This window comes from Thermococcus eurythermalis (assembly GCF_000769655.1).
In the GTDB taxonomy this organism is placed as follows: Archaea; Methanobacteriota_B; Thermococci; order Thermococcales; family Thermococcaceae; genus Thermococcus; species Thermococcus eurythermalis.
On record NZ_CP008887.1, the window covers coordinates 1,787,982 to 2,009,251 of the forward strand.

Genomic DNA, 221,270 nt, shown 5'->3' on the forward strand with positions numbered 1-221,270 from the left:
CACTACTGCGACAACCTGCTTGCAGTTGCGCAGGTGAGGGACACCCTGCTGGTAATACTAAGGGAGGGGGACAAGGTCGAACTGCTGGCCGATGCGGCTGAAAACGTCTTCGAACCCCTCGCCGAGAAGGGCTACGACGTAATGCTGTGGCTCTCGGACTCAATTGACACGCTCCACCCCGAAGTGTTCGGTGGTATGGACGACTTTCGTATTTTGTACGACCCAGAGGACTTCCTCTCACGCCATCTTCCGAAGTTGTTGGAGATGAAAGGAGCCCTTCCAACCGTCAAAAACCTTGACAAGATGCTGGTTAAGGAGGTGGTAAGATGAACGGAATGAGGTTTGCATTCCTGTGTAGAGAAAAGCCCAGCCCCACCGGGAAGAAGGTCGCCATCATAGGTGCGGGGCCTGCTGGCCTCAGCGCCGCGGGCTATCTCGTCTGCCACGGCCACGATGTCCACGTTTACGACAAGCTCCCAGAGCCTGGAGGACTGATGCTCTTCGGAATCCCCGAGTTCAGAATCCCCATCTACCGCGTCAGAGAGGGATACAAGGAGCTCGAAAACGTCTTTGAAGTCAAGTTTTACCCGAACACCAAAGTAAGCTTTGGGGACGAGGAAGAAGAGGGAGACGACTTCGTCAAGAACGTCGTGGACTTCAACGAGCTCGTCCAGAACTACGACGCCGTCCTAATCGCCACGGGGACGTGGAAGTCCTTTATCCCGGACATAGAAGGCGTCGAGCTTGAGGGCGTCTACCCGGCGCTGGGCTACCTGTTCAGGATAAAGAGCGCCAAACTCGGCCACCTGGACTGGAGCGAGGTCGTTCCCATCGAAGGAAAGAGGGTTATGGTGATTGGAGCCGGCCACACTGCAGTTGATGCCGCAATGGAGAGCCTGCTCCTCGGCGCTGAAAAGGTCTACATGAGCTACAGGAGGACAATAAGGGAGGCCCCTGCCGGAGCATACGAGATTAACCTCCTCCAGAAGAGGGGCGTCAAGTGGCTTGAGCTGACAGTCCCTGTCCGCATAATCGGTGAGAACGGCAAGGTGAAGGCCATTGAGCTCCAGAAGTGCAAACTGAGCGAACCCGACGAGACCGGCAGGAAGAGGCCCATACCCATAGAGGGCTCGAACTTCCAGATAGACGTTGACTACGTAATCTTCGCCGTGGGCCAGAGGCCGACCCCACCTAAGGGGGCTGAAATTGCCGTTGACAAGAAGGGCAGGATAATAGTGGACTCAAGGCACATGACGAGCATAGAGGGAGTTTTTGCCGCCGGCGACGTTGCCACCGGCCCCTCGAAGGTTGGAAGGGCCGTTTTGGACGGCCTTTTGGCGGCTGAAAGCATGCACCACTGGCTTATGGAGGTGAGAAAATGAGGAGGATACTCCACGTTGACTACAGCCTCTGTATAGGGTGTGAGACCTGCCAGGGGGTCTGTGAGTTCCTCCACCACGGAAAGCCAAACATAAGGATATACTACACAATGAGCGGTCTCCCAATCCCGATAAACTGCCGCCACTGTGAAAAGGCCCCGTGTATGGAGATATGCCCCGTCGGCGCCATTTCAAGGGACCACGACGGCGCTGTTATCGTGGACCCCCAGAGGTGCATTGGGTGTTTCATGTGCCTTGCAGTGTGCCCGTTTGGCGTCCCGAGCTTCAACGTGGAAGTGAGGGCAATCACAAAGTGCGACATGTGTGCAGACAGGCGCGAGCTTGGAATGGAGCCGGCGTGCAAGGAGATGTGCCCGGCTGAGGCAATATTCTTCGGAAAGCCGGAGGAAGTAGAGGACAGGGTCAGGAGGAGGACCGCGGAGAAGATAGCGAGGGAGAGGATTTCGTCGGAGTCCTTCGAGAGCTTTGGTCAGATGCTATGACCTTCTTTTTTTTCAGTTTCTGTTCATAAGTTCGCCGTATGCCGGCGGGAAAACCGCTCGTGTTCTAAGGGCGCCCCTTGGCGTCTTGTCCAGCTACAAGTAGATGAACAGGGCTATCATGAAGAGGGTAGCTCCACTGAAAAGGCACAGCGCCGATTATCTTTAGTGTATAACTAGTGTATAACCAACCGCCAGAACGAGCACAACTGGCAGCAGAACCCTGTAGAGTGTCTTCCATTCCATACGACCAAGGATAAAAAGAACGTCCAGAAAGTTTTTATTAGGCGAACCAAACTCCAATGGGGTGTAAGATGAAAAGACTGCTAATGCTCATGCTCCTAATTCTTGCAATCCCAGTGAGTGCCTCACCCGTCAAGCTCTGGAGTTATTCCGACACCTGCGCAGTGTTCTCGCTCTCGATGAACTCTAACGGCTCCATCGGTCTGGCGTTTGGTTACTACGCTGAGCTTTTGGGCCCCGATGGAAAACTCCTCTGGAAGGGCCCTACGAGGGGAATAGCCTATTCCTCTGCCCTTTCTGAGAACAATATCCTCCTGATAGGAACGGAGGGCAGATGGATTCAGGCCTTTGAAAATGGCAAAATAATATGGGAAAAAGAGCTCAATAACGCCGTTGTTAGCGTCTCAATAAGTCCCAACGGAGATTTTGCCGTCGCCGGCGACGCATCGGGCTGGGTCTACTTCTTTAAAGATGGAAACCTTGTGTGGGAGAAAAAGATCAGCGACTATGTCTGGGCCGTTGTGTTCCAGGACGGAAAAGTCTTTGTTGGTTCAAACAATGGCCTTTCAGTCTTCTCAACAGAAGGGGAGCTAATCTGGGACACCAATCCCGGGCCCGTGAGAAAGACTTCGATAGCCGACGATGTGGTGGTAGCCCTCGTTGTCCCCAGATCCGAGTCTTGGAGCGAGCTGGTTGCCTTTGATCTAAACGGGAAAATCCTCTGGCGGTACAGATTTCCTGGATACGCAAGGGCCGTCGACACTGATGGGGAAAACATCGCAGTCGCCGGAAACTTTGGGAACGTCACCCTCTTCAGTATTGATGGAAAACTCCTCTACTCGAAACCACTGATCGGCTACGCCTACGATGTCGCAACGATGAAAAAATATACAGTGGTGGGCTATGGAAAGACGGTGGAGCTAATAGCCCCCAACGGAACCGTCGTCTGGTTCGAGCGCTTCAACGGAACGGTTTATCACGTCGCGTTCTCTCCAAAGGGTTACTTTCTCACGGAACACGGCTCCCATGACGTCCAGAACTGTTACGGCACCATCGACGCATGGGCCCTCACCGGAACCCCCACAGTTACGGCGCAAGAATCTAATAGAAAGACCGGCGTTAACCCGTGCATCACAGGGGGTCTTATCGCCCTCGTGGTTCTTATGGGGGTACTGTTATGGCGGAAGCGGTCGTAGCGAAGAACCTCGTCAAGCGCTACGGCGACTTCGAGGCCGTGAAGGGGATAAGCTTTACGGTCAAAAAAGGGGAAGCCTTTGCCCTCCTCGGCCCGAACGGGGCTGGGAAGACAACCACTGTAAAGATGCTGACGACACTGACTTCAATTACCTCCGGCGAGGCATACGTGAACGGCTTCGATGTCAAAAGGGAGAAGCTCGCGGTGAGGCGCTCGATAGGTCTTGTCCCCGACGTCTCCAACCTCTACGACGAGCTGACGGTCCGAGAGAACCTGCTCTTCATGGCCAAGCTCTACGATGCCCCACCAAGCAGAGTGGACGAGCTGATAAAGGAGTTCGAGCTCCCAGCCGACAGGAAGTTCGGCAGGCTGAGCACGGGCTTCAAGCGAAGGGCCACGATCGCAGCTGCCCTCGTCCACGAGCCGGAGGTGCTGTTCCTCGACGAGCCCACCAACGGGCTCGATGTCCACTCCGCCAAGGCCGTCAGAGCCCTGATACGCTACCTCAATAAGAAGGGCATGACAGTTTTCATAACAACCCACAACATGGTTGAAGCCGAGACAATACCCCAGAGAATAGCGATAATGAGGGACGGCCGGATAGTTGCCGAGGGAAAGAGGAACGAACTGGCGAAGCTGGTTGGGAAGAAAAAGATTGTTAAACTCTCGGTTGAGCCCCTGACGTCGTCCCTTTTGAGGGCCCTTGAGCGTTACAACCCCTCCTTTGAAGAGGAGGGACTCGTTTTTGAGGTAGATGATGTTGATGCCTTCCTCGATGAGTTATACTCTCTCAAAACTGAGCTCGGTTTCAGAATTGAGGGGCTGTGCACCGAGATTCCCGGCATTGAAGAGGTCTTCGTCGAGCTGACAAAGGGCTGTTCCTGCGGGGGGTGCCCGCTTTGAAGGTTCTGGCGATAGCCGAGAAGGAGCTCAAAGAATACGTCCTTAAGCCGGGTTCAATAAGCTGGGGAGTGATATTTCCGCTCGTATTTACCCTCGCCTTCGCGGTGCGCTTTGGGGACGTTGACCACCTGGCACCGGGTCTGCTCACGATTTCGGTTCTCTTCGGGACGACATCTTTCGTGTCCTCCTCCGTAGTCTTCGAGAGACGGCTTAGGACGTTTGAAAGGCTCCTCGTCGCGCCCGTTAGCTACCTGGAGATTACCCTTGCCAAAGTTTTGGTTGCATCGGCCTTTGGAATCTTTGTGGGCCTCGTCAGCCTTACCTTTCTCCACTTTTTCATGGTCTATCCAATCTGGAACATTCCGCTGTTAGTGTTGTTTCTGACAATTTCAGCGGTTGTATTCTCTGCCTTTGGCCTCTACGTCTCCCTCGTGCCCGAGAACCCGATAAACGCAATGACGTGGCTCAACCTCATAAGACTGCCGATGATGTTCACGAGCGGGGCGATAGTGTCCCTCCTGCTCTTCCCGAGGTGGTTCATTGCGGTCGGCCTGCTCACGCCGATGACCTACGCGGTTGAAGGTGTCCGCTTCGCGATGCTCCACTACTACGACGTCGTCAATCCAGTGTACTCTTTCCTCGTCCTGCTCCTGCTGGCCATGGTCTTCATTTACCTGTCAACCTCCAGGCTCGAAGGCCTTTATTGAGACGAAGGACGAAGAACAGGATTACCATGAAGACCGTTATGTACTCGCTCCAGACAAAGGGAACTATTCCAGCAACTCCGAGCGTGAAGATTATAGCGAGCACAATAACAACCACAAGCATAATCCTGTAGAGCGTCTTCCGTTCCATGCAACCACCGGAAAAGAAAAAGGAGAAGGGCTTAAAAATCAGCCGGTTGAGTTTGCAGTCTCACCGACAGGGCAGGTGAGCGGTTCTGGTTGGTAGTCAAAGAGCTCCGGGTGGAGGAGCTCCGCCGTCTCCCTAATCGCCAGCACAATCCGCGGGCTGGGCCTCTGGAAGACGTTGGGGTTGCTCACGGTGTAGACCTTTCCTTCGGTGGCGGCTTTAATCGTCGAGAGCGGCTCCGAGCAGAACACACTCGGGTCAACGTAGGCCGAGGCAATGATGACGACGTCTGGATTCCTTGCAACGATTTCTTCAGCGCTGACGGCCTTCCAGCCATCAACGTCTCCGAAGGCGTTCTTACCGCCGGCAATCCTGATTATGCCCTCGGCGAAGGTGTTCTTCCCTCCTACCCAGTAGCCGTTGTAGGTGCTGACGAGGTACATAACGCTCGGCCGGCTAGCGTTGGCGACAAGGCCTTCAATGTAGCTTATCTGGGCCTTCATCTCTGCTATTACAAGGGAAGCCTGCTTCTCCCTGTTGAGAACCTTTCCGAGAAGTTCAACCTGCTGATAAATGCCTTCAATGCTCTCCGGATTGACGATTACAACCGGCGCAATCTTCTCAAGGTTTTCAAGGAAGCCCTGCTTGTAAAAGACCGCGTTGTCCGCTATAATCAGGTCGGGGTTGAGCTTTGCAATCTCCTCGAGGTTGGCATAGGCGCCGTAGCCTCCCACCCTTGTTATGTTTTTGACGGCCGGGGGCCAGTCCGCGTAATCGGTAACGCCGACGAGCTTGTCACCCGCCCCGATGTAGAATATCGTCTCGGTGATGCTGGGTGCAAGAGAGACGACCCTCACAGGCTCCTCCCGGATTGTGACGCTCCGGTTGGCCATGTCGGTGATGGTAAGCGGGTAGCTGGTCTCAAATGCGTCCGGGTGCAGGATTCTTGCCATCGTCTCGATTCCGCGGATAAGTCTCGGGCTGGGGTGAATAAGGTCGTTCTCGTTGTCTATCATATAAACGCGCCCATTTTTGACTGCGGTTGTGCCGGCGAAGAGCTTGTAAGCGTCTTCCACCGTCATGCCGCAGTGGGGCGTCAGGACTATGACCTCGGGGTCCCTCGCTATTACCTCCTCAAGGCTTACCTGCGGCCAGTTTGAGGCGTCGTTGAAAATGTTCACTCCTCCAGCGATGCTGATTACGTCGCTTATGAATGTGTTGCCGCCGGCAGTCGTCAGCGGGTCGTTCCAGACAACGTAGAAGGTTTTGACCTTTGGCTTGTCTTCCATAAGCTCCCTCATTGCGCTGATTTTGGCGTTGAACTCTTCAACAACTTCTCCGGCCTTATTCTTTTTGTTGAAGACCTCCCCGAGGAGCTCTATCGCGCGGGGTATTTCATTGAGACTCTTGGGGGCGACGACTACAACGGGGGCAATCTTCTCAAGGTTCTCAAGGAAGCCCTCCTTGTACAACACGGCGTTGTCAGCTATGATTAAGTCTGGCCCTAAGCTTGCTATCGTCTCAAGATTTGCATAGGCGCCGTAGCCCCCAACGGACGTTATGTTCACGGCTTCTGGCGGCCAGTCCTCGTAACCGGTAATACCCACAACCCTATCGAGCAGGCCGAGGTAGTAGAGGTCTTCGGTTAAGCTTGGGGCCAGTGAAATTACGCGCTTTGGCTCCGCCTTGATTGTGACCGTCCTGTTCGCGAAGTCTTTAATCGTTATCGGGTAGTAGCCCTTCTCGGTCTGGGGCGTGCTTGATGTCGTCGGTGATGTCGAGGTTTGGGGATTCGTCGTTGGGGTGGCGGGTGTGGTTGTAGATATTGCCGAGGGAGACGATGTGGAGCTCGTGCTCTCATTTGAGGCGATACAGCCCGTTGCTACAACGGCTCCCAGCAGGAGCAGGACGACAATGAGTGCACTCCTTTTCATTGCCATCACCTGGACGTTTTGTCCGGATTAAATGTCCAAGGGTGTTGAGAGGGAAGGGTTTTTAAAGTTGTGGTCTGGGAGAAAAGTCAGGTTTTGCCGACCCTGAAGAGGTCAACCCGCGTTATGATCCCCACTATCTTGCCCTCCCTGTTCTGGACGAGAACCGCTGGATGGTCCTCGAGGAGGTACTTAACGACTTCCAAGTCCTCGTCCTCGTTGACTATCGGGAAGGGCTCCTCCATCACTTCCATGACCTTATGGTCGTAGATGTCCTCGTATTCAAGGCTCTGCCTCACGAGGGTTCGCTCGGTCACCGAACCGACGACCTTGTTCCCAGAGACGACGGGAATCTGGGAGATGTTGTGCTCGTTCATCAGCTTGATAACGCGCTCCACCTTCTCGTAGGGTTTGACTGAAATAACGGGCGATGACATGACGTCTTTTGCTTTGGGCTGGGCCTTCTTACACTCGAGGAGGGCCTGGAGAATTCGATTCAGCGTTGACAGACGGGGGTCTACCTTACCCGCCTCAAGCTTCGCGATGTAGGCCTGCGTTACGCCGGCTTTTTTCGCAAGTTCTTCCTGCGTTATGCCGAGCTCCTTTCGAATTCGCTTGATTTCCCTGGGGTCAATCGGCCGGGGAATGACTACCATAAATAACCACCAGTTATTGAAGCAACGAGGGGGTTATAAGCCTTCCTCAGAAGGGCGTCGAATTGTGGGCCGGGCACAGAGGCCCGCGCTCATTCGCTCACGCGGGTGGATGCTCCCGGCCCTGTGGGCTCGGCGTGAGCACGCTCCGTTCATCGAACCCGAGTACCTCACGGAGGCGGGAAAACCGAGCCCGTGCGAGGAGACTTATTGTCCCCTCGCTGTCGGCAGTAGTAGATAGAAAAAGGGGCTTAAAAGCTTTAGCCGATGGGATATCAGGACAACTCCAAGGACGGCCAGGACCAGCCCCTCGAATATCTTCGCGTTCGGCTTTTCCCCAAGGAGCACCACCGCGAGAAGTGACGCTATTACCGGGTTTATCGCAGAGACCGGCGCCGCTATTGGGGAGCCAACGAGGGTTACCGAATACACGAAGAGGTACTGCCCCAGCACCAGCCCGAGAACGGCCGCACCCGCGAGGACTGCGACCTCTCTCCTGCTTACTCCTCTCACTTCCCTTCCGTACTTCGGCAGGAACGCCGAAATCCCAATGGAGGCAAAGACTATCCTGACTCCAGCCAGCTGGATGGTGGGGATACTGCTGGAGAGGTGCTCCATTATTGTTATGGCGATGCTCCATGATATCGGGGCCAGAAAAGCAAAGACAAAACCGAGCCGGTCTGTATGCTCCTCTTCTTCGGCCCTCTTCACCACTATTATGGCCAGGACAACGAGAACGGCACCGATAATTACGTGGGGCTCGACCTTCTTACCCAGAAAGAGTATAGCCCATAAGATTGTCCAGAGCGGGTATGTTGAAGTTATCGGGACAGTTCTAGAAACTCCCATTCTCTTGAGGGCGCCGAAGTAAAAGTAGTCCCCTATGACGAATCCGAACTGGGCGGAGATGAACGCGAGGGCAAGCAGTTTAACGGGCAGCCTGAAAACACCCAGATTTCCAGTTAAGGCAAAGATTGTCAGGAAAAGGGTCGAGGCGACGTACAGCCTCAATATGTTGGCGCCTACAGGTGAGAGCTTTTTCAAGCCCGCCCTCACCAGTATCGTCGCTGAGGCCCACGAAAAGGCCGACAGCAGTGCCGCGAAGATCCCAAGGACTAGCTCCTGCATGCTCCTGCTCGGAGGCAACTCTTAAAAAATTAATGCTTTAGCGTTTAGATGAATATATGAAAAAGGCCTTAATAGCCCCTACCGAACCCTCTGCGATGATGACCTCGGCAGAGCTGACGCCAGGATGATGAGGATCTTGAGTGCTGAAAATATAAGCGGAGAAAGGACTCAGCGGAGGATTACGTTTACGCTCCTTGGTTTTATTGCAACGCTGTACTCGCTTGACACCTCGCGGATTATTCTGTTTATGACGTCCACAACGTCTTTCTTTATTTTCTCGTCCGAGACTCCAGAGTAGGCACCAAAGAGCCCACCAACGTTCTCTTTAACAAAGGAAGCCTCAACGTCTATGTAAACTGTCGTACCATGTACTTCGTGGTTAATCTTAAGCCACTTGAAGATGACCCTCGGCATCAGCTTGAGCTCGGCGCGTATCCTGTTCTTTAGCGTTTCAATGGCCGGCTCCACCCTGCTCTTCAGCAGTGTTTCCTCTGCCTCCTTCTTCTTCTGTTCGGTAAGCGGGGCGAGCTCATCTATACCGGCCTCCTTAAGGAGCTTCTCAACCTCCTTCTCAAGGAGCGCCTTTTTGGCCAGGACTTCTGCGGCCTTTCCTGATGCAACCGGTTTCTTCGCAGGAGCGTGCCCCAGGGAAGGCTTCTCCACGAGCTCCACTTCAACACTGTGGACTGTGATGTAGCGGCCTATTGAACGCGAGAGCTCTTTAACATGCCTGGTAAGGACGGTCCTAATGGTCTTCTCTGTGGTTGCCCTGTCAAACGGGCTCTCAACGACAATGGAAAGGTTTACCTCGAACTCTCTCCACCCCTTAACGTCAAAGTACGCGCTGTCCACTTTAATCCCAGCCGTCTCGAGTTCCTGTACCACAGTTCTTGCAAAATTGCTGAAGTACGGCCAGACGTCTTTGAGGACGGAAAGCTTAACCCTTCCGTCCTTTGTTACTGCCCCTGTCTTTTTCTCATCTTTTAAGGTTATTTCCTGTGGCCTCGCTTCCTCACCGTTGAGGACAACGCTTATGTCTCTGAGTATGGGCTTGTGCTCCGCTTCCCTTAGGATCACGGGCGCGTGCTTGCTGACTATGTGGAGGATTCTCCTTTCGGCCACCTCGAGGTTCCGCCTATCCCCTGTCCCAGCGCTTCCGTAAACGTGGACATTGAGGTAAACGACGCCCTCTCCAACGTTGGCGTCGAACTCGATCTTGTCTATGGAAACTCCTTTCATCTTGCGGACTTCTCGAACTATGTGCTCGGCGTATTTTTTGAATGCCTCCTCCGGGAGCTTGCCACCGGTGAAGCTGACGACTATCTCCGGTTTTCCTCCCGACTTCTGAGCAGGCTTGGGGACAGCCTTTTCTCCTGGCTTTTTCTCGGCCACGGGTTTCTGCTCTGGGACCGGCTCGGGCTTAGGTGCAGGCTCTTTTGCTTCCGGTACCTCCTTAGGCCTAACCTGTACCGCCGAACCTGAGAACAGCTCATCAAGGGGAATCTTAGGAGTCTCTGAATAAACGTCGAGGTTTTCGGCTATTGAAAGCTTCATTTCAATCTCGTCGAGTGAATAAGCATCAACTACCATGGGCTTGCCAAGAAGGGCCTTAAAGAGGTTTAATGCGTCTTCTCCAACGAGTGTCTGCTTATTATCAACGACGAGACATTCAGCCGCCAGCACCTTTGAGCTGTCCAGGAGTATTGTTATGTAGTACTTGCCGCGCTGATCCTTGGCGAATACTTTGAGAAAGGCTCCCTTCCCTTCACTGAGGGCTTTTTTGGCCAGCTCAGTGAGGTCTTTTTTTGATGTCACCACCACGTTCTCAACTAATGGGGTCTTGTCAGGTAACTGCATCCCCACCACCATTAGCTATATATACTCCCCATTCCGAATCCACATAAAGAACTTAGGGCGATGTCACGGTTTAGTATACCAGAGCCCCTATTTAAACATTGTTGTGCAGGACACGGGTGATGCTTATGAGAGTCCTTATCCTGGGTGGTGGGGCCCTTGGACGCTCAATAGCCGAAGCCCTCAAGGGAGAGTTCGATGTGGTTATCGTGGAGAAGGATGAAATCCGCGCCAGAACCCTTGAGGAGAGCGGTTTTCACGTTGTCCAGGGAGATTTCTCTTACACGGCCACGCTCCTAAAGGCCGGAATCGAGAAGTCCGAACTTGTTGTGATGACCACTATGAACGTGGATACAATAAAAAAGACCATATACGTGATCAGAACAAACAACAAGGACGTCCCAATCATGACAGTACTCCCGGACGATATCGGGCTGGACGAGCTCACCGAGAGCATAAAAGAGAGCTTCGAGGCCGATGTTAAGGTTGACTACGCCATATCCCCAAGAACTGCACTCAAGAACGCGCTCATTGATATGGTAAAGCAGATAGGAGAGAAGAAGAACGTAAACCTTCTCGTGAAAAAGCTCCTCGAGCTGAAAAATGAGGGTGACTCCCTCCTCATCGCCATGCACGACAACCCAGACCCGGACTCACTCGCGAGCGCCGCCGCGCTGAGCGTCATAGCCCAGACGCTCGGATTCAAGACGAAAATCGTCCACGGGGGCGAAATAACCCACCACGAAAACAGGGCCTTCATCAACCTCCTTGGCATTGACGTAACGCGCATCTCAAGGGGCTCTTACGAGATAAGGCGCTACCCGTTCATAGCGCTCGTTGACTGCCAGCCGAACGGGAACATCACAATCCTTGAGAGCTTGGACTACGAGCGGATTAAAATCATCATAGACCACCACCAGATACTCCAGCATCTCCCTGACATTATTCCAGAGGACGCGTTCCTAGACATAAGGCCCGAGGTCAACTCGGCTTCCTCAATCCTCGTCGAGTATCTTAGAGGACTTAACATACCCATCTCGCCGTCCCTCGCAACGGCACTCTTCTACGGCATCTACGTGGACACGAAGAGGTTCTCAAAGCTGAGCCCGGTCGACCTCAAGGCGATTGAGTTCCTGGCGGGAAAGGTTGACTACGAGCTCCTCGACAAGATTGAGCACCCAGATATAAGCACAGAAACCGCGGAAATCCTCGCGAGGGCAATAATGCACAGGAAAATCTACAAGAACGTCATAATAAGCAACGTGGGCTTCATCACGAACCGCGACGCCCTGGCAGAAGCCGCGGACTTTCTCCTCCGCCTCGAAGGCATAACGACCGTCCTCGTCTTCGGCATAGTGGACGACAAGATTGAAATCTCAGCGAGGACAAGAGACGTCAGGGTCAACATTGGTGCCGTCCTAAAAGAGGCCTTTGGCGAGCTCGGAAGCGGAGGGGGGCACGCGAGAGCAGGCGGCGCCAGGATACACCTCGGAATCTTCAAGCTCGCCAAGGACAAGAACTCCCTGCTCAGGCTCGTGGAAGAAGCGGTAACTGAGAGATTCCTAGAAGCATTAAAGGTGAAAGAAAGTTAATCCTCCTTAGCCCTAACGAGGATTATGTCCCCGATGGCCGTGACGCGGTCGTAGGGGATACCAACTTTTTCACCCGGAAGGACGAGCGCCATAACCTGCCCCCTACCCCTGTCGAGGTCTATCAGCACTTCATCAACGTAGCCAACGTAGTTGCCCTTCGTATTGTAAATCTGTTTTCCGTAAAGCTTCGAGAGCCTCCTCACCATTTCAATCACCGCCTTAGGTTATTGATGAGCATATTTAAGCGTTGCTTTCACGGGCGCTTACTCCACGACTTCAATCCTGACCCTGTCACCGTCCTTGAGGCCGAGCTTCTCCCTCAGGTTCACAGGTGCTATTATCTCAGCAATCTTCGGCGGGTGCACCGTTCTTGAGGGCACGACGACTGCCCCCTCAACGCCGTCAATCCTGACCCTGTATGCCTTAACATCACCAAAAGTCCTGCCTCCCTTGGTAAATCCTGGGATTATGACGGGCCTCACGTTGCAGAGGGCGTCAAAGACGGTCTTGGGGAAGAGGACACGGACGTTCAGCGTTCCGAGATACGGCTCAAAGCCAAGGTACTCTTGAATCAGGGGGGAGTACTGTTTGACGTAATAGGCCCCCTCCCCAAGTCCAGAGACCACCTCACCGACAATCACACCGGTTGATAGTGCCTCCGAAATCTCGTCGCAGAGCGCCCGGAGGAAGTTCGCACCCTCCGGTGTCACCCCTACGAGGGTTCTCTTCCCCTCAACGCTCTTCTCGATTAGGTCTTCCTCCTCCATCTCATTTAGGAGCCTCAGAACCGTCTGTGGGGAGACACCAAGCTCTTCGGCGAGCTCCCTCACGGTGACCCGGACTTTCTTCCCTACAGCACCCTTTCTCGCCAGGGAAACAAGGAGTCTTACTTTCTTCATGTTCTCACCTTTGAGAGCTTGTCAGCGAGCTTAAGAGGTTTCGGATAGCTTCCGCCAAGTGCTCCAACCACCTCGGCGGCCGACTTCAAATCAACCAGATGCCCGACGCTTACATAAGCTTTTCCTACCTTTTTGTAGAGGCCCTCCGGCACGCCGCGCAGCGGCCTCTTCGCGACGCCGATGACGGGCTTTTTGAGCACCAGTCCTATGTGAGAGGCCAGCCCGTAGCCCCTTGGGTGGGCCCTACCGTGCCCTTCAACAAGGAGAACGTCAAAGTCCGCGTTTTTGGCAACAAGCAGGACCGGCCTTGTCTCCCTGAGAAAGAAATAGGTCGGGATATAGGGGAAGGTTGCCCTGGCTTTGGTCGTTCTCGCTTCCAGGACTTCGCAGTCCGGAAACGTACAGACAACCAGGGCAGAGACGGCCGTGTTTTCTCTGTACGAGACGTCAACAGCGCCGACGGTCTCAATGGAATCTACGTCAAGCGGTCTCTCGACTACCCTTTTTGAGAACTCCCTCTGGAGCTGGGCTATCTTTTTGAGTTTTTCGGTAATTATGTAATCCTTTAATTCAGTCATTCTTTAGGGCCTTCTCAAGCTTTTCCTCGAGGCTCTTGTTGAGCTTGGCCCTCGTTAGGTCTTCGAGGGTTCTCTCGAGAACGTAGCGCGCCTGGTCCTGCTTTTGCCTCACGTTGACAAGCCCCTTCGGATACTCAAGGGTTATGAGCGCGTTGTAAACTCTCTCCATCTCGCTGTAAACCTTCTCGGCAGTCGCGATGTCTCCTTCAAGCAGCCTGTGGAGGAAATACCTCCTCAGCTCCCCCACGAAATCGCCAACCCCAAGGGCGTAGTCGGCCTCTGGAACTCCAAGCTCAGAGGGCTCAGGATACGGCCTGCCTGTAACGTAGCTCATGAGGAGTGAGGCCTCCACGAACTCCTGATGGGCCGTCTGGACGTAGCCAGCGTAGTACAGGTCAGGGTGGTTGGCCAGCATTTCTCTGACCTTTAGTACTCTCTCCCTGGCCTCCTTCCACCTCTGCTCGGCGAGTCTGAGGTCGCCCCTGTGGAGGGCCTTGACCGTGTCGCCGCTGAGCCTTACTATCTCCCTGGTAACCTTAAGGGCCTCTTCCCTAAGCGAGTCCTTTTCGTCGAGGGTCTTTCTTATGAAATCTATAATCGCCTCAATGTCCCCGCTCACGGTATCACCAGGCGGTGTTAGAAAAGGGAGCTTAAAAATGTGGGCTTGGCTATCCCCCACCTTCATCGGAGGCTGAAGCCACTCTCAGGCGGTCCGGAGGCCAAGCCCTGTCCGCCCGGCATCGTCCACGGGACATCATCGGAGGCGGAGCCCACTCCGTCCGGCGGGCCAACCGGGCGGGACCGTCGTAGAAAATTTTTCGTGCAGAATTTTAAGGGTTTCGAAATTAATAACTCCCAGGAATGTTGGTCTTACAGGTTCATGCCGAAAATTATATAAAGACTTCATCGAAGCGGGCCTTGCTAAATAAAAAAGGTGGTGACGCTCATGGCTGAGAAGGTTAGGAACATCGTCGTTGAGGAGCTCGTTAGAACCCCGGTCGAGATGCAGCAGGTCGAGCTCGTTGAAAGGAAGGGAATTGGACACCCCGACAGCATAGCCGACGGCATTGCCGAGGCCGTCAGCAGGGCCCTCAGCAGGGAGTACATCAAGAGATACGGTATAATCCTCCACCACAACACCGACCAGGTCGAGGTCGTTGGCGGTAGGGCCTATCCACAGTTCGGCGGTGGTGAAGTCATCAAGCCGATTTACATCCTCCTCTCTGGAAGGGCCGTTGAGATGGTTGACAGGGAGCTCTTCCCGGTTCACGAGATAGCGATAAAGGCCGCCAAGGACTACCTCAAGAAGGCCGTCAGGCACCTCGACATCGAGAACCACGTCATCATTGACTCCCGCATAGGGCAGGGAAGTGTTGACCTCGTTGGAGTCTTCAACAAGGCCAAGGAGAACCCGATTCCGCTCGCCAACGACACCTCCTTCGGTGTCGGCTACGCCCCGCTCAGCGAGACGGAGAGGATAGTCCTCGAGACCGAGAAGGCCCTCAACAGCGACGACTTCAAGAAGGAGTGGCCGGCAGTCGGTGAGGACATCAAGGTCATGGGCCTCAGGAAGGGCGACGAGATTGACCTCACCATAGCTGCAGCCATAGTTGACAGCGAGGTCGCCAACCCGGACGAGTACATGGCCGTCAAGGAGGCCATCTACCAGAAGGCCAAGGAGATAGTCGAGGCCCACACCGAGAGGAAGGTCAACATCTACGTCAACACCGCCGACGACCCGAAGAACGGCATCTACTACATCACCGTCACCGGAACGAGCGCCGAAGCCGGTGACGACGGTAGCGTTGGCAGGGGCAACCGCGTCAACGGCCTCATCACCCCGAACAGGCACATGAGCCTGGAGGCCGCCGCTGGAAAGAACCCAGTCAGCCACGTTGGAAAGATTTACAACCTCCTCTCGATGCTCATAGCCAACGACATCGCCGAGCAGGTCGAGGGCGTCGAGGAGGTCTACGTCAGGATTCTGAGCCAGATAGGAAAGCCCATTGACGAGCCCCTCGTAGCGAGCGTCCAGATAATCCCGAAGAAGGGCTACTCAATTGATGTCCTCCAGAAGCCGGCCTACGAGATCGCCGACGCCTGGCTCGCCAACATAACCAAGATACAGAAGATGATTCTCGAAGACAAGCTCAACGTCTTCTGAATTCCCTCTATCTTTTCCACTGTTCTGAAATCCAAAAGTTTAGAAGTCAGTAGGAGTAACTGCTCTGCTTGAGGGCCCTCAGGAGCCTGGCTTCCTCCGCCATTATGGCCAGCTTCTCCCTCCTAACCTTGGAGAGTTTGGAGGAAACGTTCTTCTTCTGCCTGGCAAGCCTAACAAGCTTGGCCTCCTCAAGGACGAGGAGCTCCTTCCTCCTCTTAACGACCTCAAGCCTCCTCTGGAGGATTGACTTAACCCTCTCCATGGTATCACCTGCTATATTGGAGGTCGTTAAATCTTATAAGGCTTTCGGTGAATGTTAAAGCTAATCTCGACAATTGACTAAATAAAAACTTAAGCACCCCCTATTTTTTCTCTTTACGGAGGTGAGGGAGAATGAAGCTCGTGGCCCTGACGGACATCCACGGCAACAGGGGGATGGCGAAGAGGCTCGCAGAGCACCTGAAGAAGGAGAAGCCAGACGCCCTTATTATTGCAGGAGACGTAACGAACTTCTCCGGGGCAGAAGTCGCTAGGAAAGTCCTTGAACCCCTCCTTGAGACCTGCGTCCCAATCCTGGCCGTCCATGGCAACTGCGACGGCAGGGACATGCCAGAGCTCCTTGAGGAGCTTGGAATCGGCATCCACAACAAACGGCGGGAGCTCAACGGCATTGGATTCGTTGGAATCGGGGGCTCGAACATCACACCCTTCAACACAGTCTGGGAGCTGACCGAGGACGAAATCCGCGAAATCCTTGAGAGAAATTACCGCCCCGGCGACGCTATAGTCTCCCATGCCCCGCCGAAGGACACAAAGGCAGACCGCGTCCATTCAGGGCTCCACGTTGGAAGTTCAGCGCTGAGGAAGTTCATCGAGGACAACCAGCCCCCGCTCGTCATTACAGGCCACATACACGAGGCGAGGAGCGTTGACCATGTTGGGGAAACGGTAATCGTGAACCCAGGCCCACTCTTCAGGGGGTACTACGCGGTCATAGACTTTGCCGAGAAAAGAAAAAAGGTAGAGGACGTCAAGCTAAAGGAGCTCTAAACAAGTTCTTTTTCCCTCAAAACCTTCTCCATCCTGTCCATAGCTTCCTCAAGCTTCTCGTAGGCGGTCGCATAGCTTATCCTTATGTATCCCTCGCCAGCCTTTCCGAAGGCCGAGCCTGGAACGACCGCGACCTTGGCTTCTTTCAACATGAGCTCGCTGAACTCCTTGTCGGTTAAGCCGGTGTCCCTAATCCTCGGGAATATGTAGAACGCTCCCTTGGGCTTGACCGTCGGAAGGCCCATCTCGTTGAGGCGCTTCCAGACGAGGTTCCTTCTCCTGTCGTACTCCTGTCTCATCTCTTCGACTGCTTTCCAGCTCCTCTCGTCCTCGAGGGCCTTCGCGGCCGCGTACTGGGCAAAGGTAACCGGACAGGTGGCGTTGTACATCTGGAAGCGGGTCATCTTCTCGATTATCCATGCGGGGGCCGCGACGAAGCCGAGGCGCCAGCCGGTCATGGCGAAGGTCTTGGAGAAGCCGTTTATCGTTATCGTCCGCTCGAACATGCCGTCGAGGGAAGCGATGCTGTGGTTCTTGACCCCGTCGTAAACGAAGTGCTCGTAAACTTCATCGCTGAAGACGATGAGGTCGTGCTCGACCGCGAAGTCTGCAATCTCCTCAAGGTCCTTCTTAGTCAGAACCGCGCCGGTCGGGTTGTTCGGGGAGTTTATGATGAGCGCCCTGGTTTTGTCGCTCACGTGCTTTTCGAGGTCGTCAACGGAAAGGCGGAACTCGTTCTCCTCGTAGGTCGGAACCTCAACCGGTCTTCCTCCGGCGAGAATGACGGCCGGGGCATAGCTGACGAACATCGGACTCGGGATGAGGACTTCTTCCCCATCCTTGAGAAACGTTGCAAGGCCCATAATAAAAGCCTGGTTCGCCCCGACGAGCACCATTATTTCGCTCTTCGGGTCGGCCTCGATGCCGTTCTGCTCCCTGAGCTTTCTCGCTATCGCCTCGCGGAGCATCGGCAGGCCGGCGTTCGGGCCGTAGTGCGTCATGCCCTTATCAAGGGCCTCCTTAGCATATTCCTTTATATGCTCCGGCGTGTCGAAGTCAGGTTCGCCGATTCCAAGTGATATGAGACCCTCAACGCCCTGGGCAAGGTCGAAGAGCTTTCTAATCTCAGAGGGGTTAACCATCTCAAGCCTGTCGCTCAGCGCCATGATAATCACCGTTCTCCCTTCTCGGCGATGTTTATAACCTTACCTCGACAAAAAGATAGACAGCAGAGCACTTAAACGGACCTCAAGGCATAATTCTGGCGGAAAACTTATTTCTCCAGACCACATGAAAAGGCACCGGGTAGAAGTTCGGGAGAATAAACTTTCGGATTTTTGATGGATACGTTGGTAAACTTTTGAATCCCCGCCATTTTCTCCTACATATTTCCACAAATATGTTTTGTTTTTCAACGGAAAGCCTTTTTATGGGACGGTTCGACTTTCATCTGAATACTTGTGGAGGGTCTCAAAATGGGAGTTGAAAAGGTTCCAAAATACGACATCCCGACCATCAAGGTCGACTACGTTTTTATTGACCTCGACAAGATGAAGCCGCACGAGCAGCTTGTCCAGAAGGAGCTCGAGGCCTTTATTGAGAGCGTCACGGGAAGTGGTCTCTTCTGGAAGCCCATGCTCCTCGCAAAGATTCCGGGGACGGACGAGTACCTCATCGTTGACGGCCACCACCGCTGGGCCGGTCTTCAGAAGCTCGGCGCGAAAAGGGCCCCGTCCGTTATCCTCGACTACTTCAGCGCCGATGTTAAGGTCTACACCTGGTACCCGGCCTTCAAGGGCGACCTCAACGAAGTCCTTGAGAGGCTCAAAGCCGAGGGGCTTGAGGTTATAGAGGACCCCGAGGCCGAGGAGAAGGCCGAGAGGGGCGAGATAGCCTTCGCCATCGTCGGTGAGAAGGTCTTTGCTATTCCTGGCGGTCTTGAGGAGCAGAAGAAGGTCAGCAAGGTTCTCGACGAGATGAGCGTCGAGGGCAGGATCGAGCTCATCTACTACGGCCTCAAGGAGGACGCCAGAGAGGACATGGGCAAGGGCGAAATAGACTACGTGTTCATCAGGAAGGCTCCGAGCAAGGAGGAGGTCATGGAGCTCGTCAAGCGCGGCGAGGTCTACTCCCCGAAGACCACCAGGCACGTCCTCCCGTTCAACCCGGACAAGATTGACGTCAAGCTTGAAGAGCTGTTTTAATGCCCTATGACTTCTTTTTGATTTTGTTGTAGCATAATTCTTTAAATAGACGTGCTTTGAAATTTTTATTGAGGGAAAATATGAGTCTCTCATGGGTGGCTTCAACAACCAATATACTTCGGATTGTAAGTGATTTAGATCGCTATAGAGTTTGGTTGAAAAAGTTCCATGAAATTGACTTAACAAACGATCAAGAAGTTTCTAGTGAGATTTTTCTAGGTTACAAGTTTTTCTTTGATGTTGCTTTTAGAGCTCTTCTCGATGACTTAGTTTCCGTGCCGTGGTTTGACGGAGAGGATGAAATTTTTATTAGCGCTCTTGGAAGAGGGGTGCATCTTAATAACATCCCCAACAGTTCAGAGCATGTTATCTTCTTAAAGAACATATGGTACAAACACCTAGAAAAAGTCCTCTTAGCAAAAGACTGGAAAGATCTCAAAGTCAGATTAAAATATCTCAACCTGAATGTCTTAGAGAAGTTCTTTGAGGTATTTAAATGCTGTATCGTGCCCGAGAGCCCGTATTCCCTTGAAAAACTGTATTGGCTATGGTCAATAGACGACGCGCTAGTTAGATATACCGATACTCAGATGGGATATCCCAAGCCCTATGTTGACATACTAGTTCCACAAACCAGCAAATATTATGGAAATGCCGATGAATATTTAGACATAGTTTTTCGAGGTTATGTGTACACACTCCAATATTTGTGGTATTCACTGATAGGGGAGGAGAGAGATTTCTCAAAGATACCGCATTTAGATAAAATGCATATTGCAGACAAAATTTTTGGAAAAGAAATCCAAAGAGAACTTTACTCGTTAATTCCAAAAGAAGAAAAAGAAGAAGTTGAAACTAGATGGATCGAACTTGAACGTTACATCAAGTGGAAGAGCCTGGATCGCTTTTTCGGTATACTAAACGAGAATTTTGTGAAAAAACTTGAGAAAACATATGGAATTATGCATATCAGCCCAAATAACAGCGAACTCTTTAGGGTACGTTGTAAATGTGACCCAATACAAATCCTCAAGAAATTTTATCGTCCTTTTCCGGAACCCTCTTTTATGGAATCAGATAAGAGAAAAAGCTACGAAGACTGGAAGCGGTACTTAGATGTAGAATTTCTTTGGCTTCCATTAGACACTCTTAGTTCTGCAGGAGGAGGAACGTTTAATGGTGCAGCTGCATTTATATATCTCCTTTCAGGACTATGTGAGTTTAAGAAAAAGCAACGGGCAACAAATCCCACAAAGGTTCTGAGAATAAAGCATCCTGAGGACATTGGTCACAGGATATCCTACGCTCTTTTGGTAGAATCGTTTGGACAGCTTTACAACCCCCCTGGGTGGATTGTGTTTTATGAGGTAGGAACTGATTTTTCAGGTACTGGTGGATCCTGGTATTATGAGGTGGAAGATGTTATCAAAAAATACGGCAAAATGCTTGAGGTAAGAGATGTTGTTGTACCCGAGGAGATTTTTAGGAAGTACTTACTTAACGAGTCTGTACGTGAAGTTTCAAACGAATATTTTCAAATAGAAAGCCTAAAAAAGAGGGTTCTGGAGTATGAAAGTCATGTACAAAGACTCCACGAAGCCATGTCCTCTTATAGGGGGTTACTCCCGGAATTGCTAGTTTATTATCTTTTAAGCTCTGGAGAGCTTCCAATTAAAAAATTCAAGGATATCAAATGGCGTGTCACACTTGGCGGGGAAGAAATAGACATCCTAGCTTTAGATGAAGATGAGGTTCCTTGGATTTTTGAGTGTAAATTCAACACGCACAAAGAGGAGTTTGCCTCAATAGTTGATCAGCTAAAGCGGAAAAAGGAACAAGTAGAGAAAGCGTATAAAAGAACACCAGTTCTTTACTTAGTGTTCTTGGCCAATAAGAACCAATATGAACTGAGCTACTTCGAAAAGTACAACATTAACGTCTTGGTACTTGAAAGAGAACTCAGAAAGTATTTAGACATAAACACTATTGAGAAATTACTAGTGGATATCCCTAGCATCTCCTTGGATGAAATCCATAGCAATTTATATTAAACCTCCCTTTCTCACTTCCTATGCCGATGAGGAATCAACCCACTGAAAGATGATGACGCATGGGCTTATCTGAGGTGCGTCCGGGGGAGTAATGATGTTGCGGGCACTGATATTTGACGTTGATGAGACCCTCGTCTACTATGAGGGCTACGACCACCGCGAATGGTACGAGAACTGGGTCATGCCCGCCCTCAGGAAGCACGGCATCGAGCTTGACTACGAGACCTACAAAAAGACAGTAACGGGTAATCTCCCGAGGAGCTATATCGAGCGCTTTGGAATAGACCACGTTGAGTTCTGGCAGATTGTTGATAGTGTAAACCTTGAGTACCGCAAGAAGATGGCAGAGCTCGGGCGGATAAGGCCCTTTCCCGATGTTGGTGCCCTAAAAGAACTGAAAGAGATGGGGCTTAAGCTGGCCGCGGTCAGCAACGCCTCCCAGGAGTGCACCGAGTTCGTTTTGGATCTCTTTGGCCTGAGGAAGTACTTTGACGTCGTCTACGGCAAGGATTACTCAAACCTCGACGGCGTCAAGCCCGACCCCTACCTCGTCAAGAAGGCCCTCAAAGCGTTGGGTGTAGCCCCTCAAGAGACCCTGATGGTCGGGGACAGCCACCACGACGTCCTCGCCGGAAAGCGCGCCGGCATGAAGGTGGTTAATGTCACGCGCTTCGGAAAAGTTGAGGGCGCAGACTACTACGTGAAAGACCTGTGGGAGCTCGTGGAGCTCGTGAAAAAGATGATGGGGGGTCAATCCCCATAGAATTCTTTTTCAAAGACGTCGATTCCGACTTTAAGGTTTCCAAGCCAGTTGAGGAAGTTCTCAACGTGATCGTCCCTGAATATCGCCCCGTGCGGTGGCGCTATTATTTTGGGGTTCAGCTTTCTAACAAAGCGCACCCACACCCTCAAGGCCTTCGTTGAGCTCACGTAGCGCCTGTGGAAACAGTCTGCTCCAGCAGGAGGTCGTATCCCCACTATATTCCCGTCCCGCCGCCAAGGTCTTGAGCCAGCAACAAAACAGTTAAAATCATAAGCAGAGAAAACAGCAGGCCCGATGACGAAGGATTAACCGGCTGACACGTGATGACATCGGCCTTGACCGAGGGCTTACCTACATAACCACTTACAAAAAAGAGATATAAACACATGGGCCCTCTTATATGCGGGAGAGTGAAAGCATGCTGGAATTGTTTGCTCCCCTGCTCTCAGGGGCAATTACGGGCAAGCGCAAGCCCGCACATCACTTTAGGATAGTCCACTCGCTCAACGAAGTCCGTGAAGAAAGGGCGGTTGTAATTGGCAGGGTGGGAACAAAGGTTCCACCGGAATGGGAGCTCGTGACTGTGGGTGCCGCCGGCGGCTTTTTTGGCCCTAGAGAGCTTCACAGAGTTCTTGACGGTATCGTATCAAGCCTCAGTAAAGACCCGGACAGGGCAATCGTCATAGCCTGCCCCGAGTACCTTGCCCTCCACAACGGCTTCAACGCCCTTTTTAAGTTCCTCAACGACGTCCGGGATTACGCAATCCTCCACGGGGGCAGAGTTTACCTGATAACCGACGAATCCTCGTGGGATCCCAGAGAGTTTGCGCTTCTAAAGAGGCTTGAAGGCTAAAACCGCACCTGGTTGCGCTTTGCGGCCCCAAAATGGGGTTGAAAGCAAAAAGTAGAAAAGCTCACTCCCCGCAGCACTTCTCCTTCATGTGGTCGGGCAGAATCTCCTTGAAGCCCGTGTACTTCCAGAGCGCCTTCGGGAGCTTTACGACGCCTTCCTCGGTCTGGTGGTTCTCAAGGATTGCAACGATGGCCCTCGAAGTGGCTATCGCCGTCGAGTTGAGCGTGTGGACGAACTTCGGCTTCTCGTGGGTCTTGTCGCGGAAGCGAATGTTCAGCCTCCTCGCCTGCCAGTCGGTACAGTTGCTCGCGCTGACAACCTCCCTGAACTTGCCCTGCCCTGCCATCCAGGCCTCGATGTCGTACTTCTTGGCGGCGACGTAGCCGAGGTCGCCGGTGCAGATGTTGACGACCCTGTAAGGTATCTCAAGCTCCTGGAATATCTCCTCAGCGTTCGCTATGAGCCTCTCGTGCCACTCCCAGCTCTCCTCTGGCCTTGAATAAACAAACTGCTCGACCTTGTGGAACTGGTGGACGCGGAAGATTCCCTTCGTGTCCTTTCCCGCGGTTCCGGCCTCCTTTCTGAAGCAGGGGCTAACGCCGACGTAGAGGAGCGGTAGGTCTTTGCCGTCGAGGATTTCGTTGGCGTGCATTCCAGCGAGCGGGTGCTCTGCCGTCGGAATGAGGTATAAATCTTCGCCCTCAACCTTGTAGATGACGTCCTCGAAGTCCTCAAAGGTCGTCGCGCCCTCCTCGACGAAGCGCCTGACCATGTAGGGTGGTATGACGGGGGCGAAGCCCTTCTCTATGAGCTTGTCGAGGGCGAAGCGTATGAGGGCCAGATCGAGTATGACAAGCTCGTTGAGGAGGTAGTAGAAGCGCGCACCGCTCACCTTCGCGGCCCGCTCAAGGTCAGCCCCTCTCAAAAGCTCAAGCATGTCAACGTGGAGCCTCGGCCTCCAGCTCAACACCTCGTAGTCCATCTTCCCGAGGCTCTGCTCCTTAAAGCTTTCGAGGAAGCCCTCCCAGACCTTAGCCTTGCCCCAGAACCTTATCGGGACGTTGTCCTCGTCGCTCTCCCCGACCGGGACGCTCTCGTGGGTAATGTTGGGGAGGCGCCAGAGGTAGTAGTCGATTTTCTTCTTAAGCTCCTCGACTTCCTTCTCAAGCTCCTCAATCTGCCTCACTATCTCGTTGCTCTTCGCGAGAAGGTCGTCTACCGGTTCGCCGGCCTTCTTGCGCTTGCCTATCTGGACTGCCAGCTGGTTGCGCTCCTTTCTGAGCTGGTTGATTTTCTTCAGGTTTTCGCGCCACTTGGCATCGAGCTCAAGGATTTCGTCAATCCATTTGACCTTCTCGGTTTCGCCCCTCTTGATGAGGTCCTTCTTAACGACCTCCGGCTTTTCGCGGATGAGCTTTATGTCGAGCATAGCCAACACCTAACCAGAGAACGAACGGCGTTTAAAAAAGGTTTCCTAAGCTACACAACTACCTACACAAAAGCGCTATAAGAATGAGTGAGAAACTCCTTAGAGGGCCGGCGCAATGAAGATGGCTTACTCATCACTTTTCCAGAGGTACGAGCGCCTCTATGAAAAGGCCATTGAAGAGGGTAACCCTGAAAAGGCACGTTTTTTTGCCCTCCAGTGCGCCGGCCTCCTGAGGAAGCTCGCTTCCGAGGAGTTACAGTTCTCGCACTACTACCTCAAGCTGGCCGAGGAGTGGGAAAGAAAAGCTGAGAACGTTGATACGGAGATTAAAAAGCGCTCCAACGGAATTGAAAGGCTTATAACGACATCAAACGTAACGTGGGAGGACGTTGGAGGGTTAGAAGAGGCAAAAAAGCTCCTCGCTCAAGCCGTTGGGATAGCAATGGCGAAGGTTCCGGGAAAGTTCAAGCCCTGGAAGGGGGTTCTCCTCTTCGGCCCTCCGGGGACGGGAAAAACGCTACTGGCGAAGGCCCTGGCCGGGAGCATGAAGGCCACGTTCATAGGAGTTAAGGTGAGCGACGTCCTCAGCAAGTACTTTGGAGAGTCCAGCAAGATAGCCTCGTCTATCTACTCCCTCGCGAGGCAGAAAGCCCCAAGCGTCGTTTTCATAGACGAGTTCGACGCCCTTGGTATGAGGCGCTCCGCAATGGAAGACGCAGGGAGAAGGCTTCTGGGAACTATTCTCGCGGAGATAGACGGGTTCCATGACTCGGACAGGGTAATCACCCTCGCATCGACCAACGCCCCCTGGGACCTGGACGAGGCCATGCTCTCCCGCTTTCCGCTGAGGATTTACGTCCCCCTCCCCGACGAGAAGGGGGCAAAGGAGATATTCGCAATACATCTAAGGGGGTTTCCCCTGCGGGTCACGCTGGAGTCGCTGGCCAGGATAGCCGTTAGGAAGCTCTACTCGGGTAGAGAAATAGCCAACGCCTGCACTTTTGCGGTCCTCCACATGCTGGAGGAGATGAACCCCGAGCTGAGCGACCCTCTAAAGGTGGGCTCGATAGCAGGAAAAGAGCTCACAGTAAGGCCTCTCGAAGCGGAAGACTTCCGCTATGCATTCAGAAGGGTGAAGAGCCCCATAAAGAAGGAGCTTCTGAGAAAATACGAGAAATGGGCAAAGGAGTACGGTGTTTAGCCAAAGAATGTGACCTCAACCTCTTCTCCGGCTCCCAATATCTCCACGTTCTCCGGGACTTCAATGAAGCCGTCTGCATCAACGAAGCTAGTGACTGCACCACTCCCCTTGAGTATTGGAATGGCTTTATCGCCCTCTATCCTGACCGGGAGAAACTGGCGCCTCCCCTTGACCGAGAAGACCTTGTAGGCGAGCCTCTTCCTGACCTTTCTGACTTCGCTTTCCCTTCCGATGAGCTTCCTGAGGAGCGGTGCGACGAGGAGGGTGAAGTTCGTGAGACAGCTCGTTGGGTAACCCGGGAGTCCAAACACCGGCTTTCCGTCTATGAGGCCGATTATCGTCGGCTTGCCCGGCTGAATCGCTATGCCGTGTATTTTCACCTCGCCGAGCTCCCCTATTATCGAACTGGTGAGGTCCCTTATCCCTCCGCTCGCGCCGCCGCTCAGAATCACGATGTCACAGCACTCCACTCCCTTCTCTATGAGCGCCTTCAGACTCTCCCGGTCGTCCCTGGCTATGCCCAGGAAGACGGCCTCACCACCGAGCTCCCTCACGGCATCGGTGATTGCCCGCCCGTTAATATCGTAAATCTTGCCAGGCCTGAGATCCTCTCCAGGGAGAATCAGCTCGTTGCCCGTACTTATCACGGCGACCTTTGGCTTCCTGAAGACAGGGACTTCGGTCAACCCGACGGCCGATAGGAGCGCGGTCTCCTTGAAGCCGAGCCTCGTCCCTCTCCTGAGCAGGGGCTGGCCCTTCTGTATGTCCGCACCGGCCTTCATAACTCCAAGACCGGGGTAGGCGGGCTTGTAGATGACCACCTCGTCCCCTTCCCTGTCCACGTCCTCGAACTGTATGACTGCATCTGCACCCTTCGGCAGGGGGGCCCCTGTGGAGATGTAAACGCTCTCCCCCGGCTTCAGTTCCAACTGAGGGACGTCTCCGGCGTTGATTTCACCGACGACCTTCAGCCTCACCGGCTCGCTCTCGCTCGCCATAAAGGTGTCCTCTGCCCTCACCGCGTAGCCGTCAACGGTTGCCCTGTCAAAGGGCGGGACGTCTATGGGCGACGTTATGTCCTCCGCCAGAACCCTGCCGAGGGCCCCGCCGAGGGGGACTCTCTCAACTTTTGGCTCCAAGGGGAATGAGTCTATGACCTCAAGGGCCTTTTCGAGGGGAACGACCTTCAGGAACGCCATCGTATCACCGGAAGAAAAGAAAAGTGCTGAAGTATAAATGAGTTGCGTAAACGGGGGCGTTTACTTTTTTCTTTTGAAAGCCCCGCCCCTTTAGGGCGGGGAGGAGGTCAGCACTCGTCCTCCTCTTCCCAGTCTTCTTCCCACTCCTCTTCCCAGTCCTCGTCCTCCCACTCTTCGAGCTCAAACTCCTCGTCGAGGAGCTCCTCTTCGACTTCAACCTTTTTCTTCTTGGGCGGCTCCATGTCCTCCTCACCCTGGCTTCGTTTTGACCTACTGAACTTTAGCCCACAGGGCTTAAAAAGGTTTAAACGCCCCGAGCTCGATTTCGAAAAAGGTTTATATCAGCCGTGAGAAGTGAGTACCATGAGAGTCGCGATTGTCACGGGCGACGCGAGAGTGTATTACACGGCCACAAAAGTCCTGAAGGAGTATGGAATCCCCTTCCTGAGCCTGAGGGTAGGTGAGAGGATTCCCTACGACGTTGAGGTAGTCCTCACGGGCGAGAAGGATAAGGTGGACTTTCCGGTCAAGGTCATCGTCCGAGATGAGAACTTTATAGACGAACTTCTCGCGAGACTGGAAGGGAGGGAGAGGTTTAAGAACGTCTTCATCGCAATAGACCCCGGAGAGAGACCCGGCTTAAGCGTCGTTGCAGACGGGAGGGTCATAGAAGTCCACCGCCTCGGAAGCCCGCGAGATGTTGAAATCGTTGTTGACCTGCTCGAAAAGTACCCCGGTGCGAGGATAAAGATAGGCCACGGCGCGAAGAGGCACAGGACAATGACCCTCAAGGCCCTCGGCAGAGCCCTCGGCTACGATTACCCCATAATCGTCGTGAACGAGTTCAGGACGACCCCCAAAGTCGGGGGAATAGAAAGCTCCTCTGTCGTGGACATCGTAGCCTCAATCAACATCGGCCTGAGGGAGGGGCGTGAGACAACGATAGGGGAACTCCTTGAGGTCAAAGAGCCGACCAAAAAGGAGATAGAGCACATAAAGAGGAGGAGCCGGGAGCTGAGCGGCAACATAACAATTCCCTCAAGCCTCGCGAGGGAGGTTGCCCTCGGGAATCTAACCCTTGAGGAGGCGATTGAACTTCACAGGAGGCGTTCAAGATGATATTCGGAAAGGAAGAGAGGGTTGATGAGATCAAGCTTAGGGTCGCGGAGGCCCTCAAGAGGGACGTCGGCAGGGGCATAGTCCGCTTTGACAGGAAGTACCAGAAACAGCTCGGAGTGGAGCCGGGCGACATCGTTGAGCTGATCGGAGAGAGGAACACCGCCGCCATAGTGGCCAACGCCCACCCTGACGACCGCGGACTGGACATCATCAGGATGGACGGCTACATCAGGAGGAACGCGGGGGTCAGCATAGGCGACTACGTGACCGTCAGGAGGGCGGAGGTCAAGGAGGCAAAGAAAGTAGTCCTTGCTCCAGCCCAGAAGGGCGTCTTCATTCAGATTCCAGGCGACCTTGTGAAGCAGAACCTGCTCGGCAGGCCCGTAGTTAAGGGAGACCTCGTAGTCGCCAGCAACAGGAGCGAGACCTACTACGGCGGCTCTCCGTTTGACGACCTTCTGAGGGGTCTCTTCGAGGCGATGCCCATCGGCTTCGGCGAGCTCAAGTTCGTCGTCGTGAACACGGTTCCCAAGGGAATCGTCCAGATAACCTACAACACAGAGGTCGAGGTGCTCCCGCAGGCGGTCGAAGTCCGCGAGGAGAGCATCCCCGAGGTGACCTACGAGGACATTGGCGGTCTTGACGAGGCCATCCAGAAGATACGCGAGATGGTTGAGCTCCCGCTCAAGCACCCAGAGCTCTTCGAGCGCCTGGGCATTGAACCGCCGAAGGGAGTGCTCCTCTACGGTCCGCCCGGAACCGGTAAGACTCTCTTAGCGAAGGCCGTCGCTAACGAGGCCAACGCCCACTTCATAGCCATCAACGGCCCCGAGATAATGAGCAAGTTCTACGGCGAGAGTGAAGAGAGGCTCAGAGAGATTTTCAAGGAGGCCGAGGAAAACGCCCCGAGCATCATCTTCATTGATGAGATTGACGCCATAGCGCCGAAGAGAGAAGAGGTCGTCGGCGAGGTCGAGAAGAGGGTTGTTTCACAGCTCCTCACGCTCATGGACGGCCTCAAGAGCAGGGGCAAAATCATAGTCATAGCCGCAACGAACAGGCCTGACGCCATTGACCCTGCCCTCAGGAGGCCCGGAAGGTTTGACAGGGAGATTGAAGTCGGCGTTCCCGACAAGCAGGGTAGAAAGGAGATACTCCAGATACACACCAGAGGAATGCCGCTCGAGCCGGACTACGACAAGGCAACCGTCCTGAAGGTTCTGAAGGAGATGAAGTCCAGGAAGTCCTTTAACGAGGAAAGGCTAGAGGCCCTGATTCAGAAGGTTGAGGGGGCCAAAGACGAGGCAGAAATCAAGGAAATCCTCAAGAGCGAAGGCGAGATATACGCGGAGGTCAGAAACAGGCTCATAGACAAGATGCTTGAGGAGATTGCCGAGAAGACGCACGGCTTCGTCGGTGCTGACTTAGCCGCCCTCGCGAGAGAGGCCGCTATGGTCGTCCTGAGGAGGCTCATCAATGAAGGCAAGATAAACCCCGAGCAGGATAAGATACCGCCCGAAGTCCTCCAGGAGCTCCGTGTCAGGAAGGAAGACTTTTATGAGGCCCTCAAGATGGTCGAGCCGAGCGCTCTCAGGGAGGTTCTCATAGAGGTTCCGAACGTCCGCTGGGACGACATAGGTGGATTAGAAGACGTTAAACAGGAGCTCCGCGAGGCAGTGGAATGGCCCCTCAAGTACCCGAAGGCGTTCGAGAGGCTCGGCATAACGCCCCCGAGGGGAATACTCCTCTACGGTCCGCCTGGAACCGGTAAGACCCTCCTTGCAAAGGCCGTTGCCAACGAGAGCGAGGCCAACTTCATCGGCATCCGCGGGCCGGAAGTGCTGAGCAAGTGGGTCGGTGAGAGCGAGAAGAGGATTAGGGAGATATTCAGGAAGGCTCGCCAGGCCGCTCCGACGGTCATATTCATCGACGAGATTGACGCCATAGCCCCGGCGAGGGGTGCCGAGGGGGACAGAGTAACCGACAGGCTCATCAACCAGCTCCTCACCGAGATGGACGGCATAGAGAGGAACAGCGGTGTCGTTGTCATAGCCGCCACCAACAGGCCGGACATCCTCGACCCAGCTCTGCTGAGGCCTGGAAGGTTCGACAGGCTCGTGCTCGTGCCAGCGCCCGACGAGAAGACCAGGCTTGAGATACTCAAGGTGCACACGAGACGCGTCCCGCTCGCGGAAGACGTCAGCCTCGCGGAGCTGGCAAAGAAGACCAAAGGCTACTCGGGAGCTGACCTCGAAGCCCTCGTCAGAGAAGCCGCGCTCATCACTATGCGCAGGGTCATGCGCGAACTGCCCACGGAGCTCGTTGAGAGCGAGAGCGAGGAGTTCCTTGAGAGGCTCAAGGTATCAAAGAGGGACTTCGAGGAGGCCCTGAAGAAAATCAAGCCCAGCATAACGCCGTACATGATCGAGTACTACAAGAACTTCGAGGAGGGCAGAAAGAGGAGACATGAAAAGGAGCGCGGTGGCGTGGACTACTACACGTTCTGACCGCTTTGACGCCTTTACAATTTTCTTTAAATCTCTTTTCTAGGAATTACGTTTCCCTCTGCTCCCTGTACCACTCGACCGTCTTCTTGAGACCCTCTTCGAGTGAAAACTCCGGCTCAAAGCCCAGCTTCTTTATCTCAGTTATGTCCGCCTGGCTGTGCCTTATGTCTCCAGGCCTCGGCTTGTCGAAGACTATCGAGCTCGTTGTTCCGGTTATTTCAATGATTTTCATTGCGAGCTCAAGAATGGTTGTCTGCCTTCCGGTCGCGACGTTGAAGACCCGCCCGTTGGCTTTCCTGCTCTCGGCGACGAGGAGGTTCGCCCTGACGACGTCCTTCACGTAGATGAAATCGCGCGTCTGCTTGCCGTCGCCGTAAATAACAAGCGGTTCTCCAGCTAAGGCCCTGTTGATGAATATGCTTATCACGCCTGCGTACTGGTTGGCGCTCTGTCTCGGGCCGAAGACGTTAAAGTAGCGCAGGGAAACGACTGGCAGGCCGTAGAGCTCGTGGTAGACGCGGAGGTACTCTTCAGCGGTTGCCTTCGTGACTCCGTAAGGGGATAGGGGCTTTGGCCGTTCAGTTTCCTTCAGCGGAAGGTTGGGGTTGTCGCCGTAGACCGCGGCGGAAGACGCGAAAATTAGCTTTCCATTGCCTTCAAGGAGAGCCCTGATGATGTTTAGTGTCCCGAGGACGTTTACCTCCTCCGTAAAAACGGGGTCGCGTATGCTCTCGACGACGCTTACCTGCGCCGCCTCGTGGAAAACGTAGTCAGCGTGGCTTATCAGCTCGGCTATCGCGTCATAATCTCTTATGTCCGCCTTGACGAGCTTTGCCCCCGGAGGGACGTTCTCCTCCTTTCCCGTGTACAGGTTGTCAATGACGATGACGTCGTTGTCCTTGACAAGCTCCCAGGCTATGTGCGAGCCAATGAAGCCCGCTCCCCCGGTGACAACGATTAACTTGTTCCTCATGCTCAACCCCTGGGATGTAGGGGAGAGACCTTAAGTTTCTTTCTCTCGTTAAATCATCCTGAGCTTCACGGCCTTCATAATGTCCTCCTTTGAGGGTGGGTTTCCAGAGACGTTCGAGTAGATGCTCACAAGGTCGTTTATAATCATGGAGAGTTTTTCAATGATGTCCTTGCTCTTGTTCCAAGGGGTGGCATAGCGGAACTCTATGATGTCGGCTAGGTCGTCAATGGTGAACTCGTAGATGACTCTCTCACTGGGACACTCAACAAGCAACAGCTTCCCGTCCTTAAGGACTGCCCTAAAGCCGGTCTTCTGGCTCTCCACCATATGGCATCACGTTACTTACTTGGTCATCGAAGTACTTTAAGGTTGTGCTCCCGGACTATGAAAATTTTGGGTGCATCGTGTTTGGATTAACAAATTTTTGTCCATTCCGAAACCATTATAAGTCACTTATTGACTTAAACCTGGGTAAGGAGCCATGCCGAGCTACATAGTCGTTGGCGGTCAGTGGGGAGACGAGGGCAAGGGGTCAATAATAGCGTACCTTGCCCTGAAGGATAAGCCTGAAGTAATAGCGCGCGGTGGAGTGGGAACGAACGCTGGTCACAGCGTCTTTATCAACGGCAGGAAGTACGCCGTCAGACAGCTCCCGACGGGCTTCATGCAGACCAAGGCCAGGCTTCTCGTCGGAGCGGGAGTTCTCGTTGACCCGGAGGTCTTTTTCCACGAGCTTGAGCACCTGAAGGACTTCAACGTTGCAGAGAGGGTCGGGATTGACTACCGCTGCGCTATAATTGAGGAGAAGCACAAACAGCTAGACCGCTCCAACAGCCACCTGCACGAAAAGATAGGGACAACTGGAAGCGGCTGCGGGCCCGCTAATGCAGACAGGGTCATGAGGAAGGCCAAGCTCGCGAGGGACATCAAGGAGCTTGAGCCCTATCTGACGGACGTCGCCCAGGAGGTAAACGACGCCCTCGACGAAGGGAAGCTCGTCCTCGTTGAGGGGACCCAGGGCTTTGGACTGAGCCTCTACTACGGGACTTACCCGTACGTGACCTCAAAGGACACAACAGCTTCTGCCATTGCGAGCGACGTTGGAATAGGGCCTACGAGGGTTGACGACGTCATAGTCGTCTTCAAGAGCTTCCCGACGCGCGTCGGAGAGGGGCCGTTCCCGACCGAGATGAGTCAGAAAGAGGCTGAGAAAATGGGTCTCGTTGAGTACGGCACAGTTACAGGCAGGAGGAGAAGGGTCGGCTGGTTCGACTTCGAGTTCGCGCGCTATTCGGCGAGGATAAACGGCGCGACGATGCTAGCCGTGACGATGCTCGACAAATACGACAAAGAGGCCTTCGGTGTCACCGACTACGACAAACTGCCGAAGAGGGCCAAGGAGTTCATAGAGGAGATAGAAGAAAGGGTCGGCGTCCCGGTCGGGCTGATAAAGACCGGGCCCGAGCTGGAGCACATCATTGACAGGCGGGACGTCATTTGACGGCGTACTTGCTCTCGACCTGAGCCAGCCTGAACTTGGACGAGATGCCGCTTCCCCTGACGAGGTCGTGGTCCACCAGCTCCCCTGTGAGGGTGTTGTACTTTCCGAAGTATATCCCCTTTTTTCCAACACCTTTTACCCCTGCATAGCCCTCCTCGATGTTGTGGACTATCCATTCAACCTCTATGGTGTCCCCGTACTTTTCCCTCACGAACTGGGTGAACGCTTTGGTGATGGCGCTCTCAATGTACTGGTGCTCAAATTCGAGAATTTCACCCGTTGTCCTGTGGACTTTGAGCCTTCCGAAGGCCTTTGAGCCCGTAAACTCGACTTCCCAGTGGTCAGAAAGTCTGAGGCACTCAATGGAGGGGTTCGGCTCGACCTCCAGGATTTTTGCGAGCACGATTTCCTCGACGCGCTTCTTCTTGAGGAACCTGTCTGTCTCTCTAACCTCGCCCGAGAGGGATACGAAGACCTTAACGATGTCCCGCTCACCCTCCAGGGTTATTATAAACCCGTTTTCAGATTCTTCGGTGAATATCGCCCTGTAGTCCCCATACTTCCTGACCGCAAGCTCGGCGGCCAGATTAGCTCCAACCTCCAGCGAGGACTCAAGGACTTTTCCGGTCTCGCCGTCGTACTCAAGGCGGGCCCTGATGCCGCTCCCCTCGAACTCAGCTCTGACAAGGGCGTGGCCGGCAACCTTGCACGACTTCAGCTCAATGTCCCTGACGACCTCAAGGGCCCAGCCCGCGATGCTCTTCAGGACTTCCTTCGGGGAGCCGAGGTCGCGGGTGCTGATAATTTCCCCCGTCCGCTGGTCAAGGTGGACTGCAAGAACCTTCCCACCGCTCAAAATGTCAACAACGACCGCACCGGAGTGCCTCTCAACTCCTATTACCTGACCGTCGCCGTACCTGGACAGGACTGCGTTCAGTATGGCATCCTCGGTCAGAGCCGACTGGAACCTCCTAACGTCCCCGCTGTAGGAATTGACCTCGATTTCAAAGAGGTATCTGCTCGTTCTGCCCCTTATCAGGCTGAAGCGCCTTTTGGTGACGATTTCAACGGTTACCGGCTCTTCGCCAAGTTCTGCCCTCACATGGTTCTTTGCCAGTTCAACGAGCTCCTCCCCGCTTAGGGGCTCGGCTTTGGCGCTCACGCGGCCTATGGCAAAATCGAAGAGAACTTCCACGGGCTTTGAACCTGCTGAGAACGTCACCTGGGCTTTTTTGGGCACGTATGCTTTTCTTGGGCTGGTGGCCCGCAGGTCAAGCCACCCACGCCTCGCGGCCTCCTCAACCACGGGTTTTACGGGGTCAACGTCGTTCTCCACTTCTATTTCAGTTGCCAGAACCGTCGCAACGTCCTCCAGGAGGGCCTTCATTGCCTTGCCCTTCAGCTCTCCTTCAACGTTTAGAACGAGGTTCTCACCATCGTAGAAAGCCTTACCACTGCCGTTTTCTCGCACCCAGGGAACGACGTAGACGGGTTTAAGCGTCAGCGTTAGGCCCTCAAGTTTGAGAGCCTCGGGCCGGATACCAAACCGGTAGGAGACTACCTTCTTTGCCTCCTCGATGAGCTTCTGTGGCGATACCGATTCAAGGAGCGGCCCATCAAGAACGAACTCTTTCAGCTCCTCCGGCTTCTCTCCCTCTGGAAGGAGCTTCTCAAGAAGCGTCTTTGGAGGTGCTATGGAGTAGCGGTTAAAGGTCTCGGAGAGCCACTCGGGGCCAAAAACGGCAATCCCTTCAAGCTCGTAGTCAAGGTCATCTAGTGCTATGAGAACTGCCCTGCCGTACTTCGACAGCACGCTTTCAAGCCAGTCCTTTTTGGGTTTTCCCCTTAAAAGGGCAACCGCAAGGGTCTCTCGCCCGTAGAACGGGTCGTTGCGCTCCCCTATCACCACGGCGAGCCTGGCCTTCCCCCTCTTTTTATACTCCCTCCCTGTCTCCGAGAAACCTGCCCTCCCAATGAGCTCGGCAAGTCCCTCCACAACGAGGTCCTCGGGGGCCAGAAGTACCATAGACGGTTCCCACGCCATAGTAAATCCCCATATAATTAAATGGGGTAAAAGGATAAATATTTTTTGGGTTTCTCGGCGTTTACAATTAATCACAATCGACCCACTAGCTCCGGGAGGCCCCCTCAACCAGCCACTGGATTATCGTCCTGTGGAACTCGTCAGCCCACTCTGGGTCTTCGAATATCTCGTGGTAGGCCCCCTCAAACTCTTTAAGCGTCTTGTCCTCTATTTTGAGCTCTTCAAAGAGTTTTCTTGCCCCCTCCGGGGGCGTTATGACGTCGCCAGTGCCAACGAGGAGCAGGACAGGGGCTTTTATTCTATCTGCTTCCATGTGTGCCAGCTCCATGTTCACGAAGATGCTCCTTCCGAGCTTGGCCGAAATCCTGTCGTGGACAAGGGGGTCTTCAATGTAACGTTTAACCGCCTCGGGATTCCTGGAAAGCAGGTTTGGATTAATGCCGTTGGAGAGCACTATTCCTGGGGCTATTTTTCCAAGGAACTTTGCGAGGGCCACCATGAAGCCAGACGTTTCCGGGCTCTTGGCGAGGGCGGGCGAGGAGGCCACGAGGCCGCGTATCTTGTCGGGCCTCGTCTCGGCGTAGCGTATTACGGTTAGGCCGCCGAGGCTGTGCCCGAAGATGAAGGGCTTCTCACCTATTTCTGCAATTATAGAATCAATTATTTCCATAGCCTCTTCAACGCTGGTGTGCCCCCTCTTGCCGGGGCTCTTCCCGTGACCGGGCCAGTCAAAGGCATAGACAGCGAAGCCGGCATCGTTGAGCTCTTTAATCAGCCTTCCGTACCTCCCGCTGTGCTCTCCGAGGCCGTGGACAAGAACCACCCAGCCCCGCTCGGGGGTTCCGAACTTGGCTTTATATATTTCAGCCATAGTCATCGCCAGTCGGGAAATTTAGAAAAGGAAGATTTAAGGTTTTCAGTGCGAACCCCGAAGTGCGGATTAATATGAAAATCGGTTCTCCTTTATCCTCTCGTTGGCAAAGCGGACGATTTTCTGGACGTCCTCACCAATTGTGTCCGGCTCTGGCTTCATCAGGACGTAGAATACGTTGGTCTTCGGCGTGAGCGAAACGTGCTTGACGTTGTGGGGGTTGGAGAGGCTTTCAACGAGCTCCTTAAGGTTTTCGATGTCCCGCTTTTTCTCGTATAAGGCCTCGTATTGTTTCCCGGCAATCTCAATCGTCTCCTTCTGGAGGAAGTCTTCGTTCTCGATGTCCGGCTTCAGCCTGTAGTAGCCCTTCTGGATGAGGTGCGCCTCGCGCTTTATCTGGGCAAAGGGCCTGACCACAATGTAGAGCTTGTCGTGTCTGCTGGTTAGCAGGGAAATCGGAAAGTAAAGGATGCTGTGCCTCGGCAAGAGTGTTAAAGTATACTCGAACTTCCTGGTGTTGTTGCGGTTGACTTTGTATTCAGCGCGGAAGCCGATGTATCCGCCGAGCCACGTATAGTCCTCGCTCTCGGGCTTTACGACCTCCTTTATCGCCCTTATGTAGTGCTCCATCAAAAGCAGGTTGAGCTTCCTTCCGCGGTAGTACTGGATAACTGAGATTCCAGCTAAGACAAATATTGCCGCAAACAGCGCCTGGTTGTCCATCTTAATCCTCCTCCAGCGGGTAATACCTTTCAAGGGTTCTTGAATCCAGTATCTCAAGACGGGCGATATCATCGAGGATAGCAACGATGTCCTTAACGATTCTCCGCTTCACAGGCCAGCTGAGGGCGTTCTGGAACGGGTGTCGTAGCCCCTCTGAAAGGCGCAGGTAAATCCTTACACCGTCCTCGTCAGCAATGACTTTCTCAACAAGTCCAAGGCTTACTATGTCCATCTCCGTTATCGGTTCTTTAACCTGTCTAAGCCTCTGGTATACCTCCTTCTCAACGTCCAACTATTATTCCCCCAAGCTCCTTAAGCCTCTCGACCCCTCTTGGTTCCTCCGGAAAGACGGGTATCTTCACAATCTCCAGCCCTTTGAACCGCCTCTCAACTTCCATGAGCACCTTCCGCTGGGCCTCAAGCCTTGCTTTCAATTCAGGAACATCATTCCTCAGTTCGAGGACTTTGTTCATAACTATCATGTTGAAGGGAATCTTGAACTTCCTAAGGCTTTCGTATGCCCTCTCGGTCTCATAGAGAGGTAGCATCTCCGGGTTCATCACCGCCACGACGCTCGTTTTCTCTGGGTCTGTGAGCACGCTCTCGACGAATGCAACTTCCTCTCTGTAGGTCTTTAGCTCCTTCATAACCGCGTCCTCTTCTTCCCTTGTCGGGAGCTTGAACTCCTTGCCCTCCACAACAAACTCCTGCTCGCCGTGGATGTTGGCTATCGCAGCGCGCTTGTCAAGAATGGCTCTCCTTATTTCAATGAGCTTGTCCGTCCAGATGAGGGAGATTTTGGGGAGGGCGAGGACACGGAGTGTCAGGCCCGTGGGTGGGGTATCAAAGACTATGACGTCCCACTCGTCGCCCCTGGTCAGGATTTCCCTTATCGCTTCGAGAGTGGCGTACTCCTCTATTCCGGGCGAGAAGCTCAGCACCTCAAAGTATTTCTCTAGGTTTATGACAGTGAGGTAGCGGTAGGTGTGCTTCATGCTCTCCTCAAGGTGCTTTAGATAGGCCTTTATCAGTTTCTCCATGTCGAGCTCTGCCGCGTAGAGGTTTTCGGTTATCTTCTTCGGTTTATCAGAGAGCTTCTCCATCAGTACGTCCCCAAGGTTGTGCGCCGGGTCAAGAGATACTATCAGCGTTTTGTATCCCCCCTCAGCGAGGGCGATTGCCGCCGCCGCTGAGCTGGTTGTCTTGCCGACTCCACCTTTTCCTATGAAAAAGACGACGCGGTAGCCTTTTTTGGGGACGAAGAACTCCCTCATGTGCTCACCTCACGTTATTTCAAACATGCCGGCCAGTTCGCCGAGGATGTCGTCCATATCAACGACCCTGCGCTGCATAACGTAAAGCTCACGCGTCATATGGGGAAGGAGCCGTATCACAAGGGTAGTGGGTGGGCTGGGGATCCCCACGAACTCGCCCATAAGGATGAGCGCGAAGACGTTCTCAAGCTCTCTCAGCTCGAACTCAAGATATTCGGTTGAGCTGTGTTTAAACGCGCCGAAAAACCCCCTTAAAAAAGCTTTGAGGTTTTCTACCGGGCTTTTTTCTCTATCCTTCATTCTCACCACCTAATGAAAATGGGAGAAATAAAGAAGGAATCAGGCCGCAGCTGCAGCATACTCTTCCTCTGGCTTCTTCCAGGCGAGGTAGAAGTCCCACGCCAGCAGGAAGTTCAGGATCAGGCCGACGAGGAGCGAGCCCTTGACCGCTATGAGGGTGCTTCCACTGAGCGGCACAGTAACTATGTACCATACCAGAGCTGCGGTCACTGTTATCCAGAGGAACAGCGCGGGTATTAGTACGGCCCAGCTCCACTTTCCGGCCTTCTGGACTTTGGCGGCCCAGAGTGCGGCGGTCATCATTGCTATGCTCGCAAGGAGCTGGTTCATTCCTGCGAACGCTGGCCAGATGACCTTGTAACCGGCACCCCATGCAAGGTAAGTTCCGAGAACGGCTATGATTATTGACGCCACCCACTTGTTGGTTATGGTCTTCCATATGCCCTGGCTGGTGTCTGCAACCATTCCAAAGAGCTCCTGCCAGGCGAACCTTCCAAGCCTGGTGGCGGTGTCAAGCGAGGTCAGTGTGAAGGCCGAGACCCACAGTGTAGCGAAGGTCTTTCCGAAGGTCTCGCTGACGCCGTAGAACTCGCTGACACCCTTAGCGTAGCCCCCGATGAAGGTTCCGAGACCGCCCTTGTTGATGTACTCTGTTGCCCACTGTCCGGGGTCAAGACCGGTGAGCTGGACACCGTAGACGGCTATGGCGGTTATGACTATTGTTGAAAGGAAGCCCTCTGTGAACATGCCGCCGTATCCTACGAGTAGACCGTGTATCTCCTTGTCAAGCTGCTTTGAAGACGTTCCTGAACCCACAAGGGAGTGGAAACCGCTGAGGGCACCACACGCTATTATCAGCGGCACAGTCGGCCAGAACGGCGATGGAACTGCTTCTGTGCCCTTGACCACATAGGCGCTCCAGGAAGTGAACGCTGGGGCAGTGAAGTCCTTGGCGAGAAGCACGAAGGCGATTCCTCCAAAGATGAGCCCGAACCAGAGTATGTACGCGTTGAGGTAGTCCCTTGGCTGGAGGAGCACCCAGACTGGCAAGGAAGCTGCTACAATGATGTACACGAGCAGGATTATGTTCCAGTAGTGGTATGCAGTTTTGTAGGGGGCAGTATCCACCGTGGTCTGGCCCTCCACGAAGACCAACGGGTGGTTGAGGCCAATCCAGACCGCTAGGGCGAGGAGGAATATGCCTATTATTGTTCCCAGCTTGAAGTCAATCTTGACCTTGTAGAGCAGCCAGCCGAGGAGCACTGCAACCACTAAGAACAGGAGCGTCGCGGTGGCGGCTTCTGGGGTCGTAGTGAGAAGCTTCGCCGTCACCGCAACGAACGCCGCAACGACGAGCAACAGAGTGAACCAGATGTAGACCTCAAAGGCGATTCCAGTTCTCCTGCTCATAAGCTTTCCTGCAATCCACTGGACTGACTTACCATCGTAGCGGACAGATGACATCAATGCCAGGTAGTCGTGAACCGCACCGATGAAGACGTTTCCGAACCAGACCCAGATGAGTCCCGGAAGCCATCCCCATGCCATTGCCACCGCTGGACCAACTATAGGCCCAGCACCGGCTATCGAAGCGAAGTGGTGTCCGTACAGAACAAGTGGGTGTGCTGGGACGTAGTCAACGCCATCGTAGAGCCTGTGTGCGGGGGTCGGCCTGTTAGGGTCGGCTTTAACAACTTTGTTCTGGAGGGCCTTACCGTAGGTAAAGTACATGGCCAGATATATGGCCGCAGCCAGTAGGATTATAACAGCGGAGTTCATTTCTGCGCCTCCATCAAAGTTTTGCACTATGATGTACAAATTATGTACTTAAATGCCTTTCGGCAAAAACCTGAGAATACTTCGGCTTTTCACTAAAAAACAGAGGAAAAAGAGATTTTAGATAAATAAAAAGTTAACACGGTTCTTCGTCAGCCCAGTTCTATCAGTGGGTCGCCGGTGTTTACGGCGTCGCCTTCTTTTACGTAGATTTTCTTTACGACGCCGTCTTTTGGTGCTGGAATCTCGTTCTCCATTTTCATGGCCTCAAGCACGAGGAGTCCCTGACCAGTCTTGACTTCCTGGCCCTCGCTTACAAGGATTCTAACAACCTTACCAGGCATTGGGGCCGTAACAGTATTCGGCGAAGCCTGCGCAGGGGCCGGCGAAGGGGCGCTTGGAACTGGTGTTGGAGCAGGCGCAGGAACAGGAGCCGGAGCACTTGGAGCGGACGGAACTGGAGCAGTAGCCCCAGCGCCCGCTATCTGGGGCAGATACCTGAGGGCGCTGAGGTCAACCCCCTCGACCCCAACCTCGAACTCCACGCCGTCAACGTACACCCTGAACTTCTGCGCGGTCTTCGGGATTTCAGGTTTTCTGATTCCCTCGGCCCTTACCCTGAAGAACTCAAGGGCAACCTGCGGGAAGAGGCAGTAGGTGAGAACGTCCTCCTCCTTCTGGAGGTAGCCGAGCTCCTCAAGCTCCTTCCTGCACTTCCCCAGCCGGGGTTCGAGCAGCTCTCCAGGCCTTACCGTTATCGGCTCCTCGTCACCGAGGACGAGCTTCTTGAGCTCCGGGTTTATCTCCGCCGGCGGCCTGCCGTAGAAGCCCTTGATGTAGTTCTTGACCTCGTTGGTTATCCTCTCGTACCTCCCGAAGAGGACGTTGAGGACGGCCTGCGTCCCTACTATCTGGCTCGTAGGCGTCACCAGAGGGGGCCAGCCGAGGTCTTCTCTGACGCGCGGAATTTCGTTCAGCACTTCATCGAGCTTGTCGAGAGCGTTCATCTCCTTGAGCTGGGCTATGAGGTTGGAGTACATCCCGCCGGGAACCTGGTACTTCAGGACGTAGGGGTTGACCATGAGTGCCTCCTTGTGGAGCAGACCCCAGTACTTCTCCTCAAGCAGTTTCTTCAGGTAGCGGGAGACCTCGTGGATTAACTCTCTGTCTAGGTGGCTTCCGACGGCCTTCGGAAGGGCGTGCCATATCGTCTGTATTCCCGGCTGGGCCGTTCCAAAGGCGAGGGGGCTTATTGCTGTATCTATGTAGTCTGCACCAGCCTCAACGGCCTTGAGATAGGTTGCCACAGCCATTCCCGTGGTTGAGTGGGTGTGAACGTTCACGGGCACTCCGTATGTTTCTTTTATCTCCCTGACCAGCTCGTAGGCCTTTTTAGGCGTCAGCAGGCCGGCCATGTCCTTGATGGTTATGACGTCAACGTCGAGCTGGAGGAGCTCTTCGACCTTCTTCATATAGTACTCCAGTGTAAAGATTTTGCCGGTGGTGTAAGCTATAACTCCCTGCACCTCTGCGCCGACGTCCTTGGCCTTCCTTATCGCCACCTCCATGTTCCTGACGTCGTTGAGCGCATCGAAGATGCGGAAGATGTCAATTCCGTTCTTGTGCGCCAGCTCGACGAACTTCTCGACGACATCGTCAGGATAATGGCGGTAGCCGACGACGTTCTGCCCCCTGAGGAGCATCTGGAGCTTGGTCTTCCTTATATGCTCTCTGAGGAGTCTGAGCCTCTCCCAGGGGTCTTCTTTCAGATAGCGGATGCAGACATCGAAAGTTGCCCCTCCCCAGACCTCCATCGAGTAAAATCCTATCTTATCCATCTTCTCGGCTATGGGAAGCATGTCCTCCGTCCTGAGGCGCGTCGCTATGAGGGACTGGTGGGCATCCCTAAACGTGGTGTCTATTATCTCCACCATTGCCATCACCCGCATTTCTGCCAGTCACTCCGTATATGCCACCTAACCAGAGAACCACTTTAAAAATGTTCCGACATGGGGTGAGACATGTTACGGCAAGTGTCGAAAGAAGGGAAGTAGTAAAAACGGACAAAACGGGCTCAGATGAGCCCCTCGGCCTTGGCGGCCTCCTCCGGGTCCTCGTTGCGGTGGACAACCCTGATAAGGGCCTTAATGAACGGCTCGGGGTTCTCACGCTGGAAGATGTTCCTCCCAACGACTGCCCCGGCACCACCGGCCTCTATGACCTCCCAGACGAGCTTGAGGAAGTCAACGGGGTTGTCGGTCTTAGCACCGCCGCTGAGCAGGACTGGGACTCCTGCGGCGGCATCGACCACCTTAGCAAAGGTCTCCCTTGAGCCCGTCCAGTAGGTCTTTATCATGTCGGCGCCGCTCTCGGCCGCGGCCCTCGCTCCATACATGACGACGCGGTAGTCCTCCTTTTTACCATAGCGCTCGTTGATGTACGGCCCGCGCGGGTAGGCGAACTGAACGACCGGGAAGCCAAGGTCGTGGGCGTAGCTCGCTATCTCGGCGAACTGGCGCATCATAACGTCCTCAGCCGGGCTGCCCCAGTAGACGGTTGCAGCTATTGCATCGGCGCCGAGCTTCACTGCATCTTCAACGAAGCCCAGCTGGCTCTGGAGGAGCTGGTCTCCCTTCGGGCGGAGGTTGGTCTTGCTGGTAAGCTTTACCATGAGGCCGACGTTGGGCTTTACTTCGTCACCGGCTATCCTAGCGAGGCCCGGGAGCATCATAACGCCGTCGATTCCGGCCCTAACGACCTTCCTTATGATGACCTTCGGGTTAACATGCTCCCAGTGCTCCTCGAAGTCGGTAGGCCCGTGCTCGAAGCCGTGGTCCATCGCGAATATGAGGGCCCTTCCGTCCCTCCTGAAGAAGCGCCTCATCCTCCTCTTTATGCCCACGTTCTGGTACGCGTCCATACTAATCACCGGGAGTGATATATCTTTTGAGAATTTAAGGTTTTCCTTGACGAAAAGGTGTTTAAGCCCAAGGTCGAGCTGTGAACGGTGGTTGGATGGAGAAAATGAAGCGGATTGTAGGGGTCAAGGTTATACAGCTCGACGAGGTAGGTTCAACAAACGAATACGCCAAGACTATTGCCCATGAGGCTCCAGAGGGAACTGTGGTCATTGCCAAGCGGCAGACTGCCGGAAGGGGCAGGAAGGGGCGTTCGTGGGCTTCTCCCGAGGGAGGCATCTGGATGAGCGTGATTTTAAAGCCCCCGCGGGTTGACCCGAGGCTGGCCTTCGTCGGGGCGCTGGCGGTGGTGGACACGCTCGCGGACTTCGGGATTTCTGCGGGAATAAAGTGGCCCAACGACGTGTGGGTCGGCGGAAGGAAGGTATCCGGCATACTGGCAGAGGGAAAAGCTGGAGAATACAGCATACTGGGGATAGGCCTCAACGTGAACAACCCCATTCCGGAGGAGCTGAAGGACAATGCAACTTCGATGATGGAGCTCATAGGCTCGAAGCTTCCCCTTGAAAAAGTCCTGAAGAGGCTTCTCCTGCACCTGGACGGCTGGTACCGGGTCTTCCTTGAGAGGCCCGACCTGCTGATGGCAAAAGTCCGCGAGAGGACGTTCATACTGGGGAAGCCCGTTACAGTGATAGAAGGGGAGGAAAGAATCTCAGGTATAGCACTGGACGTACTGGACGACGGCTCGTTGCTTATGGACATTGGTGGGCAGTTAAGGAGAATCACGTATGGAGATGTCTCGTTAAGGCTTTTCTAAGTTTTTGTCATTTTGTCAAGCTTCTTGGGATAAGATTAATATGCCACCCATCGAGTAAATAATCTTGCTGGCAATTAGTCAGCTAAATGGGGGTGAGACAGTGGGGAAGGGACTGCTGAAAAGGTATTTAGAGTATCCAATACTGTGGAAAATACTCTATGGTTTGATTTTGGGTGCCGTCTTTGGACTTATAGCGGGGCACTACGGCTATGCAGAGGCAGTGAAGACGTATATAAAGCCCTTCGGTGACCTCTTTGTGCGCCTGTTGAAGATGCTTGTCATGCCGATTATCCTGGCATCTCTTGTCGTCGGTGCGGCCAGCATAAGCCCCGCCCGTCTCGGCCGCGTTGGCCTCAAGATAGTCGTCTATTATCTTGTCACCTCTGCGATGGCGGTTTTCTTTGGTCTCATCGTTGGCAGAATCTTCAACGTCGGCGCGAACATTGACCTCGGCTCAGGCACCGGCAAGGCAATTGAGGCCCAGCCGCCTTCCCTGGTGGACACGCTCCTCAATATAGTGCCGACAAACCCCTTCGCGTCGCTGACCAACGGGGCAGTGCTCCAGGTGATATTCTTCGCCATAGTCCTTGGAATAGCGATAACCTACCTCATGAACAGGGAGGAGGAGCGCGTTAGGAAGTCAGCGGAGACCCTCCTGAGAGCCTTTGACGGTCTGGCCGAGGCAATGTACCTCATAGTTGGTGGTGTCATGCAGTACGCCCCGATAGGTGTCTTTGCCCTCATAGCCTACGTTATGGCCTCTCAGGGAGTCAAAGTCGTTGGCCCGCTCGTCAAGGTCGTCGCGGCAGTTTACCTTGGCTTAATCCTTCAGATAGGCATAACCTACTTTATCCTGCTCAAGGTCTTTGGAATTGACCCGGTCAGGTTCCTTAGGAAAGCCAAAGACGCCATGCTGACTGCCTTCGTCACGAGGAGCTCAAGCGGCACACTTCCAGTCACGATGCGCGTGGCAGATGAAGAGATGGGCATTGACAAAGGTATCTATTCCTTCACCCTTCCGCTCGGCGCGACGATAAACATGGACGGAACGGCGCTCTACCAGGGTGTAACAGTGCTCTTCGTCGCCAATGCCATCGGCCAGCCCCTCACACTTAGCCAGCAACTGATAGTCGTCCTTACTGCAGTCCTCGCTTCGATTGGGACCGCCGGCGTCCCGGGAGCTGGAGCGATAATGCTTGCGATGGTTCTCCAGAGCGTCGGCCTCGACCTCAGCGCGGGCAGTCCAGTGGCCCTTGCATACGCCATGATACTCGGAATTGACGCCCTCCTTGACATGGGCAGGACGATGGTCAACGTCACCGGAGACCTGGCCGGGACGACGATCGTGGCTAAGACCGAGGGAGAGCTCGACGAGAGCAAGTGGCGTGACTGACCGCTTTCTTTTCTCCGCTTTTCTTGGGCAAACTTAATATACCCTCTCCCGTTTCTATGAGGCAGGACAGCTGGAGGTAAAGATACATGAGGAAGTTTGGATTTTTGGTTGTTGCTATTCTCCTCGCTGGAATTGTTGCCGGAGGAGTTTCGGCGTCCAGCGAATACAAAGAGGTGCAGGAAAATGAGTACTGGGTCTCTTGGGACGGAAGCGCCAACGTGTCGCTGAAGACCACATTGTACGGCCCCGAAGAAGCACTGAACGGAACTAAGGAGAGCATACTTGAGGTGGGAGTTGAAAACGCGACGAGAATGTTCCTCTCCCAGAAACAGCAGGCCCTTTCACGGCTTGGGCTTACCCTTGAAAACGCTACAGTGGAAATTTCGGGACACGATACAACCGGCCCCATCACGGTCGCGATAAGCGGCGTAATCCCCGGCCTCGCGCGCTACTACTCCTACGACGACGCCTGGGAGGTTTCTCTGGACGTTCTCCGCGTGCTTGACCTTTCACAGTTTGACCCGACTACAATCAACGGCTCAATGCACCTTGAAAACTACTTTACAGTCCACCTTCCAGAAGGGGCCGAGGTCAAAAACGTCACCAAGGGCTTCAAGGTTGAGTCCGGCGGAAGCTACATACAGCTTGATGTTGAGGTAGATGGGACTACAATCACCGCGCACTCGGTCATATATTTCAAAGACGGTGTTACAACGGACGACCTGACCGTGCTGTACTCAAAGCTCGGCCCGGTTACCATTAAATACGGTGGAAAGGCGGGAGTTGAGGAATACTCCACCTGGGTGATGCGGATATACAACAACATAACCGTTGATGAGGACAGAACGATTCTCGAAAGCGTTGAAGAGTACGTCGAGCCCGAATCATACGTTAACTACCTTAAAGCCCAGTTTGCGTATCTCGGACTCCAGCAGGCGGAGCAGAGCCTCTACCAGAGCTACGCTCGGACGTTCCAGAGCAGGGGCGTAAACGTCCTGTCTGGCAACGTCTCGATACAGAACGTCGAGTCCACCGGTCCCCTCGTCGTGAGATACCGCTGGAACCTTCAGGGGTTCGTCAGCAAGGTCAATGACACATACATCTATGAGTACGACCCGAGGCTCGAATTCGGGAACATAAGCTTCTCTCACAGGCTCAACGCGGCCCTTAACGAGACCAAAGTCACAAGGATTAAGCTCCCTGAGGGCTACGAGTTCACAAAGCTCCCAGGCAACATAGAGGCCAAGACGGACGCAGGAAGCGTTGTAATGAAGGTCACCAAGCTCAGCGAGAACGAAGTCCTGATAGAGAGCAATGTATACCTCCGCTACGGCGTTCCGGCAGATGACTACCGGGCCCTCATGGCGCAGGTTCCCGAAAAAGTCGAGTTTGGCTATGTCGTCAAGGCTGAAGAGGCCAGCGGTGTCTGCGGGCCCGCCTTCGTGGTGGGCCTTGCAGTGCTCCCGCTTCTCCTGAGGCGGAGGCGCTGACCCTCTTTTCTTTCCCCTTACGAACCTCACGAAAAAGCTTAAAAACGGATTCTCAAAGCATCAACAGGCATTGCGAGGGGAGGTGTGACCATGTCAAGGAACAAGCCACTCGCCAAGAAGCTCAGGCTTGCAAAGGCTAACAAGCAGAACAGGCGCGTTCCTGTTTGGGTTATCGTCAAGACGAACAGGAAGGTTCTCACTCACCCGAAGAGGAGGCACTGGAGGAGAACCAAGCTCAAGGAGTGAGGTGGTCTAAATGATCAAGCCCGGTGAGGAAGTCGTGTTCGTAGTCCCGATCAAGAAGATAAAGAAGCGCGTTCCGCGCTGGAAGAGGGCCCCGAGGGCCGCCAGGTTCGTCCGCGAGTGGATAGCCAGGCACGCCAAGGCCGACGAGGTAGTCATCGGCACCGACGTCAACGAGAAGCTCTGGGAGCGTGGAATAGAAAAGCCACCCAGCAAGCTCCGCGTCAAGGTCGTCGTCGAAGAGGAAGAAGGCAAGAGGATTGCCAAGGTCTCCCTCGCCTGATTTTAACCACTTTTTAGAGGTGACGAGATGCACATCGAGAGGCTCGATTTTGAGAACTCCCCGTATCTTGGTGTTTACGGCTTCGCTACCGACAGGGTAGCCGTCATCAGGGAGGGCCTTGGCGAGAAGAAGCTTGAAGTCCTCAGAGAGGTTTTGAAGGTTCCGCTCATCGAGACGAGCATAATGAAGTCCCGCATAGTCGGTGTGTTTGTTGCAGGGAACTCAAACGCTCTCATAGTCCCGTGGTACATCTGGGACGCCGAGCTCGACTTCATGAACGCCCAGCTCAGAGAATACGGGATTGACATGGAGGTCGTCCCCTTCCAGAGCAGGCTTACCGCCCTTGGGAACCTGATCCTGGCAAACGACAGGGGCGCCCTCGTCAGCAAGGAGTTCACGAGGGAAGAAGCCAAGAAAATCGAGGACATACTCGGCGTTCCAGTCGAGAGGGGAGTTATAGCCGACTACATATCCGTTGGAAGCGTCGGCGTTGTCACGAACAAAGGTGGTCTCGTGCATCCCGAGGCGACCGACGAGGAGCTTGAGTGGCTGAGCGACCTCTTCAAGGTTGACGTCTACGTCGGAACCGCCAACATGGGCGTCCCCTTCGTCGGCTCGTGTATGATAGCCAACTCGCACGGCGTCGTCGTCGGACACCTCACGACCGGTCCTGAGATTGTGAAGATTGAGGAGGCGCTCGGCTTCCTCGGATAAAGCTTAAAAGTTCACCTTCAAAGGCCCGCTGAAGGAGGGATGAAAATGGAGGTCAAGGTCTACTGCGTTAAGGGAGTCTTTGAGAGGGGTAAGCTCAAACAGCCGTTCACCAAGGAGTACCGCGCTCTCAAGCCCGAGCACGTCGAAGAGCTCGTTTACTCCGACATAGGCAGCAAGCACCGCGTCCCGAGGAGCAAGATATGGATTGAGAGCATCGAGGAGATAAAGCCCGAAGAGGCCGAAGACCCTGTCGTCAGAAGGCTCAGCCTTGAGCTCTGATTTCTCTTTTCCATCCCAAAACCCTTGACTGGTAGTGTCTCTTTGGGAATATCTCCAGCGGGTCAATCCCCTTCTCGCGGAGCAGGTGCCTCAGTTCCACCTCGTAGTCCGCTTTTTGCAGCTCCTCGCTCTCTCGGATATCCACAACGAAAAGCCTTTCGGTAAGCTCGCGTATCGTCTTGTAACCAAGGCCGAGCAGAGGCCTGATGTAAGCTACATTGAACCTGTCCTCCAGCGAGCGGGCCTTCGGGAGGTCGAGGAGCGGAACCCTGTCGTCCCTCCGCGTCCCGTCGCTCACTCTCTCCACTTCCGGGAGGGAAGCTAGGGCTTCGAGGGCCCTCTCGTGGATGAACTGTATCGCGTTGTTGGGGTGGCCGTCGTTTACCGCCATCTCGGCAGCTTTCTCAAGGACTTCTAACGGGAGACTGAGAACCCTGTGCCTAAAACCGAGCCTCTCGGCGGTCTCCTGCGCGTACTTCCAGTTGTCGAGCAGGCCAAAGGTAACGGTCACCAGCTCGACTTCGTAGCCCATCTGGCTTAGTATCCAAGCGGCCAGGCTGGAGTCCTTTCCTCCTGAGTACAGGTGGTGCACCCTCATAGCCATCACCAGCTTTCGTCAGTTAAGCTCTTTATCCTGCTGGGGAAATATCTTTAAAAGGCCAACCTTTTTAAGGCCCTTTCGGGCGAGATGTTAAGAGAGGTGAGAGAGATGGAGAAACGCTTACCAGGTAAGGTGAGGAGGGCTCTGCGTGCGAGATACTACGATATCGAGCCGCGAGCGTGGATTGGGAAGAAGGGCCTGGCTGAGAGTGTAATCGAGGAAATAAACACCCAGCTTGAGAAGGACGGCGTGCTGAAGGTTGAGATAAGGAAGGGCGCGCTCATCTCGACTGGACTGGACAGGAAAACCCTAGCAGAGAAAGTCGCGGAGCTGACGGACAGCGAGCTGATAGACGTCAGGGGCAAAAGGTTTATATTGTTCAAACCGAGGGAAGGCTGGGAAAGGTATTTAAGGCGCCTTGAAAGAAAGGCGTCGGCTGAGAGGCGGGAGGAACCCGCCCGTAAAGTCAGGCTCGACATCGCTAACTTCAGGAAGAAGTTTAGAAAGGGGAGGGATTGAAAAATGGCGACTGTCTATGACGTTCCCGGTGACCTGCTCGTTGAGAGGGTCGCTCAGGCGCTGAAGGAGATAGAGGAGATAAAGCCCCCGGAGTGGGCCCCGTTCGTCAAGACCGGCAGGCACAAGGAGAGGCTCCCGGAGCAGGACGACTGGTGGTACTACAGGGTTGCCAGCATACTCAGGAAGGTCTACATTGACGGGCCCGTCGGAATTGAGAGGCTCAGGACCTGGTACGGCGGTAGAAAGAACCGCGGCCACGCCCCGGAGCACTTCTACAAGGCCGGCGGAAGCATCATAAGGAAGGCCCTCCAGCAGCTTGAGGCGGCTGGCTTCGTCCAGAAGGTTCCGGGCGAGGGGAGGGTCATAACCCCCAAGGGCCAGAGCTTCCTCGACAAGATTGCCACCGAGCTCAAGAAGGAGCTCGAGGAGCAGATTCCGGAGCTCAAGAAGTACTGAGCTCCGTCCCTTTTCTCACACCCTACCCAATACATTTTTAACTTCGACTTCTGAGCCTCAACCGGAGGTGAGAGAATGGCGGAGGACATAGAAGAGATTAGGAAGCGTAAGCTCATGGAGCTCCAGAAGAAGTACCTTGAACAGCAGAAGGCCCAGGAGGAAGCCCTCCAGAGGGAAATGGAGCTTGAGGCCCAGCTCGATGCAATAATGAGGAAAGTCTTGACCCCCGAGGCGAGGGAAAGGCTCGGGCGCGTCAAGCTCGTCAGGCCCGAACTCGCGAGGCAGGTGGAGCTCGTACTTGCCCAGCTCTACCAGGCGGGCCAGATAACGGAGCCCCTTGATGACGCCAAGCTGAAGAAAATCCTTGCCCAGATTGACGCGAGGACGAGAAGGGACTTCAGGATTAAGTGGTAGCGGACGGTGCATCAATGGATGCGCGGGAGATAGTGAAGATACTGGACGAAAAGGGGGAGGTCAGTCTCGACACCTGGAAGGTTGTGTCCGTCCGCGTGAACGAGGACGGAACGGCGGACGTCCTGTACAAAAACCGCCACGTGGGTAGCGAGGAGAACCCGGTCTTCCTGTGGATATACGCCAACATGGTGGAAGATGATTGGGACGTCAGGGTTTTGGAGAGGATAACGTTCCAGAAGGAAGACCTGCTCTGGCTGCTGAAGTTCATCTTCCCGAAAGTTAAGGTTTATAAGGGGCTTGGCAAATAGCCGGCCGGCCGGGGGTGTTTAAGTGAGCGGGAAAAGAGTCTGTCCCGTCTGTGGTTCTACCGAGTTCATTTATGACCCCAGCAGGGGTGAAATAGTCTGTAAGGTTTGCGGTTACGTCATCGAAGAGAACGTGGTAGATGAGGGGCCCGAGTGGAGGGCCTTTGACCCAAGCCAGAGAGAGAAGAGGGCGCGTGTTGGAGCTCCCGAAAGCATACTCCTCCACGACAAGGGTCTCTCCACCGACATAGGTGTGGACCGCTCCCTCACCGGGTTGATGAGGGAGAAGATGTACCGCCTCAGGAAGTGGCAGAGCCGCCTGAGGGTCAGTGACGCCGCCGAGCGTAACCTCGCGTTTGCACTGAGCGAGCTTGACAGGATAGCGAGCCAGCTCAAGCTTCCAAGGCACGTTGAGGAGGAGGCCGCGAGGCTCTATAGGGAGGCAGTCAGAAAGGGCCTGATTAGGGGCCGTTCCATTGAGGCAGTCATAGCGGCCTGTGTGTACGCCGCGTGCAGGCTGTTGAAAGTTCCGAGAACCCTTGACGAGATAGCTGACATCTCCCGCGTCGACAAAAAGGAAATCGGAAGGAGCTTCCGCTTCATAGCAAGGCACCTCAACCTCACTCCAAAGAAGCTCTTCGTCAAGCCCACCGACTACGTGAACAAGTTCGCCGACGAGCTCGGTCTGAGCGAGAAGGTAAGGAGGAGGGCCATCCAGATACTCGAAGAGGCATACGAAAGGGGCCTCACGAGCGGAAAGAGCCCAGCTGGTCTCGTCGCCGCGGCGCTCTACATCGCAGGGCTCCTCGAAGGGGAGAAAAGGACACAGAGGGAAGTTGCAGAGGTCGCCCGTGTCACCGAGGTCACCGTCAGGAACCGCTATAAAGAGCTCGTTGACAAGCTGAACCTCAAGATACCGCTTTAGCGGAACCAGCTCTCAAGCGTCCTCTGTTTTCCTGCTTTTACTGCCTTCTTCAGCCTCTCAAGGCCGTTTTTAACGCGCTCCTCGCTGAAGTCATGCTCGTCGCAGAGGAACTTCAGGATTCCCTCCTCGTCCGGCTCGCGCCACTTAAGTTCGTAATCATCAGTAACAGGCGGGTCAAGGAAGAACTCCTTTATCGCATACAGGTCAACGTCGCTCTCCTTCTGGTACTTCTTGAGCGGGTCTTTTGAGCGTTTCACTATCGTTAAGGCTTTCTTTGGCCCGATACCCTTGATTCCGCCAGGGTTGTAGTCCGTGCCGACGAGGATTGCCAGCTCAATGAGCTTTCCCCTGTCAATTCCAAGCTCCTTGAGTACCTCTTCAAGAACCACGAGCTCTGGCTTCACTTCAACGTAGACGTTCTTTCCGGGAAGCTTCCTCCTTCCCGTTATCGTGAGGTTCCTCACGAGCCTTGGCGCCCCGAAGAGGAGCGAGTCGTAGTCCTGGCTCGCGGAGGCGTATACCTTGCCCTCCTGTGCCATGTAAGCGGCCTGGGCCTCACCCTCGCTTGGGGCCTGGACGACGGGTATTCCCATAAGCTGGAGGAGCTTTTTGGCGTCTTCGATCAGGGTCTCGTTCAGTTTCGTCGCCCTCATCGCGTACTTCTTGGCCTCCTCTATGTCGCCCCTCTCAAGGGCCTCGTGCCACTTTTCCTCGGCCTTTTCTCTCGCCTCGCGCCTCTTCTCAAGCTCTTTTTTCTTAAATGCGGGGGGCTCACCGTCAAAGACGTAGGCTGGCTTTATTCCTACCTCCATCAGATTGATCGTCCGATAAAAGAACCCGCTGAGGTGAGAGGTAATCCTCCCCTTTGAGTCCATGAGCGGTGTTCCGTCGCGCTGTCTTATTGTTGAGAGGAACTGGTACATTGCGTTGAACGCGTCTATAGCAACTTTCTTCCCATAGAGGTTTTCGAGCTCAATCTCCTTCCTGGGAATCAGCTCGCCGATTTGGACTCCCATTGTGATTCACCCAAGAAAAGTGGGAAAGGAAGTATTTAGGGTTTGCCTCGGCCTACCGGGTTGCTCATCACGCATCAGAGAGGGGAAGGCTCCTCATCGGCGGTAGAAACCCTTCTCGATGAGGAACTCCTCGTGCTTCGTCCTCCTCTGCCTCTCCTGCACGTAGATCCAGCCCATAACAAATATCAGCGCCGCAATACCGAAGAGCGTCTGCCAGCCGAGCTTGTTGTAGTCGAGGGTGATTATAATCTTCCTCACCATTGCCAGGACACCGAGCTCGACGACGTTCCGCATGCTGACGTGGTGTTCAGTGACGTACATGGTGAGCAGTTCAAATATTTCAAGGAAGATTATGATAAGGACTATCTGGTGAAGAACTTCCTCGACGTCAAAGGCGTGCATGCTTTCTGTAATAAGGTTGGCCATGAGATAAACCACGTAGCCCATAGTTACCGTCGCCAAGCCTATCACAACTATGTCAAAAAGCACGCTGAGCCACTTGAGCAGGAGGCTCTCGATGACGCCGGGGTCACGGTGCCTCTTGACCATAGTCATACCCCAAGAGGAGTCACTTAAATCGCTAAAAACTTTTCGACAATCCTAAGGGTTCTTTGAAAGCCTAAGAAATCTTCACCGAGAATTTTGAAACATCGGTTGGGAACTTTCGGTCTTTAAACGTCCGTCGAGCCCAACATCGGCAAAAAGAGAAGAGAAAGGTTTTAACTGGCTTTTATGTCTTTTCTTTTGAAAACTTCGCCCACTGGAAAGGTGTCCACTCAGAACTAAGTGAGTAGTTAGGACTCCCGTGGCGATTCCCCTGTGATAACCCCAATCCGGCTTTGCCGGTAGGGGTAACGGGCCCAAGACCGGGCCTTCGGGCGAACCCGAAACCGGTGACGGGAGTAGGGAATGATTGCCCGTAAACCGAACCGCCCACGGGCGGGGAGGAGGTCAGAGACGTAAAAGCGTGAATGTCATCAGAGGTGATAAAGATGGCAGACCCGAAGATTGAAGCACTTTTCAGGCCCAAGAGCGTCGCCGTTATCGGCGCTTCCGGAAAGCCCGGCAAGATAGGATACGCTATTATGAAGAACCTCGTGGAGTACGGCTACGAGGGCAAGATTTACGCCGTCAACGTCAAGGGCGGCGAGATTGAGATAAGCGGAAGAAATTTCCCCGTCTACAAGAGCATTCTTGACGTTCCCGACGAGGTTGACATGGCAGTTATCGTTGTCCCGGCCAAGTTCGTCCCGCAGGTCGTCGAGGAGTGCGGGAAGAAGGGCGTTAAGGTTCTCCCGATCATCAGCTCCGGCTTTGGTGAGCTCGGCGAGGAGGGCAAGAAGATCGAGCAGCAGCTCGTTGAGACCGCCCACAAGTACGGCATGAGGATTCTCGGCCCGAACATCTTCGGTGTCGTCTACACCCCGGAGAAGCTCAACGCCACCTTCGGCCCGACCGACGTCATGCCCGGCCCGCTCGCCCTCATCAGCCAGAGCGGAGCCCTTGGAATTGCCCTCATGGGCTGGACCATCCTAGAGAAGGTCGGTCTTTCAGCGGTCGTCAGCGTTGGAAACAAGAGCGACATAGACGACGCCGACCTCCTCGAGTTCTTCAAGGAGGACGAGAACACCAAGGCCATCCTCATCTACATGGAGGGTGTCAAGGACGGAAGAAAGTTCATGGAGACCGCCAGGGAGGTCAGCAAGGTCAAGCCAATAGTCGTCATCAAGGCCGGAAGGAGCGAGCGCGGTGCTAAAGCCGCCGCTTCCCACACCGGTTCCCTCGCCGGAAGCGACAAGGTCTACGATGCCGCCTTCAAGCAGGCCGGCATAATAAGGGCCTACACCATCGGTGAGGCCTTCGACTACGCGAGAACCCTCAGCAACCTACCTGAGCCCGAGGGAGAGAACGTCGTCATCATCACCAACGGTGGTGGAATTGGTGTTATGGCCACCGACGCGGCCGAGGAAGAGGGACTCCACCTCTACGACAACCTCGAAGAGCTCAAGATATTCGCCAACCACATGCCACCCTTCGGAAGCTACAAGAACCCGGTTGACCTCACCGGCATGGCCGGCGCCGAGGGCTATGAGGGTGCCATCAGGGACGCCCTTGCCCACCCGGAGATGCACAGCATAGCCGTCCTCTACTGCCAGACCGCGGTTCTTGACCCGCGTGACCTTGCCGACATAGTCATCCGCGAGTACAACGCCAGCGGAAGGAAGAAGCCGCTCGTCGTTGCCATCGTTGGTGGAATCGAGGCCAAGGAAGCCATCGACAGGCTCAACGAGGAAGGAATCCCGGCCTACCCGGAGCCGGAGAGGGCTATAAAGGCTCTCGCCGCCCTCTACCGCTGGAGCAGGTGGAAGGCCAAGCAGAAGTGAATTTCGCTTCTTTCCCAAAATCTTTTTATACCTCCGTAGCGTAATTCAAAGAGGGTTGTAATGAAGCGCTGGCTGAAACTTTTTGGAATCGTTCTTTTCACAATAGGTTTCGTCCTTGCCGCGACTTACGACCGGCCGAACTGCTCTGGAATTGCCTGTCCTTTCACGTTTCCCGCCCTTGAGCTGAAGGCGAACTCAGGGGATGTTTTCGTGTGGCCTCCAGATGCCACACCTCCAAACGTCACCTACAATGCCAGCGGGGGCTATTTCGTCTTTCTGAGCGATTACTTCGTCCCCCTGCAGGAGTTCTACCTGAAAGTTTCCGGCAGGGCCGGGTTCAACGTCAGCGGGAAGCTCACGATTTTTCCGAGGAGGGAGTTCAGAGAGATTGAGGCGACCTACATTAACGGCACCCTCCAAGTGGGGGACGCCCTCTACAGGAGGAACATCCGGGGAATACTCGTAGAGAACGGGACGAGGATAAGGGAAATGGCCGTTTACGACGACCCTGCAACCTACAAGGAGTTCAAATACTGCACTGAACACTACGAAGAGATTGTAAAGGCCTGCCGGGCCAGCGGTTCCCCAGAGTACCAGCTTCCCCTTGGGCTTGGCCTGATGCTCGCGGGCATCGCCCTCTTTGCCTACGGGATGAAGTTTTAAGTCCCTTCTCCCATTTTCCTTCGGTGGTGGCATTGATCGTAGCGCTCATCTCCGACATTCACTCTAACCTTGAGGCGCTTGGAGCTGTCTGGGATGAGATAAAGCACGCTGATGCCGTTCTCTGTATGGGCGACCTCGTGGGCTACGGCGCTTCTCCGAATGAAGTCGTGGAATTCGTGAGGAAGCAGATGAAAAAGCGGACTTTTCTCTGCGTCCGCGGAAACCACGACAACGCGATAGCCTTCGGTGCTGAGTGGGGCTTCAACCCCTACGCGAGGCAGGCCGTTCGCTGGCACCAGAGGGTCATGACCGTAGAAAACCTTGAGTTCCTAAGGCAACTTCCTGTGAGGCAGCTCTTCACAGACGACACCGGACGGAGCTACCTGCTCATTCACGGCTCCCCAAGGGCTCCTCTGGAGGAATACCTCTTCCCGTGGCTCCCTGATGAGGAGTTCAAGGCCGTTCTGAGCTACGTCCGCCAGGACGACCTTCTGGTCGGCCACACCCACGTGCCAATGCTGAAGGTCGTCGAAGGAAGAAGGATAATAAACCCAGGCTCGATCGGCCAGCCGAGGGACGGGGACTGGAGGGCGAGCTATGCCATAATAGATACGGAAAGAGAGCCGCCCGGCAACGTTGAATTTCACAGGGTTGAATATGACGTGGAAGAAGCGGCCAGAAAGATAATAGACGCGGGACTGCCGAGGTTTCTGGCGGATAGGCTATATGAAGGCCTTTAGTCTTTCTTCTTCAGGCCGCCGCTAAGGACGCTCCTTGCCCTTGACTGGGCGGGCTTCGGGAGGCGCTTGAGCTTGGAGCGGGCGGCGAGCTTGCTGGCGTCAATTATTATGACCTCTCCAATGCTCTTCACGGCACTGACGGGAATCAGGAGAAGTCCCTCGTGGTCGGTCACGAACTCGCTAGTGTCAAGGTCTTCGTCCGGCTCGGCAACGATAACAAGGATTTCTCCGGTCTCCTCATCGAAGCTGAAGTCGTAGACCCAGCCGAGCCTTATTCCAGTGTCAGTTATAAGCTCAACATCCCTAAGCTTGGATGCCATTATCTTGACCATCTTCGCCACCTCTGGGGTTAATCGTGTAGGCATTTGGGACCAACGTATAAAACCTTTTCCAAAGGAATCTATAAAAAGAGGGAGTCAAACCTTCGTGCCCTGCTTGGCCTGGAGCTCCTGGGCCTTCCTCGCGAGTTCTCCGAGCTGTGCCTCAATTTTCTTCAGGGCATCCTGAGTCCTTGCTATTGCCTCTTCGTACTCCTTGATGCGCTCGTCCAGGTACTCGATGGCGCTGTCGAGGTTCTTCTCGACAGCGTAGCCCGCCCCAACGCTGACGATTGCGTTTTCCTTGTCTGTTATTTTGCCCCTTAGGAACGAACCTGCGCCAATTGGAACGAGAATCTCAGCTTCTCCCTCAGTCTTTTTAAGCCCTTCAAGGGTCTCCCTGACGGCCTTGAACTCGTTCATTCCCAGGGTAAGGAGCTCAAGGTTCTGGGCAAGGAGCTGTGCCTGTGCCTGCAGGAGCTGATACTCATAAGCAAGCTTTTCCATCTCCTTCTCGACCATCGCTATCACCGGAGAAACTATGGAAATGAGCTTTTAAGGTTTGGGCTAAAAAGGAGGAAGAATCAGCGGAGAATCTCCTCGGCAATTCTCTGGGCAATCTCCTTGAGTGCCTTACTCGCCGGGCTGTCGGGGAAGGCCTCCACCACGGGCCTGAGCATTGACATGCTCTTTGGAATCGCCCTGTCGTAGGGTATCTCTCCCAGTATTGGAATCCCCTCGCTTTCGGCCCACTCCCTGAGCGCGGTAAAGCCTGGGTTCAGGTCGGATTTGTTGATAATGAGGTAAGCCGGCTGTCTGAAGTGCTGGACGACCTTGTAGGCGCGCTGGACGTCGCTGAGGGAAGCGGGTGTCGGCTCGGCAATCAGTATCGTCAGGTCGGCCCCACCTATGCTCGCTATTACCTGACAGCCGATTCCAGCCGCTGAATCAACAATCATGTGCTCAAGGCCAAGCTCGTCCATCAGCTTCTTCGCCCACTCCTTCTCTTCGGTTACGAGCTTCCCGCTCTCCGGTCTGCCGACGTCGAGCTGGGCCGAAATAATCGGAAAGCCGTACTTCGTGGTTCCCTTCCTGATGACTCCCGAACGGGCCTCCTCCAGGGTTATGGTTCCTGGGACGGGACAGACAAGGCCGCAGACGTTGCAACCCTCGCAGGTGAGCTCGTTGACGACGTAGTTGCCGTCCTCGTCGATGTAAATGCACTCATAGGGACAGCGCTCGTAGCAGATGCCACAGCGGACGCAGCTCTCCGGGTTTATCCTCGCAATCTTCGCACCTATGTGCTCGCGCTCTTCCTCCCACTCCTCAACACCAAGGAGGAGACCGAGGTTCGGTGCCTCTGCATCGGCATCAACAGCTATGAGCTTATACCTGTCCTTCAGGAAGTAGAGGAGCGAGGCAGTAATCGTGCTCTTTCCAACGCCACCCTTACCGCTCGCAATCGCAACCTGCATCACTCACCACCCCCGAGGAAGTCGGCAACCTTCTCAGCCAGCTCGCGGAAGATTTTCGACTCCGGGACGTCTTCCAGCACCACTGGCCTTCCAGAGACGTAGCTTTTCACTATGTTCTCGCTGTACGGGATTTCGGCAACTATCTCTGCGCCGTACTTCTCGGCCCTCTCTCTGACTTTCTCGACGTCTCCGAGGTCTGCCCTGTTGACAACGACCCACGTCTTGAGGTTCATCAGTCTTCCGAGCTGGAGGATAAGCTCAGTGTCGTGAATTCCAAGCGGGGTCGGCTCGGTAACAGCGATAAGGAGTTTTGAGCCTTCTATTGCCTTTGAGACCGTATTACCGGTTCCGGCAGCTGTATCAACCATCAAGAGGTCGTAGTCCAGGTTCCTCGCGCGCCTCTTGGCCTCGACAACGAGGGGCATCGAGCGCTCCTCACCCTCCCTGAGCTTTCCGGTGACGAGGGTGAAACCGTAGGGCGTCTCGGTTACGTAGGTGTGGCCGACAACACGGAAGGCCTCCTGAATGGCCCCTGGAACGGGACAGACTATCTCACAGGCCCTGCAACCAGAGCAGAGGTTGGGCATTAGGAACGGTGTCCCGTCCCTCAGCGTGACTATCGCGTGCTCCTCGCAGACCTCGGCGCACTTCCTGCACTTGGTGCACTTGGAGTAGTCAAACTTTGGCATGAACTGGTTGACTGGTTCCTCGCTGGCCAGCTCAACACCCAAAAGCAGGTGGTCGTTTGGTGCTTCCACGTCCAGATCAGCTAAAACCAGCTTGAAGCGCCTCGCAAGCTCGACCGCGAGGTTAATTGCGACCGTTGACTTTCCAGTTCCTCCTTTCCCACCGCTCACGGCTATCTGCAAGCTCTCACCTCCGAGAATTAGGCTAACCTAAAAGCTTTTAAGCTTTGTGCATACGCTCACAACGGTGATGCTCATGAGGTGCCTTAAGGTCGCGTTCGGAATGGAAGACGATGAGAGGCTGATAGACGCGCACTACGGTGATTCAGAGTTCTTCGCAATCTACGAAGTCTGCGAGGACGGGAGTGTAAAGCTCCTCGAAAAGAGACCTAACAAAGCCAGGGACTTTGAGGAGCACGACGAAGGTCATGGTGACCCTAGGAAGTTCAAGGCCGTTGTGAGCCAGCTCCTCGACGTTGATGTTTTGGCGGCATTCAGAATGGGGCCGAACTTCCTGCGCATAAGGGACAAGACCAACAAGGTGGCCTTCTTCACGAGGACGAGGGACTTAAAGCTCGCCCTCCAGAGGGTCATTGAAAACTTCGACGACCTGTGGGAGCAGGTGCAGGCTAAGAAGGCCGAGAAGCCGCCGATAGAGGAGTGAGTTATGAGGTTCCTTGGGATAGTGCCCAAGGTCTTCCTTTTCGCCTTTCCTTATGCCCTCCTCGCGTTCTACCTGAACTCCCTCTATGGTGTTTGGAATCCAAGGTTGCATTTTTCTTTTGCAAGCCTCGCCCTTTAGGGCTGGGATGCAATAAACGACCCAACGAGCAATCAAACAAGAAAGCAAAAAGTATTTAAGCCATAATGCATACCATACATTAAGGGGTTCACAATGAAGCCAGAAATACCAATACTTTCAAGAACGAGACACGCAAAACACTACTTAGCCTATCACTTTGTATGGATTCCAAAATACAGGAGAGACATTCTCGTCGGAAAAGTTGCCGAGAGGCTCAAACAAATGCTCAAGGAGTATGCCGAGGAAATTAATTGTGAGGTTATCGCCATCGAAGTAATGTCCGACCACGTGCACGTTTTTCTCAGGGCAAAGCCAAACCTTTCACCAGCCAAAATAATTAACCACTTAAAAGGTAAAACCGCCAGAAAACTCCTCCAAGAATTCCCCGAATTGAGGGCAAAAACGACCAACGGTCGCTTATGGTCACGCTCCTACTTTGTAGCCTCCGTTGGTTATGTAACCAACGAGATTGTTAAGCACTATGTTGAAACCCAATGGGAGCGTGAGTTAAAACGAAAAGGACAGTAACAATAAAACTCCACCCCTCAAAAGAACAAGCGAAAATCCTCCACCAGTTAGCCGATTCAGGAGCCAAAGCCTGGAACCGAGTAAACTACTTGAGGCGACAACAATACTTCAAAGACCAAATCGTGGACTTTAACAGAACCGAGAAAACCGTTTATGGGGAGTTTAAACGGGAAATCGGTTCAGCAACCGTCCAGCAAATAGCGAGGAAAAACGCCGAAGCTTGGCGGAGTTTCTTCTCCCTCCTCCGAAAAAAGCGGAATGGTGAACTTCCCTCTTGGCTTAAGCCCAAACCACCAAACTATCTCAAAGAAGGCTGGCAGAGAAAACCCTTAATCGTCCTGAGAAACGACCAGTACAAGATTGAAGGGAACAAACTAATCCTCAAGGGTCTTGGCAAGTTTAAACGCCTCGAAGTCCAGTTTAAGGGAAGAATTCACCTGAAGGGCAAGCAGGGGCGGTTAGAAATCACTTACGACCCCGTTAGGAGAAAATGGTATGCTCACGTGAGCTTTACAGTCGAGGAAAAACTCGAAGACGAAAAATGGGTAAGAGTTCCAAGAACTCCAAAGGGAAGCCTCTCGGCGGGCATAGACTTGGGAGTGAACAATCTCATGGCCGTCTATGTCGAGAATGGAGAAAGCTTTCTGGTCAATGGAAGACCGCCTAAAAGCATTGACTTCTACTGGAGGAAGAAGATTGCTGACTACCAGTCAAAACTCAATAAATCGGGAGCCAAGACGAGTAGGAAACTCAGGAGAATGCACGAAAAGGCTAAGCTTCAGGCTAAACACTACATCAACACTGCCGTAAGAGGAACGGTTAGGAAGCTCTACGAGTTGGAGTTAATAGAATCGTCGTTGGTTATCCAAAGGGCATGGCTCGGAATTCTGACAAGGGTAAAAGGCAGAACTTCCTCCTCTCTCACGTTTGGAGGTTTAATTACGTTATTAAACGCTTGATTGAAGTTGCGGAAGAGTATGGTGTTCGGGTTTTGGTCGTGAATGAAGCTTTCACGTCTAAGGTTTGCCCTGTTTGCGGGAGGCCCCACGAGGGGGCTCGCTTTGTCAGGGGTTTGTTTAAGTGTCCCGCAACGGGGCTTGTTTTTAATGCAGACTTAGTTGGAGCGTTTAACATTTTGAGGAAGGTTGTGAGGACCATAACCCCGAACTTGGGCGGTTTGTACGCCCAAGGGAGGAGTAACTGGCCGAAGGCCCGGCCAGAGGGGCTGAAAAGCCCATTTAAAGTGGGCTTTGGGGAGGCCCCTCAAACCTCCCTGCCGTTGGCGAGGGGTTAATTCGTTGGAACCCTCGCCCTTCAGGGCGGGGAGGAGGTCAGTGGATTGCCGTAATGAAATTTATAGGTGAGGAAGAGAAAGCCCTTGAGGAGATGTTCGGCGATGAGTGGGGAGAATACGCAAAAAGGACGCCCAGGTTCCTACCGGGGCTTTGAACTCCTGCCCGTTCATCTCTACGTTCTGACCCACCTGAAGAAAGCCGGGGTGGACTACGCCAAGATGATGGCTAAGATGGGCGGTTTGCCCCTTGAGCTTATAGAAGACGCTATAAACGACCTTCTTGAGCTCAGACTGATTGAGCGCGATTCGGGGAGCGCGATAAAGAGGAGCAGGGCGCGCTTCAAAAAGGCCTTTGAGGTCCACAAGCACCACACCTACTACCGCCTCTCCCGCGAAGGTGAGCTCTTCGTCCGTTCGATTGATGAGAGGTGGCTTAAGCGATATTTCGACGGCCTCTTCCCAAACGGGTGGAAGGCCATCCAAGCGCTCGCCGAAAGCAAAGACCTAAACGAAGCGGGTAGAAGGGTGAGTATTGACGGTGAGACCCTCGAAGGGCTGAAGATCCTCCGCTTCGTAACTGAGAAAGGGAGAAAAACGGAGTTCTTCAGGCGATTGTGGGAGTTTCTTCGTGGTTAGAGTTTGATGATGCTCTCCGCCTTCAATTCCACGAATCTCTCAGGATATTTTCCCGAATGTAGGCATTTGTCCCATTGTCTGAGCAGGGAGAGGAGCTATGAATTCAGATATATGGGCAACCTATTAAGAGGTTCCTCTTATTTCTCCACAACAAAGCATCACTAGAAGGGTTTTAAACTTCTCCTGTCGAACACACACCGGGGAAGGAAAGTGATGGAAGTAACGTACCGCATTATCGGGGTCATCCACAGCCCCTTCAAGGAGCCAAAGGGCGTTCCAATACAGCCCTCTGCCGCCAGAGGAGTTAGAGGAACCGTGGAGCTCTTCCCGGAGTACTCGCCGGGATTGAAGGACATCGAAGGGTTCTCGCACATCATACTGATATACCACCTCCACCTCGCGAAGCCCGGAAAGCTCCTCGTCAGGCCGTACATGGACGATGAGGAGCATGGAGTCTTCGCCACCCGCGCACCGAGCAGGCCAAACCCAATAGGCCTCTCGATAGTGAGGCTCATCAGTGTTGAGGGAAACGTGCTCCACATCGAGGACGTTGACATCGTTGACGGGACGCCTCTGCTCGACATAAAGCCATACGTGCCGGAGTTTGACATCAGAACCGTCGAGAGAACGGGCTGGCTGGAGAGAAACGTTCACAAGCTCTCGGAGACCAGAGACGACGGCAGGTTCGTAAAGGAAGAGGGATAAAGGAGTTTCACTGAATTGCCAACAACACAAATCATGGCACCTCAACCACGTACTTCCTGTTCCCCCTCTCGAAGCCCCTGAATGAGCCGAGCTTCAGGCCGAGCAGGGCCTTTTGAAAGTTGACCACCTTCATGGCCGCGAGATGAGTAACGCGCGTGCCCTTGAGGAACTCTGGCAGAAGCTGTCCGGTCGGCCCGGTCAGGACGAAGAGCTTCGCCCTCTTTGCCCTGTCAATGAGCATATCAATAGTTCCGTTGACAAGGCAGGTTGCACTCGCTATGACCGCGTCCATCTCCGGGAGCAGGTAGTACTCAAGGGCGTCGCTGTAAGTATCTTTATCCCAGAGCTTAGGATTCCGCTCGAAGACGTATAACTCATAGCCCCTCTCGCGCAGGGCCTTGGCCAGCGGGGGCATGTTGCCGACCAGTGCGACATTTCCGGCATCTTCCGGGAGGAGCTCAAGCACATCGACCCACTCCGCGCCGCTGAGGTCTATGTGGTACTGCGAGACCGCGTTTATTGCCGCAAGGCCCAACGTGCGCTCGATGACGTTGAGGCTGTCGGCTTTTTTGATGAAGGCCTCAAGCGAGGGCTCACTTATTGAGTTCGTGTAGCGCTGAACCTCTTCTGGCAGGGTCATTGCCACGCCGAGTGCCTTTCCCTTCTCGCCTTCAACAAGAACCCACGTGTAAGGGAGGGCAAAGCCGAAGTCAACCAGCTCAAGCCCATCAGTAAGTTCCAAGGCTTTTTTCTTTATTTTCCCAAGTAGCATTCAATCACCCCCAACTCTAATCTCCACGAGGCCATCTATCCCGAGTTCAGGGATTTCAAAAGCTGTGCCGTTGAAACGGAGCGTAAAACTTCCAGAGAGGAGCTTATCCAGCGAATACTCGGCCGTCTCGTTCTCAAAGACAAGGTAGGCCTTCTTAGCCTCAGGCCAGGGATTCGCAAGCCTTATGGCCCACGAGAGCGGAACGCTTGAGATGTTCCCGTTGGCAACTGCCTCCGGCGAGTGATAGAGCCCAAGGGTTCTGCCCGTGAGCCAGAGCTCGTTCTCAACGTCGCCGTAGATGTGGAGTGAGGCGCCCTTCACAAACTCAAGCACAGTTACGTTCGGAAGCCAGTGACATTTGCACCCATAGTTCAGAGGCATGACGAGCCGCGGCGAACCGTTGAAGGGCTCCCCATCGCGGTAGAGGGCGAGTACGGCGCTCGCGTTGCCGGGTATACTGACTATTTCCCCATCCCTGTTGATGACGTTCACAACTCTTCCGGAGCCGAGCTCACCGAGGGGAACACCTTTCCAGCCCACGGAGCGCCCGAGGGCGAAGTCCGGTATCTTGAGTTCCTTCATGGGCATCTTCTCCAGATTAGCAACCGTGTAGGCCCTGACGCCATCACCGATTACGTAGATGGTCTGCACTCCCGCATTCTCCGCACCGTGCTGGAAAGAGAGGCAGGCGCAGGCGATGACCGCGAGGAGCAGGGGAACAAACCGTCTCATAACCGTGCCTCCGACCGGTCCTTAATAACACTTCTCGTTAATAATTCCGTTTTCCGTAAAACGCTCCTATTTACCTTGGGAAAGACTACAATCCTGTCCCCAACTCCGCCAACTGCAACAGGGAGCCCATACAGTTCTGAGAGGTTTTCGGATGTCATCACAATCTTGGGGTCACCTGAGGCCATTAGAGAACCGTCCTTCAGGAGAAAGACCACGTCGCAGAATGCAAAGGCTTGATTCGGGTCGTGGAGGGAAATCAGAACGAGCTTCTTCCTTCCAAGCTCCCTTATGGCCGAGAGAACAAGGTACTGGTTCCTGAAGTCCAGGAAGGAAGTCGGCTCGTCGAAGAGGAACAGCCTTCCATCCTGGGCAATTGACCTGGCTATCATCGCGAGCCTCTTCTGGCCGCCGCTTAGCTCGATGAAGGGTCTCTCGGCGAGATTCTCAATTCCGAGGGCCTTCAGTGCCTCAAGCGCCTTCTTCTCGTCCTCCGTTGTTGGACCGGTCACAGGGCTCACGTAGGGGTTTCTGCCCATCAGAACGACCTCAAAGACGGTATAGGGGAAGTTCACGGAGAACTCCTGGGGCGAGTATGAGACCAGTCTCGCGCGCTCCCGCTCGGGCAGCTCAAGCAGGTCAGTATCGTCGAGTATCACCCTCCCCCGTGGCCGCAGGATTCCGGCGATGCACTTCATCAGCGTGCTCTTTCCGGCACCGTTCGGCCCAAGAAGGCAACCCACCCCAGATTTGAGCTCAAGGGAAACCCCCTTCAAGACGTCCTTTCCACCATAGGAGACGCTCAGTCCCTCAACCCTTAACATGCCACCGCCTCCTCGCGAGTATGAGCACGAGCACCGGCGCGCCGATGAGCGACGTCACAACACCTAGAGGAAGCTCAAAGGTCGCAACACTCCTCGCAATGTCGTCGCAGAGGAGAAGAAGTGATGCCCCCACGAGGGCCGATGTGGGAACGAGAACCCTGTTATCATGCCCAACAAGGAGCCTCGCTATGTGGGGGCTCACCAGCCCGACCCAGCCTATCATTCCCGCCATGGCCGTTGAAGCCGAGATTCCGAGGGCTGAGAGCGCTATAAAAAGGGCCCGGTAAAACCGGACGTTTAAGCCCAGGGACTTTGCCTCCTCCTCGCTCAGGCTCATAACGTTGAGAGGCCAGCGGAGGAACAGTACGCCGGTTATGCTGACGACAATCGGGGCGAGCATCAACTTTATGCTCTCCCAGCGGAGGCCGGCAAAGCTCCCGAGGAGCCAGAAGACTATCGTCGGGAGCTTATCATACGGGTCCGCCAGGTACTTAGCGAAGCCGACGAGGGCGGAGAAGAAGGCGGAAACGGCTATCCCGGCGAGGATTAGGCTCAAAAGGCCATCTCCTATGAACCTCGACAGCTTCCACACGATGACGACGGCGATTAGGCCAAAGACAAACGCGGAGAGCTGGATTGCGTAGGGGCTTTGGGCCAGGAGTATCGCGATGACTGCCCCAAAAGCGGAACCGCTTGTGACCCCCAAGAGGTTCGGGCCCGCGAGGGGATTTCGGAAGACGTTCTGAAACGTCAATCCGGCGAGGGAGAGGCAGGCGCCGACGAGGGCCGAGGCCAGAATCCTTGGCAGGCGGATCTCAAGCAGTATCGTCCTATCAAGCGGGCTCAGGGTAAACGGCGAGAAGTATAACCTGCCGACGAAAGGTGAAACAAGGAAAACCAAAAGGAAAAGCCAAACCGCTTTTTTCACGGCATATCACCTACTATATTTACATCGCTAGGATTTATCCCGTACCATCTTTCATAGAACTCGTCAGCCTTTGCCTTGACGTCGAGGTCGCTGAAAAGCTCCGGGTGGAGAACCTTGGCGAGCCAGTAGAGGCCCAGAACCCATTTGGGGGCGGGGTAATCCCAGCTCTCGCCGTCGTTGGGCATGGCATAGACTTTGCCTTCTTTCACTGCCTTTATCTGGCTCCAGGCGGGGTCGCTCAGGAGTTCCCTCTTGATTTCTGGGGCCGGCTTCTTGGGGGAGTAGCTCACGACTATTATAACGTCCGGGTTCCACTTCGCGACCTGCTCAACGTTGATGGTGTTCCATCCTCCCGGCAGGTCTTTTGAGACGCTGTCCCCACCGGCCATCTCTATCATTCTGTTCTGGAAGTACTCCTTTCCGGGCGCTTTGAAAGCCTTGTCCTTCATGCTATATTGAATTAGGAGAACCCTTGGCCTCCCGCTTGCCTTTGAGGTTCTGTTGGTTACAAAGGCAACGGCCTCCCTGTAGTAGGAGACGGCTTCCTTGGCTTTTTCCTCCTTTCCGAGAACATCTCCTACGATTTCGAGGCTCTTAAGGTATGAGTCCATAGTCTCAAGGTTGAGTGCTATTACCGGAATGCCGAGCCCTTCAAGGGCCTTGTTTATATTCTCGTCGCCCCAGTATGCGGTCAGAACGACGTCCGGGTTGAGCCCCTTTACAGTCTCGATATTGGCGCTCTTTGGACTGCCAACGAATACCATCCTGCTCTTGACGTCCGGGTCTATCAGGGCTATAAACTGGTCGTTTATCGCCAGAGGGGTGCTCCCAACGATTTTCTTCCCGTCCTCGACGCCCAGGAAGTAGACCATCTGGGTGGCCAGACCGTAGAGCGAGACCATCCTGTTCACAGGTTGCTTGACCTTAACCGTTCGGTTCCGGAAGTCCTTGACGATGACGTAGCCTGCGTCCCCTTCCGTTTCCCCGGAGGAAGACTTCCTAACGACGTCAATCTCAACGACGGCCTTGACCCAGCGGTTTCCAGGGGTGATGAGCGTCTCGTTACCGACCAGAGCCAGCTTGAGTGTGTAAGTTTTCCCGTCCAGCGCGAACTCTATCGGTGTTCCATTAAACTCATAGGCCAGGATTGGGACCATGGAGCCGTTGGTCGGATTTCCCGCTTCATCATAAAGCGGTACGCCCTTACCCAGAAGGAAATCGTAGTCAACCGTCAGGGTATAACCGTCAGCCGCCTTTATGATGTAGTTATGGCCCTCTGAGAGCCAGCCGAACTTTTTGAGAAGGTCAACGAGAGCTACTCCTTTGTAGACACCGACGTTCTTTATTGAGCCCTTCTTCGTTCTCAGCCCACCCCTTCCGGCAACCTGTGGGAACTCCCTGAGGTTCTCGAACGTCAACGACTTTTTGGTTCCATCGGGACCAACGAGGGTCAAAACTACCTCCTTTGAGGAGGCTGAGAGCGATACGGAAGCCGTGGTATAGGAAGTATTCGAAGTTTTAGATGTTGAAGTCTCCGAGCTTATACACCCTCCCGAGAGTACACTCAATATTAGAACCGAGATTATGAACAGGGAAGCAACTTTCCTCATCTGAATCCCTCCGACGAGTCCACATACGCGGAATATTTAACATTTTAGGCAAACAAAAGAGTTTACGTTAAATGGTGTTATTTACTAAAGAGACCTCAATGTCCACGCCAAAGCACAAAAAAGATGGTGCGGGGGATTCTTACCTGCCTAATCTAAAGTTTAATCAGATGAATACTCCTTCACGGCCTTTATCACCACAAAGCTCCCCTCACCGTAGCCCGGCTTGACGGGCTCAACTTCTTTAATTTCGTCGAGCCTGTGGAAGAGAGTCTGGACTATCTCGAATTTCCTGAAGCCGACCTTCTTGAGCAGTTCCAGAAGTTCCTCCGTGGAGAAGAACCTCGCCTCGCGGTAGAAAACGCTTTTCTCTTTGTTTCGCTCGTATTCCTGCCCTATCGGACTGTTCCTGTCAACAAAGCCTATTATGAGCGCTCCACCAGGTTTCAGAACGCGGTAGGCCTCGCGTAAAGCCTTTTCAGGGTCGTCAACGAAGCATATTGTAGTAACCATTAGGAGGTAGTCGAGGCTTTCATCGGAGAAAGGAAGGCTTTCGGCAACCCCCTCGATGACTTCTATGCCCCTCCTTCTGGCTATCTCCGCCATGGCCTTCGAAGGCTCGACGCCGAGCTTTATCCCGAGCGGTTCCGCGAAGCGGCCGGTTCCAACGCCAATCTCCGCCCCATTTCCTTCTTTCGGCAGAAGCTTCCTAACAGCCTCAAGCTCGGAGAGGTAAGCGTATCCGTGCCTCTCAAACCAGGCCTCATACCTTCCCGTGAACTTCTCAAAGGGTTCCGTTTTTGGCATCCCGTACACCCCCCGATATATGGGAGAATGGGCTCAAAAACCTTATACGCTTTTAGACCAACCTAATCCCGGTGGTGATATGATAGCATTCGGCCCGGTTCCCTCAAGAAGACTCGGAAAGAGCCTTGGAGTGAATAACATTCCAGATAAGGTCTGCACCTACGCCTGCGTTTACTGCCAGATTGGGAGAACTTTGAGGATGGAAATCGAGAGGAGGGCCTTCTACGACCCGAAGCTGATATTCAGGGAAGTCTCCGAGAAAGTCAACGAAGCCCTGGAGAGGGGAGAGAAAATCGATTACATAACCTTCGTCCCCGACGGGGAGCCAACGCTCGATGCCAACCTTGGAAGGGAGATAGACCTTCTCAGAAGGCTCGGGATAAAGCTCGCCACCCTCACAAACGCTTCCTTAATCTGGCGTGAGGACGTTAGGGAAGACCTTCTCAAGCTGGACTTCGTCTCGCTGAAGGTGGACGCCGTCAGCGAGGCCCTCTGGAGAAAAATTGACAGGCCCCACAAGAGCCTGAGCCTGGAGAGAATCCTTGAGGGGATGCTTGAGTTCAGGAAGGAGTTCGGAGGAAAACTCGTGACCGAGACCATGCTGATAGACAACGTGGACTACGGCGATGAGTTTGAGCGGATAGCAGAATTTTTAAAGGAGCTAAAGCCGGACACGGCCTACATAGCCGTCCCCACCAGGCCCCCGGCCGAGCCATGGGTGAGGCCCGCGAGAGAGGAAGTCATCAACAGGGCGTTTCAGGCCTTCAGCAAAGCTCTCGGCGAAGACCGCGTGGAGTACCTCATAGGCTACGAGGGGAACGCGTTCGCATTCACCGGAAACGTGGAGGAGGATTTACTCAGCATCACCGCCGTCCATCCCATGAGGGAAGACGCCGTGAGAGAGTTCCTACGGAAGGCGAACGCCGACTGGAGCATCATCGAAAAGCTGATTCGGGAAAACAAGCTCATAGAGCTGGAATATGAAGGGAAGAAGTTTTACATGAGGCGGTTGAAGAGCAGAGAAACACGGTGAGGCACCAACCTCCCAATGTTAGGGCAACCGAAAACTTTAAATGCTGTGCATATGCACAAAATAATAGAGAAGAAGTGAGGTGGTGGATATGAGGATCGCGATACCAACCAACGGTGGAGGGAGGAACGACACCGTAGCCCCTGTCTTTGCCCGCGCTACGGCGTTCTACATAGCGGACGTTGACGAGAACGGAAACATCATCAGTGAAAAGGTCATCCAGAATGGTGCCGCCATGGCCGGCGGAGGGGCCGGCCCAATGGCCGTTCAGACCCTCATCAACGAGGGCGTCGAAGCAATAGTGGCACCACAGGTCGGCCCGAACGCCCTCGGCGCAATCCAAGCGGCCGGAATAAAGCTCTACCAGGTCGCCCCGGGAACCCCGGTAGAGGAGGCCATAAAGGCAGTGGTCAGCGGAAGCGCCGGCCAGTTCACGGCTCCAGCGGCACCTGCCCCGGCGACACCGACGGCACCGACCCCCGCTTATGGGCCTTATCCAGCAACACCCGCGTACCCAGCTTACCCAGCCTACGGCTTCGGCCCCGGTTGGGGTAGAGGCTGGGGCCGCGGCTGGGGAAGAGGCCGCGGATGGGGCCGTGGATGGGGCAGAGGTGGCAGAGGCTGGGGTGCAAGGCTCGGTTACTGCCCCTGGACAGGCCAGCCCAGCAGAAGGGCTCTCCGCTGGCTCTACGGCTGGTGGTGAAGCCTTTTCTTTTTCTCTTATGAGCGCAAGCTTTGAGACCGCACGGAGGAAAGGAAAATGCCAAGAGGTATGGGAAGAGGAATGGGAAGGGGCTACGGCAGGGGGAGATACGGATTCTACCCATTCAGCCCCTTTGGCAGTGCTTACGGTATAATTGACCTGTTACTCCTGCTTGGAATCCTGTACTTCCTGTTCAAGCTCTTCCTCGTGGCGCTTCCATACGCCCTGGGGCTGGCAATACTCCTGCTCCTCAGGTCTTTCCTGGGGCGCCGCTTCTGGGGATGGGGACGGCTGTTTTGAGCTTATGCAAACTTTTTTAAGTTCGGTTTTCCTAATTCATCTGGAGGTGACGTGGATGAGGATTATAGTCTCAACTGTAACTGGAGGACTCGACGACAGGGTGAACCCGGCGTTTGGTAGAACGCCCACTTTTACCATAGTTGACGTCGAGAACGGCGAGATAGTAAACGTTCAGGTCGTCCAGAACCCCGGCTACAGCCAGCCGAGGGGAGCTGGAGTCACAGCGGCCCAGTTCGTCATAGATCAGGGAGCCGATGCCGTAATAGCCGGCCAGTTCGGGCCGAACTCCTACGGCGTCCTCCAGGCGGCAGGGGTAAGGATGTACTCCGCCCCACCAACCATGACCGTTAGGGAAGCCGTTGAGGCCCTCCTCCGCGGTGAGCTCCAGCCCGGAATCCAGGGAGGAGCGGGAATGGGCCCCGGTGGCGGCATGGGAATGGGACGCGGTATGGGCAGGGGTATGGGAAGAGGCGGAGGAATGGGAAGAGGTCGCGGTATGGGTCGCGGAATGGGCGGCGGATACGGCAGGGGTTCCTGGTGAACCTCCCTTTTATTCTTCACCTGTTGAAACCCGCTGACCTCCTTCCTGCTCTGAAGGGCGAGGCTAAAGAAAGAAAAATGTTAAGAATCGCTTATCTTTTTACCGATACACCAACAATACTGTGATTCCTGTTGATTGCGGAAGACTAAACTCAGCATTCTGAGAAAGCCTTTTCAATTCTTCAACATTATTATTTTTGACGGTGGTAACCATGAGAAGGGGCCAAATTCTTGCCGGGGTTCTCGCCCCAATAGTCGCCCTTACCGGAATCGGGGTCGCCATTCTCATCCACCGCTCGTGGTGGAGGCTCACAGGGAACGCCATAAGTGACCTAGGAAAAGTCGGTCTGCACCACAACTGGGTTCTCAACGTTTCGCTCGTTGTCTCCGCGGCCCTGGCAATCTACTACGTGGCAGGTCTATTAAAAGAAGCCACGAGCACAGTGCAAAAAGCCGGAATCGGGATTTTCATTCTCGGTCTAGTGTTTCTGTCACTGATAGGCATATTCCCTGAGGGGACAAGCCCCCACTACTACGTCAGCTGGGGCTTCTTCATCTTTGCGAGCCTCGGTTTCCTGGTGGCAGGTATTGGGCTCGGCCTCGCGGGGGAGAAGGATCTCGGACTCTTCAGTGTGGTCCTGTTTGCAGTGGGCTGGGCCCTCGCACTCTGGGCAAAGAACCGCTATCCCGGTGTCGCGCCCGCAGAGTTCATCGGGGCGTTTGGAGTGATAATCTGGCACTATGTTGTGATGTGGAAAAAGTTCAGAGGGGCTCCTCGTCCCAGAGGCTGAGGTTGTTCCCCCTCTCTTTTCTTACAAGCGGTTCACCCAGAAGTTCCCGGATATAGAGCTCGGCCACGAAGACTTCTCCCTTTATCAGATGCCCTCCAAAAACGTCTCCGCTGGCATTGCCAAGTGTGACGTGAAGGTGTGCAAAGGGCTTCCCGTCCTTTACGCTGATGTTGCCGAGGAGCGTGAGCAGCTCGAATGTCCCAGCGAGCTCAATCTTCTTGTAGTTCCGGGTTTCCTCCGAGTAGTAGCCAACAACAGGGTTTCTGAGCGAGCCAATCCCGCTGACCATCGCGGTCGTTATACCGTTCTTTTCGGCGAACCCCTTCACAAAACCGAGCAGGTCTTCTCCCTCAGGAACCCTAAGAAGGAAGGCCCTTCCAGGTTTGAACTCCATAATTCCCACCTCAAAGCTAATAAAACTCCATGATTTAACGCTTTGGGTGGTCAGATGAGAACCAAAGAAGCAATAATGGCGATTTTACCCGAACTGGAAGAGCTTGAAGAGGTGGACTTCCGCCAGTATGCTCCTCCATACCCGAATCTTCTCAAAGCCTTCCTTGAGAGTGGAGAGAAAGGCCTTCCAGCGTTTCAGCGGCTAGCAGAGGAAACGGTTGGTAAAGAAGCCGTTGGACATGTGCTCCTCTCGCTCCTCCAGTACCTCCTCATACGCTACCGCCGCTTTGGTGAGTATGCCGTCGTAAAGCCGACCGTAAAGGTCTTCCTGACGCTCAAGGGCTGGCTCACCGAGAATGGTCTAACGGAAGACTGGCACAGAATCCTTGGCTCATTTGTCGGCTACCTCGTGACTATGTTGCCCATTATAGTAGAGCACGAGGACAAGGAAACAGCCCTCTCCTATACGAAGCTTGTAGAAAGCCTCGTTGAGGAAGCCTCTGAAAAGTTCAACAATGAATACTACGACGAGCTACTCACTCGGGTTCGGGAGTTCAGAAAGAAGATAGAAGAAGACTAACGCTCAAGAACCACCTGGGCATAGCTCCTTGGGTCTTCCCACACTTTGACGAGGATTTTTTTCACGTTGTCCCCTGCCTTTTCTGCTATCCTTTCAGCAAACCACTCGGCTATGTACTCAGCCGTGACGTTGGGCTTGTTTAGGACTACAACTTCCTCCCCAGGGAGCTCAAGCCGTTTGCCGTTCTTTTCGACGACCACTCTTCCCCCTCTTTTCTCTACAACCCAGTCCTCGCTTACGAGAATCCTGTGGTCAAGGAGTTTTATGAGCTTGCTGAGGTGGTTGAAGTCGAATATCATACCGTTCTCGTTGATGTCGCCCCATATCTCCACGTCAACGTTGTAGGTGTGGCCATGTATGCGGAGGCACTTGCTGTCGTAGGGAAGGGCGAGGAAGTGCGAACTGTCGAAGTCCTTGTGCCAGCCTATCTTTCTCTCCACGACCCTGAACATGCTTTCACCGACCTGAAAGTTCTCCGTTAAGGTTATAACTCTAACTGGACAAACCCGTTGAAGGTGCTAGAAATGCCAAGAGGAGGGCCAGGATGGGGACGAGGACGGGGCAGAAGGCGGAAGATGAGAATGATAGGCTTCATTCCGCAGGTTAGGCACTTCTATCCGGCCCTACCCCCTGTAGGACAACCAAAACCGCCGATTTTCATGACCTACGAGGAGTTTGAGGCCCTCAGGCTGGTTGATTATGAGGGACTCACTCAGGAGGAAGCGGGAAAGAGGATGGGAGTCTCAAGGGGAACCGTGTGGAGGGCATTGAGCTCGGCCAGAAAAAAGGTCGCCCAGATGCTCGTGGAGGGCAGGGAATTGATAATCCTGCCCCAAGGAAACGAGGCCCTAAAGGGCATCGACGAAGAAGGCCTGTAAGGCCAGTATTCGTAAAAACATCTTTTCTAATCGAGTTATTGGCCAGTAGGAGGTATTTAACGGTTTTCTTAGTTTTAGGCACACCTAATTTTGTGCAAGATTTATCTCTCAATTTTTTCGGAGATATTTTACTAGAAAAAGTATTGAGAACCAAAAAGAACAAAAAAGTTTTTATAAGAACTTGTTGAAGTTGTTACGTAACTAATATGTAATTATAGTTTTTAAAACACAATTATTAAAAATTAATCAAAAAACAATTAACAATAGTTAAAACTCCAAAAAATATACCATTGAAACACATAATAACACATAAACTTACAATAAAAAACACCAACTTTTCTGGAGAGTATGCATTTCTGATCGATGCTACATTGCGAAGTAACAGATTCACATTTCGGTGGATCAGAGTCAAAAAGTAGCAATGAGCACAGTGTTGGGACCCGGACTGTTGAGGTTGCCCCTGTTTAGATTGAATTATATCCGCGCAACCTGTTGAAAAGCTTCAGTATGAGCATATGGCACTACCCACAAGGCCTCTGAACCATAAGAAAGCACAGGAGTATGAGTAGAGTCAGTGAGATATCGTTTTGATGCTCCAAGAAGTCTAGTTACAATACTCATTACGAGACTAACAGCAGGGTACTGTCGACTGGTCACAGAACAAGAACTGGGAATTAAACAACAAGACCCCAAAGTGGATTCCAAACTAAGGGGTTGTCCAACGACTTCCTGCGGGTGTAAGCTAAAAGATGAGCAGTCACATTAAAACCAGGTCTCCACAACGGAGTTAACTTTTGCCTAGCTTTCACATATACTGAAGCGATTGTAATGCACAGGTCTGTGCCCAAATTTTAGATATAATGTACCTTATATCTAAAAACAGCGGACAAAGATAAGCATTATCTTGGAAGAAGATGGATTCACAGGTGCCGCCCATTGAGGACAAACATTTAAGAAAACTCCATAATCCAGTGATGAGATAAGTACACCCCATAAAGTATAACACAGAAGGCGCCCAGATACCTACGACTATTACAACTATTTCTGATGTCAATATCAAAGGTTGCAGAGGTAGGGATAATATGATAGATGACCCTGCGGCTCGATAGGCTTCTTCAAGTTGGCCAGTTTTTACTCGTGAAGTCCCGCTTCTTTACTCCAGAATCTAGTTACAATTAAAAGTAGTAGGTTGGGAAGGATTGTATCAATTAGGTCTCAAAACCAAGGCCATCTCGCAGGGAGTCAAACTCCGCGTGACCCAAGGCACTATGTGGTTGCAAAAATTACTTCTTACAATGGTTTAAAATCCAAAATTTCTACCATACTTAAACATAATATTACAACTATCAATAAATGTATTAATTTATAAAACTATACAAAATTCATTTTAACAACTACTCAAAATCATACTATTAAAGAAAATTCTTATTTTCCAAAAATTAATCTTATTAGTGTAAATAAAAGCTATACAAGCTAAACGTAAAAATTTGCCCAAAAATCCGAGAGATAACTTCGACAAAAACTACCAAGAAGAGAAGTATAAAGAGAAGAAAACAGCGAACCGGGACTTCACTGGCCTTCTTTCTCAATTTTGCTCCTTACCGAGGCTATTACGTTGTCAACTATCTGGGGGGCAACGCCAATGTAGTTCTCAGGCCTTAGAGAAGCTAAGTCCTCATCACTAAGGTACTTCATGATTTCCTCACTCTCCTTCACGACATCGAGAAAGTCCCTTCCCTCTTTGAACGCCCTCATCGCAAGTTGCCTAACGAGCTCGTGCGCCTCCTGCCTGCCCATTCCCTTCTCGGTAAGTTTCAGCATCAGGGGCTCCGCCATTATGAGGTTCTTGGTCAGGTATAGGTTGCGCTCGATGTTCTCTGGGAAGAACTCCAACCCCTTAAGGACGCTGATTGTGACGCGGAGCATCTCATCGAGAAGGACAAACGTCTCCGGCAGAATAACGCGCTCGACGGAGGAGTTCGTGAGGTCTCTTTCGTGCCACAGGGGGTTGTTCAGCAGGGCAGGGATGACATTCGAATAGATGACCCTTGCCAGCCCGCAGACCTTCTCAGTCCTTATAGGGTTCCGCTTGTGGGGCATCGTTGATGAGCCCACCTGCCTCTTGCCGAAGGGCTCGCTTACCTCAAGGATTTCCGTTCTCTGGAGGTTCCTTATCTCAAGGCCAATCTTGTCAAGGGTCGAGGCAACCAATGCCAGAAACATCATGAGCTCCGCGTAGAGGTCCCTCGGGACGAGCTGGTTGGTTATCAGCGCGGGCTTGAGGCCGAGGTCTTCCATAACGAGCCTTTCAATCTCGAGGGCCTTCTCCCCGAAGGACGCAGCAGTTCCAACGGCACCGCGCATCTTGCCAACTAAAATGCGCTTCTTAAGTTCTTCAAGCCTGTCAATGTGCCTCTGAACCTCGTCGAGCCAGATGGCGAACTTCATGCCGTAGGTTGTCGGAACCGCGTGCTGTCCGTGGGTTCTTCCTATGCAGACGGTGTACTTGTGCTCCTCGGCGAGCTTCAGCAGGACGTCGCGGAGCTCTTTGAGATAGCGCTCTATCAGCTCAAGGCTCTCCTTTATGAGGAGTGCGTTCGCGGTGTCGATTATGTCGTTGGAGGTCGCGCCGAGGTGAACGTACTTCCCGTGCTCGCCACAGACCTCGCTTAGGGCCTTAACGACGGCCATTATATCGTGGTGTATCTCGGCCTCTATCTCCTTGACGCGCTCCGGCTTCACCCATTCCGTGTTCGCCCTCTCAGAAATCACGCGGGCGCTCTCCTCTGGGATGTTGCCGAGCTTCGCGTGTGCCCTCGCCAGGGCCGCCTCAACGTCGAGAAGCTTCTGGAGCTTGTTCCTCTCGTCCCAGATGCTCCTCATTTCCTTACTTCCGTAGCGATAGTCAATGGGGTGAACCGCCATTGTATCACCACACAGGTGTAAGTATTTGAGTTTAAAAAGGGTTTGATTTAACATTCTTGTGCCAAGAATGAAATGGAAAGCATAACGCTCACTTTACCAGCTTTCGAATCAGCTCCTCAGTTAGGTTTTTTCCGCATGCGTATCCCAGTTTTCTTTTTCTTGAGTAGCTTATCAAGATGCCCTTTCCGTGGTAGAATACGATGTCATCGTCCCAAGCGTTTCTTTTTAACTCTTTAATTGCTTTTTCATTGAGTTCGCCTCTAAAGACTATGCAGATCCCGTCTTTACACTCCAAGGCTTCTGTTTTTTCTGGCCAAAGGAGGTTAAGCCTCAAGGCGTAGTTTAGAACTTCCTCCTGAAGCTCTACACTTGGGAGAACCCCCTTGGAGCGGTTGTGCTGTAGGATCATCATAAGCCCCCTTGTTAACGCCCACAGCGGCGGATCGTTGTGCTCGTAATCCGCACCGAGGTTAATGTACGGGTTCGCATAGAGGAATTCGGGAATCCTGCGCTTCCACATCATGAACTCGGCAATTCTCGTCAGTCTAATTATTCTGTTAGAGATAACCCTGTAATCCTCGGGCCATTTTATGTCGTTGCCCCACTTGAGGTTCACGCGTTTGAGCTTTCCAAGCCATACATCCTCGCTGAGCCTCGTCTTGAACAGGTCGTTCTCTTTCGCAAATTCGTGTGCCTTTAGAAAAATCTCGTAAGCTTCCTTTACGAGCTTAAACTTTCGCATGGCGAAGTTGTAAACTACCCCCTCGCTCAGGTTCCAGATTACCTCTTGAAGGGAGCCTATTAAATCTTCAGCCTCTCCCCTCTCGATTTTTTCCCATTCTTCCTTTGCCCTCTCGTGGAACTTTTTGCCTTTCTCCCCGAATTCCTTCAGCGTTTTCTGATACTCCTCCCAGTAATCGGTCTCTTTAGGTTTGGGAAGCTTGTTCAACGCCTCCATGAGTTCTTCCGGAACATCATAACCCTGAGATTCAAGATACTTCTTGAGAGTGAGGAGAACTTGGCGAAAAATACCTTGTGTAGCTCTCGGAATAACCAAACTGCACAGTAAAGAAATCTCATCCTTTTGGATTGCTTTGGAGTGGAGTTTGCACAGAAGGCTCGCGATTCTAAAGTTGGTTTGAATAGCTGGATCATTCTCTAAAATACGATTTAAGTCAATGTTCACCTTTTTTGAGTACTCCATTACTTCCTTGAGATACGAGCATGCTTCAGTGAGGATCGAATCTCTGTTGTGAGTTCCCAACAGTATAATAGCAGGCCCAAGTTCTTTTCTAAGAGTTATCTCATCATTTCCAAAAAACCCGATAACCCCCCATGAAAACCCAGAGAGTATCTGCGGTAGTCGCTCTTTTAGTTGTTTTGCACTTTCTTCCTGGGAGAGTGGTTTTCCACTTATTACACTCCTCCCATTCTTTATGCCATCCCACATATTTTTAGCCAAGACGTAGTTCCCTGCGATAGAGAGGATATTCATTATCTACACCTCCTTGGAAACTACCCGTAGATAAATGCCACGTAAAGATTTGAGCCTTTCATTCTGTAAACGGAGACTATGCCCGGCTGGCCTTCCAGATTGCGGTTGTATCCATCCCGAATTAATGTGGTGACCCTGAAGACGGTGGTTCCTTTTGCTTCCCATTTGGTCAAATCTGAAGGGATCTTTGGAGGGATTTCTGTGCTTTTTACATAAATAAAATCAGGCCCTTTTGCGTTTGATCTCGGTGTTATGTTGAGGATGGAAGGGCCATATGCTTCGGGTTTTATTATTGCGAGATATGCTACGGCTTCTCCTGTTGCCCCAATGATGAACCTTATTCCCTTTAAAGCCGCTAATTCCCAGTTGCCTTCCTTCAAATTTTTCACGGTTGCATTGAGGGCAAGCCTACCGGAAGGCACTTTAGTGATAACATCAACTAGCTCCCCAACAGTGACCTTAAAGTCCTTTTTATGAACGAATTCTTTCACATAAATTCTTTTTGGAAGACCGCCTTGAAACTCTCTTTCATATATGTGAATCGTTTTTTCATCCTTCTTTCTCTCTTCAATGTAATTGTAGAAGTACTGGTAGGCACTATCGAGCTTTTCACGAACTTCATCGCTGATTTCGTCACCGTATACTGCATACGCGACGGTAATTGCAGCTGCTATTATCGCCATTGCAAGCAACGCATAAGGGCCGCTGAGGATAAAAGGACCTATGGAGAAAACCTCGAGAACACTGGAAAGGAGCGTGCCAACACTGAGGGGTTCCTTTAGAGAACTTACAGTGAATTCCTTTGTCATTTCGCTTTGTGGGGAATTCCCGGAGGAGACTTCGGAAACATTCACAACAACACCGTTCAAAAAGTCCTCTCTGCTGACGTGGCTTTCAATGAAGGCTTTAACCTCTTCAGGAGTTTTCAGTAGGGAGTTCTCGGCTATGGTTACCCTTGTTGGAACTCCGTAAATTTCGATTTCATATGTTTTAACCCCAGCGTTTGTCCCTTGCGTTGCTTCCCCCAAGGCAAGTGCTGGATTTACTATCAATCCAAATATTAAAACCGATATTAACAGTCCAATGATTCTTTTCAAGTAAATCACCGAATCGGCATGATATCATAGCTTTACAAGTTTTACCACTTAATCTACTTAACAAAGCTAAATAGACGTGGTTTTAATCGGCATCATTCCACTAAACCCCACTCAAAAATGCAGAAAGCTCCATGTTTCAGAGCTACATAAACCGAAAAGTATTTAACCCTATGCCCGCGATAGGCTGATGACAAAACTTCCGGAGGTGCCAGAAATGGCTGAGGAGCACGTCGTCTACATCGGAAAGAAGCCGGTTATGAACTACGTCCTCGCCGTGATAACCCAGTTCAACGAGGGCGCTAAGGAGGTCAGCATCAAGGCTCGCGGTAGGGCTATCAGCAGGGCCGTTGACGTCGCCGAGATTGTCAGGAACAGGTTCCTCCCCGAGGTCAGGGTCAAGGAAATCAAGATAGGCACCGAGGAGCTCCCGACTGCCGACGGCAGGACCGCCAACACCTCGACCATCGAGATTATCCTCGAGAAGCCGTGAATTTGACCCCTTTCCTTTTCCTTAGGGTTTCTTCTAGGGAAGTAAAGCTTAATAGCACCGTCTCGTACCCCTTCTGGTGGGCCCGTTGGAGTATGAGACCATAGACGTTACCGATGAGCGGGTTCGAGAACTCGCACAGGTTCTCGCCAACGAAAGAGCGATGGCCATTCTGAGGCTTCTCCGCGAGCGCGAGTTCTCGATGAGCGAGATTGCGAAGGAGCTCGACATGCCAATATCCACAGTTTCATACCATCTTGATAAGCTACTCCGCGTGGGGCTGGTTGAGGTCTCCGGTAAGAAGTACGGGAAAAGACTGCAGGAGGTAAAGCTCTACAGGGCTTCAAGCAGGCCGATTCTTCTGCTGCCCAGGCCCGCGGGGGAGAGGCCCTCAACTCTGGACAGGCTGAAGGTGATAACCCTCTCAGTAGCGACGGGGCTTTCGGTCATCGTTTACTGGCTCTCGGAAAGATATCTTGGGTCCCAGAGGGGTTTTTCAGCGCAATCGGAGCCCATAAAAATACTCTCTTCAGAAACCACTAGACAGACAGCGTCGTCAGGCTATCTCCCTGTTCTCCTGGCTGTGATAGTCTTTGCAATCGTCGTGTCCGCGGGGTGGCTCCTTAGGAAACGTTTTTAAGAAACTCAAATCAACCCCCAACCAAGAGGTGAGTGCCAATGATGACCGTAGGGCAGGTTGTCAAGAGAAAAGCAGTGATTGTAAAACCCGACGACACCATCGAGAGGGTCGCCAGAATACTCTCAAGGCACAAGGTTGGAAGCGCAGTCGTCGTTGAAAACGACGAGATAGTCGGTGTCATCACTGACCGCGACATCCTTGACAAGGTCGTTGCTAAGGGCCGGGACCCTAAGACCGTCAAGGTCCGAGAGGTCATGACAAAGAATCCGATAACCATCGAAGACGACTACGACATAAGCGACGCAATCGACAAGATGATGGAGAAGGGCATCAGGAGGCTCCTCGTCACCAGGCTCGGGAAGCCCCTCGGTTTTGTAACTGCCGCAGACCTGCTCGCCGCCCTCAACAGCATGAACAACGAGGAGGAGCAGGAAGCCGTCGAGGAGACTGATGTCTACGGCATCTGTGAGATCTGCGGTCAGTACGGCCCCCTCTACAAGGTTTACATTGAAGGCCAGGAAAAGTGGGTCTGTGAGGCCTGCAAGGACGAGCTCAACCTTTAACCCCTCAGCCCCCTCATTATCTCGTCCAGGATTATTCCGAACTCTCTATTTCTATTCTCCACGCTAAGGACGTGGAACTTTCCGAGCGGCCTGAACCTGTCCGCCATTCTCCTGTGCACTGTGGCGAGGAGATGTCTGTCCGACTTCAGGGCCTCGCCCACCGCCCGGACAAACTCATCGCTCTTGTACTCCATGGGCCCGATTTCATCTATGACAATGAGGTCTGCCTCAACGAGGGCGCGCCTTATAGCAGAAACACCTACCCTCTCAAGCTCGTCAACATGGACGACGTACTTTCCGAAGGGAACACCCGGAAGGTGAGAAGTCCCGCGGAGGCTCGCGAGGGTGCCTTCTTCTCCAGTGTCGAGGGCGAGGATTTTAAAGCCCACACGCCTTCCGCCTCTCCTCACCTCTTTCGTCATCATGCCTCCAACGATGTAGCCCCATCTCTCGACTTCCCTTGCCACCCTCTCCACGAGGGTCGTCTTCCCGACTCCAGCTGGGCCCGTTACAAAAACCCTGACCATTTTCCATCACCGAAGGAGCTTTAAGTTCCTCCCTTAAACCCTTTGGGGTGATCGCCGTGGAGATACGGTACAGACCGGAGGAACTCACGAAGCTCCCGAGGAGCGTGACTTACGAGACTGGAAAGGTCATCATGATCGACCAGACCCTACTCCCGAGGGAATTCAGGACGATTGAGCTTAGAACCGTTGAGGAGGTAGCCGAAGCGATAGTCACAATGAAGGTGCGCGGTGCGCCGGCGATTGGGGCTTCAGCCGCTTTCGGGCTGGCCCTCTATGCGGACACGACGAAGGCCAAGACCAAGGACGAGTTCATGGACGGCTTTTACAGGGCATACGAGACCCTGAAGAACACGAGGCCAACCGCTGTGAACCTCTTCTGGGCCCTCAACAGGATTAAGAAGCTCGTCGAGGAGAACCTTGAGAGCCCGCTCGACGAGATAAAGCGCATGATTGTGGCCGATGCCCAGAAGATAGCGGACGAGGACGTTGAGGCGAACCTTAGGATGGGCCACTACGGTGCCGAGGCTCTGCCGGAAGGGAACGTCCTAACCCACTGCAACGCCGGAAGCCTGGCTACAGTCCAGCTCGGAACCGTTGGGGCTGTTCTCAGGGTGATGCACCGCGATGGGACACTCAAGCTCCTCTGGGTGGACGAGACGAGGCCCGTCCTCCAAGGAGCGAGGCTCTCCGCCTGGGAGTACCACTACGATGGAATCCCGCTCAAGCTGATAACCGACAACATGGCCGGCTTCGTGATGCAGCAGGGGAGGGTTGACGCGATAATAGTTGGCGCCGACAGGATAGTGGCCAACGGCGACTTCGCCAACAAGATAGGCACCTACACCCTCGCCGTCCTCGCGAAGGAGCACGGGGTACCGTTCTTCACCGTTGCCCCGCTCTCGACGATTGACATGAGCCTGAAGAGCGGGAAGGAGATACCGATTGAGGAAAGAAAGCCGGAGGAAGTTCTCACCTGCGGCGGCTGTAAGATAGCACCGGACGTGGACGTTTACAACCCGGCCTTCGACGTGACGCCGCACAAGTACCTGACCGGCATAATAACGGACAGGGGCATCGTCTACCCGCCCTTTGAGAGGAACCTGAAGAGGCTGTTCAAAGAGTTAGAATGACTGATGGGCGCCCCTATCAATTGGTTTTCGTTTCTCTTTTCCCAGAAGCTTCTTAATCTTGTCTAAAACGGATTTCCTGTCCTCAACGGCTTCTTCCACGATGACTGCATCTATCTCCCCGAGCCTCTCTTCTATGACAGGCAGAAGGAGGCCGAGGAGTTCAAGGGGCTCCAGACAGGGACAGTCGATAGAGTAGTCGATTGGCTCTCCGTCTGGAAACTCCACCCTGAGAGATATTCCCTCTTCACCCTTCCGGGCTTCAAAACGGGCCGTCCCTTCCTTCCCCACCACTTTTCCCCTGACGAGCATCGGAGATAGTAAAGAAGGACAGCTTAAAGGCCTTTTTTGAACGGGAGGTTGAAAACGAGAAGTTAACATCATCGAGACCGTTAAAAGTCAATGTACCCAATTTTTATCGGTGAGTACAATGTTCTGGCTCAAGACGAGAATCATCGAGGGCAGGGGCTCCCTTGAGAAGCTCAAAAAGGAAGCTGAGGGGCACGAGAGGGTTCTCATTCTGTCGAGCAACTCGATGAAGAGGCATGGTTTTCTCAGCGAGGCCGAGGACTACGTGACGGAAGCCGGTGCGGAGGTCTTCTCGATAACCGGCCTTCCGGCGGAGCCGAGCGTGGAAACAATAGAGGAGTTCCTGCCGAAGGTGAGGGAGTTCGAACCTGACCTTCTCGTTGCCCTCGGTGGAGGAAGCGTAATAGATGCGACCAAGGCTCTGAAGGTCTTCTACGACGCCCCCGAGCTGGAATTCGAGGAGATAGCCTTCATTGACCGCTTCTCAAAGCCAAAGCCTGTTCCAAAGCTGAAGACGAGACTCATAGCGATACCCTCAACGAGCGGGGCTGGAAGCGAGGTCTCCGCTGCCAGCGTTCTGAAGAAGGGCGGAATCAAGTACAACATCGTTACGCCCGAGATAGCGCCCGACGTGGCGATCCTCGACCCCCGCCTGCCGATGACGATGCCGAGGGAAGTCGCCAGAAACTCCGGTCTAGACGTCATTGTCCACGGGATAGAGGCATACACCACCAAGGTGGCAAACGACTTCAGCGACGCAATGGCGATTAGGGCGATAAAGACAGTTTACAAGTGGCTTCCGCTCTCGGTCAAGGGCGACGAAGAGGCCCGCGAGAAAGTCCACTACGCGGCGACTATGGCCGGCATCGCCTTCCTGAACGCGCGCCTCGGACTCTGCCACGCGATGAGCCACAAGGCCGCTTGGCTCGGTCCGCACGGCCTGCTCAACGCAATATTCCTGCCCTACGTGATGGAATTCAACGCCAAGAGGAGCGACTACGCAAGGAGGCGCTACGCGGAGATAGCGAGGGAGCTCGGCTTCCAGACTGCAAAAGACCTCATCGAGGTCGTTAAGGAGCTCAACGAGATGCTCGGAGTGCCCACACTGGGCGAGCTCGTTGATGAAGAAACTTTTATGGCGAGGCTCGACGAGATGGCGGAGAAGGCCTACCGCGACGGGCTTACAGCCTTCAACCCCGTCGAGCCGAAGCCAGAGGAGATAAAGGAGCTGTATCTGAGGGCATTTTACGGGAGAGGGTGAAAGGAGCCAAAAAGAAAAGGCGGAAAAGGGCGCTAAGCGACCTCAACGTCCCTTTCCCCTTCATTTTTGACCTCATGTATCCTTCCGCCCTTCATGACTTCTCTCGTTGCAAGGACAAGGAGCGCCAGGAACAGGTAAACCGCTGCCGCCCCGCCGAAGAGCACCGAGTAGGCCTCCTCCGTTGGGATTTTAATCTGCACGAACTCCGGAGCCCCCGGCGGGTGGAAGAGGACGTAGTAGGTGCTCATTATTGTTCCCGCTATTGCCGGCCCCCAGGTCGAACCGAAGTTCCTGAAGAGGCTGTTTGCACCTGTTGCGACGCCCATGATCCTCGGCGGGACGCTGAAGACTAAGATGTTTATCAGCGAGATGTTCATGAGGGTTATCCCCGCTCCGACTACTGCAATCATAGCGACGTACTGCCACAGTGAGAGGCCGGTAGCGTATTTTGACATGAACGCAAGGCCAGCACTGGCCACCAGAGCGCCCGTGAGGGCTATTGGCTTTGCGCCGACCTTTGGCATCAGTTTTCCGGCGAGCGGGGCCAGTATAAGCATCACGAGGGCCTGGGGGGTCATGAGGAGGCCGCTCTGGAGTATCGTCTTGCCGAAGCCGTAGGGTTCCGGCATCTGGAAGATGTAGGTGTTCGCCTGGCTCATCATGGAGATACCGAAGGCCGCGAACATTATTCCAACGTTCACTATGGCCGGGTTGCGCGAGGTTATGATGTCAAGCGGAAGGAGCGGGTTCTCCACCCTCTTCTCCCAGATACCGAGGAGTATGAAGCCGACTATGGAGACCGCGAAGAGGAGGAGCGTTTGAGTCGCCGTCCACCCAACGTTCGGGGCCCGGGTTACACCGACCAGCATCGGCACGACGGCCCAGACGAGGAGCAGAGCGCCCTGCCAGTCGAGCTTTCCGGGGTTGATGTAGCGGCTCTCGCGGAGAACCTTCCAGGCGAGGACGAACATCAGGACTGCGAACGGGGCCGCCGTGTGGTATGTCCACCTCCAGCCCCAGTTCTCGGTGACCCAGGCGCCGAGGGGCAGGGCTATGACCATACCGACTCCAAACATGGCACTTATCATTCCCTGAACCTGCGGCACCATGCTCGGCGGGAACTCCTCACGGACGAGGGCGAAGGCGAGCGGGAATATGGCCATTCCAAAGCCCTGGATTGCCCTCGTGACGAGGAGCGCCTCAAAGCTTGGCGCAAAGCCGTTCAGGATGACGCCGAGTGTGTAGAAGCCCAGTGCAACGAGGAACATCTTCTTCTTGCCGTACATGTCGCCGAGCTTTCCAAAGAGGGCCACGCTGACCGTTCCAACGAGCAGGTAGATGGTCAGAACCCAGCTGACGTCGTTGGGGTTTATCGCGAACTCCTTCTGTATTGTGGGCAAAGCGGGCGTCAGCATCGCCTCTGTGTACATGACGAGGAGTGGAAGGATGACGACTACCAGCATCGCCTTCTTCGCGTAGCTGAGGTCGTAGGTTTCACCGTTTTTCATCGCGTCCATGGTTCTTCACCGACATGTCGGACGATATGTTGTTTTATAAAGGTAACGGTTCATCGAGCGCTAACTTTTTAGGCGTCATCCACATTCAGGTGTGGGGGTTACAATGTTGCTGGATAAAATGACACCAGAGTTCACGGCAGAGATTGTCGAAAAGGCTCTTATCGAAAAGGGTCAGAGGTTACCCCATCACAGTCTTCACCGCTGGTGGTCGAGGCGCTTTGCCATTCTCTACAGGGCGATACTGGCCTCATACCTAACAGACTCAAAAGAGCTTGTTCGTGAAAGTCTTGATAACCCAAAGGCCATTGAAATCCTTGCTAGAGGAAAAGTCTTCTATGAGCCGTTCATGGGTGGGGGAACTGGTATAATTGAAGCGGCCATAATGGGCTATCATTCCATAGGGATAGACATCAATCCAGTTGCGGTTAGAATAGCCAAATCAACATCGAATCTGCTTAAAGGCAAAGTAGATGCCAAGGAAATTGAGTCAAAAGGAAAAACTATTCTCAGAAAAACCGAAGAAAAGCTAATTGAAACTGGCTGGTCATGGAATGTGAAAGGAAAGATTGTCTCCTATATCTTTATAACTAAGGGAAAGATTCCGTCGTGGATCGACAAGTACAGCAGAAACGGAAAGCCCATTAGGATTTTAAGATGCCCCTACTGTGGCACTATTTTTGAATCTCCTAGGAGCTCTGAAAAGGAAACGTGCCCACACTGTGGAAGATCCTTTGAGGTAACTCACAAACCGAAGTTTCGCTTGGGCGAAGGATATCCTACCCAGGACGGTTACACTATATGGGCCGCTGAGGTTCGCGAGAGAGATGGGAAAAAATGGAGAAAAAGGGTCCTCGACGCCAGGGAAATCCTAAATTGGCTTCGGGAAAGTCACTTTAAAGCTATGGGAAAAGCGAACAAAGCCCGCAAAATCCTCGATCCAATTCCGCTAGAGGACCTGATGGAAGGGAGAAGGCTAAAGCGTGAGGGCATTAAGCGCTTCTCACAGCTCTTTACCACGAGACAGCTCGCAACTTTCGTTGCCTTTGCCGAGGCCTGCAAGGAACTAGGATTGGATGAAGAGCTCATTGAAATCTTCTCTGTGTTCCTCAGTGAGAGCGCGAAATCGTCAAGCCTTGTCGCTAAGTGGCATTCTCCAATCGGAGAGCCTGTACCGGCGGTTGCCATGAAAACCTACTGGGTTCCTGAGTACACAGTCGAGACTAATCCCCTAGCGAGGGTTCCTGAAAAACTGGCTCCACTCGCTAGAAACGCCTTGGCGTCCTCGATAAGGAGGGCGGTTCGCATAGCCAGTAGCGAGCTTAGGATTAGCAGAGACGTCGCTGTAGAGGCGAAGATAGGCGATGCCAGAACGTTTGTGCCAGACAGGCCCATTGATATAGCGATAGTGGACCCGCCATACATGGACACCGTTAGGAGCTATGCCTCGCTCTCGATAGTTCACTATGGTGCAATGCGCGTGTTCGATGAAATCGTCGGAATATCAAACGATGTAATCCTGGATAATGTGGAAAGGAACGAGATACCCCGCGATAGGACAGGCTTTGGAGAAGCCATGAAGCTTGTATTCTCCAACATTGAGAGGGTTTTAACCCCCAGTGGAAGAGTCGTGCTGTTCTATAACAGAAAATCCGTGATTGACTGGGAGAATATACTTCAGGCTTCCGTTGAGAGCGGACTACATCCGAGCGTTTCCTACTGGGTAATTGGAGAGCCCCCCGGAAGGCTTGCTAGGTCCAGGTTGAGGGGTGTCTTTGTAGTCATACTCACAAGAGAAAAACCTACGAAAAGCAGAATAGTGTTTACCAAACCCTTACAAAGGACTTCTAATGCTATATTTTTGGATAAGAAAGTTGAAAAGTCAGCCATGAAGGCACTCTCAAATGCAATACGCAGGATTTATAATGATGAGGTGGAGGTAGTGGTTCTCTAAATCATAATTCCTAATCCAATTTTAAGTAGGTTCTTTATTAATAAATCCGCGTCTTTCGAGACCTTCGAAAGGGATACCGGATGAGGAATCTCAAAGAGCGGGTCCCGTGGGTGCCTAAGAATCTCATCCAGAGACTCCTCAAAGGGGTTAATTCCCAATGCCAGGGCTTTCAGAAGAAAATGACCCTCGTAAATTCCCAGCAGAGAGTTGGATTTTTCTACCCATTTTCTGTAGAGCTTAAAGAACATGTCCCCTGTCCACTCCTCCCTGAAGTTCATTTTCGTGTGAAGCACAGTCAGGGCCTTGTTGAAATCCTCGGCCCATAGCCTAAAGTCTCCTTCTCCCACGATTCTACGTTTTCCGCAGTCTCCAGTGCTCCCAAAGTTTAGGAGGTAGTATATCTCTGAACTGAATGGAAGGCGCCCAAAAACGAGGAAGTAGCCCGGTGAAGATCTGCCTCCATAGATACTACTCACATATCCGATAGAGTTGCCCCGGAAGGGAAACACAGCAAGCCCAAGGTAGTAGTCAAGAAGTGCCTCCCCAGGTTCAATCCCCACGTTTATCCCGTCCACGTCGGGAACGAACGTCCTAAAGGGTCCCGCAAAGCGGACGTGCCTTCCGTCCGTCACGAAGGTATAGGCCCTAGCACGCCTGACATGAAATGTCTCGGGGAAGTAGGGCACCCACTCCGAAGGGGATTTCTCAACTTCCAGAACCATAACTGCTGAGAAGGGAGAAACCACCAATGGCTGATTATCTCTATCAAGAATCGTGAAGATAGAAAGGGGACTGGGAATTATGTTGTTGTAATACCTTTTAGATTTGTCGTGGGGAATACCAAGGGGCTTGGCCCTTAGAACGGCAAAGTACCAAAGAAGTTGGATTAGTTCGAGAGGGATTTTGGAGTCATTAAGAAATTCGTGAACGTTCCCCCAGGTTACAAAACTTCCAGGAAAGTCAGTCCCATAAGATTTGCCCTTTCTTTTGAGAGTTTCTATATGAACGGCACTACTGGACAAATCTATGTCCGCTGTTGTTCGAATGCCCCTAATTATAGGGGTCCCCAACATAACAACGGGATACATTGAATATGACACAAAGAACTCCCTAATTATGTCAGAGCGTAGATCTACAAACCGTTTGTGATATGGGACATAGAGGTCGTAAAGAAAGGGAACGGCCAGGGCGTTGCCCAACCTCTCAAGTTCCGCATCTATTTTGGCAACCTCAGCGAAGAACTCCATTACCAACACCGTCCGAGCTTTATGACGAAACTGTTATAGTTCTCGGACTCAAGGTTCATGTTTACGGTGGGTTTTATGAGTAGCCACCCGTCGAGGCAGTACCACTTGTCGTGCTCGTTCCTGATCTCCATGACTTCAATCCCTGCCTTTCTGAGTTTCTCTCCGTATTCCCGAACGAACTCTGGCCTCGTTGAAAGTTTCACGTGAATTCCCTTCTCGGCTAGCTCAATGAGGGTTTCAATTCCTTCATCATCTAGGTAAGGAGACATTGCTTCCACACTCTCTCTCGCAATGCCGAGGAGCTTTTTAAGGTAGCTCCCCCCAGGTCCGCGAAGGGGATACTCCCCGAGGAGAACCCCAATGGTGAACTCCATAAGCTTTCTCGAAACCGTGTAGGTCTGGCCGAGTCCCTCGGTGCAGCCTCTATCCACTACAACACAGGTTGTACAGCCGTCAATGCAGTAGTTGGGAACTGCCGTGAGGAGAATATCATCGAAGTAGCGGTGGGCCTTCTTGGTGTCTACACCAAGCTCCTTTTCAGCTATCAACTTTTCAAGGTTTGTCTCCCCGGCTGAAGAGAGGAGAAGATGAGTTGATAGGCTATGGACATCGAGTACTAGACCGTTTTCGATGAACTCATTGTAGAGATTTATTATAGCATCTCTAAGGTCTTTAAGATCGTCCTCTCTGGAAACCGATGAGACAACGGACTTGACCCTGTCAGCGTACTGAACCGTATCCTCCTCGTGCTCCCGAAGGAACTCCAGCTCCTTTCTAAAGAATTTCTCGATGAAGTTTTTATAACAGTTTCTGTCTCCGTACCCGTTAGCCTTACACCACTCGTTGAGGGCGCCGATGATGTCTATGGCTCCAATAGGGCTGTTCTCGGCCACGAGAACCAACCCTTCCCTCTCATCGTAGAGGTAAACCAGATTGCTTGTTTCAATCTGGAGCTCCACGGAAACGTAGGAAAGAAACGCGTGGGCTAGGGAGTGGAGTACCGTCTTGGTGGCCCACTCGAGGAACTTCCTGAAATATCTCTTATTGTATGGCATGCTCTTGACGAGGAGGTTCTCCCTCATCCGGAGATATTCCTTGAGTAGACTGCTGCTCCTCTTCCTCAGGAGGTCGTAGGTCCTGAAGCCTTTCTCGGCCTTATCGTAAATGAAGAACTTGGTCAGTAGAACATCACCGAGCTTGACCTCAGGACCGCCTTTCCAAAGCTCATACGTGAGGACCTTGGCAAGCTCAGGAGAACGGAGGGCCCTCTCATCGAGGGCCGTTCTAACGACCAGCTCAAGGAACTCGGGGGCAATTTTGAAGCCTATGACGTTGGTCTTAGGAAGCGACCTTCTGAAGGGAACTTTAAACTTGAACACGACCGGGAGGCCAGATTCGGGCATCGAAAGGTGGGCGGAGGGATACTCCTCCTCAATCCGGACGTTCCTCATGACTATCGGAGACAATAGACCATTGGTGTTTTCAACACCGCTGTAACTCCTCTCAACGTCAAGGAAGACCTTTGGAAAGATGCGTCTCGTCCACTTCCACTTTCTGCCCCCACATTCGTTACCATACTTGCACCATTTACGGAAGGGACACTTCACGTCAAGGGGATCGGTTGAGAGGCCATATCCAGAAGTGCAGTACCACGTGTAGGTGAGGTCTGTGGGCTCGTAGACCTTACCCCTGTGACCTTTTTTCCTAAGCTCGTCAACGTAGATGTCCCTGATACTCTGTTTATTCAGTTTCTTCTCAAGCACTTCCTTAATGAACTCGGAGCCGTACTTTATGTAAACTCTCTCCCGTTTTTTCGGATTGATTGAGACCGCCAGGATTATGTAGCCATCTTTGGCTTCTAAAACACTCACGGGTTTAATCTTAAAGACATGCTCGGGATAGATTGCCCCCATCGTCTCGTGGGTGTCACTAATGGTGGCATCGTGGACAGGGTTTCTTGGATCAAAACCCAAGTCCTTTATTGATTGGGGATGAACGTACATATAGCCCTTGTGATTGTAGTAGTCAGTGTTCTTGATTTTGACGAACCAGACATGGGAACCACTGATGCCATCTCTGTCCTCTAGGGATATCGGCTCGAAGGGGGGATAGCGATAGAAGAGGGTCTGAAGAGGAAGACTTTGCTCATAATAACTCGTCTCTGAATTCTTGGAGGGAAGCTTAATATTAACCTCCCGGTCAACGGGATCGGCCGTGACCGACTTCAAACCAGTCAGAGCGCTCAGGACCTCACCAACATACACCCCGGATTCAGATAGTTCAAGAAGGAGTCTGAGTATGAAGACCGTCCTATCGTCTATGTTTTCAAAGAGATTGGTGGGGTTTGAGACATTATCAAGCACTTGAGCTATGGCGTTGAGTTCATTCGCACGCTCAGTGAGGGTGTCCTCAATGAAATCACGCAACCTACTTGCGTCTCCAAGAAACTTTTTACGATTCTCTTTCTGGGACCTAAGAAGGGACCCCCTCTCGCCCGTCTTGCGAAGTTTGCGTCTTATGCTATCTAAATCATCCTCAACTTCAAGAAGAGTCCTACGAACTTCCCGCAGAACCTTGTAGTGACAATCAACGCATTCCATATCAATTTCATTGCCAGAGTAGCACTTCTCAGAGCCATTCTGACACCTATTAAGTGCTTCAAGAGCTTCTTGCAGTTTAATGATGAGCTCCTCAAGGACCTCTCTAGCCTCCGGACTCTCGATCTCCTGCTCAAAGTTCTTAACGTCCTCCATGAGGTCCTCAATCGCACGCCTCGCCTTTATGACTGCAAAGGGGACCTCGTCCCTAACGCGGGCACTTTCTATTATTTCTTCTACCTCGTCGAGGTCACGGGAGAGTAAATCAACAACGGAACGAATGAGGTCCAGGTAATTGTACTCACCGGTCATAACCCACCCTCCACCTTATCTAGAACCTTCTTGAGGAACTCCACCATCCTGTCCTTACCTTTGAGCGCCTCATCTGAGGCATACGTTGGTTCTCCGGCGAGGGCAAGATTAACAACTGCCTCAGTGAGAAGGTTCCTCACCTTGACCTGCGGATTCTCGGTCGAGACTATGAGCTGTCCTTCGTCCTGTCTCTGCATCGGGTGAAGCTTATCCCAGATGTTTGGATCATAGAGAAGGAACGCCTCAGTGGGCACCTTCTTAGTGAGGATTATGCCCAAGACGGTCCTCATGGACTCCATTGAACGACCGCCCCTTCCAATCCTCTGTCTTAGAGATATTGGGTTCTCAAAGCCAACGTTGAGAATAAAAGAAACCCCATCGTAGTCAACTCCAAGCTCAAGGGACGAGGTCGTCAGAACGGTCGCGAGGTTTGATTTTGGCTCTTTCAGATCCTTTATGATCGCCTCACGCTCCCCCTTAGGAAGCTCGCTATACATCATCGCCACTTTATCAAGGAGTTCCTTGAGGTAAGGACTCTCATTAGTAAAAACGGAGTCAAGGTACCCCCATAGACTTGGAGGAACATAATGGGTATACGAGAATGGGTCGGTGGAAGGCCGTCTATCTCCAAACAGGTAAAGGTGGTCCTTCGGCTCACCGAGGGAGATGTTGTTGTCAAAACCTCTTTTAACCCTGCGTATCTCCTTGATATTCTGTATGAATATTAGAGACTTCGGCCAGTAGTTCTTTCCACCATTGGAGTAGCAGTAGTGGAGGAATGACATGTAGACGGCCCAAAGCTGGGCGTAGGTACTCCACGATACTGTGGGGAGGATGTCATATATTCCCATGAGGACTAGGCGTTTGCCCTTGAACTTAACTCCATAGTCCCCTTCAAGGACCTTGACGTGCTCCCTGAAATCCACGTGGACAACATTGCTCCGACCGGAAAGCCTTTCTGCGAAATCCTTTGGATTGGGAACGGTTGCAGAGGAAAGAACAATGTCCAGAGGCATCTTGCTAACCTTTGCCATCAGCTCGATGTTACCTGCAACGAGGGCCCCTCCAAGGCCTGTGTACTCGTGCGCTTCGTCGAAAACAACCAGGGAGACTTTTTCAAAGTACCTGGCTCCGATGTCTTTTTTTGTGTTATCCAAGAGGCGCGTTTCAAGGGCCCACGTGTTTGTGACGAGAACCGTTGGTGGATTATCGCCCATGTCCCTCCGAAGTGGAACTATGAAGTCGTAAACAACACCATTTTTGGAAACCACGGCTTTTCCATCTCTTATCTCGTAAACGAACTTATTCTTGTCCTTTCCAAGTATGCCCCTGAACGAGTTGGACTCCCTGAGGAACTCTTTAAGTTTACCCAAATCGCGGGGTGTTTCTCCATCTCTGATTCCAAAGGTTATCCTCCGCTCTATGCCGTGCCTCCTAAGAATGTCATTCAATAGCTTTAACATCTCGATAATCCTGCCTGCCTGGTCAACGGAGAGGGCTTTTCGCGGATAAACAAGAACCACGCGCTCCTCAGTACCGTCCATCACAGCTTTGATAAGCTTGGCTATCATGTAGAGGGTAAAGATTTCAGTCTTTCCGGAACCTGTGGGAGCGGTGATTATGAAGGTCTTACCAACAGGGGGATAGCCTTCCCTGAGGAGTCTAGAAAGGGCGAGGGCCTGAAACGCATCGAGACCGCCGTCGCCGAAATGTCTTCTGAGAAACTCCTTGTATATCTCAGCGTATTTCGTCCCATTTTCTCCGAAAAAGCCGACGATGCTCTTCACGAGGACATTTTCAACCTTCTTAAAGCCTTCATCCCTGTAGTGCCTGCCCGGGGAAATCCTGCGGTCCTCATTAGACGGTATGGGAATCTCGTAGAGCGCCAACCTGGGGCTGACCACATAGGGAGGCGAGTTGGGGGAAGTTCTGAGAAACGCACTCCTGATGGCAACGTCCATATGTAGGGAACGGTAGCCGTTTCCGACTTTCACTATGAACCCTCTTTTGACAAGCCCGTTAAAGCATTCATCGGGCCTGTCGGTGTATCTTGAGAAGAGCTGGACTATTCGATCTCTGGAGAAACTCTTAGTCTCAATGCCAAGCTTCAGAGTCCCCGCTTTGTACTCACTGCTCTTTACTTCCGTACTGTTAACATAAACATTAAACTCGGATTTTAAAAGAGCATGGTAACACTTAACATAAATAGCTTCCATGCAATCACCTAGCGTATAAACGCTATTGGGATTTAAAAAGATTCCCCCAACTATTGATCAAAAACACAACAAAGTTTTATAGACTCAACCCGAATGCCAACCATGCACACCCTCCTCAAGAAGGTCATCAAAGAGCGCTTTGGAAGGCTCAACAGGCTCCAGCAAGACGCTTTTAGAGAGGTTAGCTCCGGAAAGAGCGTTTTGATTATCGCCCCAACTGGTTCTGGAAAGACAGAAGCGGCAGTCCTGCCGGTTTTCAACGAGATACTCGAGGAGGGGCTCAAACCTATCTCGGCGCTCTACATAGCTCCCCTCAAGGCCCTCAACAGGGATCTGCTTGAGAGGCTCGAATGGTGGGGAAAGAAGCTAGGGATAACGGTCGAGGTCAGACACGGTGACACTTCGGCATACAAAAAGGCGAGGCAGACGAGGAACCCGCCCCAGATGCTAATAATCACCCCTGAAACTCTTGGCGTCATTCTGACCGTTAAATCACTCAGAAAGCACCTTGAAAACGTGAAGTTCGTCATCGTGGACGAGATAGCCGAGCTTGTGGACAACAAGCGCGGGGCGCAGCTCCTCCTCAACCTTGAGAGGCTGGCCGAGATAGCCGACTTCAGAAGGATAGGTATGACTGCAACGGTGGGCAACGAGGACGAGGTGAGAGAGTGGCTGAAGGCGGACGTCATAGTCAGGCCGAGCTGGAAGAAGAGCTACCGCTTCCACGTGCTATATCCAAAGCCTACTGAAAAGGCCATGGGGCTGGCCGAGAAACTGAGCCTCTCGCCAGAGATAGCGGCGAGGCTTAGACTTTTGTGGGAGATAGTCGAGGAGCACGGAAAGGCCCTCATATTCACCAACACGCGCCAGTTCGCGGAGATTTTGGCGCACCGCCTCAAGGCCTGGGGAAAGCCTGTTGAGGTTCACCACGGCTCGCTTTCGAGGGAGGCGCGCGTTAAGGCGGAGAGGGCGCTGAAGGAGGGTAAAATCAGGGCGCTGATATGCACCTCTTCAATGGAGCTGGGAATAGACATCGGCGACGTGGACGTCGTAATCCAGTACATGAGCCCGAGGCAGGTCAACAGGCTCGTCCAGCGCGTCGGGAGGGCGAAGCACAGGATTGGCGAGGTCAGCGAGGGCTACATCATAACCTCCAACGTCGAGGACTACCTTCAGAGCCTTGTCATAGCTAAGCACGCCCTCGAAGGCCGCTTTGAGGCGGTCGAGCCGATGGGAGGGCTGGACGTTCTGGCCCACTTTGTTGTCGGCCTGCTCATAGAGTACAAAAAGCTTCCACGCGAGAGGCCCTATGAGATAGCAAGGAGGGCGTACGTTTACAGGGACTTGAGCTGGAGCGACTACCTCGACGTTCTCCGCGTTTTGGAGGACGCTCACTTGGTCGGCTACGACGAGGAGAGCGGCCTGCTCTACCTGAGGCGCAGGGCATTCCAGTACTACTACGAAAACCTCTCGACGATTCCCGATGAGGTCTCATGGAGGGTCTTTGACGCGAAGAGCGGGCACATCATAGGCAGACTGGACGAGAGCTTTGTGATGGATCTGGAGGAGGGTATGGAGTTCGTAATGAACGGGCGGAGCTGGATTGTGCTCAAGATAGACGGTGAGGCGAGGCTTCTGAAGGTGCGCGAGAGCAGGAGCCTTGAGAGCGCGATACCGAGCTGGGAGGGTGAGATGATTCCCGTCCCGTTCAGAGTTGCCCTTGACGTCGGCAGACTGAAGAGGGAGCTTGCCTTCGACTTTGAGAAAGCGAAGGATCTCCTGAAAGGGGTCGAGTTCAAAGAGGAGGAACTTAGAAGGGCCTTCGAAGAAATCAAGGACGAACCCTTCTCCACCGACCGCGATATAGTCGTCGAGAGCACGCCGAAGGCTACGATAATCCACGCTGACTTCGGGAACAGGGCGAACGAGGCCCTTGGCCAGCTGGTTCACTCCCTTCTAATCATGAGATATGGGAGAGTCTTCTCAGTCCGCTCCCAGGCCCACGCGATAGTCTTCAAGACACCATTCCAGCTAAACCCTGAGGAGGTGAAGGGCTACCTCTACCAGGAGCCAGAGAGTCTGGAGTTCATAGTTTCCCGCGCCATAAGAGACTCCCACGCCTACCGCTGGAGGATGATGAACGTAGCAAAGCGCTTCGGCGCGCTGAGACGGGACGCGAAAATAAGGAGGATTGAAAGGCTCTTCGAGGGCACGGTGATTGAGAAAGAAACACTCAACGAGCTCTACCACGACAAGGTCAACGTGAGGAAGGGTGAGCTCCTGCTTGAAATGCTTAAGCGGGGCACCCTTAGGGTGAAGACCGAGCTGAGGGGAGAGCCATCAACGCTGGCTAAGCTTAACATGAGCGTCGGAGGGGAGTTCCTGCTCTCCGGCGTCCTTGAGAGGGACGAGATACTTGAGCTGTTTAAGAAGAGGCTCCTCGACCACGAGGTCGTTTTAGTCTGCACCAACTGTGGCTGGAACTCGAAGACGAAGGTCTCACGCCTGGAGGAGAGAATTAAGTACTGGGAGTGCCCGCGCTGCGGTTCGAGAATGCTGGCTGTTGCCCACCCGATCGACGCGGAGGAGTTTCTCCCGGTTCTGGAGAAAGTTCGCCATGGAAAACCGTTAGATAAGAAAGAGGAGAGGGTTTACAGGAAGCTCCTGAAGGCGGCAGATCTTATAGACTCATACGGCTTCGACGCCGTCCTCGCCCTGGCGAGCTATGGGACTGGCCCAGACACTGCGGCAAGGATTCTGGGACAGTATAAGGGTGATGCCCTCATCGTAGCCCTGATGGAGCGCGAGAGGCAGTTCATACGGACGAGGCGGTTCTGGGTGGACAGGAAGGAGGAGAAAGAAAAGGAAGACAAGTCTACCCACTGACCTCCTCCCCGCCTTAGCTGAGGGTTCCAACGGATTACCCCCCGCCAACGACGGGGAGGTTTGCGGGTTCATTACCTACTCGTGTTGCCACTTTCGGTTCAGCCCGCGGGCCGGGTCTCCGGCCCAGCGGTTCGGGGTTATCGCTCAAAGGTCACCCTCCAGAGTTTTCAACCGCTCGAAGGCGGTTCTTGAAAAGGACGCTTAACAGCGCCAACCCTCCAACGCTGGAAGGTAACGTGAAACCCCTTTGAGAGAGGTTGTTTTACAGTGGCCTCTTCGAGGCCCTTATTAAACGGGAAATTATTTACTGGTTTCGGTCTAAAAGAGCCAAACCCTCAATTACTGCATCCCCGCCCTAAAGGGCGAGGCTTTCAAAAGAAAAATGTAACTAGCGGGCCCAGACTAAAAGCGAAAAGGAAAGGCTCACGCCCCTTTTCCATAAATCTCGTTGAGGGCCTTCAGGAACTCGCTGGCAGTTACTACATCCCTCACGTCAATGCGCTCGAACTTTGTGTGCGAGATGTCGAGGTTGCCGGGGCCGAACACTATCGTCCTCGTCCCGTTGTACATGAAGTTTATAGCGTCTGTCCAGCTCCTCATTCCGCCGAACTCGTCAAGGCCCGTCCTTTCCATGGCCTGTTTGGCCATCTGGACGATTTCCTCATCGGGTTCAAGGCGGTAGCCGTCCCATATCTCGGTGTACTCGTAGCTCTTGGTGTACTCGTCGAGTATTGGGTCCATTATATCGAGGACGTCCTCGACCTCCTGCTCAGGCAGAAGCCTCGCCTCAAGTCTCCCCCTGCAGAGGGCGGGGATTAGGTAGACGGGGTTCTCACAGACGAGCTCCTGAATTCCTATGTGCGGGTCAAAGAACTCTCCCTTGGCCTTGAAAGGTTCGAGGTTCTTTAGCTTTTCAAGCATCTTGTAGGTCTCTTCAATCGCGTTAACTCCGCTCTCCGGACAGGCACCGTGGGCCTCCTTACCGTCCACCTCAAAGTATGCCTCGATGTTGCCGGCGTGGGCTATGTGCACTTCCAGGTCGGTCGGCTCAAGGACAACCGCCATCTTGGGCTTGTAGCGCTCCATGAAGAGGGCGCTTCCCCTGCCACCCTGCTCCTCGTCGCTGACGAAAACGATGCCGACGTTGAGGTCTTTGCCCTCCTTGCGGAGGTTCTCAAGCATGAGGAGTATCGCGGCGGCACCGCCCTTTATGTCGCTCGCACCGGTTCCGTAGACGATGTTGCCCCTAACGAAGGGCTCGGCCCTGATGGGTATCGTGTCCACGTGCACCTCGTAGAAGAGCTCGGCATTGGGGTTCACGACGAGGTCTATTATCTCGCCGTCGCTCTCTATCGTGACGTCGTAGTCGAGCCTGTGCAGGAACTCCATGATGTGGAGCATTATCCTGTCTTCCTTTCCTGAGGGGGAGGGTATCTTCAAAAGCTGAAGGAGTATCTCCTTCGCTCTCTCGGTCTTCATTTGGGTCACCTAATAGGCTTTTAGGGGAGGAGTTTATAAACCCACCCGAGTAATACGGCCGGGCGATGAAGAGATTCATCCCTCCTGACGGGGACTCGCTCCCCCCGAGATGAAGACGCGGTCCCCCCTCGAGCCCTTTTGGAGGTGAGAGCTTGGAGAACCTTGAAGTGGTATACCCCGACCTGTTCCCGGTTGAGATTCCGCCGAACACGGTGATGCTGAGGGGCCTTGACTGGGACTCCAACGTCTACCTCTTCCGCTCCGGGAAGGAAGCCCTTGTCGTTGATACCGGCACGGGGGACAACGTTGAGCGCTACTTCTCCCTCTGGCTCAGCGAGGGCTACCTGAACGGCCTCAAAAAGGTCATAATCTTCAACACCCACGAGCACTTCGACCATATTGGCGGAAACCTCAAGATGAAAGAGCTTTTTGAGAAGATGGGTGTTGAGGTTGTTTTCGCCGCCCACCAAAAGACGGCGGAGGTCATTGAGCGCTCCGAGAGCTCGATAATCCTCGACTACGCCTACGGAAAAAGGTTCCCGGGGCATGGGGTTGACCTCAAACTCCAGGACGGCGACTACCTGAGGATTGGTAAGCGAAAACTGCTCCTCCTTCACACGCCGGGCCACACAGCGGGAAGCTCCTGCCTCTACCTTGAAGGAGAGCCGAGCCTTGCATTCACAGGGGACACACTCTTCAAGGGAACAGTCGGGAGGACTGACTTACCCAGCGGAGACCACAGGGCGCTTAGGGGGAGCATCGAAAGGCTGGCGGAGCTTGGGGTTGACTTCGGCCTGCCTGGGCACGGGTGGGTAATAAAGGACTGGCGCGGGAACATCGAGGCCGTGAGGAGGTTCCTATGAGGAAGGGTTCCCTGAAGGAGGTGCTGGCGAAGATTAAGCACGACCCCAGGGAGAACGAGGGGGACTACTACATCGTAATCGAGCACAGGGGGGCATATGGAAACGAGAAAAAGATTCCCGTTGAGCTGATTAAGCTGGGGCACGGCTACTTCTTCATCGGCGAGACGCAGATTCCGTACCACAGGATAATCCGCGTTGTCAGAAAAGATGGAAAGGTAGTTTGGGAAAAGCGCTCAAGAGATTAGCTCAAGCTCCGATGTGATAATCGCCCACTCCTTCTTCTCAAAGGCTTCTGGAATGGCCGTCACTACAAGGTAGCCGTTGTTGAGGGTCGCGAGGTCCTTGACGTATAGCACGAAGTCAAGCGCTTCTTTGAAGCCGAGCTGGCTCGCTAAATAGCCTAGGTTCTGGATAAACACGACTCCCTGCTCTCCCTTTGAGGAGCACTTCTTGAAAAACTTGGAAACCTCTCTCTTCATGTCGAAGATGAGTTCGGGTGGAATACCATCTTCGACGTCAGTCTTTGTTACCCACAGCACTTTTCCAGGACTTTGGACGAACTCGGCGAATTTACGCGGGTTTTCTCGGACAAAGGCAAGGAGAACCCTCGGTCCATCAAGGAAGTCGAGGAGGAAGTACTTCACCTTCTCGTCGTCTGTGAGTAGGTATGCTCCCGAAGTAAGGTCTCGAGGAGACAAATGTCTGCGTTCGAAGGCCTCGATGAGGTCGTAAACGCGCTTGATTTCCTCGTAGTGGAGTTGCTCTATGGCCGCCAGGTCGAGGGCAAGTCTCCGCACTTCTTCGTCCTGTGCAACACTCGCCAGAAGCTCATAGGTATGCTTGGCAAAGAGTTCACTCTCCATACAGTAGCTCAGGGCCGAGAGGTAATCTCTGGCGCTCTCGAACTTCGGATAGAAAGGGTAGACCTCAACGGGAGGGGCATCAACTTTTACCGGCTCCTCTCCGGGGAAGAGCCTGTTAAAGAGCCTGCGGAGCAGCTGCTCGTGCCCCTTGCTCTCTTCGCTCATCTTCTTGAAGAGGGCCTTAACGCTCCTGCGCTCGGCCCGCTTGGCGAGTTCAGCATAATATTCGGCCTCTTCCTCCTCGTTAAAGATGGCATAGCTTAACAGCTCCTTTGCCGATAGGTTCTTCAGGCGGTTTACAATTTCCTTCATGAGCTCACTCGGGTCTTTTTCCATACAGCAATCCCCAGATTAACTGCACCTATCAAGGGAAAAAACTTTTCTGCTCCATCTTAAACGACCGACCATGATAGACGCACACGCCCATTTCGAGTTCTACAAAAAGGACGCACCAAGGGTAATAAAGGATTGCAGGAAGGAGCTTAGGGCGGTAGTGGACTCAATAACCGAGTACCGCAAGGCCCACGTCTGGAAGAGCTGGGAGCTACTGAAGCCATACTTAGGGTTCGTCGTTCCGACGCTCGGCTACCACCCCAACGAGGCGCGCAGGGGAAACTGGGAGAAGGTGAAAAAAGTCGAGGACTTCATCCGCGAGCACTCGGGAGAGATAGTGGCAATAGGAGAGATAGGCCTCGACTACCACTACGCCGAGAACGAGGCTCAGAGGGAAAACCAGAGGGCCATATTCAGGCACTTCCTTGAGATGGCCCTCGAACTCGATCTGCCAGTCGTGATACACGCAAGAGAAGCCGAAAAAGAGGCCTACGAGCTCGTTCAGAAAGCCGGGGTCAGGGCTTACTTCCACTCCTACGCTGGGAGCGTTGAGCTGGCGAAGGAGATAGTGGAGAACGGCCACGTGATAGGGATAAACACGGGGATAGTCTTCATCCCCGAAGTTAAGGCGGTCGCCGAGGCTATCGATGTTGATGCTCTCCTCGTCGAGACCGACAGCCCGTACATGAGCCCCTTCAAGGGGCAGAGAAATACCCCGTGCAACGTCAAAGTCGCCGTTGAGTGGATAGCAAGGCTCCAGGGGCTGGACTTTGAGGAAGTGGAAAGGGAAACAGAGAAAAACGCAATTGAGTTCTTCAATCTGGGGGTGAGGATATGAAAGTGGAAGAAGTTGCGAAAGTGAAGGAGCTCCTCGAAGAGCTCGGAGAGAAAGCCCTGATTGCAAGGGTTGACTCCTTCATGGCGCTGAACGAGGGGCTTGAGACGAAGAAGGGCGAGGACTACATAAGGCTCTCCGTCCTGAGTTTTCTGGAAGGGCTCCTGATGACTCTGAAGATGAAGTATCCTGAGAAAGGAGAGGTTGCGGACTTATATGAGGAAATCAAAGCCAAGAGGGCCGAGCTGGACGAGCTCTTCAGGAAACCAAAGATGCAGAACCTTCAGGGGCCAATGTAAAACTCGGGAAAAAGCTCACCCTCCTGGACGTAGCTCCTCCCCAGATTTAGTGCAGTTTTTGCCCTCTCAAGCTCCCTCCCCAGATAGAAGGCGTGCCTCGGGCTTATCTCGAAGCGCTCAAGGATTGTGTCTATTATCGCGTTCGGCTCCTCGCCGACCACTGTGAGGACGGTCTCGGTTCCGCGGTGAGCGTTTACCCAGATTCTCCCGCCCTCGACCCATATCCTGAAGTAGATTGGTTCGAGCTCGACTGGTCTCTCTCTGGCTTCAACGACCTCTTCGGCAGGCTCAAACCGCCACTCGCTCGCCCTCTTCTCCTTCAATATGAGCAGGTCGAAGCCGAGGTCTTTCGGTAGGTCAAAGAGGTTCATGTCAATAGCCCTTCTCAGTTCTCTAACCGAGCCTCTCGCTTTGGCGCTGACCTCCGTCGTGAGGAGGAGGTTTATTGAGAGCTCCTTCGCGATTCCAGCCAAGAGGGCGTTTATCCCGACACTGTCAGCGTCGTACAGCTCGACCACGTTGCCGACGCCTGCCAAGAGGACATCGTCCGGGTTTCTCTCCCGGTAGAGCTGGAAGGCAGTGACCGAGCGCGCCAGGTGCGGGACGTGCTCAAGGATTAGGTCGGGGATTACAATCCGGTAGCCCAAATCGAGGGCCATCTCCTTGAGCCTTTCAAGGAACTCGGCCCTCTCCCAGGGCTTAGCTGGGAAAAAGCCCTCTCTCTGGTTGGTGGGAATGAGGACGACGGGCTTTTCCGTCACGAGCTCCTCAAGGTTGCCCTCATCAACGCTCAGAAACAGGTCGGCGCAGTCAAGGGCCCTCTTAATTTCTTTCGTGTTGAGGGAGTCAAAGCTCACCGGCACGTCGAAGCCGTTGTCCTTGAGCCTCTCGCGGATTTCAGGGATTGAGTCAACGAAATCGAGGTTGGCCTCGCTGGCCACCATCCCAATGTCAATTATGTCCGCCCCCTCTCGCAGGTAGTATAGGGCCTTCTCGACGGTCTTTTCGACGCCGAGCTTTGGCGCGTCAACGACTTCTCCCAGAATCCTTGCCGGGAAGTCCTTTCCAGCAGGAAGGTTCCCTATGAGAACGTTCCCCGGCTTTTTGAGGGCCTTCTCAATGTACCGTTTGTTCCTGGTCTTGTTTCTGATGTCCTCAACTTTCTTGAGGGCGTCAAAGGAGAAGAGCTCGTCCGCAGGCTTTTCCCTGCTCAGTTTGAAGCCCTCTTTTAGGGCTTTGAGCGTCTGGGGAATGTCTATGGCGTTCTTCGGCCCCTTGAACGTTGGAACTCCTATTTCGTCCTCGATGGGCTGAGCGGAGCCCCTGACGAGGCCGGGAATAAGAATCAGGTCGTAGTCCTCGCTTTTCACGCCAGCTCTCTTCAGGTAGCGGACTATTAGTTCGGGGGTAAGGAATGCCGCCACACTGACCGGCGTGACAAAGACGTCGCAGCCCTTTCCGTACTCCCTCACGAGGGGTTCGGCGAGTTTGCCGGTAACGAGGAGGATTCTCATGGTAATCCCTTCGGGCAGGGGTTTAAAAGCCCTCGGCCGGTAGGTGGCTCGTCACCGCTCAGTCGGGAGTAGCTCGTCATCGGGCTGGCCTCACAGGTAGGGGGCAAAGAGCAGGTCTTCAAGCTTTCCACCGGCCCTTCTAAATGTGCTCACGCTCCAGCCGACGTTCCCTACCTTTTCGGGTCTGTGGGCATCGCTGGCAAAGGTCAGCTTGACGCCCCTCTTTATGCACTCCCTCACGAAATCCACATCCGGGACGCGGTAGCGCGAGCTTATCTCAAAGGCCTTTCCCTTCTCCGCTGCCAGCTCTATGAGCTCCAAAAGCTCGTCCCACGACGGATAGCCGATGTACGGGAAGCTCGCTCCAAAGTGGCCGATGACGTCAACGTCCTCGTCGAGGAGCGCAGTCTTGACGAGCTCGACGTACTGGTCGGGCCTGTCCACCCACTCATGGACGCTCGCTATCACGAAGTCCAGCTTCCCCGCGGCCCATGCAGGCACGTCCACACCGTTGGGCGTTATGTTGGCCTCAATTCCAGCCAGAACCGTTATTTCACTGTCTTCGGCCCAGCGCCTTATTTCACTCAGATAGGCGTTGAAGCTGCCCCCCAGGACGTAGTGGCTGTGGTCAGTTATCGCAACGAGTGAGAGGCCCTTCCTTTCGGCCTCGGCTATGTTCTCGAAGACCTCCCCAAGCCCGTCCGAGTGGAGCGTGTGGGTGTGCGAGTCGTGAATCATGTTTTAACCTCCCCCAGAGCTTTAAAAAAGGTTGTGGACAAAAAATCCAACGTAAAGACAAACCTTGAGTTTTGACAACCTTTAAATACGACAAGGGGAAACCCTATCCGGTGGTGTCAATGGTCGAGTGCTCAAAAGTTCGCGTCGTCATAGCGAAGCCCGGTCTCGATGGCCACGACAGGGGTGCAAAGGTCGTCGCAAGGGCCCTTAAGGAAGCCGGGTATGAGGTCATTTACACGGGAATAAGGCAGACCCCGGAGCAGATAGTTGAGACGGTTGTCCAGGAAGACGCCGCGGTTCTCGGCATAAGCATCCTCTCAGGTGCGCACATGGTGCTGATACCGAAGATAATCAGGCTCCTTGAGGAGAGGGGGATAAAACCAAACGAGGACATCGTGATTTTCGCAGGGGGCATAATCCCGCCCGACGACGCCGAGGAGCTCAAGAAGATGGGCGTCGCCGAGGTCTTCGGCCCGGGGACCTCGCTCAAGACCATCATCGAGTTCGTGGATAGGGCCGTTGAGAACCTCAAGCGCTTCAGGGCTTAACTTTATATCCCCTTTGGATAATTTCTCCAGGGATGCAAAATGGAGAGTCTCAACTCCCTCGTCCAGTCCGCGCTCTCAGGCGACAAGAAAGCCATAGCAAGGCTCATAACCATCGTGGAAAACGATGAGGAGAAAGCGCGGGAAGTCGTCAAAAAAATTTACCCTCTCACCGGAAAGGCGTACGTCGTGGGCATAACCGGGCCACCGGGTTCAGGAAAATCAACGCTCCTCGATAAGCTCATCAAGCTTGCGAGGGACGAAGGGCACAGGGTTGGCGTAATAGCCATTGACCCGACGTCCCCCTTTACAGGCGGGGCTCTTCTCGGCGACAGATTGAGAATGCAGAGGCACTCGACCGACCCTGACGTTTTCATCAGGAGCATGGCAACGCGCGGTTCCCTAGGTGGTCTGGCGAAGGCCACGAACGACGCAGTGAAGGTTCTTGACGCGGCCGGCTACGACTTGATATTCGTTGAAACCGTCGGAGTCGGTCAGATTGAGGTTGACATCGTTAAGACCGCCGACACCGTCGTTCTCGTAACCGTCCCAGGCCTCGGCGACGAGGTTCAGGCCATTAAGGCCGGCCTCATGGAGGGGGCAGACATATTCGCCATCAACAAGGCCGACAGGGAAGGCGTTGAGATGGTCTACCTGGAGCTCAAGATGGCCATTGAGTTCGAGAGGGAGAAGTGGAAGGGGCTTGGCTGGGAACCCCCGATAGTCGAGACAACAGCTTTTACCCTCAAGGGCGTCAGGCCCCTCTGGGAGGCGATAAAGAGGCACAGGAAGCACATGGAGGAGAGCGGAAGGCTGAGGGAGAGGAGGGCCTTCCGCGCGAGGGAGGAAGTGAAGACCATCATCGCCTCCACCATAGCGGGCAAGGTCGAGGAGAAGCTTGAGAGGGGAGAAGCGAGGGAGCTTATCGAGGAGGTAGTTGAGAGGAAGCTCGACCCGTATTCCGCGTCTCAAATCGTGATGGAGAAGCTTAAGGAGGAACTATGGGGGTGATTCCATGTTCAGGAAGATAGACCACGTTGGTATAGCCGTCAAGAACCTCGACGAGGCCATAAAGGTCTGGGAGGGGCTTGGCCTCAAGGTCGAGGAGATCGAGGAAGTGCCCGACCAGAAGGTTAGAACTGCCATAATCCACATCGGCGAGAGCAGGATTGAGCTCCTTGAGCCGACCGCCGAGGACTCGCCGATAGCGAAGTTCATAGCCAAGCGCGGTGAGGGGATACACCACATAGCCCTCGGCGTTACTAACATTGAAGAGCACCTCAAGGAGCTCAAGGATAAGGGCTACCGCCTCATAGACGAGGAGCCGAGGATTGGTGCCGGTGGGGCAAAGATAGCCTTCGTCCACCCCAAGTCGGTAACCGGCGTTCTCCTCGAACTCTGTGAGAGGAATGAATGAAGTCCCACAGGGGACAAAACTCCTTTTTTCTTTTGTATTTAGTACAAACCTACCATAATGATACCAGTAACATTTATAAGGCGAACATAATAAGTGCCAACGTAATCACCCCGATGTTCCGATGAGTTTTGTTGTACGGCAGGAAGTGATGTCTTATGCTCATGAGGGGCAAAATCGAGAGTAAAAGCCCCAAAGTCCTTAGCTACACTTATCTACCCAGACTTATTAGCCTCACCCCTGATAGAAAAATCCTCATAACAAGAAAAATTCCGGGTGAGTTCTCTAACTCCAATGTTGTCCATATCTGGGTCACAAAGCTGAGGCACCCCCAGGCAGTCGAACCTACAAACCTCCACATCATTGAACAGAGGGCGTGGGACCTTCTTTCCACTGGGGGCGCCAAAAGTGTAATCCTCGACGCCTTTGAATACCTTCTTCTCGAAAACGGGCTTGAAAAGACCCTGCGGTTCGTTGGAAAACTCAGAGACATTGCCCTTCTCTCGAATGCGGACTTCTACGTGACGGTTGGGGATGGCGTTGATGAAAGGGTTCTCGCCATGCTGAAGAGAATCGTTGAGTGAGGTTTATATATCACCGTTTCCCCTTCTCCACTTAGGTGTGAGCTATGCCTTACATTGAGAAAATAGAAATGAAGGGTTTCAAATCTTATGGTAACAAAAAGGTCGTTGTTCCACTCGCAAAGGGTTTTACTGCAATAGTGGGGGCCAACGGTTCTGGAAAGAGCAACATCGGTGACGCCGTTCTCTTCGTTCTCGGTGGGCTTTCAGCGAAGGCAATGCGCGCCAGCAGGATAAGCGACCTAATCTTTGCGGGCTCAAAGGGGGAACCGCCGGCCAAATACGCCGAAGTTGCCATGTACTTCAACAACGAGGACAGGGGCTTTCCGATTGACGAGGACGAGGTCGTCATCAAGAGGCGCGTTTACAAGGACGGAAGGAGCACGTACTGGCTCAACGGGAAGAGGGCAACGAGGAGCGAGATAATAGACCTCCTCAGCTCCGCGATGATTTCGCCCGAGGGCTACAACATCGTCCTCCAGGGTGATATCACAAAGTTCATCAAGATGTCTCCCACTGAGAGAAGGCTCATCATAGACGACATTTCCGGAATCGCGGAATACGATTCCAAGAAGGAGAGGGCATTAAAGGAGCTCAAGCAGGCAGAGGAGAACCTTGCGCGCGTTGACCTGCTCATAAGGGAGGTTAAAGCCCAGCTCGACAAGCTGGAAAAGGAGAGGAACGACGCCCTCCGCTACCTCGACCTTAAGGAGCGCGTTGAGAGGGCCAAAGTCACGCTCGTCCTCGGGGAGATAAAGAGGCTTGAAAAGATAATTGAGGACGAAAGCGCCAGGGACAAGGAGATAGAGGCGGAAGTTGAGGCCCTAAACGCCAAGCTCAAGGAGGTAGCAAAGGAGATAGTTGCCAAGGAAAAGGAGCTCGCGGAGGTCGAGAGGGAGCTCGAAGAGAAGAGCGAGGACGGGATACTTGAGGTAACGAGGCGGATAAGCGAGGTTCAGTCAAAGATTGAGATGGCCAAAAGGAACATCGAGAACGCGAGGAGGGAAATCGAGGAAAGCCAGAGGCGCCTCACCAAGGCCAAGGGCGAGGTAAAAAGAATCGGAGAAGAGATAGAGAAGAGCAGGAACGCCATAAAGCGCTGGTCGAAGAGGCGGGAGAAGCTCCTGGCAGAGGTAAAGACGCTTGAAGCGAGCAGGAACGAGCTCGTGATAAAGCTCGGCGAGATCGACAGGCGCTATTCTATCGCGAGGGAAGAGTTTGACAGGGTCGTTGAGGAGCTCGAAGACGCCAAGAAGGGCCTCTACCAGAAGGAGAGCGAGATTGGAAAGTTCACGGAGGAAATCGAGAGAGCAAAAGCAAGGATTACCCAGGCCAACCTGAAGAGGAACGCCCTCCGCGAGAGGATTGAGGAGACCAAGAGGGCCCTTGAGGAAAAGCGCTCCGAGCTGTCCGATGTCGAGGGGAAGCTCTCAAAGGCCGAGGCAAGGCTGAGAAAGCTTGAGAAGGAGCTGGAAGAGAAGACGGCAAAGCTCAGGAAGCTCGAGCCTGAGCTTGCCAAGGCCAGGGAAGAGCTCATAAAGGCCGAGGCCCAGAGGGAGGCCCGCGGCAACCGTGCCGTCGAGTTCCTCAAAAACAGCAACATCCCAGGCCTATACGGGACTCTGGGCGAGCTGATAACCGTTGGGGATGGGAAGTACGCTCTAGCGGTAGAGGTTGCGCTCGGCGGAAACTACGATAACGTTGTTGTTGAGGACGATAAGGTCGCGGAGAAGGCCATCAAGCTGCTCAAGGAGAAGAAGCTCGGAAGACTGACCTTCCTCCCACTCAACAAGATAAAGCCCCGCTCGATGAGGGAAAAGCCTTCCCTCGGAATCCCTGCCATAGACGTTGTGAGCTACGACCCGCGCTTCAAGAACGCCGTAGCATATGCCCTCGGCGACACCCTTATCGTGGAGGACATGGACGAGGCCAGGAGCGTCGGCATCGGCAGGGTCAGAATGGTAACGCTCGGAGGAGAGCTCCTCGAAAGGAGCGGTGCAATAACAGGAGGACACTACAGGCCGAGGGGCAGGCTCGGAATCAACGTGGACGAGATTAAAGCAAAGGTCGAAAGGCTTGAGCGCGAGAGAGAGACCGTTGAGGCCGAGGTCAACTCGCTGAAGGCCGAGAGGAGGGGGCTTGAGAACACCATCTTTGAGCTCCGCATGAGGAAGAGCGAGCTGTCCAAGGACCTGCAGGTTCTCCAGCGCGACCTTGAGAGGCTCCTCGCGGAGGACAGAGCCCTTAAAGAGGAAATCGAGGAGAGCGAGAAGCTCATAGAGACCCTCACTGCGAAAATCGAAGGGGCAAAGGGCGAGATGGCAAAGCTCCGCGGAAGGATTGAGAGGCTCGAAAAGAAGAGGGAGAAGCTCAGGAAGGCCCTCGACAACCCCGAGGCACGGGAGCTGAACGCAAAGATAAGGGAAGTCGAAGGGGAAATCTCCAAGCTCAAAGAGGAGCTCAGCAGGGTGGAGAGCAAGCTTGAGGGCCTTGAGAGCAGGATAAACGAGGAGCTGCTCCCGAGAAAGGCCGACCTTGAAGAGGAAATCGAGGGACTGGTCAATAAGATAAGCGCCCTGCAGGCCAACATAAGGGAGAACGAGGGGGCGATAAAGAAGTTCGAAGCCGAGCTCGAGGAGCTGAAGAAGGCCGAGGAGAACGTGAAGGACGAGCTCAAGGAGCTCCGCGAGAGGCGCGAGAGGCTGAGGAAGGAGATCGCCGAGCTGAGAAAGGAAAAGGACGAGCTGAGCGCGAGGCTCCAGGAGCTCAGGATAGAGGCCAACACCCTGAGGATAAAACTCGCCCAGGCGGAGACAACGTTGAAGGAAAAGAAGGCCGAGCTCAAGCACTTCGACGCGAAGCTCATCAAGTCAATAAAGGAAATCCCGCTGGAGCTTGAGGCGCTGAGGGAAGAGATTGAGCGCATGGAGGAGGAGATACGCGCCCTTGAGCCCGTCAACATGAAGGCCATCGAAGACTTTGAGGTCGTTGAGAGAAGATACCTTGAGCTCAAGAGCAAGCGCGAGCAGGTTCTGGCCGAGAAGGAGAGCATAGAAGAGTTCATAGAGGAGATAGAGGGGCAGAAGAAGCAGGTGTTCCTCCAGACGCTCGAGGCCATAGCCAAGAACTTCTCGGAGCTCTTCGCCAAGCTCTCACCGGGAGGAGAGGCCAGGCTGATCCTTGAGAACCCGGACGACCCGTTCGCGGGCGGTCTTGAGATTGAGGCGAAACCAGCTGGCAAGGACGTCAAGAGGATTGAAGCGATGAGCGGTGGCGAGAAGGCGATAATAGCGCTGGCCTTCGTCTTTGCCATACAGCGCTACAAGCCCGCACCGTTCTACCTACTCGACGAGATAGATGCGCACCTCGATGATGCAAACGTCAAGCGCGTCGCTGACCTTATCAAGGAGGCCTCCCGGGAGAGCCAGTTCGTCGTCATTACCCACCGCGACGTCATGATGGCCAACGCGGACAGGATTATCGGCGTGACGATGAGGAACGGCGTCTCAAAGGTCGTCTCCCTCAGCCTTGAGAAGGCGAGGAAGATCCTTGAGGAGATAAGGAGGAAGAGCGACGAGGAGCACAGAGAAATGTTTGGGCGCGTGGAGGGCTGAGGATGGAGTCAAAGCGGGAAGAGGAGATAACCCCAATTGACATACTGCTCCAGCTCGTCCAGATGGGGCGCGTTGACCCGTGGAACATAGACATCGTTGATTTGACCGAAAAGTATATTCAGAGGCTCAGGGAAATGAAGGAGCTCGACCTCCGCGTTTCAGCGAGGGCAATCCTGGCGGCATCAATCCTGGTGAGGATGAAGAGCGAGGCACTGCTCCAAGAGGAAGAGGAGGGCGAGGAAGAGGACTCCGAGGAGGAGAGAATCCGCGTTGAGGTGGAGCCGTTAGCACCGCCCCTCAGAAGGGTTGAGCGCTACTACACCTTCGACGACCTCATCGAGGCCCTGATGGACGCCCTTGAAGAGGCCGAGCGGAGGAAGCCCAGGAAGAAGAAACGCGAGGAGATTGAGGAGGAAGTCTTCGTCGTCGAGGACTTCCGCGTTGACATCGAGAAGCACGTCAACAGGCTCTATGAAATCGTGAAGAAGATGTACGCAGAGACCAGGAAGCCAATAAGGTTCTGGGATTTAGTGTTCGACAACACGCCTAAGGTCATAGCGAGGACTTTTCTCTACCTCCTTTTCCTTGCCAACATGGGGAAGGTAGATCTGGTTCAGGAGGAGCCCTTCGGGGAAATCCTGGTCGTGCCCGTGGGGGAGGAGCCAAACTAACTTTCAACCTTTTCTCTCTCAGACCTTTTAGCGGGCCTGAAAGTTATTGCGAGGAGGGGCTCCTCGCCCCCGATGTAAAGGCTCCTCTTCTCTCGGTTTATGTAGAAGCAGTACTCGCCGTCTGGAATCTCAGATAGGAACTTCGTGGGGGCTGTCTCTTTCGCAAGCCGTCCCTCTGGGAAAACGCACCTGTACGTTCCCTTAAGGTTTTCGACACGCTTCTTTATTTCGTCCAGCGGAAGCCTTTCACAGTCGAGCCTCGCGCAGACTAGGCTCTTCCTTCCGTCGGTGAATATCACAACACGCTCGTTTACATCAATCCTCCGCGAGCGATCGAGGAACTCCCAGAGCGCAGAATAAAGGCGCTCAAGCCTCCGCCTCTTGGTGAGCCTCTTTATGAGCCTGCTCTCCGCGTGTCTTGTCAGGAGCATTGTGGCACCTCCGGCAGGCATCTGAAAAAGCCTTTGGTGTAGCAACATATGCACCTACATATGCAGGTTCGAACCATTGAAAAAAGTATTTAAACCTCCGAACCGAGCACTCGGTGATGAGGAGCAGAAATTACGTCCTGGCCTTTGTAGTCCTCGCACTGGTTGATGCCCTCACAACGTGGTTCGGGGTCAGGGCGGGCTTCCAGGAGGCAAACCCCCTGGTTGCGGAAAGGCTGTCAAGCCCGCTCGCGTTCTTCGGGAGCTACGCGCTCTTCACGGCACTTGGGGTGGGCGTTGTAGAGGTCTCCATCAGGCTTGAAAAACTGAACCCAGTGTTTAAACTAATCGCGCTCGGCATGGTTGTCTTGAAAGGGATTCCTGCAGTCAACAACCTCCTCCTGCTCACCGGCCTCGGCCCCTCAGGCGTTGTTGCAACGACGCCGAAGTTCCTCCTGACTCTAGCGCTCTCAGGGTGGCCGTAAGGCAACCGCCCCCAGAAAAAGGAAAGCTTTTATTCCCTCCCCCTAAGACCCATATATGCCGTATCTCCGCAGGGATTTAATCGAGCCACGCGTTTATCAGGAAGTCATCTACGCCCGCTGTAAAGAAAGGAACTGCCTCGTTGTCCTCCCGACAGGGTTAGGAAAGACCCTAATCGCGATGCTCATAGCGGACTACCGGCTCTCAAAGTACGGGGGAAAAGTCCTCTTCTTAGCTCCGACCAAACCGCTGGCGATGCAGCACGCTGAGAGCTTTAGAAGGCTCTTCAACCTGCCGCCAGAGAAAATCAACGTCCTCACCGGTGAGCTCTCCCCTGAGAAGCGCGCCGAGCTGTGGAAAAAGAGCATGGTAATCACGGCGACACCCCAGACGGTTGAGAACGACATCTTGACTGGCAGGATTTCCATTGAGGACGTGGTTCTGCTCGTCGTTGACGAGGCCCACAGGGCGGTGGGGAACTACGCCTACGTCTTCATAGCCAAGGAGTACCTCAAGACGGCAAAGCATCCACTCGTCCTCGGTCTGACTGCATCACCCGGAAGCGACGAGGAGAAAATCCGAGAGATAGTGGAAAACCTTGGCGTGGAGCACATCGAGGTCAGGACTGAGAGCTCCCCGGACGTAAAGCCCTACGTCCAGAAGATATCCTTTGAGTGGGTGAAGGTAGAACTGCCGGAAATATACAAGGAAGTCCGAAAAATCCTGCGCGAGATGCTCAAAGACTCCCTAAAGCCCCTCGCCGATGCGGGCATCGTTAGCTCGGCCTCCTCGGACATCTCAAAGCGGGAAGTCCTGATGGCGGGCTCAAAGATAAACCAGGCGATGGCCAAGGGGGACTACTCAATCGGCTACCTCAAGAAGCACCAGGCCAAGGCCATGAAGCTCCACCACGCCATAGAGCTCCTCGAAACGCAGGGCCTAACGGCGCTTAGGAACTACCTCAAGAAGCTCCGGGGAGACCGCTCGAAGTCCGGTAAGGAGCTCATGGAAGACCCGCGCATGAGGAAGGTGATTTACCTCCTCGTCCAGGCAAAGGAGCTCGGCCTCGACCACCCGAAGATGGAGAAGCTCAAGGAGCTCGTAAGGAAACAGCTTGAGAAAAAGCCCAACTCAAAGATTATCGTTTTCACAAACTACCGCGACACCGGAAAGAAGATAGTCGAAGAACTTAGGGCCCTTGGGATCTCCGCGGAGAGGTTCATAGGGCAGGCGAGCAGGGGAGAAGACAGGGGAATGAGCCAGAGGGAGCAGAAGGAGATACTTGAGGGGTTCTCGCGCGGCGAGTTCAACGTTTTAGTTGCCACGAGCGTCGGGGAAGAGGGTCTGGACGTGCCTGAGGTTGACCTCGTCGTCTTTTATGAACCTGTGCCTTCCGCCATAAGGAGCATACAGAGGAGAGGCAGGACTGGCAGGCACAGGCCGGGTAAAGTCGTAATCCTGATGGCAAAGGGCACGAGGGACGAGGCATACTACTGGAGCTCCCGGCGGAAGGAAAGGGGCATGTTCGACGCTATAAAGCGCATAGCCGGGGAACTCGAAAAGGCCCACAAGAGTGATGATAAAATAAGGGAGACTGCCGGGGAGAGTGCTGAGATGCCCTCAAAAGGGAAGATAACCCCTCTTGATGCGTTCCTGAAGGTTGGCAAGGCGAAGAAAGATGAACACGAAACGGGGCCAGAAGAGACCACCAAAAAGACCTATGAGCAGACCTCTGCCGAAGATAAGAAAACCGAGAAGAAACCGGAAGAAAGGCCTGAAATCCCGGTTAAACCCATCTTCGTCAGGAAGCCGAAGGGCATAGTGGTCTACGTTGACAGCCGCGAGATGAGGAGCGGCGTCCCCAAGATTCTAAAGGAGCTTGGAGCCGAGATTGAGGTCAGGACTTTAGATGTCGCCGATTATGTGGTGAGCGAGGACGTTGGGATAGAGAGGAAGAGCGCCAACGACTTCATCCAGTCAATCATAGACGGCAGGCTCTTTGAACAGGTAGAGAGGCTCAAGAGGGCATACGAGAAGCCCGTAATAATCATCGAGGGCGAGCTCTACGGAATAAGGAACGTACACCCCAACGCCATTCGCGGTGCAATTGCCTCCGTGACCATCGATTGGGGCGTCCCGATACTCTTCTCTTCAGGGAAAGAGGAGACGGCCCAGTTCATCTACCTCCTGGCAAAGCGCGAGCAGGAGGAGAGGAAGAAGGAAGTCAAGCTGAGGAGCGAGAAGAAGGCCCTAACCCTGGCCGAGAGGCAGCGCCTCATAGTCGAGGGCCTGCCGAACGTTTCCGCGACCCTTGCCAGGCGCCTCTTGAAGCACTTCGGCAACGTTGAGCGCGTTTTCACAGCGACCGAGGAGGAGCTGAAAGAAGTCGAGGGGATAGGAGAGAAGAAGGCGAGGGAGATACGGAAGGTCATAACAGCCCCCTACGTTGAGGACGAGGACGAATAGAGGCTCAGAGAAATCCTCGCCCCCTTCATTTAGAGACCACTTAATTTTTCAAAACTAAGGCCTATTTCAGCACTCAGAAGAGACCCCACGAGAGCCCTTGAAAGCGCAAACATTCTCAAAACAGTACTTCAGAAAAGAATCACGAACCTTGATCAAACTTCGCACAGGCGAAGTTTGAATGGTGCGGGGGCGGGGATTTGAACCCCGGAACCCCTACGGGACGGGACCCTCAATCCCGCGCCTTTGACCAGGCTCGGCAACCCCCGCGTTGCCAGATATAGGGGCGTACAAGGCTTTATAAATTTTACGGTTCCTATGAGGGCAACATACTGAACTCCCTCAGGAGAAGGTTCAGCTGTTTATCGGTGAGGGTCTTAGGCTCAACCACAACAATTATCCCAGCGTTTTTCAAACTCACATAATCCTTGAGGCTCGTGAGGAATTTCATCACGGAGTCAAAACCATTGTTTAGAATCAGGTACTCCAGACCGTCGAGGATTACAAAGGTGTTCTCGTCCACACTTGAGACCAGCTTGTGGGTAAGGAGGGGAAGGTCAGTGGGCCTCACAGCGTTTTTGGAGGGAACGTTGCTGATCCAGATATAAGGAACTCCAAGCGCCGCGTATGGTTTTGGGTACCTGGTGACGGCAAGAATCTGCCTGCCCCCAAGAAGGGAAAGAAGCTTTGAAGGGGACGTCACGTAGGTAACGTAAGCCCCAGGCACTATAGAGGAATGCCCGTTCATAATCATTTTGGGCTTCACTGCTCTAATCTGTCTGCGTACTTGAAATGAAGCAACCATTATCGTGGCCATGCCAATGGCTACCAAGACGTCATCAAAGATTTTGGTAAACTCCGTGGAGTAGACATCATTAAGAACGTTCTCAAGGTAGCCAGCCCAGAAAATTAGCGCCCCCAGAGAAGCTCGTCTGAACGTCTTTTTATCCACATAAGCCAAGATGGTGTCCTTTAGCGAGTATATGACTAAGAAAGCAACAGTTAAAGTGACAAATGCAACCATCTCCGCCGTGAGTTTTATAGCATGATACCCATTCATAAGGGCTCCCGACTAATTATTATGTATAACTACCTACATAACTTTTGCGGGCAGTCAACCGAAAAGTTTATAAACCCACCTCACCTCTATGGTTTCGGGTCGTGGGCCGGTAGCTTAGCCTGGTTAGAGCGGCGGACTCTTAATCCGCAGGTCGGGGGTTCGAATCCCCCCCGGCCCGCCAAAACGCGTTTCTCCTCGGCGCGTTCTGAGAAGGAGCGCGTTTGAGATTTCAACATTGAGGAGACTTGAAAAATGAGTTTTAAGGAGCTTGGCCTATCGAAGGCATCCATTGAGGCCGTTGAGAGGAAGGGTTTCTCGGAACCCACAGACGTTCAGAGGGAGGTTATACCGCTCATCCTCGAAGGAAAAAGCGATGTTATTGGTCAATCAAAGACAGGGAGCGGGAAGACCGCTGCCTTTGGCCTGCCGATTCTCGACATGGTTGACGCGAGTGAGAAGGAAGTCCAGGCGCTTATCCTGACGCCGACCAGGGAGCTGGCGATACAGGTGAGTGAGGAGCTCCGCTCGCTACGCGGAAAGCGGAAGATAGACATCTACGCCATCTACGGAGGTCAGCCTATAGGGCCCCAGATAAGGGCGCTGGAAAGTGCCCAGATAGTTGTTGGGACGCCCGGCAGGGTGCTCGACCACATAAGGCGCGGAACCCTCAGGCTCGACTCACTCCGCTTCTTCGTCCTCGACGAGGCCGACAGAATGCTGGACATGGGTTTCCAGGAGGACATAGAGGCAATTTTCAGGGCAACACCGAGGGAAAAGCGCGTGATGATGTTCTCGGCGACGATGCCGATGGACGTGCTCCTTCTGGCAAAGAAGTACATGAAGAACCCTGAGGTCGTCATCGTGAGCAGGGACGAGCTTGTCCCTGGCGAGGTCGAGCAGGAGTTCGTAGAGACCGTCCCAGCAAGGCGCTATGGGATACTCAAGAAAATCCTGAGTGGGGAATTCTATGGCATAATCTTCTGCCAGACGAAGGCCGAAACACGGGAGCTGGCGGAGAGGCTCAGGAGGGACGGCTTCAGGGCCGAGGCCCTAAACGGGGACATGAGCCAGCCCTCAAGGGAGAGAACCTTTGGACGCTTCAAGCGGAGGAAGACCAAGATACTGGTCGCGACGGACGTTGCCGCGAGGGGCCTTGACGTCCCGGAGATAAGTCATGTTGTCAACTACTCCATCCCAATGAACGCCGAGCAGTACATCCACAGGATCGGCAGAACAGGAAGAATGGGCAAGAAGGGCAAGGCTATAACGTTCATAGCCCCCGGCGAGCTCAGGAGGCTTAAGTACCTGGCAAAGCAGGCGGGCGTTGACGTCAGAAAGTCCGAGCTGAGTGAGGAACTCCCAAGGGAATACCGCGAGATGCTCAGGCGGGACAACCTTGAGAACGAGTACAGGCACAGGTGGGGCAGGCAGGCTCCAAGACAGAGAAGAAGGCGCTTCTGAGCGCCTTTGCTATAACTCTACTCACCTACATTTATGTCCTCTATGTATTCTACCTAACAGCACCATGTTGCTCCAAGATTGTTAATGTTGTTCTCAACTTATCCTGTCAATAGCCACGATTTATACCACAAACGACAGGACAAGTTAATCTGCACAGAAACTTTGAACAGAAACTTTGAGAGAAGTACGATAGAAGGAGTTTGGCGCCGGGGCAGGGATTTGAACCCTGGCGGGCAAACGCCCACGGACTCTCCAGGCCCGCGCCTTCCCAGGCTAGGCTACCCCGGCGCATAAAGGAGAGGAATCAGGAGATCAGCTCAATCTCGATGGTGACGTCCTCGGGGACACGAATACGCATGATCTGGCGCATGGCCCTTTCGTCGGCCTCGATGTCAACAAGCCTCTTGTGAACGCGGAGCTCGAACCTGTCAAAGGTAGCAGTTCCTTCTCCATCGGGGCTCTTCCTGGTGGTGATCCTTATCCTCTTGGTCGGGAGCGGTATCGGGCCGCTCATCCTGACGCCGGTCCTCTCGGCAATCTGCCTGATCTGGTCGGTGACCTCGTTGAGGGCCTTGATGTTAGTACTCGCAAGCTTAATTCTTGCCTTCTGCATTCCCGTCCCTCCTAACGTTTAAAGTGGTAAAGGAAAGGTTAGAGAAGGCCTTCACTCGGCCTTCTGGATGGAGATGACCATACCGGCAGCGACGGTCTGGCCCATGTCACGGATAGCGAATCTACCGAGCTGCGGGATCTCCTTGACCGGCTCGATGACCATGGCCTTGGTCGGCCTGAGGAGGACGATAGCGGAGTCACCGGTCTTGATGAACTGCGGGTTCTCCTCGACGATGTTGCCGGTCCTCGGGTCGAGCTTGGCGAGGAGCTGCTCGAACCTGACAGCGACCTGAGTGGTGTGGGCGTGGAGGACCGGGGTGTATCCGACGGTGATAGCTGTTGGGTGGTTGAGGACGATAATCTGGGCCTTGAAGGTGTCCTTCGGCCTGACGACGGTCGGCGGGTTGTTGGTGTGTCCGGCAACGTCACCGCGCTTTATGTCGTTCTTACCAACGCCACGGACGTTGAATCCGATGTTGTCACCTGGGTAGGCTTCCTGGAGCGGCTCGTGGTGCATCTCGATGCTCTTGACCTCACCCTGGATCGGCTTGTGGAAGATGGTGCTGGCCGGCTCGAAGATGACGACATCACCGACCTTGAGGACACCGGTCTCAACACGGCCGACCGGGACGGTACCAACACCCTTAATGGAGTAGACGTCCTGGATCGGAATGCGGAGCGGCTTGTCGGTCGGCTTCGGCGGCTCCGGTATCTGGTCAAGGGCCTCGATGAGGGTCGGGCCGTTGTACCAGGGCATCTTGTCGCTCTTCTTGACGACGTTGTCGCCCTCCCAGGCGCTGATCGGGATGATCGGGAAGTCCTTGTAACCGAGCATCATGAGGAGCTTCTTGACCTGCTCAGCGACCTGCTTGAACTTCTTCTCGTCGTAGTTGACCATGTCCATCTTGTTGATGGCGACTATGATGTGGTTGATACCGAGGGTCCTGGCAAGGAAGGCGTGCTCCTTGGTCTGCGGCATGACACCGTCGGTGGCGGCGACGACGAGAACAGCGGCGTCGGCCTGGCTGGCACCGGTGATCATGTTCTTAACGAAGTCCCTGTGACCCGGAGCGTCGATGATGGTGATGTACCTGTGCGGGGTCTCGAACTTGGTGTGGGCAACGTCAATGGTGATACCCCTCTCGCGCTCCTCCTTGAGCCTGTCCATGACCCAAGCGAACTTGAAGGACTTACCCTTCTCACCCATCTCCTCGAACTTCTTGATGATGTTCTCCGGTATGTTGGCGGTGTCAAAGAGCAGCCTTCCGATGGTGGTGCTCTTTCCGTGGTCGACGTGTCCTATAAAGACTATATTAACGTGCGGCTTCTCCTTAGCCATTTTCAAACACCTCCAGATTTTGGTCTAGTCTCGTTGACTAGGATGGCTTTTTAAATCTTTCGAACCTCGGCCCCCTCGGGCGGGAAACCCGCCGTTTATCGGGGGGGCCTCATGAGTTCTGTGCTTAACTTACGAAGCGGGTTTAAAAACTTAACTAATGAAGTTTCAGACTGGAATTCATTTTTTGGGCGCATCAGAAACTATCCAAGTGCGCGACAACCGCTAGGGGAGCTCTATAAATTGGTAGAGGGAAACACAACTTTCGGTTCGCTATTTTTTGGCAAGGTTAAGTATCACTTCTATGGAGTCTCCTTCCTGCACAGTCTTGAGCCAGAATATATTAAACCTGCCTAGATCGTTTTTAATTCCCGCAGAACTTGTGAGGCTCTTATAGAAGTATTTCACGAATTCGTAGTAAAATGCCGGATGATAGTAGTTTGCAAAATGTGGAAACTCCATCCTCCAGGTTATGCCATCAGAATATCCCCGGGGCAGGTAAGCCCTTGTATTCAAGGATTTAATATTTTTATCCAGAACCAAATTTGGGTGGTTTTCCAAGAACGCTCTCCGTAAATCCTCGGAGATTCTTGCAAGATCCGTAGAACCAAAATCGTAGTCTTTGGATTTAAAGTCTTCAGCCGTCAGGAGCCCAATTTTTGTGACCCGGACATTTTCACCTTCTCTCCGTATCTCGTATATGGTAGCATTCGAAATTAACCGTGTCTCTCCAAGTATCTCTTTCCGGTATGTTGACCAATAGTCATAATATGTCCCCAGGTCCATCGCAGGAGGGTGCTGATCTAAGAGGAAATACTCGTCGTTGATTTTTACTGCCGCTGTCGCGTGTCCAATACCCGAGTTTTCAAAATCAATCTCGAATACATAAACAGGAGAATATCCCATCTCTAGTAGAATCGCGGTGGTCAGAATGGCGTAATCAGTACAAACGCCCGCGCCCCTAGGAACCGTCTCATAAGGAGTCTGGATCTCCACTCCAGGCTCGGCGGTAACTTTTGTGATTTTTCCATTTGACCTCTAGATGACGGGGGAAGGCAAAAGTGCTTTAGAGTGATTATACTCAATGTTACTATCAAGCCACTCCAGAACGTTCCAAGCACTCTCCTGAAGGGTTTTTCCTCTTAATTGGTTTGCAAGGTGGGATACCTTTGAAAGTTCTTCTTCAGTTAAAGCACATTTAAGAGCGTCCTGAAGGATATACCTCCAATAACCGTTAACCGTTTGAGCAGTCACTAAGTGCAACAGCACCAGTAGGCCTTTCTGTTGTTTCTGAAGATGTCTGGATATCGGGATAACCCAAGAAATATGTGTATGTGCTAGTTTCGGACGAATTTTCAGATTCCCCAGAGAACACAGGCTTAATATTATCAAAAGCGCCCTGTGAGTATAAATACCCCATTAGAATCAGTAGCAAGATTGCTATTCCCACTGCCATGTGCCTCCTAGTGGAGCTTCTTTTATGATGGCCAGAGCTGAAGTGTGTGCTTGAGGATGTGTAGGGAAGTGAGGTCACTTGCCTTTTTCCGCGATGTGGGGAAGTGGGCCGTGATTTGGACCTTCGTGAAATGCCTGTCTCACCCGCTTTCTCTTTCAGATAAAGATCTCTTTCTCGAATTCTCGCCGCCTTTGTTTTGATTTCTTCAGCCTTCTGGAAAACGTAGCCACCTAAGCCAAGATACTCTCCCATTGATTCAGCAAGTTCCCAGAGTCCCTTCAATGCCTCTTTCTTAGTGGGATTATCCAAGAGCTTTGCCTCAGCTACAACCAGAATTTCGAAAAACTCATCCAAGATTTCCCTACCATTCAAAGGAAAGTCCCGCCTGTAGTTGTACCACAGGTTGTCCCTCCACTCCTCGAGTCTGCTTGCAATTCTGTCAGAACCGAATGATCACTCCATCTGAGACTAGTGTACCCATCCCGCCCGTGAACCACATGCTGAGAAGAGCGCAGTGAAACGATGATCCAGTTCAGATCTGGATTAACAATGCGGGTAATAAAATAATGCAAATCATTCTTTTCAGAATGCATGTTCCAACCTCCCAGGAATTATGGTGACTTTTTCTATTGCTGGACATAAATATGTTTCGTCTGGACACAGATTTCAATGGGTTTTGTTTCCCGAAACGAGAAATGGGTTGGGACCACCCGGTAAAAGAACAGTCCATAGATACCCGCAGGGGCCAGAACAAGATGGAGAGAATAGAAAGTTCAGAGGGCGGAGAGCCCTCACTGCTGCGGGCAGACGTCCTTCTCGGTCGGCGGGTTCGGGTCGAGGCCCTTCCTCTGCCTAATCTGCCTGATAATCTGCTGGGCAAGCTCGTTCGGGACGCGCTTGAAGCCCGCGTGCTCGGTGGTCCAGAGGGCCTTTCCGCTGGTGGCGCCACGGATGGCTCCAGCGAATCCGAACATCTCTGCAACTGGAGCCTCTCCAATGATGATCATGACCTCGCCTTCCTGCCTCATGTCGATGAGCTGACCGCGCCTCTGGTTGAGCTCCCTGCTGACGGCACCCATGTACTCGTAGGGTATGTTGATGATGACCTTCTGGTAGGGCTCGTAGAGGACCGGATTGGCCTTCATCATGGCACAGTGGATTGCCGTCCTGATGGCCGGGTAGATCTGGGCAGGACCGCGGTGGACGTTGTCCTCGTGGATCTTGGCGTCGTGGAGCCTGACGATGACCTTCATGACCGGCTCCTTGGCGAGCGGTCCCTCGTCCATCGCCATGTGGAATCCGTCGACGAGCAGATCCATGACCTCGTTGAGGTACTGGATACCCTTGGTGTTGTCGAAGAACATGTTGCCGTTGTAGACGTCGACGATGCCCTTGGCCATCTCGTAGTCCATGCCGAGCTCGGCGAGCTTCTTGGCGACCGCCTTCGGGTCCTTGGGCCTGCCCTCTGGGATGATGCCCTCCTTAATGGCCTCGTAAATCTCGTCGGGCATCGGCTCGACGGTGATGTAGAACCTGTTGTGCTTGTTGGGTGACTTGCCCTCAACGATCGGGCTCTTCTTGGTCACGCTCTCACGGTAGACAACGATCGGCGGGCTGACGTCAACGTCGAGCTTCCACTCGGTCTTGAGGCGGTAGAGCTTGACCTCGAGGTGGAGCTCACCCATACCGCTGAGGAGGTGCTGACCGGTCTCCTCGTCGATCTTGACGTGGAGGGTCGGGTCCTCCTTGGCGAGCTGTCTAAGGGCCTCGATGAGCTTCGGAAGGTCCTTAACGTTCTTGGCCTCGATAGCGACGGTAACGACGGGCTCGCTGGCGTAGTGGAGGGCCTCAAACGGCTCGATCTGCTCAACGGAAACGGTCTCACCGGCCATAGCGTCCCTCAGACCGGTGACGGCGACGATGTTACCGGCCGGGACGGCCTCCATGTTGATCCTCTCGGGACCCATGTAGATACCGACCTGCTGGATCCTGGCCTTCCTCTTGCTGTTGATGAGGTAAACCTCCTGGCCTGTCTTGACGGTACCGCTCCAGACACGGCCGGTGGCGACCTCACCGGCGTGCTTGTCGAGGATTATCTTGGTGACGACCATGACCATCTTGCCCTTCGGGTCGCACTTGAGCATGGCCTGGCCGACGTCGCTGTTTATGTCGCCCTGCCAGAGGTGCGGAATCCTGTACTTCTGAGCCTCAAGGGGGTTCGGGAGGTGCCTGACGACCATATCGAGGACGACGACGTGGAGCGGGGCCTTCTGCCTGAGGGTCTTGAGGTCACCGGCGTTGGTGAGCTCGACGATGTCCTTGAAGGTAACTCCGGTCTTCTTCATGAACGGGACGCTGAGGGCCCAGTTGTAGTAAGCGCTTCCGAAGGCGACGCTACCGTCTTCTACCTTGACAAGCCACTCGTTCTTGAACTCCTCGGGGGCGTAGCGCTTGATGAGCCTGTTGACGTCGGTGATTATCTTGGCGAAGCGGTTGAGTATCTCGTTCGGGCCGAGCTTGAGCTCCTTGATGAGACGGTCAACCTTGTTGATGAAGAGGACGGGCTTGACGTACTCGCGAAGGGCCTGCCTGAGGACGGTCTCGGTCTGGGGCATGACGCCCTCGACGGCGTCAACGACGATGATGGCACCGTCTATGGCACGCATGGCCCTGGTAACGTCACCACCGAAGTCAACGTGACCCGGGGTGTCGATGAGGTTGATGAGGTAGTCCTGGCCCTCGTAGTTGTGGACCATCGAAACGTTGGCCGCGTTGATGGTGATTCCCCTCGCCTGCTCCTGCTCGTCGAAGTCAAGGACGAGCTGCTTTCCGGCAAGCTCCTCGCTGATCATTCCCGCTCCGGCGAGCAGGTTGTCGCTCAGAGTGGTCTTACCGTGGTCAATGTGAGCGGCAATACCCATATTCCTAATCCTCTCGGGCTGGGTCATGAGCTCCTTAATCTTCGCAATCATCTCTTCCCTTCTTCCCATAACGCACCACCTTTGGATGAGCTTGTCGGCTTAACTTAAAAGGCTCGGTTATAAAGCTTTTCCTGATGGGAAAATGGAACGGGACGGGGAATTCAAAACTACTTAAGCCTTTTGGAGACAAAGGTTCTGACCTCTTCAACTTTATCTTCCCTCGCGTAGATTCCCCAGCGCCAGTTGCTCTCTTTTGCCTCTACGAGTGCCCTGACAACCGGCGAGACCTCACTGAGCCGCTTAATTTCCCCGTTGAACTCCACGAAGGCGTTCCTCTCCTCGAACCTCGGCTTCTCAGGGTAGTCGAGCAACGCAAGATGGCCGAACTCACTCTCCAGCTCTTTTCTCAACTCCTTGATTGTCTCCTCATCGAGCTTCTTCCCGCTCCAGAGAACGCGCTTGTAAAGCCGCCTGTTCTCGATTGCACTGATGAGCTCTCTGACCTCTTTTTTCTCGCTGGCCCTCAGCCTCGCGACGAGGTCAACCTCGTCCATTTTCCGGAGCTCCTCAAGCTCAACCCCTTCGAGCTCAACGGCCTTGCAGAGCATTGAACTCGCTATCCTGACTGTGTGGTGCTGATAAACCGTCGGGTACATCATGCTCCTTGATATAAGGAGGTTCTGGCCCGCCATGATGCCCTTTTCCTTCAGGATTAACCTCTCACCGTCCCAGTGCAGGTTTCTGATAAGCCTCTCCAGGTCAACCAGGCCGTAGGCGACCCCCGTGTAGTACGCGTCGCGGACGAGGTAGTCCATTCTATCGGCGTCTATGTCACCGCTCACGAGGGGATGCTTGAGAAAGCCAAGGAACTCCCCGAGGGAATAGCGCTCCTCAATGACGTCCCTGATTTCCCCTTCTCTCAGAACCCGCCTCGTGTTTTCCTCGTGACGCGGGTAAAGCGCCTCAAGTGTGTGCGAGAACGGGTAGTGTCCTATGTCATGGAGAAGGGCCGCGTAGACAGCACCCTCCTCGATTTCGGGGTTGTACTCGGTTATCTTCCTTGCCAGGTAGAACGTCCCCAGCGAGTGCTCAAAGCGGGTGTGCCTTGCGGAGGGGTAAACGAGGAAAGCTAAGCCGAGCTGGGTAATCCTCCTGAGCCTCTGGAACTCCGGCGTGTCAACCAGCTTTACCGCGAAGTCGTCGAGCTCTATTCCGCCGTGTATCGGGTCGTGGACGAGCTTCATGTTAACCGCCATGAGGGAGTAAGAAAAAAGTTAATAAACCTAACCGCCCAAAACTCAACCGTTGGCAGGGTGCGGACCCTCCTGCCCGGAAGGTGAGGGGGCCTCTGTGCTCCCTCCCCTCTTCCTTCTGATGTGCGGCTTGAACAGCCTCTCGACCTCTTCTTGAACATTCTCGGCTTTTCCGCTCAGAACGAGCTTTCCGTTGCCTATCACCACGACCCAGTCAACGATGGGCATCAGAGGCTCCCAGATGTGGCTTATGATTACGAAGTTGGTTTTCCCCCTCATATCCTCGATGATTTCAATGACTTTCTCCATGCTGTCAAAGTCTATATTGGCGAGAGGCTCGTCCAAGAATATCAGCTCCGGCTTTCCTATGAAGGCCTGAGCGAGGCTCAGTCTCTTCAGCATTCCCGAGGAGTAACCGCTTATGCGCTTATCAATGAAGGTCTTCACCTCAAAGAGCTCCGCCACGCGCTTAATTTCGTCCTCTCCGAATCCCCTGCTCTCCGCAAAGAGGTTCAACCATTCCCGTCCCGTTGTGAACTGCGGAAAAGCCGGTGGGTCGTAGGCTACGCCGAAGCGGGTTTTAACCCTCCAGTTGTTCCAGGGACTTTCTCCAAACACCTTAATCTCTCCAGATGTCGGCCTGTAAACTCCAGTGGCGAGCTTAAGAAAGGTGCTCTTTCCACCGCCGTTGGGGCCGAGTATCAGCGTTACTCCCTCCGGAATGCTAACCGTAACCCCGTCAAGTGCGTGAATGCTCCCGAAGTATTTCTTCAAATCCCTCGCCTCGATAATCATTTCCTCCACCTCCAAATGACCAGGGCAAGGAGCAGTGCAAAAACGGTCCCTAAGCCGTAGATTGCGTTCTGAACGTCCTTCGTCGGGTAGTTCTTGATGAATCGGAAGGCGCAGGTCAACTTCCCGGTTCCGTTGTTGAGGACAAGGTAGTCCCCCTCACGTGGTAGGACGAACTGATAAGTTAGATGCCCATAGATGTTCTCCCGGTTCACGAGCTTGCCCGTTATGATGTCGTACACCTCCACGACCCCGTTGCCGTTGCAGGACGCTTCCACGAGGGAGCTCGTTGGGGCGTACATGGTAACCATCATCATGTCCGTCACGTTTCCCTGCCTCTCTATTGGCTGAAGGAAGACTGGGCCAACGGAGCCGACTTTGTTCTCGTATGAGTGGTAAATCCCAATGGAGCCGATTGTGAGTATAAGCAGGCCAAGGAGCAACACTGTGAGGAAGCGCCTCATACTACATCCCTCCTCCTAATTAGAACCAGCGCGGCCCCGAGGAGAAGTAGCGGAACTGCGATTCCCCAGCCAAGGTATTGGGCCGTGAGGGGAGTGAAGTCCGTGCTTCCGCATCTGTGAAGGGCGTACGTAAAGAGTGCCGGGGGAATGCTCTCAAGTCCCAGGATTTTTGGTGCGTAGACTATGGTGAAGCCCACCATAAAGGCCAGGAAGGCGTTTGGAGATGCTAGGGAAACGAGTGTTGCGACGGCGACGAGGTATAATATTAGGAAGAGCACAATAATGAGAGCATCACTCATGAATCCCGAGGTTACCTCCGGCAGGTAGCCGGCTATGCTGGTGTAGCTCGTTAACGTGACGTATGCAAAGGGGAGAAGAATCATGAGGACGCTGTAGACGAGTATTGAGAGCAACTTGACTCCAAAGATTTCGGTGTTGGAGTACGGAAGCGAGTAAATAGAACGCGCAACCCCACTGTCCCGGTCGTAGCGGAAAGACAAAGCGCCAAGGAGTAGGGTAAGGAATCCCATTAGAGTCCAGACGTCGCTCAGGTAAAGCATTCCATGTATCTCCCCTGCGACGCCATGTGCCAGGGAGGGCCCAAAAAGCTTTATTTCGGTGCCTGAGGCAAAGCCTGGTATGTAGTTCACGTCCATGATTGACTTTTTCATCGACATCCCCACGAGAACTAATCCAAACAGAAAGAGAACGTTCTTTATAACGTCGTTGAACTCCCATTTCAAGAGCGTTTTAAGCCTGCCCATTCGTTCACCTCCCTTTTGTAACTAACATCGAGGGAATGACTTCCTCATTTTATCCTCCCCCAACCTCTTACTGCCACGATAGAGCCGAGGAGAACCAGTGACACCCAGAAAGTGTACCTTAATGGTGTTTGGACCCTCGAAAAGGGAATCTTTTGAACTTTCTGGAACTCAGCGTTGGTATTGTAGAGCGGTAGCAAACCGGCCCATGAAAGGTCCTTCTCCACCATCTGGTCGTAGGCCACACGTTCGTCCATGAAAGATGCAAAGGGAATTCCTATGGCGGCAAGGTCAGGGGATATCAGTATTGAGATAGTAGTGAGAGATAACACCACCCCCGTGGTGGGATCATAGCACAAGTCCCCCGGGGTCTGGGTGGTGAACTCCACAAGACCCTCCATGACAAGTGGTGATCCCAGGAGAGACAGCATGGCAGTGGGCGGCCCAAATTCCCCATAGTATGTTTTCTTGGGTTTATCCCTCACGGACACCTTCTCGACTTTCATCGTCCAGTTCAGGGTGGGAAAAACCACGAAGGTCTCGTTCTCCTGCGGGACCAAACCTGGGTCGGTATCAATCCAGAGGAAAGTATGACCGTAGCGGGTTCCGTTCAGGCTGAAAACGGTACCATCGCTCTCCCGTATTCTGTAAACACCCTCAATCCCGAGAGACCGGAGGTACACCTTGTATTCACGGGTACCGAAATTGCCCGGGGTTGGTATAGTTTCAACTTTTATGACCTCGTTTTGTTCCCAAATCGGGCTTAGGTTCTCCCCAGCTGGGACGGTGACTTTAACCGTTACGTTGCTCATGTCAATACGGACGCCGACTGTTAGATAACCGTCAGTCTCCTCCAGAATAGTGAACTTGAGGTAAGTGTCGTTGTACGCGTAGATTTTGTAGGAAGCGTTGTGGGAAAGGTAAACAAGAAACGCAGTCCTTTGCTCGGTTGAGTACCCCTGGGAGAGCTGATACTGGATATATGGGTCGTACCTCATGGCCGCGTACTCAACGTAGACTCCAGGCTTGGCCCAGTACGGGGTGGCCACCGCCAGCTGGGTGGGGAGAGCGAGGAGGAACATCAGGACCGCCAGGCCGGGCTTGAAAGCCCCTGCCCGGTGCATTCCATTGGAAACTACCCGCCTCCACCCTCTCCCCGAAGGTCCGGCGGTTGGCATTGAATCACCTCTTGAGCCTGACAACCAGAACGACGGTGAAGGTGGCCAGAACCGCGTAGAAGATTACCCTACCGTAACCGTCCCTGTCCTGGCCGACGGTGAGGGGGCTTTGCTCTCCCTCGTCTTCCTGGGTCTGGGGGGCGGGTGTGAAGCGATACAAGGTCGGGCCAAGCGTCTGCAGTCCCTCGCTCCCCGCCCTCTGGTCCATGAGGCTCATCGTTACTATCCCCATCGCCCTGAGGTCCGCTATTCCCGCTAGGCCGAACCAGCTCAGAAGTACAAAGTCGGAGCCATCGTAGAGGTAGACGTTCATTCCCTCTGCGGAGACACTACCGAGGTTAATGTTAATTTTGTTCGTGTAGATCTTTACCAGCGGAGGCCCGAAGGTGCCGCTGTACGTTTTGAATGACTGATTGACATTTTCCAGCCGCTGGACTTTGAGCACGGTGCCGTCGGCGTCAAACAGGACCGTTCCGTTTTCTGGAGGTTCAGTAGGGTCAATCCACAGGAAAGTCCTCCCGTAAACTTTTCCACCGGCTACAACCTGGTCCCCTTGCTTGAGAATTCTATAAATCCCGGTTATCTTTAGTGTTTCGAGCCTGTAAAGGCACGTCCCCAGCCTGCAAGTGTGGTTTATAACCTCCTCGGCGCTCCAGAACCTGGGAGAGCTTGCGTTGGTTATTATTGTGACGTTGGATAGCACTAGTTCTGTCCTCACCCTAAAAGACTCTGCCGAATCTTCGATTATCTCGAACCTCAAGTATGATGTGTTGTACGCCTTTATTGTATACTCAGAACCGTTTCGAAGGTAATACATGCTCACGGTTGTCACGGTCTCTGGAGGGACTCCCCTCTGCAACAGTCCACTGACGTACGTGTTGTCTCTGTGGGCAACGTACTCAACGACCGCACCTTTTCCAGCCCAGTATGGAGCGGACAATGCCAAGTTAGATCCGAGAAGTATCACAACCAAATAAATGCCGGCGTAAAGCTTTTTAAACGTCATTTTACCACCCCCAAAAATAGTAAAGGAAGCAATCGAAGTCATATATATGGCCAAGTTGCGCTGGCAGATACCACATCCGGCTGAGAGCGTCCGGGAATCATGACATAAACGCTCACTTCAACGCCGTTGGGGAGGTTGTTCTTGAACACGTAGTATGGATAGCTGTAGGGGGCCTTTAACCTTCCCCAACCTGTTCTGTAGGTTATGTCATAGTTCGTATAGGGATGCTGAGCATCGTACCTGACTCCAATCTCAGCATAGGCCTCTGCATACTGGTCCTGGTTGTAGTCCCTAACGACTGTGGTCTGCCATATCGTCGCTGCCGCGAACCCTGCCGCCACTACCAGGAGTCCGAACAGTATGGCTATTAACTTCTTCATGGTGTGGACCCTCCTGCCCGGGTACTATCTTGCCCCCGGGCAGTGTTAACTATCGTCCAACAATATTTAAGTTTTACTTCGAAGTTGAGGTGCAGATTTCAAAAAATCGACCATGATGAACATAGAAGAGACATAGTGCAAATAAGGGAGCGAATTACTTCAAGTTAATAACCGAGTTATACCATGATTGGCGAAATTGTTTAACAAAATGTTTTATCATTTTGAAAGAAGCTCGGCTCCCGAAAAATGGGAAACCGATATTGAATTTCGAACCTTCAGCTCCACGTCTTCCCCTATAGGTTATCCCCGTAAACGTTCTCCCTCTTGCCGACTTTTAGGATTTTGACAACTCTATCTTCCTTCAGGTACTCGAAGATTACTCGATACTGTCCAACGCGCAGGCGGTAAACGTTCTCATGTCCCTTGAGCTTTTGGACGTCTAGGTGGGCCAGAGGGAAAAAAGACAGCTTGGATATCCTGTCCTTTATCAACTCCTTCTCGTGTTGTGGGATACCCTGGAGTTCTTTCAGGGCTTTCTTGCTTATCAGAACCCTGTTCTCAAAGCTCATCTTTCACCACGTCCCATTCGAGGAACTCGTCATTTCTGCGCTCCTCGATGGCTTCTCTCTCCCACTTTTCCGGTTCAGACTCCTCAATGAGCTGAAGGTTAACATCCACGAGCTCCTTCAGAAACCGTTCTATCTCCTCTATCCGGTGGATAATCTCGCTGAGAGTGGCCTCCATTCTCTCACCTCGGGTATTGTTAGGGATTCAAATAATTAAAATTTTCGAACCTTCAGCTCCACGTCTCCGCTATGACGTCGTGCTTGTGAATGCTCTCGTTGCTGATGACCCTCACGTGTATCCTCCCGTTGAAGCGCTCCTTCGCCTTGGCGAATATCTCCCTCGCAACGTCCTCGACGAACTTCGGGTTTCTGTACATGCCCTGGACGACGGCGTTCTCGTCCACGGTCTTGAGGAGCGTGTAGGTCGGGTGGCTGAAGGAGCTCTCCACGACGTCTATCATCTCTTCAAGCTCTATCTCCTCATCATAGCCGGCCCTCACTTCAAGCTCGCCGACGGCGCGCTGTATGTGCGTCTTCCCGTTGTTGTTGGCCATCGCGTGGGGGCAGACGGTGTTTCCGATGACCTTGACCCTGAGGACTTTTTCAAACGAGCCGTCCTCGTTCTTGATAACGCCGACCTCGACGTCGTAGGGCTCGTATGTGGTCTTCTTGCTCGCCGGCGTCTCCCTGAGGATTATGAGGTGGGTCTTAATCCACACCTCCGCGCGCCTGTGCGGGTGCTTCCCCTCAAGGCGCTCTATAACGGCCCTGCCGAGCTCCTCAAGCGAGCTGTGGGCCTCCATTACCTCTTCCTCGACCGCCTCGCTCATGGCCTCTGTTATGCTCTCAACGAGCCTGCTCATGTGGATGCCCTTCTTCTCGGCGGGAAGGTCTATGGTTACTTCAAACACCGGGATGAACGTGTAAACCTTCCCCTTCCAGTTTATCTTGGCGACTGTCCTGAGGTTTGTAATGCCAACGCGCCTGAGCGGCTCTCTAATCTGGGGAACCTCTTCCTGGGTCTCAACCAGCATGTCTCTCACCCAGCGGAGGGTTGGTCGTCCCCTTTTTAAAGGTCACCACAAAAGTTCAGCAGGAAATCTTTAAGCCCCTCCCTGATTTCGTCGCTAACAGCTACTGCCCCGTGTTCTATCCTCACGTCTTTTCCAACCCTTGAAAGCTCGTACCCAAGTACTGCAAGCTTTGTGCCGTCAAAAAAGCGCAGAACGTCCCTCTCGCCCGCTTCAAAGAGGTCAGGAATCCAGTGGTTGTACCTGCCCTCCAGGCGTGGGTATATCAGGATAACGCCACCACCCACCAGCTTGGCGTACGCATAAGCTTGATACAGCTCGGAGCTCTTTCTAACGAGCTTCCTAACGCTCCTGCCCTGGTTGTGGAGGTATACGCTGAGGCTGCGGTACTTGGACTCAACTATAAACCTCCCCTTCTTGCACTTCACGACCACGTCGGGCAGGGGGTTGCCCATCATGAACATCGCCCTTCTCTTCTCCTCGTACTCGCGGGCGTTTTTTATCAGGTGGGGCAGGCTCTCCTGGGCCCTGACCTCTGCCTCTCCCCCCAGAACCGCCCTTATCGTGTGGTAAACAAGCCCCTCAAAGAGCCTGTCCATGCTCACGAATATCCCGGGCAGAACGCGGTTGCGGGTGCCTATGCCTACAAAACCTGAAATTATCGCCTCCGCGAGGTTAAAGACGTTCCTGAACCTCTCGCTCAGGTGGTTAAACGCCACCCTGGAGCTGTCCCCATATCTCAGCGGGCCGACTTCCACGAAAGCCCCCATCAGCATCCCGCCTAACTTCCGGGTTGACTTCCACTTGGAGGTGGTCACAACAATCTCAAGCGCCCTCTTAAGGACTCTGTTGAGGGGGTTGTCCTCCATCATCACCGAATACCTGACCGGGACTTCCAGCTTCCAGGGCGGCTTCCTCGCCATCCTGTTCATCAAGAGCCTTCCCCTGAGCACCCCAGAGTTCTCCTCGACCTCCCCGTACTCTATGTAAGGCCCCTCGCTCAGGGCCTTCGCCAGGAGGAGGACGTACATGCTCTTGAAGAGCTCGTCTATGTCCCCCGTCCTGCTGTACTCTTCGGAAAGGGCCCTCAGCTCCCCAGCCCCCACCCTCATTCCTCTGACTAGGTTGAGGAGCTGGAGGAAGAACTGGACGGAGCGCCTGTCGTCGGGGTCTGTCCTGAAAGGCTTCGGGAGAACCTGAAACGTTATCTTCTTCCCGTTGGTCACGTAGTACGCGAACCCAACACTCCCGTGGGCCCTCAGGTAGTGCTCCCTGTCCCTGGGAGAGTATTCGAGGCTGAACACCGTGTGCTCGCCGCCGTGAACCGAGTTGATGACCTCAACGAAGTGGGAGAGCTCCGGGTACGAGAGATTCACCCCCATGCCCCGGAGCCGGCTCATTGGGATTTTTCCAAACTCGTAGAACCTCACGACGACGTCCTGGGTCATTTCTCGTTCACCATTCTGCGGAGGGTTTCAAGGAACTCCTCGTCGCTCATCTCTATTATCCTGCCCTTCTCATCTATGAAGCTGAACCCCGGAAGGGCCCTGCGGAGTGCCTCCCAGTTGCCGTAGAAGTACTCCTGCAGGAGGGGGAGTATCTTGTAGTAGAAGACCCTCTTCAGCGCGCTGACCTTGTCCTCCGACCTGACGACCTCCATGAAGTAGCCGTGGCCGATGGTGTAGTCCTTGCCGCGCTCCTCTTCAATCGTCTCGTTGATCTTAGAAAGAAGGTGCTGGAGGTTCACTCCCCCGACTTCCACGTGGCCGAGCTCTTCGGGTCTCGGAAGGAACTCAACGAAGGCAAACCTCCTCCTCAGGGCCATGTCGAGGAATGCTATGCTCCTGTCGGTCGAGTTCATCGTGCCGATGATGTAGAGGTTTGGCGGCAGGGAGAATGGCTCTCCCGAATACGGAAGCGTCACGATGGTCTCCATTTCCTCTCCAAGGCGTTTATCGTGGTCGAGGAGGGTTATAACGTCCCCAAGAATCCTGCTTATGTTTCCCCTGTTTATCTCATCGATGACGAGGTAGTATTTGCCCTTCGGGTGGAACTCAAGCTTTTCGCCGTTTTTCTTCCGCTCAAGGAAGTCCACAACAACCTTTTTCATCTCCTCGTAGTCAGCGCCCCGCGAACCGGTTATGCCGTGGTATATCGCCTCGACGGCCATTCTCTTGAGGATTCCGTCCTCGACACGGTACACCAGCCGCCCGTCCTGCTCCGCGGGCCTGAATCCCTCCACGAAGTCCTCGTAGCTGTATGACTGGTGGAAGGTCACCACCTCTAACCGGGTGGCCTTTTTTGCGAGTTGTATAGCCCTCTGTGTCTTTCCGGTTCCAGGGGGGCCGTAGAATATAACGCTCCTGAACGCCTCTATGATTCCTGGAATCGGGTCTTCATCAACTTCTCCTTCTCCGGTCGGGGACTTGTCCGTCTTGAGGGTGTAAAGGTACGGGTTGTCCTTGAGGAGGTAGTAGTAAAACCCGCCGCTCGGGCTCGTCTTCCCGGAAGTCCTGCCTATGTACAGCGTCTGCCCGTCCCGGGAGATGCCAGAAAACTTCGGGTCGAGGAATTCGGGATTATAGCGCCCGAAGATAGTTCTGTCTTCCAGGTCATCGAGGGATATTGACTTTTTCTCCTCCAGCTTTTCATAGGAGACTGTGCCGCCGTAGAGGTACCCTCTGAACTGGCCGATGACCACAAAGAGGCCCCTCTCGGTAAAGCGGGCGAAAACGAGCTCCCCTGGAAGGGGGAGGACGGTTGTCCTTTTGTCCATTATGTATATCTCCGTCCCCATCTTGGTGCCGAGAAGGGCAATGGGCCTTCCGTCCCTGACCCACACGTCACCGATTGCCCCCTTTACAGCGGGAGGGGCGGTGTAGGTCGCCACTATCTCCATCCCATCCCAAAACTCAAGGGCCGAGTAGTATGGATAAACTGGGAACGGGACTTTTCCAATCCTGAGGACGGACTTTTTCCCGTTTGGCTCCCTGAACGTATGCAGGATGTAAGCTTCCTCCTCAGTGTCGTACACCCCATGAAAAAACGCGTATCCCCCTGGCAGTTTTGGAATGAAAAGAACCTCCGTTTCCGCAGGGGCCGTGAAGTTTATGCTCATGTCCCCGAAGACAACGACCCTGTCGTTTGGCGTCAGGAGGATATAGATTGGCGGCTTTGAGAAGGCCACCCTGAGCGCGTTTTCTTTTGGGGGCTCCTCAAGGGGGTATAAAGCAACTTCCCCACCGCCGCACTTCGAAAAAACTCCGATGTAGTTCTTTCCAGGGAAAATTATGACGTCCGACTGGCAGGGAATCGGCACCCCTCCCTCCCAGCCTTTTACAGGGTCTCCGGACGTGTAGAACGCGTGCAGAAACCTCGAATCGTAGTCGTCCCTGACGAGAACGGCCAGGTACTTTCCATCGTCGGAGAGCTTCATCTCCTCAATAGAAAACCCTACCCTCTCTTCCTCATACTCTTCGGACAAATAGCTGTTTATCCTCTCCACTGCCGACTTAACGGGTTCAAAACGGCCCATAAACCCCCACCTCAATCGGAAAATTGAGAGTATTCAACTTAAATAGTTTATCTCTTAACCTGTTTACTTGCCATGTAGTAAACTGTTCGGAGGGGTATCCCAAGGCGTTCGCTGATTTCCCGCATCGGGACGCCCTTCTTGGCTAACTCGCGGACGAGCTTCACCGTTTTTTCGTCGTACTTCCGCGGCCTCCCGCGCGGCCTCTTCTCCGGGACGAGCTCAATCCCGAGCTGGCCGAGGGCGTAGATGACCCTCTTCGAGACCTTCGGGTAAAGGCTCGGAGGACAGCTTATCCGCTTCACGTTGGGGGCGTTCTCAAGTATCTTAACAACCACCTCCTTGGTGGGCCTCAGGCTGACGTAGACCTCGGTAACGTCCTCGCCCAGCGAGGACAGCTTCCACAGGAGCTCATCGTAGGTCCTCGCGCTGACCCTTACCTTCATCTACTCACCCCTGCAGGAGGTCGAGGAACTTCTTTGCCTTGTCGGTCTTCGGCATGAACTTCTCGAACTTCTTGAGCTCATTCTCGCTGAACAGGACTTTGTGGAGGCCCGAGATTACGAACTTCTTTATGGCCTCCTTGAGTTCGGCCTCGTCGATTCCAAGGAGCTCAGCCACTTTACCCTCATCGTAGTGGCTCATGCCGTAGAGCAGAACCCCACCGAGGAGATAGTTGGGAATCATCGTGATGTCCTTTCTCTTGCCGATGAGCTGTTCCTCCATTTCGCACTTCCTTATGACGTAAAGGCTTCCCTGGCCAGTCTTGAAGCCTTCTTCGCCCCTGAAGGGCAGGTCGAGGATTGAGTAATGGCAGTCAACGGAGACCTTTATTCCGGGGAATATGCCAAGCGTCTCCCTCTCGGTGGGGGAGGTTAGGAAGTAATAGCGGAATATGTCAAGGCCGAGCTTCTCGGCACCCCCCTCGGGGTCGAGGGACGCGTAGGCGAGGGCGAGGTTGTCAACCGTGTAGTGGTTGTTTATTAAAACACCCTTCGTTTTCACGAAGGTGAGCACGCGCCAGCGGAACCTTCTTCCAAAGCGCTTCCTGAGCTCCATTTCTATGTCTGCATCGGCCGGAAGGTCGAGACGGGCCTTCTTCAGCCTGTTGTTCTCGAAGTACTCAACCTCAATCCTCATGCCCCTTGTTCTGACGGTTCCCTTTTCCCGGAGCTTGCCCTTGATGGACTTGAAGGCCTCTCTTACCTCAAGGCTTTCCCTCGATAGCAACCTGAGGACGTCGCCGGAGTAAGCTAGATGGGGCAAGATTTCGAGCCTTCCGAGCTTTACGGGCTTTTCAACGGCCTTGATTTTCTCAATGTTCTCCTTCGTTATGGCATCTATCGGAATCTCCTTTCTGCCGAGCTTGAAGGTGTAGTTGGCCGAGAGCAGGGCCAGGGCCATCTTGTGGGCGGTTATTGCCGAGCGAAGTCTCTCAAGGGCCAGGGTTCTGTTGTGCTTCTTCCTGTAAATCCACTGGAGGTGCGGGTCCTTGCTCTTTTTGTCCATAAAGCGGGCGGAGGGTGCAGTCTCACCCACACGCCTCTCAAGCTCGTCCTGGAGGTCGTTTAAAAGTGAAATATTCCGAAGGAGGGTATGGGCTAACCTAACCGGGTCGAAGTCCTCGAAGAGCTCGCCCAGGTCTATCCCTATGTCGTCGAGTATCTTGTTGACCTGGGCGACGAGCTCTTCAGTTGTCGTCATGGCAACAAATCACCGTTGTTTATCTTTTCTGGTAAATACTCCTTGGCGACGAACTCAAGGCTCTTGTTGGCGAGGGCCTGTTGCTCAATCCTGACTCCCCATTTGAGGGCCATCTTGAGCTGTCTCTGCCACTCCTTGTTTTGGAACCAGGGGTACTCCATCTCCTCCAAAATGCGCTTGTAGTCGCCCGTTGGACCACCTTTCTTGTTGGGCGGGATTCCCTTGAGCTTCTCGGTGACGTTCTTGAGGCCGTAGCGCTCCACGTCGTCCATAGTCATTCCCACGAACCTCGCCTCGGGCGTTGCCAGCTTGTCGCTGAGGTAAGCGAGGTTGATGGAGCCCTGCTTTATTGTGGAGTAGATGTACCAACCGTAGGGGTCGCCATCGGTGAAGACGATGATTGGCAGACCTTCCTCGTAGTGGAGCCTGTGGATTAAACGCCTGACACCACGCGAGGCCTGTCCCTGGGTGGCTATGATTAGGGCATTCTCCCTCTTCGGGAACTTTTCCTCGATGAGACGGTCAGCCATAGCGGCGGTCTCGACAACGAGGGCGTAATCAACGTTTATCTCCGGGAACTGGATGTGCTCCACCGTTCCAGGAACCGCCCAGCCACCGCTTCCGAGCTTGCTCGCGTTGAACTCGTCCTCGCCGTCCCTAATCACTATGTCGCCGTAGATGTAGCCGCGCCTGTCGGCAGTTATGTGCATCTCCTCCCTCAAAACGCCGAGCATTCTCTCAAGGTCTTCTATGATGGGGTCGCTCTCGCGCTGGTCCTCGAAGGTGTTCTCCCTCGTTCCGGGAATCGTGTGCTTGTTGGCGTAGTAGGCTTCACGAAGGCTCGCGTGCTTGCCCTCACTCACGAGCCTTTTCACGTAGGCCATTATGAGTAAGGTTTGCATGAACTTTCTGGCATGAGCAACATTGAGGAAGTAACGCCTTGAGAGCTTGTCGCCCATCTTGATTAGCCTGCTCTTCTCGTCGAAGTAAACGTTGTTCAGACCGCGCATCGGAATGTCGAAATAGGGGTTCTTACCCGACTTGATGGCCTCAAGGACGCTCCTTCCGTACTCTTCGAGCTTGCTGAGCACCTTTTTTGGGTCGTAGGAGAACTTCTCCTTGGGCTTCTCGCGGTGTATGACCTTGCGTTTAGGCATTCTCGCTCACCTCCACGGCGACCTCTGAAACGGCCTCCTTCGAGGCGAAGTGACTCTCAATGAAGTTTAGGAAGTACTCCCTAATCTTCTCCTCGGGCTCGCCCGTCAGTATGCTCAGAGCCCTGGCTATCTCGGGCACGTACTTCTCGAAGGTCTTCTTTCTCTTTACCTGGTAGAGGCGCCTGTGCTTTCCGCTGAGGTAGGTCTGCAGTCTTCTCGCCGCGTCCATTATGGCCAGGCGAATCTCGTTGTATATCTCGTCAACGCTCGCTATGCTCTGCTTTCCAGTTCCAGTGTAGGGGACGTGGACTGAAACCACGTTAATCATGAGCACGAGCGGAGTTCTGTCGAGGTCGTCAACTTTATACCTCTTCCAGTCTATAGAGCGCGCCGCCTGGGTGGTTACGCACGAGCCCGCGTCAAACAACAGTGGGACGCGGTTCGCGTAGCGGAGGAGCTCAAAACCGCTCGGTATCTCTCCGCCGTAGGCAAGGCCGACTTCGACCTGGAATGGAATTCCTCCGGAGTAAACCTTCGGCGGTCTCGTTACGGCCGTCACGAATTCAGGCTTGAGGATTCCCTTCAAACCCTTCTCAATGTTCTCCTCGCCTATGGGCCTGAGGCCGTGCGTCGGCGGAGCGAGGAACTTCATGTACTTGAAGGCCTCGACTATCTCTTCAGCCTCGTGCCAGGTGAGCTTCTCGGGCGGCTTCTCCATCATCTTCGCGACCTGCTTGACGACCTTGGTGTAGCCCCTGAAGGAGCGGAGAACGGCTTTGACTTCACCCTTCATGAGCCTCTCGTAGAGCTGTTCCTGGACTTTCTTGTCCTCAACGGTCTTGATTAGTCTCAGTGCCGCTATGTACTCGATGAGCTCGTCAACCTTCTTGTCGCTTATCCTTGAGAACTCCCCGATGAGGAAGCGCCTCACACTCTGCCTTTTAGTCTTCTTGGCCATTCTGTAGACGTCGTCCGTCAGGACACCCTTAGGGTGGGGCTTCATCTCCACAGGTGGCTCGGGAACCTCTTCGCTCGAACGCGGGAAGACTATCAGCCTTCCGTCGGGCTCGATGAGCTCTATGTGGGCGTGGGGGTTCGCTATGGCGGTGAGCTTGAGGTACCAGTAGACGCCCTGTTTGGAGCGCATGTACTTGACGTTCTTTACCTCAAGCTCTATCCTCGTCCCGTGCCAGCCGTCTGGATTAGGGTGCTTCTCCTTCTTTACGATTTTACCCTCGTTCTTGTCAACGTCTATCTTCACCCAGGCCTCGATAATCTCGTCGCCCGTTGAAGTAATCACGCGGGTCGCCTTTCCGCTCGTTATCTGGGCGAACATGACAGCGCCGCTTATACCGATACCCTGCTGGCCGCGGCTCTGTATGTTTCTGTGCGCTTTGGTTCCAGCCAGCATCTTTCCGAAGACGTGGGTTATGTATTTCTCGGGTATTCCAGGACCGTTGTCCTCAACGACGACCTTGTAGTGCTCCCTTCCGAGCTCCTCAATCTCAACCCTTATGTAGGGCGGAATTCCAGCCTCTTCACAGGCGTCGAGCGAGTTCGTGACCGCCTCGTGGACGAGCGTTGTGAGCGAGCGGACTTTTCCAGTGTAGCCAAGCATTGCCGCGTTTCGCCTGAAGAACTCGCTGACGCTCTGGATTTTGAACTCCTTAAAGAGCTGACTCGCCTCAGCCATCGTCATTCCTCCTCCCAATCCTCAGACTCGGGCCCGCCCTCAAGGGCCTCGTAGTAGGCGGAGCTTTCGAGCTCCAAATCCTTCTTGCGCCTTTCGAGGTAGCGGTAAACGACACCGTGGGGCGAGCCCCTTGCGAGCTTCTCTACAGCCGTTCTGGCCACCTCGACCTGAATTGGGTTGCCGATAATCGCGACGGTCTTTCCGTAAACACTCACATCGGCGCCACTCATCTCCTCAATAATCTCCCTCGTCCTTCCCTTCCGCCCGATGATTCTACCCCTTACCCTGGGCAGGGCGTTCTTCTCGTTTCCGACGACGATATCCGTGAGGTTTACAACCTCGAGGATTTCACCCTCGTTGAAGAGCCTGAAGGCCCTCTCGGGGGAGAAACCTCTGCCTATGGCCAAAACCACGTCCCTCGCCTTCCAGACGGCAAGGGGGTCTTTGGTCTTCTTGGTGGACGTGATGAATACCTCTCCGGTCTCGCTATCAACCTCTATCTTCGTTCCGGTTCTCCTCTCTATCTCCCTCTTCGTCTTACCCTTCTTACCTATGAGGACGGCAATCCTCTCCTTAGGAATCCTAACAAACTCTTCCTGCTCACCCTCTGCCATGTAATCAATCTCGCCAAATTCAGGTTCTTTAATGGGTTCCCCGTCCTTATCAACGCGCTCATACTTTTTCAGCAACTTCTCAAACTCGTCCATGCTCTCACCCCTCAAGGAGCTCGCGGAGCTTTACCTCGTAGTCCTCAACATCAACGCCCTTTCTCGCGAAATAGCCCGTGATGTTCCTCAAATCGCGCTTTAAAAGCTCGACGCTCATCCTGTTTCTCCTTACAGTGGCCTGCGACCAGTCTATCACGACTGGTCTGTCCCAGAGAAGGACATTGTACTCGCTTAAATCGCCGTGAACCATATCGCCGCGCTTCCAGAGCCTCTCAATGACGCCGATTAAATAGCTGTAGAGCTCCTCGAAATCCTTCTTCTCAAGCTCCCTCTCAACGTCCTTCAGGCGGGGGGCCGGGGCGTCATCTCCAACGAACTCCATTACGAGGACGTTGTTGCGGAAGATTATTGGCTCGGGAACGCGGACTGCGTACTTTATCGCCCTCTGGAGGTTCTTAAACTCCCTCCTCGTCCAGACGAAGACGAGCTTCCGCATATCCTTCGGCAGGTAGCCGATGCGCGGGTCAGCGGCCAGGTACTCCCAGATGCGCCTGAACTCTGTGGTATACGTCCTGTAAATCTTGACGGCTATCCTGTTGCCTTCCGCATCGACGCCAGCGAAGACGTTGGCCTCTTTGCCGGTACTTATGACGCCGTAGAGCTCCTCTATCTTGCCACGCCTGTGGAGGTATGCTAAAGTCTCCTTGGTAGTCCTGTCGAAGACTTCGTTGGCTATCTTGTAGAGCTCGCTGTCCTTCTCTCGCCTGTCCCTGAGGCCGAGTATCTCCTCGACTTCCCTCTCAAGGAACTCCTCGCGCATTTCCCATCACTTTGAAATCAGAACAACAGCTCCCCACCGGTGAGGAAGTCCTGGCTTATCTTGCCCTTCCTGAGGAGCCAGTCCACCTGAGTCCTTGTGTAGCGGTAGACGATGTCGCCGCGCTCGTCGGTCTGCACCGGCCAGGGCTGGACTATAACGACATCTCCGACGCGCATCCACATCCTCCTCTTGAGCTTGCCCGGAATCCTGCATCTCCTTATCTTTCCGTCCTCGCAGCGGACGTCCATCCATCCAGCGCCAAGGGCCTGCTCTATGACACCAAACAGCTGTCCCTTGCTCCTGTCTGGGAGAGGAACACGAATAACTTCCTCACCCTCAACCTGCCTGTCCTTCTTTTTGTACGCCATGATCATCACCCCCAACCGCTTTGCCTGAGCCCTTATAAGCTTACCCCTGCAAAAATTCTCCAGGTGGCCTTTGGCCCCAAACTTTTAAAATTTTTGCAACGAGATTACCCAGACCTGTCCACCACAGGAACATTAAAGTTTAAAAACGAACTGAAATTAGTGGTGGGTGGGTAGAGAGATGAAAGCCGTGGAAGCCCAGAACCTCACGATATTCTATGAGGGAAGTCCCGCGTTGAAAGACGTTACGTTCAGCCTAGATGAGGGTAAAACCCTTCTCCTCCTCGGGCCAAACGGGGCAGGAAAGACGACCCTCCTCAAGACGATAGCGTGCTTTCACAGGGAATACGAGGGCAAACTCCTGGTCTTCGGGAAACCCCCGTGCGACGCGAGGCACCTCATCGGCTACGTCCCCCAGAGCAGTTCCCTGAACGAGAGAGTGCCCCTTACGGCACTTGAAGTGGTCGCTATGGGCGGGCTTTACAGGAGGGGCTTCGTCCACTTCAAGATTCCTGCGGAAATAATTCAGAAGGCAGAAGAAGTCCTGGTCTTCGTTGGTCTCGACCACGTTAAGGATAGACTTTTCAGGGAGCTCTCCGGCGGGCAGAAGCAGAGGGTTCTCCTTGCGAGGGCCCTTATGAGCGACCCTAAACTGCTCCTCCTCGACGAACCGCTGTCTGCCCTTGACCCGAGTGCAAGGGCCGAGGTCACCAACGTGCTCAGCAAGATAAAGTCCGAGAAGAACGTCACGATGATAATAACCACCCACGACATAAACCCTCTCCTTGAGATAGGTGACCTCGTAATGCTGATTAACAGGCGCCTCATCGCCTTCGGCAGTCCAGAGGAAGTCCTCAACGACGGCGTCATTAAGTCCGTCTACGGCCCGCTGGCGAAAGTGATACCGGTAAACGGAAAGCTCTACTGCATAACCGGCGACTTCCACATCCACATGGGGAGAAGGGGGGATAGGCAGTGATCCCGGAGTTTATAATCAGGGCCCTCCTGGCGAGCATAATGGTCAGCGTCCTGCTGGGCCTCCTGAGCCCGCTGATAAACGCCAAGGGGCTGGCCTTCCTCACCCACGCCCTCTTCCACGCGCTCCTCCTTGGTGCAGTCCTTGGAATGATCCTCGCGCTCATCTTCAACAGCTACGCCCTCGTTACCCTCGTTGCGCTCGCCGTAACGACCGCGATTGTCCTCACAATAGCCCAGCTCGAAAAGCTCGGCTTTACACCGGACTCTGCCGTCGGAATAGTGGCGAGCTTCGTCGCCGGACTTACCGTTCTCGGCTTTGGAATCCTCTACAAGGTCATGGCGAGCAGGCCATATTTCCCGCTGAGCGAGAACATAGTCTCGTACCTCACCGGAGACATTTTCCTGATAACGCTCCAGGACTTGACCGTGCTGGTTCTCGGGGGCGCGCTGATTTTCTTCGTCCTTCTCGTCCTCTACCGCGATTTCCTCTACCTCAGCTTTGACCCCGAGGGAATGGAAAGCCACGGTGGGAACGTGAGGGCGTACCTGATGATTCTCTACGTCATTGTGGGGGCGATGGGAGCCCTGATAGTCCAAACCGTCGGCCTGATAACCCTCCAGGTCATCGCCGTCCTGCCCGGCGCGATAGCACTGATGGTAAGCTCCGACCTCAGAAAGGTTCTCGCCGTAAGTCTTCTGCTTACCCTGGCGGTTCAGCTCTCGTCAGTAGTCTTGGCATACTTCACCGCAATCCCGCCGAGCGGCATAGCGACGATAATCCTCGGCGCAATCTACGGGGCAATCCTATTCAGGAGGTGAGCCAGTGGGGAGAAAGATAGCGGGCATAGACGAGGCCGGCAGGGGACCAGTGATAGGCCCCATGGTCATAACGGCCGTAGTCATTGACGAGGAGAAGGCTGAAGAGCTGGAAAAGCTCGGCGTCAAGGACTCCAAAAAGCTGACCCCCAAGAGGCGCGAGAAGCTCTTTAACGAAATACTCGGCATGGCCGACGACCACGTTATCCTAGTGCTCTCGCCCGAGGAGATAAGCTCCCGCGAGGGGACCCTCAACGAGTTCGAGGTCGAGAACTTTGCGAGGGCGCTGAACTCCCTCAAGGTCAGGCCCGATGTCGTCTACGCGGACGCGGCTGACGTTGATGAGGAGCGCTTTGGGAATGAGCTGGAGGCGAGGCTGAACTTTGGGGCTGAGATTGTGGCAAAACACCGCGCCGACGCCCTGTTCCCGGTCGTCTCAGCGGCTTCAATCGTGGCGAAGGTTACCAGGGACAGGGAAATCGAGAGGCTGAAAGAGGAGTACGGCGAGATAGGGAGCGGCTATCCGAGCGACCCCCGGACGAGGGCTTTCCTTGAAGGCTACTACCGCGAGCACGGAGAGTTTCCCCCGATTGTGAGAAGGGGCTGGAAGACCCTGAAGAAGATTGAGGAAAAGCTGAAGGCAGAGATGGAAGCCAAAAAGTCAAAGAGGGGCCAGCTCAGTCTTGAGGACTTTCTGAGGGGTTAGCTTTTCTCCGTACAGCCTTTTCAAGAGCCCACTCTTTTAGCCCCCTCATCTTCTCCCAGTAGAAAGTGAGGGAGCTTTTGAAGGCTTCCCGCCTGAGGAGCTCGTTTAAGGCTACACCCATGACCACTGACGCGGGCGGAACGAGAACCGTCGCGTAGAAGCTGAACTGAGTCTTGCCCCCTAAGACATACTGAAGGGCAAAAAACCCTATTGTGCTCCAGAATACCATGAAGGGCGCGAGGATTCCCGGCTTCCTCTTGTAAAGCCAGGGCACTGCGAGGATGAGGACTACCATGCTGATGAGCAGGACTGGGTTCGTCTCCGCGAAGACGTTTGGGTCGAAGTGGAACGGGAAGGGGCGGTAGTTGATAAACCACTCCCAAAACGGTGAGGTGTGCGGGTTCGAGCCCTTATAGCTGAGGTGCCACTGGAAGCTCCCCAGGAACTCCCTCACCCACGGGACGAAGCCTATCGCCATTATTATCGGGAGCTCGGGCAGGAGGAACGCTATTCCCGGCACTATGACAACGGTCGAAAAGAACCGGACGAAAGAGTTCTCCTCTTTGAGGGCCTTGATGAGAAGAACAGGCCAGCCAAAGGCACCACTCAGCTTTGTTGCCCCCACAAGACCCAGCGCCACAGAGGAGCCGAGGTTGCTTCCGTACGCGAGGGCGAAGACGAATAGCGCGACGAAGAAAGCGACGTGGATGTCGAGCATGGCAGTTACAGCGGTTGCCTGGAGAGTCGGGTCGGCAGCGACGAAGACAAGCGCTATGAGCGAAGCGAGGTAGCTCTTGCTTATCCTGTATGCGGCGAGAACTACGAGGAGCTCTATGAGGGCGAACTCGATTATGCCCGGAAGGCGCCAGCTGATTGGCCTGTCCCCGAGGAGAACCATGCCCAGCATTATGATGTCCTTTCCTAGGAAGGGGTGCTCCGTGTTGAGGTAGTTCTGGATGTCCTCCTTGTCGGGATACCTGAATCCGGGGACGACGTAATAGCTCCCCCCCGGCAACCGTCCGGAGAGCCTTTCAAGGAAGTCCTCGTATTTGTCCGCAGGAATCTCGTAGTAGACCCCAGGGAAGTTGTGGTACTGAAGCCTGAACTTAACACCGCTGAAAGTGGCCACTGCATCGGCCGTGCTGAGGTACTTTATTTTAGAGCTTTCGTTTGCAAATATCACGTTCACCCCGTAAGTGCCGTTGTGCTCGTAGGTGACCTGAACCCCGAGGCGGTGGAGGACGTTCCTGCTCGCGGGCACGTACCAGACCTCGTCGCCGATGTAGTCGTTTAGGCTCTCCTGAGAAGCGAAGTGATAAGTGAACCAGACTGTTCCGGCCATGGTGAGGACGACGATTAGAGCAAAGACGGCCCTCTTCCAGTCCATTATTAACACCGTCCAAACTAAGCGGGCAACGTTTTTAAGCGTCTCCCCCCTAAGCGAAAACATGCTCGAGGGAATCACTGAAGAGAAAGTCAGAGAGGCAGTGGAGCTCATAAAACGGGGCTTCGACGAGAAAAAACTTAGAGCGAGGCTCGGTAAGGACTGGGAGCTCATAGCGGAGATAGCGAGGGCCAGGATTAGGGCCAGGGACAAGTTCTCGCGCGACGACCTGTGGATGGACCTCGAAGGCCTCCGCTACGCCACCCACGAAATAGTTGCCAAATACCGCGCCGAGCGCCTGAAAGAGTTCGGCGTCAAAAGCCTCGCAGACGTCTCCTGTGGAGTCGGAATCCAGCTCATCTTCTATGCGATGAAAGTCGAGAATGCCTACGGAATAGATGTAGACCCGCTCAAGATAGAGTTCGCCAAAAGGAACGCCGAGCGCTACGGTGTCGAAAACATCGAGTTCATCAACGCCGACTCGCTCGCGCCCGAGACCGTTGAGAGAGTGGACGCCGAGGTAATCTTCTCGGACCCGGCTAGACCCCCCGAGATGCCAGAGAGGAGGCTCGAAGACCTGCTCCCGAGCCCGCTTGAGATATACCGGGCCTACAGCCCGAAGACCGACTCGTTCATCTTCGACTTACCCCCACAGATGAGGCGCGAGAGGGTTCCCTGGAAGGGCGAGTTTGAGTACATTGACCTTTACGGCCACCTCAACAGGCTGACGTTCTACACCGAACCGCTGGCAAGGGCGGGGAGGAGTGCGGTAATCCTGCCCGCAGGCGTCAGGCTTGAAAGCGACCCCGACCTTGAGAACATCGTCGAATGGACAACTGAGCCCGGACAGTACCTCTACGAAATCCCGCAGGCTGTGGACTACGCCGACCTGCTGAACGAGCTTCTCCACAAGCTCGGCGGGAACGCCAAGATGCTCCTCAGGGAGAAGAGGCGCGTTTTAGCCACCGGTGATGAGCCAATCAAGAGCCCCTACCTCAAGAGGACGTACGCAGTTGTCACAGTCCTGCCCTTCCACCCGGTTAGGATTAACGACCTCCTGAGGAGAGAGGGCTTTGGAAGGGCGACGCTCAAGATAAGCGTCCCGGACGAGGAGTACTGGAGGATCAGGAAGAGAATAGAGGCAAACCTGAAGGGCGAAAGAAGGGCATTCGTCTTCAAGGTGGGCGACAAAGCAATTATAGCGGAGGCGCTATAGCTCCTCTATCTTCGCGTTCCTAATCTTCTTGGAGCCGATTCTAAGCTGCTTGAAATAATTGACGTGCTCTTCAGGGAGAAACGCTTCAAGACTCGTTGATTTCAGGCGTTTTTTCTTTGTCTTAGGTTTTTCCTCCCGCTTCGTCTTCGGCTCCACGTTCCCCAGAAACTCGTCGAGCTTCCTGTTCATCCGCCCACCCATCAAAGGTTGAGGCCCTTGTATAAAGGCTTTTCCCTGCCCGCTTCAGGAAAACTTTTAACGTTCGGAGGATTATCGTGGGAGAGAGTAAGAGGTGAGTGTCATGTGCGGAATCATCGGCTACATCGGCGACAGGAAGGCCTGTGAAGTAATCGTCAGGGGCCTGAAAAGGCTCGAATACCGCGGTTACGATTCCGTCGGCGTTGTAACCGAAGAGGACGGAAAGCTGTATATCAAAAAAGGTGCCGGAAAGATTGATGAAGTCGTTGAGAGGCTCAACCTGCTCGACATGCCCGGAAAGCGCGGTGCCGGACACACCCGCTGGGCCACCCACGGCGTCCCGAACGATATTAACGCTCATCCCCAGAAGGACTGCACCGGGAAGATAGCCCTCGTCCACAACGGTATAATTGAGAACTTTGCGGAGCTAAAGAAGGAGCTGCTTGAAAAGGGCCACGCCTTTGAGAGCGACACGGACACCGAGGTCATAGCCCACCTGATAGAGGAGGAGCTTAAATCGAGCGGGAGCTTTGAGGAAGCCCTTAGGAAGGCCCTTCTCAGGCTCAAAGGCTCATTTGCCCTCGGCGTAATCTACACCGAGGAGCCGGATAGGATTTACTTCGTCAGAAACGAGAGCCCCCTCGTTCTCGGAATCGGGGAGGGCGAGAACTTCGGGGCGAGCGACGTCCCGGCTTTCCTTGAGTACACCAACAGGGTCGTTTTCCTCGATGACATGGAATATGCCATCGTTACGAAGGACTCCTGGGTGGTTAAGAAGCTTGAGACAGGCGAAGAGGTGGAGAAGGAAGTCCAGACCGTAGAGTGGACGCTTGAGATGGCGGAGAAGGGCGGCTTCCCGCACTTCATGCTCAAGGAGATATTTGAACAGCCGAGGGTTCTGAGGGACGCAATCCACGGGAACGCCGAGATAATCCGGGACGTGGCTAGGGAAATAGCGAACTACGACAAAATATTCATCGTCGCCATGGGGACTTCATACCATGCGGGCCTCGTCGGAAAGTACCTCCTCCAGAGGCTTGCCAAGAAAGTCCCGTTCGTCGAGGACGCCAGTGAGTTCCGCTACGAGTTCGAAGACCTCGTTGATGAGGACTCCCTCGTCATAGCGATAACCCAGAGCGGTGAAACTGCCGACACGCTCGCGGCGATGAAGCTCGCGAAGAAGAAGGGGGCCAAGGTCTTAGCCATCGTCAACGTAGTCGGGAGCATGGCGACTAGAATAGCCGATTTAACGCTCTACACCCACGCGGGGCCCGAAATCGGTGTGGCGGCGACCAAGACCTACACGACCCAGCTCGCGGTTCTGACGATGCTCGCCATCGAGCTGGCGAGGGTTCTCGGAACCGCCGACGAGGAGTACTTGAAGGGGCTCGAAGAGTCCCTAAGGGAGGTTCCAGACCTCGTTGAGGGCAGCATCTTAAACCTCAGCGAACCGCTCAGGGAGCTTGCAGAGAGCCTTAAGGACAGAGAGGACTTCTTCTACATAGGCAGGGGCATAGGCCTTCCGACGGCGTTAGAAGGTGCCCTGAAGCTCAAGGAGATAAGCTACATCCACGCGGAAGGGCTGAGCGCAGGGGAGCTCAAGCACGGGCCTTTAGCCTTGATTGAGGACGGCGTCCCGGTCGTAGCGATAGCACCGAACGGGAAGACCTTCGACAAGATGGTGAGCAACATCGAGGAGGCGAAGGCTAGGGGGGCCTACGTAATATCCATCGGCTCCTCTGAAAAGCTGCGTGAGGTATCGGACACGTTCATCAAGATGCCAAATGTTGACGAGGTTTTAAGTCCAATCCCCTACGTCGTCCCGCTCCAGCTCCTCGCGTACCACCTTGCCGTGCTGAGGGGCAACGACCCCGACAAGCCGAGGAACCTTGCGAAGTCCGTTACAGTTGAATGAGGTGATTGGAATGGTGAAGACTGAGGCTAAAAAGAGGCAGGAGAATGGAAGGGGGAACAGCTCTTCCCTCTCAGCGTACTACCAGAAGTTCAAGGCCTATGGACTCCCCCTGATAGCCCTCCTGCTCGCGTATCTGGGCTTTAAACTGAGGAACGTGACGTCCAACTACAAGACCTTCCTCGACCCCGACACTTTTTTCCACTATGAGATGTACAAGATAGCCATCAATGAGTGGATTCCCAAGTATTTCGCATACGCCAATCCGCCCACAGGAATTAAGGCCAGCGGCTACCTCGGCCTCTATACCGTACAGGCGTTCTTTTACAAAGTCGTCTCGGCGTTCGGATACGACCAGCTCGGGGCCTTCAAGCTCTGGCCGCCCTTCGTCGGTGCGATGACAGTCATAGCTGTCTACCTCCTCGGGAGGAAGCTCCACTCCAACTGGGCCGGCGTATGGGCAGCCGCCTTCATGATGTTCTCCTACGCCAGCTTCAGCAAGACCTACTCCGGCAACAACCGTGGAGAAGGGCCGTTCATGATGTTCTTCCTATACGCGGTGCTATTCCTTATGATATACCTCGACGAGAGGGGGTGGAACTGGAAGAAGGTGCTCTCAGGAGTGCTCTTCCTCGCGACCAGCGTCCTCTACATGGCAGTCTGGACCGGAAGCCAGTTCGGTGTCGGAATACTCCTGCTCTTCGCGGGCCTTACTGTGGTCGTCTTCTTCACGTTCGGCATGATTCCACAGCTGAAGAAATTCACCCAGGACTTCTTCCCGCTCTACGGACTTTCGCTTGTTCTCGGTATATGGCTCTCCGGCACCGGGTTTATCGGGATTAAGAGCTTCCTTATCTTCGCTTTCGAGGGCCTTATGGCGCTAAGTGCGCTCGTTGCAGTGATGCTCTACGGTGAGAGGCTTGGCCTCAACTACTCCGACAAAAAGCACCGCTTTGGGACGGTAGTGGCCATAGCGGTTCTCGGCTTCCTGGCGTTCTACGCGTACTTTGGCAGGGAGCTCTTCAACTTCCTCGGCGGCGCCACCCAGTCAAACCCGCTCTACCAGACCGTTGCCGAGCTCGCAAGGACTGATTGGGGGACAATAATCAGCTATTATAGCATTGGAATTCAAAAGGGAATTGTAGTAGGTGCTATAGCACTTTTTGGTTTGGTAATTTTATTAATACAGCTCATAGAACAATTAAAAGAAAACAACTCCCCCGTGACACAAGGAATATCAGCAGGGATAACACTTGGAGTCATATTAACTTACGTGTATTATTTCAAGGAGTACCCAAACGTAAAGCCTCAAGACGGGCTGTTATTCTTGATTTCAGTAAGTGGATTTGGCATTGTACTATTGAGACTTACAATACAACTAGCTAAGGGTAAACCAACAGAGAAAGAAATTTTCCTCGTCAGCTACTACGCCGGCTCTATATACCTGCTCTTCATGGCGGTCAGGTTCGTGTTCCAGGCCTCTGGAGCCATACTCCTCCTGGCTGGCGTCGCGGTTGGAGAGGCCTTCCTGTTCGTCGAGAACATGAAGGAGAGCCTCGGCACCAAGGCCCTCTACGCGGCGCTCCTCATCCTCCTATTCCTGCCTGTTCCGGTTATAGGTGCCCAGCACATGAATGATATAGCCAAAAGCTACGCAAGGAGCCAGGGCTCCGTTCCGGCTGACTGGGTGAACACGCTCAGCTGGCTCAGGGAGAACAGCCACCCGCTCGACAGCGCAACCAGCTGGTGGGACTACGGGTACTGGATTGAATCCAGCCTGCTCAGCCACAGGCGCTCCGCCACCGACGGCGGCCACGCATACGACAGGCGCTACATTGTTGCGGACTTCTTCTCGCACTACGGAAACGAGAGCGAGCAGGACTTTGAGGCGTGGGGCCTCAACTACATGATAACCTGGCAGCAGGACATAGGAAAGTTCAACGCCATAAGCTACCTCGGCGGCGCCATCAACCACTACGAGCAGACGCACATTCCGATGTTCCAGGCCATATCAACACAGCAGATTCAGTACGCCAACGAAAGCGGCAGGCTTGCCGTTTACATAGCATCAGGAAACAGCGCGTACCAGCCGCTGGCGACCATTGACCTCACCACGGGGCAGGTAATAGGCGGCAGGGGGGACATACCTTACGTCCTCTACATCTTCGGCAACTACGGACTGCTGGCGTACCAGAAGATAGCCTTCAGCAACTTCGTTCAGCTGGCTTTCCACGTTCCGTACTCCCCGGACCCCTGGGAGTCCCAGAAGCTGTTCGCCAACTTCAAGCCGGTGTATAGCAACGGCGGCGTTTCGACCTACGAGTTCAGGCCGTTCGCAGTTTACAGGATAGACAGGTACGAGAACGACACCTGGAAGACCGTTTACACCACCCTCGGCGGCGGAAAGCTCCAGCCAGGGGAGCAGAAGCTGAGGCTCTGGATTTCGGCCTTCGGAAGGGACATAAAGGACGCAAAGCTCGTCTTTGAGGCATACAACGGAACCGAGCTCATAAAGAGAGAGGTTCTCGCAGAGGGCCTCAGCATGGACTACCTGAACGAGACCCCCGTTGAGGTGACCCTCACGATACCCAACGCCACCGGCTACCGCCTCGTCCTCATCCAGGAGGGCCCAGTTGGAGTGCTCAACGGGGCACCGAAGGTCAACGGGAAGGTAGCCAACCCGAGCTACATACTCGGCGAGGGCCAGAGCGGCCAGCTTGAGCTCAAGGCCGCGTTCAGAAAGGACTACGACAGCGTGAAGCTTACCCTCAGGGCGAGCATAGTCTACTACGTTGCCCCCAACGGCAAGGACATAGAGAAGGACGACTTCTACCTCGAGCCCCACCAGGACATCATAACCTACGTTCCGGTCAAGGAGCTGAGTGTCAAGGAGGGCAACAACACGATAGTCGCTCAGGCCAGCATGCCCGAAAACGTCTTCGGCAAGTACATCCAGGAGCTCCACAAGAAGTACGGCAAAGACAAGGTCATCATCGTCGGAAAGAGGATAGAGCCGATTTTCATCACACAGAAGGAGTATGTAATTTGGGAGGGTTAATCCCTCACTATTTTCATATCCTCCAGCCTTTTTAGCCCTTCTTTTTCCGCTGTTTTGACGATGCCTGGAACGAACTCCGAGCGTGGTTTGAGGATAATCGCCTCAACCCGGTCGAAGCCGAGCTTCTTCAGGGCAAAGGCCCTGTGGTGGCCGTCTATGATGTAATACCTCCCACCGTGCGGTATCACGATTATCGGGGCGTCATACCCGTGCTTTATCTCCTGGAGAACCAAGAGGAGCTTTCCCTCGCTGAGCTCCACCTGGGTGGGGACGAGGTTCTCAAGGGAGACAAAGGCCCGCTCAAGGTCAAACCCAATGCCGTAGATTGCTTCGTATTCCCTCCTTATCCGTTCGGCACGTTTGAATGCCCCTTCCCGTGTGATGAGGCTTATCCTGCCCATCATTCGGCACCCCTAACGGCGATAAACGCGGCTATGTTTTTGCATCTTTTGTAGCACTTCCTGTCAGCCTTCTCCGCAGGGCCGTTGACAACCACTTCGGGGAAAGGCGGACTTGAAACCCCCTCTGCGGTGACATATAGGGAATTAAACAGAAACCCTTAAAGCAATTACCACGTAATTACCCAACGATGATGAAAAGTGCTGGAAGTTGAACCCCAGGAATACTACCCACTCATACACAAGCTCTTTGTATCGGAGATTGTTGAGGCAGTTGATACTTTAGGCGCAAGTGTTAGGAGGATTAGAGCTAAGGTCAGGGAAGGAAAAAGAGTTCTCTTCCTAACCTTTGATGTCGATGTTGTCAGGTACAGCCTCAGCGGCGTGGTTGACACTGAGACTATTGTCCAGGGAATACTTGAGAAACGTATCCAAGAGGCCAATTCATCGTTTGGAAAGCTCTATGGGTTCAGGTTTGTTCTTGAATCTGTAACGATAACCGAAGACGTGCCAAGAAGAGAGAAACGAGAAGATGCCCGGCTGGTAGTGAGCGGGCCCCAGGAGATGGAAGACGCCCTGCGGCGCCTCGGCAGGGGGCTTATGATAACCCTGAAGGAATGGAACGTGCCCCTGACGTCAATCACTGTGACGACTGATGACCTAATTTCCCCGGAGACCGTCTCCATAGTCCTCAAACTTGCGGAGCAGATAGAAAAAGCTGAGAAGGACAGCCTCAAAAGCTCCGTCGAGACCAAGGCCAGGAGCTACGCAAAGGCACTGCTCCCAGAGAGGCTCAATATACAGGTCAAGGTTCTTGACCCAAGCGACAAGAACATTGCCCAGGTTATGAAACGTGCAAAGAGCATAGAGAAGGAGATAGAGGAGCTTACTAAGAACGAAGACCTGAAGAAGCTCATGGAGGCCTTAGGTAAGTCTCTCTAGCCCTTATGTAGTCCAGCAGCGGCTGAATCCTCTTCCAAACTTCCTCGACGCCCCCGTCACCATCAACCCTGACGTAAATCCCCTTGTTTCTGTAGAACTTTATTATCGGCTCCATGTTTTTTGTGTAAATCCGGTACCTCTTCTCAACGACTTCGCGCCTGTCGTCCCGCCTCTGAATCAGCTCCGAGCCGCAGACGTCACAGACCCCAGGCTTCTTGGGTGGGTTGTATTTGACGTGGTAAACTGCGCCACAGTTCGGACAGATTCTCCTTCCGCTTATCCTCTCGACGCTGGTTTCAAGGTCTATGAAAATCTCAAGGGCCAGGTCAAGCCTTATCCCGTGGTCGTATAGGTAGCTCTCAAGGGCCAAGACCTGCTCCGGAGTCCTTGGATAGCCGTCGAGGATGAAGTTCTCCCTCTGACGCCTCAGCCGGGAGATTATAAGGGTGTTGATGATCGTGTCTGGAATGAGCTCACCCCGGCTCAGGTAAGCCTCCATTTCCTTCCCAATCGGAGTTCCCCGCTCTATCTCCTTTCTAATAAGGTCGCCAGAGGATATGTAGGTCAGGCCGTAGCGCTCCACTATCCTGCGGGAGTGCGTGCTCTTTCCGCTTCCGGGAGGGCCGAAAATCAGAATGTTCACCGCGCACCACCATTAAACATTTATGCACACGAGTTGAATAAACTTTTGGTGATGGCCGTGAAGCTGAGCACCGGTTACGTCCGGGCAAGCGGGTACGCGCACAAGGTAAGGCGCGTTCTATTCGCCCTGGCTAGGAAGAAAGTCGAGCCAAAGGAGATTATCCGCGCCTCGGCCGAGCTCAACCAGAGGATTTTCGAGGAGTTTCAGAGGCTCAACGTCTCGAAGGAGGACGTTGTGAGGATTACCGTCGATTTCCGAATCAAGGACGGCTCCATCGTCTGGGACTATGACTCTCTCAGGATTGAGGTCTACAGGAAGGGTGAAGAAGAGAGGCTCGCGAAGGCGATGGAGGAAGTGGAGGAGCGCGAGAGGGAACTGGAGGAGAAGATCAAGGCCATCGAAGAGGTTGCCCTCAACCTCAAGAAGCTCACGGACGAGCTAATCGAGAGGATTGAGGAGCTGAAGCAGGAGCACACTTCCCTGAAGCTCAGGGCGGAGGAGTGAGCGAGTCAAGGAAGATGTTGACGTAGGCGACGACGTGCGAGGCGAGATAGCTCTTTTTCCCGACGCTCACCTTTTCCGCTATTCCCGCTAAGAATGTCTCGTCCTCCCGGCTCAGTCCCTCGTGGTCGCCGAGGACGAAGGCGACGTTGCTCCCGAAGGAGGCCTTCTCTATCGGCTTTCCCTCCTCGTGGAGGTAGTAGAGGGTCGAGTTCTTGAGCGTCAGCCTGATGACGTCTTCAAAAGTTCGGTTGCTCACGTAGAGGCCGGGGTAAACCTCAACCTCCTTCCCAGGCTCTTTCAGTCCCTCACCGGCCTTGAGGGCCTTCATTATAAGCTTCGCCGTGCTCCTCTCGTCCGGGTTGAGGCGAACTTTAAGCTGGGGCCCCTCGAAGCGTATCGCCTTCGGCGGGTTCGGCGGGCCGTACAGGAGGAGCCAGACGCGGACATTTTTCCGGAGGCCGTGGGAGAGCAAAAAGGCCGAGTTGAGAAACCTGCAGAGGACGTCTATCCTTCCGCTCGTGCCAGGTAAATCGCTCAGCTTGAAGTCGGGGCTCGTTTTAGCCTTGTTGGCCTTGATTATGAAGGTTCTCAACTCACCCCCTCCCGTGCCTCTCGTACCAGCCCCACTCCTTCTTCGGCCCGAAGGCCCTCACTCCCTTCTTGGCGAGCGTTATCCTCAGTTCTTTCGCAATCTCAGGCGTTATCTCGCCCCTGCTCTCCATCCAGTTGATTATCTCTAGAGCCTCTTCGTCGGTCTCGCACCGCCTGAGGAAGTCTATCACCGTAGGCTCATAGCCCGAGAAGTCCATCGGCTCGGTGAGCTCCTCTCCCTCTTCCTCGTCGGTCCTGAACGCGTCTATCGGGATTCCCCCCTCTTCAAGCTCCCTTGCAAGGGCCGGGAACTTCTTCTCAAACTCCTCCCTGTCGTACTCCTGCCAGGCGAAATCATCAACGGCCCTTCTCTTTTCCTTTCTCTCCTTCTCTTTAACCATACCCCGCACCTAACCCCAGGTCGGACCGTGGGTTTATAAACTCTCAGTGGGAGGGGCGGATATGAAGGGTTCCTACTTCCTCATAATCAGGCTCGATAGGGAGAAGGTGATACGGACAAAGGGAAGAGCCTTCGAGCTCAGGCCCGGTTACTACGTTTACGTTGGTTCGGCCATGAACTCCCTCGAAAAGCGCGTCGCGAGGCATTTCCGGAAGGAGAAAAAGCTTCACTGGCACATAGACTACCTCCTAAAGGAGGCGGGGCTTCTGAGGGCGTACCTGATTCCCAGCGAGGTCAAGCTTGAGGAGAAGCTCTCGCTGGAAGTTTCCCGCTTCGGCGAGCCCGTTCCAGGCTTTGGGGCCGGGGACGTTAAGGTTGGCACGAACCTCTACCGCTTTGATGACGAGCCGGACGGGACTCTAGAGGGAATCCTTAAGGGAATGGGCCTGGACTGGAAAACCGTTAAAAGCGATGAAGAAATAACGGAAATACGGTGGTAGTATGGGAACTGTCATCGAGGCCGTCTACGACGGCAAGACGTTCAGACCCCTAAAGAAGGTTAACCTCCCCAAGGGGGCAAAAGTTAGGGTCATCGTGGGCGAGACGATATGGGACCTGCTTGAAGAGATTGAGGGAATCCCCGTCGAGGCAAACGTCGAGGAAGTGCTTGATGATGTCAGGGGGAGGAAAAGGGTTCGTTATTGACACCAACGTCATAGTGGGGGCCTTCTTTTATGGAAAGGACTATCCTCAAGTTAAAAGCAGAGAAGCCCTTCTCAAGAAATGCAGACTAGTGCTCGGCCTGTTAAAGGAAAAAAACGTTGCAGTCCCCAGAGTAGCCGTCGTTGAAGTTATAAGTGTTGTGAAAAGGATAACAGGAGACATAACCCTGGCTGTTAGGCTTGGAAACGCCGTTGAAACGTCGTTTGAAGTGGTCTCAGAGGATAAAATCTATGAAACTGCCAAGGAAACAGCCTCCATCGTCGCACCTTCTGGATTCGATACATATTTTCTGGCCCTTGCCCTTGCGAGAGGCTACCGCCTGATAACCCGCGACAAAGCACTCTGCACACATTCAAAGAATTTGGGTGTCCCCTGCCTCTTAATTGAAGAATCAACTGACGACGACACGATTAAAGAATTTTTGGAGGGATAAAGATGCTCGAAATAGGTAAGGTTGAGCGCTACATTCACGAGAAGCTGAAAAATGAGAAGCTCCACTTCGTCCTCCTCGACCCCGACGACGTCCCGCCGGGGACAGCCGGTAAAATAGCCGAGATGAGCGAAGAAATTGGCGTTGATGCAATAATGGTCGGCGGCTCGACTGGGGCAGAAGGTGAAGTGCTCGACGGAGTTGTTAAAGCAATAAAGGAGTCCTCAGGCCTGCCGGTTATCCTCTTCCCAGGCTCGCACGGCGGGATAAGCAAGTACGCGGACGCGATATTCTTCATGAGCCTCCTCAACTCAAGAAACCCATTCTTCATAACTGGCTCTCAGGCATTGGGGGCCTTTACGGTCAAGCGCTACGGCATAGAGCCTATTCCGATGGCGTACCTCATCATCGAGCCCGGAGAGACCGTCGGCTGGGTCGGCGATGCGAAGCCGATACCGAGGCACAAGCCGAAGATCGCCGCCGCGTACGCCTTAGCCGGCCAGTACCTTGGCATGCGCCTCGTTTACCTTGAAGCGGGTAGTGGGGCACCGCAGCCCGTTCCGCCCGAGATGATTGCCCTCGTTAAGCGCGTTATAGACGTCCCACTCATCGTTGGCGGTGGAATAAGGACGAAGGAGCAGGCAAGGCAGGCCGTCGAGGCCGGAGCGGACATCATCGTCACCGGAACAGCAATAGAGAAAGCCGGTTCAATTGAGAAAGCGAAGGAGAAGCTGGAGGAGCTGAACTCAGGGGTTAAGGGATAATCGTTTTCTTCCACTTTCATCTCACAGGACACAATAAGAAAAGCCGACTTACTTCCATAAAGGACGAGGCTTGAAAAGAGAAACGTCAGGCCTCGGAGAGCACCTTGAAGGATATCTTTCCTTCTTTTACAAGCTTCTTAAGCTCCTGAGCGAGGTCTATGCCCCCCACAAGCTCCATCTTGATCTCGGACATACCCCTCGCGTCGGGCGGGTGGAAGTGTATGTCCCTAATCCTGCCCGACACCTTGGATAGAAGACGGCCTAAAATGTTCCCCCTTTCACGGTAGGGGATTTTGAGGTCCACTTCAAGGATTTGCATATTCATCACCGTTTTATTATTAGAAAAAAGTCCTATAAAACCTTTTTCATGAGCGAGAATTATCGTTCTTCGCCAAAAATATTCCCGACAGTTATCGAAAACGGCAAGCCTTCGGTAAAGTTTTTATCATAACGTTTCCATTATTCTCTGGTGGTACCTATGAGAGCGTTTATCTCCCTCGACCTTGAGGGGCTCCCACACGTCGTCAGCAGGGAGCACCTCTTCGTGAAGGGCGCCCTCTATGCGGAGGCCAGGAAGATAGCGACGGAAGTTGTGATGGCCGTCGCGAGCACACTCCACGACGAGCTTGGTGTTGATGAGATCGTCGTAGCAGACAGCCACGGGCCGATGGTGAACATCATCGTGGAGGAAATGCCCGGATACGTCCGGCTGGTAAGGGGCTTCCCGAGGCCCCTAAGCATGGTCGCCGGAGGAAAGGGCGCGGACTTCGCGATGTTCCTCGGGTACCACACCAAAGCCGGAACCGCAGGCGCGACCTTCGACCACACCTACAGCGGGGCCACCGTTGACAGGCTTGAGGTGAACGGGGTCGAGGTCAGCGAGACAATCCTCAACGCATACCTGCTCGGAGAGTGGGGCGTCCCCGTTGCCATGGTCGCCGGGGACAAAGCGTTGATAGAGACCGACGTTAAGAACCACCTCCCGTGGGCCGTTGGCGTCCCGATAAAGGAGAGCTTCGGCAGGTATTCGGCAGTGAGCCCTGGAATGGAGGGAATAAAGAAGCTTCTCCGCGAGGGAACCATTGAGGCATTCAGGCGCCTCGAGCGCGGAGAGGTTAAGCCGCTGAAGACCAAAACGCCGGTCGAGGTCAAGCTCCGCTTCCTCAACAGCGCCCACGCGGAAGTCGCCGGGCTGTTGCCCTTCGTCGAGAGGCTCGACGGAAAGACCGTCCGCTTTGAAGCAAAGAGCGTCGAAGAGGCCTACAAGACCTTTGAGGTCCTCGTGTTCGCGGCCGCGGGCGTCACCTCGATAGTGAACCGCTAACGATTTAAGCCCGCCCTCGAAATTAAGAGTGCCCCCGGGAAACCGCGGGGGATGAGCGCCTCGGCGAGCCGTGATTCCCCTTCGCTCCCCGGGGGCACATCCTTCACCCTCTTCTGGAGAGCGCGATGTCATACTTCAGACAGCCGGCCCAAATTAGACCTCCGCTGACAGAGCTTAATCCCAATGTATGTGAAAGTTCATTCAAGTTAACAAATGGGCTTAACTATCCTTATCTCGTCAACTATATCCTTTTTCGAAGACCTTATATCCTCCGAGCCGAAAATTCTTCGAGGTGATATTGATGGAAGCCAAGGGTGGCTATTGGGGAAAGATTCTGAGGGTCAACCTGACGACAGGAGAGATTAAGGTCGAGCCTCTCCCGGAGGAGTTCCCGAGGAAGTACCTCGGCGGCGTTGGATTTGGAACGAGACTTCTCTACGACGAGGTTCCCGCAAAGGTAGACCCCCTCGGACCTGAGAACAAGATGATTATAACCCCTGGTCTCTTCGTTGCCACGGGAATCGGAACCGGCTCAAAGACAGCGTTCAACTTCAAGAGCCCGCTCACCGGCGGTTACGGCAGAGCGATGGCAGGAGCGAAGATGGGTGAGGAGCTTAAGAAGGCCGGCTACGACGTCCTCATTATCGAGGGCAAGAGCGAGGAGCCCGTTCTTCTCGTGATTGAAGACGATGACGTTAAGCTCGTCCCGGCCAAGGAGTACTGGGGCCTCACCACCGGCGAGGCAAGGAAGAAGGCTAAGGAGGAGTATCCGGGCTTCGCCACCGCTTTCATTGGCCCCGCTGGAGAGAACCTCAGCCTCATCTCAATCATAGACACCGACGAGAGGCAGGCCGCTCGCGGTGGCCCTGGTGCAGTTCTCGGAAGCAAGAAGCTCAAGGGAATCCTCGTCAAGGGAACCAAGAAGGTACCGATTGCCGAGCCTGAGAAGCTCCGCGAGCTCATCAAGAAGTGGGCGCTCGTCTTCAAGGACCACCCCGCGACCAAGGCGGACATGGAGTACGGAAGCGGTGAGTTCCTCGACTGGATGAACAGGGAGAGGGGAACCTTCCCGACCAGGAACTGGCAGATGGGCTTCTTCAAGAAGGCCTACGAGAAGGCCAAGGAGGAGGGCAGGGAGCACATAGGCCTTGACCCGTACTTCTGGGCACCGAAGTACCGCGCCGGCAGGAGGCCGTGCCCGCTCTGTAACAAGCCGTGCAGCCAGTACGTCAAAGTCGAGAGCGAGAAGTGGGGCACCTTCATGGTGGACGGTCCCGAGTACGAGACCCTCTACTCCTTCGGCGGAGTCCTTGAGCTCGACGACTTCGAGACCGTCGCGTATCTCAACTACCTCGCTGACGAGCTCGGTCTCGACACGATTTCAGCGGGTGTCACCATCGCCTGGGCCATGGAGGCCTACGAGCGTGGACTTCTCACCAAGGAAGAGGCGGACGGCCTCGAGCTGACCTTTGGAAACGGCGAGGCCGCTGTGGAGGCGCTCAAGAAGATGGCCTACCGCGAGGGTAACCTCGGAAAGCTTCTCGCCGACGGTGTCAAGAGGGCAAGCGAGAGGCTCGGCAGGGGAAGCGAGAAGTTTGCGCTCCACGTCAAGGGCATGGAGCCCCCAGCGTACGACGTCAGGGGAATCAAGGGAATGGCTCTCGCCTTCGCGGCCAACGTCCGCGGTGCCGACCACCTCACGAGCGGTGCCTACGGAACCGAGCTCGTTGGCAAGTGGTGGAAGTTCGAGGGCGTTGACAGGACCAAGGGCGAGAACAAGGGATTCGAGATTGCCTTCCACGAGAACCTCATGGCAATCTACGATGCAACGGGAACGTGCAAGTTCTCAAGGCACATGTACTTCCTTGAGGGCTTCCCAGATCTCGTCGAGGCTGTCACAGGCATGAACATCGGCGAGGCCGAGCTGATGGTCATCGGCGAGAGGATAATGAACATCGCTCGCGCCTTCAACGTCCGCGAGGGCTTCACCAGGAAGGACGACACGCTCCCGTACAGGATTATGTGGGAGCCGATTCCTGAGGGCCCGAGCAAGGGCCTCCACGTCCCGCCATGGGAGCTCGACAGGATGCTTGACGAGTACTACCAGGCTCGCGGATGGAGCAGGGACGGAATCCCGACCAAGGCCAAGCTTATGGCCCTCGACCTGCCGGACATCGCGGACGACATTGGAGCGGGAATCTGAAGGTTTTTATCCCCTCCCTTCTTATTCTTCCCGGTGAGCAAAATGGACGAGAGGCTCAAGGCCTGCAAGAACTGCCGCTGGTTCGGGCCGATTGACTCCTACTTTCTGACCTACGGGATGTGCAGGAAGCACATGAAGACCGTCCACATGAACTTCGTCTGCGACGACTGGGAGCCGTTATGGGGAGAGCGCTAAAGCGTCCCTCCAGTCGAAGACCCTTGCGTTCTCGGGCTCTCTTGGGAGAATGCTCCTGTCCGGGACGACGAAGAGGTTAACCTCAGCCCCAGCGCTCTCAAATTTGTTTTCAGCCTTTCTAATGTCCCGCTCTTTAAGCTTCTCCTTCCACTTGACCTCGGCGACCAAGTAAAGCTTCCTGTTCTTCACGAGGGCAACGTCGAGCTCAAGCTCAGGCTTCTCAATCCTAACGGGCTGAAGGCCGTAGTGCTGAGAGAGGAGCCGTTCAAAGAACACCTCCACATAGTTGGGCAGTTTTTCCTCCAGCAATCTGCGGACGGTTTTTTGAGGTAGACCAGTCTCGAAGAAACCGTACTTTGCGTTCAGATAGTACGCGAAGTCCACAAGGGGTGATACGTGGCGGTAGCGGTAGACCCTTCTCCTCTTTCCGAAGACCGGGATTCTCTCAAGCAATCCCATTCCAGCGAGGGTTTCGAGGTATGGTGCAACGGCTCCTGGAGAAGCGTTCTCCATCAATCCCCGAGAAGATAGCTCCCCCACTATTTCCCCCGTGCTTACCTTTCCCCCGGCAACGGCTTCGAGGATTGCCCAGTATCTCTTGGTAAGCTCGCGCTCCTCCTCAGTGAATATTTCACCCACGAGGCCGGGAACGTAGTCCTTGAGAACGGTACCGAGGACGTCAAAGGTTTCGACGCCGTAGGATTCCACCGTAGGGGTGAGCCACGGTTCCTGAACGAGAACGGCGAGCTCTACGAGGGGCTTGCCTTCAAAACCAATGGAGTGAACGAACTTCAGGGCGTCAGAAGGCCTGACGAGGCCAACCTCATGGGCGTGGAAGAGGCCCAGCAACGGACTGCTCTCCCCGAGGAACTTCTTGAAGTAGTGTCTCGTCGAGGTTATGAGGGTCAGTTCACCCTTTCCAGACAGGCCCTGGAGAAGCGAGAAGAACGGTTCCCCGAGGCGGTGAAACTCGTCAACGACTATCCGGCCTGTTTGGAGGAGGAGCGGAAGAAACTTCATGAATTCGTCAAGGGTCATTCTCTCCCCGTTCTCGACATCAATGAGCTCCGAGCCCCTCGTAACGATGAAATACCTCGCGTACTTACTCTTCTCGCGGACGTAGAACGTCTTTCCCGTCTTTCTGCGCCCGTAGAGGAGCAACCACTTTGCTTTGAGGGCAACGTCGAGTTCGGACCTTTCTATAATAACCATTAGTATAACCACCATTATACTAATTTTGCCTATTCTTAAAAGCCTAACGCTTAAACACCCTAACGTCAACGACCACGTGCCAGACGCCGGGGGCGTAGCGCTTGATAATCAGCTCGTTAAGCTTCTCGGCCTCGTAGCCATATTCTCTCGCTATCCCCCTGAAGGTCGCAAAGGGCTCATCGGGCATCAACCTCTCGGGAACGGTGTTGTGGTAATGGATAATCGCCTCGTCCTTCGCTATGCTTAAGGCCTTCGGTATGAACTCGGCAGTCTTCACGACGTAGCCCATCAAAACCCTGTCGGCTATGTTTTCAGCAGGAAAGTTGCGGTTGTCGATGTTGTAGGGCGTCATCAGGTCCTGGACGTTGTTCAGCCAGATGCTTTCCACCAAAAAGCGGAATGTGTAGGGGTCCTTTTCAATCGCTATGACCCTCGCCCCCTTGTGGACGGCCATAGGGAGGCTTAGATGGCCTATTCCCGCGAACATGTCAACGACCAGCTCGCCCGGTCTCGCCACCTCCGCCATTCTGACGCGCTCCTTGACGTTGGCCGGTGAGAACATGACCTTCGCCACGTCAAGCTTGTATTTGACGCCGTTCTCAACGTGAACGGTAACGGTGTCCCCGCCGTAGAGAACCTCGTAGTCCGGCTTCCTGGTTTCGCCGTGTATGTGGCCCTTCCTGAGGACGGTTTTAACGCCTAAAACTTCCGCGTAAACCTCGGCTATCCTGTGTTTATAGGGCTCAAGCTCCGGCCGGAGGGGCAGAATCAGGACGTCGCCAATCTGGACCCAGTGCTTGGGGAGCAAATTAACCAGCCCGGCCGGAAGCTCCTTCGAGAGTATCTCCCGTATGCGGGGCTTTATGACCTGGGTTCTCCTTGCGCGCATATTTCTCCCTTCGTCAAAAAGCGATAAGAAAGCTTTAAAAACTTAAAGGACGGATTTAAAATGAGAACCATCGGAGGTCGATGATGGATATGGAGGACGAGCCCCCGAGTAGTGGGCTGTTTTCAAGGCTCTTTAAGAGGGAAGAGGCACTTCTTGAGCAGAGGCTGAGCGAAGAGGCGTACGAGGAATACCGCAGGCTTCTCATGCGGGCCAGGCCCGATGTAAAGGGCTCAAAGCTGGTGCTCAACCTCGCCGACGGGGTCGTTGAGCTGGACCGGGGGGTATTGAGGGTCAGGGCAAAGAACAAGAAGTCCGCCGAGAAGATTTTGAGGAACCTCCACCACTACGAGCAACCCCCGAGCATCTGGCCGGCATACGGGCTTAGCTATTCTATTAAAAGGAAGAGACGTATGGTTCTTTGAGCCAGCGGAAGCTTTAAATTCTTCCCTTCTACCTTCCTTCGCGGATGACGACCCTTGCCCAGTCTGAACTGTGATGACGTCGGTATTAGCTGACGCAAGGGCGGCGAGGTTCGCGGGCTGATGACCCGCCCGCTGGAGGGAAGAGGCGTGGAGAACAACGGAAGTGCTGAAAACGACGGGCTGATAGAGTTCTACGCGAGCGAAGCCCTGACCTGTCCGAGGAGGATATACTTCCGGCTGAAGGGCTACCCCCAGAGATGGCCCGAGAACGTGAGGGTTAGGCTCAATCAGGGGGTTAAAACCCACGAAATTCTCGGGCAGATTCTGAGCAGACGCTTTGGCTTCGAACTTGAGAGGCATCTCGTCCTCCGCTCAAGGAAGCTCGGCTTTGAGATTCACGGCAGGATTGACGCCTTCAGGGAGTTTCCCATCGAGATTAAGGGCAAGACCAGCCTCCCGAAGGTGCCCTACGACTACCACCTGGCCCAGCTCAACGTCTACCTCCGCTGGGCCGAGGCCGAATACGGATACCTATACTATATTAAGCTCCACGAAGAGCCCACGAAAATAATCGGCAAGCTCGACATGTCGAACTTTCCGGTCATCAAGGGGCCGAACTTTAAGGCGTTTGAAATCCCCTACGACGGCAAGCTCTTCAAGGAAACGCTCAGGCACTTCTACTCGGTGAAGAAGGCCTACGAAAAGGGGAAACCCCCAGAAGGCTGGAGAAGCTACGCCTGTCGCTTTTGCCCCTACCGCTACCTGTGCTATCCTGGAGAAGAGTGAATTTTGTGTGGTAATCACAAATTTCTGGCCAATCTTTGAGGTTGGTGACCGCAAAGCTACACCCCCATCACAACCCACCTGAGCCCGTTATCAACCACCGCCTCAATGAGCCTGCGGTTGTAGAGTTCAGCTATAAGGGCCCGAAGGAGCACGAGGTTCAGGGCGAGCTTTTGAGGCAAGGATGAACGGAATCTCCGGGTTCCTTCAATGCTATGATACCAGAAACCAAGAACCAATCAATAAAAGGCTTTGGAAGGAAAGAAAAGGGCATCAAACGTGCCTGGCGTAGAGGGTCTTCCTGCCCTCGGCCTTGGCCCTCTTGACGGCCTTCTCGACGAGAACCTTGAGCTCCTCCTCAAGGGCGTCGTAGAACTCCGGGCTGACCCTCATCTCGGGATCGAGGTTCTTAACGAGCTCCTTAACCTTGGACTTAACAAGCATCTCAGCCATTTTACACACCTCCTTCTACGGCCCGTAAGGCCACCCTTAGTTCACCGTCCCCCTTTATAACTTTTCTCCTCCGAGCGCGCCCGGAAGAACGGAAAAGGTTAAATCAACCACACGTAACCGGATATGGGGTAGAGAAAATGAGGAGGCTCGCTCTAATCGATGGAGAGCACTATCCTCCCGTAACGCGCTGGGCACTGGAGAGACTTGGAAATGTGTGCTGTGCCGTGTTTCTCGGCGGTAGCGAGAAGATAGGCTCGCCCGAAAGGCTTGAAGAAGAGCTCGGGGTTAGGATTTACTTTGGGGGCGATCCCCTGAGAGCCATTGAGCTGGCCCTCTCCGAGAACGATATCGATGAGGTAGTCGACCTGAGCGACGAGCCGGTTGTGGACTACGAAATGAGGTTTAGGATAGCCTCGATATGCCTGCGCAGGGGAGTTGCATACAGGGGCGCGGACTTCGCGTTCACTCCCGGGGAGCTTATACGGCCAAAGAAGCCAACCATAAGCATTCTCGGCCTTGGAAAACGCGTTGGAAAGACCGCAGTGGGCGGCTTCGTTGCGAGGGTCTTGAAGGAGAAATACCGGCCCGTGGTTGTTACGATGGGCAGAGGGGGCCCGGAAGAGCCCGAGCTCATAGACGGCGAGAGGGAAGAGCTGACCCCCGAGAACCTCCTAAAACTCGCGGAGATGGGCAAGCACGCCGCTTCGGACCACTACGAGGACGCCCTCGTCGCGGGGGTAACGACCGTCGGGTGCCGTCGCTGTGGAGGGGGAATGGCGGGATTCCCGTTCTTCCACATAGTCCACGAGGGGATAAAGCTCGCCGAGGAGCTTCCCCACGATATCATCGTCGCGGAGGGCAGTGGCGCCACGATTCCTCCCGTGAGGGCAGACGGGTACATCACAGTCCTCAGCACCCTCCAGCCGAGGGAGACGGTAGAGGGCTTCTTCGGGCCCTTCCGGATTGGGCTGGCGGACATCGCCGTAATTACGATGGCGGACGTTGAGCCGAAAAAGGCCAGGGAGTTCGCTGACTTCATAGAAAAAGTCAACCCTAAGGCCGACGTCCACTTGGTCCGGTTTGTGCCGAAGCCCCTTGGGGACGTCTCAGAAAAGAGGGTCGCTCTCTTCATGACGTTAGAGAAAGCCGCTGGCGAGGCAGTTGGGGACATCGAGGGCATGGGTGCAGAGGTCGTCTTTACAAGCGGAAACCTCTCAAGGAGGCCCGCCCTCAGGAAAGACCTTGAAAGGCTCGAAGGGGAAGGAAGCGTTGATGCAGTCCTCGTTGAACTAAAGGCAGCGGCGGTTGACGTCGTAACGAAGTGGGCCCTTGGGCGGGACATTGAGGTAATCTACCTCGCCAACGAGCCCGAGAACGTGGACGGCAAGAACCTGCGTGAAGCCGTCCTGGAGCTTGCCAGGAGGGTGACGGGAAGATGATGGTCGTCATAGACCCAGAAAAGAAAATCCAGCTGCCGTTTTCGAGGGGAATCCTCACTCGCTCTATAACCCTGGCGGGCGTTGACGTCGGAACAGCCTACGTCATAGCACACGAAGTCCAGATGGAGCTTATCAGGAGGAGAAAGCGTTTTGTGAGCACGGAAGAGATAAGGGAGCTCACTTACAAGAAGCTCCTTGAGCACGGCCTTAAGAAGGAAGCCGAGCGCTACCTTTTCTGGCGCGAGTTCAAGCGCAAAAAGATTCCGCTCGTTGTCCTCCTTGGGGGCGTTACCGGCGTTGGAAAGTCCACCATAGCCACGGAGCTGGCGTTCAGGCTGTCGATAAGGACCATAATCGGGACTGACACAGTAAGGGAAGTCATGAGGAAGATAATCGCGAAGGAGCTGTTGCCCGACCTCCACGCCTCCTCCTTCATGGCGTGGCGCACGCTGAAGGGCTCAGGCGGTATAATCGAGGGTTTTGAAAACCAAGTGAGACACGTCTCGGTGGGAGTTAAGGCCGTTCTTGACAGGGCTCAGCGCGAGGGCATGAACGCCATAATCGAGGGAATCCACCTAGTGCCTGGGTTTATAGAGCCCGGAGAGAACACCTTCATGTACGTCCTGGCCGTGAGCGACAGGAAAGTCCTTGAAAGCCACTTCTACGAGCGCTCCCGCTACAGCAAGCGGCCGGCGGAGTACTACATTAAACACCTCGAGGAAATACTGTTGCTCCAGGACTACATAGTGGAGAAAGCCAGAGAGCACGGGGTGAAGGTCATAGAGAACGTTGAGCTAGAAAAGACGGTTGAGGAGATAATGGAAGACCTCATGAACCGCCTGCGCGAGGCCCTTTGAGCTTCCACACTCCAAGGAGCCTCCTGCTTCCCCAGGTCGCCTGGACTTCGAAGGCTATCACCATGCAGGGGTAGATGTCTATTACGTTGAAGCTGTTTCCGAAGGGGTTCCTGTGGAGCTCCCAGCTGACGGAACCCGCGTTTATGATTATCGTCCTTTCAACGCGAACCGCGAAGGCGTTGCCCCCGTGCCCTGTGAGGACAAGCTCCACGCCCTTCTCCGTCAGGAGCTTCAGCACGTCGCCGGCGTCCTCAAGAAAGCCGCGCTCCCTGCTCTTCGGAATCGGGACGACGTTGTGGTGCATGAAGACGACCTTGAAGTTCTCCGCGTTCTCAATTTCTTTTTCAAGTTTCTTCTGACCGAACCTGCCGACCACGCCTATCTCCGTCTCGTACTGGGGTGTTGATACTGGAATGAACGTAAACTCCCCCATGGAGACCGTTTCTGGCTCTCCAAAGTACTCGGGAAAGAGTTCATAGCCAAGATACGTCATGTCGCTGTGGCCTGGCACAATTAGTTTGGGTGCCTCAATCTTCTCCCAGAACTCGACAGCCTTCTGGAAGTTCCGCTCGATGCCCATGTCAACGAGGTCGCCGTTGTGGATAACAAGATCCGGCTTCAGATTGTCGTTTATCAAGTTCACGACGTTCTCGAGGACTTTTCTCCTGAAATAGACCCTGTCCGAGACCTTGGTCTCGCTGAGCTGGACTATCCTGAAGAGCCTCTTCCCCCTCGGAACGAAGAGCTTTGGTCTTACTGGCTTGTGTTCCGCTCTAACTTCCTCACCCGTCAGGCGCCTTATCGTGACTTCGGCCTTCCCATCGTCGTGGATTGTAACTATGTTGTAGCTGTTGACGTCTCCCCGCCTCGTCTTTCTGCAGGACGCACACCCCGCGTTCACCACGACGAGGTCTTCGACCCGGTAGACGTTGGGGACGTGTTTGTGGCCGCAGAGGTAGAGAGTCACGTCGTGCCTGAGGAGCAGGTCAAGGACGTCTCCAGCGTTGTAGAGGACGTTCCTCTCCCGCCCCGTGTTCGGGAGCGGGACGAGGTGGTGATGAGCGGCAACTATCTTTATTCTCCTGTCGGAGTACTCCTCTAGCTTTTTCTTCAGCCAGCGGAACTTGTGCTTTCCAATTCTGCCGTCGCTAAGGTCGGGTATCGTCGAGTCGACCCATATAAGAACCCCGTCCTTGAACTCGTAGACACCGTTAAGGGGCCCTATGAACTTCTCGAAAAGGTCGTAGCCCACGTTCCTGACGTCGTGGTTTCCGGGGACGACAACAAGAGGTTTTCGAATCTTTTTGAGCTCATACTCGGCCCTCTCGTACTCCTCGCGGAGCCCATTATTGGTGACGTCTCCAGTGTGGACGACGAAGTCGAAGTTCAGTCGGTTCACTTCGTTGGATATGAGGTCGTAGGCGTAGCCTTTGTAGGCGCTCTCACCGGTTATGTGGGTGTCGCTTATGTGGGCTATCCGTATCATATGCGTCACTCCGCCGCTATGGCAGTTTCGAGCTTCCGCCTGCTCGCGGTCAGAAGGTCGCTGAGGCTGAATATTCCCACAATCTTCCCGTTCTCGCTTATGAGAATGTGCTTTATCCGCTTCTTGGCCATTGTGTCAAGGACTTCCCTGAGAGGAGCGTTTGCGTCGGCGGTAATCAGCTTCTTGGTCATTATCTCCCTGACTGGTGTCGTGTTGGGCTTTCCGGGAATGACCACGCGCCGTATTATGTCGGTCTTCGTGAAGAAGCCCACGACTTCGCCGTTCTCCACTACGACGAGAGAGCCGATGTCGAACTCCATCATGACCTCACAGGCCCTCTTCACGGGGTCGTCCGGTGAAACTCCAATTAGCTTTCTCGTCATGTACACTCTAATCGGGGCGTTCTCGTCCATGGGATCACCTCAGGGAAAAGCGTTCGATTTTACCCGGTGTTATCAGGTATGCGGTTCCGTTCTGAACTCCTTTCCAGCCCGCATCGTGGTAGAGCTCCAGCGTTGAGCTGGCCACTGCAAAAACACCATCCCCCTCAAGCTCAATGAGCCTCGCGTAGTCTCTGTGTGCCTCGTTCTCCCGGTATTTCTCCACCATGTATGCCGTCAAGAAGGCCCTCCAGCTCCCGTTGGGAAGCAGGAACAGTGTGGCAGTGTTGAAGGTGCTCTTTGCCAGCGATGCCCCAATCGAGTAGTGCCTTAACAGTTCGTCCTTTTCCAGTCTCTGGAGGGCCCGGCAGAGGTACGCGGAAAATGCGTAGCTGTCCGAAACTTCCCTCAGGTCGTTTTCGTCGAAGCCAGCCAGCTCTATGACCTTATCCTTGTGCAGGTCGCCGTTGTGTAGGAACCAGAAGGAAAAGCCGCGTCTCGTCGAGAACGCAAAAGGCTGGACGTTAAAGAGGCCGAGCGAGCCCTGAGTAGATGCCCTGGCGTGGGCTAGGAGGACTACTTCCTTGGCCCCTGAAAGGAGCTTGGTGAGTCTCAGAAACCCCTCCTCATCTTCAAAAATCGGGGCTGACGAGCGGTAGTGGTGCACGGCCCCGCCCACAAGGAGGACGTAGCCCCACCCGTCGCGGTGCTGCTTCCTCCCGCTCCGCTTCATGCGGTACGGGTCGTTCTCGGCGGAACTTCTGAGCGCCTCGGCGAGAGGCCAGAGTGATTTTCCCCTGCCCGTTGCAAAGAGTATCCTGCACACGGCCTTCACCCTGAATTTTTATATCACTCAACCCCAAAAGCTTTTAGGTCGGGCCCGCTAACCCCAGAACAGGTGAAGAGATGGAGCGTGCAGTCCTCAACGTCATGTCGCGGATTGGTATGCACCGGACACTCTACGAGAAGAACGAGGAGGCCGTGAAGCAACACCTCATCGGCGAGATAATGAGCGCTCTGGGCTGGGACTGGAACAACCCGGAGGAAGTTAGACCCGAGGAGAGGACGGAGGACGGAAGGGCGGACTACGCGCTCCTGATTAACGGTGAGATTGTCGCGTTCCTTGAGGCAAAGAACCTGTCCGTGAACGTCATAAAGAGGGACGAGCCCCTGCGACAGCTCGCCCGCTACTGCTTCAGCAGGGGAGTCAGGTACGGCATCCTCACGAACGGCGCAAAGTGGGTGGTCGTCAAGGCCTTCGCCGAGGGCACTTCGCTCAGGGACAGGATCCTCTTCACGGTGGATTTGGAGGAGGAACCCCTTGAGAGGGCTATCATAAAGCTCTCTCTCCTGTCCAAGGAGAATATAAGGAAGCTGGAGCGCCTTGCGACGCTCTTGACGGCCTTTGAGATGACGTACAAAAGCCTGCTAAACGAGGGCTTTGAAGAAGAAGCCCTTCTGAACTACCTCCGGACAAGGGGTCAGCCTTCTGTAGTGCCCGCTGCCAAGCTTTCGGGCGTTGAAGTGCCGAAGGCCGTTTACGTCTACGAAGACGGCTGGAAGCCCCTCCCCCTCGGGGACAGGAGCCTAAAGGGGGCGCTCCTGGCGGTGCTCGACTATCTTGAGGGGAGGTCAAGCGGAGAAAAGCGGGAAGAGGTTAGAAAAGCCAAGAAACTGCTCTCCAAGATGGAGCTTCCGCCAGAAAAGGTCGTCATTCTCCTTAGGGAGATAGAAAAGGACGAAGGACTGAGGATAGGGGTGGAGGTTTAGACGACCTTCCACAGCTCATCGCTCTCGGGCCTCCACGCGGGCCTTTCTTCACCGTCTTCCACTAGAACCCGTTTGTCCTCCGCCAAAAACTCCCCTATGATGCTCGCGGTTATTCCTCTGGCCATCAGCTCCTCGACGACCTTCTTCGCAAGGTCCCTCGGAACGGCGGCCAGGAGAACGCCCGAGCTTATCAGCCCAAGCGGGTTTAGGTGAAGGTAGTTACAGAGAACCTTGGTCTCCTCGCGGATTGGAATCCTCTCCGCGTAGACCCTGAACCCCAGGCCGGAGGCGTCGGCCATCTCGTGGAGCCCGTTCAGTACTCCGCCCTCGGTGGGGTCGTGCATCGCGTTTGCGAACTTCCTGAGAACCCTCGCCTCCGGGAGGACGCTCAGGTACTCGATAAGGGACGATGCCCGCTCAAGGAACTCCTCTCCGAGTATTGGGGCGAGTCTCTCCCTCAGCTCTTCCGCAATTATTGAGGCCCCCTCAACGCCGGCCCACTTTGTCATCACTATCGCGTCTCCCGGCTTCGCACCGTTGGGGCTTACGAGCCTCTCCGCCTCACCGAGCATCGTCCCAACGACTATTGGCCTGTCGAGACCCGGAGTAATCTCCGTATGGCCGCCAACAACAGCAACGCCAAGCCTTTCAGCCTCATTCGAGATTTCTTCGATTATCTCATCCAGAAGCCCCTCGTCGGCGTTCTCCGGCAGGAGTATCGTCGTAAGGAACCATCTTGGCTCTGCACCCATAACGGCGACGTCATTGGCGTTAACGTGGACTGCGTAGAAGCCAATCCTCTTTGTAGCACCCGTTATCGGGTCGCTTGAGGCAACGAGAGTCCCGTCTACCCTCATCGCCGCGCCGTCTATTCCGGTGCCGGGCCCTACAATAACGCCCTTCCCCTTTGAGGGGAGCCTTGAGAGGACGAGCTTTTCAAGGAGTTCTGGCGGGAGTTTTCCGGGCTTCATACAACCACCAAAGGGAGTTGGAGGAGGAAAAGAAAAGCCTTTAGGTGTAGTAGTACTCGCCCCTCTCCTTCTGCTCCCTGTCCTTGACGGAGCCTTCCTTGTTGGCCCTCGGCCTTCCCGTCTCTGGGTCGCGCCTGAAGGTTACCCCGACCGATGCCAGGAAGCGGTTCATACCCTCACGCATGCCCATCGGCCTGCTCGCCTTACCGAACTTGCCGGGCTCGCCCTCGAATACAATCAGCCTGTCGCTCAGGTAATCAACCATCATAACGTCGTGCTCGACTATAAGCGCGGTCTTCTCGTTCTTGGCCATCAGCGAGCGGATTGCCTTCGAGACGGCCAGCCTCTGCTCGACGTCGAGATGCGCTGAGGGCTCGTCGAGGAGGTACAGGTCGGCATCGCGGAGCAGGCAGGCCACTATGGCAACGCGCTGGAGCTCACCACCTGAGAGGTCGTTGACGTTCTTGTCGTAGAGCTCCGGAATCCCGAGCGGGTTCAGGAGCTCGCTCTTGTAGAAACTGCTCATGAGCTTGCCCGCGTCAATCTTGCTGAGGAGCTCGTAAACGGTTCCATCGTAGTCGGTCTTTATGTACTGGGGTTTATAGCTCACCGTCAGCGACCAGTCTATTTCTCCCTCCGTCGGCTTCTCAACCCCCGCTAACATCTTCACAAAGGTAGTCTTACCGATTCCGTTCGGGCCGACGATTCCGACGACCTCACCGACGTAGAGCTCTCCGCCCTCTGCCTCAAGCCTGAAAGAGCCGTAGTCCTTAACGAGACTCGGATACTCGACGAGGATATCTCCCTCCTGGCTCTTGCGCTCGCTCTTCTTGCTGAAGTTTATCTCGTAGGGCCTGAACCTGACGTTCTCGTCCCTCAAATAGCCCCTGAGGAACTCGTTTATGCCGTTTCTTGTTGATTTGGGCTGGGAGAATATACCGTAGGCGCCTGGCTTACCGTAGACGACGTGAATAATGTCGCTCATGTAGTCGAGGATAGCAAGGTCGTGCTCAACGGTTAAGACGTTCTTGCCCGACTCGGCGAGCTTCCTTATGATTTTCGCAATCCTGAGCCTCTGCCTTATGTCGAGGTAGCTCGACGGCTCATCGAAGAAGTAGAACTCCACGTTCCTGAGGAGGGCCGCGGCTATGGCCACGCGCTGGAGCTCACCACCTGAGAGGTGCCTTATATCTCTATCAAGGACGTTTTCGAGCTCAAGCTCCTTAACAACCTCGTCGAACCTTCCGCTCTCGTCGGCCTTCCTGAGCAGGTCGCGGACCTTTCCCCTGACGGCCTTGGGAATCAGGTCAACGTACTGGGGCTTTACGACGGGGCGGATTTCCCTGTTCTTCAGCCTCTCGAAGTAGTTCTGGAGCTCGTTTCCGCGGAAGGCCTTGATGACGTTGTCCCAGCTGTCGTTGTCGCCGCAGAGGTTCGGCAGGAGCTGGCCGGAGAGTATCTTAACGGCCGTGGTCTTACCAGTTCCGTTCGGACCGAGGATACCGACGACCATGCCCTCCTTGACGACGGGGAGGCGGTAGAGGACGAAGCCGTTTATTCCGTAGCGGTGGACGCAACCTTCCTCAAGCTCCTCCGGGAGGTTCACGATGGTTATCGCGTTGAAGGGGCACTTATGGACACAGATTCCACAGCCGGTACAGCTAGCTTCCTGTATGACCGGCCGGTAGTTCTCCTCGTCTATGATTATCGCCTCGCCGCCCATTCGGTTGACGGGACAGACGCGCTCGCAGAGGAAGTGACCGCACTTGTCCGGGTTGCACTTGTCGTAGTCGATGACCGCTATCCTCATCTCTCACCACCGGGCTAAGCTGAGGGCGAGGATTTTAAAGGGTTGCGGGAAAGGGGAAGTGACCACAAGCGGGGGTGTTCGTTTGGCGGGCTGGCTGAGAACCATCAAAAAGTCTTTCTGGCTCGTGTTCACCCTCCTTCCGCCGGTGGTCATGCTCTTGAGGAATGAAATCGGAATCTTGAGGTCTTTGGAAAGTACGGCCGAGTACCTGTCGTTCCTCGCGGCATCGGCGATTTCATTGCTGGTGTTCTCCGTCGGGGCGGCATGGAAGGAAGGTAAAAATCCCAAGAGCACGGTAGGAGGGTTTTTGAGGACCTATGTTCTCAACCTCGTCAAGGGAGAGGTGTACACACTTCCCAGCGTGGCCTTTTTGTCCTCATGACCGCCGTCCTGGCGGCGTGGCTTCCCGACAGCTTTGAGAACGGGAACTTTGTCCTGGCCACGGGGGCAATCTTTTACCTGGCCGCCCTGGTGTTTGGTCTTTACTGGGTACACGAAAGGCCCAGAGAAAGCAGGGAGCTGGTGCCGACCAGGTATCTGGCCACTGCCCTGAGCAGGCTCTCAAGCTGGAGCGCAAAGGAGCTCTGGAGAAAGGACTGCGAGAGCATAATCGAAAACGACGGGAGCATGAACATTCTACCTCTCGCGGTGGCAATAGCGTTTCACATCGAGAAGCTGGAGAGGGTTTATATATTCAGCTCAAGGCAGAACGAGGAGAAACCAATCAAAACAATAATCAGGAACGGGAAGCCGACGGTAAACGAGGAGGAGAAAACTTTCCTCGAAAATCCGCCGGGGGGGCTGAGAGCTTTCCTTAAGGGCCTCAATCCATTCCAGAGGAAGATGGCCGTGTTCTTCGCCAAGCTCTCGCGGTGCCTTTCAGAACGTGTGAAGTTCAGGATACACTGGAGACGCGAGAAGGACAAATTCTCGGGACAAACTACTGTGGTCGGTAACGGAAAGAGAACCATTGACGTAGTTTTCGTGCCGAACGTTCCATACGAAAACATAAAGGAGGCCAGGGAGATAATATCGAACACGATGAGAAACATTCGGGGTGATGAGTGGCCGCTCGTAACGTACGACCTCACCATGGGAACCGCCACGATGAGCGTTGCCCTCGCCCTTGAGGCCGTTAAGGAGAAGGCCCAGGCGGAGTACCTGAGACAGGACGAAACGGACGGGACAAACAAGAAATATAAGAACGTCCTGACCAGGGTTGACGTGGACCCGCTCTCTCTTCTGGACATAGACGAGGTCATAAGGAGGAGAATGGAGATGAGATGAACCCCTCCTTTTTTCTTTCAGCGGAAACCCGTACCGCAAGAAATGGGCCGCTCTTTTCCGGCCCGAAAAACGTAAGTCCCATCTTCCATGTTCAGCGTGAAAAACTGACGCTGACTGCCAGAGACGGGTACAAAAACCGGAAATCAACACCCGCAACGGAGTGAACATGCGAACACCGCTGAAATGGACGGTGGTTTTTCTTTCCAGAGGGAAATTTCAGGAGAAATCCAAATATCGTAAGCCCGTCTCCCGTTGCGCTGGTGAGGATTGTTGCGCCAAGCAGGAGCGCGCTCATGAACTTCCCGCAGGGGGTTACGTCCACGACGACCTCGTGCCCCTCGGCCTTGAAGGAGCCGACCCTATCCCCGAACTCGACCGGGTTATCACTATCGGACTTCATTCCCTCCCCGCGTGGACTTTTTATGCTTGTTCCGTAAGCCTTGGAAAGCTTTCTAATTAGCTTTTTAACGGTTCGAGCTGTTCCCCAACGTCGTCGTTCCAGAGGAACTGACCTCTTCCCCGCCCTAAAGGGCGAGGCTCTCAACAATAAAGGGTAGTCGCTGGGGATTCATTGACACCGATAAAGTTTCCAAACAACAATGTTCTGCGTAAACCATATCCCCGGAAGCTCTCCGGGGCAAAAGGGAATATGTAGCGGTTCCTTATAAACTTTGCTCTCATCTGAAGGCTTTTCGTCCCTCTGCCCTTTTAGCTCGCCAAAACGCATCGAAAGAATCTCCCGGGGAGTTTAACCCGAGGAGAGCCTTTCTTCCGCGGAAATTCTCCTTCGATGGTTTCAAACCCCGCAACGGAGGCCGCTTTGAGGTTTTAATACTTCCAAACATCAAGCGCTTTACCACCAATTAAAGTCCAGATGGTCGTGGCTTTAAACGGCTAAAGACGGCTCGAATTGGTGGACTCATAATCGGGATTCTGTGAGAGTCCTCAAAATGCCTTTAGGGACAACCACAGGGCCTCAAAATTCAAAAACCTTGGAACGTTCTTTTTCAACCGGATACGGTTCTTTTAGGGATTTTTGGACGGTTCAAAGGGTTAAAATGCCCCCGTTTTCAGGAGCAAATTTTTCAGACTTCCAGACATTGAGCGCCTTACTTCCACAAAAAGTTTGCCGTTGGGGCCCCCGGTTTTTGCAGATAAACGCAAAAAGGGGAGAATGAGACTGGGGAATCATTCAAAGCGCCCGTATCCCAGGGAGGTCTTGGCACCAACGCCGTGGTGCCTTAGGGCCAGCCTCAGGAGGTTCCAGGCTATTTCCTTCATCTCCCCCGCGACGGCGAAGTGGAATGGCGTTTCTGCCCTCACCGTCAGGAAAATCACGGGGACTGGACTGTGCCAGTCACCCGGGGCCCTGTCCCCCTGGTAGTAGGGACCGTAGTGGGGGTTCATTATGTCCCAGTCGAAGATGGGCCAGTCGCCGTTCCCCTCAGGCGGCTCCGGAAAAGCGTCGAGGAATATTGCACCTCCCCTCTCTTTAATCGTTCCGAAGAGCTCGATGAGCTTTTCTGCTACCTCCCTTGGGTTACCATCCGTTCCGAAAACATCGAGGAACTCTTCAAGCTCCCTTGATGGGGCCACCTCCAGCGTCTCGGGAAACTTTTTGAAGTTTCCCTCCGCGAGGAGCCTCTGAACCTGACCCGCTCGCCGGTAGAAGTCTCCATCGAATCCCTCAGTACCCTCAAGCATTTCTGCCATCATCTCCACCGCCCACGTCCTCGTTACGCCCTTCAGCGCCGAGCCCGGGATGTACGGAACCCCGTAGTTCCTGAGCAGTCTTATGCTAGTCTCGTAAACGCTCTCGTCACCGAGGCCAACGACGAGCCTTGACTTTAATGTGAACCTACCGGTCTTTGCTCCGACGCTCGTCAATAATTCCTGATAACGGGTGAAGTACCCCCGGTAAAGTCTCACTGCCGTTGACGGCACCCGGATTTCCCCGAGGAGCATCTTGAGTACGTTCCCGCTCACCTTTAACCTACCCGGGTTGCAGGTCCCCACGTCCCCCTTCTCGCTCGAAAAGGGCGCGAACTTGTCGAGGAGTAGCGAGATGTTCTGTACTTTCTCAAAGTTCACAGGCTCCGCTGTTGGATTGGAGACCCCCAGGGCGTCCTGTGTGTCCCTTGGAACGTAGTAACACGCTCTTCTCGTGTTTTTCTTCCACCCTTTGGGTCCCCTGCTTTCCCTTCTCCCTCCGAAGTTGCGCCCTCCACCGCGGCGGTCCTTTCTCATACTCAATCACCGCTCGTCTCGTCTTCCTTTAGCATCGCGTCGGCGAAGCGCCTGAGCCAGTTTAGGAGGGCTATCGTCTCCTCCGTCAGGAGGATTGCCTCAAGGGCGTTTTTCTCGGCGTAGGTTTTCAGCGGGTCGTTTCCATCGGTCAAACCCATCTCGCTGAGCCACTCGGCTATGTGCTTGTAGAGGTAGGAGTAGGCCAGCCTGTCGGCTGAGAATTCTCCACTGGCCTCCATCTTTTTCTTAATCTCGTCGGGCAACCTCGTAAACGGCACGCGCCCGTTCGCGGGTTCCTCCTCGCCCGGCCCGGTTATCTCGGCCTCTGCCTTTATCTTGGACTGGTAAAAAGCGAGCGCCTGCCCCAGGCCGTTGGTGAGGATTAAGACCGGCGCGCTCTTGACGTAGGAGCGGTATTTACTCCCAACCTCGGGGCCTTTCTCATTACCTTTACTGTCTTTTATTGAGAGCGTTGCGACCTCAAGGACCCTCTCGTAGGCGAACCTCGCGCGCCTCTGCTCCATCGTCACGACGTCCATGCCCTCACCTCCTGACGACTACCCTGACGAAGCCCTTCCCAACGGTCTCGTCGCCACCGATTTGGAGGTACTTCACCGAAGTCAGGAAGTTTCCAAGCTTGTCCTTTACCTCACTGGCCGTCCTCAGGCCCCCGACCCCGGTAACCCTCGGGTTTCCAGCGGCTATCACCGCGTAGAGGAGAGTGTCTCTGGGAAGGAACTCCTCATACCAGAGGCCACCCCGGCGAACGGTTCCCGTGGACTGGTCTATCGCAACCCTCGCCACAATCTCGGTGGCGAGCTTCACAAATGCCGTGAAAACGTCGTCGTGAACGATGACGAGGCGCTCCTCAAGGTCGATGCCCTCAGGGAGGAGCTTTTTGAGCTCGCTGGCGATTGCAGTGAGGTCTTGTCCCTTGGCCTCCAGCGCAACCTCCTCGAGAACGACCTTTCCGCTCAGCTCCACGGCCGAGTTTTCGGAAACTATGGCCTCGTTTTCCTTTGGCTCAGGGACGCTGAAGTTGACCTCCTTGCCAGCCAGCTCCATATCCTCTTTGAAGCGCTTGAGCACGAGCGGGCACGTGACGTAGGCGAAGACGCCCTTCGCGCTCCTCACCGGGAAGAGGAGAACCTTGGCGTCGCCAACGGCTATCGCTCCCGCGTGCTCGTGGGCCTTCTCCCCAGGCTCGGGGCCGAAGATTGCCTTGATTACTTCCTCCAGTTCGCCGGTCTCTTTGAAGGCGCTCCTCAATACTCCCTTCAGGCTCTGGCCCCATATCACGGGAAAGCCCGTGTGGCGCTCCCTCTGAATCGGCAGGTCTATGACGCTGACCTCCGCTCCACTCCCGGCGTGGACGGGGGTAACGGCGTATATCCCGAGAACCAACCTTTCTGAATACATCAGCAAACCACCCCCTGGTTTCTATACGTGAGGGCATCAACGCAGAGTTGAGACGCGAGTCCTTTATCCCTGTACGAGAACACGAAAACCTTCTCGGCCCTTCCACCCTTAACCCTGATGGTATCCTCAAGCTTTACGGAGACGGTGTTAAACTCGAAACCGGAGTGAGCTATGAAGTTGCGAACCTTGATGTTTCTGTTTACTGAGTTTCCACCAGAAGTGAAGTTCTGATTTCTCACCCTGTAAAGCTCGCCGAGTACGATTCCTTTCTTCCCCACCAGACTCTTTGGAATCCTTCCCCTCTTCTTGCCCAGCTCAGCTATTGCCCATCCCTGAAGGTTTTTCAGCTCGCACAGCTGGTCTTCCACGACAATCCCTATCCTCGGCATCTTCGCGAATAACTTCGAACTTATGTCAAACAGCTCGTCAAGGGTGACCTCTTTCTTTGGATACCCATTGAAAACCGTCCCAAAGACCCTCAGCATGTAGTAGAGCTTCACAGCCGTTCTGAAGTCCCTGCTTAGGGCTTTTCTGCGGAAGATGTGGGCCTTTCTTTCTCCTGCAGGGTCGGGCTTTATGCACACCTCGATGGCGTCAAGGAAGTCCTGATATCCTTTTTCCACGTACGCCCCAACGTCCTTCGTGGAGGGGTAGAACGTCGCAAAGGCCAGGGGGAAGCCGTTAGTCACGGAGCTTATGAAGGCGCTCCACTCCGGCCTATCTGAGACGGTCGAGTACAGCGGTCTGGGCCTCAGCTCCAGTGCCTCCACGAGCTTCATGTTGAGGACGGAGAGCTCTTTAATCTTCTCCTTCCACTCCCGTTGACCCTGGGGGAACGGCTCCGAGTTCACCACGTACAGCCTCGCGGTGTAGAGGTACGCCAGTACGCCTAGCAGGGCCTTGAGTGCCCTGTATGTCAGCACGGGCATGAAGTTTACGCCGTGGGTGAGGTCAAGGATTACCTCTGTGTCCCCTACGGGAAGCCTTTCGGCGAGAACCTTCAGGACGACGGAATAAAAGTCCAGGACGTCCCCCTCAACGCTGACGTTGTCGAACTCCCCGACACCGGGCAGAACCACTACCTCCACGTCATCGAGCAGGGCGCGGTCTTCTTCATCGAGGTGGGGCTTTATCCTGTTCTCTATGAACCACTTAACCCGCTCCTGAACGTCCTCAACGACCCCTTCGTAGGAGCCAACCTCCTTGGGCTTCACGTCGTTTCTCAGGGTGAGGTTGGTGAGGGTGTCGAGGACGAGCACGATGGCCCTATGGGGTCGCAGGGCCTTCATCAGGACGGGCAAAGTGCTGACGTTCTTCAGCTCGACGCTCCGGCAGTCCTTAATCCCGAGTGATTCGCAGTCAAGCCTATACCATATGGGTTCCCACTGGAAGGGGTTCCCCCATGTGGCGATTAAGACCCTCTTCATCCCAGCACCCCCGTGAAGGCCAAGCCGTAACCGGCCCATGTCATCTCCCCAACGGACATCTTCCCGGGGAGTGAGAGGCTCTCCTTGACCCTGAACCAGAACACAGTTCCAGCGGGAAGGGCGTATTTCAGGGGCTTGGGCTTCCTCTCGACCATGTCCCAGCCCGTAACCTTGAGCCTCCTGCCAGTGAAGAGCTTGAGGAACTCCACGTTTCCGAGCTTTTTAATAAGGGTCGTCTTGATGTCCTCGAACTTCCCAACGACCGGCGTCGCGAGGTAAACCCTGACGGTTCCGCCGGCTGGGACTTCAAGCGCTTCTGGGATGGGGAGCTCACCATCTTTGAACTCAAAGCGGGCGAAGCGAGATTCACCGCCAAGCTTTAGGACGCCCTCCTCCCCAAGAACCGCTTTCAGCTTCTCCTCATCGGACTCGGATAAGTACACAGCTATGCGAACCCCCTTGTCAGATTTTTCATCGAGCCTTAGGAACTCAGTCCTGTAGAACATTCCCACAACTGTTGTTTTAAGCCCGTTGAGTGCTATACCAACGCGCTCTTCCTTCAGGTAGGGTCTGAGGAGGTCAAGGTCCTCCAGCGCGGGCTCTCCCCTTAGGTAGCCCATGAGGAATTCCTTCCCGACGAAGCCTTCAAGCGGGGAGAAGCGGAGGGTTCTCTTCCCCTGGACAGAGGCGTGAACTGCGGGTTCCTCTTTTTTAAGGGGCCAGTAAGGCTTGAGCTCACCTATGCCGAGTTCGGTCTCAACGATGTCCATAGGCATTTTGAAGAGGGGGGAGGAGCCATCGTGGAAGAAAACTCCCTCTATCGAGAAGCCTGGCCTCCACTCACCGTTGGAGGGCTTTTTCTTGACTCCATTCCCGACCTCCAGGTTGAGAAGGTCGTATGCTCTCCTCGCGAAGAGGGCACCCATAATCGCCCCGGCCAGGGTGTGGGGGAGCGGCTCAACGCTCCTCCCGACGTGGGCCTGACCGGCCGTGAAGTCCCTGCTCTCCCTGAAAAAAAGGACGTCGTGCGGGCGGATTTCAATCATGCCCCCACCCCCGCTTCGAGGAGTATCTTGAGGAGCGTCGCAGCGCCGTGAACCTGTTTTTTGAAGACAACCCCTGCCAGTTCACTACTGAGACGTTTTGAGAGCTCATCAAACCACGCCTCCCCATGGGGCTCTTCCCCATCAATCAGTTCCTCTGCAAGGGCCTTAATATCCTCCCACCTGAACCTCCCGGGTTTCTCCGGGTCGCTGACGATTACCTCCTTTATCTCCTCATTGAACTCTTCCAGCCGGGACTCGTCGGGGCCGTTTTCCATCCCCCTCAGGTCTTCCTTCGTTAGGAAGGCCCTCACGTTCCTAACCAACCACAGGAAGTTTGCGAGGGCCTCAATGAGCCCCTCCCTCTCTTTCTTCTTGTCGTAGTTGGAGTGCCGGAGGAACTCGTACTTCAGAAGGTTCAGCACGGCCCGGGGTTCGTTGGGCCACGTGACGGTGTCGAGCTCGTAAATCAGCTTCCTGCTGATTTTTTCCCTCTTAAACTCGCGGAGGAGTGAGGAGTAATACCCTCCTTTGAAGAGCTCCCAGTTAACGGCCACGCGGTAAAAGGCGCCACTGTGCTTCCTGTAACCAATGGCAAGGCCGTTCCTCCCGCTCTCCTTTGCAAGGTGCTCTAAGCCGTTAACGCCGGGAACGGCAGTGTATAAAGGCTCTTTGTAGTAGGTTATAAGAATTCCTCCACTCATACTCCTCGTCTCGCCCTGTAACGGTTCGTAACCGACCCAATCCTCGGTAAACTCGCCCTGAACCTCATAAGCCAGCCCAAAGGCCTCGTCCGTCGAGCTAAGCGCCAGGACATCGTCTCCACCGGCGTAGAGGAGCTCGGCATCGTGGGTTTCCGAGACGGCGGAGACATGCTTGACGGCAAACTCGCTCAGAGAGCGCGTTATGGTCGTATGGATAACGGGAGTTGCCGGCCTGTTCGCCCCAATCGTTGACTCCCGGGCAAAATACTCCCCAACGTCCTTCACGGCCTTCGAACCGCTCAGAACCTTGCCCATGTTGTCACCATCCATCTTGAGGATTGCGTAGTACTTGGGCGGTTCGCCGATGAAGGTGACGAGTTCCTTCAGGGCCCGGGCGATTGCCGAGACGTCTATATCTTTGAGTTTGTCCACGTTAACGCCGTAAACCTTCGCGAGGGCTTCCTTGTCCGTCAGGCTTTCGACGTAGAAGACCTCAGCGTTGGGAGCCAGCCTCTCGAAAAGTAGCCTCAATGCCTCGGAGAGCTCCCGCAGTTTGTCCGTGAACTCCTTCGCCTTGTCCCCGGTGAACGTTGGCTTTCGGAACTCGTCGCGCCACTCGGGGAAGACATCGAGGGCCAGGTACAGAAAGACATCGTACCACGTAACGGGCTTTTCATTGGCCTTGAGTTCCCCGTTCTCGAAGCGTTTCAGTGCCTCGGCGGTGGGTCTCCTCAGCGCCACCTCACTCACCGAGCGGAAGCGCTTGAGCTCTTTCTTCTTGCCTTCGGCCATCGCTTTTATCTCACTCGCGTCCTTCCCCACCATTGGGTAGTTCTTAACCCAGAGAACGTAGAACCTCGGGTAGAAGCGCTTCGTCAGGCAGAGGGGACATAGGCGCTCCTTCTCCTTAATGTCGTAGATTTTCCTCGCCCACAGCCTTTCCCTGAGGTCGTTCCATTTCTCCGTTACATGCTTGTATTTTACATATTCAACCCTGCCATCTTTTTCATATTTATCATTACCCCCAATCGCGAGGTTCTCGCCGCAGAGAGTGCAGCGGAAGCCGCCAGGCTGTTCGGACCTGTCGTGTCTGACCGATGAGAAGTCGGTATACTGGTCGAGGAGGGTGAAGAGTTCTGGGTAGTGGTGAACCTCGCTCTCGAAGTTGTCTGGGAGCGTCTCCAGATAGGCCTTTAGGGACTCCTCGATGATGCCGTCCAGCTTCGTCAGCGGAACGGTTTCGACCGTTATCGAGAAATACTTCCTCACCGTCAGGTCGTATACGTCCTTCTTTTCGAAGAACTCGCCCATCCCGTAGAATTCCCAGGCCGCGCGGAAGAGCTTCTCAAGGAAACCCCTGATGGAGTCTTCTATCTTCTCCCCAAGGGATTCGACGTCCTCATCGGCCGGAACGATGGCTAAAACTTTGTTGGGCATGTTGGCAATCTGGAGCTCTCTTTCGTCGAGTTCTTTGCCGAGCTCGTGCTCGAAGAAGGGCTGGTCGCGCAGGTGGGGTATGACGAGCGCGTGCGGTCCGAAGGAGCGCCACAGCTCCGAGATGGCCAGATACGTGAGGAGGCTGAGGATATGACTCCCGGCCCACAGGTCCCTCTCGGTTCTGGCGTTGGCTATGAACCCCTGAACCGGCGAGAGCTTGAAGCGGAGAAGCCTGGCGTTCCCGTCCCTGAGCCGGGCGTAGACGTCGAGCCTGCTCAACCAGTCGTGGTCCGGAACGTAAGGGTCGGCCGGGAAGTGAACCAGTTCCCCTGCGATATCCCTGGCGTTTTCAAACCCCTCTCCTTCAAGGGCTTTTTGGTATTCCTCCTCCAGTTTCTCCGGCAGGTCGTTCCAGAGCCTTGCGAACTTCTCCATGGAATCGGCGCTTTCTATTTTCCTTGCGATGCTCTCTTCAGCTTTTCTCAGGGTTTCAATGAAATGCCTCCTTTCCTCCTCGGAGGCATTGAACCAGAAATTACTGAGTTTTTCGAGGGGCTTTTCAACGGCGCTTATCGGGTGCTTGAGGACGAACTTTTCAAGCCCCGGCCTCTCCGTTACGGGGTAGCTTGACAGATGCCTCCACTTTTCAGGGAGCTCGTACTCCCCGAGCAGGGACGCGAGAATCCTTGACGGAGCCACTTCAAGGAGGGCCTGAGCGTAGGAGTTCCACAGAATCATCAGAGCTCCACCTCCCGACCTGGGAATTCGTTAAAGAAGCGCTCAACGTCGCGGTAACCAGGCTGAGGAATTCCTCTGGCCCGTATATCCCTTTTGATTCTGACCTTCAGATTCTCTCCCTCTGGTAGGAACCTGTGCTTCAAGTAGACAACCATCGGGCGGTGCTTTCCGTCAGAACCTCTCACGACCTTGAACCTGATGGGGGACGCTCTCCTTTCGTGAACCTCCCCTTCTATCATAAGCCCCTTCACGCCCAGGGAAAAGAAATTGTACTGGTGGGGGAGGCCAAAGGCCGAGTAAGGGAGTTCGACATCTGAACTGCCCCGGTAAGCCCTTTTAACGTCGTCATACTGCTCGGTGACCCAATAGGAGATTAATTTGCCTTTTACAAACCTCTCATGCTTCGGCCCACTGTGTCGGAACTTGTGGAACTTCCTGTCTATGTCTGAGAGGACGCTAAACCTACCGTAAGGGGTAGTGTATAACATCGAGCCGAGTTTCACCCTAAAGAACTTCGGGTGGAGTGCCGGGAACTCTGGAAGCTCAACGTTAGGTGTTCTGTTAAGGCCATATCCGAGGTAACCACCAATGACATCAAGGGCAGACTTGTAAACGTTCTGGAGGTACGATGAAGTTACGTACTCTCCGAGGAGCTGGATGCTCCCCATTCCACGGGTCGTTCTGGCCCCCAGACCGCCGAAGGCAAAGGCAACCTCCGAAACTTCCCTCGCTATTTCAAGGTATCTACGTTCGTGGGAGAGAAGTTCAACTTTGGCTGTTCCGACGAGCCCTTTCCCAGAGAGGCCGAAGCTTAAATACCTTGCTCCAAGTTCCCTAACGTCAACCTTCTTCTCCTCCCTGAAGGAGACCCTGACCAAAACCTTGGACTTTCTACCGGTGCTCCCGAAGAGTTCAGATTCCCTGTCTTTTATCATGGAGATAGCTTCGTTCTCATCAACGTTGCCCAAGAGAACAGCGTGTGCGAGGGCCCTGAACCACCATCTCAGGACACCCTTGACGCTTGCGGAGCGGAATTCGGCTTTTCCTTGGTCGGCACCCCTCATGAAGAGGGGGGTAACGGTCTCCAGCTCAAACACGGCCTCGTACATCTCAACACCTCACAGGACGTTTTCAAACCTGTCGGGAGGAGCACCGATATGGAAGCTGTGTACGACCTTATCACTGGGCAGTGAGTAAAAGACGACCGAGTCCTCGGACTCGTCTATTATTGAATCCAACCTCCTCAGAAGCTCCCCAAGCTCCTCGTCGGCCAGGTAACCCTCGAAGACGCTCCTCTGGCGCCACTGAAGATAACGCCTAAGGAGCCTGTGCACCTTGACGACCCTTTTTTCGTTCACGTCGTAAACAAGGATATAATACCTCATTTCCACCACGGCCTGAAGGCCCGGTATTTCGACCTCCCAAGGAGGTGCCTCTTAAGACGCCTCGCCTCGTAGTCCATCATAAAACGGTAGCTCATGCTCCTCTTCCAGGAGCTTCCGCTTTCCCTCCCTCGACAGGTACACGGCTTTCCCCTTTTTCGTGAAGTCGGACTTCTTCATCTTCTTTTCAGTGACCAGGGCCTTGACAGTCGTGAAGACGTAGAGGGGCTTGAAAACGTCAGCAAGGTCAAGTGGGAGGGAGTGCCTCCTTTCGCTGACCGAGTGGAGGTAGCCTATGGAAGGGTCCAGGCCGGCCTTTACGGCCGATGAGAAGGCCAGGCCATAGACGACCGCGTTGGCGTAGCTTATCATCGCGTTTACCTCGTCCTCCGGAGGTCTTCTAGTCCGCTTGAAGTCCTCGACGCCAATCGCCTCCCCGAAGTAGCGGTAGAAGTGCGTCCACAGCTCGGCCTCCCTGCCCATAAGTTCCTCAACGCTCCCCCCTGAAACCTCGACGGAGTTGAGCTTAACGGGGTTAACGCCCCACCTTGAGAGGACGAATGCCATCGTGTTCTGCATGCCCTTTACGATTTCCTCCGCTATGTAGAGCCTCTTCTCACCGTCGAGGTAGTGCTCAGCCTGGGCGAGGTGGAGCTTTCCCCTCGGCGAGGCGTCGTTTACGAATGACCCCTTGTAGTCGCTCTTTGTGGTGTAGAAGTGAACAGGAACCCCGGCCTCGCTCAGGATGTCAATGGCACCGCTCGTGAGGGAGACCCTTGCGAGGCAGTGTATCTCGTTGATCTGCCCCAGCGGAAGAACCCTCTTTACTAGTTCACCGGAGAAGACAAGGGCGTTGTTTTCTCTTCTTAGTTCACCATGCTGGGTTATAAAGAGCGGGTACTTCATGTGCCGAAGCACCAGAACCATTTTGGTCAGTTTGAATATATAAACTTTTCCACGTTTGGAGGCTGTACAGTTTACCCACTATTGGGAACTTGGCTGGACAACAATGCTCCGGGCAAACTTGACATTTGGTCTGACTGCAAACCCCGGTTTCCAAACAACAATGTTCTGTGTAAACCATACCTTCAATTGCCCTATTTGTCCAGAATAAATACGTAAGGACTCCTTAAAAACTTTGCTCTCACGAGAGGGCTTTTCGGTTCTCCACCTTTGTTTTAGTTTGCTGTCCACGTTCAAGACTGCTTTCCATGAAAAACAGGTGTTAAGCACTTTTGCGGGTTATAACAGTACCACGCTGTCCCCCAATCGGGTCTTGAAGGTTTCTTACAGGTTTTAACATCATCTTAGGTTGGGCGCTTTACCACGATTCAAAGTCTGGAAGTAAAAGGCCTTTTGGGGCAAAACAACGCTTTGCTGTGGATATCCCTAATCGGGATCTCCTAAAACTCGTCCAAAACTCCTGAAGAGCCACGAAAATCTTTAAAAATCTGAAAACCTACAAAACACGTTTATTCGCAAATTGCGGGCTTTCAATGGAGTAAAATCCAAATTTTGCCCATCAGACATCTTTTTGAATTCCAACAAATTTTTTAAACTGCTCGACGTTGAGCGCTTTACTTTCAGTAAAAGTCAAGCCAGTAAAGACTCTAACGGTTTAAATTGGCGTAATGAGAGCGTATCCCCAATCGGGATCGCCTTAGATTTCTTTTCTCTCATCATCGTAATCCACAGCCAAAAGGCTTATTAATTTGACTTCACTCCACTATGTGTATGCGGCTCATGCTGACCTTCCGTCCGACGGGGGACGCTCCGAGGGATTCCGTGACGAAGCACACCGTCCAGGGCCTCATATACTCCCACCTCTGGGGCACCGAGTACTGGAAGAGGCACGATGAAGCGCGGTTCAAGTTCTTCACGTTCTCGGACATCTTCCCGCCGGGCGACTTCAGGGCGGGTGAGGAAAAGTCGGTTCTCATCAGCTCCCCGGACGGGAACTTCATCGAAGTCCTCCACGATAGGCTCAGCGGGAAGGAAAGCCTCTACCTCGGCGGGCTCAAGGTCGAGCTTGTGAGAATAAAAAAGTTCTCCCTCAGGCCCAGGGGAAACTTCGTAACGGGTTCTCCCGTCGTCGTCCGCTCGATGAACCCCGATGTCAGGGGCTTCTTCACGTTCTACCACGAGAAGAGCCCCGACTACTTCATATCCCGCATCACGGAGAACGCCCTCAAGAAATACCGCGTCTTTACCGGCGAGGAGTTCGAGCTGGACGGGCCTATCTTCGACAGAATGGTTCCAAGGGTTCGAAAGAACGGGAGGGTGGACGTTTACACCCGTGTTAGGATGCACGGCGCGAGCTTTCTAATCCCCGGAAGCGCGTGGAGACTGCTCCAGAAGAGGATTACTCCAGACAACCGCGACTTCTACGCGTTCTTAATGGACGCCGGCCTTGGCGAGCTCAACTCCCTCGGCTTCGGCTTCTTAACCCCCTAAAGGAGGTGCCGAAATGGTCTCAAAAAGGCTCAAGAACGCAGTAGGGTTCGTGCTCCTTGGCACGGCGAGCCTGACCTTTCTCGAGTGGGCGGACCAGTTTAACGACTTCACATTTGCACTCGCGATAGCTTACGTCCTTCTCGCCTTTGCATGGATGGACTTCGCAAAGCTCGTCATCTACGTTTTCCTCGCCTTCGGCGCTATAGCGGGCTTTTTCCTAGGCAACCTAAAAGCCCTCTTTTACGCCACCCCCGTCGGACTCGCGTACCTCCTCTTTGGGGTTCTCATGGACTCCAACCGCGAGAAGCTCGCCACGGCCGTCTTCGTCCTCTCAATACCCCTCCTCATAATCAACTCCAAGTTCTTCCCGCAGGCCAGCATCGTTTCCTGGGGGTTGATAGGTCTCATGGCAGGTGTAATAGAGAATGCGGTCATCGAGGAGATGGCCGAGGGGGACGTCTTCATAATCTCGCTCTACTTCATGGCACTTGGCCCCTTCGCCTTCATCCCGCTGGCGTTCCAGTTCATAACGGGCCTGAGCTTCTATGAGAGGGACAGGGGCTACCCCGTTGGGCCCGCGATGTTCATCATCGCCGTCCCGGTTTTCATGCTCATATACCATCTCCTTTCGAACAACGCCCTCCCCGAGTGGCTCTTCTATGGCTACTACCACGGGGTCACCAACGAGAGGCTGGCAATCCTAGGCGCTCTGGGCGGGACTTTTGGGATCCCATACCTCATGGCGGATTACAGCAAGCACTCCTCTCCCAGCGGAGAGCCCGATGATTTCAAGATAACCCTTGCCGGCGGAACGATGGGAGCGGTTGCGGGTTTAATAGCCGGGCTTCTGGCACTCGTAGCCGTCGCGGCTATCGGGGTGTACCTCGATGACATGGGCTACCACAACATCTCAACCATCGTTGTCCTTTTGGCGCTGGTTGCCGCGTTCTTTGCAGGGATGGCAGCGTTCGCGTTCACATCTCAGCTCCACTACGAGGGCAAGAGCTCGGTGGACTGGCACCTCTGGTTCTGGGGAATCTCAATAGTCGCAATAGTACTCTCACTCTACCTGCTCCCCAAGGCATGGAAGGCTTTCCCCGAGGCCCACCATCTGGCCCTTTTCACCGGCTTGCTCGCCCTTGTTATGTTCTATCTCTCCATAGAGAAGGCGGGCGGGCCTTACTCCCTCGTGGACAGGCTCTGGCAGGCAACTTTGTATTCCTCTGCCTTCTTGGCTGGAGTGTGGGCGGGCCTTGGGGCGATATGGATACTCCACTAGCAATAAATAACGCTCCCCTTGGTTTTGTTTTCAACTTTTAAGACTCTAAACGTGTTAATCCCGTCATTCAGGCCCGAAAAATTTATAAACTCCAGACCCTTCTGTTCCAAATTGGATTGCTTCACTCTTCTGCGCGGTGGTTGTGGTGTATGCAGTGGATTTTGATTACTACGTCCTTGAGTTAGAAGGCGTGGACGGGCCCATCAGGATTGAAGTCGAGTTCGGCCCCAGAAGCTTCGAGTTCGTCATCGCCGAAGGCTACGACCGCTACCACTACAAACCCATCGACCTGACCCCCGAGAACGTCTTCCTCTTCACCTACCTCCTCTCCAAGTACATCGAGCGGGCCCTCAGCGAGGAAGAGATAAGGGCCCTGCTCCGGTAATCTTTCTTTTTTGCCCCATTTGGGGCGCGCATAGGAGGTGATGTTGTGAAGGCCTGCAAGCGTTATGAAGTCCGGTTGAGGAGCACTTACGAGACGATTTCCGGGAGCATCGCGAGGACGACGGTTGAACAGACCCTCACGCTTCTCGAAGACCACGCCCGCTTCAACGGGCCGCTTGATGTGCTCCTTCCCTACACTGAAAAGAACGGGCGCGAGCTCCTTGAGTTCATCAAAGTTCTCGTTGAGAAGGCGAAGCTCTACGCGGAGGCCGAGCGCCTCCGCTAACCTTTCATTTTTTGCTCCGTGAGTTTGCATTGGGTTCACTACAGGGCCAACATTTGCCAGCATCCTTATCCAAACGCTTTTTAGTCCCTTCCTCCAAGCCACCAATATGTCCCTTTTCGAGACGCTGAAGCCATTGAAGTCAGAGATAGCGAGAGTCCACGTTTTCCCGCCGAGAGATGGTGAGTTCGGCGAGTTCCACTTCAAAAACCCCGAAGTAAACGCCCTCCTTAAAGAGCTCGGCTTCTCCCTCTACCGCCACCAGGCTGAGGCCCTTGAGAAACTCTACTCCGGCAAAAACATCGTTGTAACCACCCCAACCGCGAGCGGAAAGAGCGAGATATTCCGGCTGGCTATATTCGACTCCTACCTCTCCGATCCGCGAGCGACCTACCTGCTAATCTATCCCACCCGCGCGCTCATCAACAACCAGTTTGAGAAGTTCTCGCTCCAGAACCTCACCTTCTACCGCCTCACGGGAAAGCACGTGAGCGCGAGAATCCTAACTGGAGATGTCCCCTGGCGCGAGAGGCGTGAGATGCTCCGCGAGAGGCCGAACGTGATATTCACGACTCCCGACATGCTCCACTACAACATCCTGAGGAAGTGGAGGGATTACGAGTGGCTCCTGCGGAACCTCCGCTACCTCGTCGTTGATGAGCTCCACGTTTACCGCGGCGTCTTCGGGAGCAACGCGGCGTGGCTCTTCAGGCGGCTGGGTTTCAGGCTTAAGCGCCTCGGCGCGAGGCCGCAGATTATAGCCCTTTCCGCGACGCTGAGGAACCCAGAGGAGTTCGCCGAAAAACTCTTCAGGAGGAAGTTCGAGGCAGTAAGAGAGGCCACCAACCCCTTCCCGAGGAGGTACCTCATCCTCTTCGAGCCGAAGAACCTGGACGAGAGACAGCTCCTCAGGGCGCTGATTGAGAGGCTGGCCGATAGTGGCATAAAGACCCTCGTCTTCTTCGACAGCAGGAAAGGAACCGAAAAGCTTCTCCGCTTCCTCCTCAGCTCGCCGGTCTTCCCTAAGACGAGCACCTACAAAGGGACGCTCCCCAAGAACGTCCGCTGGGAAATAGAGCGGGACTTCAAGGAGGGCAAGCTCCTCGTCCTCCTCACGACCAACGCCCTCGAGCTCGGCATAGACATCGGCGACCTCGACGCCGTTGTGAACTACGGCATCCCGCCTGACGGGCTGTTCTCCCTCATCCAGCGCTTCGGCAGGGCGGGAAGGAAGGCGGACAGGGAGGCCCTCAACGCCATAGTCCTTAGAAAGAACGGCCTCGATTACTACTACCGCGAGCACTTCGACGAGCTAGTCGGGAGGCTTGAGAAGGGGGTAATCGAGTACATGCCGGTCAACGTGGAGAACGAGCGCATAGCAGAGAAGCATCTCCACTACCTCCTAACCGAGCTTGGGATACTTGATTGGGACGAGCTCAATGGGTTCGAGAGAAAAATCGCCGAAAAGCTCGTGATCGAGAGAAAAGCCGACCTGAAGAAAAACCCGCTCACGGGAAGGCTTGAGCTCCGCGTGAGGAAGCCGGCTTTCAGCTACTCCTCCCTGAGGACAGCGAGCGACGAGACGTTCTTCCTCGTCAGGGACGAGCCCTGGATAAGGAGCAAGCTGATGGAGAAGTCCTCGCTGGGCGAGCTTCTCAACTTCATCAACTGGCTCAAGCTAAAAGGCTACATCATCGAGGAGGTTGACGCCGACGAGTACCACCGCTCGCTCCTCCCCGGAATGGCCTACTTCTCCCGCGGGGAGCTCTACATGGCCAGAGATAGGCTCACCATCGGGAAGTTCCACTTCGTCTTCGCGAGGCAACTCAACCGCTTCTGGGACGTTGAGACCTTCGCGGCCAAGAGGGAAGAGGTCGAGATACTCGAAACCGTCGCGAGCAAGGAGCACGCTGGCGTTGAGATCGGCCTCGGCCGCCTAAGGGTCCGGCACATCTACACGGGGTTCGCCGTTAAGGGCAACGATGTGGGCAACTACGTTGACGAGCTCATGAAACTCAAGGAAGCCGGAATTCTGAAGGGAGAAATCTACTCCCCCGTCAGCGGTGAGAGGGTCGAGGCTGACGAGGACTTTTCAATCTTAAACTGGGAGAAGTTCGCGAAGGTCGAGTTTGAAAAACCCCACGTCAGGGAGTTCGAGACTGAGGGGATTTGGCTCGTCTTCCCGGACTGGATACGGGAGGTCACGGGCGAGGAGTTCAGGGAGTTCTTTGCAGTCACAGAAGAGAAGGGCTTTGAGGACGTTGCGTTCACCATCTACAGCAACCTCGACAGGAGGAAGCTCTTCCCACTTTACCTCGGCGCCACGAGCCACGTCATAAGGAAGAGCATCGGCAACGCCCTCCAGAAGCTCGGAATAAGCGATGAGGAGCTGGCCTTCGCGATAAAGAAAATGATAGACAGCAAGGACGGAATAGGCTCGGCGCTCCACGCGATAGAGCACAACCTCATAAAGATAGCCCCCATCTTCACTTACATCGACAGCAGGGAGCTGGGCGGCTACAGCTACGCGAGCTTCCCCTGCTCACCCCACGCCGGAAAACCCCTCGTGTTCATCTACGACGGCAACGAAGGGGGAGCGGGCCTCGCACCGATACTCTACGAGAACATCGAGAAGCTCATGGGGAAGAGCCTTGAGCACCTCCGCTCCTGCCCCTGCAGGGACGGCTGTCCGGTGTGCACGCTCTCTCCAAAGTGCGGCACCTTCAACGAGTTCCTGGATAAGTGGGCCGCGATAAAGGTTTGGGAGAGGGTTTTGGGAAGCAAAGAGGAGGGCATCACTGGAGATTGAAGCTCCTCATCGTCTCCCTGAGGAGCGGGTCTTCAACCCAGTACCTTTTTCCGAGGAACGGACGAACCCGGCCTTTTCCAGGGTTTCAAGGTATTTGTAGACGTGCTGTACCCTTTTGGGAGCGAGGCCAAGGGGCTTGAGTCTCCGATAGACCTCTGCCCCCCTGAGGGCGCTTGGGTAGGCCTCCGCCAGCACTCTAAGAATCCTAATGTAAACCCCGCTGCTGTAAACATTATAGAAAGGCCTCCACGTCCCTGCGCCATTCTTCAAGGGCGTATCTCCGGCTCTCTTCGAGTGCCAGCAGAAGCGCTTCTTCCGGGCTTTTTCCGTCCCGAACAAGGTTGACGACGGTAAGGCCGTAGTGAGAAATAAACCCGGGAACGCCCCCCAGCTCCTCAACGGCCCTTGAGAGCTCAAGTTCGTTTGTGATGCTTATGCCGTAACTCCTGAACCCTTCTTTGAGGTAGCCCCTTCCTCTTCTGTAGTCCACCTTGGGAGCGTGAAGACCTCCGCCGAGCGCATGAAGTTGGGTTTTTCGGCGCCGGGGTTCAGGTACTCGACCAGCATGCCCGGCATCGAGCCCGTGAAAACGAGGGAGATGTTTGGATAGCTGTCCGTTATCTCCTGCAAAAGCCCCCTGAAGTCGAGGTTCTTAAGCCTCGCAAGAACCTGAGCTAATTTATACCCCGTGTAAAGTACATACCGTGTAAATCTATAATGTTGTCCCGCACTGACAATTAAGTTTTTAACCCTGCTTAAGAACCGAGGATGGATATTTTATCCTCTCCTCGCATTGAGAATGCCTCCATATCTATGCCCTTAACGGTGATAGAAATGAACGTTGAGGAGCTTATAGCAATGGGAGAGCTTGAAGCGGCCAGAGAAGTCCTACGCAACATTGATAGAAGGAAGCTCAACAATGGAGAGCTGTCCGATTACACTCGCAACGTCATAAACCTTGGTCTCGCCTTTAGGGAGAACGGTAAGCTTGACGATGGTGTGAATACAATTGTAGCACTCCTTGATGACCTCGAAAGTATCTCCTGGGGTCTCTGGAGGCTTTTCTATGAGTATTTGGAGGAGTGTACACCAGAACGCGCCCGCGAGGTTTGGGAGAGAGTTTATCTTATCCCCGGACCAAGGGAGAAAGCTGAAATCCTGCAAAAGGTGGGATGGTGCTTAGACGATCCCAATGAAAAAAGGAAGGTGCTGGTAGAAGCATTCACGTGGGCCCTTCACGTTAAGGGGCGCTCATGGAGGACATACACGCTTTCGAAAGTTCTGGGTAGGGTGCATGACGTCAACGACTACGATCTAATGCTGGAGCTCTGCCGCAGGATAAAAAGGCAGGAAAGAAGGCTTGTGTTCGAGGACTTTCTCTTCGAGGGGGAGAGTGCGGAGACCTGCGAGGAGTTCGTTGAAGTCCTAAAACGAAGATCTGGGAGTGCTGATGCACTTGAATTGCTCATAGGGGCGTATCTTGAACATGAGGAAGAGTTCCTGCGATCTAGAGGGTTCAATCCAAAACTCTACAAGCTGGTGCCGAGGAAAACCTCCGGTGGAGTCACCTTTCACGCCGTCCTTAGACCCCTTTACCCGTTGGTGATCCTGCACTGGAAGCTCCGCGAACTCCTAAAAATAATGAGGGACTAAAGGCTCCCCTCAAACGAGCTCATAAAGAGCCTCCTCAGCCTTGCTCTCCCCCGTGTCTTTTCTGTCAGGAGCTCCATCAGCCCATCGGCCTCGCCCTTCCTAGTCTCTACGGTGAACGCCACCAGCGCTCCGTAGTCCTCACCAACGACCCGTCCCCCGTAGTTCTCGATTGTCTCCTTGACCGTGTGGAAGAGGTTGTAGGGGAAGGTGACCTCGAAGCGCTCCGTCTCGTAAACCTCAACTACCCCCGCGTTCTCGATTGCAAGGCTTGCCGCGTCACTGTAAGCCTTGACGAGCCCACCGTAGCCGAGCTTTATGCCTCCGAAGTAGCGCGTAACGACAACGACGACGTTGCTCAGCCCCTTGTTCTGTATAACATTGAGTACTGGTTTTCCCGCCGAGCCCTTGGGCTCGCCGTCGTCATCGTAGCGGACGGCAAAGTTCTTCCCGTCGTTGATGAGGTAAGCGGAGACGTTGTGCGTCGCGTCGCTGTGGTGGGCCTTGATTCTCTCGATGAAGGCTTTGGCTTCTTCTTCGGTGTTTGCTGGGGAAGCGTAGCCTATGAACACAGACTTTTTAATGACCAGCTCGGCAGTCCCGATGCCCTTCAGCGTCCTGTAGTCCATACCTCACCCCCTCAGGGTCGCTATCAGCTTTCTCTCGTCGAGGAGCATCTCTATCGCGTCCCTCACGTCGGTAACGACCACGTCGCTCGCGAGGAGGGCATCAACTGCCGCACCTTCCTTTCCAATCACGCAGAACCCTAACTCAGCTCTTTCGAGCATCGCAACGTCGTTGTTCCCGTTGCCTATGGCCACATAGGGGGCGTAGCCTTCGGCTATCTCGGCCTTTTCTGCCCCAGTTGAGACCCGTTCGATCCTAACGGGGAGCCCTTTAAACTCCTCCTCCAGCGTCCCAAAGGTGTCGGCACTAAGAATGACGACCGTGCAGCGGTCAGCAAGCTTCACGAGGAGCTTCTTAACGTCCTCCGGAACTCTCCCCTCAACCCCAAGTGTCCCGTTGAGGTCGAAGAGAACCGCGCCGAACTTAAGTTTTCCGTAGCCAGGTATTTCCACAACTACCACCCGTTTGGGGTTGAGTGTAAAGTTTTTAAAGGATTGGATTCTACACTGAGGCGATACACAACCAGCGAGTTAAAAGCATAACTTTGGGGGATAAGAAATGGAACCACTCGTCTCAAGACTTCGGGACAGAGAAGTCATCGTGAGGCTCAACGCATTCCTCCTCAGCTACCTTGGATGGATGGCGTTCAGCCTTCTGTACATCTACATGGGCAGGAAAAGCGTTGACATTACCCAGGAGTTCTTAAAGCTCCCTCTCACATCGAAGCCCTTTGTCCTCGCGCTTCTGGAGTACACCCGCTCCATCGTTCCCCTTTATCTGATTCTCAAATGGGTCTACTACTTCGGGTTCGCAGGGTCAATAGCGTTCATGGTGTTCTACGTCCTGATATACCTGCGCGACCTGGAGGCTGCAGACAAGCTCCTTGCGAGGTACCTGCTGGCCTACGCTGGGGCCGGAATTGTCTATCTAATCTTCCACATCTACGCACCCCACTACGTTTACCAGATTCAGGGATATCCGGTAAAGGACACCCTCCTGACCAGGCAGGAGTTCGTACTGCCCTCCCTCCACAACACCTTCGCGGCGATACACATCCTCACAGTCTGGAAGTACCGGAAGCGCCTGGGGGGCAAGGCGGTGATAGTGATAAACACCCTGATACCGTTCTCGACGGTCTTCCTAGCCCACCACTGGGTCTACGACGTCCTCACAGGCTTCCTCCTAGCGGGGTTGGTCTCCAGGATAACCGACGACACGAGGCTCAGGATTCCCGAGAGGATACACCGCCTCGAGACGAAATCCCTCAGGGCAATCACGATGCTGAACTTCACCCTCGCCGCGCTGGTGCTCATTGTGGCCCTGTACCCCCAGAAGTGGCTCATGGTGGTCAGGAGTCTCCTCGGCCAGCCCTGAGAAAAGCTTATAAATAACGGGCCTGTTCCTTACAACGGTGCCGGGGTAGCCTAGCTCGGCAGGGCGGGGGACTCGTAATCCCCAGGTCCCGGGTTCAAATCCCGGTCCCGGCTCCACAACTCATATTCCTACAGGTTTCTCAAGACTGACTTGGCAGAAAAGTGAACCGTCACGGGATTCTCTGTGCTCTTAACTCTGCCACATCTCTACGTGCGCTCAAGCAGACAGAAAGTAAAAGGGCAATGGGGCCTCAGAACTTGAAATACACCCTGAGGAAACGAAAAACGTCCCTCGGCCCAAACCGCCCCTCCCGTGAGGGATCGTATATCATGCTCACCGAAACCTCTTTTATCCTCGCGCCCATCTTAGCGGCCTTCAGGAGCATCTCCGTCTCAACCTCATACCCCTCGCTCTCTATCTCCGGGAGGAACTCCCGCCTGTAGGCCCTGAACCCGCTCTGGGTGTCGTAGACGTACTGCCTAAGCTTGAACCTTATGAGCCTCGTCGTTATTATGTTGCTGAGCCTCCTATGGAAAGGCCTCTTGCCGGCCTCCCCGACCCTTCTGGCACCGATTACCAGGTCGGCCTCGCCGGATATTATTGGCTCAACGAGCTTGATTATCTCCTCAGGCTTGTGCTGGCCGTCTGCGTCTATAAAGACAACGACGTCCCCGCTGGAGTGTCGGATTCCTTCACGCATTGCACCGCCCTTGCCGCAGTTCTTCCCAAGCCTGACTGCCTTTATCCGGACGTCTTTCCTGGAAAACTTCTCTGCAACTTCATGAGTCCCGTCGCTTGAGCCATCGTCGACCACCACTACCTCGTCCACGAAGTCGGGAATCCTCTCCAGCACTTTGGGGAGCCTCTCCGCTTCATTGTAGGCCGGGATTATGACGCTGATCCTCTTTCCGCCGAGCATTCACTCACCATCTCCAAGCCTTTCGAGGGCCTTCTGAGCCTTCCTCCTGAAGTCTTCCTTGTCCTGATACTCCCAGTAGTGCTCGGAACTTGGAAATTCTCCAGTCTTGACCTCGCGGTTGTACTGGCCGAGGGCGTCGAGGATTATCTTGCCCAGCTCGGCGTAGCGCTTGGCAAAGGGAGGCGAGCTTTCGTAAATTCCAAGGAGGTCGTGCCAGACCAGAACCTGGCCATCAACGTACGGGCCCGCCCCGATTCCTATCGTCGGTATCGAGACTTCCTCAGTTACGAGCTTTGCGACATCGGCTAGGACGAACTCCAGAACGACCGCGAAGGCTCCGGCCCTCTCCAATGCTTTAGCGTCGCGCAGGATTTCCTCGATTTCCTCCTCGGTCTCGCCCGTGATTCTGTAGCCACCGAGCCTTAGATAGCGCTGGGGGGTTAGTCCAGTGTGCCCCATAACAGGAATTCCCATCCTAACGAGCTTCCTGACGAGCTTCTCGTGGTCTGCTCCACCCTCAATCTTCACCGCGTCCGCTCCTGCTTGAATTAACCTAACGGCGTTCTTAACGCCCTCCTCGACGCTCACCTCGTAGCTCGAAAACGGCATATCCGCTAAAACGAGCGCCCGCCTGACGGCCCTTGCAACGGCCCTCGTGTGGAAGACCATCTGCTCCATCGTCACGTTGAGCGTATTGTTATCGCCGTAAACGACCATTCCGAGGGAATCGCCGACGAAAACGATGTCAATTCCCGCTTTATCTGCCAGGAGCGCTGAAGGGTAATCGTAGGCCGTCACCATCGTGATTTTCTCCTTCCCCTTCATCTCGCGGATTCTCTTCGGCGTTATCTCCCTCATATTCTTCCACCTGTGGAGGGGTTAGCTGGCGGTCTAATTAACGGTTTCGATAGGATTATATACCGACGTAGGTAATTACCTACAGGTGGTGACATGGGGAAAGTCAAAACGAGCGTTTACGTCGACGAGGAGCTGTGGAAGGAATTTAAAGAGCTGGCCCTTCGTGAGGGAAGCGAGGTCAGCAGACTGCTGGAGGAGGCGCTGATGAACTACCTCATAAACGAGGTCTTGAAGGACGTTGATGACTCAGAAGTTCCCCTGTGGTTCGAGCCACTCGACGTTGGTGGCGAGAGCAGTCAAAAGCTCCTGAGGGAGATGAGGGATGACCGCGAGAAGCGTTTACTTGGACAGTAGTGCAATCTTGAAGAGGTATCTGAACGAAAACGGGAGTGACGTTGTGAAGAAAGCCTTCAGGGACGCCTACAGGGGCGAGGTTAAGCTGGCCTTCAGCTTCTGGAACATAGGCGAGGTAATCGGGATATTCGACAAAAAGCTGAGGAGAGGCCAGCTCACAGAGGAGGAGTTCAACTTCCTGAAGAGGGGCTTCCTTGCGGAGGTAAAGAGGTTCACGAGGCTGGGTGTCCTTGAGGTCGTTCCCGTCCATTCCCTGCTCCTCGCCGATGCGTGGGAGCTGATTGAGAGGTATCACATTTATCAGGCTGACGCCTTGCAAATAGTTTCGGCGAAGCATGTAAAGGCCGATGCCTTTTACACTGCAGATAAGAGGCTTCACGAGGTGGCCCTTAAAGAGGGCCTGAACTCAATTCTCTTGGGGGTGAGAGAATGAGAAAGTGGGAGCACTACGAGCATACCGCTGACATAGGCGTTCGCGGTTACGGCTCAACGCTTGAGGAGGCCTTTGAGGCAGTCGCGTTGGGACTCTTTGACGTGATGGTGGACGTGAGGAAGGTCGAGCCGAGGGAATGTCGCGAGGTTGAGGTGGAGGAAGAGGACTTAGAGGCTCTCCTGTACAGCTTCCTTGAAGAGCTCCTCGTGCTCCACGACATGGAGGGGCTGGTCTTCGGCGACGTTAGAGTCAGGATAGAGAAGACAGAGAACGGCTACCGCCTCAAAGCGAAGGCCTGTGGCGAGGTTCTCGACTACGAGAAGCACGAGCCGAAGGAGGAAGTCAAGGCAATAACCTACCACGACATGAAAATCGAAAAGCTCCCGGACGGGCGCTGGATGGCGCAGTTCGTCCCCGACCTGTGAGGTGATTGGATGAGCGCGAGGGACGTTATTAGGGAAGCAAATTCAGCCTTTTACGAGCGCTACTCAAAGCTCGACGATTCGGACGAGTTCTGGGAGTTCATGGTTAAGCCCCTCAGGCAGAGCATCAGAGTGAACACGCTCAAGGCCCCGCTGGAGGTAGTAGTTGAGAGACTCAGGGAGGAGTTCGAGCTCGAACCGATTCCCTGGGTTAGGGAGGGGTTCTTCATCAACGTTGATAACCTCGCAAAAGTCCCGGAGCACGGCCTCGGCTTAATCTTCGGGCAGGAGGCAAGCTCGATGATTCCGCCGGTGGTTCTCGAGCCGAGGCCGGGAGAGCTCGTCCTCGACATGGCCGCCGCGCCGGGCTCGAAGACAGGACAAATAGCCCAGTACATGGAGAACGATGGGTGCATAATAGCAAACGACCCCAACAGGGACAGGGCCAACGTCCTGATAGCGAACCTCAACAGAATGGGGGTTCTGATAGCGAGGGTAACGACGCGGGACGGGACTAAATTCGCGCGCTTCGAGAACACCTTCGACAGGGTTCTATTGGATGCACCGTGCTCCTCAGTCGGAATGATACGAAAGAGCTGGCGCTTCCTGAGGGAGTGGCGTGAGAAGGCCGTCGTCAAGTACATGAACATTCAGAAGAGGCTCATCTTGGCCGGTTACAAAGCGCTCAAGCCAGGGGGAGTTATGGTTTACTCAACCTGTACCATAGACCCGCTTGAGAACGAGGAGGTCGTTGACTACCTCCTGAGGAAGACCGATGCGAGGCTGGAGAGGATAGAACTGCCCGTGAAGACGAGCGAGCCCGTCCTTGAGTGGGAGGGGAAGACCTACTCTGACGAGCTGAAAAAGGCTCTGCGCATACACCCGAACGACAACGACACCGAGGCCTTCTTCATAGCGAAGATAGTCAAGCCGGGTGATGAAAATGAGTGATGAGAAGGGAAATCCCAGAAACGAGATTGGCAAGACCAGCGATGCCGAGCTCGTCAAGAGGCTCCTCATGGAGAACTACGGCTATGCGCCTGAGCTGATCTACGAGATAAGGGGCAACCACCAGAAGGTCTACGCCTACAAGCACTGTGAACTCAAGATAAGCGACACGGGCAGAAGAGGCGTCTACTTCGGCAGGATAGAGAGCGACGGAATAAGGCTGACGATTGAAGGTGCCTTCCTCGTTGGACCAAAGGCAACGAAGAACGTCGTCGAGCTGGACGATGAGAAAGCAAAGCGCTACCTGGCCGGGGAGAGCGTGGAAGTTGACGTGCCAGACGGCTGGGTGCTCCTCAAATGGCGCTCCTACTACCTCGGCTCGGCCAAGGCCAAGAACGGGAGGTTGCTCAACTACGTCCCGAAGGAGAGGAGGTTAAGGATTGAGTAACATTTCCGTTCCTCGAAAGCTTAAAATAATTTTAGGCCCACCTAAGGAGGGGGTGAGAGGATGGTTCCGCTGAAGAGGATTGACAAAATCCGGTGGGAGATTCCTAAGTTCGACAGGAGAATGCGCGTTCCGGGAAGGGTTTACGCTGACGACCAGCTCATCGAGAAGATGCGTCAGGACAGGACTCTGGAGCAGGCCGCCAACGTCGCCATGCTCCCGGGCATCTACAAGTACTCAATTGTCATGCCTGATGGACACCAGGGCTACGGCTTCCCAATCGGTGGTGTAGCGGCTTTTGACATCAAAGAAGGCGTCATAAGCCCCGGAGGCGTGGGTTATGATGTGAATTGTCTCCACGAAGAAACCGAGGTCATAAGTGATTTGGGATTCAAGATTCAGGTGAAGGATCTCCCTAAATCATTCAAAAGGGTTACACTAAAGGTTTACGACGCAAAAGAAGGCCACAACGACCACTCTAGAATAATGTTGGTCGCGGAGAGGGATAGCGACGAGGATATATACGAAATAAAACTCGCAAGTGGAAGGGTTCTTAAGGTCTCAGGAGACCACCCGATACTTACTGAGAACGGGTACATAAGGGCAGAGGACTTAAAGCCTGGTGATTTGGTGGCGGTCTATCCATTCGAGGGAGTCGAGTACGAAGAACCAGAACCAGGAATTCTTTTAACTCACGAAGATTTCAAAAACGAGGACAGACAGCTGGTTAAGTACTTAGAAGAGAGGGGGTTACTCCCACTGAGAATGGACGACCTGAGGATAGGTATTCTGGCGAGGGTACTGGGGTACTTTATAGGCGATGGATCCTTTGACATTTACCGTGAGAAGAACGGAAGAGAAAGAATAATTACAGTCTTCTACGGAGACAAGGGAGGGCTTGAGACCCTTAGGAAGGATCTTGAGTTCTACTTTAACATCAAGGCATCCAGAGTCTACAAGAGAACCAGAGAGGAAAACGTCAAGACTGCGTGGGGAGAGTTTGAGACCACAGGAACTGAGTACTCAATAAAGGTTACATCAAAGGCGTTTTCAAAGCTTCTCATCAAGCTGGGTGCTCCGGTGGGCAAGAAAACCGACGTTGACTTTGACGTCCCAGAGTGGATCAAAAAGGCTCCCAAATGGATTAAGCGGAACTTCTTGGCGGGGCTTTTCGGCGCGGATGGAAGCAAGCCAAGATTGATGTCCAGTGATCACAAGTACACTCCAAATTCTATATCTCTAACCGCAGTTAAGACCAAAGAACTTGAAGAAGGCCTTGTGAAGTTCCTGAATTCAATTAAAGAACTGCTGGCAGAGTTTGAAGTCACCTCACATGTAAGGAAAGTCAAAGAGTACAACAATCGGGTAATGTACAGGCTTGTAATATACTCCAACACAAGGGAGATATACAACTTCCTCTCCAGGATTGGCTACGAATACACCGCCCAGAAACCCTATGCACTAATCTTCGCGGAATACCTGAGGAGAAAAATTGTGATAGGAGAAAACATCTCAGAGAGCAACTTAGTCCAGAGAAACAGAAAGATGAGAGAACTTCTGCCTGACTTCGAAAGCTTCCTCAAAACCTACGGGCTTGAAGGCGGCTTCGTGCTTGATAGGGTAATTGAAGTTAAGAAGATAAAAAGCGACTCCAAAAAGCTCTACGACATCGGCGTTTACCACAGGGCGCACAACTTCATAGCCAACGGCGTCGTCGTCCACAACTGCGGCGTCAGACTGATTAGAACGAATTTAACGGAGAAAGAGGTAAGACCACGCATCAAGGAGCTCGTTGACACGCTCTTCAAAAACGTGCCTTCTGGACTGGGAAGCAAGGGAAGAGTAAGGCTCCACTGGACCCAGCTCGACGACGTGTTAGCAGACGGCGCCAAGTGGGCCGTTGACAACGGCTACGGCTGGAAGGAGGATTTGGAGCACCTCGAGGAAGGCGGAAGGATGGAAGGAGCGGACCCGAACGCCGTCAGCCAGAGGGCGAAGCAGAGGGGAGCGCCACAGCTCGGCTCCCTCGGTTCAGGGAATCACTTCCTTGAGGTTCAGGTCGTTGATAAGGTCTTTGACGAGGAGATAGCCAAGGCCTACGGCCTCTTCGAAGGGCAGGTCGTGGTGATGGTTCACACCGGTTCGCGCGGTCTCGGCCACCAGGTGGCGAGCGACTACCTCAGGATAATGGAGAAGGCCAACAGGAAGTATGGAATCCCCTGGCCCGACCGCGAGCTCGTCAGCGTTCCCTTCCAGAGCGAGGAGGGGCAGAGGTACTTCAGCGCGATGAAGGCGGCCGCTAACTTCGCCTGGGCCAACAGGCAGATGATAACCCACTGGGTCAGGGAGAGCTTTGAGGAGGTCTTCAAGCGCAAGGCAGAAGACATGGAGATGCACATCGTCTACGACGTCGCCCACAACATAGCGAAGGTTGAGGAGCACGAAGTTGATGGAAAGAAGGTCAAGGTCGTCGTTCACAGGAAGGGAGCAACGAGGGCCTTCCCGGCTGGTCACCCGGACGTGCCGAAAGCCTACCGCGACGTCGGCCAGCCCGTTCTCATTCCCGGCTCGATGGGAACCGCGAGCTACGTTTTAGCTGGAGCCGAGGGCTCGATGAGAGAGACCTTCGGAAGCTCCTGTCACGGCGCCGGAAGACTGCTCAGCAGGAAGGCCGCCACCAGGCAGTACCGCGGTGATAAACTAAGGAACGAGCTCCTCCAGAGGGGAATCTACGTCCGCGCGGCTTCGCTTCGTGTCGTTGCAGAGGAGGCTCCCGGAGCCTACAAGAGCGTCGATAACGTCGTCAACGTCGTCCACCAGGCTGGCATAGCAAAGCTCGTCGCGAGGATGCGCCCGATGGGCGTCGCGAAGGGCTGAATTCGGTTTTCCACCTTTTTATCTTAGGCCGCTTGGGCAGAGAGAAGTCCAAAAAGAGAAACCAGTAAAAAATGTGCCATCACACAACAAACATAACCACGGTGAAGAAGATTATTAGTGGGCCAATCATGTTGCCGGTTTTGTAGGCGTAACCATACATCACTCCCGCTTCTACTGAAGCGAGAATTGCGACTGCAGTAGCTACGGGCAACGGTCTGTTCAGAGCCTGGAGAATATGCATCACACCCCAGAAGACCATTGGAATCACTATCGCACCCTTTTCTCCCACGAACTTAGCACTACCCAAGTACAGCATATTGACGGACAGTGCCTCTACGAGGTAGTATACGTACTGAGAAAAGAGAGCGAACACTGCCATGGCCTTATCCCCAGACGCGAGTTTGAGAAAGTACCGGTATTCCCCAAGTATTTGAGGGTGGTAAGCTTTCATGAGGAGAGCGGGGACGTCTATTGGAAGCAGCAAAAATGAGGCGCAGAGGAATGCAAGCCCCAGCTCCCTGAACGAGAGCTCCCCTCCCCATAGATCAGCCCAATTCAGATTTAACCATTTAAGAAAGACGCCCATAAGCAAAAGTCTTAGAACGGTTATCCCCCATAAACCCGCGACGTAATATTTGATTCCTGAGCCAAAAACAGCCCCAAACACCCTGTTAATGCTCAGTTCAAGGCCCCAGCTGATTACAACCGCATAGCCAATGCCAAGAAGAAGTGCACCTTTCCAGCCATTCATTTTAGTGCCCCCACGTTGTTCATGGCATAGGAGTTTGTGCACCCAAACTTTTAGGATTTGAACTTTTCAACATCGCACCATTGAACGTTTACGTCCCACATTAGTTATCATTCCATTTAAATTTTTAAATTTTTGCTCTTAGGCCTCATCTCCCCGTTGTTGGTCCCAGAACCATTTTCGATACCATCTTTTTTCAACCAATTGCCCGGCAAGTTGCCGATATGCTTTTTATTTTCCACCGGAGAATGAGACATGGTGATTCCATGGAGCTGACGCACGTTGATGAGAAGGGCGTCAAGATGGTCGAGGTCGGCCACAAGGACGTTGTTTTTCGAAAGGCAGTTGCAAAGGGCAGGATAAGGCTGAAGCCGGAGACGATAAAGCTCATCAAAGAGGGGAAGACCAAGAAAGGCAACGTCATAGCCACGGCCCAGATTGCGGGGATTCTGGCGGTAAAGAAGACGCCTGAGTTAATTCCCCTCTGCCACCCGATACCCCTAACGGGAGTCGACATCTCATTTGAGTTCGGCGAGGACTACATAGAGGCCACCTGCGAGGTTCGCGCCTATTACAAGACCGGCGTCGAGATGGAGGCGCTGACCGGAGTCACAGTGGCCCTGCTGACGATTTGGGACATGGTGAAGGCCGTCGAGAAGGACGAGAACGGGCAGTACCCTTTCACGAGGATTGAGGACGTTCACGTCGTCGAGAAGATTAAACAAAAGTGACCAGTAAGGGTTATAAATGTCCCAATGTAGCCGGTGTAGTGATGGAAAATGATGTACACGGTTAAGAAGAGCAGAGCTGGCTACATCTTCGACCGCCCCAGGGAAAGGATAGCTTTTATGTTCCTGAAGGACGGGACGTACCTGATGTTCCACGACGAGGAGTTTCTCTGCTATTCTCCGAAACCCATAGAGGTCTCAAGGGAGGAACTCGAAAGGTTTGAGCAGACTGGGGAGACGCCGGAGCTTCTGACCTCCTCCCCGCCCTGAAGGGCGAGGGTTCCAACGAGTTAACCCCTCGCCAGTGATGGGGAGGTTTGGGGGGTTCTCATTAGGGAACCCGTTAGAACGGGTTCTTCGAACCCCTCGGGGAGGGTCTTCCCCCCGTTACCCCTCCTCTGAGCATAAAGCCCGCCCAGATTCGGGGTTATGGTTTTCACAACCTTCTTCAAAATGTTGAAAGCACCAACTAAATCCGCGTTAAAAACAAGCCCCGTTGCGGGACACTTAAACAAACCCCTAACAAACCTCGCCCCCTCGTGAGGCTTCCCGCAGACAGGGCAAACCTTAGAAGTGAAAGCCTCATCAACGAGCTCAACGACAATACCATACTCTTCCGCAACTTCCCTAAGACGCTTAATAACTGTGTTAAACCGCCAAACGTGAGAGAGGAGGAAGTTCTGCTTTTTACCCTTGTCAGAATTTCTGGCTATTCCCTTTGGATAACCAACGACGATTCTATTAACTCCCAACTCGTAGAGCTTCCTAACCGTTCCTCTTACGGCAGTGTTAATGTAGTGTTTGGCCTGAAGCTTAGCCTTCACGTGCATTCTCTTGAGTTTTCTGCTCGCTTTAGCTCCACTCTTGTTGAGTTTTGACTGGTAGTCAGCAATTTTTCTCCTCCAGTAAAAAGCAATGCTCTTCAGCGGCCTTCCATTCACGAGGAAGCTTTCCCCGTTTTCCACATAAACTGCCATCAAATTGTTTACTCCAAGGTCAATTCCCGCCGAGAGGCTTCCTTTTGGCGTTCTTGGAACGCTTACCCATTCCTCACCCTCAAGTTTTCCCCGACAGTAAGGCTGACGTGAGCATACCATTTCCGCTTAACGGGGTCGTAGGTTATTTCTAACCGCCCCTGCTTGCCCTTCAAGTGAATTCTTCCCTTAAACTGGACTTCGAGGCGTTTGAACTTTCCAAGGCCTTTGAGAATTAGTTTGTTCCCTTCAACCTTGTACTGGTCGTTCCTGAGAACGATTAAGGGTTTTCTCCTCCCGTCTTCTTTGAGGTAGAGTGGAGGTTTTGGTTTGAGCCAAGAGGGGAGTTCTCCATTCCTCTTCTTCCTCAGGAGTGAGAAGAACGAACGCCACGCTTCAGCGTTTTTTCTCGCTATCTGCTGAACCGTGGCAGAACCGATTTCTCGTTTAAACTCTTCATAAACGGTTTTTTCTGTGCTGTTGAAGTCCACGATTTTGTGTTGGAAGAATTCTTGTCGCCTCAAGTAGTTTACTCGGTTCCAGGCTTTGGCTCCTGAATCGGCTAACTGGTGGAGGATTTTTGCTTGTTCTTTAGAGGGCTGGAGTTTTACTGTTACTGAGCGCTTCATTTCAAGGTATGGTGTGAATTTTAGGCTTTAAAATAGTTTTGCCTTCCTGCCTAAAGGCTGGTTGGGTGGTTTACTGCATCCCCGCCGTGAACGGCAAGACTTAAGAAAGAAAAATGTAAAGCGCCTTAAAGCCCACGATTTTCCAGGTGACTGTGTCGTTAAGAAACTGCCCCCAATTGACGAGGACTTGATGCCCTTCAACCCCAGCAGAAAGTGCGTTGTAGTCTTCACTGGCTTTCAGGACACGGTGATAGACTACATCGAACGCAATGGTATAACCTACGCCGTTGCCCGGCTTGTGGACGATCCAGAAAAGGCCTGCAGGTTCATCGGAAAGGGCAACTACAAGGTCGCGGCCGTTAAGCTCAAGAGAGAGGAACCGTGCATGAGCAGAGAAGAATTCAGAAAAGAGCTCGAAAAGCTGAAAGAATGAAAGGCTCAGATGTTCCCGATTCGCTGGAGGACCATTCCCTCTATTCTTATCGGGTCGGTCCTCCTCGCGAGGACTATCGCCTGGTCAAGCCTGGCCTCGTGCTCGGCGTGGATGGTGAAGAGCGGGTCTCCCTCTTTGACCTTTTCTCCGACCTTGACGTAGAGCTCCAGGCCAGCGCCCTTGTCCTCCGGCGCTCCCGCGGCCCTGGCTATGGCGGTTATGGCCCTGTTGTCTATTGCGGTGACGTAACCGCTCGTGGGGGCGGTGAAGGTGTAGGTCTTGTCGCCAACGGGTATCTCCTCGGGCTTGATGTTCGGGTCTCCGCCCTGCTCCGCTATAATCTCCTTCATCTTTTCCCAGGCCTTTCCGCTCTCAAGGATTTCCCTGGCCATCTTCTTGCCCATTCCGGCGGGGGCAACACCGCCCATCTCAAGCAGTATTCCTGCCAGCCCGGTCGCCTTCTCGATGAGGCTTCCCGGCCCCTTGCCGGTCATGAGGGCTGAGAGCGCCTCCCTCGCCTCGAGGGCCGGACCGACGGTGTGTCCAATCGGCTGGCCACCGTAGGTTATCGCGACCTCGACGTACTGGCCGAGCCTCTTGCCGAGCTCTATGAAGTCCCTCGCGAGGGCCCTCGCCTGCTCGACGGTCTCGACCTTGACCCCCTTTCCTGTTGGAATGTCTATGAGGACGTACTGGCTTCCCATAGCGTACTTCTTGGACATTATGCTCGCGAGCATAAGCCCGGTAGGGTCGATGCTGAGGGCGCGCTCGGCCTTGATCGTGATGTCGTCGGCGGGGGCAAGGTTGAGAGCCCCACCCCAGACGAGGCACGCGCCCACCTTCTCGACTATCCTCTTGATTTCGTCGAGCGAGAAGCTGACGTTGGCAAACACCTCGACGACATCGGCCGTTCCAGCGGCGCTGGTTATTGCCCTCGAGCTGGTCTTCGGGATCGTCAGGCCAGCGGCGGCCACGATCGGAACCACGAGGATGTTGGTCTTGTTGCCGGGAACACCGCCGATACTGTGGACGTCCATTATGGGCTTCCTGTCTATGTCGAGCATGTCTCCAGTCTCGGCCATCGCTATCGTAAGCGCGGCTATCTCGTCCATGTCAAGGCCGTTTATTTCGAGCGATGTGACGAAGGAGCTTATCTCGATGTCCCTGAGCTTCCTGTCAACGATGTCCCTGACTATGGCCTCAATCTCGACCTTCCTGAGCTTCTCGCCGCGCATCTTCTTCTTTATGTAGCGGACGCTCTCAGGGGTTCCAGCCGGAATGACCCCCACAGTCTCGCCCTCTGAAAAGCTGTGAAGCTCAAGGACGTCCCTGCTCACGCCGACTTCTCCACGCTCCACGAGGTTGCTGATGACAACGCTCCCGTAGACGGTCTTCTTACCGGCCTCCAGCTTCACGAGGTCGTCAGGGTGGAGCTTGGCCTCCTTTGCGTCCTCTTCGTTTATGAGAACCGAGTACCTACCGCTGTAGAAATCAAGGATTCTAACCTTCGCCCTCATTTTCTCACCTCCAGCAAATCTGTTTTGGTTGAATTAATATTCTTTGTCAAAGTTTATTTAAATGTTTTCGAGAAAAGCACGCCAAAAGAGGGGGGCAAAAATAAAGACAATAGGCAAGGACTTGTAGACTGAGCTCACCTTAAAGAACGAGTTTGGAGAAGGAAAAATCAGTCCGAGAGGCTCTCCCCGTACTGAATCCTTGATTGGACAAAAGTCTCAAGATCTCCTGTTCTCAGGAGAAACCTGACGACGTCGTTGCTCACTTCCCTGACGGCGGGGGGCAGAACTGCTGAACCATGGAGATAGTACCTGACGACTTCTTCGAGGAGGGCGGTGTAAAGCTTTCCGTCGAAGACCAAGACCTCGCTCCCGGCTATCTCTACGAGTTTGTCTTTATATCCCAACTTGGCTCTCATTGCCCCCCACCCCCAGAATAGAAAGTACAATAGAGGTTTTAAAATTTAACGGCCCCAAAAAGTTTAATAACAGATAGATAGAATAAAGTCAGAGGCTCCTAACTTCCTCGTCTATGGACTCCTCAAGAGTCCTCTCCCAGTCGTCAATGTCAAACTGCTCGAGCTCGCCCTCAAGCTCTTCCTTGAGGTTCATGACACGCCTCTTGAGGGCGGTCTTGGTCTCTTCGTCATAGACAACGTAGTACGGGTTGTTCCTCGCTGAAATGTAGAGGATCGCCAGCACTACGACCAGTATCAACAGGATTACAACCAGTCCGTACAGGAAGACTGCTGCCATCACTTCTTCCCCCCGAAGATGGCCTTGAAGACCCTCTTGATGGGGCTCTCCGGCTCAGGTGGCTGCCACCTGATTCCCGCAAGCTTTGCGGCGAGCTGTTTGATTGCTATGGCCGCGGGGCTGGTCGGGTTCTTGATGACGAGCGGGACACCGTAGGCACTGGCTCTCTTAACCTCCGGGTCTTCTGGAATCATCGCCAGAACGGGGACTTCGAGTATAGCCTCGATTTCCTCCTTGCTGAGCTCGGTCTTCTCGTTGGTAACCCTGTTGAGGACAACACCGAGCGGGAGCGTTCCGAGCTTCTCTGCTATGAGCTTGGTCTTGAGGGAGTCGGTTATGGCCGAGATTTCCGGGTTGGTGACGATGATGAGCTCCCTACCGATAAGGAGGGCGGTAACAGATGTCATCTCAAGTCCAGCCGGGGCGTCTATAAGCACGAAGTCCGCCATCTGGGCGATTTCCCTCATGAGCTCCCTGAGCCTCTCGGGCTTTGCCTTCTTGACTTTCTCAAGGCTGAGGCCACCTGGGATAACCTTGACTCCCGCAGGACCCTCGTATATTGCATCTTTGAGGTCTGCTTCCTTCGCGAGAACGTCATGGAGCGTAATCGGTATGTCCTCCATTCCAAGGACGAGGCTGAGGTTGGCCATTGTCAGATCCGCATCAAGGAGAATCACTTCCTTGCCAAACTGGGCCAATGCAACACCTAAGTTTGCCACTGTTGTGGTTTTACCAGTTCCACCCTTTCCGGATGCAAAAACTATCGAACGCCCTTCCAAACCCAACACCTCCGGTAAAATCATGAGTGCTATCCCTAATTTGAGACCTACTGCTCACTGCGAGTGTAAGTTTGTGAAGAAATGCTTTTAGCTTTTGCGGTGAAAATAAAAAGAGGTAATCGCCAGATGTGTTCACTCGGAGCTCTCTTCCGTTTTTTCCTTCTCCTTTGCCGCGTACACCCTTGCCGCCTCGCCAGCGGCCTGGAACAGCTTCAGCATCTCCATCGGGAGCGGAAGGACTATCACGTTGCTCTTGTCGTTAGCAACGTCGCTTATGGTCTGAAGCGTCCTGAGCTGAAGGGCCATCGGGTGCTCGCTTATTATCTGCGCCGCTTCACGGAGCTTCTCAGCCGCCTGTCTTTCGGCCTCGGCGAGGAGAATCCTTGCCCTCCTCTCACGCTCGGCCTCGGCCTGCCTGGCCATCGCCTTCTGCATTCCGCTCGGGAGCTCAACGTCCTTTATCTCCACCGTGGTTACCTTGATGCCCCACGGGTCTGTTGCCTCGTCTATAATCTTCTGAAGCTGAATGTTGAGCTTCTCCCTCTCGCTAAGCAGCTCGTCAAGGTGAGCCTGACCGATGACGCTCCTGAGCGTCGTCTGGGCTATCTGGCTGGTCGCCATTATGTAGTTGGCAACCTGCGTTACCGCCTTAACCGGGTCGACCACGCGGAAGTAAACGACGGCGTTGACCCTGACGGGGACGTTGTCCTTGGTTATGGTCTCCTGGACGGGGACGTCGAGAACCCTCGTACGGAGGTCAACGATGACCGCCTTTTCGAAAATCGGTATGATGAAGAACAGTCCCGGACCCCTGGCACCGACGACCCTACCAAGGCGGAAGATAACCGCCCTCTCGTACTCCTTCACAATCTTTATGGCGCTGGCCAGTATAATCAAAACAAAAAGCAAAATTAGTCCCAACACCATCGTTCCTATGGCCATCAACTACCACCTCCAGCCTTTTCAACGATAAGAGTAAGCCCTTTGACGTCAACTACCTTCACCTTTTCACCTACCTTAACGGTCGAACCGTCCTTCGAGACGGCCTTCCAGAGCTCACCCCTGACTTTGATGAGGCCCTCAGGGCTAAGGCCCTCAACCACTGTCCCAATCTCCCCTATTAGCTCTTCTCTGCCAGTCTCAGGTTTCCTGCGGTGGGCCCTGACGACAGCCGCCATTCCGAAGAGGAAGAACAGCGCGAGCAGAACTCCCATGACTATTATAGCAATCCTAAGCGTTTCAAAGGTTGATGACTCCACGAGATAAACACCCCCACTACCACCTTTGCCAAAGAGTATTAGGCCCCCCAGAACGAAACTGACGAGTCCTGCAAGGGTGAAGAGTCCGAACGTTGGCGTTAGCGCTTCCGCTATGAAGAAGACCATGCCAAGGATTACCAGCACGAGCCCAGCCTCGTTGTAGCCGAAGTAGCCCATGCCGATAACGCCGAGGACGAGCAGGATTGCACCGAGGGTCTCGGGAACGTGCCAGCCGGGCGTCAGAAAGCCAAAGACGAGGCCGAGCATTCCGACCGTGAAAAGGAGGTACGAAACAGCAGGGTTCGCGAGAAACGTGACTATACGGTAGCTGAGCGAGGGGCTGAGCTCCCTGACCTCAACGTCGGTGAAGTTGAGGGTTACGTACCCCTTCCCGGCGACGGGAATCTTCGTCCTCATGCCGTTGGCCTTTCTGAGGAGGTCCGGGACGTCATTCGCTATAACCTCGATTACGTTGGCTTTCAGGGCCTCCTCCGGGGTCAGGCTTAAGTCCTCCGTAACGAACTTCTCGGCGGCGGTGACGTTTCTGCCGCTCCCCTCTGCGAGGGAGCGCAGGTAGGCGGCGTAGAAGTTCCTGATTTTCTCAGGGGCACGCGCTATCGTCCCGTTGGGGGCGTAGCCAAGTATTGGCTCACAGGCACCTATGCTCGTCCCGGGGGCCATTGCTATCAGGTGGGAGCCCATCGCTATGTACGTGCCGGCCGAAGCCGCTATAGCACCCCTCGGATAAACGTATATAATCACTGGCACCGTAGAATCCTGAATCATGGAAACGATGCGCATCATGGCGTCCCCCTGGCCTCCGGGGGTGTTGAGCTCTATAATCAGCGCCTCTGCGTTGTTTTCCTCGGCGGTCTTTATGTAGCTCGCGAACTGGTCTGCGGTGTACTGGGTGATAGTGCCCTCGATGGTTCCAACGTAAACAACATTTCCTCCCGCCGAAACGCCGGGAATGAACAGCATTAAAACGAACAGCATCACAAGCACAGCGCGCTTCATAGCCCTCATCATAAGAAATACCACTTAAACGTTTAAAACTTTTGTCTGCATAGAAAAGTTAAGAAATCCATTTATATGTTCGGCCCCAACTGGTAGCATGCTCGCCGAAATGTACAGGCGCTACCGCGTGGCGAAAGGGGAAGAGAAGAAAAAGCTCGCCCACGAGCTTATAATGGAGCTTGCGAGACACTCAAGCCAGGAGCCGTTCTGGGACGAAGTGAAAAAGCTCGGTCTGACTCCCGACAAAGTCAAGGAAGTAATGTTATCCCTTGAGGAGAGGGGCGAGATCGAAATAAAGCGTTCCTCTGACGGGAGGAGGCTCTGGGTTCTGACCCTAAGGGATATAAAGCGCAACCCCGTAAAGCTCGACCGATGGTTAGCGTTGAAAAAACGGCAAGAGAAATGATACGGAACGGCACGTGGGCTTTCAGGGACGGGACGTTTTACCAGGCGATAAGGCTCAGCGACGGGAAGACCGGAATTGTTGTCTATGACGGGGAGTTCCACTTCCCTGAGGAGTGGGGACGAAGCGAGCGGAAAGAAGCCAGGGAAAAGATAGCCTTTATCCTGGGTCTTGATACAGACCTTGACTCCTTCTACGCCGAGATTAGCGACTCACCCTTCGCTTTCCTCATAGACGAGTTCTACGGCCTCGTTGCCCCCGCCGCACCTGACCCCTATCAGGCACTGGTCGAGACTGTGGCCCAGCAACAGGTGAACTTTGACTTCGCACAAAAGACGATAGAAAACCTCGTCAGACTGGCTGGAGAGAAAATCGGTGACCTCCACGTCTTCCCGACCGCCAAGCGGATTTTTAACCTCGGCGGAGAGAAGCTCAGGGAGGCGAGGCTCGGCTACAGGGCTGAATACATAGAGTCCCTCACCCAGCTCTACCTCAAAGGCCAGCTGAACCTCGAACTTCGGGACTGGGAAGTCGATGATGCCATTAAATACCTCACGAAGTTCAGGGGGATAGGGAAGTGGACGGCGGAGCTCTTCCTCGCCTATGGCCTCAGGAAGAACGTCTACCCAGCGGGAGACCTCGGCCTTAGGAGGGGCATAGCGAAGATTTTCGGGAAACGGGTTAAGGAAGTCCGCGAGAGGGACGTGAGGGAAACGCTTGAGCCCTACGGGAAGTGGAAGGGCCTCTTGGCGTTCTACGTCACCTGCTACGACCGGAAGACGGAGATGGAGAGGAAGGTTAAAATAAGAAACCGACGGAGAGACTAAAGGTGGTAGTATGCTCGTGGACATGAAGACCCTCTCCTTCCTGATGGACATGAGAACACGGAAGAGGGCCAAAAAAGGCGCCGCAGAGAGAATGCTCGGCATATTGGAGGGGAAACTTCCCAAGGGAATGAGCAGTGTAGAGTTAATCAGGAAGATGAGGGAGGATGAGTATGATTAGGGCATATCTGGACACAAACGTCCTCCTGAACGTCTGGTTCAAGGAGGAAGACCCAAAAACGGGGGCCAAACTATGGAAAGCCCCACTTCAGATTTTGAAAGCTATTGAAGCGGAAAAAATCGAGGGGGTCATCTCGATCTTCACCCTCATGGAGAGCGCCCACGTCTTTAAAAGGAGTGGATTAGACCCAGAACGAGTCAAGGAGATTGAAGACGTTGGGATTGAAGTTTATATTCCTAACGAGCTCGTACTGATTGATGCGTTTTCTTTCCAATTGAAGCTGGGCACCGATCCCTATGATTTGGTAGCACTAGCATCTGCAATAGCATCAAGGTGCGACGTGCTTGTGACAAGAGATGAAAGCTTCAAAAAGAAGGCACAGAAGCAGATAACGACTCTAACACCCGAAGAGTTCCTTAAATGGCTTTCAAAGCGTGGTGACAATGAAGATTGAACTCACCCTCCCCCGCGAAAAGTTCAAATCCTTAAAAGGCCGTGATATCAACGCCCTCCTCCGCGAGAACCTACCGAAGGTTGAAGAAACCCTCAAAGCCGAGCGGGAGGAGTTCCTTCGGGAGAAAATTTCAAAGCTCGAAGAGAAGCTCCGCGAGATGGAAGGTGAGATTGAGGAGCTCAGGGAGTTCTACGAGAAAGCGCTGAGGGACAAGGAACTCATGATGGCGGAGAGGGACAGGTTAAGGAAGGAGAACGAGGAGCTCAGGAAGAGAGTTGAAGAGAAGAAGAAAGAGCTTGAGAAAGTTCACAGATCGTGAACGGTTCGTTCATGGAGCGTGAACGGAATGAAGATCGTCATCAAACCCGAAAAGGGTCTTGGAAAAATCGAGGTCGAGATAAGCGCGGAGATATGGAGCGAGATAGTGCGCCTTAGCGAGAGGTACGGTGTTCCTCCTGAGAGAGTCATTACCCTCGCCCTCACCGGGGAGTTCAAGGAGTCAAAGGAAGATCTCGAAAAGCTTGAGGGAAAGGCCAAAGAACTCGAAGGGAAAGTCTGGGAGCTTGAAAAAGAGTATGCCCCGCTCCGCTTTAAGGCGTACGGGGTGAGCGAGGACAACAAGCTTCTAGCGATTGAGTTATCAGGTCTAATGGCCGAGAACAACGGGCTCAGGCGCTTCCTGAGACAGCCTCTTAACAGAAACTCCGAACTGAGAAAGCTTATATCCTACTACCTTCAAGGTTGAACCGCGGATGATGACAGCGAATTGCACCGAGCTTTTGTGATGACGAGGACTGGCCCTGACGCCGTCCCGGGCCGGCCGTGAGGAATCCAAGACGGGATGAGCGAAGGCGATGATATACCCTATGAGCGCCGAGCCGGTCCGGGGCGTTATAACGCCCCGACTTTTTCCAGAAGGCGCGGTATCTCAGCCGGTTCAAGGGCACTCTCGACCATATATCCCTTCTCCACGAGGATTCTCGAAACAAGTTCTCCCCTCGTGAAGCCGTCGAGTGTTCTGTCCCCATAGAACATCAACTCGGGGAGGAGAACAACTCCCAGATCCACCTCTGGAAGCCTCTCAACGGTTCTCAGCACATCTCTACCCGTGAGCAGTCCAGCAGTACCTATGTTCCCGCCGAAGAACTCGTTCTTGACCGCCACAACGGGGATTCTCGGGAAGACTCTCCTGAGCTCCGGATAGGCCAGCTCACCGGTCAGTATGTACGTGGGTATCTCAGGCTCAATCTCAAAGGGCTTAATATCAAGTCGGAACTCGCCGAGGAGGGCCTTGAAGATTGGGGGAATGACGACCTTTATTCCAACCTCTTTTCCCACGTCAAGGGCAGTTTCCTTGACGAAGATAAGTTCTTCCTTCGTCAGAGGCCTGACGTTCGTGTTGTACCTCGTCACGCCGACCGGGAAGAGCCTCACCTCGGCAACGCCCATCGAGGCTAAATCCTCTATTATCTCGCCGACGTCGTCCACGTTGTAGCCCGGCGTCAGGATTATGTCCGCAATAATCCTGAACGTCTCGGCAGCCAGCGGGAGGAGGTCTATCAACCTGCCCGCGAGCGGGCTCCTCATGAGAGCGATTCTCTTCTCCTTCTTCGTTGTGTGGAGAGAAATCTGCATCTCATCGAGGCCGGCTTCGTGGAGACTCTCGATTCTCTTCTCGTCCAGCCCGACGTTTCCAGCGGTGTCAGTGACCCTAATCCACAGCTCTGAGTAGTGCTCGCTAACGTAGGCAATCCTCTTCTCCAGCTCGGGGTCGTTCAGCGTGTCGTGGAAGGAAACCTTGTAAATCATCTCCGGAGGGTTCTGTCTGAGGTAACAGAACAGGCAGTTGCTCCCGCACGGCCCGGCCTTGCTGGACGGAGGAATTACCACCAAGTCTTCCCTCTCATCGACACCGTCCAGCTCGTACTTCGTAATTTTCCTGAGCCTGAAGTCCTCGGTGAACTCGTACATGCCCGAAACTACGGCCAGGCTTTTAAAAGCTTGAGGTAAATGGAGGATGGTGGTGACATGATAATAGCAATAACCGGGACACCGGGAGTTGGAAAAACGACGGTTTCAAAGCTTTTAGCGGAAAGGCTCGGCTACGAGTACGTCAACCTGAGGGACTACGCGCTTGAGAATGACATAGGTGAAATGAAGGGCGACGAGCTTGAGGTCGAGGTGGACGAGCTGGCCTACAACTTCGAGCGGGACTTCAAGGGAAAGGACGTCGTCGTTGACGGCCACCTGAGCCACTTCCTTCCGGCGGATATAGTGATAGTCCTGAGGGCCCACCCCAGGCTGGTTGGCGAGAGGCTGACTGAGAGGGGCTATTCAAAGGAAAAAATCGGAGAGAACGTCGAGGCCGAGCTCGTTGACGTGATCCTGGTCGAAGCGCTCGAAGAGAACGAGAACGTCATAGAGGTAGACACGACTGGAAAGACGCCCGAAGAAGTCGTGGATGAGATTCTGGAGCTGATTGAGAAGGGGGTCAAGAAGCGCGTCGGCCTTGTTGACTGGAGCGAGGTTTATGATGAGGTAATCCCTTACCTCCGCCTCTGACGCCTCTTTCTTTTCGGCAGCAGTCTCACAGGACTCCCGCAGTCGGGACACATTCCCTCAGGAGGCATCTCGGAGAACTTCTTCCCACAGCCGATGCAGACGTAGTTCCAGCGGATTACGCGCTTTATCCCGCGCTTGAGCGTTCTGAACTCTATTCCCAGAGTCTTCGCTATGTTCTGGAGGTTGTAGTCGTCTGTGAAGAGCGTCCCCTTGAGCTCATAGGCGAGGGCGAGGACTTCTATATCCGCCTCGCTGAGCTCTCCCAGCTCCCCGGTTTTCCGGGCGGCCTCCTTAACGGCTTCAACGCTCTCCAGGGAGGGGACGAGGACTTTTACCTTTCCAGCGCTTATCAGTCCCTCTAGGAAGAGCCGAGATTCCGGGTCTTTGACTTCCTCAACGACCTTTGGTGTTGTAACCCCTTCAACATCAAACCCCTGGATGAAGACCGCAGCATCAATGACATGAGCCTTCATGGCATTAACTCGGAGAAACCCTTTTTTAGATTTCCGTCGAAATGAGGGCGGTGGTAGGGATGAAGGTTGACCTAAACTCTGACCTCGGCGAGAGCTTTGGAAGGTATAAACTCGGCCTCGATGAGGAGGTCATGAACTACATCACGAGCGCCAACGTCGCGACCGGCTGGCATGCCGGAGACCCGCTCGTGATGAGGAAGACCGTGAGGCTCGCGAAGGGAAAGGGCGTTTCTGTGGGTGCCCACCCAGGCTATCCAGACCTTCTCGGCTTCGGCAGGAGGTACATGAAGCTCACACCGGAGGAGGCGAGGAACTACATCCTCTACCAGATTGGAGCCCTCTACGCCTTCACGAGGGCGGAGGGGCTTGAGCTCCAGCACGTTAAGCCACACGGAGCACTTTACAATGCTCTTGTCAAGGAAGAGGAACTCGCGAGGGCAGTTATAGAGGGAATTGCTGACTTCGACAGGAACCTGATATTCGTGACTCTCTCCGGCTCAAGGCCGGCGGAGATAGCGGAAGAGATGGGCGTCAAAGTCGCCCACGAGGTCTTTGCGGACAGGGCCTACAACCCGGACGGAACCCTCGTCCCGCGCTCGAGGCCCGGAGCTGTAATCCATGATAAGGACGAGATAGCGGAGCGCGTTGTCTCAATGGTCAAGGACGGCGGTGTCAAGGCGATAAACGGCGAGTGGGTCGAGCTCAAAGCGGACACAATCTGTGTCCACGGCGACAACCCGAAGGCTGTGGAGATAGCGAGGCACATCAGGGAAATCCTTGAGAGGGAGGGCGTTAAGATAGTGCCGATGGGGGAGCTCATAAAATGAGGGCCTTTCGAAAGTCATGGGGCAACGAAAATCAGGAGGCGTTTATTAAAGACCTTGAGCTGGCGTTCGGGATATTTGAGGAGAAAATTGACCTTAAGAAGCTTCGAAAGGAGTGGGATCGCAAGCGGGAGACAATGAACTTTAAACCCCTCGGCGACTCGGCTTTGCTCATATCCTTTGGCGAGGTCATAGACGAAGAGGTAAACGACCGCGTCCACGCACTCACGAAGGCCATAGCAGGGGCCGGCTTCGAGTGGCTCGTCGAGGTTGTTCCAGCCTATTCTTCCCTCGCGGTAATCTATGATCCCAAGCTCATTGACTTTGAGGGAGTCAAGCGCGCGGTAGAAGGACTCGATGTGCGGGCAGAGAGAGTCGGGGGGAGACTCGTAGAAATCCCGGTTCTCTACGGGGGCGAATACGGCCCCGACCTGGAGTTCGTGGCCCAGTACAACGGCCTGACTCCTGAAGAGGTCATTGAAATCCACTCAAAACCCATCTACCGCGTCTATTTCCTCGGATTCCTGCCAGGCTTTGCCTACCTGGGAGGAATGGACGAGAGGGTAGCGACGCCCCGCCTTGAGAAGCCCCGCCTGAAGGTTCCGGCCGGCTCTGTAGGGATAGCAGGGAAGCAGACCGGCATCTATCCCCTAGAAAGCCCTGGAGGGTGGAGGATTATAGGTAGGACTCCCCTAAGGCTCTTCAACCCCCCAAGAGAGCCACCAACACTGCTCAGACCGGGAGACAGGGTAAAGTTCGTGCCGATTGATAAGGAAGAGTTCGACGAGCTCTACAGGGCCGAATGGGGGAATGAAAATGATTGAGCTCATCAGCGTCCCTTCACTCCTCACCATCCAGGACTCCGGCAGGAAGGGCTATAGAAAGCTCGGAGTTCCCACTTCTGGTTACATGGACGACTACTCGGCCAGAATAGCCAACTACCTCGTCGGCAATTCTGGAGACGCTCCCCTCCTGGAGTTCCTCCTGATGGGGCCGACAATCAGGTTCAACGCCTCAGCAGTCTTTGCCATTGCGGGGGATGTGGAGGTCAGGCTAAACGGCGTTCCAGTTGAACCCTGGACAAGCCACTGGGCGAAGAGGGGGGATATACTCGAAGTCGGGGCGCTGAGGAGCGGGCTCTACGGCTACATCGCCTTCGCCGGAGGAATAAAGTGCAAGCCCCTCCTCGGGAGCTGCTCAACGTATGCCAAGGCGGGCCTTGGAAGGCCACTAAAAGCTGGCGATGTCCTGAACCTCGGCTACGCGATACTGACGGGCAGAGAAGGGAAGCGCCTTCCAGAAGAGCTGAGGCCGGACTATTCCGCCCAGGAGATAACGGTGGGCGTCATCCTTGGCCCAGACCTGGAGCACTTCACGGAGGAGGGCGTGAGCACTTTCCTGAGCGAGGCCTACACTGTGACGCCTGAATCGGACAGGATGGGCTACCGCCTCGATGGGAAGACAATAGAGCACTCCGAGAAGGGTGCGGGAATCGTTACGAGTCCGCTCGTCCCCGGCTCCGTTCAAGTTCCCCCCAACGGAAAGCCAATCGTGATGATGCGCGACGCCCAGACCACCGGCGGCTACTCCAAAATCGGGGTCGTGATAAGCGCACACCGCCACAGACTTGCCCAGCTCAGGCCCGGTTTCAGGGTGCGCTTCAGGGAAGTCAGCGTCGAAGAAGCCAGGAAAGAACTGCTGAGGAAAGAGAAAACGCTCGAGGCGATAAGGCTCCTCCTTGAGGGAAAAATGAGGGCGTACCGGATGAAAATCGGAGAAGAGGAAGAAATAGTCTTCGTCGGTTAGTCCTTCTTTCTCATTACCTTTGCGACCTTGTACGTCTTTCCGTCGCACTCGACTTCTCCGGTTATCTCAATTATCTTCACCTGGTCGCCCTCGAAGAGTCCCTCTGGCCTGAAGAGCTCCTTCTTTTCCGGGTCGCTGCAATCTTCGAACTTCAGCTGGACTATGGAGCCCACTATGGCAAGCCTCGGCTCTATGGCAACTTCAATGCTCGGCTCGACCACTTCCACGACGCGAACCTTGCCTTCATGCAGTGGGCAGGAGTGTGACGGCATGCTCCTCACGCGCAGAATCTTGTACCTCCTGCCAGGTTCGAGGTTTCCGACGCACACCCCTGCCAGCTTGCAGGTTTTGCATGGCTCGGCAGGTCCATAGAATATGAACTCAACACCCGGTTTCGCAAGCTTTTCACCGACTAACGTGATTATGGCCATCTCAAACACCTCCTGAAGTTATGAGGAATGATAGTCAGATAACCCCCGTGATTTTAGCGGCTTTCTCGGCCGCCTCGCGGGTAAGGCCGTCCTTCCCAAGGATTGTGTAGCGCTCGGGCCTTATCGTGTGGGCAATCGTGAGGGCCTCGATAACAATCTCTGGGTCAATCCCAAGCTCATATGCAGTAGTTGGGGCGCCAACCCTCTTTAAGGTTTCCCTAACGCGCTCCCACTTCATGCCGTGGAGGTATGCCATTATGATGGTACCCAGTCCGGTCTGCTCGCCGTGTAGGGCTGGTTTGTCGAGGAGCATGTCGAGCGCGTGGCTGAAGAGGTGTTCCGCACCGCTCGCGGGCCGTGAAGAGCCGGCAATGCTCATCGCAACGCCCGTCGAGATTAGGGCCTTTATGACCTTCCTCACGCTCTCCTCGTTGCCGAGTCTGATTATGTCGGCGTTTTTCATAACCATCTTGGCGCTCATGAGGCTCAGCGAGGCCGCGTACTCGCTGTAGTATTCCCCTTTTATCCTGTGGGCCAGCTGCCAGTCCCTAACGGCAGTCAGGTTGCTTATTGTGTCCCCAACTCCAGCCGCGAGGTAGCGGTAGGGTGCCGTTTTTATGACCTTGACATCTGCTATGACGGCTATTGGGGGCACCGCCTTAACCGAAGTTTTCGTGCCCAAGTCCCTTATTGAAGCGTTTGCGCTCGCTATGCCGTCGTGAGACGCCGTTGTGGGAAAGCTTATGAAAGGAATTCCCGTTTTAAAAGAAGCGAGCTTGGCGACGTCTATTATGCTCCCGCCCCCAACAGCGATGACCCAGTCAATACTCTCGTCCCTTATCACGCCGGTAGTCTTCTCGACTTCCTCCATCGTCGCGCCCTTTTTAACAGTGAGCGAAACAACTTCATACTCCGATTTAAGGTTGTTCTCAACGTCTTTGCCAGCTATCTCCTTTGTTTTAGGCCCGTACAGGATTAGAGCCCTCTCCCCAAGGCCGAGCCGTCTCGCAACGTTTACGACCTCGCCCTTTAGGTTCTCGCCGAGCAGAACCTCGCGGGGAAGCTGCATTAGGTGCAATCCTTTCATTCTCCCACCCCTAACCTCTCGGAAGGAAAAGCTTTAAGGCTATCGGAAGGACCGTCTATGGCGACCTTAAAAAGTCCGGAGACTTCCTGGGTTCTTTGGAGAGCCAGCATGGCTTAACTCAAGGGGTTCAATTTTGGTCTTTTAAATAGGGAAATATTTAAATAATATTTCCTCTCATAAAAGACTATGATTGACAAAGATTTAACCCTCCAGTACCTGGCGGACTTCCAAGAGAAGAAGCTCCCAGAAACCGTTGAGCGTGAATTGAGAGTTCCCCTAAAGAGCGAGCAAATCATAACCCTAATCGGGCCGCGGCGGAGCGGGAAGACCTTCTACTTCTACCAGCTCATTAAAGAACTTCCGCGCGAGGACGTTCTCTACATAGACTTCGAGCATCCCATCTTTGAGGGATTCGAGCCAAAGGACATCATGGACGTTCTTAAACTCCATCGTGAGGCCTTTGGCGAGCCGGTTTACATCTTTCTCGACGAAGTTCAAGCTGTCAAGGACTGGGAACGAATGGTCAGGTATCTCCACGACGAGGGGTATTCAGTTTTCGTAACCGGCTCCTCCTCAAAGCTCCTCTCTATGGAGATAGCCTCAAGGCTGAGGGGAAGAACGCTGACCTACACTATGCTCCCCTTCTCGTTTCGGGAATTCCTGAGGGCGAGGGGATACCACATGAGACGACCTCTGAGCTCAAAGCGGGAGGCCGAGCTTAAGGCCCTCCTCAGGGAGTACCTCGAGTGGGGAGGCTTTCCAAGGGTCGTTCTTGAGGATAACGAGACGATTAGGGAGAAGCTCCTCGAAGAGTACCTTGACATGGTTCTCTACAAGGACGTCGTGGAGCGCTACGGCGTTAGAAACCTCCACGTGATGAAGCTCCTCCTCCGCTCGCTGATGCGCTCCTTCGCCAAGGAGTTCAGCGTTCATGCCTTCTACAACGCCCTCAAGTCCCAGGGAATAAAGGTCAGCAAGGGAGTTCTCTACGAGTACCTCAGTTACCTTGAGGATTCCATGAGCGTCTTTTTGGTGAAGAAGTTCAGCTACTCCCTAAAAACCTCGGAGCTTTCAATTCCAAAGGTTTACCCGGTTGATGCCGGCTTTTCACGGCTCTTCTCGTTCACACCGGACACTGGCAGGCTCATGGAACTCGCGGTGTTCCTCGAACTGAAGAGACGGGAAGCGGAGGTTTACCACTACAAGAACCACAGGGAGGTTGACTTCGTGATAACTAAGAGAGGCCAGCCCGTCGAGCTGATTCAAGTCACATACGCGCTGGACTCTGGAGACGTAAGGTCGAGGGAAGTCGAGGCCCTGAAGTCTGCCGGCAGAAAACTGGGCGTGAAGAACCTGACTGTGATAACGTGGGACTACAGAGACGAGAAAGATGGAATCCGCTTCGTTCCGCTCTGGGGCTTCCTCACGGAAAAGCTTTAAGGCTATCGGAAGTACCGTCTTTGGTGGTCGAATGGGCCTTGAAGAGTTTTTTCAGCGCTATTTCATTGACCCAATAAAGTACAATCAGGGCTACAACGCCGTGAACACGCTCGTCTATTCCATAATCCTCGGCATCGCCGTCCTGCTCCTCCACAAGATGCTCAAGAGAATGGGTATAAAAGTTGACGAGCGCTTCTTCGTCGCCCTCATGCCCTACATAATCCTTGGCCCGCTGATGAGGAGCATAACGGACATAGGCCTGCTCCCGAGGACGTACCTAACAGTCAGCCCCGGTGGTTATTTCGTCATAGCGGGCTTTGCCATAGCGTCCCTCCTGACTGTCTGGAGGCACCTCGGGCCCGATGAGAAGCTCTACCCAATCTACCGCGACTTCGGGTGGGTGCTCGTCGCGGGACTGCTCTTCATAATGGTGATCAACTGGAACAGGGTCTCGGTTAGGTGGGAATACTTCAAGTACTTCCTCCCAGCCCTCCTCGTCTCCGAGGCCGTTATATGGGCCCTTTCAAAGAAGCTTGAGCTAGTTAGGAAAAACAGGACTCTCTTCTACACCCACTTCTACGACGCAACAACCACGTTTGTT

The 221,270-nt window shown here is 54.1% G+C and carries 236 protein-coding genes, 4 tRNA genes and 3 pseudogenes (2 of these 243 cut by a window edge); 117 read left to right on the top strand and 126 right to left on the bottom strand.

Going from position 1 to position 221,270, the window contains the following annotated elements:
* The 6 genes from TEU_RS09600 to TEU_RS09625 form a co-directional block, all read left to right on the top strand.
* Window positions 1-330, top strand: the 3' portion of a protein-coding gene (locus TEU_RS09600; RefSeq protein ID WP_050003571.1) for a hypothetical protein. Its footprint begins 24 nt before the window's first position; only the last 330 of its 354 coding nucleotides appear in the window; the start codon falls outside the window, past its left edge; it ends in the stop codon at window positions 328-330.
* Window positions 327-1,382 (top strand): FAD-dependent oxidoreductase, encoded by a 1,056-nt coding sequence (locus TEU_RS09605; RefSeq protein WP_050003572.1) that lies wholly within the window; start codon window positions 327-329, stop codon window positions 1,380-1,382. The genes TEU_RS09600 and TEU_RS09605 overlap by 4 nt, the downstream gene beginning before the upstream one ends.
* Window positions 1,379-1,882 (top strand): 4Fe-4S dicluster domain-containing protein, encoded by a 504-nt coding sequence (locus TEU_RS09610; protein ID WP_050003573.1) that lies wholly within the window; start codon window positions 1,379-1,381, stop codon window positions 1,880-1,882. The genes TEU_RS09605 and TEU_RS09610 overlap by 4 nt, the downstream gene beginning before the upstream one ends.
* A gap of 299 nt (window positions 1,883-2,181) precedes the next feature.
* Window positions 2,182-3,318 carry a WD40 repeat domain-containing protein gene (locus TEU_RS09615; RefSeq protein ID WP_081947235.1) on the top strand — a complete coding sequence of 379 codons (1,137 nt, stop codon included), beginning with the start codon at window positions 2,182-2,184 and terminating at the stop codon, window positions 3,316-3,318.
* Complete coding sequence (locus tag TEU_RS09620; RefSeq protein ID WP_050003575.1) at window positions 3,300-4,220, top strand: ABC transporter ATP-binding protein; 921 nt, start codon at window positions 3,300-3,302, stop codon at window positions 4,218-4,220. The genes TEU_RS09615 and TEU_RS09620 overlap by 19 nt, the downstream gene beginning before the upstream one ends.
* Window positions 4,208-4,927: an ABC transporter permease gene (locus TEU_RS09625; protein ID WP_050003576.1), complete on the top strand. Its 720-nt coding sequence runs from the start codon at window positions 4,208-4,210 to the stop codon at window positions 4,925-4,927. The genes TEU_RS09620 and TEU_RS09625 overlap by 13 nt, the downstream gene beginning before the upstream one ends.
* On the opposite strand, the gene TEU_RS09630 is transcribed toward TEU_RS09625, so the two are convergent.
* The 5 genes from TEU_RS09630 to TEU_RS09650 form a co-directional block, all read right to left on the bottom strand.
* On the bottom strand, window positions 4,887-5,075 hold the full coding sequence (locus TEU_RS09630) for a hypothetical protein (protein WP_050003577.1): 189 nt from the start codon (window positions 5,073-5,075) through the stop codon (window positions 4,887-4,889). The two genes, TEU_RS09625 and TEU_RS09630, sit on opposite strands and share 41 nt — an antisense overlap.
* A 38-nt stretch (window positions 5,076-5,113) precedes the next feature.
* Entirely contained in the window at window positions 5,114-7,012 is a 1,899-nt protein-coding gene (locus TEU_RS09635) for an ABC transporter substrate-binding protein (protein WP_320407199.1), read from the bottom strand.
* 80 nt (window positions 7,013-7,092) lie between these two features.
* Window positions 7,093-7,659: a CBS domain-containing protein gene (locus tag TEU_RS09640; RefSeq protein ID WP_050003579.1), complete on the bottom strand. Its 567-nt coding sequence runs from the start codon at window positions 7,657-7,659 to the stop codon at window positions 7,093-7,095.
* A gap of 204 nt (window positions 7,660-7,863) precedes the next feature.
* Window positions 7,864-8,784 carry a DMT family transporter gene (locus TEU_RS09645; protein ID WP_081947236.1) on the bottom strand — a complete coding sequence of 307 codons (921 nt, stop codon included), beginning with the start codon at window positions 8,782-8,784 and terminating at the stop codon, window positions 7,864-7,866.
* 168 nt (window positions 8,785-8,952) lie between these two features.
* A complete protein-coding gene (locus TEU_RS09650; protein WP_050003580.1) occupies window positions 8,953-10,641 on the bottom strand; it encodes a hypothetical protein in 1,689 nt (562 codons plus the stop codon).
* 125 nt (window positions 10,642-10,766) lie between these two features.
* On the opposite strand from TEU_RS09650, the gene TEU_RS09655 reads away from it, so the two are divergent.
* Window positions 10,767-12,230, top strand: a complete 1,464-nt coding sequence (locus TEU_RS09655) for a DHH family phosphoesterase (protein WP_050003581.1) — start codon at window positions 10,767-10,769, stop codon at window positions 12,228-12,230.
* Here the strand turns inward: TEU_RS09655 and TEU_RS09660 are convergent.
* From TEU_RS09660 to TEU_RS09675, 4 genes are read right to left on the bottom strand one after another with little or no spacing between them, the layout of a single operon-like run.
* Entirely contained in the window at window positions 12,227-12,436 is a 210-nt protein-coding gene (locus tag TEU_RS09660; protein WP_050003582.1) for a PRC-barrel domain-containing protein, read from the bottom strand. The genes TEU_RS09655 and TEU_RS09660 overlap by 4 nt on opposite strands.
* 57 nt (window positions 12,437-12,493) lie before the next feature.
* Entirely contained in the window at window positions 12,494-13,129 is a 636-nt protein-coding gene (locus TEU_RS09665) for a DUF120 domain-containing protein (RefSeq protein ID WP_050003583.1), read from the bottom strand.
* The gene (locus TEU_RS09670) at window positions 13,126-13,707 is read right to left on the bottom strand and encodes an endonuclease V (protein ID WP_050003584.1); all 582 of its coding nucleotides are present in this window, start codon (window positions 13,705-13,707) and stop codon (window positions 13,126-13,128) included. Before TEU_RS09670 ends, TEU_RS09665 begins: the two co-directional genes overlap by 4 nt.
* Window positions 13,700-14,326 (bottom strand): translin family protein, encoded by a 627-nt coding sequence (locus TEU_RS09675; protein ID WP_050003585.1) that lies wholly within the window; start codon window positions 14,324-14,326, stop codon window positions 13,700-13,702. The genes TEU_RS09670 and TEU_RS09675 overlap by 8 nt, the downstream gene beginning before the upstream one ends.
* A 327-nt stretch (window positions 14,327-14,653) precedes the next feature.
* On the opposite strand from TEU_RS09675, the gene TEU_RS09680 reads away from it, so the two are divergent.
* Complete coding sequence (locus TEU_RS09680) at window positions 14,654-15,871, top strand: methionine adenosyltransferase (RefSeq protein WP_050003586.1); 1,218 nt, start codon at window positions 14,654-14,656, stop codon at window positions 15,869-15,871.
* Window positions 15,872-15,917: 46 nt separating this feature from the next.
* Here the strand turns inward: TEU_RS09680 and TEU_RS09685 are convergent, their stop codons facing one another.
* The gene (locus TEU_RS09685; RefSeq protein ID WP_050003587.1) at window positions 15,918-16,133 is read right to left on the bottom strand and encodes a hypothetical protein; all 216 of its coding nucleotides are present in this window, start codon (window positions 16,131-16,133) and stop codon (window positions 15,918-15,920) included.
* Window positions 16,134-16,264: 131 nt separating this feature from the next.
* Between TEU_RS09685 and TEU_RS09690 the strand changes: the two genes are divergently transcribed.
* Complete coding sequence (locus tag TEU_RS09690; RefSeq protein WP_050003588.1) at window positions 16,265-16,921, top strand: metallophosphoesterase; 657 nt, start codon at window positions 16,265-16,267, stop codon at window positions 16,919-16,921.
* Here the strand turns inward: TEU_RS09690 and TEU_RS09695 are convergent.
* The gene (locus TEU_RS09695) at window positions 16,918-18,087 is read right to left on the bottom strand and encodes a pyridoxal phosphate-dependent aminotransferase (protein ID WP_050003589.1); all 1,170 of its coding nucleotides are present in this window, start codon (window positions 18,085-18,087) and stop codon (window positions 16,918-16,920) included. The two genes, TEU_RS09690 and TEU_RS09695, sit on opposite strands and share 4 nt — an antisense overlap.
* A gap of 309 nt (window positions 18,088-18,396) precedes the next feature.
* Here TEU_RS09695 and serK point away from each other — a divergent pair, with 309 nt between their 5' ends.
* The 3 genes from serK to TEU_RS09710 all read left to right on the top strand — a co-directional run bounded on the left by serK (window position 18,397) and on the right by TEU_RS09710 (window position 21,939).
* Complete coding sequence (gene serK / locus TEU_RS09700; RefSeq protein ID WP_050003590.1) at window positions 18,397-19,125, top strand: L-serine kinase SerK; 729 nt, start codon at window positions 18,397-18,399, stop codon at window positions 19,123-19,125.
* Window positions 19,126-19,193: 68 nt separating this feature from the next.
* The gene (locus TEU_RS09705; RefSeq protein ID WP_144244855.1) at window positions 19,194-21,176 is read left to right on the top strand and encodes a hypothetical protein; all 1,983 of its coding nucleotides are present in this window, start codon (window positions 19,194-19,196) and stop codon (window positions 21,174-21,176) included.
* Between the two features lie 94 nt (window positions 21,177-21,270).
* On the top strand, window positions 21,271-21,939 hold the full coding sequence (locus tag TEU_RS09710; RefSeq protein WP_050003592.1) for an HAD family hydrolase: 669 nt from the start codon (window positions 21,271-21,273) through the stop codon (window positions 21,937-21,939).
* Here TEU_RS09710 and TEU_RS11550 read toward each other — a convergent pair.
* Window positions 21,927-22,154, bottom strand: a complete 228-nt coding sequence (locus TEU_RS11550; RefSeq protein WP_227738710.1) for an oxygen-binding di-iron domain-containing protein — start codon at window positions 22,152-22,154, stop codon at window positions 21,927-21,929. The two genes, TEU_RS09710 and TEU_RS11550, sit on opposite strands and share 13 nt — an antisense overlap.
* A 185-nt stretch (window positions 22,155-22,339) precedes the next feature.
* On the opposite strand from TEU_RS11550, the gene TEU_RS09715 reads away from it, so the two are divergent.
* Window positions 22,340-22,792: a DUF835 domain-containing protein gene (locus TEU_RS09715; RefSeq protein ID WP_081947238.1), complete on the top strand. Its 453-nt coding sequence runs from the start codon at window positions 22,340-22,342 to the stop codon at window positions 22,790-22,792.
* A gap of 61 nt (window positions 22,793-22,853) precedes the next feature.
* Here the strand turns inward: TEU_RS09715 and serS are convergent, their stop codons facing one another.
* Window positions 22,854-24,221: a serine--tRNA ligase gene (gene serS / locus TEU_RS09720; protein ID WP_050003594.1), complete on the bottom strand. Its 1,368-nt coding sequence runs from the start codon at window positions 24,219-24,221 to the stop codon at window positions 22,854-22,856.
* Between the two features lie 115 nt (window positions 24,222-24,336).
* Between serS and TEU_RS09725 the strand changes: the two genes are divergently transcribed.
* On the top strand, window positions 24,337-25,422 hold the full coding sequence (locus TEU_RS09725) for an ATP-binding protein (RefSeq protein ID WP_050003595.1): 1,086 nt from the start codon (window positions 24,337-24,339) through the stop codon (window positions 25,420-25,422).
* Here TEU_RS09725 and TEU_RS09730 read toward each other — a convergent pair.
* Window positions 25,419-26,621: a molybdenum cofactor synthesis domain-containing protein gene (locus TEU_RS09730; protein ID WP_050003596.1), complete on the bottom strand. Its 1,203-nt coding sequence runs from the start codon at window positions 26,619-26,621 to the stop codon at window positions 25,419-25,421. The two genes, TEU_RS09725 and TEU_RS09730, sit on opposite strands and share 4 nt — an antisense overlap.
* Before the next feature lie 107 nt (window positions 26,622-26,728).
* Entirely contained in the window at window positions 26,729-26,863 is a 135-nt protein-coding gene (locus TEU_RS12005) for a hypothetical protein (RefSeq protein ID WP_265100825.1), read from the bottom strand.
* Window positions 26,864-26,984: 121 nt separating this feature from the next.
* Here TEU_RS12005 and TEU_RS09735 point away from each other — a divergent pair, with 121 nt between their 5' ends.
* Together TEU_RS09735 and TEU_RS09740 are read left to right on the top strand one after the other, a co-directional pair.
* Window positions 26,985-27,740 (top strand): hypothetical protein, encoded by a 756-nt coding sequence (locus tag TEU_RS09735; protein WP_050003597.1) that lies wholly within the window; start codon window positions 26,985-26,987, stop codon window positions 27,738-27,740.
* Complete coding sequence (locus tag TEU_RS09740) at window positions 27,737-30,247, top strand: CDC48 family AAA ATPase (protein WP_050003598.1); 2,511 nt, start codon at window positions 27,737-27,739, stop codon at window positions 30,245-30,247. Before TEU_RS09735 ends, TEU_RS09740 begins: the two co-directional genes overlap by 4 nt.
* A gap of 46 nt (window positions 30,248-30,293) precedes the next feature.
* On the opposite strand, the gene TEU_RS09745 is transcribed toward TEU_RS09740, so the two are convergent.
* Window positions 30,294-31,220: an SDR family oxidoreductase gene (locus tag TEU_RS09745; protein ID WP_050003599.1), complete on the bottom strand. Its 927-nt coding sequence runs from the start codon at window positions 31,218-31,220 to the stop codon at window positions 30,294-30,296.
* Between the two features lie 48 nt (window positions 31,221-31,268).
* Window positions 31,269-31,547 (bottom strand): hypothetical protein, encoded by a 279-nt coding sequence (locus tag TEU_RS09750; RefSeq protein WP_050003600.1) that lies wholly within the window; start codon window positions 31,545-31,547, stop codon window positions 31,269-31,271.
* Window positions 31,548-31,701: 154 nt separating this feature from the next.
* Between TEU_RS09750 and TEU_RS09755 the strand changes: the two genes are divergently transcribed.
* Window positions 31,702-32,721, top strand: coding sequence for an adenylosuccinate synthetase (locus TEU_RS09755; RefSeq protein ID WP_050003601.1), 1,020 nt, complete (start codon window positions 31,702-31,704; stop codon window positions 32,719-32,721).
* Here the strand turns inward: TEU_RS09755 and TEU_RS09760 are convergent.
* The 9 genes from TEU_RS09760 to fba all read right to left on the bottom strand — a co-directional run bounded on the left by TEU_RS09760 (window position 32,714) and on the right by fba (window position 42,629).
* On the bottom strand, window positions 32,714-34,765 hold the full coding sequence (locus TEU_RS09760; protein ID WP_050003602.1) for an ABC transporter permease/ATP-binding protein: 2,052 nt from the start codon (window positions 34,763-34,765) through the stop codon (window positions 32,714-32,716). The genes TEU_RS09755 and TEU_RS09760 overlap by 8 nt on opposite strands.
* A gap of 85 nt (window positions 34,766-34,850) precedes the next feature.
* Window positions 34,851-35,636 (bottom strand): alpha/beta hydrolase, encoded by a 786-nt coding sequence (locus TEU_RS09765; RefSeq protein WP_050003603.1) that lies wholly within the window; start codon window positions 35,634-35,636, stop codon window positions 34,851-34,853.
* Between the two features lie 69 nt (window positions 35,637-35,705).
* On the bottom strand, window positions 35,706-36,359 hold the full coding sequence (locus TEU_RS09770) for a hypothetical protein (RefSeq protein WP_050003604.1): 654 nt from the start codon (window positions 36,357-36,359) through the stop codon (window positions 35,706-35,708).
* A gap of 1 nt (window position 36,360) precedes the next feature.
* A complete protein-coding gene (locus tag TEU_RS09775) occupies window positions 36,361-36,651 on the bottom strand; it encodes an iron-sulfur cluster assembly protein (RefSeq protein WP_050003605.1) in 291 nt (96 codons plus the stop codon).
* The gene (locus TEU_RS09780; RefSeq protein ID WP_050003606.1) at window positions 36,641-37,633 is read right to left on the bottom strand and encodes an ArsA family ATPase; all 993 of its coding nucleotides are present in this window, start codon (window positions 37,631-37,633) and stop codon (window positions 36,641-36,643) included. The genes TEU_RS09775 and TEU_RS09780 overlap by 11 nt, the downstream gene beginning before the upstream one ends.
* Before the next feature lie 9 nt (window positions 37,634-37,642).
* On the bottom strand, window positions 37,643-37,933 hold the full coding sequence (locus tag TEU_RS09785) for a hypothetical protein (RefSeq protein ID WP_050003607.1): 291 nt from the start codon (window positions 37,931-37,933) through the stop codon (window positions 37,643-37,645).
* Window positions 37,934-37,972: 39 nt separating this feature from the next.
* Window positions 37,973-39,712 (bottom strand): carbon starvation CstA family protein, encoded by a 1,740-nt coding sequence (locus tag TEU_RS09790; protein ID WP_050003608.1) that lies wholly within the window; start codon window positions 39,710-39,712, stop codon window positions 37,973-37,975.
* A 149-nt stretch (window positions 39,713-39,861) separates the two neighbouring features.
* Window positions 39,862-41,649 (bottom strand): sodium-extruding oxaloacetate decarboxylase subunit alpha, encoded by a 1,788-nt coding sequence (gene oadA / locus TEU_RS09795; RefSeq protein WP_050003609.1) that lies wholly within the window; start codon window positions 41,647-41,649, stop codon window positions 39,862-39,864.
* 134 nt (window positions 41,650-41,783) lie between these two features.
* The gene (gene fba / locus TEU_RS09800; protein WP_050003610.1) at window positions 41,784-42,629 is read right to left on the bottom strand and encodes a class I fructose-bisphosphate aldolase; all 846 of its coding nucleotides are present in this window, start codon (window positions 42,627-42,629) and stop codon (window positions 41,784-41,786) included.
* Between the two features lie 95 nt (window positions 42,630-42,724).
* Between fba and TEU_RS09805 the strand changes: the two genes are divergently transcribed.
* The 7 genes from TEU_RS09805 to rpl18a all read left to right on the top strand — a co-directional run bounded on the left by TEU_RS09805 (window position 42,725) and on the right by rpl18a (window position 47,846).
* Window positions 42,725-43,444 (top strand): biotin--[acetyl-CoA-carboxylase] ligase, encoded by a 720-nt coding sequence (locus TEU_RS09805; RefSeq protein WP_320407200.1) that lies wholly within the window; start codon window positions 42,725-42,727, stop codon window positions 43,442-43,444.
* Between the two features lie 100 nt (window positions 43,445-43,544).
* Window positions 43,545-44,837 carry a dicarboxylate/amino acid:cation symporter gene (locus tag TEU_RS09810; RefSeq protein ID WP_050003611.1) on the top strand — a complete coding sequence of 431 codons (1,293 nt, stop codon included), beginning with the start codon at window positions 43,545-43,547 and terminating at the stop codon, window positions 44,835-44,837.
* 86 nt (window positions 44,838-44,923) lie between these two features.
* The gene (locus tag TEU_RS11935) at window positions 44,924-46,327 is read left to right on the top strand and encodes a CGP-CTERM sorting domain-containing protein (protein ID WP_050003612.1); all 1,404 of its coding nucleotides are present in this window, start codon (window positions 44,924-44,926) and stop codon (window positions 46,325-46,327) included.
* A 90-nt stretch (window positions 46,328-46,417) separates the two neighbouring features.
* Window positions 46,418-46,573 carry a 50S ribosomal protein L39e gene (locus tag TEU_RS09820; protein ID WP_042690350.1) on the top strand — a complete coding sequence of 52 codons (156 nt, stop codon included), beginning with the start codon at window positions 46,418-46,420 and terminating at the stop codon, window positions 46,571-46,573.
* A gap of 10 nt (window positions 46,574-46,583) precedes the next feature.
* Window positions 46,584-46,853, top strand: coding sequence for a 50S ribosomal protein L31e (locus TEU_RS09825; RefSeq protein ID WP_050003613.1), 270 nt, complete (start codon window positions 46,584-46,586; stop codon window positions 46,851-46,853).
* 27 nt (window positions 46,854-46,880) lie between these two features.
* Entirely contained in the window at window positions 46,881-47,567 is a 687-nt protein-coding gene (locus TEU_RS09830) for a translation initiation factor IF-6 (RefSeq protein ID WP_050003614.1), read from the top strand.
* Between the two features lie 45 nt (window positions 47,568-47,612).
* A complete protein-coding gene (rpl18a, locus tag TEU_RS09835) occupies window positions 47,613-47,846 on the top strand; it encodes a 50S ribosomal protein L18Ae (protein WP_050003615.1) in 234 nt (77 codons plus the stop codon).
* Here rpl18a and TEU_RS09840 read toward each other — a convergent pair.
* Window positions 47,830-48,444 (bottom strand): DUF7411 family protein, encoded by a 615-nt coding sequence (locus tag TEU_RS09840; protein WP_050003616.1) that lies wholly within the window; start codon window positions 48,442-48,444, stop codon window positions 47,830-47,832. The genes rpl18a and TEU_RS09840 overlap by 17 nt on opposite strands.
* A 111-nt stretch (window positions 48,445-48,555) precedes the next feature.
* Between TEU_RS09840 and TEU_RS09845 the strand changes: the two genes are divergently transcribed.
* The 5 genes from TEU_RS09845 (at window position 48,556) to TEU_RS09865 (ending at window position 51,066) form a co-directional block, all read left to right on the top strand.
* Window positions 48,556-48,966, top strand: coding sequence for a YhbY family RNA-binding protein (locus TEU_RS09845; RefSeq protein WP_050003617.1), 411 nt, complete (start codon window positions 48,556-48,558; stop codon window positions 48,964-48,966).
* A gap of 3 nt (window positions 48,967-48,969) precedes the next feature.
* Window positions 48,970-49,422 (top strand): 30S ribosomal protein S19e, encoded by a 453-nt coding sequence (locus TEU_RS09850; RefSeq protein ID WP_050003618.1) that lies wholly within the window; start codon window positions 48,970-48,972, stop codon window positions 49,420-49,422.
* A gap of 75 nt (window positions 49,423-49,497) precedes the next feature.
* Complete coding sequence (locus TEU_RS09855; protein WP_050003619.1) at window positions 49,498-49,836, top strand: DNA-binding protein; 339 nt, start codon at window positions 49,498-49,500, stop codon at window positions 49,834-49,836.
* A 14-nt stretch (window positions 49,837-49,850) separates the two neighbouring features.
* Window positions 49,851-50,144: a hypothetical protein gene (locus TEU_RS09860; protein WP_050003620.1), complete on the top strand. Its 294-nt coding sequence runs from the start codon at window positions 49,851-49,853 to the stop codon at window positions 50,142-50,144.
* 22 nt (window positions 50,145-50,166) lie between these two features.
* The gene (locus TEU_RS09865) at window positions 50,167-51,066 is read left to right on the top strand and encodes a transcription initiation factor IIB (protein ID WP_050003621.1); all 900 of its coding nucleotides are present in this window, start codon (window positions 50,167-50,169) and stop codon (window positions 51,064-51,066) included.
* Here the strand turns inward: TEU_RS09865 and fen are convergent.
* Window positions 51,063-52,082, bottom strand: coding sequence for a flap endonuclease-1 (fen, locus tag TEU_RS09870; RefSeq protein WP_050003622.1), 1,020 nt, complete (start codon window positions 52,080-52,082; stop codon window positions 51,063-51,065). The two genes, TEU_RS09865 and fen, sit on opposite strands and share 4 nt — an antisense overlap.
* Window positions 52,083-52,175: 93 nt before the next feature.
* On the bottom strand, window positions 52,176-52,637 hold the full coding sequence (locus tag TEU_RS09875) for a phosphate-starvation-inducible PsiE family protein (RefSeq protein ID WP_227738714.1): 462 nt from the start codon (window positions 52,635-52,637) through the stop codon (window positions 52,176-52,178).
* 437 nt (window positions 52,638-53,074) lie between these two features.
* On the opposite strand from TEU_RS09875, the gene acs reads away from it, so the two are divergent.
* The 3 genes from acs to TEU_RS09890 are packed head-to-tail and all read left to right on the top strand — an operon-like array spanning window position 53,075 to window position 55,869.
* Window positions 53,075-54,466: an acetate--CoA ligase alpha subunit gene (acs, locus tag TEU_RS09880; RefSeq protein ID WP_050003624.1), complete on the top strand. Its 1,392-nt coding sequence runs from the start codon at window positions 53,075-53,077 to the stop codon at window positions 54,464-54,466.
* 60 nt (window positions 54,467-54,526) lie between these two features.
* The gene (locus TEU_RS09885) at window positions 54,527-55,129 is read left to right on the top strand and encodes a hypothetical protein (RefSeq protein WP_050003625.1); all 603 of its coding nucleotides are present in this window, start codon (window positions 54,527-54,529) and stop codon (window positions 55,127-55,129) included.
* Window positions 55,130-55,161: 32 nt separating this feature from the next.
* A complete protein-coding gene (locus TEU_RS09890; protein WP_050003626.1) occupies window positions 55,162-55,869 on the top strand; it encodes a metallophosphoesterase family protein in 708 nt (235 codons plus the stop codon).
* On the opposite strand, the gene TEU_RS09895 is transcribed toward TEU_RS09890, so the two are convergent.
* The 4 genes from TEU_RS09895 to TEU_RS09910 all read right to left on the bottom strand — a co-directional run bounded on the left by TEU_RS09895 (window position 55,866) and on the right by TEU_RS09910 (window position 58,530).
* Window positions 55,866-56,201, bottom strand: a complete 336-nt coding sequence (locus TEU_RS09895; RefSeq protein ID WP_050003627.1) for a PRC-barrel domain-containing protein — start codon at window positions 56,199-56,201, stop codon at window positions 55,866-55,868. The two genes, TEU_RS09890 and TEU_RS09895, sit on opposite strands and share 4 nt — an antisense overlap.
* 84 nt (window positions 56,202-56,285) lie before the next feature.
* Window positions 56,286-56,708 carry a prefoldin subunit alpha gene (gene pfdA, locus TEU_RS09900; protein WP_050003628.1) on the bottom strand — a complete coding sequence of 141 codons (423 nt, stop codon included), beginning with the start codon at window positions 56,706-56,708 and terminating at the stop codon, window positions 56,286-56,288.
* Between the two features lie 62 nt (window positions 56,709-56,770).
* Window positions 56,771-57,661: a nucleotide-binding protein gene (locus TEU_RS09905; RefSeq protein ID WP_050003629.1), complete on the bottom strand. Its 891-nt coding sequence runs from the start codon at window positions 57,659-57,661 to the stop codon at window positions 56,771-56,773.
* Complete coding sequence (locus TEU_RS09910) at window positions 57,661-58,530, bottom strand: P-loop NTPase (protein ID WP_050003630.1); 870 nt, start codon at window positions 58,528-58,530, stop codon at window positions 57,661-57,663. Before TEU_RS09910 ends, TEU_RS09905 begins: the two co-directional genes overlap by 1 nt.
* Before the next feature lie 73 nt (window positions 58,531-58,603).
* Here TEU_RS09910 and TEU_RS09915 point away from each other — a divergent pair, with 73 nt between their 5' ends.
* From TEU_RS09915 to tsaA, 6 genes and pseudogenes are all read left to right on the top strand, one after another.
* Window positions 58,604-59,011 (top strand): NifB/NifX family molybdenum-iron cluster-binding protein, encoded by a 408-nt coding sequence (locus TEU_RS09915; protein ID WP_050003631.1) that lies wholly within the window; start codon window positions 58,604-58,606, stop codon window positions 59,009-59,011.
* A 3-nt stretch (window positions 59,012-59,014) separates the two neighbouring features.
* Window positions 59,015-59,149, top strand: a complete 135-nt coding sequence (locus TEU_RS12010) for a hypothetical protein (RefSeq protein WP_265100826.1) — start codon at window positions 59,015-59,017, stop codon at window positions 59,147-59,149.
* 93 nt (window positions 59,150-59,242) lie between these two features.
* Window positions 59,243-59,677, top strand: coding sequence for an IS200/IS605 family transposase (gene tnpA, locus TEU_RS09920; protein ID WP_050003632.1), 435 nt, complete (start codon window positions 59,243-59,245; stop codon window positions 59,675-59,677).
* Between the two features lie 35 nt (window positions 59,678-59,712).
* Window positions 59,713-60,971 (top strand): annotated as a pseudogene (locus TEU_RS09925) (RNA-guided endonuclease InsQ/TnpB family protein).
* A gap of 102 nt (window positions 60,972-61,073) precedes the next feature.
* Complete coding sequence (locus tag TEU_RS09930; RefSeq protein ID WP_050003633.1) at window positions 61,074-61,607, top strand: DUF2250 domain-containing protein; 534 nt, start codon at window positions 61,074-61,076, stop codon at window positions 61,605-61,607.
* A 213-nt stretch (window positions 61,608-61,820) separates the two neighbouring features.
* Complete coding sequence (gene tsaA / locus TEU_RS09935) at window positions 61,821-62,312, top strand: tRNA (N6-threonylcarbamoyladenosine(37)-N6)-methyltransferase TrmO (RefSeq protein WP_050003634.1); 492 nt, start codon at window positions 61,821-61,823, stop codon at window positions 62,310-62,312.
* Between the two features lie 31 nt (window positions 62,313-62,343).
* Here the strand turns inward: tsaA and TEU_RS09940 are convergent, their stop codons facing one another.
* From TEU_RS09940 to TEU_RS09965, 6 genes are all read right to left on the bottom strand, one after another.
* Complete coding sequence (locus tag TEU_RS09940; RefSeq protein ID WP_050003635.1) at window positions 62,344-63,084, bottom strand: Rossmann-like domain-containing protein; 741 nt, start codon at window positions 63,082-63,084, stop codon at window positions 62,344-62,346.
* A complete protein-coding gene (locus TEU_RS09945) occupies window positions 63,085-63,816 on the bottom strand; it encodes a hypothetical protein (protein ID WP_050003636.1) in 732 nt (243 codons plus the stop codon).
* Window positions 63,813-64,637, bottom strand: a complete 825-nt coding sequence (locus TEU_RS09950) for an ABC transporter ATP-binding protein (protein ID WP_050003637.1) — start codon at window positions 64,635-64,637, stop codon at window positions 63,813-63,815. Before TEU_RS09950 ends, TEU_RS09945 begins: the two co-directional genes overlap by 4 nt.
* A complete protein-coding gene (locus TEU_RS09955) occupies window positions 64,624-65,565 on the bottom strand; it encodes a FecCD family ABC transporter permease (RefSeq protein ID WP_050003638.1) in 942 nt (313 codons plus the stop codon). Before TEU_RS09955 ends, TEU_RS09950 begins: the two co-directional genes overlap by 14 nt.
* Window positions 65,562-67,175 carry an ABC transporter substrate-binding protein gene (locus TEU_RS09960; protein WP_050003639.1) on the bottom strand — a complete coding sequence of 538 codons (1,614 nt, stop codon included), beginning with the start codon at window positions 67,173-67,175 and terminating at the stop codon, window positions 65,562-65,564. The genes TEU_RS09955 and TEU_RS09960 overlap by 4 nt, the downstream gene beginning before the upstream one ends.
* Before the next feature lie 159 nt (window positions 67,176-67,334).
* Window positions 67,335-67,979 carry a class I SAM-dependent methyltransferase gene (locus TEU_RS09965; protein ID WP_050003640.1) on the bottom strand — a complete coding sequence of 215 codons (645 nt, stop codon included), beginning with the start codon at window positions 67,977-67,979 and terminating at the stop codon, window positions 67,335-67,337.
* A gap of 79 nt (window positions 67,980-68,058) precedes the next feature.
* On the opposite strand from TEU_RS09965, the gene TEU_RS09970 reads away from it, so the two are divergent.
* From TEU_RS09970 to TEU_RS09990, 5 genes are all read left to right on the top strand, one after another.
* Window positions 68,059-69,012 (top strand): radical SAM protein, encoded by a 954-nt coding sequence (locus TEU_RS09970; protein WP_050003641.1) that lies wholly within the window; start codon window positions 68,059-68,061, stop codon window positions 69,010-69,012.
* Between the two features lie 88 nt (window positions 69,013-69,100).
* Complete coding sequence (locus TEU_RS09975; RefSeq protein ID WP_050003642.1) at window positions 69,101-69,712, top strand: NifB/NifX family molybdenum-iron cluster-binding protein; 612 nt, start codon at window positions 69,101-69,103, stop codon at window positions 69,710-69,712.
* 57 nt (window positions 69,713-69,769) lie between these two features.
* Window positions 69,770-70,012 carry a hypothetical protein gene (locus tag TEU_RS09980; protein WP_050003643.1) on the top strand — a complete coding sequence of 81 codons (243 nt, stop codon included), beginning with the start codon at window positions 69,770-69,772 and terminating at the stop codon, window positions 70,010-70,012.
* A gap of 55 nt (window positions 70,013-70,067) precedes the next feature.
* Complete coding sequence (locus TEU_RS09985; protein ID WP_050003644.1) at window positions 70,068-70,553, top strand: NifB/NifX family molybdenum-iron cluster-binding protein; 486 nt, start codon at window positions 70,068-70,070, stop codon at window positions 70,551-70,553.
* A gap of 211 nt (window positions 70,554-70,764) precedes the next feature.
* The gene (locus TEU_RS09990; protein WP_050003645.1) at window positions 70,765-71,343 is read left to right on the top strand and encodes a DUF998 domain-containing protein; all 579 of its coding nucleotides are present in this window, start codon (window positions 70,765-70,767) and stop codon (window positions 71,341-71,343) included.
* Here TEU_RS09990 and TEU_RS09995 read toward each other — a convergent pair.
* Window positions 71,315-71,737, bottom strand: a complete 423-nt coding sequence (locus tag TEU_RS09995; RefSeq protein ID WP_050003646.1) for a PPC domain-containing DNA-binding protein — start codon at window positions 71,735-71,737, stop codon at window positions 71,315-71,317. The two genes, TEU_RS09990 and TEU_RS09995, sit on opposite strands and share 29 nt — an antisense overlap.
* A gap of 54 nt (window positions 71,738-71,791) precedes the next feature.
* On the opposite strand from TEU_RS09995, the gene TEU_RS10000 reads away from it, so the two are divergent.
* The gene (locus TEU_RS10000; RefSeq protein ID WP_050003647.1) at window positions 71,792-72,316 is read left to right on the top strand and encodes a hypothetical protein; all 525 of its coding nucleotides are present in this window, start codon (window positions 71,792-71,794) and stop codon (window positions 72,314-72,316) included.
* On the opposite strand, the gene TEU_RS10005 is transcribed toward TEU_RS10000, so the two are convergent.
* A complete protein-coding gene (locus TEU_RS10005; protein WP_050003648.1) occupies window positions 72,313-72,768 on the bottom strand; it encodes a 6-pyruvoyl trahydropterin synthase family protein in 456 nt (151 codons plus the stop codon). The two genes, TEU_RS10000 and TEU_RS10005, sit on opposite strands and share 4 nt — an antisense overlap.
* Before the next feature lie 72 nt (window positions 72,769-72,840).
* Between TEU_RS10005 and TEU_RS10010 the strand changes: the two genes are divergently transcribed.
* The gene (locus tag TEU_RS10010; RefSeq protein WP_050003649.1) at window positions 72,841-73,194 is read left to right on the top strand and encodes a DUF134 domain-containing protein; all 354 of its coding nucleotides are present in this window, start codon (window positions 72,841-72,843) and stop codon (window positions 73,192-73,194) included.
* 1,569 nt (window positions 73,195-74,763) lie between these two features.
* Here the strand turns inward: TEU_RS10010 and purB are convergent.
* The 3 genes from purB to TEU_RS10025 all read right to left on the bottom strand — a co-directional run bounded on the left by purB (window position 74,764) and on the right by TEU_RS10025 (window position 78,720).
* Window positions 74,764-76,119 carry an adenylosuccinate lyase gene (gene purB, locus TEU_RS10015; RefSeq protein WP_050003650.1) on the bottom strand — a complete coding sequence of 452 codons (1,356 nt, stop codon included), beginning with the start codon at window positions 76,117-76,119 and terminating at the stop codon, window positions 74,764-74,766.
* A gap of 88 nt (window positions 76,120-76,207) precedes the next feature.
* Window positions 76,208-77,614, bottom strand: a complete 1,407-nt coding sequence (locus TEU_RS10020; protein WP_050003651.1) for a hypothetical protein — start codon at window positions 77,612-77,614, stop codon at window positions 76,208-76,210.
* Window positions 77,615-77,634: 20 nt separating this feature from the next.
* Window positions 77,635-78,720 (bottom strand): hypothetical protein, encoded by a 1,086-nt coding sequence (locus tag TEU_RS10025; RefSeq protein ID WP_144244856.1) that lies wholly within the window; start codon window positions 78,718-78,720, stop codon window positions 77,635-77,637.
* Between the two features lie 205 nt (window positions 78,721-78,925).
* Here TEU_RS10025 and albA point away from each other — a divergent pair, with 205 nt between their 5' ends.
* The 3 genes from albA (at window position 78,926) to TEU_RS10040 (ending at window position 80,401) form a co-directional block, all read left to right on the top strand.
* Window positions 78,926-79,201, top strand: coding sequence for a DNA-binding protein Alba (gene albA, locus TEU_RS10030; RefSeq protein ID WP_013467275.1), 276 nt, complete (start codon window positions 78,926-78,928; stop codon window positions 79,199-79,201).
* A gap of 76 nt (window positions 79,202-79,277) precedes the next feature.
* Window positions 79,278-79,838 (top strand): ArsR/SmtB family transcription factor, encoded by a 561-nt coding sequence (locus TEU_RS10035; protein WP_320407201.1) that lies wholly within the window; start codon window positions 79,278-79,280, stop codon window positions 79,836-79,838.
* A gap of 38 nt (window positions 79,839-79,876) precedes the next feature.
* The gene (locus tag TEU_RS10040; RefSeq protein WP_050003654.1) at window positions 79,877-80,401 is read left to right on the top strand and encodes a CBS domain-containing protein; all 525 of its coding nucleotides are present in this window, start codon (window positions 79,877-79,879) and stop codon (window positions 80,399-80,401) included.
* Here TEU_RS10040 and TEU_RS10045 read toward each other — a convergent pair.
* Entirely contained in the window at window positions 80,398-80,928 is a 531-nt protein-coding gene (locus TEU_RS10045) for an NTPase (RefSeq protein WP_050003655.1), read from the bottom strand. The two genes, TEU_RS10040 and TEU_RS10045, sit on opposite strands and share 4 nt — an antisense overlap.
* 56 nt (window positions 80,929-80,984) lie before the next feature.
* Between TEU_RS10045 and mtnA the strand changes: the two genes are divergently transcribed.
* Entirely contained in the window at window positions 80,985-82,058 is a 1,074-nt protein-coding gene (gene mtnA, locus TEU_RS10050) for an S-methyl-5-thioribose-1-phosphate isomerase (RefSeq protein ID WP_050003656.1), read from the top strand.
* On the opposite strand, the gene TEU_RS10055 is transcribed toward mtnA, so the two are convergent.
* Window positions 82,050-82,367: a hypothetical protein gene (locus TEU_RS10055; protein ID WP_050003657.1), complete on the bottom strand. Its 318-nt coding sequence runs from the start codon at window positions 82,365-82,367 to the stop codon at window positions 82,050-82,052. The genes mtnA and TEU_RS10055 overlap by 9 nt on opposite strands.
* Window positions 82,368-82,485: 118 nt before the next feature.
* Between TEU_RS10055 and TEU_RS10060 the strand changes: the two genes are divergently transcribed.
* A complete protein-coding gene (locus TEU_RS10060; protein WP_050003658.1) occupies window positions 82,486-83,625 on the top strand; it encodes an iron-containing alcohol dehydrogenase in 1,140 nt (379 codons plus the stop codon).
* A gap of 32 nt (window positions 83,626-83,657) precedes the next feature.
* On the opposite strand, the gene TEU_RS10065 is transcribed toward TEU_RS10060, so the two are convergent.
* On the bottom strand, window positions 83,658-85,142 hold the full coding sequence (locus TEU_RS10065; RefSeq protein WP_050003659.1) for an MFS transporter: 1,485 nt from the start codon (window positions 85,140-85,142) through the stop codon (window positions 83,658-83,660).
* A gap of 91 nt (window positions 85,143-85,233) precedes the next feature.
* On the opposite strand from TEU_RS10065, the gene TEU_RS10070 reads away from it, so the two are divergent.
* Window positions 85,234-87,093: a hypothetical protein gene (locus TEU_RS10070; RefSeq protein ID WP_144244857.1), complete on the top strand. Its 1,860-nt coding sequence runs from the start codon at window positions 85,234-85,236 to the stop codon at window positions 87,091-87,093.
* Here the strand turns inward: TEU_RS10070 and TEU_RS10075 are convergent.
* Genes TEU_RS10075 through TEU_RS10085 form a run of 3 tightly spaced genes read right to left on the bottom strand, consistent with a single transcriptional unit; the run spans window position 87,090 to window position 93,465 of the window.
* A complete protein-coding gene (locus tag TEU_RS10075; protein WP_050003661.1) occupies window positions 87,090-88,340 on the bottom strand; it encodes a hypothetical protein in 1,251 nt (416 codons plus the stop codon). The two genes, TEU_RS10070 and TEU_RS10075, sit on opposite strands and share 4 nt — an antisense overlap.
* Entirely contained in the window at window positions 88,340-91,249 is a 2,910-nt protein-coding gene (locus TEU_RS10080; RefSeq protein WP_050003662.1) for a hypothetical protein, read from the bottom strand. The genes TEU_RS10075 and TEU_RS10080 overlap by 1 nt, the downstream gene beginning before the upstream one ends.
* Window positions 91,246-93,465 (bottom strand): DEAD/DEAH box helicase, encoded by a 2,220-nt coding sequence (locus tag TEU_RS10085; RefSeq protein WP_050003663.1) that lies wholly within the window; start codon window positions 93,463-93,465, stop codon window positions 91,246-91,248. Before TEU_RS10085 ends, TEU_RS10080 begins: the two co-directional genes overlap by 4 nt.
* Window positions 93,466-93,567: 102 nt before the next feature.
* Between TEU_RS10085 and TEU_RS10090 the strand changes: the two genes are divergently transcribed.
* Window positions 93,568-96,351 (top strand): DEAD/DEAH box helicase, encoded by a 2,784-nt coding sequence (locus TEU_RS10090; protein WP_050003664.1) that lies wholly within the window; start codon window positions 93,568-93,570, stop codon window positions 96,349-96,351.
* Window positions 96,352-96,774: 423 nt separating this feature from the next.
* Here the strand turns inward: TEU_RS10090 and TEU_RS10095 are convergent, their stop codons facing one another.
* A complete protein-coding gene (locus TEU_RS10095; RefSeq protein WP_050003665.1) occupies window positions 96,775-97,830 on the bottom strand; it encodes a M20/M25/M40 family metallo-hydrolase in 1,056 nt (351 codons plus the stop codon).
* Window positions 97,831-97,982: 152 nt separating this feature from the next.
* On the opposite strand from TEU_RS10095, the gene TEU_RS10100 reads away from it, so the two are divergent.
* Together TEU_RS10100 and TEU_RS10105 are read left to right on the top strand one after the other, a co-directional pair.
* Entirely contained in the window at window positions 97,983-98,693 is a 711-nt protein-coding gene (locus TEU_RS10100) for an MBL fold metallo-hydrolase (protein WP_050003666.1), read from the top strand.
* Window positions 98,690-98,938: a DUF504 domain-containing protein gene (locus TEU_RS10105; RefSeq protein WP_050003667.1), complete on the top strand. Its 249-nt coding sequence runs from the start codon at window positions 98,690-98,692 to the stop codon at window positions 98,936-98,938. The genes TEU_RS10100 and TEU_RS10105 overlap by 4 nt, the downstream gene beginning before the upstream one ends.
* On the opposite strand, the gene TEU_RS10110 is transcribed toward TEU_RS10105, so the two are convergent.
* The gene (locus tag TEU_RS10110; protein WP_227738715.1) at window positions 98,927-99,868 is read right to left on the bottom strand and encodes a DUF835 domain-containing protein; all 942 of its coding nucleotides are present in this window, start codon (window positions 99,866-99,868) and stop codon (window positions 98,927-98,929) included. The two genes, TEU_RS10105 and TEU_RS10110, sit on opposite strands and share 12 nt — an antisense overlap.
* A 94-nt stretch (window positions 99,869-99,962) precedes the next feature.
* Here TEU_RS10110 and TEU_RS10115 point away from each other — a divergent pair, with 94 nt between their 5' ends.
* Window positions 99,963-100,727, top strand: coding sequence for a YchF/TatD family DNA exonuclease (locus TEU_RS10115; RefSeq protein WP_050003669.1), 765 nt, complete (start codon window positions 99,963-99,965; stop codon window positions 100,725-100,727).
* Window positions 100,724-101,023, top strand: a complete 300-nt coding sequence (locus tag TEU_RS10120) for a DUF3216 domain-containing protein (protein WP_050003670.1) — start codon at window positions 100,724-100,726, stop codon at window positions 101,021-101,023. The genes TEU_RS10115 and TEU_RS10120 overlap by 4 nt, the downstream gene beginning before the upstream one ends.
* Here TEU_RS10120 and TEU_RS10125 read toward each other — a convergent pair.
* A complete protein-coding gene (locus tag TEU_RS10125) occupies window positions 101,008-102,537 on the bottom strand; it encodes a dihydropteroate synthase-like protein (protein ID WP_050003671.1) in 1,530 nt (509 codons plus the stop codon). The two genes, TEU_RS10120 and TEU_RS10125, sit on opposite strands and share 16 nt — an antisense overlap.
* A 90-nt stretch (window positions 102,538-102,627) precedes the next feature.
* Complete coding sequence (locus TEU_RS10130; protein ID WP_081947240.1) at window positions 102,628-103,275, bottom strand: PHP domain-containing protein; 648 nt, start codon at window positions 103,273-103,275, stop codon at window positions 102,628-102,630.
* Between the two features lie 119 nt (window positions 103,276-103,394).
* Here TEU_RS10130 and TEU_RS10135 point away from each other — a divergent pair, with 119 nt between their 5' ends.
* From TEU_RS10135 to TEU_RS10160, 6 genes are all read left to right on the top strand, one after another.
* Window positions 103,395-103,823, top strand: a complete 429-nt coding sequence (locus tag TEU_RS10135; RefSeq protein WP_050003672.1) for a cobalamin B12-binding domain-containing protein — start codon at window positions 103,395-103,397, stop codon at window positions 103,821-103,823.
* A gap of 39 nt (window positions 103,824-103,862) precedes the next feature.
* Window positions 103,863-104,831, top strand: a complete 969-nt coding sequence (gene meaB, locus TEU_RS10140; RefSeq protein WP_050003673.1) for a methylmalonyl Co-A mutase-associated GTPase MeaB — start codon at window positions 103,863-103,865, stop codon at window positions 104,829-104,831.
* Window positions 104,832-104,835: 4 nt separating this feature from the next.
* Window positions 104,836-105,237, top strand: coding sequence for a methylmalonyl-CoA epimerase (gene mce / locus TEU_RS10145; protein ID WP_050003674.1), 402 nt, complete (start codon window positions 104,836-104,838; stop codon window positions 105,235-105,237).
* A 155-nt stretch (window positions 105,238-105,392) separates the two neighbouring features.
* Complete coding sequence (locus TEU_RS10150; protein ID WP_050003675.1) at window positions 105,393-105,818, top strand: DUF835 domain-containing protein; 426 nt, start codon at window positions 105,393-105,395, stop codon at window positions 105,816-105,818.
* A 44-nt stretch (window positions 105,819-105,862) separates the two neighbouring features.
* A complete protein-coding gene (gene smc, locus TEU_RS10155; protein WP_050003676.1) occupies window positions 105,863-109,429 on the top strand; it encodes a chromosome segregation protein SMC in 3,567 nt (1,188 codons plus the stop codon).
* A gap of 2 nt (window positions 109,430-109,431) precedes the next feature.
* Entirely contained in the window at window positions 109,432-110,100 is a 669-nt protein-coding gene (locus tag TEU_RS10160) for a segregation and condensation protein A (protein ID WP_050003677.1), read from the top strand.
* Here TEU_RS10160 and TEU_RS10165 read toward each other — a convergent pair.
* Window positions 110,097-110,531, bottom strand: a complete 435-nt coding sequence (locus TEU_RS10165; RefSeq protein WP_050003678.1) for a hypothetical protein — start codon at window positions 110,529-110,531, stop codon at window positions 110,097-110,099. The two genes, TEU_RS10160 and TEU_RS10165, sit on opposite strands and share 4 nt — an antisense overlap.
* 116 nt (window positions 110,532-110,647) lie before the next feature.
* Here TEU_RS10165 and TEU_RS10170 point away from each other — a divergent pair, with 116 nt between their 5' ends.
* On the top strand, window positions 110,648-111,013 hold the full coding sequence (locus TEU_RS10170; RefSeq protein WP_050003679.1) for a DUF5658 family protein: 366 nt from the start codon (window positions 110,648-110,650) through the stop codon (window positions 111,011-111,013).
* 55 nt (window positions 111,014-111,068) lie between these two features.
* The gene (locus tag TEU_RS10175; RefSeq protein WP_050003680.1) at window positions 111,069-113,477 is read left to right on the top strand and encodes a DEAD/DEAH box helicase; all 2,409 of its coding nucleotides are present in this window, start codon (window positions 111,069-111,071) and stop codon (window positions 113,475-113,477) included.
* Between the two features lie 179 nt (window positions 113,478-113,656).
* On the opposite strand, the gene TEU_RS10180 is transcribed toward TEU_RS10175, so the two are convergent.
* Together TEU_RS10180 and TEU_RS10185 are read right to left on the bottom strand one after the other, a co-directional pair.
* Window positions 113,657-113,744, bottom strand: a tRNA-Leu gene (locus tag TEU_RS10180).
* 46 nt (window positions 113,745-113,790) lie between these two features.
* Window positions 113,791-114,498 (bottom strand): DUF835 domain-containing protein, encoded by a 708-nt coding sequence (locus tag TEU_RS10185; RefSeq protein ID WP_158506644.1) that lies wholly within the window; start codon window positions 114,496-114,498, stop codon window positions 113,791-113,793.
* 139 nt (window positions 114,499-114,637) lie between these two features.
* Here TEU_RS10185 and TEU_RS10190 point away from each other — a divergent pair.
* Both TEU_RS10190 and TEU_RS10195 read left to right on the top strand, forming a co-directional pair.
* A tRNA-Lys gene (locus TEU_RS10190) sits at window positions 114,638-114,715 on the top strand.
* 71 nt (window positions 114,716-114,786) lie between these two features.
* Window positions 114,787-115,995: a DEAD/DEAH box helicase gene (locus TEU_RS10195; protein WP_050003682.1), complete on the top strand. Its 1,209-nt coding sequence runs from the start codon at window positions 114,787-114,789 to the stop codon at window positions 115,993-115,995.
* A 201-nt stretch (window positions 115,996-116,196) separates the two neighbouring features.
* Here TEU_RS10195 and TEU_RS10200 read toward each other — a convergent pair.
* The 25 genes and pseudogenes from TEU_RS10200 to eif1A form a co-directional block, all read right to left on the bottom strand.
* Window positions 116,197-116,283, bottom strand: a tRNA-Ser gene (locus TEU_RS10200).
* A 16-nt stretch (window positions 116,284-116,299) separates the two neighbouring features.
* Window positions 116,300-116,608 carry a 30S ribosomal protein S10 gene (gene rpsJ / locus TEU_RS10205; RefSeq protein WP_050003683.1) on the bottom strand — a complete coding sequence of 103 codons (309 nt, stop codon included), beginning with the start codon at window positions 116,606-116,608 and terminating at the stop codon, window positions 116,300-116,302.
* 51 nt (window positions 116,609-116,659) lie between these two features.
* Window positions 116,660-117,946, bottom strand: coding sequence for a translation elongation factor EF-1 subunit alpha (gene tuf / locus TEU_RS10210; RefSeq protein WP_050003684.1), 1,287 nt, complete (start codon window positions 117,944-117,946; stop codon window positions 116,660-116,662).
* A gap of 270 nt (window positions 117,947-118,216) precedes the next feature.
* Window positions 118,217-119,212, bottom strand: a pseudogene (locus TEU_RS10215) (transglutaminase-like domain-containing protein).
* On the bottom strand, window positions 119,178-119,753 hold the full coding sequence (locus TEU_RS11745) for a hypothetical protein (RefSeq protein WP_050003686.1): 576 nt from the start codon (window positions 119,751-119,753) through the stop codon (window positions 119,178-119,180). The pseudogene TEU_RS10215 and the gene TEU_RS11745 overlap by 35 nt, the downstream one beginning before the upstream one ends.
* Before the next feature lie 437 nt (window positions 119,754-120,190).
* Window positions 120,191-122,389, bottom strand: a complete 2,199-nt coding sequence (locus tag TEU_RS10225) for an elongation factor EF-2 (protein WP_050003687.1) — start codon at window positions 122,387-122,389, stop codon at window positions 120,191-120,193.
* 98 nt (window positions 122,390-122,487) lie between these two features.
* Complete coding sequence (locus tag TEU_RS10230; RefSeq protein ID WP_050003688.1) at window positions 122,488-123,564, bottom strand: HD domain-containing protein; 1,077 nt, start codon at window positions 123,562-123,564, stop codon at window positions 122,488-122,490.
* Between the two features lie 54 nt (window positions 123,565-123,618).
* The gene (locus tag TEU_RS10235; protein WP_050003689.1) at window positions 123,619-124,368 is read right to left on the bottom strand and encodes an ABC transporter ATP-binding protein; all 750 of its coding nucleotides are present in this window, start codon (window positions 124,366-124,368) and stop codon (window positions 123,619-123,621) included.
* On the bottom strand, window positions 124,365-124,829 hold the full coding sequence (locus TEU_RS10240; RefSeq protein ID WP_050003690.1) for a hypothetical protein: 465 nt from the start codon (window positions 124,827-124,829) through the stop codon (window positions 124,365-124,367). Before TEU_RS10240 ends, TEU_RS10235 begins: the two co-directional genes overlap by 4 nt.
* Window positions 124,826-125,593 carry an ABC transporter permease gene (locus tag TEU_RS10245; protein WP_050003691.1) on the bottom strand — a complete coding sequence of 256 codons (768 nt, stop codon included), beginning with the start codon at window positions 125,591-125,593 and terminating at the stop codon, window positions 124,826-124,828. Before TEU_RS10245 ends, TEU_RS10240 begins: the two co-directional genes overlap by 4 nt.
* Before the next feature lie 44 nt (window positions 125,594-125,637).
* Window positions 125,638-126,768 (bottom strand): hypothetical protein, encoded by a 1,131-nt coding sequence (locus tag TEU_RS10250; protein WP_050003692.1) that lies wholly within the window; start codon window positions 126,766-126,768, stop codon window positions 125,638-125,640.
* Between the two features lie 4 nt (window positions 126,769-126,772).
* The gene (locus TEU_RS10255) at window positions 126,773-127,774 is read right to left on the bottom strand and encodes a hypothetical protein (RefSeq protein WP_050003693.1); all 1,002 of its coding nucleotides are present in this window, start codon (window positions 127,772-127,774) and stop codon (window positions 126,773-126,775) included.
* A gap of 38 nt (window positions 127,775-127,812) precedes the next feature.
* Window positions 127,813-128,115: a hypothetical protein gene (locus TEU_RS10260; RefSeq protein WP_144244858.1), complete on the bottom strand. Its 303-nt coding sequence runs from the start codon at window positions 128,113-128,115 to the stop codon at window positions 127,813-127,815.
* Between the two features lie 332 nt (window positions 128,116-128,447).
* Complete coding sequence (locus TEU_RS10265; RefSeq protein ID WP_050003695.1) at window positions 128,448-128,723, bottom strand: type II toxin-antitoxin system RelE family toxin; 276 nt, start codon at window positions 128,721-128,723, stop codon at window positions 128,448-128,450.
* Complete coding sequence (locus tag TEU_RS10270; RefSeq protein ID WP_050003696.1) at window positions 128,713-128,898, bottom strand: hypothetical protein; 186 nt, start codon at window positions 128,896-128,898, stop codon at window positions 128,713-128,715. The genes TEU_RS10265 and TEU_RS10270 overlap by 11 nt, the downstream gene beginning before the upstream one ends.
* Window positions 128,899-128,950: 52 nt before the next feature.
* Entirely contained in the window at window positions 128,951-129,754 is an 804-nt protein-coding gene (locus TEU_RS10275) for a GTP cyclohydrolase IV (protein WP_050003697.1), read from the bottom strand.
* Window positions 129,755-129,789: 35 nt separating this feature from the next.
* Window positions 129,790-131,199 carry a 5-methylcytosine restriction system specificity protein McrC gene (locus tag TEU_RS10280; RefSeq protein ID WP_050003698.1) on the bottom strand — a complete coding sequence of 470 codons (1,410 nt, stop codon included), beginning with the start codon at window positions 131,197-131,199 and terminating at the stop codon, window positions 129,790-129,792.
* Window positions 131,196-133,286: an McrB family protein gene (locus tag TEU_RS10285; RefSeq protein ID WP_050003699.1), complete on the bottom strand. Its 2,091-nt coding sequence runs from the start codon at window positions 133,284-133,286 to the stop codon at window positions 131,196-131,198. Before TEU_RS10285 ends, TEU_RS10280 begins: the two co-directional genes overlap by 4 nt.
* A gap of 47 nt (window positions 133,287-133,333) precedes the next feature.
* Window positions 133,334-133,729 carry a DUF1699 family protein gene (locus TEU_RS10290; protein ID WP_050003700.1) on the bottom strand — a complete coding sequence of 132 codons (396 nt, stop codon included), beginning with the start codon at window positions 133,727-133,729 and terminating at the stop codon, window positions 133,334-133,336.
* Window positions 133,730-133,733: 4 nt separating this feature from the next.
* The gene (locus tag TEU_RS10295; protein WP_050003701.1) at window positions 133,734-134,987 is read right to left on the bottom strand and encodes a DUF530 family protein; all 1,254 of its coding nucleotides are present in this window, start codon (window positions 134,985-134,987) and stop codon (window positions 133,734-133,736) included.
* Complete coding sequence (locus TEU_RS10300) at window positions 134,984-136,144, bottom strand: DNA topoisomerase IV subunit A (RefSeq protein WP_050003702.1); 1,161 nt, start codon at window positions 136,142-136,144, stop codon at window positions 134,984-134,986. Before TEU_RS10300 ends, TEU_RS10295 begins: the two co-directional genes overlap by 4 nt.
* Window positions 136,137-137,837, bottom strand: a complete 1,701-nt coding sequence (top6B, locus tag TEU_RS10305; RefSeq protein WP_050003978.1) for a DNA topoisomerase VI subunit B — start codon at window positions 137,835-137,837, stop codon at window positions 136,137-136,139. Before top6B ends, TEU_RS10300 begins: the two co-directional genes overlap by 8 nt.
* Window positions 137,838-137,839: 2 nt before the next feature.
* The gene (locus TEU_RS10310; protein ID WP_050003703.1) at window positions 137,840-138,544 is read right to left on the bottom strand and encodes a KH domain-containing protein; all 705 of its coding nucleotides are present in this window, start codon (window positions 138,542-138,544) and stop codon (window positions 137,840-137,842) included.
* 4 nt (window positions 138,545-138,548) lie between these two features.
* Window positions 138,549-139,325, bottom strand: coding sequence for a serine protein kinase RIO (locus TEU_RS10315; RefSeq protein WP_050003704.1), 777 nt, complete (start codon window positions 139,323-139,325; stop codon window positions 138,549-138,551).
* Between the two features lie 17 nt (window positions 139,326-139,342).
* A complete protein-coding gene (gene eif1A / locus TEU_RS10320) occupies window positions 139,343-139,693 on the bottom strand; it encodes a translation initiation factor eIF-1A (protein ID WP_050003705.1) in 351 nt (116 codons plus the stop codon).
* 178 nt (window positions 139,694-139,871) lie between these two features.
* Between eif1A and TEU_RS10325 the strand changes: the two genes are divergently transcribed.
* The 3 genes from TEU_RS10325 to rnhB all read left to right on the top strand — a co-directional run bounded on the left by TEU_RS10325 (window position 139,872) and on the right by rnhB (window position 142,190).
* The gene (locus TEU_RS10325) at window positions 139,872-140,669 is read left to right on the top strand and encodes a metal ABC transporter ATP-binding protein (protein ID WP_050003706.1); all 798 of its coding nucleotides are present in this window, start codon (window positions 139,872-139,874) and stop codon (window positions 140,667-140,669) included.
* Window positions 140,666-141,487 (top strand): metal ABC transporter permease, encoded by an 822-nt coding sequence (locus TEU_RS10330; protein ID WP_050003707.1) that lies wholly within the window; start codon window positions 140,666-140,668, stop codon window positions 141,485-141,487. The genes TEU_RS10325 and TEU_RS10330 overlap by 4 nt, the downstream gene beginning before the upstream one ends.
* A 61-nt stretch (window positions 141,488-141,548) precedes the next feature.
* Window positions 141,549-142,190, top strand: a complete 642-nt coding sequence (gene rnhB, locus TEU_RS10335; RefSeq protein WP_050003979.1) for a ribonuclease HII — start codon at window positions 141,549-141,551, stop codon at window positions 142,188-142,190.
* Here the strand turns inward: rnhB and TEU_RS10340 are convergent.
* Window positions 142,162-143,577, bottom strand: a complete 1,416-nt coding sequence (locus TEU_RS10340; protein WP_050003708.1) for a dolichyl-phosphate-mannose--protein mannosyltransferase — start codon at window positions 143,575-143,577, stop codon at window positions 142,162-142,164. The genes rnhB and TEU_RS10340 overlap by 29 nt on opposite strands.
* Before the next feature lie 61 nt (window positions 143,578-143,638).
* Between TEU_RS10340 and TEU_RS10345 the strand changes: the two genes are divergently transcribed.
* Window positions 143,639-144,790, top strand: coding sequence for a methyltransferase domain-containing protein (locus TEU_RS10345; RefSeq protein ID WP_050003980.1), 1,152 nt, complete (start codon window positions 143,639-143,641; stop codon window positions 144,788-144,790).
* Here TEU_RS10345 and TEU_RS10350 read toward each other — a convergent pair.
* On the bottom strand, window positions 144,785-144,979 hold the full coding sequence (locus tag TEU_RS10350) for a PCNA-inhibitor (protein ID WP_050003709.1): 195 nt from the start codon (window positions 144,977-144,979) through the stop codon (window positions 144,785-144,787). The two genes, TEU_RS10345 and TEU_RS10350, sit on opposite strands and share 6 nt — an antisense overlap.
* A 112-nt stretch (window positions 144,980-145,091) precedes the next feature.
* Between TEU_RS10350 and glmS the strand changes: the two genes are divergently transcribed.
* Together glmS and TEU_RS10360 are read left to right on the top strand one after the other, a co-directional pair.
* A complete protein-coding gene (gene glmS, locus TEU_RS10355) occupies window positions 145,092-146,903 on the top strand; it encodes a glutamine--fructose-6-phosphate transaminase (isomerizing) (protein ID WP_050003710.1) in 1,812 nt (603 codons plus the stop codon).
* A 10-nt stretch (window positions 146,904-146,913) separates the two neighbouring features.
* The gene (locus TEU_RS10360; RefSeq protein ID WP_050003711.1) at window positions 146,914-149,958 is read left to right on the top strand and encodes a peptide transporter; all 3,045 of its coding nucleotides are present in this window, start codon (window positions 146,914-146,916) and stop codon (window positions 149,956-149,958) included.
* Here TEU_RS10360 and TEU_RS10365 read toward each other — a convergent pair.
* Window positions 149,955-150,359, bottom strand: coding sequence for a ParB/RepB/Spo0J family partition protein (locus TEU_RS10365; RefSeq protein WP_050003981.1), 405 nt, complete (start codon window positions 150,357-150,359; stop codon window positions 149,955-149,957). The two genes, TEU_RS10360 and TEU_RS10365, sit on opposite strands and share 4 nt — an antisense overlap.
* A 198-nt stretch (window positions 150,360-150,557) precedes the next feature.
* Between TEU_RS10365 and TEU_RS10370 the strand changes: the two genes are divergently transcribed.
* The gene (locus tag TEU_RS10370; protein ID WP_050003712.1) at window positions 150,558-151,298 is read left to right on the top strand and encodes a hypothetical protein; all 741 of its coding nucleotides are present in this window, start codon (window positions 150,558-150,560) and stop codon (window positions 151,296-151,298) included.
* On the opposite strand, the gene TEU_RS10375 is transcribed toward TEU_RS10370, so the two are convergent.
* Window positions 151,270-151,941, bottom strand: a complete 672-nt coding sequence (locus TEU_RS10375) for an adenylate kinase (RefSeq protein ID WP_050003713.1) — start codon at window positions 151,939-151,941, stop codon at window positions 151,270-151,272. The genes TEU_RS10370 and TEU_RS10375 overlap by 29 nt on opposite strands.
* Window positions 151,942-151,992: 51 nt before the next feature.
* On the opposite strand from TEU_RS10375, the gene TEU_RS10380 reads away from it, so the two are divergent.
* Window positions 151,993-152,445 (top strand): single- stranded DNA-binding family protein, encoded by a 453-nt coding sequence (locus TEU_RS10380; protein ID WP_050003982.1) that lies wholly within the window; start codon window positions 151,993-151,995, stop codon window positions 152,443-152,445.
* On the opposite strand, the gene trmY is transcribed toward TEU_RS10380, so the two are convergent.
* Both trmY and TEU_RS10390 read right to left on the bottom strand, forming a co-directional pair.
* Window positions 152,429-153,037 carry a tRNA (pseudouridine(54)-N(1))-methyltransferase TrmY gene (gene trmY / locus TEU_RS10385; protein WP_050003714.1) on the bottom strand — a complete coding sequence of 203 codons (609 nt, stop codon included), beginning with the start codon at window positions 153,035-153,037 and terminating at the stop codon, window positions 152,429-152,431. The genes TEU_RS10380 and trmY overlap by 17 nt on opposite strands.
* 1 nt (window position 153,038) lies before the next feature.
* On the bottom strand, window positions 153,039-153,437 hold the full coding sequence (locus TEU_RS10390; RefSeq protein WP_050003715.1) for a DUF2095 family protein: 399 nt from the start codon (window positions 153,435-153,437) through the stop codon (window positions 153,039-153,041).
* A 61-nt stretch (window positions 153,438-153,498) separates the two neighbouring features.
* Between TEU_RS10390 and TEU_RS10395 the strand changes: the two genes are divergently transcribed.
* The 4 genes from TEU_RS10395 to TEU_RS10410 are packed head-to-tail and all read left to right on the top strand — an operon-like array spanning window position 153,499 to window position 155,353.
* Window positions 153,499-153,936 (top strand): GIY-YIG nuclease family protein, encoded by a 438-nt coding sequence (locus TEU_RS10395; protein WP_050003716.1) that lies wholly within the window; start codon window positions 153,499-153,501, stop codon window positions 153,934-153,936.
* 1 nt (window position 153,937) lies between these two features.
* Window positions 153,938-154,141: an antitoxin family protein gene (locus TEU_RS10400; protein WP_050003717.1), complete on the top strand. Its 204-nt coding sequence runs from the start codon at window positions 153,938-153,940 to the stop codon at window positions 154,139-154,141.
* Window positions 154,107-154,592 carry a PIN domain-containing protein gene (locus tag TEU_RS10405; protein WP_050003718.1) on the top strand — a complete coding sequence of 162 codons (486 nt, stop codon included), beginning with the start codon at window positions 154,107-154,109 and terminating at the stop codon, window positions 154,590-154,592. Before TEU_RS10400 ends, TEU_RS10405 begins: the two co-directional genes overlap by 35 nt.
* Before the next feature lie 2 nt (window positions 154,593-154,594).
* Window positions 154,595-155,353: a geranylgeranylglyceryl/heptaprenylglyceryl phosphate synthase gene (locus TEU_RS10410; protein WP_050003719.1), complete on the top strand. Its 759-nt coding sequence runs from the start codon at window positions 154,595-154,597 to the stop codon at window positions 155,351-155,353.
* Between the two features lie 85 nt (window positions 155,354-155,438).
* Here TEU_RS10410 and TEU_RS10415 read toward each other — a convergent pair whose 3' ends face one another.
* Window positions 155,439-155,672, bottom strand: coding sequence for a hypothetical protein (locus TEU_RS10415; protein ID WP_050003720.1), 234 nt, complete (start codon window positions 155,670-155,672; stop codon window positions 155,439-155,441).
* A 159-nt stretch (window positions 155,673-155,831) separates the two neighbouring features.
* On the opposite strand from TEU_RS10415, the gene TEU_RS10420 reads away from it, so the two are divergent.
* The 3 genes from TEU_RS10420 (at window position 155,832) to TEU_RS11750 (ending at window position 159,075) form a co-directional block, all read left to right on the top strand.
* Window positions 155,832-156,677, top strand: coding sequence for a M55 family metallopeptidase (locus tag TEU_RS10420; RefSeq protein WP_050003721.1), 846 nt, complete (start codon window positions 155,832-155,834; stop codon window positions 156,675-156,677).
* A 301-nt stretch (window positions 156,678-156,978) separates the two neighbouring features.
* A complete protein-coding gene (locus TEU_RS10425; protein ID WP_050003722.1) occupies window positions 156,979-158,880 on the top strand; it encodes an aldehyde ferredoxin oxidoreductase family protein in 1,902 nt (633 codons plus the stop codon).
* A 33-nt stretch (window positions 158,881-158,913) separates the two neighbouring features.
* Window positions 158,914-159,075 (top strand): hypothetical protein, encoded by a 162-nt coding sequence (locus TEU_RS11750; RefSeq protein ID WP_158506646.1) that lies wholly within the window; start codon window positions 158,914-158,916, stop codon window positions 159,073-159,075.
* Here the strand turns inward: TEU_RS11750 and TEU_RS10430 are convergent.
* Both TEU_RS10430 and taw2 read right to left on the bottom strand, forming a co-directional pair.
* Window positions 159,058-160,302 carry an ATP-binding protein gene (locus TEU_RS10430; RefSeq protein ID WP_227738717.1) on the bottom strand — a complete coding sequence of 415 codons (1,245 nt, stop codon included), beginning with the start codon at window positions 160,300-160,302 and terminating at the stop codon, window positions 159,058-159,060. The two genes, TEU_RS11750 and TEU_RS10430, sit on opposite strands and share 18 nt — an antisense overlap.
* A gap of 28 nt (window positions 160,303-160,330) precedes the next feature.
* Window positions 160,331-161,176, bottom strand: a complete 846-nt coding sequence (gene taw2, locus TEU_RS10435; protein ID WP_050003724.1) for a tRNA(Phe) (4-demethylwyosine(37)-C(7)) aminocarboxypropyltransferase Taw2 — start codon at window positions 161,174-161,176, stop codon at window positions 160,331-160,333.
* An 89-nt stretch (window positions 161,177-161,265) separates the two neighbouring features.
* Between taw2 and TEU_RS10440 the strand changes: the two genes are divergently transcribed.
* Entirely contained in the window at window positions 161,266-161,598 is a 333-nt protein-coding gene (locus TEU_RS10440; RefSeq protein WP_050003983.1) for a hypothetical protein, read from the top strand.
* Window positions 161,599-161,718: 120 nt separating this feature from the next.
* Window positions 161,719-162,384: a CRISPR-associated protein Cas4 gene (gene cas4, locus TEU_RS10445; RefSeq protein WP_050003725.1), complete on the top strand. Its 666-nt coding sequence runs from the start codon at window positions 161,719-161,721 to the stop codon at window positions 162,382-162,384.
* 56 nt (window positions 162,385-162,440) lie between these two features.
* Here cas4 and TEU_RS11665 read toward each other — a convergent pair whose 3' ends face one another.
* Both TEU_RS11665 and TEU_RS10450 read right to left on the bottom strand, forming a co-directional pair.
* Window positions 162,441-162,563 (bottom strand): hypothetical protein, encoded by a 123-nt coding sequence (locus TEU_RS11665; RefSeq protein ID WP_394297633.1) that lies wholly within the window; start codon window positions 162,561-162,563, stop codon window positions 162,441-162,443.
* Window positions 162,564-162,654: 91 nt separating this feature from the next.
* The gene (locus TEU_RS10450; RefSeq protein ID WP_050003726.1) at window positions 162,655-162,834 is read right to left on the bottom strand and encodes a hypothetical protein; all 180 of its coding nucleotides are present in this window, start codon (window positions 162,832-162,834) and stop codon (window positions 162,655-162,657) included.
* Window positions 162,835-162,971: 137 nt separating this feature from the next.
* On the opposite strand from TEU_RS10450, the gene TEU_RS10455 reads away from it, so the two are divergent.
* Window positions 162,972-164,273 carry a 2,3-diphosphoglycerate synthetase gene (locus TEU_RS10455; RefSeq protein ID WP_050003727.1) on the top strand — a complete coding sequence of 434 codons (1,302 nt, stop codon included), beginning with the start codon at window positions 162,972-162,974 and terminating at the stop codon, window positions 164,271-164,273.
* Window positions 164,270-165,130, top strand: a complete 861-nt coding sequence (locus tag TEU_RS10460; RefSeq protein ID WP_050003728.1) for a 2-phosphoglycerate kinase — start codon at window positions 164,270-164,272, stop codon at window positions 165,128-165,130. Before TEU_RS10455 ends, TEU_RS10460 begins: the two co-directional genes overlap by 4 nt.
* Here TEU_RS10460 and TEU_RS10465 read toward each other — a convergent pair.
* Genes TEU_RS10465 through TEU_RS10475 form a run of 3 tightly spaced genes read right to left on the bottom strand, consistent with a single transcriptional unit; the run spans window position 165,102 to window position 167,831 of the window.
* Entirely contained in the window at window positions 165,102-166,616 is a 1,515-nt protein-coding gene (locus tag TEU_RS10465; RefSeq protein WP_174412700.1) for a metallophosphoesterase family protein, read from the bottom strand. The genes TEU_RS10460 and TEU_RS10465 overlap by 29 nt on opposite strands.
* Before the next feature lie 5 nt (window positions 166,617-166,621).
* Window positions 166,622-167,029: a CBS domain-containing protein gene (locus tag TEU_RS10470; RefSeq protein ID WP_050003729.1), complete on the bottom strand. Its 408-nt coding sequence runs from the start codon at window positions 167,027-167,029 to the stop codon at window positions 166,622-166,624.
* A 4-nt stretch (window positions 167,030-167,033) separates the two neighbouring features.
* Window positions 167,034-167,831 (bottom strand): class II glutamine amidotransferase, encoded by a 798-nt coding sequence (locus TEU_RS10475; protein WP_320407202.1) that lies wholly within the window; start codon window positions 167,829-167,831, stop codon window positions 167,034-167,036.
* A gap of 71 nt (window positions 167,832-167,902) precedes the next feature.
* Here TEU_RS10475 and TEU_RS10480 point away from each other — a divergent pair, with 71 nt between their 5' ends.
* The gene (locus tag TEU_RS10480; RefSeq protein ID WP_050003731.1) at window positions 167,903-168,766 is read left to right on the top strand and encodes a type I restriction endonuclease; all 864 of its coding nucleotides are present in this window, start codon (window positions 167,903-167,905) and stop codon (window positions 168,764-168,766) included.
* Here TEU_RS10480 and TEU_RS10485 read toward each other — a convergent pair.
* Together TEU_RS10485 and TEU_RS10490 are read right to left on the bottom strand one after the other, a co-directional pair.
* On the bottom strand, window positions 168,763-169,737 hold the full coding sequence (locus TEU_RS10485; RefSeq protein ID WP_050003732.1) for an AIR synthase family protein: 975 nt from the start codon (window positions 169,735-169,737) through the stop codon (window positions 168,763-168,765). The genes TEU_RS10480 and TEU_RS10485 overlap by 4 nt on opposite strands.
* A 40-nt stretch (window positions 169,738-169,777) precedes the next feature.
* The gene (locus TEU_RS10490) at window positions 169,778-171,547 is read right to left on the bottom strand and encodes a ribosome biogenesis/translation initiation ATPase RLI (RefSeq protein WP_050003733.1); all 1,770 of its coding nucleotides are present in this window, start codon (window positions 171,545-171,547) and stop codon (window positions 169,778-169,780) included.
* An 82-nt stretch (window positions 171,548-171,629) separates the two neighbouring features.
* Here TEU_RS10490 and TEU_RS10495 point away from each other — a divergent pair, with 82 nt between their 5' ends.
* Complete coding sequence (locus TEU_RS10495; protein WP_050003734.1) at window positions 171,630-171,929, top strand: hypothetical protein; 300 nt, start codon at window positions 171,630-171,632, stop codon at window positions 171,927-171,929.
* The gene (locus TEU_RS10500) at window positions 171,926-172,834 is read left to right on the top strand and encodes a hypothetical protein (RefSeq protein ID WP_050003735.1); all 909 of its coding nucleotides are present in this window, start codon (window positions 171,926-171,928) and stop codon (window positions 172,832-172,834) included. The genes TEU_RS10495 and TEU_RS10500 overlap by 4 nt, the downstream gene beginning before the upstream one ends.
* A 91-nt stretch (window positions 172,835-172,925) precedes the next feature.
* Here TEU_RS10500 and TEU_RS10505 read toward each other — a convergent pair whose 3' ends face one another.
* The 10 genes from TEU_RS10505 to cas1 form a co-directional block, all read right to left on the bottom strand.
* A complete protein-coding gene (locus TEU_RS10505) occupies window positions 172,926-173,234 on the bottom strand; it encodes a hypothetical protein (protein ID WP_050003736.1) in 309 nt (102 codons plus the stop codon).
* Between the two features lie 788 nt (window positions 173,235-174,022).
* Window positions 174,023-175,081 carry a type III-B CRISPR module RAMP protein Cmr6 gene (cmr6, locus tag TEU_RS10510; protein ID WP_050003737.1) on the bottom strand — a complete coding sequence of 353 codons (1,059 nt, stop codon included), beginning with the start codon at window positions 175,079-175,081 and terminating at the stop codon, window positions 174,023-174,025.
* Between the two features lie 2 nt (window positions 175,082-175,083).
* A complete protein-coding gene (gene cmr5, locus TEU_RS10515; RefSeq protein WP_050003738.1) occupies window positions 175,084-175,620 on the bottom strand; it encodes a type III-B CRISPR module-associated protein Cmr5 in 537 nt (178 codons plus the stop codon).
* Window positions 175,621-175,624: 4 nt separating this feature from the next.
* Complete coding sequence (cmr4, locus tag TEU_RS10520; RefSeq protein ID WP_050003739.1) at window positions 175,625-176,500, bottom strand: type III-B CRISPR module RAMP protein Cmr4; 876 nt, start codon at window positions 176,498-176,500, stop codon at window positions 175,625-175,627.
* Window positions 176,500-177,927 (bottom strand): CRISPR-associated CARF protein Csx1, encoded by a 1,428-nt coding sequence (gene csx1 / locus TEU_RS10525; RefSeq protein WP_050003740.1) that lies wholly within the window; start codon window positions 177,925-177,927, stop codon window positions 176,500-176,502. Before csx1 ends, cmr4 begins: the two co-directional genes overlap by 1 nt.
* Complete coding sequence (gene cmr3, locus TEU_RS10530) at window positions 177,924-178,973, bottom strand: type III-B CRISPR module-associated protein Cmr3 (RefSeq protein WP_050003741.1); 1,050 nt, start codon at window positions 178,971-178,973, stop codon at window positions 177,924-177,926. Before cmr3 ends, csx1 begins: the two co-directional genes overlap by 4 nt.
* Window positions 178,970-181,849 carry a type III-B CRISPR-associated protein Cas10/Cmr2 gene (gene cas10 / locus TEU_RS10535; RefSeq protein ID WP_050003742.1) on the bottom strand — a complete coding sequence of 960 codons (2,880 nt, stop codon included), beginning with the start codon at window positions 181,847-181,849 and terminating at the stop codon, window positions 178,970-178,972. Before cas10 ends, cmr3 begins: the two co-directional genes overlap by 4 nt.
* Entirely contained in the window at window positions 181,849-182,958 is a 1,110-nt protein-coding gene (gene cmr1 / locus TEU_RS10540) for a type III-B CRISPR module RAMP protein Cmr1 (RefSeq protein ID WP_050003743.1), read from the bottom strand. Before cmr1 ends, cas10 begins: the two co-directional genes overlap by 1 nt.
* A 9-nt stretch (window positions 182,959-182,967) precedes the next feature.
* Complete coding sequence (gene cas2 / locus TEU_RS10545; RefSeq protein ID WP_050003744.1) at window positions 182,968-183,234, bottom strand: CRISPR-associated endonuclease Cas2; 267 nt, start codon at window positions 183,232-183,234, stop codon at window positions 182,968-182,970.
* A gap of 51 nt (window positions 183,235-183,285) precedes the next feature.
* Window positions 183,286-184,158 (bottom strand): CRISPR-associated endonuclease Cas1, encoded by an 873-nt coding sequence (gene cas1, locus TEU_RS10550; protein WP_227738719.1) that lies wholly within the window; start codon window positions 184,156-184,158, stop codon window positions 183,286-183,288.
* 807 nt (window positions 184,159-184,965) lie between these two features.
* Between cas1 and cas6 the strand changes: the two genes are divergently transcribed.
* The 5 genes from cas6 to TEU_RS10575 all read left to right on the top strand — a co-directional run bounded on the left by cas6 (window position 184,966) and on the right by TEU_RS10575 (window position 190,440).
* Window positions 184,966-185,685, top strand: coding sequence for a CRISPR-associated endoribonuclease Cas6 (gene cas6, locus TEU_RS10555; RefSeq protein ID WP_050003745.1), 720 nt, complete (start codon window positions 184,966-184,968; stop codon window positions 185,683-185,685).
* A 13-nt stretch (window positions 185,686-185,698) separates the two neighbouring features.
* Window positions 185,699-186,964 carry a hypothetical protein gene (locus TEU_RS10560; RefSeq protein WP_050003746.1) on the top strand — a complete coding sequence of 422 codons (1,266 nt, stop codon included), beginning with the start codon at window positions 185,699-185,701 and terminating at the stop codon, window positions 186,962-186,964.
* A 145-nt stretch (window positions 186,965-187,109) separates the two neighbouring features.
* Window positions 187,110-187,349, top strand: a complete 240-nt coding sequence (locus tag TEU_RS10565) for a hypothetical protein (protein ID WP_050003747.1) — start codon at window positions 187,110-187,112, stop codon at window positions 187,347-187,349.
* Window positions 187,350-187,394: 45 nt separating this feature from the next.
* Window positions 187,395-187,634, top strand: a complete 240-nt coding sequence (locus TEU_RS10570) for a hypothetical protein (protein ID WP_050003748.1) — start codon at window positions 187,395-187,397, stop codon at window positions 187,632-187,634.
* A gap of 106 nt (window positions 187,635-187,740) precedes the next feature.
* The gene (locus tag TEU_RS10575) at window positions 187,741-190,440 is read left to right on the top strand and encodes a DEAD/DEAH box helicase (RefSeq protein WP_050003749.1); all 2,700 of its coding nucleotides are present in this window, start codon (window positions 187,741-187,743) and stop codon (window positions 190,438-190,440) included.
* A gap of 232 nt (window positions 190,441-190,672) precedes the next feature.
* Here the strand turns inward: TEU_RS10575 and TEU_RS11940 are convergent, their stop codons facing one another.
* Both TEU_RS11940 and TEU_RS11945 read right to left on the bottom strand, forming a co-directional pair.
* The gene (locus tag TEU_RS11940; RefSeq protein ID WP_227738720.1) at window positions 190,673-190,930 is read right to left on the bottom strand and encodes a hypothetical protein; all 258 of its coding nucleotides are present in this window, start codon (window positions 190,928-190,930) and stop codon (window positions 190,673-190,675) included.
* The gene (locus TEU_RS11945) at window positions 190,873-191,070 is read right to left on the bottom strand and encodes a hypothetical protein (protein WP_227738721.1); all 198 of its coding nucleotides are present in this window, start codon (window positions 191,068-191,070) and stop codon (window positions 190,873-190,875) included. Before TEU_RS11945 ends, TEU_RS11940 begins: the two co-directional genes overlap by 58 nt.
* 204 nt (window positions 191,071-191,274) lie before the next feature.
* Here TEU_RS11945 and TEU_RS10585 point away from each other — a divergent pair, with 204 nt between their 5' ends.
* Complete coding sequence (locus TEU_RS10585; RefSeq protein ID WP_050003750.1) at window positions 191,275-192,093, top strand: hypothetical protein; 819 nt, start codon at window positions 191,275-191,277, stop codon at window positions 192,091-192,093.
* Here the strand turns inward: TEU_RS10585 and TEU_RS10590 are convergent.
* Window positions 192,090-192,719, bottom strand: coding sequence for a YigZ family protein (locus TEU_RS10590; protein WP_050003751.1), 630 nt, complete (start codon window positions 192,717-192,719; stop codon window positions 192,090-192,092). The genes TEU_RS10585 and TEU_RS10590 overlap by 4 nt on opposite strands.
* Before the next feature lie 3 nt (window positions 192,720-192,722).
* Window positions 192,723-193,169, bottom strand: coding sequence for an HAD family hydrolase (locus TEU_RS10595; protein WP_050003752.1), 447 nt, complete (start codon window positions 193,167-193,169; stop codon window positions 192,723-192,725).
* A gap of 106 nt (window positions 193,170-193,275) precedes the next feature.
* On the opposite strand from TEU_RS10595, the gene TEU_RS10600 reads away from it, so the two are divergent.
* Entirely contained in the window at window positions 193,276-194,091 is an 816-nt protein-coding gene (locus tag TEU_RS10600) for a phosphatase PAP2 family protein (RefSeq protein ID WP_050003753.1), read from the top strand.
* Between the two features lie 39 nt (window positions 194,092-194,130).
* A tRNA-Thr gene (locus tag TEU_RS10605) sits at window positions 194,131-194,207 on the top strand.
* A 134-nt stretch (window positions 194,208-194,341) separates the two neighbouring features.
* Here TEU_RS10605 and TEU_RS10610 read toward each other — a convergent pair.
* Both TEU_RS10610 and panB read right to left on the bottom strand, forming a co-directional pair.
* Window positions 194,342-195,010, bottom strand: coding sequence for a glycosyltransferase family 2 protein (locus tag TEU_RS10610; RefSeq protein ID WP_050003754.1), 669 nt, complete (start codon window positions 195,008-195,010; stop codon window positions 194,342-194,344).
* Complete coding sequence (gene panB, locus TEU_RS10615; protein WP_050003755.1) at window positions 195,011-195,868, bottom strand: 3-methyl-2-oxobutanoate hydroxymethyltransferase; 858 nt, start codon at window positions 195,866-195,868, stop codon at window positions 195,011-195,013.
* Between the two features lie 93 nt (window positions 195,869-195,961).
* Here panB and TEU_RS10620 point away from each other — a divergent pair, with 93 nt between their 5' ends.
* Genes TEU_RS10620 through TEU_RS10645 form a run of 6 tightly spaced genes read left to right on the top strand, consistent with a single transcriptional unit; the run spans window position 195,962 to window position 201,347 of the window.
* Window positions 195,962-196,222 (top strand): ribbon-helix-helix protein, CopG family, encoded by a 261-nt coding sequence (locus TEU_RS10620; RefSeq protein WP_050003756.1) that lies wholly within the window; start codon window positions 195,962-195,964, stop codon window positions 196,220-196,222.
* On the top strand, window positions 196,191-196,655 hold the full coding sequence (locus tag TEU_RS10625) for a type II toxin-antitoxin system VapC family toxin (RefSeq protein ID WP_050003757.1): 465 nt from the start codon (window positions 196,191-196,193) through the stop codon (window positions 196,653-196,655). The genes TEU_RS10620 and TEU_RS10625 overlap by 32 nt, the downstream gene beginning before the upstream one ends.
* Entirely contained in the window at window positions 196,652-197,080 is a 429-nt protein-coding gene (locus tag TEU_RS10630) for an archease (protein WP_050003758.1), read from the top strand. The genes TEU_RS10625 and TEU_RS10630 overlap by 4 nt, the downstream gene beginning before the upstream one ends.
* 9 nt (window positions 197,081-197,089) lie before the next feature.
* The gene (locus TEU_RS10635; protein ID WP_050003759.1) at window positions 197,090-198,028 is read left to right on the top strand and encodes a tRNA (cytosine(49)-C(5))-methyltransferase; all 939 of its coding nucleotides are present in this window, start codon (window positions 197,090-197,092) and stop codon (window positions 198,026-198,028) included.
* Window positions 198,021-198,473: a methyltransferase RsmF C-terminal domain-like protein gene (locus TEU_RS10640; RefSeq protein ID WP_050003760.1), complete on the top strand. Its 453-nt coding sequence runs from the start codon at window positions 198,021-198,023 to the stop codon at window positions 198,471-198,473. Before TEU_RS10635 ends, TEU_RS10640 begins: the two co-directional genes overlap by 8 nt.
* A gap of 60 nt (window positions 198,474-198,533) precedes the next feature.
* Complete coding sequence (locus tag TEU_RS10645; protein ID WP_050003761.1) at window positions 198,534-201,347, top strand: RtcB family protein; 2,814 nt, start codon at window positions 198,534-198,536, stop codon at window positions 201,345-201,347.
* A gap of 79 nt (window positions 201,348-201,426) precedes the next feature.
* Here TEU_RS10645 and TEU_RS10650 read toward each other — a convergent pair whose 3' ends face one another.
* Window positions 201,427-202,098 (bottom strand): hypothetical protein, encoded by a 672-nt coding sequence (locus tag TEU_RS10650; protein ID WP_050003762.1) that lies wholly within the window; start codon window positions 202,096-202,098, stop codon window positions 201,427-201,429.
* A gap of 263 nt (window positions 202,099-202,361) precedes the next feature.
* Between TEU_RS10650 and moaC the strand changes: the two genes are divergently transcribed.
* Window positions 202,362-202,826, top strand: a complete 465-nt coding sequence (moaC, locus tag TEU_RS10655; protein ID WP_050003763.1) for a cyclic pyranopterin monophosphate synthase MoaC — start codon at window positions 202,362-202,364, stop codon at window positions 202,824-202,826.
* 48 nt (window positions 202,827-202,874) lie between these two features.
* Window positions 202,875-203,093 carry a hypothetical protein gene (locus TEU_RS10660; protein ID WP_227738722.1) on the top strand — a complete coding sequence of 73 codons (219 nt, stop codon included), beginning with the start codon at window positions 202,875-202,877 and terminating at the stop codon, window positions 203,091-203,093.
* Between the two features lie 20 nt (window positions 203,094-203,113).
* Here TEU_RS10660 and TEU_RS10665 read toward each other — a convergent pair.
* Window positions 203,114-204,426: pseudogene (locus TEU_RS10665) on the bottom strand (RNA-guided endonuclease InsQ/TnpB family protein).
* A 190-nt stretch (window positions 204,427-204,616) separates the two neighbouring features.
* On the opposite strand from TEU_RS10665, the gene TEU_RS11950 reads away from it, so the two are divergent.
* Window positions 204,617-204,859, top strand: a complete 243-nt coding sequence (locus tag TEU_RS11950; RefSeq protein WP_227738723.1) for a hypothetical protein — start codon at window positions 204,617-204,619, stop codon at window positions 204,857-204,859.
* A gap of 5 nt (window positions 204,860-204,864) precedes the next feature.
* Here the strand turns inward: TEU_RS11950 and TEU_RS10675 are convergent, their stop codons facing one another.
* The 6 genes from TEU_RS10675 to TEU_RS10700 all read right to left on the bottom strand — a co-directional run bounded on the left by TEU_RS10675 (window position 204,865) and on the right by TEU_RS10700 (window position 210,193).
* Complete coding sequence (locus tag TEU_RS10675) at window positions 204,865-206,376, bottom strand: AMP phosphorylase (RefSeq protein WP_050003764.1); 1,512 nt, start codon at window positions 206,374-206,376, stop codon at window positions 204,865-204,867.
* A 167-nt stretch (window positions 206,377-206,543) separates the two neighbouring features.
* The gene (locus TEU_RS10680) at window positions 206,544-206,792 is read right to left on the bottom strand and encodes a hypothetical protein (RefSeq protein WP_050003765.1); all 249 of its coding nucleotides are present in this window, start codon (window positions 206,790-206,792) and stop codon (window positions 206,544-206,546) included.
* A gap of 88 nt (window positions 206,793-206,880) precedes the next feature.
* Entirely contained in the window at window positions 206,881-207,129 is a 249-nt protein-coding gene (locus TEU_RS10685) for a hypothetical protein (protein WP_174412706.1), read from the bottom strand.
* Window positions 207,129-207,908: a cell division ATPase MinD gene (gene minD, locus TEU_RS10690; RefSeq protein WP_050003767.1), complete on the bottom strand. Its 780-nt coding sequence runs from the start codon at window positions 207,906-207,908 to the stop codon at window positions 207,129-207,131. The genes TEU_RS10685 and minD overlap by 1 nt, the downstream gene beginning before the upstream one ends.
* Window positions 207,909-208,040: 132 nt before the next feature.
* Window positions 208,041-208,850 (bottom strand): slipin family protein, encoded by an 810-nt coding sequence (locus TEU_RS10695; RefSeq protein WP_050003768.1) that lies wholly within the window; start codon window positions 208,848-208,850, stop codon window positions 208,041-208,043.
* Window positions 208,850-210,193 carry an NfeD family protein gene (locus TEU_RS10700; RefSeq protein WP_081947266.1) on the bottom strand — a complete coding sequence of 448 codons (1,344 nt, stop codon included), beginning with the start codon at window positions 210,191-210,193 and terminating at the stop codon, window positions 208,850-208,852. The genes TEU_RS10695 and TEU_RS10700 overlap by 1 nt, the downstream gene beginning before the upstream one ends.
* Before the next feature lie 88 nt (window positions 210,194-210,281).
* On the opposite strand from TEU_RS10700, the gene TEU_RS10705 reads away from it, so the two are divergent.
* From TEU_RS10705 to TEU_RS10725, 6 genes are read left to right on the top strand one after another with little or no spacing between them, the layout of a single operon-like run.
* Entirely contained in the window at window positions 210,282-210,590 is a 309-nt protein-coding gene (locus TEU_RS10705; protein WP_050003769.1) for a hypothetical protein, read from the top strand.
* Window positions 210,557-211,414 (top strand): DNA-3-methyladenine glycosylase family protein, encoded by an 858-nt coding sequence (locus TEU_RS10710; protein ID WP_050003770.1) that lies wholly within the window; start codon window positions 210,557-210,559, stop codon window positions 211,412-211,414. Before TEU_RS10705 ends, TEU_RS10710 begins: the two co-directional genes overlap by 34 nt.
* Before the next feature lie 10 nt (window positions 211,415-211,424).
* Window positions 211,425-211,592, top strand: a complete 168-nt coding sequence (locus TEU_RS11800; protein ID WP_169741393.1) for a hypothetical protein — start codon at window positions 211,425-211,427, stop codon at window positions 211,590-211,592.
* A complete protein-coding gene (locus TEU_RS10715; RefSeq protein WP_227738724.1) occupies window positions 211,579-212,046 on the top strand; it encodes a type II toxin-antitoxin system VapC family toxin in 468 nt (155 codons plus the stop codon). Before TEU_RS11800 ends, TEU_RS10715 begins: the two co-directional genes overlap by 14 nt.
* A complete protein-coding gene (locus TEU_RS10720) occupies window positions 212,036-212,365 on the top strand; it encodes a hypothetical protein (protein WP_050003772.1) in 330 nt (109 codons plus the stop codon). The genes TEU_RS10715 and TEU_RS10720 overlap by 11 nt, the downstream gene beginning before the upstream one ends.
* 27 nt (window positions 212,366-212,392) lie before the next feature.
* The gene (locus TEU_RS10725) at window positions 212,393-212,791 is read left to right on the top strand and encodes a hypothetical protein (protein ID WP_050003773.1); all 399 of its coding nucleotides are present in this window, start codon (window positions 212,393-212,395) and stop codon (window positions 212,789-212,791) included.
* 146 nt (window positions 212,792-212,937) lie between these two features.
* On the opposite strand, the gene TEU_RS10730 is transcribed toward TEU_RS10725, so the two are convergent.
* Window positions 212,938-214,017 (bottom strand): DUF512 domain-containing protein, encoded by a 1,080-nt coding sequence (locus tag TEU_RS10730; RefSeq protein WP_050003774.1) that lies wholly within the window; start codon window positions 214,015-214,017, stop codon window positions 212,938-212,940.
* 57 nt (window positions 214,018-214,074) lie between these two features.
* Between TEU_RS10730 and TEU_RS10735 the strand changes: the two genes are divergently transcribed.
* Window positions 214,075-214,608 carry an adenylate kinase family protein gene (locus TEU_RS10735; protein ID WP_050003775.1) on the top strand — a complete coding sequence of 178 codons (534 nt, stop codon included), beginning with the start codon at window positions 214,075-214,077 and terminating at the stop codon, window positions 214,606-214,608.
* On the opposite strand, the gene TEU_RS10740 is transcribed toward TEU_RS10735, so the two are convergent.
* Window positions 214,593-215,081: a type II toxin-antitoxin system VapC family toxin gene (locus TEU_RS10740; protein WP_050003776.1), complete on the bottom strand. Its 489-nt coding sequence runs from the start codon at window positions 215,079-215,081 to the stop codon at window positions 214,593-214,595. The two genes, TEU_RS10735 and TEU_RS10740, sit on opposite strands and share 16 nt — an antisense overlap.
* A 59-nt stretch (window positions 215,082-215,140) precedes the next feature.
* On the opposite strand from TEU_RS10740, the gene TEU_RS10745 reads away from it, so the two are divergent.
* The 3 genes from TEU_RS10745 (at window position 215,141) to TEU_RS10755 (ending at window position 217,711) form a co-directional block, all read left to right on the top strand.
* Window positions 215,141-215,908: a LamB/YcsF family protein gene (locus TEU_RS10745; RefSeq protein ID WP_050003777.1), complete on the top strand. Its 768-nt coding sequence runs from the start codon at window positions 215,141-215,143 to the stop codon at window positions 215,906-215,908.
* 134 nt (window positions 215,909-216,042) lie between these two features.
* Window positions 216,043-216,729, top strand: coding sequence for a 5-oxoprolinase subunit PxpB (pxpB, locus tag TEU_RS10750; protein WP_050003986.1), 687 nt, complete (start codon window positions 216,043-216,045; stop codon window positions 216,727-216,729).
* A complete protein-coding gene (locus tag TEU_RS10755) occupies window positions 216,722-217,711 on the top strand; it encodes a 5-oxoprolinase subunit C family protein (protein ID WP_050003778.1) in 990 nt (329 codons plus the stop codon). Before pxpB ends, TEU_RS10755 begins: the two co-directional genes overlap by 8 nt.
* Here TEU_RS10755 and TEU_RS10760 read toward each other — a convergent pair.
* Both TEU_RS10760 and TEU_RS10765 read right to left on the bottom strand, forming a co-directional pair.
* Window positions 217,708-218,142, bottom strand: a complete 435-nt coding sequence (locus TEU_RS10760) for a UPF0179 family protein (protein WP_050003779.1) — start codon at window positions 218,140-218,142, stop codon at window positions 217,708-217,710. The two genes, TEU_RS10755 and TEU_RS10760, sit on opposite strands and share 4 nt — an antisense overlap.
* Before the next feature lie 34 nt (window positions 218,143-218,176).
* A complete protein-coding gene (locus TEU_RS10765; RefSeq protein ID WP_050003987.1) occupies window positions 218,177-219,220 on the bottom strand; it encodes an NAD(P)-dependent glycerol-1-phosphate dehydrogenase in 1,044 nt (347 codons plus the stop codon).
* Window positions 219,221-219,415: 195 nt separating this feature from the next.
* Here TEU_RS10765 and TEU_RS10770 point away from each other — a divergent pair, with 195 nt between their 5' ends.
* A complete protein-coding gene (locus TEU_RS10770) occupies window positions 219,416-220,669 on the top strand; it encodes an ATP-binding protein (protein ID WP_050003780.1) in 1,254 nt (417 codons plus the stop codon).
* Window positions 220,670-220,700: 31 nt separating this feature from the next.
* Window positions 220,701-221,270, top strand: partial view of a DUF63 family protein gene (locus TEU_RS10775; protein WP_050003781.1) — the 5' portion only. It continues 240 nt past the right edge of the window; only the first 570 of its 810 coding nucleotides appear in the window; the start codon lies at window positions 220,701-220,703; the stop codon falls past the right edge of the window.

Bases quoted from the DNA above. Each gene is read 5' to 3' on its own strand.
- TEU_RS09930 (WP_050003633.1), top strand. From the start codon at position 61,074: ATGAGTGGGGAGAATACGCAAAAAGGACGCCCAGGTTCCTACCGGGGC.
- TEU_RS10705 (WP_050003769.1), top strand. From the start codon at position 210,282: ATGCTCGCCGAAATGTACAGGCGCTACCGCGTGGCGAAAGGGGAAGAG.
- TEU_RS10460 (WP_050003728.1), top strand. From the start codon at position 164,270: ATGATGGTCGTCATAGACCCAGAAAAGAAAATCCAGCTGCCGTTTTCG.
- panB (WP_050003755.1), bottom strand. From the start codon at position 195,868: ATGAGGGAGATAACGCCGAAGAGAATCCGCGAGATGAAGGGGAAGGAG.
- TEU_RS10010 (WP_050003649.1), top strand. From the start codon at position 72,841: ATGCCAAGAGGAGGGCCAGGATGGGGACGAGGACGGGGCAGAAGGCGG.
- top6B (WP_050003978.1), bottom strand. From the start codon at position 137,837: ATGGCTGAGGCGAGTCAGCTCTTTAAGGAGTTCAAAATCCAGAGCGTC.
- TEU_RS10315 (WP_050003704.1), bottom strand. From the start codon at position 139,325: ATGCGCGAGGAGTTCCTTGAGAGGGAAGTCGAGGAGATACTCGGCCTC.
- TEU_RS10485 (WP_050003732.1), bottom strand. From the start codon at position 169,737: ATGAAGCCCGGAAAACTCCCGCCAGAACTCCTTGAAAAGCTCGTCCTC.
- TEU_RS09970 (WP_050003641.1), top strand. From the start codon at position 68,059: ATGATAGCATTCGGCCCGGTTCCCTCAAGAAGACTCGGAAAGAGCCTT.
- TEU_RS10150 (WP_050003675.1), top strand. From the start codon at position 105,393: ATGCTCATGAGGGGCAAAATCGAGAGTAAAAGCCCCAAAGTCCTTAGC.
- TEU_RS10060 (WP_050003658.1), top strand. From the start codon at position 82,486: ATGTTCTGGCTCAAGACGAGAATCATCGAGGGCAGGGGCTCCCTTGAG.
- TEU_RS09605 (WP_050003572.1), top strand. From the start codon at position 327: ATGAACGGAATGAGGTTTGCATTCCTGTGTAGAGAAAAGCCCAGCCCC.
- TEU_RS09895 (WP_050003627.1), bottom strand. From the start codon at position 56,201: ATGGTCAAGATAATGGCATCCAAGCTTAGGGATGTTGAGCTTATAACT.
- TEU_RS09805 (WP_320407200.1), top strand. From the start codon at position 42,725: ATGGAGAAAATGAAGCGGATTGTAGGGGTCAAGGTTATACAGCTCGAC.
- TEU_RS09780 (WP_050003606.1), bottom strand. From the start codon at position 37,633: ATGAGGGAGTTCTTCGTCCCCAAAAAAGGCTACCGCGTCGTCTTTTTC.
- TEU_RS10290 (WP_050003700.1), bottom strand. From the start codon at position 133,729: ATGAAGGTAAGGGTCAGCGCGAGGACCTACGATGAGCTCCTGTGGAAG.
- TEU_RS09770 (WP_050003604.1), bottom strand. From the start codon at position 36,359: ATGGACAACCAGGCGCTGTTTGCGGCAATATTTGTCTTAGCTGGAATC.
- TEU_RS10230 (WP_050003688.1), bottom strand. From the start codon at position 123,564: ATGAAGCTCGTCCACGACCCGATACACGGCGGAATAGAGCTCGACGAC.
- cmr3 (WP_050003741.1), bottom strand. From the start codon at position 178,973: ATGATTGAAATCCGCCCGCACGACGTCCTTTTTTTCAGGGAGAGCAGG.
- TEU_RS10465 (WP_174412700.1), bottom strand. From the start codon at position 166,616: ATGATACGGATAGCCCACATAAGCGACACCCACATAACCGGTGAGAGC.
- TEU_RS10005 (WP_050003648.1), bottom strand. From the start codon at position 72,768: ATGTTCAGGGTCGTGGAGAGAAAGATAGGCTGGCACAAGGACTTCGAC.
- TEU_RS10740 (WP_050003776.1), bottom strand. From the start codon at position 215,081: ATGAAGGCTCATGTCATTGATGCTGCGGTCTTCATCCAGGGGTTTGAT.
- TEU_RS10730 (WP_050003774.1), bottom strand. From the start codon at position 214,017: ATGTACGAGTTCACCGAGGACTTCAGGCTCAGGAAAATTACGAAGTAC.
- TEU_RS10420 (WP_050003721.1), top strand. From the start codon at position 155,832: ATGAGAGCGTTTATCTCCCTCGACCTTGAGGGGCTCCCACACGTCGTC.
- TEU_RS10490 (WP_050003733.1), bottom strand. From the start codon at position 171,547: ATGAGGATAGCGGTCATCGACTACGACAAGTGCAACCCGGACAAGTGC.
- TEU_RS09885 (WP_050003625.1), top strand. From the start codon at position 54,527: ATGAAGCGCTGGCTGAAACTTTTTGGAATCGTTCTTTTCACAATAGGT.
- TEU_RS10095 (WP_050003665.1), bottom strand. From the start codon at position 97,830: ATGAAGACCGAGAGAGCGAAGGAGATACTCCTTCAGCTTTTGAAGATA.
- TEU_RS10715 (WP_227738724.1), top strand. From the start codon at position 211,579: ATGAGTATGATTAGGGCATATCTGGACACAAACGTCCTCCTGAACGTC.
- tsaA (WP_050003634.1), top strand. From the start codon at position 61,821: ATGGAAGTAACGTACCGCATTATCGGGGTCATCCACAGCCCCTTCAAG.
- TEU_RS10425 (WP_050003722.1), top strand. From the start codon at position 156,979: ATGGAAGCCAAGGGTGGCTATTGGGGAAAGATTCTGAGGGTCAACCTG.
- TEU_RS09760 (WP_050003602.1), bottom strand. From the start codon at position 34,765: ATGGCGTGGGAACCGTCTATGGTACTTCTGGCCCCCGAGGACCTCGTT.
- TEU_RS10090 (WP_050003664.1), top strand. From the start codon at position 93,568: ATGCACACCCTCCTCAAGAAGGTCATCAAAGAGCGCTTTGGAAGGCTC.
- TEU_RS10310 (WP_050003703.1), bottom strand. From the start codon at position 138,544: ATGGACGAGTTTGAGAAGTTGCTGAAAAAGTATGAGCGCGTTGATAAG.
- cmr4 (WP_050003739.1), bottom strand. From the start codon at position 176,500: ATGTATTCAGAAAGGTTGGTTCTCGGGATATACGCCGTTACCCCCGTC.
- acs (WP_050003624.1), top strand. From the start codon at position 53,075: ATGGCAGACCCGAAGATTGAAGCACTTTTCAGGCCCAAGAGCGTCGCC.
- TEU_RS10000 (WP_050003647.1), top strand. From the start codon at position 71,792: ATGAGAACCAAAGAAGCAATAATGGCGATTTTACCCGAACTGGAAGAG.
- TEU_RS10265 (WP_050003695.1), bottom strand. From the start codon at position 128,723: ATGAGCTTTGAGAACAGGGTTCTGATAAGCAAGAAAGCCCTGAAAGAA.
- TEU_RS10725 (WP_050003773.1), top strand. From the start codon at position 212,393: ATGAAGATCGTCATCAAACCCGAAAAGGGTCTTGGAAAAATCGAGGTC.
- TEU_RS10225 (WP_050003687.1), bottom strand. From the start codon at position 122,389: ATGGGAAGAAGGGAAGAGATGATTGCGAAGATTAAGGAGCTCATGACC.
- cas2 (WP_050003744.1), bottom strand. From the start codon at position 183,234: ATGAGGTATTATATCCTTGTTTACGACGTGAACGAAAAAAGGGTCGTC.
- mce (WP_050003674.1), top strand. From the start codon at position 104,836: ATGTTCAGGAAGATAGACCACGTTGGTATAGCCGTCAAGAACCTCGAC.
- TEU_RS09690 (WP_050003588.1), top strand. From the start codon at position 16,265: ATGAAGCTCGTGGCCCTGACGGACATCCACGGCAACAGGGGGATGGCG.
- TEU_RS10120 (WP_050003670.1), top strand. From the start codon at position 100,724: ATGAAAGTGGAAGAAGTTGCGAAAGTGAAGGAGCTCCTCGAAGAGCTC.
- TEU_RS12010 (WP_265100826.1), top strand. From the start codon at position 59,015: ATGAGGTTCCTTGGGATAGTGCCCAAGGTCTTCCTTTTCGCCTTTCCT.
- TEU_RS09670 (WP_050003584.1), bottom strand. From the start codon at position 13,707: ATGACTGAATTAAAGGATTACATAATTACCGAAAAACTCAAAAAGATA.
- TEU_RS10235 (WP_050003689.1), bottom strand. From the start codon at position 124,368: ATGATTATCGAGGCGAGGGATTTGAAGAAATACTTCGGGAGCATTCAC.
- TEU_RS10270 (WP_050003696.1), bottom strand. From the start codon at position 128,898: ATGGAGGCCACTCTCAGCGAGATTATCCACCGGATAGAGGAGATAGAA.
- TEU_RS10640 (WP_050003760.1), top strand. From the start codon at position 198,021: ATGAGTGATGAGAAGGGAAATCCCAGAAACGAGATTGGCAAGACCAGC.
- TEU_RS09645 (WP_081947236.1), bottom strand. From the start codon at position 8,784: ATGCAGGAGCTAGTCCTTGGGATCTTCGCGGCACTGCTGTCGGCCTTT.
- TEU_RS09750 (WP_050003600.1), bottom strand. From the start codon at position 31,547: ATGGTGGAGAGCCAGAAGACCGGCTTTAGGGCAGTCCTTAAGGACGGG.
- TEU_RS10085 (WP_050003663.1), bottom strand. From the start codon at position 93,465: ATGGAAGCTATTTATGTTAAGTGTTACCATGCTCTTTTAAAATCCGAG.
- TEU_RS10275 (WP_050003697.1), bottom strand. From the start codon at position 129,754: ATGCTGGTTGAGACCCAGGAAGAGGTTCCCCAGATTAGAGAGCCGCTC.
- fba (WP_050003610.1), bottom strand. From the start codon at position 42,629: ATGGACGCGTACCAGAACGTGGGCATAAAGAGGAGGATGAGGCGCTTC.
- purB (WP_050003650.1), bottom strand. From the start codon at position 76,119: ATGGCGGTTCACCCCATTGACTATCGCTACGGAAGTAAGGAAATGAGG.
- TEU_RS09940 (WP_050003635.1), bottom strand. From the start codon at position 63,084: ATGCTACTTGGGAAAATAAAGAAAAAAGCCTTGGAACTTACTGATGGG.
- meaB (WP_050003673.1), top strand. From the start codon at position 103,863: ATGGAGAGTCTCAACTCCCTCGTCCAGTCCGCGCTCTCAGGCGACAAG.
- TEU_RS09615 (WP_081947235.1), top strand. From the start codon at position 2,182: ATGGGGTGTAAGATGAAAAGACTGCTAATGCTCATGCTCCTAATTCTT.
- serS (WP_050003594.1), bottom strand. From the start codon at position 24,221: ATGCTCGACATAAAGCTCATCCGCGAAAAGCCGGAGGTCGTTAAGAAG.
- TEU_RS09685 (WP_050003587.1), bottom strand. From the start codon at position 16,133: ATGGAGAGGGTTAAGTCAATCCTCCAGAGGAGGCTTGAGGTCGTTAAG.
- pxpB (WP_050003986.1), top strand. From the start codon at position 216,043: ATGAACTTTAAACCCCTCGGCGACTCGGCTTTGCTCATATCCTTTGGC.
- TEU_RS10620 (WP_050003756.1), top strand. From the start codon at position 195,962: ATGGGGAAAGTCAAAACGAGCGTTTACGTCGACGAGGAGCTGTGGAAG.
- TEU_RS10075 (WP_050003661.1), bottom strand. From the start codon at position 88,340: ATGGAGTTCTTCGCTGAGGTTGCCAAAATAGATGCGGAACTTGAGAGG.
- TEU_RS10325 (WP_050003706.1), top strand. From the start codon at position 139,872: ATGAAAGCCGTGGAAGCCCAGAACCTCACGATATTCTATGAGGGAAGT.
- TEU_RS10720 (WP_050003772.1), top strand. From the start codon at position 212,036: ATGAAGATTGAACTCACCCTCCCCCGCGAAAAGTTCAAATCCTTAAAA.
- rpsJ (WP_050003683.1), bottom strand. From the start codon at position 116,608: ATGCAGAAGGCAAGAATTAAGCTTGCGAGTACTAACATCAAGGCCCTC.
- TEU_RS10395 (WP_050003716.1), top strand. From the start codon at position 153,499: ATGAAGGGTTCCTACTTCCTCATAATCAGGCTCGATAGGGAGAAGGTG.
- TEU_RS10635 (WP_050003759.1), top strand. From the start codon at position 197,090: ATGAGCGCGAGGGACGTTATTAGGGAAGCAAATTCAGCCTTTTACGAG.
- TEU_RS10770 (WP_050003780.1), top strand. From the start codon at position 219,416: ATGATTGACAAAGATTTAACCCTCCAGTACCTGGCGGACTTCCAAGAG.
- TEU_RS10560 (WP_050003746.1), top strand. From the start codon at position 185,699: ATGGTCTCAAAAAGGCTCAAGAACGCAGTAGGGTTCGTGCTCCTTGGC.
- TEU_RS09915 (WP_050003631.1), top strand. From the start codon at position 58,604: ATGAGGTGCCTTAAGGTCGCGTTCGGAATGGAAGACGATGAGAGGCTG.
- eif1A (WP_050003705.1), bottom strand. From the start codon at position 139,693: ATGGCGTACAAAAAGAAGGACAGGCAGGTTGAGGGTGAGGAAGTTATT.
- TEU_RS10125 (WP_050003671.1), bottom strand. From the start codon at position 102,537: ATGAGAATCCTCCTCGTTACCGGCAAACTCGCCGAACCCCTCGTGAGG.
- TEU_RS10480 (WP_050003731.1), top strand. From the start codon at position 167,903: ATGGAGCGTGCAGTCCTCAACGTCATGTCGCGGATTGGTATGCACCGG.
- TEU_RS10345 (WP_050003980.1), top strand. From the start codon at position 143,639: ATGCTCGAGGGAATCACTGAAGAGAAAGTCAGAGAGGCAGTGGAGCTC.
- TEU_RS09820 (WP_042690350.1), top strand. From the start codon at position 46,418: ATGTCAAGGAACAAGCCACTCGCCAAGAAGCTCAGGCTTGCAAAGGCT.
- cas10 (WP_050003742.1), bottom strand. From the start codon at position 181,849: ATGATTCTGTGGAACTCCTACGCTCAGGCCCTCCTTGAAGTGGCTCCG.
- TEU_RS10110 (WP_227738715.1), bottom strand. From the start codon at position 99,868: ATGAAGGAAATTGTAAACCGCCTGAAGAACCTATCGGCAAAGGAGCTG.
- fen (WP_050003622.1), bottom strand. From the start codon at position 52,082: ATGGGAGTCCAAATCGGCGAGCTGATTCCCAGGAAGGAGATTGAGCTC.
- TEU_RS10470 (WP_050003729.1), bottom strand. From the start codon at position 167,029: ATGGACGAGAACGCCCCGATTAGAGTGTACATGACGAGAAAGCTAATT.
- cmr6 (WP_050003737.1), bottom strand. From the start codon at position 175,081: ATGAGAAAGGACCGCCGCGGTGGAGGGCGCAACTTCGGAGGGAGAAGG.
- TEU_RS10400 (WP_050003717.1), top strand. From the start codon at position 153,938: ATGGGAACTGTCATCGAGGCCGTCTACGACGGCAAGACGTTCAGACCC.
- TEU_RS10455 (WP_050003727.1), top strand. From the start codon at position 162,972: ATGAGGAGGCTCGCTCTAATCGATGGAGAGCACTATCCTCCCGTAACG.
- TEU_RS09825 (WP_050003613.1), top strand. From the start codon at position 46,584: ATGATCAAGCCCGGTGAGGAAGTCGTGTTCGTAGTCCCGATCAAGAAG.
- smc (WP_050003676.1), top strand. From the start codon at position 105,863: ATGCCTTACATTGAGAAAATAGAAATGAAGGGTTTCAAATCTTATGGT.
- TEU_RS09850 (WP_050003618.1), top strand. From the start codon at position 48,970: ATGGCGACTGTCTATGACGTTCCCGGTGACCTGCTCGTTGAGAGGGTC.
- TEU_RS10020 (WP_050003651.1), bottom strand. From the start codon at position 77,614: ATGAATATCCTCTCTATCGCAGGGAACTACGTCTTGGCTAAAAATATG.
- TEU_RS10685 (WP_174412706.1), bottom strand. From the start codon at position 207,129: ATGGCAGCAGTCTTCCTGTACGGACTGGTTGTAATCCTGTTGATACTG.
- TEU_RS09755 (WP_050003601.1), top strand. From the start codon at position 31,702: ATGCCGAGCTACATAGTCGTTGGCGGTCAGTGGGGAGACGAGGGCAAG.
- TEU_RS09650 (WP_050003580.1), bottom strand. From the start codon at position 10,641: ATGCAGTTACCTGACAAGACCCCATTAGTTGAGAACGTGGTGGTGACA.
- TEU_RS09735 (WP_050003597.1), top strand. From the start codon at position 26,985: ATGAGAGTCGCGATTGTCACGGGCGACGCGAGAGTGTATTACACGGCC.
- TEU_RS10250 (WP_050003692.1), bottom strand. From the start codon at position 126,768: ATGCCAACCGCCGGACCTTCGGGGAGAGGGTGGAGGCGGGTAGTTTCC.
- cas1 (WP_227738719.1), bottom strand. From the start codon at position 184,158: ATGGTTCTGGTGCTTCGGCACATGAAGTACCCGCTCTTTATAACCCAG.
- pfdA (WP_050003628.1), bottom strand. From the start codon at position 56,708: ATGGTCGAGAAGGAGATGGAAAAGCTTGCTTATGAGTATCAGCTCCTG.
- TEU_RS10645 (WP_050003761.1), top strand. From the start codon at position 198,534: ATGGTTCCGCTGAAGAGGATTGACAAAATCCGGTGGGAGATTCCTAAG.
- TEU_RS09960 (WP_050003639.1), bottom strand. From the start codon at position 67,175: ATGAGGAAAGTTGCTTCCCTGTTCATAATCTCGGTTCTAATATTGAGT.
- TEU_RS09990 (WP_050003645.1), top strand. From the start codon at position 70,765: ATGAGAAGGGGCCAAATTCTTGCCGGGGTTCTCGCCCCAATAGTCGCC.
- taw2 (WP_050003724.1), bottom strand. From the start codon at position 161,176: ATGCGCGCAAGGAGAACCCAGGTCATAAAGCCCCGCATACGGGAGATA.
- TEU_RS10745 (WP_050003777.1), top strand. From the start codon at position 215,141: ATGAAGGTTGACCTAAACTCTGACCTCGGCGAGAGCTTTGGAAGGTAT.
- TEU_RS10130 (WP_081947240.1), bottom strand. From the start codon at position 103,275: ATGATTCACGACTCGCACACCCACACGCTCCACTCGGACGGGCTTGGG.
- TEU_RS10700 (WP_081947266.1), bottom strand. From the start codon at position 210,193: ATGAGGGCTATGAAGCGCGCTGTGCTTGTGATGCTGTTCGTTTTAATG.
- TEU_RS09905 (WP_050003629.1), bottom strand. From the start codon at position 57,661: ATGCAGGTTGCGATTGCGAGCGGTAAGGGTGGCGTTGGAAAGAGCACG.
- TEU_RS09740 (WP_050003598.1), top strand. From the start codon at position 27,737: ATGATATTCGGAAAGGAAGAGAGGGTTGATGAGATCAAGCTTAGGGTC.
- TEU_RS09715 (WP_081947238.1), top strand. From the start codon at position 22,340: ATGCGGGAGAGTGAAAGCATGCTGGAATTGTTTGCTCCCCTGCTCTCA.
- TEU_RS10040 (WP_050003654.1), top strand. From the start codon at position 79,877: ATGATGACCGTAGGGCAGGTTGTCAAGAGAAAAGCAGTGATTGTAAAA.
- TEU_RS09640 (WP_050003579.1), bottom strand. From the start codon at position 7,659: ATGGTAGTCATTCCCCGGCCGATTGACCCCAGGGAAATCAAGCGAATT.
- TEU_RS09665 (WP_050003583.1), bottom strand. From the start codon at position 13,129: ATGAAGAAAGTAAGACTCCTTGTTTCCCTGGCGAGAAAGGGTGCTGTA.
- TEU_RS09860 (WP_050003620.1), top strand. From the start codon at position 49,851: ATGGATGCGCGGGAGATAGTGAAGATACTGGACGAAAAGGGGGAGGTC.
- TEU_RS10450 (WP_050003726.1), bottom strand. From the start codon at position 162,834: ATGGCTGAGATGCTTGTTAAGTCCAAGGTTAAGGAGCTCGTTAAGAAC.
- TEU_RS09635 (WP_320407199.1), bottom strand. From the start codon at position 7,012: ATGGCAATGAAAAGGAGTGCACTCATTGTCGTCCTGCTCCTGCTGGGA.
- TEU_RS11800 (WP_169741393.1), top strand. From the start codon at position 211,425: ATGCTCGTGGACATGAAGACCCTCTCCTTCCTGATGGACATGAGAACA.
- cmr1 (WP_050003743.1), bottom strand. From the start codon at position 182,958: ATGTACGAGGCCGTGTTTGAGCTGGAGACCGTTACCCCCCTCTTCATG.
- TEU_RS10380 (WP_050003982.1), top strand. From the start codon at position 151,993: ATGGCCGTGAAGCTGAGCACCGGTTACGTCCGGGCAAGCGGGTACGCG.
- TEU_RS09695 (WP_050003589.1), bottom strand. From the start codon at position 18,087: ATGGCGCTGAGCGACAGGCTTGAGATGGTTAACCCCTCTGAGATTAGA.
- TEU_RS10410 (WP_050003719.1), top strand. From the start codon at position 154,595: ATGCTCGAAATAGGTAAGGTTGAGCGCTACATTCACGAGAAGCTGAAA.
- TEU_RS10735 (WP_050003775.1), top strand. From the start codon at position 214,075: ATGATAATAGCAATAACCGGGACACCGGGAGTTGGAAAAACGACGGTT.
- TEU_RS10240 (WP_050003690.1), bottom strand. From the start codon at position 124,829: ATGAGGCGCTTCCTCACAGTGTTGCTCCTTGGCCTGCTTATACTCACA.
- TEU_RS10340 (WP_050003708.1), bottom strand. From the start codon at position 143,577: ATGGACTGGAAGAGGGCCGTCTTTGCTCTAATCGTCGTCCTCACCATG.
- moaC (WP_050003763.1), top strand. From the start codon at position 202,362: ATGGAGCTGACGCACGTTGATGAGAAGGGCGTCAAGATGGTCGAGGTC.
- TEU_RS10365 (WP_050003981.1), bottom strand. From the start codon at position 150,359: ATGGGCAGGATAAGCCTCATCACACGGGAAGGGGCATTCAAACGTGCC.
- TEU_RS10045 (WP_050003655.1), bottom strand. From the start codon at position 80,928: ATGGTCAGGGTTTTTGTAACGGGCCCAGCTGGAGTCGGGAAGACGACC.
- TEU_RS10195 (WP_050003682.1), top strand. From the start codon at position 114,787: ATGAGTTTTAAGGAGCTTGGCCTATCGAAGGCATCCATTGAGGCCGTT.
- cmr5 (WP_050003738.1), bottom strand. From the start codon at position 175,620: ATGGACGTCGTGACGATGGAGCAGAGGCGCGCGAGGTTCGCCTACGAG.
- TEU_RS10695 (WP_050003768.1), bottom strand. From the start codon at position 208,850: ATGGCCATAGGAACGATGGTGTTGGGACTAATTTTGCTTTTTGTTTTG.
- TEU_RS10055 (WP_050003657.1), bottom strand. From the start codon at position 82,367: ATGCTCGTCAGGGGAAAAGTGGTGGGGAAGGAAGGGACGGCCCGTTTT.
- TEU_RS10680 (WP_050003765.1), bottom strand. From the start codon at position 206,792: ATGAGAGCCAAGTTGGGATATAAAGACAAACTCGTAGAGATAGCCGGG.
- TEU_RS10585 (WP_050003750.1), top strand. From the start codon at position 191,275: ATGAACGTTGAGGAGCTTATAGCAATGGGAGAGCTTGAAGCGGCCAGA.
- TEU_RS10300 (WP_050003702.1), bottom strand. From the start codon at position 136,144: ATGCCTAAACGCAAGGTCATACACCGCGAGAAGCCCAAGGAGAAGTTC.
- TEU_RS09985 (WP_050003644.1), top strand. From the start codon at position 70,068: ATGAGGATTATAGTCTCAACTGTAACTGGAGGACTCGACGACAGGGTG.
- TEU_RS09840 (WP_050003616.1), bottom strand. From the start codon at position 48,444: ATGAGGGTGCACCACCTGTACTCAGGAGGAAAGGACTCCAGCCTGGCC.
- TEU_RS10500 (WP_050003735.1), top strand. From the start codon at position 171,926: ATGACCGCCGTCCTGGCGGCGTGGCTTCCCGACAGCTTTGAGAACGGG.
- TEU_RS09975 (WP_050003642.1), top strand. From the start codon at position 69,101: ATGAGGATCGCGATACCAACCAACGGTGGAGGGAGGAACGACACCGTA.
- TEU_RS10710 (WP_050003770.1), top strand. From the start codon at position 210,557: ATGGTTAGCGTTGAAAAAACGGCAAGAGAAATGATACGGAACGGCACG.
- TEU_RS09965 (WP_050003640.1), bottom strand. From the start codon at position 67,979: ATGCCAAAAACGGAACCCTTTGAGAAGTTCACGGGAAGGTATGAGGCC.
- tuf (WP_050003684.1), bottom strand. From the start codon at position 117,946: ATGGCTAAGGAGAAGCCGCACGTTAATATAGTCTTTATAGGACACGTC.
- TEU_RS10350 (WP_050003709.1), bottom strand. From the start codon at position 144,979: ATGAACAGGAAGCTCGACGAGTTTCTGGGGAACGTGGAGCCGAAGACG.
- TEU_RS09680 (WP_050003586.1), top strand. From the start codon at position 14,654: ATGGCTGAGAAGGTTAGGAACATCGTCGTTGAGGAGCTCGTTAGAACC.
- TEU_RS10415 (WP_050003720.1), bottom strand. From the start codon at position 155,672: ATGCAAATCCTTGAAGTGGACCTCAAAATCCCCTACCGTGAAAGGGGG.
- TEU_RS09875 (WP_227738714.1), bottom strand. From the start codon at position 52,637: ATGACTATGGTCAAGAGGCACCGTGACCCCGGCGTCATCGAGAGCCTC.
- TEU_RS10630 (WP_050003758.1), top strand. From the start codon at position 196,652: ATGAGAAAGTGGGAGCACTACGAGCATACCGCTGACATAGGCGTTCGC.
- TEU_RS10405 (WP_050003718.1), top strand. From the start codon at position 154,107: ATGATGTCAGGGGGAGGAAAAGGGTTCGTTATTGACACCAACGTCATA.
- TEU_RS10650 (WP_050003762.1), bottom strand. From the start codon at position 202,098: ATGAATGGCTGGAAAGGTGCACTTCTTCTTGGCATTGGCTATGCGGTT.
- TEU_RS09785 (WP_050003607.1), bottom strand. From the start codon at position 37,933: ATGAAGGATAGAGAAAAAAGCCCGGTAGAAAACCTCAAAGCTTTTTTA.
- TEU_RS10505 (WP_050003736.1), bottom strand. From the start codon at position 173,234: ATGAAGTCCGATAGTGATAACCCGGTCGAGTTCGGGGATAGGGTCGGC.
- TEU_RS09620 (WP_050003575.1), top strand. From the start codon at position 3,300: ATGGCGGAAGCGGTCGTAGCGAAGAACCTCGTCAAGCGCTACGGCGAC.
- TEU_RS09765 (WP_050003603.1), bottom strand. From the start codon at position 35,636: ATGGCTGAAATATATAAAGCCAAGTTCGGAACCCCCGAGCGGGGCTGG.
- TEU_RS10245 (WP_050003691.1), bottom strand. From the start codon at position 125,593: ATGGGCAGGCTTAAAACGCTCTTGAAATGGGAGTTCAACGACGTTATA.
- tnpA (WP_050003632.1), top strand. From the start codon at position 59,243: ATGAAGCCAGAAATACCAATACTTTCAAGAACGAGACACGCAAAACAC.
- TEU_RS09655 (WP_050003581.1), top strand. From the start codon at position 10,767: ATGAGAGTCCTTATCCTGGGTGGTGGGGCCCTTGGACGCTCAATAGCC.
- TEU_RS10160 (WP_050003677.1), top strand. From the start codon at position 109,432: ATGGAGTCAAAGCGGGAAGAGGAGATAACCCCAATTGACATACTGCTC.
- rnhB (WP_050003979.1), top strand. From the start codon at position 141,549: ATGGTCATAACGGCCGTAGTCATTGACGAGGAGAAGGCTGAAGAGCTG.
- TEU_RS10285 (WP_050003699.1), bottom strand. From the start codon at position 133,286: ATGGGCCGTTTTGAACCCGTTAAGTCGGCAGTGGAGAGGATAAACAGC.
- TEU_RS10625 (WP_050003757.1), top strand. From the start codon at position 196,191: ATGACCGCGAGAAGCGTTTACTTGGACAGTAGTGCAATCTTGAAGAGG.
- TEU_RS10115 (WP_050003669.1), top strand. From the start codon at position 99,963: ATGATAGACGCACACGCCCATTTCGAGTTCTACAAAAAGGACGCACCA.
- TEU_RS11935 (WP_050003612.1), top strand. From the start codon at position 44,924: ATGAGGAAGTTTGGATTTTTGGTTGTTGCTATTCTCCTCGCTGGAATT.
- TEU_RS10430 (WP_227738717.1), bottom strand. From the start codon at position 160,302: ATGGTGGTTATACTAATGGTTATTATAGAAAGGTCCGAACTCGACGTT.
- TEU_RS10080 (WP_050003662.1), bottom strand. From the start codon at position 91,249: ATGACCGGTGAGTACAATTACCTGGACCTCATTCGTTCCGTTGTTGAT.
- TEU_RS10175 (WP_050003680.1), top strand. From the start codon at position 111,069: ATGCCGTATCTCCGCAGGGATTTAATCGAGCCACGCGTTTATCAGGAA.
- TEU_RS10675 (WP_050003764.1), bottom strand. From the start codon at position 206,376: ATGAGGGCGAAGGTTAGAATCCTTGATTTCTACAGCGGTAGGTACTCG.
- TEU_RS12005 (WP_265100825.1), bottom strand. From the start codon at position 26,863: ATGGAGCCGCCCAAGAAGAAAAAGGTTGAAGTCGAAGAGGAGCTCCTC.
- TEU_RS10440 (WP_050003983.1), top strand. From the start codon at position 161,266: ATGGAGGACGAGCCCCCGAGTAGTGGGCTGTTTTCAAGGCTCTTTAAG.
- TEU_RS10600 (WP_050003753.1), top strand. From the start codon at position 193,276: ATGGAACCACTCGTCTCAAGACTTCGGGACAGAGAAGTCATCGTGAGG.
- TEU_RS10590 (WP_050003751.1), bottom strand. From the start codon at position 192,719: ATGGACTACAGGACGCTGAAGGGCATCGGGACTGCCGAGCTGGTCATT.
- TEU_RS10660 (WP_227738722.1), top strand. From the start codon at position 202,875: ATGATGTACACGGTTAAGAAGAGCAGAGCTGGCTACATCTTCGACCGC.
- TEU_RS09610 (WP_050003573.1), top strand. From the start codon at position 1,379: ATGAGGAGGATACTCCACGTTGACTACAGCCTCTGTATAGGGTGTGAG.
- TEU_RS10760 (WP_050003779.1), bottom strand. From the start codon at position 218,142: ATGGCCATAATCACGTTAGTCGGTGAAAAGCTTGCGAAACCGGGTGTT.
- oadA (WP_050003609.1), bottom strand. From the start codon at position 41,649: ATGGCAATGGTGGAGATAATAGACACCACGTTTAGGGATGCCCACCAG.
- cas4 (WP_050003725.1), top strand. From the start codon at position 161,719: ATGACCCGCCCGCTGGAGGGAAGAGGCGTGGAGAACAACGGAAGTGCT.
- TEU_RS10390 (WP_050003715.1), bottom strand. From the start codon at position 153,437: ATGGTTAAAGAGAAGGAGAGAAAGGAAAAGAGAAGGGCCGTTGATGAT.
- TEU_RS09980 (WP_050003643.1), top strand. From the start codon at position 69,770: ATGCCAAGAGGTATGGGAAGAGGAATGGGAAGGGGCTACGGCAGGGGG.
- TEU_RS09945 (WP_050003636.1), bottom strand. From the start codon at position 63,816: ATGAGACGGTTTGTTCCCCTGCTCCTCGCGGTCATCGCCTGCGCCTGC.
- TEU_RS09630 (WP_050003577.1), bottom strand. From the start codon at position 5,075: ATGGAACGGAAGACGCTCTACAGGATTATGCTTGTGGTTGTTATTGTG.
- TEU_RS09855 (WP_050003619.1), top strand. From the start codon at position 49,498: ATGGCGGAGGACATAGAAGAGATTAGGAAGCGTAAGCTCATGGAGCTC.
- TEU_RS10255 (WP_050003693.1), bottom strand. From the start codon at position 127,774: ATGACGTTTAAAAAGCTTTACGCCGGCATTTATTTGGTTGTGATACTT.
- TEU_RS09725 (WP_050003595.1), top strand. From the start codon at position 24,337: ATGAAGATGGCTTACTCATCACTTTTCCAGAGGTACGAGCGCCTCTAT.
- TEU_RS10185 (WP_158506644.1), bottom strand. From the start codon at position 114,498: ATGGTTGCATTTGTCACTTTAACTGTTGCTTTCTTAGTCATATACTCG.
- TEU_RS10170 (WP_050003679.1), top strand. From the start codon at position 110,648: ATGAGGAGCAGAAATTACGTCCTGGCCTTTGTAGTCCTCGCACTGGTT.
- TEU_RS09790 (WP_050003608.1), bottom strand. From the start codon at position 39,712: ATGAACTCCGCTGTTATAATCCTACTGGCTGCGGCCATATATCTGGCC.
- TEU_RS10610 (WP_050003754.1), bottom strand. From the start codon at position 195,010: ATGCTCGGCGGAAAGAGGATCAGCGTCATAATCCCGGCCTACAATGAA.
- TEU_RS10575 (WP_050003749.1), top strand. From the start codon at position 187,741: ATGTCCCTTTTCGAGACGCTGAAGCCATTGAAGTCAGAGATAGCGAGA.
- TEU_RS09995 (WP_050003646.1), bottom strand. From the start codon at position 71,737: ATGGAGTTCAAACCTGGAAGGGCCTTCCTTCTTAGGGTTCCTGAGGGA.
- TEU_RS10135 (WP_050003672.1), top strand. From the start codon at position 103,395: ATGGTCGAGTGCTCAAAAGTTCGCGTCGTCATAGCGAAGCCCGGTCTC.
- TEU_RS10295 (WP_050003701.1), bottom strand. From the start codon at position 134,987: ATGACGACAACTGAAGAGCTCGTCGCCCAGGTCAACAAGATACTCGAC.
- TEU_RS09730 (WP_050003596.1), bottom strand. From the start codon at position 26,621: ATGGCGTTCCTGAAGGTCGTTCCCCTCGAAAAGGCCCTTGAGGTCATA.
- TEU_RS09830 (WP_050003614.1), top strand. From the start codon at position 46,881: ATGCACATCGAGAGGCTCGATTTTGAGAACTCCCCGTATCTTGGTGTT.
- TEU_RS10280 (WP_050003698.1), bottom strand. From the start codon at position 131,199: ATGACCCAGGACGTCGTCGTGAGGTTCTACGAGTTTGGAAAAATCCCA.
- cas6 (WP_050003745.1), top strand. From the start codon at position 184,966: ATGCGGCTCATGCTGACCTTCCGTCCGACGGGGGACGCTCCGAGGGAT.
- glmS (WP_050003710.1), top strand. From the start codon at position 145,092: ATGTGCGGAATCATCGGCTACATCGGCGACAGGAAGGCCTGTGAAGTA.
- TEU_RS10065 (WP_050003659.1), bottom strand. From the start codon at position 85,142: ATGGACGCGATGAAAAACGGTGAAACCTACGACCTCAGCTACGCGAAG.
- TEU_RS09745 (WP_050003599.1), bottom strand. From the start codon at position 31,220: ATGAGGAACAAGTTAATCGTTGTCACCGGGGGAGCGGGCTTCATTGGC.
- TEU_RS10360 (WP_050003711.1), top strand. From the start codon at position 146,914: ATGGTGAAGACTGAGGCTAAAAAGAGGCAGGAGAATGGAAGGGGGAAC.
- TEU_RS10755 (WP_050003778.1), top strand. From the start codon at position 216,722: ATGATTGAGCTCATCAGCGTCCCTTCACTCCTCACCATCCAGGACTCC.
- serK (WP_050003590.1), top strand. From the start codon at position 18,397: ATGGGAGTTGAAAAGGTTCCAAAATACGACATCCCGACCATCAAGGTC.
- TEU_RS10165 (WP_050003678.1), bottom strand. From the start codon at position 110,531: ATGCTCCTGACAAGACACGCGGAGAGCAGGCTCATAAAGAGGCTCACC.
- albA (WP_013467275.1), top strand. From the start codon at position 78,926: ATGGCTGAGGAGCACGTCGTCTACATCGGAAAGAAGCCGGTTATGAAC.
- TEU_RS11950 (WP_227738723.1), top strand. From the start codon at position 204,617: ATGCCCTTCAACCCCAGCAGAAAGTGCGTTGTAGTCTTCACTGGCTTT.
- TEU_RS09660 (WP_050003582.1), bottom strand. From the start codon at position 12,436: ATGGTGAGGAGGCTCTCGAAGCTTTACGGAAAACAGATTTACAATACG.
- TEU_RS09845 (WP_050003617.1), top strand. From the start codon at position 48,556: ATGGAGAAACGCTTACCAGGTAAGGTGAGGAGGGCTCTGCGTGCGAGA.
- TEU_RS09950 (WP_050003637.1), bottom strand. From the start codon at position 64,637: ATGTTAAGGGTTGAGGGACTGAGCGTCTCCTATGGTGGAAAGGACGTC.
- TEU_RS10105 (WP_050003667.1), top strand. From the start codon at position 98,690: ATGAGGAAGGGTTCCCTGAAGGAGGTGCTGGCGAAGATTAAGCACGAC.
- csx1 (WP_050003740.1), bottom strand. From the start codon at position 177,927: ATGAAGAGGGTCTTAATCGCCACATGGGGGAACCCCTTCCAGTGGGAA.
- TEU_RS09710 (WP_050003592.1), top strand. From the start codon at position 21,271: ATGTTGCGGGCACTGATATTTGACGTTGATGAGACCCTCGTCTACTAT.
- rpl18a (WP_050003615.1), top strand. From the start codon at position 47,613: ATGGAGGTCAAGGTCTACTGCGTTAAGGGAGTCTTTGAGAGGGGTAAG.